The organism is Agromyces bracchium, assembly GCF_009709675.1.
GTDB lineage: Bacteria > Actinomycetota > Actinomycetes > Actinomycetales > Microbacteriaceae > Agromyces > Agromyces bracchium.
In genome coordinates, this window is record NZ_WMLB01000006.1 from 1 (window position 1) to 228,527 (window position 228,527).

Genomic DNA, 228,527 nt, shown 5'->3' on the forward strand with positions numbered 1-228,527 from the left:
CGTTGATCATCGTCTGGCCGATCATCGCGCAGCCGCCCATGCCGCCGAACAGGCCGGAGAGCATGTTGGCGACGCCCTGGCCGAGCGCCTCGCGCGTCTTGCCCGAGCGGGTGTCGGTGAGGTCGTCGACGAGCTTCGCCGTCATCAGCGACTCGAGGAGGCCGACGAGCGCCATCGCGAGCGCGAACGGCGCGATCGTCGCGAAGGTCTCCCACGTGAGCGGCACGTTCGGGATGAACAGCTCGGGCAGGCTCTCGGGCAGCTCGCCCTCGTCGCCGACCGTCGGCACCTGCCAGCCGGAGGCGACCACGACGACCGTGAGCACGACGATGGCGATGAGCGGCGCGGGCACAGCCTTCGTCAGGCGCGGCACGCCGACCATGATCACGAGGCCCGCAGCGACGAGCGGGTACACGAGCCACGGCACCCCGACGAGGTGCGGCAGCTGCGCGGCGAAGATCAGGATCGCGAGCGAGTTGACGAACCCGACCATGACGCTGCGCGGGATGAAGCGCATGAGCTTCGCGACGCCGAGCGCGCCGAGCACGAGCTGGAACACGCCCGCGAGGATCACCGTCGCGATGAAGTAGTCCATGCCGTAGTCGCGTGCGACGGGCGCGATGACGAGGGCGACCGCGCCGGTGGCCGCGCTGATCATCGCCGGCCGGCCGCCGAGGAAGGCGATCGACACCGCCATCACGAACGACGAGAACAAGCCGACCCGCGGGTCGACGCCCGCGATGATCGAGAACGAGATCGCCTCCGGGATGAGCGCGAGCGCGACCACCAGCCCTGCGAGCACCTCGCGCGTGAGCAGGCGGGGCGTGCGCAGCGCGGTCAGCACCGACGGCTGGTCGCGGGTGCGGGTGCGGGCGTCGGTCGTGGCGTCGGGGCGCGCGGGCGCGGACATCGGGGTCCTCCGTTCGGCGGGCTCGGATGGAGCCGGTGGATGTCGAGGGCGCCCCGTCGCGCGCGGCCCTCGCGGGCCGAGCCGGCCCCCGGGCGGATGCCGCGTGCCGACGTGCCACTGTACCCGCTCCCCTCGCGCACGCCGATTCGACGGCGCCACCATCGTTGCGGAGCGTCGCCGCCCGCCGATACGTTGAGGTTCTGTCAGAACTCCACTTCGGGGGGGAGTAGGCGTGTCCTCGGCACTGCATGCGCTCGGGCGTTGGGCCTACCGTGCCCGATGGCTCGTCGTGCTGCTCTGGGTCGGGATCCTCGCGGTGCTGTTCACCCTCGCCGGCCTGCTCGGCACGGGCACGAACAACACGTACGCGTTCCCCGGAACCCAGTCGCAGGACGCGCTCGACTCGCTCGCGCGCACGTTCCCCCAGTTCTCCGGAACGTCGGCGCAGCTCATCGCGGTCGCGCCGGAGGGCGGCGATGTCACGGACCCCGACTTCGAATCGGCGGTCGACGACGCGATCACCGCCCTCGGCCAGGTTCCGCAGGTCTCGGCGGTCAGCTCGCCCTACGACGACCCGTCGTCGTCCGACATCTCATCGGACTCCTCGGCCGTGCTCGTCACGATCCAGCTCACCGCCCAGGCGGTCGACGTCCTCCCGTCGACCTCCGACGCGCTGCAGGCGGAGGGCAGCACGCTCCAGGGGAACCTGCCCGACGGCTCGCAGGTGAGCGTCGGCGGTGCGCTGTACTCGCAGGTGAACCCGGGAATCGGCCTCAGCGAGCTGACGAGCGTGTTCATCGCCCTCGGCGTGCTGGTCATCACGTTCGGCTCGCTCGTGGCCGCCGGCATGCCGATCACCACCGCGCTCGTCGGCGTCGGCGCGGCCGTCGCCGTCGTACTCACGGGCACGCGCTGGCTCACGGTGACCTCGACCGCGCCGCTGCTGGCGGTCATGCTCGGCCTCGCCGTCGGCGTCGACTACTCGCTCTTCATCGTCTCGCGCCACCAGGACCAGGTGAAACGCGGAATGCCGCCCGAGGAGTCGGCGCCGCGCGCCGTGGCCACGGCCGGCTCGGCCGTGATGTTCGCGGCGACGACGGTGATCATCGCGCTCCTCGGCCTCAGCGTCGCACGCATCCCCTTCCTCACCATCACGGGGATCAGCGCGGCGCTCGCCGTCGCGACGGCGGCGCTCGTCGCGCTCACGCTCACGCCCGCGCTGCTCGCCTTCGCCCGTTGGCACGTCGTGCCGAAGCGGTTCCGTCCCGTACACCGGGAGAAGAAGTCGCACCGGGAGAAGGCGGACCGGGCGGAGGCCGCGGAGGCGGGCGAGGCGGAGACCACGGACGCCGCGGACGCCGCGGACCGCACGAGTGCCGACGGCACGCCCGCCCGGTCGGATCCGGTGGAGGTCGAAGGCGCCGTGGCCGACGGGGACGAGGGCCCCGCGCCACCCGCGCCCGAGGTCGCCGCCCGCCCCGGCGGGTTCTTCGGCCACTGGGTGCGCGGCGCCATCCGCTGGCCACCGGTGACCGTCATCCTGATCACCGCGGTGCTCGCGCTCGCGGCCCTGCCCGCCGCGCACCTGCGACTGGCGCTCCCCGACTCGGGGTCGCTGCCCGAGGGCGCGCCGGGCCGGGTCACGTACGACCTCATCGCCGAGCACTTCGGGGCGGGTGCCAACGGGCCGCTGATCCTCACGGGCTCGGTCATCCAGAGCACCGACCCGGTGACCCTCGTCGACGACATCGCGGCCGACGTCGCCGACGTGCAGGGCGTCGCGGCGGTGCCGCTCGCCACGCCGAACGAGACCGGCGACACGGCGGTGATCCAGGTGATCCCCGACGGTGCGCCGGACTCCGAGGAGACCGAGCAGCTCGTGCACCGGCTCCGCGCGATGCACGACGTGTTCCTCGAGGACTACGCCGTCGACCTCGCCGTGACCGGCTACACCGCACTCGGCATCGACATCTCCGAGCGGCTCGGCAGCGCGCTCCTGCCGTTCGGCCTGCTCGTCGTCGGCCTCTCGCTCGTGCTGCTCGCGATGGTGTTCCGCTCGATCGTGGTGCCGATCACCGCAGCGCTCGGCTACGTCCTCTCGATCGGCGCGGCCTTCGGCCTCACGAGCCTCGTGTTCGTCGACGGGTTCCTCGCCGGCCCGCTGAACGTCGAGTCGGTCGGCGCGGTCACGAGCTTCATGCCGATCATCGTGATGGGCGTGCTGTTCGGGCTCGCGATGGACTACGAGGTGTTCCTCGTCAGCCGCATGCGCGAGGAGTACCTGAAGAGCGGCGAGCCGCGGCCATCGATCGAGCGCGGGTTCGTGGCCTCGGCCCGCGTGGTCACGGCCGCCGGCATCATCATGTTCACGGTCTTCAGCGGCTTCATCCTGAACGGCGAGGCCTCGATGCAGCCCATCGCGTTCGGGCTCGCGACCGGCGTCGCGATCGACGCGTTCATCGTGCGGATGACGCTGACGCCCGCGGTGCTCGCCTGGTTCGGGCGGCACGCGTGGTGGTTCCCGGCCGGCCTCGACCGGGCGCTCCCCCACTTCGACGTCGAGGGCGAGGGGCTCGCCCGCGAGGACGAGCTCGCGGACTGGCCGGAACCGGGCGACGCGCACGCGATCGTGGGCGAGGGCGTCGCCGTGCGCCGCGAGCCGCGCCTCGTCGGCATCGACGTCCGCGTACCGGCCGGCGGCGCGCTCGTGGTCGCCGGCGCCACGCCCGAGGAGCGCCGCGCGGTGCTGCTCGCCCTCACCGGCCGCCGTCCCGTCGTCGACGGCCGGCTCAAGTGCCTCGGGCTGGTGCTGCCCGTGCGGGCACGCAGCGTGCGCGCCGACAGCGCCGTCGTCGAGGTCGCGGCGCTCCGCGATCCCATCGCCGCGGCGGTGGATGCCGCGGCCGACGGCCCCGGTCTGCTCGCGATCGACGGGGTCGACCTCCTCGCCGACCCGGCTGCCCGCGACGAGCTCCGCGAGGTGCTCACGGGCGCCGCAGGCGGTGCGGAACGTCGGACGGGACATCCGCTGACCCTGCTCGTCTCGTGCGAGCGCGCGGAGGCGGCGGACGCCGTGCTGCCGACCGGCATGGACCGGACGGTGCTCGAGCCCGCGGCATCCGCCCGCACCGCGACGGAGTCGGCCACGACGGGAGCTGTCACGTGAGCGACGCCGCGAGCGACCCCGCGTTCTCGTCCAGCGAGGGCGCCGAGCGGCTCGGCGTCCTCGGGATCGTCGGCGTCCTGCTCCTGCCGCTCGCGATCGCGGGCCTGCTCGCATGGGGGCTCGCGGCGCCCGTGAGCGACTTCGACCGGGTCACCGCCGCCGTCGTCAACGACGACGAGCCCGTGCAGCTGAACGGCCAGACCGTGCCCCTCGGCCGGGAGTTCGCGGCCGGCCTCATCGGGGGCATCGCCGGCGAGGGCGCGCCCGACGACCCCGGGCCCGACGCGACCGCGACGCCCGCACCGAGCGGACCGAACTTCACGTGGATCCTGACCAACGACGACGACGCCGCGACCGGGCTGCGGGACGGGCGGTACGCCGCGGTGCTCACCATCCCGCCGTCGTTCTCGGCGGACGCGACCTCGATCTCGGGGCCCGCGGCGGATGCCGTGCACGCGACCCTGCACGTGCAGACGACGCCCTCGTCGGCCTACCTCGACCCCGCGCTCACCGAGGTCATCACGCAGGCGGCCGTGGCGACCTTCAACGCCCAGCTCACCGAGCGCTACCTGGGCAACGTCTACCAGGGGTTCAACACGATCAACGAGCAGATCGGCCAGGCCGCCGACGGCGCCGCCGAACTCGCGTCGGGCGCATCGTCGCTCGCGAGCGGTGCGGGCTCGCTCGCGGCAGGCACGTCGCAGCTCGCGACCGGGCTCGACTCGCTCGACGCCGGAGCCGCCTCGCTCGCGGCGGGGCTCGCACAGCTCGACGCGTCGGTGCAGGCGCTGCCCTCGGACACCGCCCAGCTCGCGACGGGCTCGGCCCAGGTCGCCGCAGCGCTCGACGCGATCGCCGCGGCGCTCGACGGCGCGACCGCCGACGTCGCCCGGGTCGTCGACGACCTGTGCGCGGCTCGCCCCGGTGCGATCTGCGATCGCGGTCGGAGCGTGCTCTCGCGCGTCCAGGCCGTCGACGGCGATGTCGACGCGCTCGCCTCCGGGGCCGACCAGGTCGCCGCGGGCAACGCCGAGCTCGCCGCCGGCATGCCGGGGCTCGTGGCCGGCGCGGACGCGTCGGCGGCGGGTGCGAACGAGGTGGCGGCCGGCGCCGCGGAGAGCGCGGCGGGCGGCGAGCAGGTGAACGCGGGCGCGCAGGAGGTGGCGGCCGGCGCCGACGAGACCTCGTCGGGGGCCGCGCAGCTCTCAGACGGACTCGCGCAGGCGGTCGAGCAGATCCCCACGTACTCCGACTCCGACATCACGACGCTCTCGTCGGTCGTCGCGCAGCCGACCCGGACCGACGTCGCGGTGCCCGCGAGCGGAACCCAGTCGGTGCCGCTCTTCGCGACCTTCGCGCTCTGGGTGGGCGCGATCGTGCTGGCGCTCGCCCGTCGCGCGGTGCCGCAGCGCCGGCTGCTCACCTCCGCGTCGACGGTCTCGATCACGGGGCGCTCGATCTGGCCCGGCGCGGCGCTCGGCGCGGGCCAGGGGCTGCTCGTCGGCCTCGCCCTGCAACCCGCCCTCGACGCCGAGGTCGCCGCGCGCGTCGGCTTCGCCGCGGCCGCGGTGTTCATCGGCACGGTGTTCGCGCTCGTGAACCACGGACTCGCGGCGGGCTTCGGCGGGCCCGGCCGGACCGCGGCCGCGATCGCCGCGGTGATCGGCCTGGCGGCGGGGGTCTCCTCGACCGTGCCCGCCGCGATCGCGAACACCGCGAACCTCGTCCCGACCGGCCCGGGGCACAGCCTGCTCCTCGCCGGGCTCGGCGTCGGCTCCGGCTGGGGCGACCTCGTCGCGCTGGTCGTGTACGCCGCGATCGGCGTCGCGCTCGTGGTCCTGGGCGTCTCCCGGCATCGCACCGCCGCGGGCTGAGCCCGGCGCTCCCGGTCGGTCAGCGCTCGGCGGCGGTCTCGGGCGGAGCGTCGACCGAGGCCTCGAGCGAACGGATGAGGCTGCGCGAGTCCCAAGGGCCGATGTGCCTTCGGCCGTTGACGAAGAACGTCGGCGTCGAGTGCAGGTCCATGAGCTCGGCGTCGATCTGGTCGTCCTCGACGCGGCGCACGACGGCCGGCGAGCGCAGGTCCTCGAGGAACCTCGGGACGTCGAGGCCGAGCTCCTCGGCGTACCGGCAGAGGTCGTCGGTCTCGAGCGCGTCCTGGTGCTGGAAGAGCGTGCGCGACATGTCGAGGAAGCGGCCCTGCAGCGCCGCGGCCTCGTAGGCCTGGGCGGCGAGCTTGGCGTGCGGGTGCACGCCCTCGAGCGGGAGATGCCGCCAGACCCAGCAGACCTCGTCGCCGAACCGGCGGATCACCTGGTCGATGGAGCCGGTCGCGCGAGAGCAGAACGGGCACTCGAAGTCACCGTATTCGACGATCTGGTAGGGCGCGTCGGGCCGGCCGCGATAGTGGTCGCGCGCGGGATCGAACGGCCGCGCGAGCACCTTGCCGACCGCCTGCGGGGGGCTCAGCCGATCGGCGATCGCGAAGATCGCCCACCCGAGACCGAAGGCGACGAGGGATGCGGTGAGCACGCCGACGCGACCGTGGTCCTGCGCCTCGCCGTCGGCGAGCGCGATGCCCACGATGAAGAGCGAGATCGTGAAGCCGATGCCCGACAGCGCCGCGCCGCCCGCGACGCGCGGCATCCCCAGCCCCGGTGCGAGCTTGCCCATGCCGGTGGCGCGGACGATCGCGGTCGCGGCGGTGATGCCGACGAACTTGCCCACGACGAGGCCGGCGATGATCGCCCATGTGAGCGGCGAGCTGAACGCGGCGGCGAGCGTCTCGGCGTCGAGGTGCACCCCGGCGTTCGCGAGCGCGAAGATCGGCAGCACGAGGAAGGCGATGTAGGGCCCCCACTCGGCCTGCAGCCGGTCGTTGATCGACAGCGACTCGCGGAGGCTCCGGTTCACGGCGGCCGCGTACTGGGCGCTCGGCGACTCGCGGAACGCGCGCGTGAGTTCCTCGGTGCGCTCGACCTCGCTGCGGCGCGGCGGGAACACGGGGATGAGCAGTGCGACCGCCACCCCGGCGAGCGTCGGATGGATGCCGGCCATGGCGATCGCGATCCAGAGCCCGATGCCGAGCACCCCGTAGGCGAGGCCGCGGCCGGCGCGGAGGTACCTGACGAGCGCGATCGCGACCATGAGGACGGCCGCGACCGCGAGCGGCACGAGGTCGAGCCCCGAGTTGTAGAAGATGCCGATCGCGAGAAGCGCCCCGACGTCGTCGACCACGGCGAGCGTGAGCAGGAACGTGCGGAGCCGTGCCGGGAACGGCGGGCCGATGATCGCGAGGGCGCCCAGCAGGAAGGCCGTGTCGGACGAGATCACCACGCCCCACGCCGCGAGCTCACCGGTGGGGAGTGCGATGACCACGAACAGCAGCGCGGGGACCACGAGCCCGGCGATCGCCGCGACGATCGGGACGATGGCGCGCGACCGGTCGGTGAGCTCGCCGATCGTGAACTCGCGTTTCACCTCGAGGCCGACGACGAAGAAGAAGAGCGTCATGAGCCCGTCGTTCACGACGTCGTGCAGCGTGGCGTGCAGCTGCCACTCGCCCAGCCCGATCTCGAGCTCGGTCTCCCAGAACGCCTCGTACGTCGAACCCCACGGCGAGTTCGCCCAGAGGATGGCGAGCACGGTGCCGACGAGCAGCAGCGCGGCCGCCGACCGGTCGCTCGAGCCGCGGCGCAGGCGCACCTTGCGACGGGCGGCGCTCGTCGTCGTGTCGGGTGCGGAGGCTGGCGCACTCATGCGCCAATGCTAGGGGCGGATGCCCCGAACGCGGGAGAACACGGGGAATGCTCTCCGGACCCCGTTCGGGGGTCGCCGGAGTCGCCGAGGTCGCCGCTGCGGTCGCCGCGGCGGGTGCCGCGCGTGTCGACTCAGATGAAGAGCGTCGTCCCGGACTTCTCCGCCTCGCCGAGGAAGGTCGCGACGCCGCCGAACTCGATCCCCTCCATCAGGTCGGTGTCGGCGATGCCGAGGAGGTCCATCGTCATGGTGCAGGCGATGAGCCGCGCCCCGCCCTCACGGGCGGCCGACATCAGTTCGGGCACCGACTGCACGTCGTGCTCCTTCATCACGTGCTTGATCATCGCCGGCCCGGCGCCCGCCATGTTCATCTGCGAGAGCGGCAGCCGGTCGGGGCCCGAGGGCATCATCATGCCCATCATCCGCTCGAGCGCGCCGTGGTCGCGCTTCGGCGCGTGCTCGCGCCGCAGCGCGTTGAGGCCCCAGAACGTGAAGAACATCGAGACCTGCTGCCCCATCGCGAGCGCGCCGTTCGCGATGATGAACGCGGCGAGCATCTTGTCGAGGTCGCCGGAGAACACGACGAACGAGGTCTGGTTCCTCCGCTCGGTGACGGCGGTGGTTCCGGATGGCGCGGTGCCGCCCTTGCGGAAGGCCGCGACGAAGCCCGGCCCGTCGGGCGTCATCGACAGCACCTCGTGCCCGTGGCTCGCCGCCCAGGCCGGCCCGTCGCTGACGAACCCCGGGTCGGAGACGCGCACGACGACCTCGTCGCCGGCGGCCAGCTCGCCCATGGTCGCCGAGAGGCGCATGATGGGGCCCGGGCAGGCGAGCCCGGTGCAGTCGAGGTCGACCGACTTTCCCGTGCCCTTCGTCGCCGCGATGAGGTCGACCGCCTCGGCGTAGGCGATCTCGGGCGGCGGCGCGACGGTCGACGCGGGCTCGACCTCGTGCCGGAAGCGGAACGTGTTCGACCCGCCCGACAGCGTCGCGACATCCGCGAAGCCGCGCTGCACGAGCAGCCGGTAGGCGAGGTAGCTGCGGAACCCCACGGCGCAGTACAGGCGGACCGGGACCGAACGGTCCCACTCCTCGCTCGCGGCGCGCAGCGTCGCGAGCGGCACGTTCTCGGCGCCCGGGATGTGCCAGATCCCGTACTCCTCCGGCGTCCGCACGTCGACGAGCCGCGCCCCCTCGACCGCGGCCGGCCAGTCGCTCGCGTACCAGAGCACGAGGTCGCCCTGCAGCACGTTGCTCGCGACGAAGCCCGCCATGTTGACGGGGTCCTTCGCCGATCCGAACGGCGGCGCGTAGGCGAGCTCGAGCTCCTCGAGGTCGTGCACGGTGCCGCCGAGGCGGATGACCGTCGCGAGCACGTCGAGCCGCTTGTCGACGCCGTCGAAGCCCGCGACCTGTGCGCCGAGGATCCGCCCGTCGCCCGGGGCGAACAGCAGCTTGAGGTGCATCTGCGCGGTGCCCGGGTAGTAGCCGGCGTGCCCGGAGGGGTGGATGTGGATCGCGCGGTACTCGATGCCCTCGGCGACGAGCTGGCGTTCGGTGGCGCCGGTGCCGCCCGCGACCATGTCGAACACCTTGACGATCGAGGTGCCCTGGGTCGAGCGGTACTCGGTTTCGCGGCCGCACATGTTCTCGGCGGCGACGCGCGCCTCGCGGTTCGCCGGGCCGGCGAGCGGCGTGATCCACGAGCCGGGGAGCACCGTGTGCGGGGTCTCGACGGCGTCGCCCGCCGCCCAGATCGACGGGTCCGACGTGCGCATGTGCGTGTCGACCCGGATGCCGCCGCGCGGCCCGAGCTCGAGGCCGGCATCCGCCGCCAGGCCCACGTTCGGCCGCAGGCCGGCCGAGAGGATCACGAGGTCGGCGTCGACGAACCGGGTGTTCGTGAGCTCGACCGTGAGCCCGCCGCCTGCACGTTCGGTGAACGCCGCGGCCCCGGTCGAGAGGAAGAGCTCAACGCCGCGGCTGCGCAGGTGCTGCTCGACGGGCACCGAGACCTCCTTGTCGAGCGGCGGCAGGATCTGGTCGGCGAGCTCGACGATCGTCACCGACGCGCCGCGGTGCTGGAGGTTCTCGGCCATCTCGACGCCGATGTAGCCGGCGCCGATGACGACGGCCCTCACGGGTGCGCCGGTCCGTCCTGCACCGCTCCGGCCGGGGGCGGATGCCGCGGCCGCGAGCGCCTCGTCGAGCTGCGCCTTGATCTCGTCCATGTCGGTGACGTTCCGCAGCACGTGCACGCCGGGCAGGTCGATGCCGGGCAGCGGCGGCCGGAGCGGGTCGGCGCCCGGGCAGAGCGCGAGCTTGTCGTAGGCCTCGACGTACTCGCGGCCGGTCGCGGTCTCGCGCACGGTCACGGTCTTCGCCGACCGGTCGAGCGAGACGACCTCGGCGCCGACGCGCACGTCGATGGCGAGCGATTCATGCAGGCTCTCGGGTGTCTGCAGCAGGAGGCGGCTGCGATCGGTGATGACCTCGCCGATGTGGTACGGCAGGCCGCAGTTCGCGAACGAGACGTAGTCGCCGCGCTCGAGCACCACGATCTCGGCGAACTCGTCGAGGCGACGTGCACGTGCCGCGACCGAGGCTCCGCCCGCGACCCCTCCGACGACGACGATCTTCATGCTGCGCCCTTCCGTTCGTACGGTGCCGGCGGCCCGGGTCGGCCGTCGCGCCCGATGCTAGGCGGCGGTCGCGGCCCGCGGCCGGGACGTCGGTCCTGCGACCCCGTTCGGGGGCCGCATGCGCACGGCGTCCGGGCGTACCCTGCACGGATGGACGCGCACGGAGTCGACGACGAACGCCACGCCGACGAGGCCGAGCGGGTGCGGCTCGCCGTGTACCGGGGCTTCGCCGCCGACGGCGTCGCCCCCTCGCGCGAGGCGCTCGCCGTGATCGCGACGACGGATGCCGCGGGCGTCGACCGCGCGCTCGCGACGCTCGCCGCGCAGCGCCACGTCGTGCTCGACGACGGCGGCCGGATCGTCATGGCGCACCCGTTCGCGAGCATCAACCTCGGGTTCTCGGTCATGGGCGAGCGCACGCTCTGGTGGGGCGGCTGCGCGTGGGACTCGTTCGCGATCCCGAACCTGCTCGACGACGTCGACGAGGTGCTCGTCGCGACGACGTGCCCCGCCTGCGGCACCCCGCACGCGTGGGTCGTCGACGCCGACGGCCCGCCGGCGGGCGACCAGGTCGCGCACTTCCTCGTGCCGACGGCGCACATCTGGGACGACGTGGTGCACACCTGCGGCCACCAGCGGATCTTCTGCGACGAGCGATGCGTCGACGACTGGCTGCGCGCGACGGGGAACACGCGCGGGTCGGTCTTCGACCTCGCGACGCTCTGGCGGCTGGCCGCCCACTGGTACGACGGCCGCCTCGACTCCCCCTACGTGCGACGGGAGCCCTCCGAGGCACGTGCGTACTTCGCGGACGTCGGCCTGTCGGGCGCGTTCTGGGGGCTCGGCGACGACGGGTCATCCGCCCGGCCGGTCACGGGCTGAGGGACGCGCCCGCCGCGCCCTTCCGCGCGACGCGTGCCCGGGAGTACCGTGACGATCGGGCGGAGCGGCGGGGGCCGGTCGTCCGGGGGGACGCGATCATGGCGCGGAATCTGGTGCTCTGCCTGGACGGGACGGCCGGCCAGGTGCGGGGCGATGCCGACTCGAACTGCGTGCGGCTCTACGACCTGCTCGATCTCACCGACGAGACGGCGCAGATCGCGTACTACGACCCCGGCGTCGGCACGTTCGCGTCGCCCGGCGCGTGGACGCCCGTCGCCCGCGGGCTGTCCCGACTCGGCGGGCTGATCTACGGCGCCGGCATGCGCCAGAACCTCGGCGAGGCGTACGCGTGGCTCATGCAGAACTGGCGACCGGGCGACCGGATCTTCGTGTTCGGGTTCAGCCGCGGCGCGTTCACGGCCAGGGCGCTGGCCGGGATGCTCCGGCTCATCGGGCTCATGCGGCCGGGTTCGGAGAACCAGCTGCAGTACGCGGTCGCGAAGTACGCCCGCCGTGGCGGCGAGGGTCGGATCCCATGGGACGAGATCCATCGGTTCTCGCGGCTCTTCGCCCAGCAGGTCGACGGACGCAGCACGATCCCGATCGAGTACCTCGGGCTGTGGGACACCGTGAAGGCCCTCGGCGTCGTCCGCGTCGCGCCCGACTGGCCTTACACGCGGCAGCTGCCGAACGCGCAGCACATCCGCCACGCGATCTCGATCGACGAGCGGCGGCGCCCGTTCCGGGAGTACGAGGTGCGCACGAAGGCCCCCGAGACGCTCGAGGAGGCCTGGTTCGCCGGCATCCACTCGGATGTCGGCGGCACCTTCGCCGACGACCCGAAGCTCTCGACCATCGCGTTGAAGTGGGTGCTCGAGGGGGCGCTCGACCACGGCCTGAGGGTCGACGCGAAGCGCACCGCGAGGGCGTTCGAGGGATTCTCCCCCGCCCACGCCGCGGGAGCGGCGCACCGCAACAGCGCGGTCTGGAGCCTGCTCGTCCCGCGCCGCCGTCCGATCCCGCCGGGGGTCAGGGTGCACGCGAGCGTGCGCGACCGGATGTCGGCGACCGACTACCGGCCGCGGCTGCCCGCCGACGCGACGTGGGTCGACGACGACTGGGCGACGCTCCGGCCGAGCTAGGCGCGCACGCCTTTGCGCGCGCGTGCCGTGCGCCGTCCGATCAGGGCACGCGGAAGCGCACCTCGCTCCAGAGCCCGTCGGGGCCGACCTCGACGTCGAGGTCGCCGTCGCCGCCGACCGCAGCGGCACCGGTCGCCGGGTCGTCCGCGCGGATCACGTTCGCGCCGCTCTCGTGCAGCGCCTCGAGGATCTCCGACTTCGGGATGCTGTCCTGCCACGCCTTGACCGTGCCGACGGGCACCATCGCGACCCCTCCCGCGTGGACGAGCTCGTGCGCCACGGGCTTCGGCGTCGCGTTGTGCGAGCCGTGGTGGCCGACCTTGTAGAACGCGGCGCCCGTCACGAGCGCCCGCGACTCGGGGTCGCCCAGCACGTGCTCCCAAGCGCCCTGCTGGGAGTCGCCGACGAAGACGAACCGCGTCCCGCGGACATCGAGCACGAAGAAGAGGCTCGTGTTGTTCACGGAGCGTTCGAGGACGGATGCCGCGCGCAGCAGCGCCTCCTCGTCGAGCGCGAGCCCTCCGAGGCGCATCGCGTTGCGCGCACGCACGAGCTGGATCGGGATCCGAGCCGACACCTCGTCGCGAGGCACCTCGTACATGCGGTCGAAGATGTCGAACTCGTCGTCGCGCCCGTTCTCGGCGGCCGCCTCCTCCAGCCAGTGCACGGCCGCGGGCGGATCCATGCGCTTGAGGTCCTCGGGATCGCGGCTCGGCCCGAGCACGTGCACGACCGCTCCTTCGACCGGCAGCTCGACGCGGTTCGCCGCGGCCTCGCGCCGCGGAAGGAACCGCACGTCGTGGTGGTCGGCGCCGCCCTTGAACCCGCCGTCGACGAGCCGCGTCGCCGCGGCGAGGTTCGGGCCGGAGTTCACCGCGAAGTCCATGGCGAGCGCCATCGAACGGCCGAGCGACTCGACGGGCCGCCCGGCCGCCGCCTGCTCGACGAGCCCCTGGAGGGCGGTCGCGGCGGCCGTGAGCCCCTGGCGCAGGCCGATCGCGTCGGGATCGCGCTCGTCCTCGACGAACGGCACCCACACCTGGCCGACCTCGACCGCGGCCCAGGCGTCGTCGGCGAACCCGGACACGTGGTCGGAGTGCCGATGGGTCGCGGCGACGACGTCGATCCGCGGCATCCCGTCGGCGCTCTCGGCGGTCAGCTGCCCGATGACGGCGTCGACGACGTCGCCGATCTTCCGCGGCACGTCGCCCACGCGGGCCCGGCCGTGGCTGTGCACGCCGCAGTCGACGAGCATGCGCCAGGTCGCCCCGTCGTCGGCCACGGTCACCAGGAAGCAGTCGCCGAAGCCCGGGTTGTACATCCGGATCGTCACGGTCGCCTCGGACATGGCTCAGCCCTCCTCCGGTGCGTGCAGGCTCGCGAACGTCAACCGCCCGACCGCGGGCTCGTCCAGCCAGATCGCGAGGGGGTCGCCGTCCTCGACCTCGCCGAACCACTCGCGGATCTCCGCGAACCGCGCGACGCCGGCCGCGTGCTGCTCGCGACCGTGGACCGCGAGCGGCTCCGACAGCTTCGCGAGCGCCTCCGGCTTCGTGAACGGCAGCGGCTTCGGAACGAGCCACGCGACCCGCCCGTCGACGTTCGCGATCACCGTGCAGGCCGCATGGATCCGCGTGCGGGTGTCTCGATCCGAGCCCGACTCGAGGTCTTCGCGGCGCTGCACGATCTGGATGAAGATCCTCGGGTGCGGCTGCCCGTCGGCCCCGATCTGGAATCCGACGTGCATGCCGAGCACCCGGATCCGCCCGGCGTCGGGATCGAGGCCGAGCTCGACGGCGTGCGCCTTCGCCCAGTTCACGGTCTGCGCGTACACGGCTCTCGATCGCGCCTGGGCGGCGTTGCCCGCCGCGGTGACCGAGGAGGCCGAGGGATCGAGCTTGATCGTCGAGTCGAGGATCAGCTGCCCGAGGTCGACCGTCGCCTCGCCGGTCGTGAGGCTGAGCGGCGCGGTCGGGCTCCGCCACAGCAGCGCCTGGTCGGCGAGCGAGACCACCCCGGGCGGGAAGATCCCGCGGCGCCGAAGCGCCTCGACGAGGTGACCGCGGAGGTGGATGCTGTCGTCGGGGAAGAGGTCTCGGTCGGCGGTGATCACGGCCCGCACGACGTCGCCGAACGTGACGTCGACCGCCGGCAGGTAGTCGAAGCCGCGGACGACCATGCCGAGGATCCGGTCGGCGTTCTTCACGGCCTCCGCGGCGATGCGGCGCACGAGATCGGGCGAGAGCTCGCCGTCGGCGAGCACGCCGGAGCCGCCCGTGGCGAGCCGGCGGAGATCGGCGATCCTCGATCGGTAGGTCGCGAGGTAGGCGTCGAACACGGCCGCCACGAAGATCGCCCCGCGCCGGTGCGGCTCGCGTGCCGCCTGGAAGTCGGCCGGGTCGGGCGCCGAACCGACCGCCGAGCGCAGCGGCCCGCCCCGCCCGGTCGACCGCCCGAACTCGTCCGCGAGCGAGAGCAGCGCCGCGGCATCCGCCAGCTCGCTGCGCGAGCCGGCCACGAAGTCCTCGACGATGTCGGTGAAGAGGAAGTGGTGGAACAGCGCGACGAGGTCGGCGAACGCCTCGTGGAACGCGAACACGTCGGAGTTCGTCGCGATCGTGAACATCGGACGCAGGCGGTGCACGATGGCGTGCGTGACCTCGTGGGCGATGATGTCGACCGACAGGCACGTGAACATGAGCTGATGCGGCAGGCTCGCCTGCGAGTCGGAGTCGTCGGCGCGGTAGTAGCCGAACAGCACGGCGCGCCGCTCCGGGTCGAAGTACGCGTTGCGGCCGTAGAACGCGTGCGGCACCAAGCGGAGCCGGTCGTCGCCGCGCCAGCGGAACCGCCGCCCCGTGAAGCGCTCGAAGCGCTCGATGACGCTCATCGTGATCGCGTAGACGATCTGCTGGTGCGACCGCGGGTCGCTCTCCGACGGGCGCAGCCCGTCCTGCGCGAGCACGGGCGGATCGTCGAGGTCGACGGGGTGGTACCAGCGGCGGCGCGTGGCGTCGTAGTCGACCACCTGGACGAGTTCGCCGTCCGGGCCCGGCCGGAGGCCGGTCTCGAAGGGGATGTCGACCGTGAGGAACTGGCCGCTGAGCCGCGAGCTCATCGGGTCGAACGCGAACGCGCGCAGGAGGCGGCGATCGGGTGCCTGGACGGCGGGCACGTTGTGATTGGAGAGCATCGCAGGCCTCCTCGACAAGGCTGGAACGCATGATGCTGCCGTGCTAAGGCCGAAACTAGCGATCCGCGACCGCCCCGGCAACAGTGCGGACCCTGAGGTCTCGCATCGACCCGTTCCGGCGGACTACGCCCAGGGCGCCGACTCCGGCGCGCCCGCGAGCCGTGCGATGCGCGCCCGCGCGTTGCGCTCGCTCGGCGACATCCGCCCGAACCTGCGAACCCCGATCGCGAGCACCGCGCGAGTGAGGGTGATCGCCGGCCACCACGGTCGCCTGAGGCCGAGCAGGTCGCGCTCGCGCGCGCCGAGCGAGGCGACCGCCCCGCCGAACAGGATCGGGTAGATGCGGCCGACCACGCCGGGCAGGCCCGGTCGCCGGATGAACCGGACGGCCTCGGCCACGCGCTCGTCGGGCCGCGCGTCGGCGAGGAAGCCGTCGAGCTCGGCGCGAAGCCCGGCGAGCGAGGTCGGCGGTGCGCGCACGCCCATGAGGCGCCCGACCTCGGCCCACTCGCGCACGTACGCGTCGGCGCCGCCGGGGATCGGGCCGCCCCACCGCTGATGCGCGCCGATGAACGCCTCCGTGAACGTGTCGTGCACCCAGCGCAGCAGGTCCTCGTCGTTGGCAGCGTATGGGCGCACGTCGCCGCGGGCGTCGACGTAGGTGCCGGTCACCCGCTCGTGCAGGCGCGACACCGAGGCGCACGCGGCCGCCGCGGCCCGCCGGTCGCCGAACGTGGTCGTCGCGACCCAGCGCACCGTGCCGTCGAGCCGCCCGAGCGGGTCCTCGCGGTAGCGGGAGTGGTCGTGCACGCCCGCCATCGCGCCCGGATGCAGCGTCTGGAGCAGCAGCGCGCGGATCCCCGCGACGAGCGTCGGCAGTGCGCCGTTCACCGCCCACACGGCGCTGCCCGGCCCGAAGAGCCCGGCATCGTCGCCCTCGGCGAGCGCCTGCGTCCACGTCGGCGGCTCGTCGTGGCGACGCCGCAGCGGACTCCACCGCGGACGACCCTCGCCGGCCGCCGCGCCCGCCCCGGCGCCGTCGCGTCCTGCCCCGGCCATGCATCCGACGGTAGGCGGTCGCGCCGCGCGCGCACCTGCGGATTCGCTGCGAAAGGCCCTACTGTCGAACGACGGACCGACGACCGGCACGCGGCGGAGGGAGCGGGATGACGGGAGGCTGGCTGCTCGTCGCGGGCCTCGTCGCACTCGTCGGCGGGGCCGAACTGCTCGTCCGCAGCGGCACGCGGCTCGCCGCTCGGCTCGGCGTCTCGCCCATGGTGATCGGCGTGACCGTCGTCTCGCTCGGCACGAGTGCGCCCGAGCTCGCGATCGGCATCGATGCGGCCGCGCAGGGCACCGGCTCGCTCGCCCTCGGCAACATCGTCGGCACGAACACGCTGAACCTGCTGCTCATCCTCGGCATCGCCGCGCTCATCAGGCCGCTCACGCTCCGGTCGCACGCGATCCGGCTCGACCTCCCGGCCATGGTGGTCGCCGCGGTCACCCTGCTGCTGCTCTGCGCCGACGGCGTCGTCACGCGCTTCGACGGCGCACTGCTCATCGTGCTCGGCGTCGTCTACACGGCGGTCATCGTGCGCGCGGCGCACCGCGAGGGCCTCGCCGCCCGCGCCGAGTTCGCGCGCGAGTTCGGCGAGCCGCGCGCCCGCGTCGCCGCGGCCCGCACCCGCGCGGTGCGCGATGCGATCCAGCTCGCGGCCGGCATCGTCATCGTGGTCCTCGGCGCCGACTGGCTCGTCGACGGCGCGGTCGCGCTCGCCGCGGGGTTCGGCATCCCGGTCTCGGTGATCGGCCTCACGATCGTCGCGATCGGCACGTCGTCGCCCGAGCTCGTGACCGCGATCGTCGCGACCATCCGGCGCGAGCGCGACATCGCGGTCGGCAACCTGCTCGGCAGCAGCGTGTTCAACATCCTGTTCATCTTCGGCATCACGAGCCTCATCCCGGCCGGCGGCATCCCCGTCGACCAGGGCATCCTCACGGTCGACCTGCCGGTCATGGTCGCGGCGACCCTCGCGTGCATCCCGGTCTTCCTCACCGGGCGGCGGATGCAGCGGGTCGAGGGCGCGGTGTTCGTCGTCGCGTACCTCGCGTACCTGACGAGCCTGCTCGTGCTCCGGGCGTGACGTGCCGCCCTGCGCGCGGCGCGGCGCACTGGCAGCCCGGTCACGGTGCGGTCACGACCTCCTGCGAGTCAGCCGAGCGGATGACGCGGGCCCGTCGCATCGCGTCTAGCGTGCGTTGCATGGCACGAAGCACGGGTCGGTCGCCCGCACCGGGTTCGCCCGCACCGGGTGCGACCATGCCGGGTGCGGTCGCGGCGGGTGCGCCCCCCGTGGGGGCGCCCGGCATGGTCGCACCCGGCGGAGGCGTCGCCGGGGCGGGTGCGATGCCGGTGGATCCGCGCGCGGCCGGCGCCGCCCCCGCCCTCGCGCGTGCGCCGCGGCATCCGTGGTTCTCCGCCGCGCGACGGATCGTGCTGGTGGCCGCCATCGCGTTCGTGCTCGGCGGGCTCACCTCCTGGGGCCAGCTGCTGCTTCCGCCCGAGACGGCGTCGCTGGCGAACTCGGCGGGCGGGTGGACGATCCCGACCGCGATCCTCGTCCTGCTGCTCGCACGCGGGTATCCCGAGGCGGCGATCGCGGGCGGCGCGGGCTTCGTCGCGCTGACCCTCGGCTACGCCGTGGCATCCGGATGGCGCGGCATCGCGTTCGACCCGACGACCTGGGCGATCATCGGTGCGTTCACCGGCCCGGTCATCGGGTGCGCCGCGCACGCGCTGCGCCGGCGGGGCATGCAGCTCGCGCTCGGCACGTCGGTGCTCGCCGGCGTGCTCGTCGGCGAGGGGGTCTACGGGCTCACGGTCGTCGCCGACACGACGAGTGCGGTGTGGTGGTGGATCGAGATCGCGGCCGGCGCGGCCGTGCTCGTCGCCGGCGCGCTGCGTATACGGCCCTGGGGGCTGGCGCTCGTGGCGCTCACGGGCACGGTGCTCGTCGCGGGCCTGTTCTGGTCGGCGTTCGTGCTACTGCCGATCCTCGTGTTCCGCGGCTGAGCCGCCAGGGCGCGGTTCCTCGGCGAAGATGGATGGCATGACGCACGACGCCCCTGCAGCCCGACCTCGCGTGCTCGGCGCGGTCGTCGACGATGAGACGCGCTGCGTGCACTACCGCACCGAGGTCGACATCGTCGCCATCCGGTTCGCCTGCTGCGGCGAGTACTACCCGTGCCACCTCTGCCACGAGGAGGCCGCCGGGCACCCGGCTCGGCAGTGGCCGCTCGCCGAGCGCGACACGCGCGCCATCCTCTGCGGCGCATGCGGTGCCGAACTGCCGATCGCGACGTACCTCGAGGTCGACGCGTGCCCCGAGTGCGACGCCGCCTTCAACCCGCGGTGCCGGCTGCACACGCACCTGTACTTCGAGACCGAGGGCTGAGGGAGCCGCGTCACGCGGAGGCAGACCCGTCGGGATCGATGTTCTGGTTGCGGCGGAATCGGTTCTCGGGGTCGACCCGCCGCTTGAGCGCCAGGAGGCGTTCGTACACGTCCGGGCCGTACGCGTCGCGCACGCGGTCGGCGCCCTCGTCCATGAGGAAGTTGACGTAGACCCCGGCATGATGCGGTCGGAGGTCCTCCCACAGACGTCGGGCCCACGCCCGTTCGTCGGCGAAGCCAGAGGCCGTCTCGGTGTTGCCGTTGATGTTCAGCGTGAACGCCGCGTCGCGGCCGCGGAACGCCGACCCGGATCCGAGCCGGGCGACCGCGCCGCCCATCTGCCACACGACGATGCTCGAGCGGGGGGACCGGATCCCCTCCGCAGCGGCGAGGAGCAGCCCGATGACGTCGTCGTCGAGCGCCCCGATGTCGCACGCCTTCACGGAGTAGTGCCACCCGTGCGGATACGACGCGTCGAAGAAGGTCTGGTGCTGGAGGAAGCTCGTCGGGCCGATCAGATCGATCATCGGGTTCGCGCAGGAGCGCAGCGCCGCCAGGTCGACCTCGGCCACCTCCGGCGGCCCCGAGTGGCAGGCCACGACCGCGATGACGAGGGTCCCGACGAACTCGGCGGGCACGCCCTCGAGTGGTGGCATGCGCCGCAGCACGAGGATGCTCGTCACCTCGTCGGTCGCGCCGGCCGCCCACTCGCGATAGCGCTCGATGACCTCCGGCGCCGCATCGAGCGGCCAGAACACGGCGCCCGCCGTCACGGCCGGACGCATCGGATGCAGGTCGAACTCGAACTCGGTGACGACGCCGAAGTTGCCGCCGCCGCCCCGCAACCCCCACAGGAGTTCCGGCTCCGAGTCCTCGCTCGCGTGCACGAGGTGGCCGTCGGCGGTGACGAGGGTCGCCGCGCGGAGGTGGTCGATCGTGAGCCCGTGCCGTCGCTGCTGCCAGCCGAGGCCGCCCCCGAGGGCGAGCCCGGCGACGCCGGTGTGGGAGACGATCCCAGCGGGGACCGAGAGCCCGTGGGCGAGCGTCGCGGCATCCAGCTCGCCGAGCAGGGCTCCCGCTCCGACCCGGGCGACGCGGCGGTCGGGGTCGACCTCGATGCGCCGCATCCGCCGGAGATCGATGACGAGGTCGTCGTCGCACGTCGATGCACCCGGGAAGCTGTGCCCGCCGCCCCGCACGGCCGGGTGGAGTCCCTCGCGCGCGGCGGCGTCCACGCAGGCCACGACGTCGTGCTCGTCCGCGCACCGCGCGACCGCACCGGGACGCCGATCGATCGATCCGTTCCAGACGCGTCGCGCGGTCTCGTACTCGGCGTCGCCCGGACGGACGACGTCGCCGTGGAGCAGGTCGTCGAGGCCCATCGCCGGCAGTGCCATGGCCGTCGTGCCGCTCATGCCGGAATCCTCCCGGACGGCGCGCCCGGCGTCAGGAACCTGGGTTCCAGCTCCTCGAGGGCGCGGCCGATCCGGTCGGGTACGCCTCGGCGGCAAGCCGTTCGGGGTCGAGCAGGTCGATGCCGTCGTGGCCGGTCTCGACGAGGCCCTCGCGGCGCAGGTCGCGGAGCGCCCGCACCACGACCTCGCGCACCGATCCGATGGCGTCCGCGAGCTCCTGCTGGCTGACTCGCGCACGCAGCCGCCCACCCGACGCCGACGCCGACGCGAGGTCGAGCAGGTGGCGCGCGACGCGCTGGCGGACGGTCGCGAACGCGCTGCCCGGGATCTCGTTCAGGAACGCCATCGCGCGCTCGGCCAGCTCGCCGAGCATCGCGGCGGCGGCGACCGGATCGCGTCCGACCAGCGCGGCCACCTCGGCGGCCGGCATGGCCAGGATGCGCGACGCCGTGACCGCGCGGACCGATGCGGGCATTGTGAAGTCGGCGGCGAACATCGAGACGGCGCCCATCAGCGACCCGGACCGGCAGTAGCGCACGGTCAGGGTCCGTCCGTCGGGCGCGCTCACGAACACCCGGACGAGGCCGCTGACGACCAGCTCGAGATGCACCAGGTGATCGCCCTCGCGATGGAGGTCCTCACCCGCCGCCGCATCGCGGAGGACGGCGTGCTCGAGCACCGCGTGGAGTGCCGCGGGCGGGATGGCCCGGAGGTGCGACCGCGCGATCGCCGCGTCGACCTCTCCGGCCTGACCGCCGCCGGTGGCCGGATCGGCTCCTCGACCGCCGATCGACGTCATCGTGATGGCCACGCTAGACCCGCGGTCTCCAGGCGGCAACGGCCGTCCGGGCCGCGAGTCAGGCCGACGGGGCTGAGCCCGACAGGGCTGAGCCCGACAGGAACGCGATCGCCGCGCGTCGGAACTCCCGCGAGCCCGGCGCGTTGAAGTGGTGTCGGCCCGGGATCTCGGCGAACGACCCGCTGGGCGTCGCCGCGGCGAGCGCCCGCGACTGCTCGATGATCGCGTCCTCGGTGCCGGTCGCGAAGAGGATCGGCTGCGGCGGCGGATTCGACGGGTCGGGGTCGGCGTCGCCCGCGCGCATGCCCTCGGCGAGCGCGACGAGTGCGAGCAGGTCGTTGCCGGCGACGCGCTCGGCGAGCGTCACGTAGTTCCGGGTGACCGGGTCGTCGACGGGCGTGCCGTGCTCGGCGTACGCGCGCGCCTGCTCGATCTGCATGCGGGCGAGCGGCCGACCGTCGGGGATGCCGCCCAACACCGCGCGCTCGATGCGCTGCGGCACCTGCACGGCCGCCTGCCAGCCGACGCGCGCGCCGAGCGAGTACCCGACGTAGCGCACGGTGTCGACGAGGTAGGTGTCGAGCACCGTCACGAGGTCGTCGACGAACGCGTCCATGCCGTAGGCGGATGCCTCGTGCGGGGTGTCGCTCGCCCCGTGCCCGCGCTGGTCGACGCCGAGCACCCGGTATCCCGCGCGCAGGAGGTCGCGGATCCATCCGGTGCTCACCCAGTTGTCGCGGCAGCTCGACGCGAACCCGTGCACGCACAGCACGGTCGGCGCGTCCTCCTCGCCCCACGAGTACGTCGCGATCCGGCGCCCCTCCCCCGACATGACGAACTGCGGCGCGGGCATGTCGGTCAGGGCGGGGAACGCGGCATCCATGTCGGCCATTCTGCCCCGCCGAGCCGATCGCGACGCGGCCCTCAGTCGCGCGGCGATCCGGCGGGTTCCTCCGGAACGGTCGGGCGCTGGCGGTGCTGCCGCGCGTACTCGCGGAGGACCGCGTCGGTGTCGGAGGCGGACCGCATGAAGCGATCGCGGAGCACGTCCGCGAAGTCGTCGATCGCCTCCTCGAGCATCTGGCCGCTGTTGCGCACGGTGCGGTCCGATGAACGCCGGGCGAGCTTGGCGAGGTGCAGCGCGTAGGGCAGCTGGGCGGCGAGCGAGGCCGTCGGCTCCGCCTCGGTGAAGTAGTACGACTCGGAGTTCTGCCACACGTCGACGCGGGACTGCGCGAGATCGGCGGTCAGCGAGTCGAGCAGGCCGCTCGAGGTGGCTGACTCCATGTTCAGCAGGTGCCCGGCCGTGTCGGCCCGCTGGATGAGCGCGATGCGGAGCGCGAGGGTTCGGCGACGCCCCAGGTCGGGGTAGAGCTGGAGGAACCACGCGACGGCGGCCGTGAGCAGGGCGAAGCCGATCAGCCCCTGCAGCGGCGCGAACACGCGAAGCCACGGGTCGACCGGGTACACGTCGCCGAGCCCGAGCGTCGACATGTTCACCGTGGAGAAGTAGAGCGCCTCGACGATGGCCGGGTAGGACTCCGGGTCGATCCCCTCGTTGTAGGCGAAGCCGTCGGGCACGAACGGCAGGTAGACGAGCGCCCAGCCGGCGATCTGCAGCACGGCCCAGACCGTCACCACCGCCACCGCGGCGAGGGGTCCGGCGACCGTGCGCCCGCGACGCCCGAACCGGGAGGTCAGGCCCCACGTGGAACTCGCCGCGAGGTGCGAGAGCCGGCCGCGCCCGGTCGGATGCAGCACCGTGTGGAAGACCTCGTCGAGGCCCATCACGATGAGGACGACTCCCGCGACGACCTGCAGCACGCTCACGGGCCCATGCTACGAGTGGGCTCGGCGGGTCGCGGCGTCACTCGTCTCGTGGGTCGCCGCTCGATCCGGTCGAGCGCTTCGCCTCGACGGATGGCTCACCCGCCACGCCTGACGTCGCCGTGGCCGTGGCCGGCGCGGCTGCGGCATCCGCCCCCCGACCTCGGATCAGGAAGCCGAAGCCGAGCGCGACGAAGAACATCAGCACGCCGTACACGGCCGCCGGGAGGCTCATCTCGACGCTGCCGATGACGGTCTGCGCGATCACGATCGCGAGCGTGGCGTTGTGGATGCCGATCTCGAACGAGCTCGCGATCGCCTGGCGGCGCTCCACCCGCAGGAGCCGGGGCACGAGGTAGCCGATGCCGAGGCTCAGCAGGCAGAAGAGCACCGTGATCCCGGCGAGGCGGCCGAAGTTCTCGACGAGCAGCTCGAGGTTCGAGGCGATCGCGCCCGCGATCACGACGACGAGGATCACGATGGACGCGATCCGGACCGGTCGGTCCATCCGGTCCGCGAACGCGGGCTTCCAACGACGGACCAGCATGCCCGCGACCACCGGGAGCAGCACGATCGCGAACACCTCGATCGTCTTCGCCAGCTGGAGGCCGAGGCCGTCGTCACCCGGCAGGAAGAACGCGATCGACAGGTTCGCGATGAGCGGCAGGGTGAACACCGCGATCACGGAGTTGAGCGCGGTGAGCGAGATGTTCAGCGCGACGTCGCCGCGGAACAGGTGCGAGTACAGGTTCGCGGTCGTGCCGCCGGGCGACGCGGCGAGCAGCATCATGCCGACCGCGAGCACCGGCGGCAGGTCGAAGAGGAGCACGAGCCCGAAGCAGACGGCCGGCAGCAGGAGCAGCTGGCAGGCGAGTGCGACGATCACCGCCTTCGGCTGCGTCGCGACCCGCGCGAAGTCGCGCGGGGTCAGGCTGAGCCCGAGGCCGAACATGATGACGCCCAAGGCGACCGGCAGCCCGATCGTCGTCAGTGGACCCATTGATCACTCCTTCGTGAAGACGGTGCTCCACAGTCTGGAGTGCGACGGCCGGTGGTGTCACGCACGAGCGCGGGATCAGCCCTGGAAGTCCTCCGGGTCGACGTCCTCGAGGAACTTCTTGAACTCCTCGAGCTTCTCCTCGTCCTCGCTGTCGTGGTGCTCGACCATCTCGGCGGGGATGCCCGCGTCATCCATCACGGCCTCGGCGACGAACAGCGGCGCATCGACGCGCACGGCCATGCCGATCGCATCCGACGGCCGCGAGTCGATCACGAGCGGACCCGTCGGCGTGACGAGCGTCAGCTCGGCGTAGAACGTGCCCTCCTCGATGCGGGTCACGTCGATGCGCTCGATGTTGCCGCCCACGGCCTCGATGAGGGTGACCATCAGGTCGTGGGTGAGCGGGCGCGGGGCGTGGTCGCCGCCGAGCGCGATGAGGATGGACGTCGCCTCCTGCTCCCCGATCCAGATCGGCAGCACGCGCCCCTCGGCCGATTCCTCGCCGATCGGCTTCAGCAGCACGATGTGCTGCCGGGCCGCGTCGAGCGCGATCCCGAGGACGCGGACCTGGACCATGGCGACTCCCGTCTGCGGGTCGGGGCGTGGTCCTGCCATGGTACGTCCGGCGGCGTCCGGCCACCGGCGGAAGGTCCCGTCGTGGAACCGCTCTTCCGCGGGGTCGACGGTTGGCGCGCCGAGGGCGGCGAGCGCGGCCGACGGCTCAGGACGCGCGGCCGCCGAGGTCGCCGAACAGGAAGTCGCCGCCCTCCGCGTCGCTGCGGCGGGTCACCTCCATCGGGTCGGCCTCCGCCCCGCCGGTGCGGCGCACCTGGTCGGCGGCCGCGAGCTCCGCGACATCCGGGTCGACGCGCACGACCGGCGCCTCGGTCGCGAGGCGCTTGCGCGCGGCGCGCTCGACGAGCACGGGCACGAAGTCGCGGACCGGTCGACCGTCGAACCGGTGGTGCTCCTCGTCGACGATCGCGTGGATGTGATCTTCGGTGAGGGAGGGGAAGCGTTCCAGCAGGCGGGTGACGACGTGCTCGACGGCCTGCTGCTCATCGGCCTCAGTGGTCATGGTTGCAGTGTGCGCCGTCGAGTCGCCCTGTGCAAGCGCATGGAATCTAACTAGAATTCGAAACCATGGCGGAGACGACGGAGCGCCGCGCGGCCGAGGCGCCGACGAGCAAGTCGGCGCGCACGCGCGAGCGGATCCTGGACGCTGCGGCGCACGTGCTGAGTCGCAAGGGCTACGCGGGAACACGACTCGCCGATGTCGCTGCGCACGCGCAGCTGCAGGCGCCGACGATCTACTACCACTTCGCCTCGCGCGACGAGCTGATCGAGGAGGTCATGTGGGTCGGCGCTGCACGTGTGCACGCCCACGTCGTCGCCGAGCTCGAGGCGCTCCCGGCCGAGACCTCGCCGCTCGACCGCATCCTGACGGCGGTCGAGGCGCACCTGCGCTACGAACTGCTCATCTCCGACTACACGACCGCGTCGATCCGCAACGCCAACCAGGTGCCCGAAGGGCTTCGCGCGAAGGCCGCCGCCGAGGAGGCCGCGTACGCGCGCCTCTGGCGCGACCTGTTCACGGCCGCGATGGACGCCGGCCAACTGCGCGCCGACCTCGACATCACGGTGACGCGCATGCTGCTGCTCGGTGCCATGAACTGGGCGGCGGAGTGGTGGAACCCGCGGCACCGCACGCTCGACGACCTCGTGCGCGCGACGCAGGACATGGTCCGGTACGGAATGGCGCCGGCGACCGCGTAGGTCGCCGGCGCCGTGGGCCCTGCCGCAGGGGGGTGCGGCTAGGACACCGCTCCCACCGGCTCGCTGAAGAGCGCGAGCCGGCTCCGGAGCACCTCCTCCGCGTCGGCGACCGTGCGGCGAACCACCTCGCCCGCCGTCGGGATGTCGCGGATGAGGCCCTGGACGAGTCCGACCGTCCAGATCCCCGCATCGAGGTCGCCCTCCTCGAACACCCTCCTGCCGCGTGCACCGGCGACGAGCGGCTGCACGTCGGGGAACTGCCCGCCCTTCGCGAGGATCTCGACGACCTCGTCGCTCACCGCGTTCTTGGCGACGCGCGCCGTGTTGCGGAGACTTCGGAAGATGAGGTTCGTGTCGAGCTCGGTCGCCTCGACGATCCGCTCCTTCACCGTCTGGGAGATCGGCGACTCGACCGTGCACATGAACCGCGAGCCCATGTTCACGCCGTCGGCGCCGAGCGCGAGCGCCGCCGCGAGGCCGCGCCCGTCGGCGAACCCGCCCGACGCGATGAACGGGATCGTCAGCGCGTCGGCCGCAGCGGGGACGAGCACGAGGCCGGGCACGTCGTCCTCGCCGGGGTGACCGGCGCACTCGAAGCCGTCGATCGAGACCGCGGTCACGCCGAGCCGTTCGGCCTTCAGCGCGTGCCGCACGCTCGTGCACTTGTGGATGACCCGGATGCCGTGCTGGTGGAACATCTCCATGTGCGGCTCGGGGCTCGAGCCCGCGGTCTCGACGATCGTGACGCCCGCGTCGACGATCGCCCGGCGGTACTCGTCGTAGGGCGGCGGGTTGATCGAGGGCAGGATCGTGAGGTTCACGCCGATCGGCTTGTCGGTCAGCCGTCGGGCGCGCTCCACCTCCTTCACCAGGTCGGCCGGGGTCGGCTGCGTGAGCGCGGTGATGATGCCGAGGCCGCCCGCCTCGGACACCGCCGCCGCCAGCTCGGCGCGGCCGACCCACATCATGCCGCCCTGGACGATCGGGTGCTCGATGCCGAGCGCCTCGGTGAACCTGGTCGAGAGCACGTTCGCCTCCTACTCGTAGGTCTCGCCGGACTCGGCCTTCGCGACGAGCGAGGCCGGCGGCAGGAACCGGTCGCCGTACGCCGCCGCGAGCTCGTGGCAGCGTGCGACGAAGCCGGGCAGCCCGCCCTCGTACTGGTTCACGTACTGCAGCACGCCGCCCGTCCAGGCCGGGAAGCCGATGCCGTAGATCGAGCCGATGTTCGCGTCTGGCACGTTCGTGAGCACGCCCGAGTCGAGGCAGCGGACGGTGTCGATCGCCTCGGCGAAGAGCATGCGCTCCTGCAGGTCCTTGAGCGGGAGCACCGTGCGGCCCGAGCCGTACTGCTCGCGCAGGCCCGGCCAGATCCCGGTGCGCCGGCCCGACTCGTCGTAGTCGTAGAAGCCCTGCCCCGCGCGACGGCCCGGCCGCTGCACGTCGTCGACCATCCAGTCGATGACCGCGTGCGACGGGTGCGTCCGGACCTCGCCGCCCTCGGCGATCACGGCCGCCTCGGTCTCGTGGCGGATCTTCTGCGTGAGCGACAGGGTGAGCTCGTCGAAGAGCTGCAGCGCGCCGGCCGGGTAGCCGGCCTGGAGCGCCGCCTGCTCGACGGACGCCGGCTCGACGCCCTCGCCGACCGCGGCGACGGCCTCGGCCATGAACTCGCCGATCACGCGCGAGGTGAAGAACCCGCGCTGGTCGTTGACGACGATCGGCGTCTTCCGGATCTGCATGACGTAGTCGAACGTCTTCGCGAGCACCTCGTCGCTCGTGTTCCTGCCTCGCACGATCTCGACGAGGGGCATCTTGTCGACCGGTGAGAAGAAGTGGATGCCGATGAAGTCGTCCGTCCGCTTCACGCCCTCCGAGAGCAGCGTGATCGGGAGTGTCGAGGTGTTCGAACCGAGGACGGCGTCGGGTTCGACGATGTCCTGGATCTCCTGGAACACGCACTGCTTGACCGGCACGGACTCGAACACGGCCTCGATCACGAAGTCGACGCCCGCGAAGTCGGCCGGGTCGGCGGTCGCGGTGATGCGGGCGAGCAGCTCGGCGCTGCGCTCCGCCGTCGTCCGGCCGCGAGCGAGGGCCTTGTCCTCGAGGGCCCGGGAGTAGTCCTTGCCCTTCTCGGCGGCGTCGAGCGAGACATCCTTCAGCACGACCTCGATGCCGGCCTTCGCCGACACGTACGCGATCGCGGCACCCATCATGCCCGCGCCGATGACGCCGACCTTGCGGGCGGTGTACTTCGGGAAGCCGTCGGGTCGGCTGCCGCCCGCGTTGATGTGCTGCAGGTCGAAGAAGAACGCCTTGATCATGTTCTTCGCGACCTGGCCGTGCGTGAGCTCGACGAGGTAGCGGGTCTCGACCTTCGAGGCGGTCTCGAAGTCGACGTAGGCGCCCTCGACGGCGGCGGCCATCGCCGCGCGGGGCGCGGGCAGCGGCGCGCCCTTCAGCTGCTTGCGCAGCATGGCGGGCATTGCGGCGAGCATGCCGGCGACGCCGGGCGAGGTCGGGGCGCCGCCGGGGAGCTTGAAGCCCTTCTCGTCCCAGGGCTTCACCGGTGCGGGGTTCGCGGCGATCCAGGCCCGCGCGGCCGCGTCGAGCTCGTCGGGCGAGGAGACGAGTTCGTCGACGAGGCCCACCGCGAGCGCGTCGGACGGCGAGAACTTCGTCGCGGGCAGGATCACCTCGGAGAGCGCGCGCTGCAGCCCGAGCATGCGGACGAGGCGCGTGATGCCGCCGCCGCCGGGCAGGAGACCGAGCGAGACCTCCGGGACGCCGAACTGGATGCCCTTGGCGTCGACCGCGACGCGATGGTGGGCGAGCAGTGCGACCTCGTAGCCGCCGCCGAGCGCGGTGCCGTTGAGCGTCGCCACGACCGGACGGCCGACCACCTCGAGCCGGCGCATGAGGTGCTTCACGCGGTCGATGTGCGCGGTCTCCTCGGCCGACTTCGCCGGGTCGGCGGCACGAAGGAGGTTGAGGTCGCCGCCCGCGAACCAGCTCTTCTTCGCGGAGGCGAGGATGACGCCCGTGATGTCGTCGCGCTCGGCCTCGAGCCGGTCGACGGTCGCCTCGAGCGCCGCGGTGAAGTGGGCGTTCATGGTGTTCACGCTGCTGTCGGGGTCGTCCATCGTCACGGTGACGATGCCGTCCTCGTCGCGCTCCCACGCGTAGCCGGCGTAGACCTCGGTCTCCACGGCGTCGGTGTCCATTGCGATGCTGCTCATGTCCCTCTTCCTCACACCCGCTCGATGACCGTGGCGATGCCCATGCCCGCGCCGACGCAGAGCGTCGCGAGCCCGCGCTTGGCGTCCCTGCGCTCCAGCTCGTCGAGGAGCGTGCCGAGGATCATCGCGCCCGTCGCGCCGAGCGGGTGGCCCATCGCGATCGCGCCGCCGTTGACGTTGACCTTCTCGTGCGGGATGTCGAGGTCCTTCATCCACTTCATGACGACCGACGCGAACGCCTCGTTCAGTTCGAACAGGTCGATGTCGGAGACCTCCAGCCCCGCCTTGTCGAGCGCCTTGCGCGTGGCGGGCGTCGGGCCGGTGAGCATGATCGTGGGCTCGGAGCCCGTCACCGCGGTCGCCACGATGCGGGCGCGCGGCGTGAGGCCGAAGCGCTCGCCGACCTCCTTCGAGCCGATGACGAGGAGCGCGGCGCCGTCGACGATGCCCGACGAGTTGCCCGCGGTGTGCACGTGCGAGACACGCTCGACCGCGTGGTACTTCTGCAGCGCGACCGCGTCGTAGCCGGCCTGGTCGCCGACGCCGGCGAAGGCCGGCTGGAGTGCGCCGAGCGACTCGCCGGTCGAGCCCGGGCGGCGGTGCTCGTCGGTGTCGAGGAGCGTCACGCCGTTCTGGTCCGTCACGGGCACGACCGAGCCGGCGAAGAAGCCCTGCTCCCACGCGGCCTCTGCCCGTCGCTGCGACTCGGTCGCGAACGCGTCGACGTCTTCGCGGCTGAAGCCCTCGATCGTCGCGATGAGGTCGGCGCCGATGCCCTGCGGCACGAAGTAGAGGTCGTAGTTCGTCGTCGGGTCCTGCACGTAGGCGCCGCCGTCGGAGCCGATCGGCACTCGCGACATGGACTCGACGCCGCCCGCGAGGATGAGGTCCTCGAACCCCGAGGCGACCTTCTGCGCCGCCGTGTTCACGGCCTCGAGCCCCGACGCGCAGAACCGGTTGAGCTGCACGCCCGCGACCGACTCGGGGAGCCCTGCGACCAGCGCCGCGGTGCGCGCGATGTCGCCGCCCTGCTCGCCGATCGGCGAGACGACGCCGAGGACGATGTCGTCGACCGCGGCCGGGTCGAGCCCGGGGTTGCGCTCGAGGAGCGCGTCGATCAGGCCGACCACGAGGTCGACCGGCTTGGTTCCGTGCAGCGCCCCGCCGCGGTTCTTCCCGCGGGGGGTGCGCACGGCGTCGTAGATGTATGCCTCGCCCACGTCGTTCCTTCCGTTCACAGGCCCAGGCTCCGACCGACGATCTCCTTCATGATCTCGGTCGTGCCGCCGTAGATGGTCGTGATGCGCGCGTCCTCGTAGTCGCGCGCGATCCGGTACTCGCGCATGTAGCCGTAGCCGCCGTACAGCTGCAGGCAGCGGTTCACGATCTGCACGTACTGCTCGGTCGTCCAGTACTTCGCGGCCGCGGCATCCTCTGCCGAGAGCTCGCCGCGCGAGTGGCGCAGGATGCACTGGTCGATGTAGGCCCGGCTCACCTGCGTCGCGGTGAACATGTCGGCGAGCTCGAACCGGGTGTTCTGGAACGTGGCGACGGGCCGGCCGAACGCCTGCCGCTCCTTCACGTAGGTCATCGCCCGCTCGATGACGCCCTCGCTCGAGGCGACCGCGGCGGCCGCGATCGAGAGGCGCTCCTGCGGGAGGTTGCGCATGAGGCCGAGGAAGCCCTGGCCCTCGGCGCCGAGGAGGTTCGCGGCCGGCACCCGGACGTTCTCGAAGACGAGCTCGCTCGTGTCCTGCGCGTGCAGGCCCACCTTGTCCAGGTTGCGCCCGCGCGAGAAGCCGGGGGTGTCGGACTCGATCACGAGGAGACTGAGGCCCTTGTGCGGGTCGGAGCCCGTGCGGACCGCGGTGACCACGAGGTCGGCGTTCTGCCCGTTCGAGATGAAGATCTTGCTGCCGTTGACGACGTAGTCGTCGCCGTCGCGCACGGCGCTCGTGCGGATGCCGGCGAGGTCGCTGCCTGTGCCGGGCTCGGTCATCGCGACGGCCGTGATGAGCGTGCCCGCGGCGATGCCCGGCAGCCAGCGGCGCTTCTGCTCGTCGTCGGTGAGCTCGAGGAAGTAGGGGATCACGATGTCGTTCGACAGCGCGATGCCGGCCATGCCGTCGGAGACCGGGTTGCGGGCGAGCTCCTCGCCCATCACGGCGTTGAAGCGGAAGTCGTCGGTGCCGCCGCCGCCGAACTCCTCGGGGACGGTGAAGCCGAGGATGCCGGTCTCGGCGGCCTTCTCGAAGAGCCAGCGGTCGACCTTGCCCTCGGCCTCCCACCGCTCGGCGTTCGGGCGTGCGTAGCGCTCGACGAAGTCGCGCACCATCTCCCGGAACTGCTCGTGCTCCTCCTCGTAGACGGTGCGGATCCGGTCCGCCGTCTGGAGCGACGTCTGCGGCATGTCTCGATCTCCCTCGATCTCGTCGGGGTGTTCCCCGGCTGCACGGTCGAGTGTACGTCCATCCGTGCTCGTTTTCTACATTGGATTAGAAAATCTCTTCCGAGACGCTTGCCCGCTGCGCGCATCTCCCGCAGAATCAGGACGACGGATTTTCTAATCCCGATGAGAAGACGGATGCCGCGCCGCCGGCACCCCGGAGTCGCGAGGAAGCGAATGGACCACGAGCCGCCCACCATCGACCGACTCGTGCACCGCGTGCGCGACTTCGTCCGCGACGAGGTGATCCCCGTGGAGGAGGCGGTGCGCGGCGTCGCCCACCACCACGTCGAGGGTTCCGGCTACGTCGCGGGCGTCGACGCCCGCGACCGCGAGCTGCGCGAGGGGCTGCGCGACGCGGCCCGCGCGGCGGGCCTCCTGGTCCCCCACCTCCCCGCCGAGTGGGGCGGGCACGGGCTCACCGCACTCGATCAGGCCGCGGTGTTCGAGGCCGCCGGGTACTCGCTGTTCGGTCCGCTCGCCCTGAACATCCAGGCGCCCGACGAGGGCAACATGCACCTGCTGCTCCACGCCGCGTCGGCCGAGCAGCAGGAGCGCTGGCTGCGCCCGCTCGCCGCCGGCGAGATCCACTCGGCCTTCGCGATGACCGAGCCGCCGCCCGGCGCGGGCAGCGACCCCCGGGCGCTCGCGACGACGGCCGAGAAGGTTCCGGGCGGCTGGCGCATCTCGGGCGAGAAGTGGTTCATCACCGGCGCGCGCGACGCGGGCGTCGTGATCGTGCTCGCGCGCACGTCGGGCGAACCCGGCGATGCGGGCGGCGCCACCATGTTCCTCGTCGAGGGCGGCGCCGCGGGCATGGAGCTCGTGCGCGACGTGCACACGATCGACGCCGGCCTCTACGGCGGCCACAGCCTGCTGCGATTCGACGGATGCCTCGTCCCCGACGACGCCGTCCTCGGCGAGGTCGACGGCGGGTTCGCCGCGGCACAGGTTCGGCTCGCGCCCGCCCGGCTCACGCACTGCATGCGCTGGCTCGGCCTCGCCGGCCGCGCCCAGGACCTCGCGCTCGCCCACGTGTCCGAGCGGCGCGGATTCGGTGCGCGCCTCGCCGACCTCGGCCTCGCGCAGCAGCACCTCGCCGACAACGAGATCGACCTCGCCGCATCGCGCGCGGTCATCCGCGAGACGGCGCGCGTGCTCGACGCCGGCGATGCTGCCGGCGCCGACGCCGGCACGGCCTCGTCGATCGCGAAGACGTTCGTGGCCGAGGCCGTCGGCCGCATCGTCGACCGCGCGGTGCAGCTCGCGGGCGGCCAGGGCGTCTCCGACGAGCTGCTGCTCTCGCGGTACTGGCGCGAGGTGCGCCCGTTCCGCATCTACGACGGATCGAGCGAGACGCACCGCTGGTCGATCGCCAAGCGCGCGGTGCGCGCACACGGGAAGGGACGCCGCCATGACCTCGCACGATGACGCGACCGCCGCGGCGGCCTTCGCGGGCCCCGGGGGCTCCGGAGCCGCGGCCGCGGGCTCGGAGACGGAGACCGCCGCCGGCCCTGCCGCGGCCGCCGTCGGCGCGAGCCCCCGCGCGGCCCTGATCACGGGCGGCTCGCGCGGCATCGGCCTCGAGATCGCCCGCGCCCTCGCCGCCGACGGCTTCGCCCTCACGCTCTCCGCGCGCTCGCCCGAGCCGCTCGAGGCCGCCGCTGCCGAGCTCGCCGCAACGGGCGCGCAGGTGATCGCGGTCGCCGCCGACGCCTCCGAACCCGACGACCTCGACCGCCTGCTCGCCGCGCACGAGCAACGCTGGGGGCGCCTCGACGCGCTCGTCATGAACGCCGGCATGGGCCACGGCAGCCTGATCGCCGAGACGCCGCTCCGGCGCGTCGACAAGCACTACACGCTGAACGTCCGCGGCACGTTCGCACTGCTCTCCTCGGCGCTGCCGCTGCTGCGCGAGACCGCGGCATCCGACCCGCGCGGCGCGCGCGTCATCGCCCTCGCCTCGCTTGCGGGCCTCATGGCCGAGCCGGGACTCGCCGCCTACAGCGCCACCAAGGCCGCCGTCGTCTCGCTGTGCGAGGCGCTGTGCGCCGAGGAGGGCGCGAACGGCGTCAGCGCGACCGCGATCTGCCCGGGCTACGTCGACACCGACATGGCCGCGTGGAAGCACGACGAGATCCCGGCGTCCGAGATGATCAAGGCGGCGGATGTCGCCGAGCTCGCCGTCTCGCTCACGCGCCTGTCGCGCAACGCCGCCGTGCCGGTCCTGGCGGTGCACCGCGCCGGCGGCGGGCTCCGCGGCGCCTGAGCCGCCATCCTGGCCGCCGCCACCTCGGCGAGTGCCCGGTTCCGCGACCGCTGCGCGGTCGTTCGCCCGCGCACTCGTCGCGGAAGCGCGCACCTGGCGAGGCGGACGGCGGCCGCCGCCGAGACCCGGCGCCGGGTCAGTCGGCGCGGCGACCGGGCAGCCGGCGGATGGCGCCGCCGAGGGTGGTGCGGGCCGGGCGGTCGGTGGGTCCGTCCGGCCTGATCGGCTCAGTCGGGTTCGGCGACCGCGACGTCGCGGTCCTCGTCCCGTTCGAGCACGAAGTAGTAGCTGCGGCCCGCGTCGGCGGTGCCGCGACCGGTCATGACGCCGAGCACGGCGTCGGGCGAGAGCCGGACGAAGCAGTCGATGATGGGCTGCCCGTCGTAGGCCATCGCCGCGGTGACGAGGCCGTCGTGCGCCATCCGGCGAAAGCTCGCCCCGCCTCTGGCGAGAACGGGGTCGGCCACCAGGCCGCCGGCATCCGTCTCGCAGACGATGGGGGCGACATCGTCGTCGGAGCGGAAGAGCTTGCCGTACCACCGACTGCGCGTGAGCAGGCGGTGCGCGGCGTGGCCGGTGCTGAGGCCCGTGCCCCGCCAGAGCCCGCGGAGCTCGGCGGGTTCGACGGCCGGGAGCGAGCGCCAGAGGGCGGGGAGGTCCTCCTGTGGCACGCGACCGGAGAGCAGCCGCACGAGCAGGTCGCACGGCGAGCGCGGCGGGGCCGTTCGCCGCTCGTCGTCCCCGTCGGCGTCGGCACGCGACATCCGCAGCACCGGCTTGATCGAGCGCCCGCTGCGCGCGGCGCCGACCGCGGCGTCGACGTCGGCGAACTCGTAGGGCGAGATCAGCTGCTCGACGGGCAGGCGCCCGGCCCGCCACATCGCCTCGAGCGTGGGGAGGTCGCGAGCGATGTCGGCGTCGCCCTCGATGACGCCAGTGATCGTGCGACCCCAGAGCAGCTTCGACTGCGAGACCGTGACCCGGTTCGACCCCGGCTTGAGGGCGACCGTCGCGCACGTGCCGCGTGCCGCGAGTGCGCCGAGCGCGGCGTCGACGGAGTCCTGCGAGCCGACCGTGTCGAGCACGGCCTCGAACTGCGGGCGACCCCGGAGCGCCGCGGCGAGCGCGTCGGGTGTGTGCGCCTCGGTCGCGCCGAGCTCGAGCGCGAGTTCCCGGCGGGCGGGGATCGGGTCGCTCACGACGATCCCGGCGAGCCCGCGATGCCGCGCCGCCATGACCGCCGCGAGCCCGGTGGTGCCCGCCCCGAGGACGAGGAGCGAGTCCGCCGGGCCCGGGCGGAGCACGTTCAGGACGGCGCCGGCTCCGGTCAGCACACCGCAGCCGAGTGTCGCGGCGACCGGCCACGGTACGTCCTCGCCGATCGCGACGGCGCTCGACGCGCGGACGACCACGTGGGTCGACCAGGCCGACTGGCCCATCCAGCCCGCGGTCACGGGCTCCCCCGCCGCGGCGAAGTCGACCGGCGCGCCCTGGTTGAGGGCCGCGAACCGCTCGCAGTAGGCGGGATGGCCATCGAGGCAGGCCAGGCACTCGCGGCAGGAGGCGAAGCCGAGCGCCACGCGGTCGCCGGGCCGGAGCGTCTCGACGCTCGCGCCGACCGCCTCGACGACGCCGGCGCCCTCGTGTCCGAACACCGCCGGGAACCGGTCGCCGGCGCCGCCGTCGATGCCGAACATGTCGGTCGGGCAGACGCCCGAGGCCATCACCCGGACGAGGATCTCCTCCTCGCCCGGCGCTCGGAGGGTCACGTCCGAGAGCGTGACGGATCCGCCGCGCTCGCGGACGAGCGCGGCCACTGCCGCGGTCATGGCCCTAGACCTGCGCGGGCTCTCGGTCTGCGGCGCGCAGCGCGACCTTGTTCACCTTGCCGCCGGCGTTGCGCGGCAGGACCTCCATGACGACGACGTGCTTGGGCTGCTTGAACCGTGCGAGCTTGTCGGCGAGGAACTCGGCGAGCGCCTCGACGGTGAGTTCGGTCTCGGGCACGAGCACGACCGCCGCGACGGGCACCTCGCCCCAGCGCTCGTCGGCGCGGCCGTAGACGGCGACGTCGGCCACGTGCGGGTGCGAGGCGAGCACGTTCTCGACCTCGGCGCAGTAGACGTTCTCGCCGCCCGAGATGATCATGTCCTTCTTGCGGTCGACGACCCAGACGAAGCCCTCCTCGTCCTGGCGGACGAGGTCGCCCGAGTGGAACCAACCGCCCTCGAACGCCTCGGCCGTCTCGTGGGGCTTCCGCCAGTAGCCCTTCATCATGGTCGGCCCGCGGTAGATGATCTCGCCGACCTGGCCCGGGGCGACGTCGTTCATCTCGTCGTCGACGACGCGGGTCTGGATGGTCGGGATCGGCTTGCCGACCGAGCCGAGCTTGCGCAGCGAGTCGGGCCCGCGGAGCACGCACGTGATGGGCGACATCTCGGTCTGGCCGAAGACCGCCGTGTTCAGGGCGTTCGGGAAGGTCTCCTCCATCTGGCGGAGCAGCGTGTCGCTCGCGGGCGCGGCACCCCAGCTGATGATGCGGAGGGCGAGGTCGCGATCCTTGATGCCGGGCAGCGCGCAGATCGCCTGCCACTGCTGCGGCACGTTGAAGACGATGGTCGCGCGCTCCTTCTCCCACGCGTCGACGATCGCGGCGGGGTCGAACGCCCCGAGCGGATGGATGATCGTCGGAATGCCGATGATGAAGTTCGGCGCGATCGAGCCGAGGCCCGCGATGTGGAACAGCGGCGCGGTCATGAACGCGATGTCGGACTCGTCGACGACGCCGTTCGCGCGGATGCAGGTGATCGCCTGGGCGTAGAGGTTGATGTGGTCGAGCATCGCGCCCTTGGGGCGGCCGGTCGTGCCCGACGTGTACATGATGAGCGCCGTGGCATCCTCGGGGATGTCGGGCGCCTGGAACCCGTCGAGGTCCTCGGCGATGAGGTCCTCCAGCGCCTCCTGCCCCTCGCCGGCCTGGGTGCCGAGCACGATCGCGCGCTCGATGCGCGAGGTGAACTGCCCGACGACGCCCACGAGCGGCGCGAGCGGCGCGTCGACGACGATCACCGAGGCGTCGGCGTCGTCGACGATGTACGCGATCTCGGGCGGGGTGAGCCGGATGTTGATCGGTACCGCGATCGCGCCGAGCGTGTTGACCGCGAAGACCGTCTCGACGACCTCGGGGCTGTTCAGAGTCAGCATCAGCACGCGGTCGCCCTCGGCGACCCCGCGGCGGCGGAGCGCGGCGGCGAGGTGCGTCACGCGGTCGTGGACCTGCGACCAGGTCCAGTCGCGGCCCAGGTAGCGGAAGGCCAGGGCGTCGGGCTGGTTCGACGCGTGGATCGCGACCTGGTTCATCCAGTGGTTGCGACGCGCCGACCGCGGGATGACGGGGGCTTCGGTGCTCATTCGGGAGTCCCTTTCGTACTTCGCTGTACCGCCGCCGGGTTCGGGCCCGATGGCTCAGGTGATGCCAGTATGCCTCGCCGAACGCCGGATGTCACGACTTTTGTTAATTTCGATTCACACGACTTGTGAACAGTCATTCACGGCGCCCGTGGGCCGCGCCTGCGATAGCCTGTGGTGATGGGCACGATGGAGGCGCCGACCGCGGACGCAGGGGTTCGCCGGGTCAGGCCGAAGGACCGGCGCCAGCAGATCGCGATGGCCGCCGCGACCCTCTTCTCCGAGCGCGGGTTCCACCAGGTCAGCCTCGGCGAGGTCGCCTCGGCCGTCGGCATCTCCGCCCCGGCGCTCTACCGGCATTTCCCCAACAAGTACGCGCTCTTCCTCGACGCGGCGAACCGGCTCGCGCACGGCCTGATCGAGGCGACCGACGAGCTCGTCGCCGCGCAGGCCGACGACGCCGACGACCCCGAGACCGCGAGGGCCGAGTACGACGCGATCGTCTCGGCCATCGTCGAGACGACGATCGACAACCGGCTGACCGGCGGGCTCTACCGCTGGGAGGGCCGCTACCTCGAGCCCGACGACCGCCGGAAGCTCCAAGACGAGTTCGCCGAGCTGGCGAGCCGCGTGCGGCGGCCGCTCGAGCGAATGCGGCCGGGCCTCCCCGACGACGACGCGCGCCTGCTCGCCGCGGCGGCGCTCAGCGTGGTCGCGAGCATCACCTCGCACCATGTGAGCATGGCCCGCCGCACGCTCGCCGACCTCCTGCTCGAATGCGCCGACGATGTGGCCGCGAGTCACCTCCCCCGACCCGACCGCGGTGCCGAGACGGATGCCGCGGGCATCCCGAGCGCGTCCAAGCGCGAGCTCATCGTGCGCGAGGCGCTCGCACTGTTCCACCGCAACGGCTACCACGACACCGGGATCGAGGACATCAGCGCCGCCGTCGGGCTCACGCCGTCGGGCTTCTACCGGTACTTCGAGAGCAAGTCCGAGCTGCTCCTCGAGGCGTGCGTCCGCGCGTCGGAACGACTGAACGCGACCACCGCCGACGCGCTCGAGGGCGCGGCATCCCCCGACGAGGCCCTGCACCGCCTGGTCGACGCCTACGTGGCCCACAGCTTCACGCACCGCGAGCTGATGAGCGTCTACTTCTCCGACGTGGGCGCGCTGCCCGACGCCGAGCAGGAGCGCCTCCGCGGCATCCAGCGCCGCCACGTCGACGAGTGGGTGTCGCTCCTGCGCACGGCACGCCCCGACCTGTCGACGAGCGCGGCGCGCGTGCGCGTGCACGCCGGCCTCAACGTCGTGGTCGACATCGGCCGGATCGTGCACTTCGACAACTCGCCCTCGACGCGTGCTCGGGTCGCGGCGATCGTGCGGGCGGCGCTCGGCGTGCGCGAGGCGGCGGCGTAGTCGCCGGATCGCCCCGCCGCTGACGGCCCGCCGCTCGAGCAACACGGGCCCGCAAACGCGCCGACGCGGCCGCCGTCAGGCGACCGCGCCGGCGGGCTGCTCCTCGTCAGTGCTTCCTGCCCTTGGCGTGCAGCATGTGCAGCATCCGCTCCGCGAGGTGCATGTCGCGCTCGGACCGGTCCATGGTGAGCAGGTCGATGAACGCCTTGCTCTTCTGCACGGCGATCGACTTCGCCACGCTGAACTCGCGCAGCCCGTCGGCGCCGTGGATCCGGCCGAAGCCCGACTCGCCGCGACCGCCGAACGGCAGCCCGGGGATCCCGCCGAAGCCGAGCACCGAGTTGATGCTCACGGCCCCGCAGCGCAGGCGCTCGGCGATCTCGAGACCGGCGTGGTGGTCCTTGGTGAACACCGACGCGGAGAGGCCGTACTCGGTGGAGTTCGCCTTGACGATCGCCTCGTCGACGTCCTCCACGCGGTCGACCACGAGCACCGGGCCGAAGGTCTCCTCCTGCACGACCGCGCAGTCGTCGGGCACGCCCGTGAGGATCACCGGGCCGACGTAGCCGTCCTTCACCGAGTCGGCGCCGCCGAGCACGGCGGTCGCGCCGCGCTCGAGCGCACCGGTGATCTGCGACGAGATGACCTCGGACTGGCGCGCGAGCGTCATCGGCCCGTAGCTGGCGGATGCCTCGGGGCCGGGCTTCAGTCGCGCGGCCGAGGCGACGAGCTTCTCCACGAACGCGTCGTAGACGGGCGCCTCGACGTAGACGCGCTCGACGCCCGCGCAGGTCTGGCCGGCGTTGCCCATGCCGCCGAAGACGGCGAAGCCGACGGCCGCGTCGAGGTCGGCCTGGCGCGTGACGATCATCGCGTCCTTGCCGCCGGCCTCGACCACGATGGGCGTGAGGTTGCGGGCGGCCGCGGCCATCACCTTGCGGGCCGTGCCGGGTGAGCCGGTGAACGCGACCTTGTCGACGGCGGATGACGCGAGCGCCTCGCCGGTCGCCCCGTCGCCGACCACGACCTGGAGCACGGGTCGATCGGGTGCGACGCGGTTCCACGCCTCCTCGATCCACTTGGCGGTGGCGGGCGTGAGCTCGCTGGGCTTGAACACGACGACGTTGCCGGCCGAGAGCGCGTACCCGATCGAGCCCATGGGCGTGTAGAACGGGTAATTCCATGGGCCGATGACGCCCACGACGCCGAACGGCTCGTAGCCGACGCTCGCGGCCTGGTTGTAGCTCGCGAGGCCCGAGGCGACCTTGCGACGGCGCAGCACCTTGCCGGCGTTCTTGGACGCCCAGTCGAGGTGCGTGAGCGTGAGCACGACCTCGAGCAGCGCGTCATCCGGCGTCTTGCCCGTCTCGCGGGAGATGACGGATGCCAGGTCGCGCGCGTTCGAGGCGATCTCGGCCTTCCAGGCCTGGAGCAGCTTCTGACGGCCCGCGAAGCCCTGCGCGCGCCACCAGTGCGCGACATCGGCGGCGGCGGTGACGGCGCGGTCGACGTCGGCGGGCCCGGCGACCGGATAGGTCGCGATGGCCGAGCCGTCGCGCGGGTCGGTGGTGGTGAGTTGTGTGGCGGTGGGCCCGTCGGCGATGAGTGTCACGGCCGTCCCTTCGTCGTTGAATGAACCGAACCAAGAAGTGAATCTTGGTTCACACTACGCCGAGGTGACCCTCGGCACAAGATCGAGATAGCCGGATGCCACCTCGAGCAGTTGCGGCACGCCGGTCTCGAGCTTCGGCGCGAACGTCGTGTCGTCCGGCCGCTCCCCGGCGCGCCAGCGCGTGTAGATCGCCTCGCTGAAGATCGCGGACTTCCAGAGCGCGAGTGCCTGGTACCAGGGCAGCGCGCTCGTGTCGGCGCCCGTCAGGCTCGCGTAGCGCTCGACGAGGCCCGCCCGGTCGGGGAACCCGTCGAGCCGGGTCACGGGCGAGAGCTCCATCGTGGTCGCGGGCGAACCGGGCTCGCTCCACGTGGCGGCGAGGTAGCCGAGGTCGGCGAGCGGGTCGCCGAGCGTCGACATCTCCCAGTCGAGCACGGCACCGACCGTCGGCGCCGCACCGGCCGTGAACATGAGGTTGCCGAGGCGGAAGTCTCCATGCACGAGCGCCGGACGCGCCGTCGTGGGCAACGCGGCGGCGAGCCGGTCGGCCACCTCGTCGACGCGCGGCAGTTCCCGCCGCGAGACCGTGCCCCACAGTCCGCGGAACCGCGACACCTGCCGTTCGAGGTAGCCGCCGGGCCGTCCGAACCCGCCGAGCGGGCCGGTCGTGACGTCGATCGCGTGCAGTCGGGCGAGCGCGTCGACCGCGGCATCCGCCACCCGCGACCGCTGCGCCGGCTCGTCGAACCGTTCGGGCAGCGCGTCGGTGATGACGTCGCCGCGAAGGTAGCCCATGACGTAGAACGGCACGCCGAGGAGCGTCGGGTCCTCGCACGTCGAGTGGATCTCGGCGACCGGGTAGCCCTCGGCGTGCAGCAGTCGCTGGATGCGCGCCTCGCGCAGCATGTCGTGCGCCGACGGCGGCAACGGCGGTCGGGGCCCGCGTCGCAGTACGACCTCGGCGTCGCCCCGGCGGAGCAGGAAGGTCACGTTCGACTGCCCCTCCCCGATGCGCGCCCACGCGGTCGGCCCTGCGCCGATGCCGTGCTCGTCGAGGTGGCGGGCGACGGTCTCGAGCACGAGCAGCGGTGGCGAGCTGAGGGCGGATGCCTCGGCCGCGGTCGCGACGACGTCGCGACCGTCGGGCTCCGACGACAGGTGGGGGCCGGCGCCGATCTCAGACTCGGTCTCGGGCGCGGTCTCGAGCGCCTGCGCGGTCTCAGGCGCCTGCTCGTTCCCCTGCACGCTCATCGGTTGCTCACCCTTCCGAACAGGCCCGCGACGGGCGCGAGCACGAGCGGCCTGGCGGCCACCCATGCGGCGGCGATGACGAGGAGCGACCCCGCGAAGACGATGAAGCCGACCCAGTTCACGGCGTCCTGTCCGCCGTACATGTGGTTGAGGTTCCGCAGCGCCCCGGTCGCGAGCACGAGCGCGACGTGCACGACGACGAACGCGACGAAGTACAGCATCACCGGGAAGTGGATCGCGCGCGCGACCTCGACCGGGTAGACGCGGCTCAGCGTCGTCGCGCGTGCGGGCCAGAGCCCCGACATCCGCACGCCCGAGATCACCGCGAGCGGCGCCGCGACGAACACCGTCGCGAAGTAGGTCGACTGCTGCAGGCCGTTGTAGTGCACCCAGCCGTTCTCGGTCGGCCAGTCGAGCGACGCGTACTGCAGGGCGGCCGAGATCGCGTTCGGCACGACCTCCCAGCTCGTCGGCACGATCCGCATCCACTGCCCGGTCGCGAACAGCAGCACGACGAAGGCGACGCCGTTGACGAGCCAGAGCAGGTCGAGCGACTGGTGGAACCAGAGGTTCAGGCCGATCTTGCGCGACGGGTTCCAGCGCGGGGTCCAGTAGGCGGCCGGTCGCCGCTCGCGGCGCACCTGCCAGCCCGAGCGCACGATCAGCACCATCAGGAACACGTTGAAGAAGTGCTGCCAGGCGAGCCACGCCGGGAAGCCGACGGGCGCACCCTCGGGCATCGGCGCCTCGCCCGGGTACGCGGCGAGGAACGCCTGCACGCCGTCGAGCGTCCGCAGCCAGCGGGCGACGAGCACGACCGCGGCGGCGAGGAGGACGAGGCCGACGGCTGCGAGCGCCCGGCGCGCCCGGGGGCGAGCGGGGGCGGATGCGTCGGGGGCCGTGGTCGCGGCGGCGTATGCCTCGAGCGCGTCATCAGCGGCGGCGGCCACGGGTTCGGCCGGATCGGAGGAGGCGACGGGTTCGGCCGGATCGGAGGAGGCGACGGCCTCGGACATCGCCGCGGCGGGCGCGAAGCCGGCTGGCGGCCATGGCCCACCGCGCGCGCGACGCGGAAGACCACGGCGGAGCGCACGGGTGCCGACCGGTCCGCCACCAGGAGGCAGGGCGCTTTCGGTTGCGGAGTCCTGCACGGCCGTGGCGACGGGAGCGACCCCGGCCTCGGCGATCGCGGCGGGCGCTGCCGCGCTGCCGGACGTAGCCACTGCGGGCGCGGCATCCGTCATGGCAGCTGCCGGAGCCGCGACCGCCATTGCCACCGCCGCGCTCTCGGTCTCGAAGCCCGCGGACGGCCACGCCTCGCCGCCCGGGCGGCGGGGCAGGCCGCGTCGGACGGGCGTCCGGGTCGCGGTCACGCGAGCACCTTCCTCGTCTCGAGCGCGGTGATGAGCTGCGGCACGACCTCGAAGGCGTCGCCCACGATGCCGAAGTCCGCGATCTCGAAGATCGGGGCGTCGGCGTCGGTGTTGATCGCCACGATCGTCTTCGCGGTCTGCATTCCGGCGCGGTGCTGGATGGCGCCCGAGATGCCGAGCGCGACGTAGAGCTGCGGCGAGACCGAGACGCCGGTCTGCCCGACCTGCTGGCTCTGCGGCACGAAGCCCGCGTCGACGGCCGCGCGCGAGGCGCCGACCGCAGCGCCGAGCGCGTCGGCGAGCTGCTCGACGAGCGCGAAGCGCTCCTCGGAGCCGAGGCCGCGGCCGCCGGAGACGACCCTCGCGGCGCCGCGCAGCTCGGGGCGCCCGGTCTCGATGACCCTCGCCTCGACCGACTCGACGGTGGCCGCACGGCGGCCGGATGCCGCGACCGCGAGCGGCTCGGACTGCGGCGGCTGCGCCTCGACACGGGCGTCGATCGCGCCGATGCGGACGGTGATGACGGGGGCGCCGAAGGTGACCGCCGAGGCCACGTCGTAGGCTCCGCCGTAGACCGAGTGATGGGCGACCACGCCCTCGTCGTCGCGCGAGACCGCCACCGCGTCGACCGCGAGGCCCGAGCGGGTGCGCGCCGCGAAGCGCGCGGCGACCTCGCGACCCTCGATCGAGTGCGACACGAGCACGGCGTCGGGGCGGACCAGCTCCGCGGCCGCGGCCAGGGCGTCGACTGCGGGAACGGTGAGCTGCGCCGGCTCGTCGGGACGTGCGACGAGCACGCGCGTCGCGCCGAGGCGAGCCGCGGCATCCGCCAGGTCGTCGGCGTCGCCGTCGCCGTACGGCGGGACGATCACGAGCGCGACCGGGGTGCCGACGCCGGCCGCGGCGCCGAGCAGGCCCGCCGCGGTCGGCGCGAGGCCGCCCTCGAGCGCCGTGTCGAGGAGGACGAGGATCGGGGCGCCGAGGCGATCGGGCTGCGCGGGCAGGTCGGGCTGTGCGGGCATCGGGGTCTCCATCAGGCGAGCCGGTTCTCGACGAGGCGGTTCTCGAGGAGGAACGTGGCGAGTTGCTCGCCGGCGTCGCCCTCGTCGGTGATCTTGGTTCCGCCCGACCGGGGCGGGCGCTCCGAGATCGTGATCATGATCGAGCGCGCGGTCGCGGCATCCGCTGCATCGAGGTCGAGGTCGGCGAGCGAGAGGGTCTCGAGCGGCTTCTTCTTGGCCGCCATGATGCCCTTGAAGGTCGCGAAGCGCGGGTCGGGCAGGCGCTCGGTGATCGAGATCACGGCGGGCAGCTCGGCCGTCACGCGCGCCGTGCCGCCGTCGGTCGCGCGGACGCCGGAGACCGTGCCGTCGGCGATCTCGACGGACTCGAGCCGGGTCGCCTGCGCCACGTCGAGGAACTCGGCGACCATCGCCGGCACGACCCCTCCGGAGCCGTCGGTCGACTGGTCGCCCGCGATCACGAGGTCGAAGCCCGTGCGGCGGGCGGCCGCCGCGAGGACCTCGGCCGTGAGCACGAGGTCGGCGCCGAGAAGCGCCTCGTCGACCACGTGCACGGCGCGCGCCGCGCCCATCGCGAGCGCCTTCCGCAGGCTGGATGCCGCGGGCTCGGCGCCCATCGTCATGACGACGACCTCGGTGTCCGGGTGCTCGTCGGCGTGACGCAGGGCGACTTCGAGGGCGCGCTCGCCGATCTCGTCGACGACCCGCTCGCTCGACTCACGATCGGCGAGGCCGGTCTCGAGGTCGAGCCGCCGGTCGGCGTAGGTGTCGGGGACGTCCTTGACCAGGACGAGGATCCTCATCGTCGATCGCTCCTTCGCGGATCAGCCCGGCGGCGGCCGGGTCGGTACGACGACATTCTGATCAGCGAACAAAGAACAGTCAAGTCTGACTTTTTTGGTGAGGCGGCGAATTCGCAGGATCAGCCGCGCCATGGGCGCCATACCAGGCGGATGGCGCGGCTCATCCTGTTTACGCGGACCGGGGCCGGCGCCGGAAGGGCGCCGGGACGGCGCCGACCGCGCTGCGGGCCGCCACCGCCGGATCGAGTTCGCAGGACCAACCGGGCCATGGGCGCCATATCGAGCGGATGACGCGTCTCATCCTGTTTCGCGGGCCGGGGCCGGCGGGGGCGGCACGGCGAGCGGTCGGACGCCGCGGCTCAGTCGCCGAGCAGCTGCTCGCGCGCGAGCGCGCGCCACAGCGCGAGGTTCGGCTCGCTGACCGGATCGGCGCCTGTGATCGCGTACGTCATCGCCGTGCCGCGCATGCTCGTCACGAGCAGCTCCATGAGCGACTCGAACTCCGGGCGCGCGGCCAGCGCCGGCCCGAAGAGCCGCTGCTGGATCTCGAGCAGGATGCCGCCCATGCGGCGCTCGGTCGGCAGCAGCGCCTCGCGCAGCCCCTCGTCGTGGCGCGCGGCGAGCCAGAGCTCGAGCGAGGCGAGGTAGACGGGCTGCCCGTTCGACGACCACATGGCCGCGATCGCCGCGTCGATGCGCGCGCCGGGCTCATCCGGCAGGTCGACGTCGACCAGCAGTTCGTCCAGCCGCGCCGCGGCGAGATGGTGCACGGCCGCGACGAGCAGTTCGTTGCGCGACCGGAAGTGGTGCAGCAGCCGCCCGCGCGAGACCCCGGCGCGTTCCTGCACGCGCACCGTCGTCGCCGCGGAGTAGCCCTCCTCGGCGAGCACCTGCACCGCGGCATCCAGGATCGCGGCCTGCGTGCGCACCGCGCGCTCCTGCACCGGACGACGGGCGGACCCGTTCGCTGCCTCCGACATCGCCCTCCCCTGCATCACCATCGCGGGTCGTGCATCGACGCACGCGCCGCGCCGCAGCCTAACGGACGGGCTACGCGATGAGGAACCGCGCGATCAGCCCGTCGCGCAGGTCGAACGTGAACGTGCCCGGGCCGTTGTAGCCCTCGCCCGACACGGTCAGGGTCAGCAGGTACTGCTCCGGCATCCGCCCCGCCCTGATGCCGTGCACCTCGAAGTGCGACTGCTTCCCGATGTTGTCGGTCTCGTTCCAGCTCGCGACGCCGTCGCGGCCGTGGAACTCGCGCCCCCAGTCGTTGAGGTACGCGTCCTCGGTGAACGCGGCGACGAACCCCTCGGAGTCACCGGCATTGGTGGTGTCGACGAACGCCCGGATGGCGGCGGGCATGGCGGTGTCGGACATGGCCACACCCTACGCCGACGACCGCGGCCGCGGCATCCGTCTCTCGGACGCCGCGGCCGCAGCCGGTTCGGGCCTGGCAGGGGGGCTCAGCTCGGCGCGTTCGCCGTGGTCGTGCTGAAGTTGGTCCCGCTGCCGTCGGGCTTGTAGTTCTTCTCGACGTTGCCCGCCGAGTCGACCGAGAACCAGTTGATCCTGGTGCCCGCGGGCACCGTGATCGTCTCGGCGCCCTCGCGCACGCCGGCCGAGGCGTAGAGCGTCGACGCGTAGGTCGGCTTCGAGCCGTCCACCGTGTAGAAGACGGCCGCCGCCTCGGAGGTGTCGAACATCACGTCGACCATGCCCGGTTCGGCGCTCGCCGAGACGACCACCTTGCTCGACGGGCGCTTCTCGTCGGTCTCGAAGTCGCGGGCGACCCGCATGAGCTCGACGAGTCCGTTCGCGAACTCCTGCGACTCGGCGTGCGCCGAGGCGCCCGTCGGGTTCTCGTTCTCGAACGGCGGCTGGAACTGCGTGCCGACCTCGAAGTTCCACGCGTAGATCCCGTACTTGTACCAGAGCAGGTCACCCGAGTTGCCGGCCGCCGAGTACAGCACGTCGGCGATCGGGCCCGTGCGGGCCGGCGTCACCGACATCCCGCGGTACCGCTTGATCTCGGAGAGGATCCGCGACGAGGCGCCCCAGAAGTACGACTCCTCCTCGAGGGTCGGCCGCGGGGCCGACACCCGACCGGGCAGCGCGTACGCGCCGGGCGACCACATGAAGTAGTTGCCCGAGCTGTGCAGGTTCATCGCGAACTTGATGTTCGGGTTCTCCCCCGCGATCCAGTCGATGTTCGAGCTCTCGGGCTCGCTGAGCTCGCTCGGACCGGCGTAGGTGCCGCTCGTGCACGAGGTCGACGCGCCGTCGTACCCGTCGAAGAGGCTGTAGGTGTCGTAGTTGCGGTTGTTGTCGACGCCCCAGCTGTTCCGCGCGTTGTAGTCGGCGCTGCCGGTCAGCGGGCAGTGGTTCGTCATGTTCTTCCGCTGCGAGTTGAAGTCGTAGAACGAGTAGTGACCGCCGTCGGGGTTGACCGACGGGACGATCCAGATGTCGAGTGCGTTCACGAGCTTCTTCGTCTCGGCGTCCTGCGCGTAGTTGCGCAGCAGCCGCTCCGCCGTCTCGATCGTGACGAGCGGCGGAACCCACTCGCGCGCGTGCTCCTGGGCGTATGCGAGCACACCCGGCTTCGACCCGTCACGGGTCTTGCCGATGCGGATCGCGTAGACCGGGTGCGGGTCGCGCGAGACGCTCTCGGGAGCCGAGAGTCCGTCGCTGAGGTCGGCCGAGCCGACCGAGACGAGGCCGTTGCCGGTGCTGCCGCGGTAGGTGTAGGCGACGACGATGGCGGATGCCGCGGGCGAGGCGTTGATCGCCGCGACCACCTGCGCCGCGGTGCTCGTGATCGCGCCGGACGCATCGGTCGCGAGCGACACCGTGAGGTCGTCACCCGTGACCGACACCGAGAGCGGGGAGTCGGCGGCACCGGGATCGACGAACGCGACGCTCAGGTCGTTTCCGCCCTCGTGGCCCCAGGCGACCGAATCGATGCCGACCCGGTTCGCCGTCGTGGAGCCGAGCAGCGCCTGCGCGTGACGACGGTAGCCGTTGGTCTCGTACGGCAGTTCGACGATCTCCGCGAGCTGCGGGAACTCGGCCGCGAGGGCCTTGACCCGGTCGTAGAGCTCGGTCGGCGTGAGGTACGACGTGATGAAGTCGGACTGGTAGTTCGGCCCGAACGCGCCGTCGCCGTCGATCGGGAGCCAGTCGGCGACCTTCGCGGTCGCGGTGTCGCCGCTCGGGCTCGTGATGCGGATCGTGTCGGGCCGCGTCTCGACGACCGCCGCGCCGCGGTGGTAGAGGTAGACGCCCGCGTCCACGAAGCGGCTGATGTTCTGGGTTCCGCCCGATCCGATCTCGGTCCCGGGTCCGCTGTCGCGCTCGATCGTGAGCTGGGACGAGTTGGTCTGGCCGTCGGCCCACTTGGCCTCGACCGAGAGGTAGCCGACGCCGAACGAGGTGTAGTAGTCGGCGCGGATGATCTTGACGTCGGAGATGTCCGCCGCCTCGGCCGCCTCGGCGAACTCCTCGTTCGCGGCCACGGCCTCGGCGATGGTCGCGTCGCGCTCGGCGAGCACGGCCTCGGTGTCGTCCTCATCGTGGAGCGACTTCCCGACCGCGAAGCCGCGGGCGCGCAGCGCGTCGGCCTCGCCGTCGCTGACGACGGCGTGCGCGGTGATCGTGCCGTCGGGGTTGGCGTGCGCGGCGTGGTCGAGGTCGACGCCGGTGCCGACCAGGCGGTCGAGCTCGGCGGAGTCGGCGACGATCACCTCGACGACGGCGACGTCCTCACCGGCGTCTCGGACGAGGTCCGGCAGCGGTTCGGTGCCGCTCGCCGGACCGATGGGCGTCATGCTGGTGAGGATGAGCCCGGCGAGCGCGGCGAACGCCGCCGACCCCCCGAGCACCCTGCGTCTGATCGTTGACATCGATGTCTTCCCCCTCGTTGCGGTGACCCTGAGATGGAGCCTGCGCCGGAGGGGAGCGCAACGGATGCCGTCGTCCCCCGAGTCCCGGCCGGCCGACCAGGACCGCGGGTGCGGGCCGGGCCGAGCGTGGGCTCTGTCTATCGGCTCGGCAACTTTCGCGTCAACGATGTCAAAAGTACTCGGGACGAATTGCCCGCTCAGCGGAGGTCGCGGCGGACGATCGGCGCGGCGACCGTCGCGTCCGCACCGGCGCGCAGCTCCGCCTCGAGGCGCTCGGCCTCCTCGCCGCCGATCGCCTCGCCGCGCGCGACGAGCCCCGCGACATCCGACAGCGGGATCTGCTTGAGGAACAGCGAGAGCACGAACGCGAGGCCGATGAACGGCAGCAGGTACCAGAACACCGGGGCGAGCGCGTCGGCGTAGGCGTCGACGACGCCGTCGCGGATCGGGTCGGGCAGGGCGTTCATCGTGGCGGGGTCGAGCGTGGCCGTCGCGCCCGCGGCATCCGTCGGCGACGCACCGGCCGCGGTGAACACCTCGGTGAGGTTCTCGGTCAGGCGGGTCGTGAAGATCGTGCCGAACACCGCGGTGCCGAGCGCGGCGCCGACCTCGCGGAAGTAGTTGTTCGTGCTCGTCGCGGTGCCGATCTGGGCGGCGGGGACCGCGTTCTGCACGACGAGGACCACGACCTGCATGATGAGGCCGAGGCCGGCGCCGAACACGAACAGGTAGACGCAGATCAACCAGATCGCGGTGTCGGCGGTGAGCGTCGTGAGCGCGACCATCGCGATCGCCGTGACGACCGTGCCGATGATCGGGTAGATGCGGTACTTGCCGGTCTTCGTGATCGCCATGCCCGACGCGATCGACGTGCCCATGAGGCCCGCCATCATCGGCAGCAGCAGCAGGCCCGACTCGGCCGCCGACGTGCCCGACGACATCTGCAGGAAGGTCGGCATGAAGCCGATCGCGGCGAACATGCCGATGCCGAGCGTGAGGCCGATCGCCGTCGCGTTCACGAAGATCGGATTGCGGAACAGGCTGAGCGGGATGATCGGGTCGGCGGCGCGGGCCTCCGTGACGACGAACGCGATCGCCGCGACGAGGAGGCCGATGCCCCACGCCCAGGTCTCCCACGCGTCCCAGCCGAAGTCGGCGTCGCCGCCGAAATCGGTGAAGAAGATGAGGCACGTCGTCGCGATCGAGAGGAACACGACGCCGAGCACGTCGATGGGCTTCGTGGCCTTCTTGCCCGGCAGCTTCAGCGCGACGACCGCGATCACGAACGCGGCGATGCCGATCGGGATGTTGATGTAGAACGCCCACTGCCAGGTGAGGTGGTCGACGAAGTAGCCGCCGAGGAGCGGGCCGCCGACGGCGGCGAGGCCGAAGATGCCGCCCAGCGGGCCGAGGTACTTGCCGCGCTCGCTGGCCGGCACGATGTCGGCGATGATCGCCTGCGACAGGATCATGAGTCCCCCGCCGCCGAGGCCCTGGAGCGCACGGAAGACCACGAACATCCAGAAGTCGCCCGCGAACGCGCAGCCGATCGACGCGAGCGTGAACAGCGCGATCGCGACGAGGAAGAGGCTCCGCCTGCCGAGCACGTCGCCGAACTTGCCGTAGACGGGCATCACGATGGTCGTGGCGAGCAGGTAGGCGGTCGTGATCCAGACCTGGTGCTCGACGCCGCCGAGGTCGCCGACGATGGTCGGCATCGCGGTCGAGACGATCGTCTGGTCGAGGCTCGCGAGCAGCATGCCCGCGATCAGGGCGCTGAAGATGATCCAGATGCGTCGCTTGGTGAGCAGCATCGGGGCGGCGGATGCCGCGGGGGCGGTGGTGGCCATGGGGTCCTCGGTGGGGTGGTTCGGGTCCTGCGGGGCAGATGGATCGGGTGGGTGGTGTGGATGGGGTGTGCGGGCGAATCCCGCGGAACGAGTCGGCGGCTCAGCCCCGGCTCGGCGCCGCGAGCACCTCGCGGAGCGCGGCGACCGCGTCGGTGAGCGCGGTCTCGAAGTCGTCGCCCGGGCGGTCGTCGAGCAGGTGCTCCCCCGCGATGCGCATGGCTGCGGCGACGGTGTGCACCGAGGCGAGCACGAGCGGATGCCGCGACGCGACGCCTTCGCGTCGGGCGACGAGCTCGCCGAGCTGCTGTTCGCGTTCGCGGGTCATGTCGATGAACCGGGCCAGCAGGCGCGGTTCTCGCGAGATCGCGCCGATGAGCTCCGCGTGCTCGTCTCGGCCGATGCCGGCGTCACGCGCGTGCGCGACGGCGAAGTCGACGAGGTCGTCGACGACGGCGGGCCATCCGCGCGAGCCCCGGGCGAGGAACTCGTCGGCAAGCCGCCGGGCCTCTGCGGTCTCGTCGAGGCCGAGCACCGCCTCCTCCTTCGACGGGAAGTAGTTGAAGAACGTGCGGCGCGAGACGCCGACCGCCTCGCAGAGCTCCTCGATCGTGAACCCGTTGAGCCCGCGCTCGGCGGTCAGCCGGCGCGAGAGCGCGGTGATGCGCGACGCGGTCGCCGCCATCCGCTCCGATCGCTTCGTCGGGGTTGCACTTTCAGACATGAAGTGCAGTATTGCACTCTTGCTCCACAAGTGCAATGCGCATCACGGGACCTCACGCTTCGACCTGTGTTGCACTACAATGCAACATGGAGGAAATCGTGTCGATGATTGCAGGTGCGCGAAGGTCGGTGGGTTGGTCGATGCGCGACCTTGCCGCGCATCTCGGCGTGAACGTCTCGACCGTCTCCCGCATGGAACGATCCGAGCGTGAGGGCACGATCCAGCTGTCGACGCTTCGACGGGCGCTCGACGTCATGGACCGCGACCTCGAACTCCAGCCCGTGAATCGTCGGCGCGAGGAGCGCGTCTCCATGGCTCTGCACCGCGCGATCGCCCGCAAACTCACGCACTCGCCCCAAGACGTCCTCGCCGTCGTTCCCGAGAATCTCGAGCGGATCCGGCACACGGTGCGCGGTCCGATCGCGGAGTCGTGGATGACTCGGTGGGAGCAGCTGGCGCGCGGCCCGGTCGAGGAGCTGATCGAAGCGATGCTCGACGACACACCTGAGGGTCGGGAACTTCGGCAGAACTCGCCGTTCGCCGGCGCCCTCAGCCCCGACGAGCGCATCCGGGCGATCGAGGAAGTGGTGAATCGGTGAATCGCGACGAGCTCATGGAACTCACGCGTCAGGCGATCCGATTGGTGCCGAACCGAGAGGTGCTCATCGTCGGCAGTCAGTCGATTCTGGGTACCGTGGCCGAAGACCGGCTCCCGGAACGGGCAACGCTCTCGCGGGAAGCCGACATCGCGCCGACACGCGATGACGATGACGATGACGGCACGATTGCCACGCGCATCGACGTGCACCTGGGCGAGATGTCCGACTTCGACCGAGTCAACGGGTTCTACGCTCAGGGCGTTTCATCGACGACGGCGGTCCTGCCGCGCGGCTGGGAGCGGCGTGCGACGATCGTGCACCCCGACGGTCCGGGCGGCGGCACGGCGTGGTTCATCAGTCCATACGACCTCTGCGCGTCGAGCTCGTCCGCGGAGAGTGGAAGGACATCGAGTTCGTGAGCGCGCTGATCGAGTGCGGCATCATCGAACCCCACGCGCTCTCGCGGATCGCTGATCGGCTGCCAGTGGAGCAGAAGGTCAAGCAGATCGTCCAGCTCCGCGTCACTGCGTGCGCGAGTTGACCTGATCCGGACGTCGGTGGGTCCTGCGAGACTCGAGGCATGAGCGGCACGATCGGCACCCCGGGCGGCACCCCCGAGCGACCGGCGCTGTTCTTCTCCGGCCCCGCGGAGTTCCGCGCCTGGCTCGAGGCCAACCACGAGACCGAGACCGAATTGTGGATGGGCCTCTACAAGAAGGGCGCGCCCGAGCGCGGGCTCACGTGGGAGGAGGCCGTGCCCGAGGCGCTGTGCTTCGGCTGGATCGACTCCGTGTCGCAGCGCATCGACGACGTCGCGAGACGCCAGCGCTGGACCCCCCGCAAGCCGAAGAGCAACTGGTCGGCCGTGAACATCGCGCACGTCGAACGCCTCTCCTCCGAGGGCCGCATGCGGCCGGCCGGCATCGCCGCGTACAAGCGCCGCAGCGACGAACGCTCGGCGATCTACTCGTTCGAGAACCCCGAGGAGGCGCTCCCACCCGAGTTCCGGCGCATGCTCGAAACCGATGCCGCGGCATCCGCGTTCTGGGCGGAGGCGACGCCGAGCTACCGCAAGCTCGTCGCGCACTGGGTCGTGTCGGCCAAGCAGGAGGCCACGCGCGAACGACGGATGTCGCAGCTCGTCGAGCACAGCGCGGCCGGGCAACTCGTGCCGTTCCAGCAGTACGGCGACGTGCCGAAGTGGGTCGAGCGGGCCGCTGCGGCGGCGCGCGCCGCAGCGTCAGGAGCAGGCGGCGAGCCCGAACCCGAGCCCGGCCCCGGCGCCGGGCCTTCCTGAGGCCGAGCTTCGCCGCTGCGTCAGGTCGCCGGGCCCTGCCCGATCCCCAGCCAGCCGTTCGCGCCGTCGTCGACGCGCCCGCCGGAGCCCTTCGCCCCTCCGGAGCCCGCGCCATCCTTCATCGATTGCAGCTGCCGGTCGATCTCGGCCTGCGCCGTGATCGCGGCGAGCTGCCGCTCGATGTCGGCGTCGGGCGCCGCGGTGAGGTCCTTGAGCACTCCGCTCGAGAGCAGCTCGTCGGTGGCCGCCGCGCGCGCCTGCATCTGCGCGACCCGGTCGCGTGCGCGGTCGAGGCTCGTGCCGATGTCGTCGATGTTGGCGCTGAGCCCGGCGACCGCCTCGTTCGCGCGGACCTGCGCGGCCGACGCCGTGTAGGTGGCCTTGATGGTCTCCTTCTCGACGCGGAACGCCGCGATCTGGTCGGTCAGCCGCCGCTCGCGCTCCTGCAGCTGCGAGGCCTGCTTCTCGAGCGAGGTGTACTGCGCCTGGAGCTTCGCCACCTCGCCCTCGAGGAGCGCCCGTCGCTCGAGCGCGGCACGCGCGAGGTCCTCGTGGCCCTGCGTCAGCGCATCACGCGCCTGCACGCCGAGGCGCTGGTAGCGCCCGCCCATCTCCTGCCCCTGCAGCTCGATGCGCTTCTTCGCGGTCGCCACCTCGGCGACCGCGCGCCGCACCTCGTGCAGCAGCTTGACCTGCTGGTCGTAGCTGTCGTCGAGCGTGTCGCGCGGGTCCTCGATCCGGTCGAGGGCCTTCGTGGTCTTGCTCCGGAAGATCGTGCGCATCCGGGAGGTGTTGTCGCTCATGGTCGGTTCCCCTTGTCTCGAACGGACGAGCTGTCGTGCACGGCCGCGGGGTCGCGGACCGTGGAGGTCGTGGGCCGCCGGATCGGTTCGGGGCCGGTGTCGCGCAGGCTGAGCGCGTGGAGTTCCTCGACGCCCGCGCGGAGCGCGGCGACCTCGCGGTCGACGTCGGCGCGGAGGCCCGTGAGGCCATCGTCGCTGGCTCCGGCGAGGGCGGATGCCACGGCCGAGCGGATGCGCCGGACGAGCGACTCGACCTGGCCGACGCGCTGTTCGGCGGCGGGAAGCTCGGCGGTGAGGACGGCGCGGTCGATCTCGCTCTCCATCAGGCGAAGCTGCGCGTCGAGCGAGGCGCCCTCGTCGCGGATGCGGCGGAAGATGCCCGGGAACTCCCCGCGCGGACCGGGACCCTGCGCGGCGAGGTCCACCGCCGCCTGCCCGCTCGCGAGTGCGTCGTCGAGCCGCACCCGGAGGTCGAGGATCGTGCGCTGCGGCCCGCGGCTCATCTTGGCTCGGCTCCGCATGAGGGCCCCGTCGACGCGGCGGCTGTGACGGATGCGGCGGTAGACGTGCCGCACGACGAGCACGAGCGTGACGAAGCTCGCGATGCCCAGGAGCACGATGATCCCGAGCGCGGCGAGCACCACCTCGAGGCCGCTCATGTCCGGCTCCCCCGCCGGCTCGCGCTGTGCATCACGCCGTCGATCCAGTCCATGCGCCCGCCCCTCCCCGTCGCGTCGTCGCTGCGGACCTCGCGCCGTGGACGACGCGATATAGCGTGTCTCGACGCGATATATCGCAATCTACGCCAGGTCGGCCGGAAACGGCAGGGGCGGGCGCGAATTCGCAGGGCGCGCGCAGGCGGGGCGACCCCTCGTGCTCGGCCAGCGCGCGCTCGGCCAGCTCGCGCCGGACCGACTCGCGCCCGGTCGTCGCCAGGATTGGCGGGTGCGGTCGCCCGCGCACCCGCCGATCGTGACGAAAACCCGCACGGCCGCCTCAGCGGGCGACCCCGCCGGCCCCGTTCGACGCGCGATCGGCCGGCCGCGCCCGGCCGACGCGCGCCCGGGTCGTCGTCAGCATTGGCGGGTGCGGTCGCCCGCGCACCCGCCGATCGTGACGACGACCCGGGGCGGGCGGCTCAGCGAGCGACCCCGCCCGCCCGCTCCGGCGCCGCACCGTCGCCCGCCGCCGCCTCCGGCGGCACGATCGTATGCGAGAACGACGCCGCGGCCGCCGTGGCCTCGAACTGCGCGGGACGCCTCTGCACCTGCCGCGCGACGAGGAACACGAGCCCGATGCCGAGCACGCACCAGATGCCCATGGAGATCGACGCCCAGGAGAACGCGTCGGCGAGGGCCGCGGCATCCGTCTCGCCGGCCTCGACGCGGCGCGAGCTCACGCCGCCGTAGACCGACGCGACGATCGCGGTCATCACCGCGGCACCGACGTAGCGCGCCATGTTCGACACGCCCGAGGCGGCGCCGACCTCGCGTGGCTCGACGCTCGACGTCGAGAGCGACGAGCACGGGCCGTTCTGCAGGCTCATGCCGGCCGCGACCGCGATGAGGGGCAGCACGAACATGCCGTAGCCCCACGACTCCTGCACGAACGCGAGCGCGGCGAACGCGCCCGACATGATGATGAAGCCGAGCGCGATCGTGGTGCGCACGCCGATCCGCCCGACGATCGGCGTGATGAGCGGCGAGAGGATGACGGCGGCCGCTGCGACCGGCAGCGTCGCGAGGCCGGCCTGGAACGCGTCCATGCCGAGGGTCGACGGGTCCTGGAAGTACAGGCTGACGACGTACATGATCGCGTTGATCGTGCCCGAGCCGAGCAGGATCGAGAGCGTCGCGCCGACGAGCACCACGTTGCGCAGCAGCTTCAGGTCGAGCAGCGGCGCGGCGACCCGCCGTTCGACCAGGACGAACCCGATCGTCGCGAGGATCGTGATGGCGAGGCATCCGAGGGTCTGCCACGACAGCCAGCCCCACGCGCTGCCGTTCGTGAGCGCGAAGATGAGCGGCGCGAGGATCAGTGCGATGAGGACGGTCCCGGCGAAGTCGATCGAGCGGGAGCGGGACGGGTCGGCGGATTCCTGCACGGCGAGGAGCGTCACCGGCACGCACGCCGCGGCGATGGCGGCGTCGATCCAGAACAGTCCCTGCCAGCCGAGCGTCGAGGCGAGCAGGCCGCCGACGAGGGGGCCGGCCGCGGCCCCGACGGCGGATGCCGCGCCCCAGAGCGTCACGGCGCGGAGCTGCGCCTTCCCGGTGTTCGCCGCCGAGAGCAGGCTCATGCCGCACGCGAGGATCGTCGCTCCGGCCGCGCCCTGGATGCAGCGACCGGCGATCACGCCGATGCCCTCCTGCGAGAGCGCGATGAGCACGCACGAGGCGATGAAGAGGATGAGGCCCCAGAGGAAGATCCTCCGCCGGCCGAACACGTCGCCGAGCGAGCCCGACGTCACGATCACCGCCGCGCCCACGAGCGAGTAGCCGGTCACCGCCCACTGCAACGTGTCGGTCGGCGTGCCCGTGTCGGCCGAGATCGCCGGGATCAGGATCGACACCGCCGACGTGTTCGCGTTCACCACCAGAGCCGATACGCAGGTCGCGATCAGCGCGCCGAGCGCGTACCGCTTCGCCGAGTCCGTCGTCGCGGGCCCGCCCGCTCCCGTCGTCTCCCCCATGCGGTGTTCTTACCACCCGAGCGGATGCCTCCGACAGGGGCCTTCGCGAGTCGGATCGCCGGACTCGATCCGCTGGCGGCTCCTGCCGAGGGGTGCCACGATGGCCGACATGACTGCGCAGACCGTGGACGAGTACATCGCGTCGTTCCCCGACGACGTCGCCGACCGCCTCCGGCGGGTGCGCGCCGCGATCGTCGCCGAGGTCCCGCCGCCGGTCGAGGAGAAGATGCGGTACGGCATAGCCGCGGTCATGCTCGGCGGTCGGTACGCACTGCACTTCGCCGGCTGGAAGCACCACATCGGGCTCTATCCGGTGCCGACGCTCCCCGAGCCCCTCGAGTCCGAGGTCGCGCCGCTGCGGACGGGCGCGGACTCGGTGAACCTCCCGCACAAGGCGGACCTCCCCGTCGAGCTGATCGGGCGGATCGCGGCGGCGATCGTCGCGCAGCGCGCGGCGGCGGGAGCCTGAGGCGGCGCCGGCCCCGTCAGTCGCCGCCCGCACCGCCGCCCGCGCCGCCCGGCCGCACCAGCCCCGCCTCGTAGGCGGCGATCACGAGTTGCGCGCGATCGTGCGCACCGAGCTTCGCCATCACGCGATTGACGTGCGTCTTCGCGGTATGGCGCGAGATGACCAGCCTCTCGGCGAGGTCGTCGTTCGACAGGCCGCCGGCGACCAGCACCAGCACCTCGCGCTCGCGATCGGTGAGCGTCGCGAGCGCGGCGCCGAGCGATGATGTCGCGGCGGGCGCGGGCACCGGGCCGGGCCGCACGTAGCGCTCGATGAGCACGCGGGTGGCGGATGGCGACAGCAGCGACTCCCCCGCGTGCACCGTGTGCACGGCCTCGACGAGCGCGTCGGGGTCGGTGCCCTTGCCGATGAAACCCGACGCACCGGCGTGCAGGGCGCGCACGACGTTCTCGTCCTCCTCGAACGTGGTGAGGATCAGCACGCGCACGTCGGCGAGCGCGGGATCGGCGCCGATCCGGCGCGTCGCCTCGATGCCGTCGAGGCCGGGCATGCGGATGTCCATGAGCACGACGTCGGGCCGGAGCTCGCGGACGAGGTCGAGGGCCTCGGCCCCGTCGGCCGCTTCGCCGACCACCTCGAGGGTCGGCTCGGCGTCGAGCAGGGCGCGCACCGCCTGCCGGATCAGCGGCTGGTCGTCGACCACGAGGACTCGGGCGGTCATGCGCGTGCCTCCGAGCCCGCGGCATCCGGCCCCGTGGCGTCTGTTCCCGGCGCATCAGCTTCCGGCGCATCCGTCATCGCGGCCTCCGTCGTGCCGCCCGTCGCGGCGGCATCCGCCGCCCGCGCATCGCGCGACCCCGCGGGGAACTCCGCGCGCAGGCGGAAGACGCCTGCCTCCTCGCCGGTCGTCAGCGTGCCGCGCACGGCGGCGACCCGCTCGCGCAGGCCGAGCAGGCCGTGGCCACCGGTGACCCGATCGGTTCCGGGCGCGACGCCGGCACCGCGCGGCGCGCTGGTCGACACGGCATTGGTCACCGTGACCCTGAGCTTCGACGCACCCCGCTCGACGAGCACGTGGGCGCGGCCGTCGGAGCCGTGCTTGCTCGCGTTCGTGAGCGCTTCGCGCAGGACGAGGTAGGCCGTGCGGTCCACCGCCGGCGGCACGTCGCCGGCATCGGATCCCGCCTCGCGCCGCACGGTCACGGCGAGCCCGGCGGCGGTGAAGTCCTCGACCAGTCGATCGAGGTCGGCGAGACCGGCCGGCGGGGCCGGCGGGCCGGCGCCGTCGTCCGCCTCGGTGCGGAGCGTCGAGAGCAGGTCGCCGATCTCGCCGAGCACCTCGCGCGCCGCCCGTGCGGCCGTCGCGACGGACTCGCGGGCGCGCGGCAGGTCGGGCTCGCGGCCCTCGGCGATCGCGCGCTCGGCGACGCTCGACTGCAGGTTGATGACGGCGATCTGGTGGGCGACGGCGTCGTGCAGGTCGCGCGCGATGCGCAGTCGCTCCTCGGCGACGCGACGGCGTGCCTCCGACTCCCGGGTGGCCTCGGCGCGCTCGGCGCGCTCGGCGAGCGCGGCCACGTACGCACGGCGCGAGCGCGTGGCATCCCCCGCCGCCGCGGCGAACGCGAGCAGCGCGGGGACCGGGACGAGGCGCGGGTCGAACCCGTCGCCCGCACCCGCGATGAGCTCGACGCCGACCAGCACGACGATCGAGGCCAGCACGGTGATCAGCACGCGTCGCCGCGGAGCCCGCTTCGCCATCGCGTACGCGGCGATCGCCGCAGGCACCACGAAGGGCATGGCGCTGCCGACGACGAGGGTGCCGGCGACCATGAGCCCCCAGACGACGGCGTACGTGACGAGCGGCCACCGGCGCCGCAGCAGCAGCACCGGGGCCTGCGCGAGGGCGAACGCGAACGCGACGGGTGCCTCCACCGCGAGGAACGCGGGCGTCGGACCGCGATACGGCGCGCACGCCCACGCGACCGCGACGAACACGACGACGACGTCCCAGAACCAGGCGGGCAGGGCGCGGCGCGGCGCGACCCGGTCGGGTGCCGCCGGCTCGCGAACGCCGTCGCTCATGTCTCGATCCTCGCGCATCCTGGTCGTCGCGGACGGGCCGGGCGCCCCCGCACCCGACCCGTCCGCTCATCCACCGTGCCGTCTCCTACTCGTACCGGAGCGACTCGATGGGGTCCTGCCGGCCAGCCCGCCCGGCCGGGATCGTGCCGGCGAGGAAGGCGATCGCCATCACCAGCACGATGATCGTCGCGACCGACACCGGATCGAACGCGATGAGCGTGAGGCCCGGCAGGTCGGCGAACATCGTGGTCGCGAGCGCATCGCCGACCGCGGTTCCGGCCGCCATGCCGAGCACGACCCCGACGGCCGAGCCGAGGAACCCGATGAACGTCGCCTCGGTGCTGAACAGCCCGAACACCTTGCCCGAGCCCATGCCCATCGCCTTCATCAGGCCGATCTCCCGGGTGCGCTCCTGCACCGACATGAGCAGGGTGTTCACGATGCCGAAGCCCGCCGCGAGGAGCGCGATCACGGCGAACGCGTTGAGGACGAGCACGATGCCGTCGATGACCGACTTGAAGGCGCCGATCTGGTCCTCGACCGTGGTCGCGGTGAAGCCGGCCTCGTCGAGGTCGTCCTTCAGCGCCTGCGTCGCCGCCTCGCCGAGCTCGGGGTCGAACGTGACGATCGCCGAGCCGTACACGTCGGTCTGGCCGGTCGCCCCGGTCGCCTGGGCGGTGTAGAGCTCGTCGGTGAGGGCGGTGTTCGGCGACGCGCTGTTCCCCGTGCCGATGAGGCCGGCCTCCGAGATGCCGACGACCTCGGCCGTGACGACCTGCTCGGCGCCCGTGGCATCCGTCACGCCGAACTCGACCACGCTGCCGACCGCATCGGCCTGCGAGTCGAACCCGAGCGGCTCGACGAAGTCGACCGGGATCGCCACCTGGGGCTCGGATGCCTCGGCGTCGGGCTGCTCGCCCGAGGCGAGCACGAGCTCCATGCCCGGGATGAACGAGCCCACCGAGATCGCGTACTGCGTGCCGCCCTCGTGCTGGACGTAGTCGACCGACACCTGCTTGAGCGGTTCGACCGACTCCACGCCGTCGATCCCGGCGATCGTCACGAGGTCGTCGTCGGTGATCGGGTCGATGGTCTGCGCGGCGCCGGGCGCGTCGGGCCCGATCCCGGACGCGGCGACGGCATCCGGGTCGTACTCGCGCGGGCCGTCGTCCGCCGTCTCGTCGGCCTGGTGGGCGACCGTCATGACGTCCTCGGCGCCGATCTCGGCGACGGTCTGATCGATGTAGCGGTTGATCCCGGTGCCGAGGCCGGTCGTGATCGTGAGCGTGAACGCGCCGATGAAGATCGCCAGCACGGTGAGGATGGTGCGGGTCCTCGACCGGAACGTGTTCGCGACGGCCGAGCCGACGACGTCCACGGGCTTCATGCGGCCACCTCCTCGGTCGGGCGGCCGGGTTCGCCGGTCGCGGCCGTGGTCGCGGTCGCGGTGGCGGATGCCTCGATCCGGCCGTCGCGCACCGTGATCCGGCGGTCGCATCGCGAGGCGAGCTCCTCGTCGTGCGTGACGACGACGAGCGTGATGCCGCGCTCGCGGTTCAGGCCGAAGAGGAGATCCTCGACCGCGGCGCCGGTCGTGGTGTCGAGGTTGCCGGTCGGCTCGTCGGCGAAGATCACCTGCGGGTCGTTGACGAGTGCCCGCGCGATGACCACGCGCTGCTTCTGCCCGCCCGACAGGTCGATCGCCTTGTTCTTCGCCTTGTCGGCGAGGTCGAGTTGCTCGAGCACGGCCATGCCGCGGCGCTTGCGCTCGGCCCGCCCGACGCCGGCGATCTTGAGCGGGAGGATGACGTTCTCGAGCACCGTCGCGCTCGGCGTGAGGAAGAACTGCTGGAAGACGAACCCGAAGGTCTCGTTCCGCACCCGGTTGAGCTCGCGGCCGCGGAGCCGATCGGCGGGCACGCCGTTGAGCTCCACGCTGCCGGACGTCGGACGGTCGAGCAGCGCGAGCAGGTGCATCAGCGTCGACTTGCCCGAACCGGACTTGCCGACGATCGCGAGCGACTCGCCGGCGCGCACCTCGACGTCGACGCCCTTGAGCGCCTCGAAGCGGGTCGGGCCGCGGCCGTAGGACCGGTGCAGGTCCTCGACGCGCAGGACTGGGGTGGACATCGTGCTCCTCTCGGCGGGGCGATCGCCGAGTGCGGCGACCGTGCTTCGAGTCAACGCGGTGCGAGCGGATGGCGCGTCCTCCGTTCGCCCGATCTTCGGGTACCGCGATCGCAGTACGCCGCCGCGCCGCGGCTGCGTTCGAGCGTTTCACTTGGCGTGCCCGTGCCGGGCAGCGTTTCCGGGCACGTCATCTGCGAACGGGGCGCCCGCGAGCCTGCGAGCTCACGGGACGATCACCGCGCGTTCACTCGACGACCGGGAATGGTGCGCGGATCAACGTCCGCGGTACTCTCGGGGCCGTGATCATCGCGATCTTTCGTCGCCGCCTGCGCGACGGCGCGACCTTCGACGACTTCATCAGCGCGTGGGAGGCCGACAGAGGCTTCGGCGTCCCGGCTCGGGTGTTCAACGCCGTCTCCGTCGATGACTCCCGCGAGATCCTCTCGGTCGGTTTCGTCGACATCGCCGCCGACGACCTCGAGGCAGACGTCGCGCATGTCAGCCTCCAGGAGGCGGTGCGGCACTCTCGGATCGACGAGGTGATCGAGAGCACAATGCTGCACGCCTACTACGACCTCCACACCGAACACGACTTCACTGCGGATCCGCGTTCCGTCGAGATCGGTTCGCTGACGAGCATGCTGTCCGCACTCGCGCCGAAATCATCGGCCAGCGACTGATCAGCGGACGGTCCCACTCCGGGGGAGCCGACAACGCTTTCAGCGGCAGCCGGACGCGTCGCTGGAGCGACCGGCTTGCGAAGGGGGTCGGCGACTTTCGCGGTGCCCGGGTGCCTACATCAGCTGACTTGCGGAACGTCGAGGTCGTCATCCTCGTCGAGCTCCTGGTATCCGTTCTGCACCGCGAGTTCGAGCGCGGCCACAGGGTACGGCCAGGCGTCTTGGAAAGCGAGCGCTCGGTCGACGCTGTGACCGGCCCGGTAGTGCTCGAGAGTGAGCGTGGCAGTTGACTCCAGCACGGCAAGTTGCGCGACGCCGTAGGCGCGCGAAACCGCCCGTCCGTGGCCGGGGACGATGATGTCGTCCTCGCCGATCTCGTCGAGGAGGGCTGCGAGCGTTCGCGGCCACCGCATCGGGAAGCAGCCCGATCCGTACATCGGCGGCCCGGGCTCTTCGATCACGTCCCCGACGATCCAAGCGCCGGTCGAGCCGTCGCCGGCAGGCACGCGAATGACGAGGTCGCCGTCGGTGTGGCCACGGTCCAGCGGGATCAGTTCGACGCTGCGATCCCCGAGATCGAGCCAGGAGCGTTCGCTGAGGAGGCGGGTCGGCGGGGTGATGATGACGTCGTGCCAGTCGCGAGGCGGTTCCGAACCGGTGCCTGCGCGCCACGCGGCCAGTCGCGGACGCTCGTGCTCGTGCAGATGCGCAGGCAGCAGGTGATGACCGTAGATGGGAACGCCGGTCGCCGCGAAGTGCTGGTTGCCGAAGGTGTGGTCGTAGTGCGCGTGCGTGTTCACGACCCACCTGACGTCGCCGAGCTGCTTCACCTCAGCATCGACGAGAGCGGCGTGGGCCGGTGAGCCGCCGGTATCGATGAGAAGCAGCCCGTGGGTCCCGCGGACCACCGTCATCGTGAGATCGTCCTGCGGGTACCGCCGCGAGAACACGTCCGTTGCGATCTCGTTCCAGGTCACCCCGCCGATCCTTCCACGGCGCCAAACCCGGGTGAGGATCCTCCAACGGCCCTCGTTCACGAGAGGATCGGCTGCACACCAGCCCCGGAGGTATACTCAGAGTATGACCACTACGATCAAGGTGAGCGATGAGCTCCGCGACCGCCTCAAGGAGCAGGCGGCACGCGACGGACTCACGCTCGGCGCGCACCTCGCGCATCTCGCGGACGCGGAGGACCGCAGGTGGCGGCTGAACACCTTGAAGGCGGCGGTCTCCGCGTCGACGGCCGCGCAGGCCGACTCGCACGCTCGGGAGTCGGCGGAATGGGAGCGCACCGAGCTGACTGACACCCAGTCGTGACCGAGGCCGAACTCGCGCCCGGTGTCATCGCCTGGGCATCACTCGAGCCGGTTCGCGGCCGGGAGCAGGGTGGCCACCGGCCGGTGCTGGTCGTCGCCTCCGCCGGATACCTGGACGCGGTCACGACCCTCGCGATCGTGCTGCCGATCACGACCACTGATCGCGGATGGCCGAATCACGTCCGGGTCGACGGGCACAGCGGTCTCGATCAGCCGTCATGGATCATGACCGAGCAACCTCGAACCCTCTCACGTGACCGGCTCACGAGGATCTCGGGGGAGGTATCGAGCGACTGTCTCGGAGCAGTGCGGATGTGGCTGGGTGACTTCCTCGACCTCTGACCGCGTCCGGCACCCGACGTCATCCGCGACCTCCACGTCGCAAATGACGGATCGTCAGCGGGCGCCGTCCTACTCATACTCGCTCAGATTCCCCTGACCAGGCGGATGCCGTCCGCGATCTTCGAGAGGACTTAGCTGGGGACGTGGCACGTGCGCCGGTGCGTGGGGTCAACGAGCCTGCCGGCGTCTTCGTCGACACCCCGGACCCACACGACCCAGGCTGCGGGATCAGCATAGGCCCGGCGACGCCGGGACAGTCCGCGAGGTTCCTGCGAATATCTCGGCGGCTCTCGCGGTCCCAGACCGGCGTGGCGCCGACGGTCCCGCCGCCCCATTCGCACGGCGCTCGCCCTCGGTCGATACGATCGGGAGCGACCGTCCACTGGGCCACAGCACCCTCGAGCCGTAGGAGCAACGATGACCTCGAACACCTCGGAGACCTCACGTCCACTACGGGAGGAATCGAAGGCCACGCTCTTCGGCACTGCGCTCGTGCTCGTCATGGGCGGGCTGGTCATCGCCGCCGGCGCGATCCTGACGGTCGCCACGGTCATGCTGGGCGACACCGCGCTGCAGCTGCCGTAGGCGAGCCCCGAAGCTAGCGCCGCGGCGTCCAGCCCGGCGGCAGCGGCGCGTCGACCGCCGCGCGCTCGCGGTCGGCCGCCGCGGACCAGCCCTGCGCGGCATCCGTCGCCTCGAACCCGCCGCGCGCAACCCGGAAGCCGACGTCCTCGTGGTGCATGCGCGGCGCTCCCCCGCGGCGCACCGAGGCCCGCACACTCCAGGCGTCGTCGGCGAACCCGCCGCCGCGGAACACGCGGTACTCGTCGTATCGGGCAGGGTCGAGCAGGTCCCAGCACCATTCCCACACGTTGCCCAGCGTGTCGAACAGGCCGTTGAGGTTCGGCAGTTTGCCGCCGACGTCCTGCGGGGCGGTCACGCCGTCGGCGGCCGTCCATGCGATCTCGTCGAGCGGGCCGTAGTGCGGCGTCGTCGAGCCGGCGCGGCAGGCGAACTCCCACTCGGCCTCCGTCGGCAGGCGGAACCCGTCGGCGTCGACATGCCACGCGACGTCCTCACCGTCGAAGGTGTACGCCGGGTCGAGCCCCTCCCACTCCGACGCGGCATTGCAGAAGCGGATGGCTCGCAGCCAACTCACACCCGTGGCGGGCCTGCGCGGATGCGTCGCCGTCTCGCCCAGCAGCTCGGCGAGCTGCTCCTGCGTGACCGGGTACACGCCGATCTCGAACGGCTCGAGCTCGACGCTCCACCGCAGCTTCCGGCGCGCGTCGTGCATCGCGACGGTGCCGCCGTCGATGCGGGCCAGCTCGATGTCGGCGGTCATCGCGGCAGTCTCTCACGGGCCGCGCCCACGACCGGCACGATGTATCGTTCGACCGTGTGGGGTCGCCGGTACTTCGCCGTCCAGGCGTTCGCGGGCGGCCTGTGGTGGGTCGCCGTGTTCGCGTCGCCGCTCGTCCGCGAGGCGACACTCGGCAGCCTCGATCCCGTCCTCGTCGCGCTCGCCGACATCCCACTGTTCGTCGGCGGCAGCGCCGCGGCAGCGTTCGGGTCGCGAGCGGCCGCGATCGTCACGACCGGCTGGACCGCACTCGTCACGATCGGAATGACGCTGTATGCGACCGTGTCCACCGAAGCCGGGTGGGGCGCGATCCTGATGATCGGTGCCACCGGGGCGTCGGTGCTCGCGCTCTGCCTCATGGTCTTCGGTCGCGTCCCGACCGAGTGGCTGGTCGTATGGGGGCCGTTCGCCTTCCGACCCGCGGCGCCGCGCCGCTCGGCCGTTGCGCATCTCGCCGCGACCGCAGCTCAGATCGTGGTGTTCTGGGGCGTCTTCCTGGTCGTGGCACCGGTCGCGCTGGCGTGGTTCGAGCGCCGTTGGGGCCTCGAACTGCCGTTTCTCGACTCCGCCGCTCCCGCCGGGATCGCCGTGCTGCTCGTCGCCAGTGCGCTCGGGCTGTGGTCGGCCGCGGCGATGGCGTCCCTCGGCGGAGGCACCCCGCTCCCGGCCGCGATGCCGAACCGGCTCGTCATCGCCGGCCCGTACCGGTTCGTCCGCAACCCGATGGCGATGGCCGGTATCGCGCAGGGTGTCGCGGTCGGGCTGATCCTCGGCTCGTGGGTGGTCGTCGCGTACGCGATCGCGGGCTCGCTGGTGTGGAACTTCGCCGTGCGACCGCTCGAGGAGACCGACCTCGACGGGCGGTTCGGCGACGAGTTCCGTCGCTATCGGTCCGCGGTCGGATGCTGGTGGCCGCGCGCCTCCGCGTACGCCGCGGACATCGACGGCGGGGCCGGCGTCAGCCGCGCGGCGCCATCGCGCTGATCAGCTCGTACGCGACGTGCGACGCCGCGACGGCCGTCAGCTGCGCGTGGTCGTAGGCCGGCGCGACCTCGACGACGTCGGCGCCGACGATGCGCTTGTCGGCGAGCGCGCGGAGGATCCGCAGCAGCTCGCGGCTCGTGAGGCCGCCCGCCTCGGGCGTTCCGGTGCCGGGCGCGTGGGCGGGGTCGAGCACGTCGATGTCGATCGAGATGTAGAGCGGCGCGTCGCCGATGCGTGCGCGGATGCGCTCGATCACCGCAGCGACGCCGTGCTCCTCGATGTCCTCGCTCGTCGCGATCGCGAAGCCGAGCCGCGCGTCGTCGGCGAGGTCCTCGACGCCGTAGAGCGGGCCGCGCGTGCCGACGTGCATGCTCGCCGTGAGGTCGATGAGCCCCTCCTCCGACGCGCGCCGGAAGGGGGTGCCGTGCGTCACGGGGGCGCCGAAGTAGGTGTCCCACGTGTCGAGGTGCGCGTCGAAGTGCAGCACCGCGACCGGGCCGTGCTTCGCGTGCACCGCGCGGAGCAGCGGCAGCGCGATCGTGTGGTCGCCGCCGATGACGACCAGGCGATCGGCGCGGTCGCCGAGCGCCCGGGCGCCGGCCTCGACGTCGGCGACGGCCTCGTCGATGTCGAACGGGTTCACGGCGAGGTCGCCGGCATCCGCCACCTGCTGGGTCGCGAACGGCGAGACGTCCTGCGCGGGGTTGTACGGCCGCAGCAGGCGGGATGCCTCGCGCACGTGCGCCGGGCCGAACCGCGCGCCGGGGCGGTAGCTCACGCCGCTGTCGAACGGCACGCCGACGACCGCGATGTCGGCCCGCGGCACGTCCTCCAGGCGCGGGAGGCGCGCGAACGTGGCGATGCCCGCGAAGCGCGGGACGCGGCTGGCGTCGACTGGGCCGACTGGCGCGGATGCCGGCGCGGCGGCCGGCCCGGAGGTCGCCGCGGTCACCGACGCGGGCGCGGCCGCGGGTGAGGCGGTCGGGGCGGATGCCGCGGCATCCGGATGCTCGGGGTTCGAGGTGTGCATCTCGAGTCCTTTCGAAGTGCGGGAGTCGGAGGTCTGGTGGGCTCGAGGTCAGTCGCGCGGCTGCCGGACGTGCACGAGCCGGACGCCGCCCGCGGCGATCGCGTCGCGGATCGCGTCGCCGAGCCGGTCGACCTCGTCGACGCGCACCCCGGTCGCGCCGAAGGCGGTCGCGAGGGCGGCCCAGTCGGGCTGCACGAGGTCGACGCCGATCGGGCGGATGCCGCGGTCGAGCTCGTTCTGCTTGATCTCGGCGTAGCCGCCGTTGTCGACGCACACGATCGTCAGGTCGAGACGCTGCTCGACTGCGGTCATCAGCTCGTTGACGGCGAACATGAGCGCGCCGTCGCCGAGCACTGCGACCACGGGGCGGTGCGGCGCGGCGACGCGCGCGCCGATCGCCGCGGGCAGGCCGTAGCCGAGCGTGGCGTAGGTCGGCGTGTAGAGCAGGGAGTGCGGCCGCGAGCGACGCAGCACGTTGGCGAGTGCGAGGTAGACGATCTGCGACGAGTCCCCCGCGACGATCGCGTCGGCCGGCAGCGCGTCGACGATGCGCTCGGCGAGCGCGACGTCGTCGGGAGCGGTCTCCCGGATCTCGTCGGCGATCGCCCGACGGGCCACGGTGAGGTCGGGCGCAGGGCGCGCGTCACCGGGCAGCGCGGCGAGCAGCTCGCCGACCACCGCGGCGGTGTCGCCGACGATGCCGACGGTCGCCAAGAGGTTCTTGTGCAGCTGCACCGCCGAACGGTCGATGCGGATGACCCGCCCGCGCGCTTCGAGTCGCGGCGCCCACAGCTCGGCCTCGCCGAGCTTGGAGCCGAGCACCACGAGCACGTCGGCCGCCTCGGCGACCTCGCGGGCCGCGGCGAGCCGCAGGTTCGAGCCGAGCGAGAGCGGGTGGTGCTCGTCGAGCGTGCCCTTGCCGTTGAGCGTGGTCAGGACGGGCGCGCCGAGGCGTTCGGCGAGCGCGGTGACCTCGTGCACGGCGCGCGTCGCGCCGCCGCCGGCGATGATGACGGGCGACTCGGCTCGGGCGAGAAGATCGGCGGCCGCACGGACCGCCGCAGCCTCGCCGCGGTCCGGCGCGGGCGCCGGGCGCGCGGTCCGCGCCGAGGCGGGCACGTCGGCCGGCGCCTCGAGCACGTCGAGCGGGATCTCGATGTGGACCGGGCGCGGGCGCCCGGTGCGGAACAGTTCGAATGCGTCGTGCACGGCCTCGACGGCCTCCGCGGCGCTCCGCACGCGGCGCGACCACTCCGCGATGGCGCCGACCATGGCCGAGGCGTCCTTCGTCTCGTGCAGCGTGCCGACGTCGCGGAACTCGTCGCCCAGGGGAACGCCGGGTGAGAGGACGAGGAGCGGACGCGATTCGCAGAACGCGGTGCCGATCGCGCTCATCGCGTTCTGCAGGGCCGGTCCGGAGGTGGTGATGACGACCCCGGGCAGGCCCGTCTGCTGCGCCCAACCGTCCGCGCCGTAGCCGGAGCCCTGCTCGTGCCGGTTGGTCACGGCGTGGATGCCGAGCTCGGCGAGCGGCCGGTAGAACTCGAGGTTGTGCGTGCCCGGGATGCCGAAGATCGTCGTCACGCCGTAGGCGCGGATGGTCTCGAGGACCGCCCGGCCCGCGGTGTCGGCGTACTGATCGGCCGTCTCGTCGCGTGCATCGTCCATGATCACCATCGTCTCGTTCATGCCGGGACCGCCTCCTTCAGCGCCGCCGTCGGTGCGTCCTCCAGCACGTACCGCGGTTCGCCGCCGACCCAGGTCTGGAGCACCGCGATCTCGGCGATCCGCTCGGGCTCGACCGTCAGCGGGTCGTCGGCCAGCACGGCGAAGTCGGCGTACTTGCCGACCTCGAGCGAGCCGAGGTCGTCCTCGCGTCCGAGCGAGACGGCGCCCTCGTAGGTGTGCGCGCACAGCGCGGCGAGCGCCGAGATCCGCAGGTCGTCGGGGCCGAGCGAGTTGCCGCGTCGGGTCACCCGGGTCACGGCGGCCTGGACCGCCTCGAGCGGGATCGGGTCGGCGACCGGCGCATCGGACGAGATCGTCATCGGCACGCCTGCGCGCTCGAACTCGCCGAGCGGGTTGAACCGCTCGCCGGGGGTGCCGATCGCGTCCTCCACGCCCTCGCCCCAGTTGTAGTAGTGCTGCGGCTGATTCACCGGGCGGATGCCGGCTACCGCCATCCGCTCGATCTGCTCGCCGGTCGGCAGCCCGCAGTGCTCGATGCGGTGCCGTGCGTCGTCGTCGGGGCGCTCCGCGAGGGCGGCCTCGATCGCCGAGACGACCATCTCGATCGCGGTCGGCGACTGCGCGTGCGTCGCGGTCTGCAGGCCGGCGGCGTGCGCCTTCCGGATGAGCTCGGCGTACGCGGCGGGCTCGTGGTAGAGCTGGCCCGTCCGGCACGGGTCGCCGACGTAGCCGTCGGGGAAGTACGCGGTCCAGCCGCCGAGCGTGCCGTCGGCGTAGAACTTGATGCCCGCGAAGCTGAGGTGCGCGTTGCCGAACTGGCCGACGAGCCCCATCTCGAGGGCCTCGTCGAGCAGGTGCGAGAGCAGGTACATCGAGACGCGCAGCTCGAGCCGGCCGGCCTCGGCGAGCCGGAGGTACATGTCGAACTCGCGGCGCGACACCTGCGCATCGCCGATCGTGGTGACGCCGCCCGCGAGGAAGCGCTGCGTCGCGACGTCGAGCTGGCGGAGGTGCTCCTCGGGCTCGTCGCCGAGGTGGAAGTTCGGGCCGTGGTGGCCGACGTTCACGCCGTGCACGCCCGTGAGGATGTTGCACGCGGCATCCGACAGCTCGCCCGTGAGCTCGCCGTCGGCGTCGCGGAAGAACTCGCCGCCCGGAGGGTTCGGCGTCTCGCGGTCGACGCCGCCCTGCTGGAGCGTGAAGGAGTTCACGACGCCGCCGTGGCCGGAGGCGTTCATGAGGTACACCTCGCGGTCGGTCGCGACCTGGTCGAGCTCGAACCGGGTGGGATGCCGCTGCTCGACGAGGTTGCGGTGCTCGTACCCGTAGCCGCGCACCGGGCGCCCGGCCGGAAGGTCGGCCGCGGCATCCGCCAGCAGTGCCACGATCTCGGGGATGCTCGCCGCCTTCGCCGGCCCGCAGTCGACCCAGGTCATCATCTGCCCGTACATGAGCGGATGCGCGTGGGCGTCGACGAACCCGGGGACCACGACCGCGTCGCCGAGGTCGACGCGCTCGGGCGCCAGCCCGGCGGCGCCGGCCGCGGCCTCGCAGTCGGCCGACGAGCCGATCGCGAGGATGCGCCCGCGGTCGAGCAGCATCGCCGTGGCCGTGGTCGACGCGTCATCGACGGCGTGGATGGCGCGGGCCGTGATGATCCGGGGTCCGGCCTGGTCGGGCCGGTCGAAGGCGGCGAGTTTCCTCATGGCTGGCGGATCCCCGTGGTGTCGGTGCGGGCGGTGAACGACGCCGTGGCGGGCGCCTCGTCGGAGTGCTGCGGCGCGAGCCTCGTGCAGATCGCGGCGAGCACGGCCATGCCGGTGAACATCGCGATGACCGACCAGATGTCGCCCGTCCAGGCGATGAGCTGCGTCGCGAACCACGGCGAGAAGCCGGCCCAGATCGCCGCACCGACGCCGTACGACAGCGCGATCGAGGTGTACCTGGCCTGCGGCCGGAACATCTGCGCGAGGATCGCGGCGATCGGGGCGTAGGTGGCGCTCATCGCGATGCGCACGAGCGAGGCGAAGAGGAAGATGAGCGGCTCGACGCGGCCCGGCAGGATCAGCATGAACGGCGCGAACGTCAGGACCGAGGTCAGCAGGCCGAGGTACATGACGTTCTTCCGGCCCCACTTGTCGCCGAGCCAGGCGACGGGCAGGGTCACGACGAACTCGATGAAGGAGGCGATCGTCATCGCGTCGAGGATGACCTGCGAGCTGATGGAGATCGGCTCACCGGTCGCGTAGGCCGTGGCGAACGTCGTCGCGAGGTAGTAGCCGCCCGTCGAGATCGGCAGCAGGCCGATGCCGAGGAGGATCGGCTTCCAGTTGTTCCGCAGCGCGAACGCGAGCGGCATCGACTGCTTGCGGCCCTCGATCTTCTGCTCGAAGACGGGCGACTCCTCGACCCGGTACCGGACCCAGAGGCCGACGCCGATGAGGACGATCGAGAGCAGGAACGGGATGCGCCATCCGCCGTTCATGATGAAGTCGTCGCCGAAGCGCGACATGATCGCGAACACGCCCGAGGCGAGCAGCGCGCCGGCGGGGTTGCCGAGCTGCGTGAAGCCGCCGTAGAACGTCTTCGACTTCTCGGGCGCGTGCTCGACGCTCATGAGCACCGCGCCGCCCCACTCGCCGCCGACGGCGAGGCCCTGGAGCGCCCGCAGCAGGATCAGCAGGATCGGCGCCATGATGCCGATGGTCTCGTAGGTCGGGAGGCACCCGACGAGCACAGTCGCGACGCCCATGAGCAGCAGCGTGATGACGAGCGAGACGCGGCGGCCGAGCTTGTCGCCGATGTGCCCGAAGAGGATGCCGCCGAACGGCCGGACGAGGAAGGCGATGGCGAAGGTGGCGAACGCAGCGGCGGTCTCGGCGAGCGGATCCTCGCTCGGGAAGAACAGGGGGCCGAAGACGAGCGCCGCGGCGGTGGCGTAGACGTAGAAGTCGTACCACTCGATCGTGGTGCCGACGAATGCCGCGAGGCCGGCGCGCCTGGCCCTGCTGTGCGTTGTGGTCATGACCGCTCCTTTGCGGGTGGGTGGGGTGCCGTTCGGGCGGTGCCGATTCGGCGGGGCGACGCGTTGGATGCTACGAGCGGACGCCGGGCGCGGCAAGCGCGGAACTCCAGCGGACTGTTGCATCCGCTGGAGTTCTGTTCTCGAATGCGCGCAATCGACGCTTCGCGTCCTCTCACGGAGCGTCTACGCTGGCGATATGTCGACCTCTGCGAGCGATCGAAGGAATCTCGGCGAATCGGGCCGCGCATGGTGAATTTCGATGCGGAGCTGGTCCGGGCCCTGCAGGACGACGGACGCGCGAGCATCCACGACCTCGCGGCCGCGCTCGGACAGTCGCGCGCCGCCGTGTCGGGGCGCCTGCGCGCGATGCTCGCCGACGGCACCGTGCGCGTCGTCGCCGCGGTCGACCCCGAGTTCCTCGGCCAGAACGTGCTCGCCCACGTGTCGATCCGCACCGACGGCACGACCGAGCCCGTGGCCGAGCACCTGCGCGGCCTCGCGGAGACGGTGCTCGTCTCGGCGGTCGGCGGCGTGCACGACCTCGTCACCGAGATCCGCCTCGGGTCGATGCCCGCCCTTCACCACCTGCTCGCCCAGATCCGCGCACTGCCGGGCGTCGTCGACATCAACACGCTCATCTACTCGACGGTGATCAAGGGGTTCTTCGTCTCGGAGTACCGCGGCGGGCTGCGGATCGACGCGACCGACGCGGCGCTCATCGAGCAGCTGCAGCGCGACGGCCGCGCGAGCTTCCGGGCGCTCGGCGAGACCGTGCGGCTCTCGCCGTCGGCGGTCGCGACCCGGGTCGAGCGGCTCATCTCGGCGGGCGTCATCAAGATCAGCGCGGTCGAGGCGCGCGGCCTCGTGCACCGTCAGCTCTCGCTCGGCGTGGGCCTCAACCTCGCGGGCGACGACGAGGCGATCATCGCGGCGATCCGCACCTGGCGCGGCGTCGACTTCGCCGCCCGCACGCTCGGCCGGTTCGACCTCATCATGACCCTCGTCGAGCCGTCGGCCGGCGCCCTCTACGCGAGCCTCGAGCGCATCCGCGCCCTCCCCGGCGTCAGCCACACCGAGGCGTGGTTCCACCTCGCGGTGCTGAAGGAGGACTACGCGCGCACGCTCCGCGCGGCCGACGTGGTCGCGGCGGGCGGCGGCTGAGTCCTCAGCCGCAAGCGGCGAGGCCGCCCGTCGAGGTCAGCCGAGCGCGTCGGCGTAGCCGTTCGCGATGCCCGCGACCTTGTCGACGTACGACTCGAGGTGGTTGTACGAGAAGACGGCCCCGCGCCATCCCTCCGGGCTGGTCATCGGACCGGACGCGCACAGGTACCGGGCGGCCGCGTACGCGGCATCGTCGATCTGGCTCGGGTCGGCGACGCCGTCGCCGTTGGCGTCGGCGCCCCACTGCTCCCACGTCGAGGGGATGAACTGCATCGGCCCGACTGCGCGGTCCCACGTGGCGTCGCCGTCGAGGGCGCCGCCGTCGGTGTCGTGGATGGCGGCCACTCCATCGCCGTCGAGGGCCGGACCGAGGATCTTCGGCGTCACCTGCCCGCTGGCCTGGAGCTCCGAATCGCCGTGGCTGCCGTGACCCGACTCGACCGCGCCGATGGCCGCGATCGTCGTCCAGTCCACGCCGCACTGCGGCTCCTCCGCGGCGATCGCCACGTGCGCGAGCGCGTACGCTGCGAGCGCGCGAGCGGGGATGCCGGTCGCGTCGGACACGACCGAGAGCCAGTCGCCCTCGACCACGGGCGCAGCCTCGACCTCGGGTTCGGGCTCGACGAGGGGTGCGACCTCCGAGCCGGTCACGGCGTTCGGGTCGTCGGCCGCCTCCGTACGGGCAGCCGCATCCGCGTCGCCGTCGGACGTCGACGAGGTCACCGGCGGCAGCGGTGCGCCCCGGCCGGCCGCCGACGGTGCGGCGAACCCGCCGGGCTTCGCCGCGACGCCCCAGACGGTCACCGCGAAGACGGCGCCGACCACGAGCGCGACGACCGCGGTGACGAGTCCGAGGTAGCCCGCCACCTGGAGGAGGACCTCTCGTGCGGACGGCCTCGACCTCGGCTCGCGCCGGTCGTCGCCGGTCGCGTCGTCGTCCCAGGTCATCGGTTCGCAGCTCCGTTCGGGCGATGGATCGTGGTTCGTGCCCGTCGGGTCGGCCTCGTCGTCGTGTGCCGGAGCATCGCGCCGCGACCCGTCCGCTCAGACTACTCGCGCACCGCGCACCCCCGCCTGAGAAGGTGCCGGACGTCCGGCCACGAGGCATCCGTCTCGATTTCGGTATTCAGTGTTGCTATCTACCGGTACTCATGCTTACTATGTACCAGTACTCAGCAACACTGAATAGTCGAGGAGCGGCGATGGGCAAGCAGGCGACCGAGATGCTGAAGGGCACGCTCGAGGGCATCGTCCTGGCGATCCTGTCCGGCAGGCCGGCGTACGGCTACGAGATCACCTCGTGGCTGCGCGAGCAGGGCTTCACCGACATCGCCGAGGGCACCATCTACGCCCTGCTCGTGCGCATCGAGCAGCGCGGGCTCGTTGATGTCGAGAAGGTGCCGTCCGAGAAGGGGCCGCCACGCAAGGTGTACTCCCTCAACGCGCGGGGCCGCGACTCGCTCGACGAGTTCTGGAGCACCTGGAGCTTCCTCGCCGCGCGCATCGAACAGCTCCACGGCATCCGGCATTCCGTCGGCGCCGACGAGCTCCCCGAATCAGACCAGTCCAATGAAGAGGAGAAGTGACCATGGCCGCGAAGTGGATCGAAGCGCTCACGGGCTCACTCGAGCAGAAGAAGCAGTACCGGCAGTACAAGGCGCGCGTCGCCGCGCTCCCCGAGCCCTACGCCGCCGCCGCGAAGGCATTCGAGCGGTACTTCATGGTCAACGGGGGCATCACCGACGGCGACACCCTCGTCACCATGCTCGGCGACTTCGCCGACCTCTGGGAGCGCGCGGCGGCCGACGAGACGCCCGTGAGCGACATCGTCGGCGACGACCCGGTCGCCTTCGCCGAGGCCTTCACCGAGGCCTACGTCGGCACGCGCTGGATCGACAAGGAGCGCGACCGCCTCACCAAGACCATCGAGGACCTCGAGGGGAAGGACGACCGATGACCACCGCAACCCAACCCGCCGCCCCGCGGCCGGGCGCACCGGCCGTACCGGCCGTCCGCGTGCAGGGCGTCGAGAAGTCGTTCAAAGACGTGCACGTGCTGAAGGGCGTCGACTTCGACGTCGAGAAGGGCAGCATCTTCGCCCTGCTCGGCTCGAACGGCGCCGGCAAGACGACGCTCGTGAACATCCTGTCGACGCTGTTGAAGGCGGATGGCGGGACCGCCACCGTGCAGGGGTTCGACGTCGCGGAGTCCCCCGGCGACGTGCGCCGCTCGATCAGCCTCACCGGGCAGTTCGCGGCGGTCGACGAGGTGCTCACCGGCCGCGAGAACCTCGTGCTCGTCGCGCGGCTCCGCCACCTGGAGGACCCGGGGCGCATCGCCGACGACCTTCTCGCCCGCTTCTCGTTGACCGACGCCGGCGACCGCCGGGCGGCGACGTACTCGGGCGGCATGCGCCGGCGCCTCGACATCGCGATGAGCCTGATCGGCGACCCGCCGGTCATCTTCCTCGACGAGCCGACGACCGGGCTCGACCCGCAGGCGCGCATCGAGGTGTGGCAGACCGTGAAGGCGCTCGCCGACGGCGGCACGACGGTGCTCCTCACCACCCAGTACCTCGACGAGGCCGAGCAGCTCGCCGACCGGATCGCGATCCTGCACGAGGGCGTGATCATCCGGAACGGCACGCTCGCCGAGCTCAAGCGCCTCCTCCCGGCGGCGAAGGTCGAGTACGTCGAGAAGCAGCCGAGCCTCGAAGAGGTCTTCCTCGCCCTGGTCGGCGAGAAGACCACGAAGGAGTCACGATGACCGCCCACGTCCTCAGCGACACCCGCGTCCTCACCGCGCGATCGCTGACCCACATCGTCCGCAGTCCCGACACGATCATCACGACCGCGGTCACGCCGATCGCGCTGATGCTGCTGTTCGTGTACGTGTTCGGCGGCGCCATCCAGACCGGCGGCACGGAGTCGTACATCGACTACATGCTCCCCGGCATCCTGCTCATCACGATCGCGTCGGGCGTCGCGTACACCGCGTACCGACTGTTCCTCGACCTGCAGGGCGGCATCTTCCAGCGCTTCCAGTCGATGCCGATCGCGAGGTCGAGCGTGCTCTGGGGGCACGTGCTCACCTCGCTCGTCGCCAACCTGGTGTCGGTCGCGATCGTCATCGGCGTCGCCCTCATCATGGGGTTCCGCACCGGGGCATCCGTCGGCGCGTGGCTCGCAGTGATCGGCATCCTGGTCCTGTTCACGCTCGCGCTGACCTGGATCGCCGTGATCGCGGGCCTCTCGGCGAAGACCGTCGACGGGGCGAGCGCATTCAGCTACCCGCTGATCTTCCTGCCGTTCATCAGTTCGGCGTTCGTGCCGACCGATTCGATGCCGGGGCCCGTCGCCTGGTTCGCCGAGAACCAGCCGGTCACCTCGATCGTCGACACCACGCGAGCGCTGTTCGCCGGCCAGCCCGTCGGCACCGACATCTGGGTCGCGCTCGCGTGGCTCGTCGGCATCATGGCCGTCGCGTTCGCGTTCGCGATGCGCATCTACCGGCGCAAGGCGGCGTAGGCGTCGCCCAGCTGAGTTCGCAGGAGAATCCGGTCGATGGGACCCACCCGGGGACCATCGACCGGATCTTCCTGCGTATTCGACCCGGGTGCCGGGCGCGAGCGCCGCGGCGAGACGGCGAGCGGATGACTCGGGGCGCGGGCCCCGAGGCATCCGTCGTCTGCTCGGCCGCCCGACCGGCGGGTCGTCAGTCGAACGCGGCCGCGGTGTCGCGCGGGTACGCGCCGCCGGCGAGCTTCACGAGCCGGGCGTGCGCGTACTCGCACACGAGCGCGTGCCGGTAGACCATGCGCGGCACGTCGACGTTGGAGTCCATCCAGAGGCTCATGCCCGCGAGCTTCCAGTGGCGGAACGTGTCGTCGTCGGTGACGAGCGCGAGGATCTCGAGGAACGAGTCGTCGAAGCGGATGGAGTGCACCGCGCGGCGGTACTCCTCGACCGTGAGCGCCATCGAGAACGGGACGTTCATGAAGCAGAGCGCGGTCTGGATGTCGAGCCGGAGCAGCCGGCGGCGACCGCGCTCGGCGTCGAGCGGCGGCACGTCGAGCTGCGAGAAGTCGAGCGTCTCTGGCTTCACGAGCGGTACGTCGTCGAGCGCGATGAGCACGTCGTAGACGTTGACGTCGTGCTCGACGACCGCCTGGTCGCCGAGTCCGGAGAGCGCCTCGGGCCGGAGCGTCACGGGCTCCATGTCGACCGGGGTGTTCCGGATGATGAAGTTCACGAGGTTCGTCTCGACGACGAAGTGCCGGATCAGCAGGTCGACGGCGTCGGGCGAGACGAACCGCCGGAGGAACCACACGCACAGGACGTCCATGGTGTGCAGCGGCATCCACCGGAACGGCAGCACGCGCTTCACGACCGAGATGAGCGCGACGAGCACGCGCGAGACGATCCGCGCGATCGGGTAGAGCCACCGCCGCGACAGCCGCCGCTGGTCGTTGATGATCTGCCGGACGAGCGCGCGGTCGAGCGGCACCGACGGGTCGGCGTAGACCGCCTGCCACATGCTCGGGTCGGAGCGGACGTATTCGGGGACCCGCGGCACCTGCACCTTCGGCACCTTCGGCAGGCTCGGCACCTTGGGCACGTCAGCGGTCCAGCTCTTCGAGCTGCAGCGCGTAGAGCCGCGCGACCACCTCGGCGCAGCGCACGATCTCGTCGGCGGCCGCGTCGTCGATGATGCCCGAGTCGAGGATCGCCTCGAGGTCGCCGGTGTGCGCGCCGTCGGCCTCCTGGTGGTACTGCATGAAGTGCACCTGGTTGTCGGCGAGCCCGAGCACCTCCTGGAACCGCGCGGCCCAGCCCGCTGCGCGCTTCGCGCCGAGGCCCTCGATGATGAACATCGCGCCGAGCAGCCCCACCGGGTTCGGACGATCGGCGTAGGTGAACATGTAGCCCGACAGCGCCTCGGAGCCGAGGTTCTTCCGGCCGGCGCGGAGCTCGTCGAGCGACCCGCCGATCGCGACGTAGTCGCGCTCGAGCATGAGGTAGTCGCGGTGCTCCTCCTCGGCGTGCTTGATCGCCGCCGCGCGCAGCGTGAAGTGGTCGATGTCGAAGTTGGATGCCGCGCGGCTGATCCACGGCGAGCCGTCGACGACCTGCTGGCGCAGGTTGAAGAGCAGCCGCCTGTAGTCGTCGATGGTCACGGTGCCCTCGTCGAGCGCGCGGAGGATCGGCACCCGGTCGAGGCGCTCCTCGAGCTCGATCCACACCTCGGCGAGCCGGTCGGAGAGCGCGGCGGGGCCGGCGGGCGAGGGCGCGCCCGAGGCATCCGTCATCGCGGTCTCGGCAGCGGCGGGTGCGGGCGTCGTCGTGTCGGTCGTCATGTCGAGGCTCCTTGCTGATCGGGTGGGGCGACCACGGTGAGGTGGGCGAAGGCGAACGAGAAGCGCCCCGATTCGGGGACGGCGAGCAGGATCGTCTCGCCGGGCGCGAACCGGCCGGTGCGCCACGCCTCCTCGAGGGCGATGAAGATGCTGGCGGCGCCCGTGTTGCCGCAGGTCTCGAGGTTCGAGAACCAGCGGTCGGTGTCGAGCGTCGGGATGCGCTTCCGGAGCCCGTCGAACGCGAGGTCGCGGAACGCGTTCGTGCTGTAGTGGCAGACCACGTGGTCGAGGTGGCTGACATCGACGAGGCCGATGTCGACGAGCTGCTCGAACTCGCGGAGTCCCGCGCCGGCGAGGTCGTCGAGCACGCTCACGTCCTGTCTCAAGACGAACATCCCGGATGCCTCGGCGTCGCCGATCCCGACGTCCTGCCAGGTGCGGCCGACCTCGGGTTCGAGCCCGTCCATGCCGGCACGCATGCACACGTCGTGCTCGTGGGCGAGCGAGACGTGCCGCACCCAGTCGACGCGGAGCGACGGCCGGGAGGGGTGCGGCTGGAACTCGACGACCACTGCCCCTGCGCCGTCGGAGAGCATCCAGCGGAGGAAGTGGGAGTCCATCCCGGCGCGGATGCCGTCGAACCGGCGCTGTCGGAGGCTGCGACTCGCGAGCTCGGACCCCACGACCGCGACGCGCGGGTGCTCGCCGAGCTTCACCTTGCTCACGGCCGCGTCGAGCGCCTGAAGGCTGGAGGCGCACACGCCCGACGCCGACAGCAGCTGCATCGGCCCGCCGCCGAGTCGGCCGTGCACCATCGACGCGAAGCCCGGCACGAGCACGTCGCCGATCGTCGTCGCGGTCGCGAGCATGCGCAGGTCGTCGGGGCGGATGCCGCGGTCGTCGAGTGCCGCGCGGAGCGCCTTGACGGCGAGCTCCTCGTTCAGCTCGGTCGGTTCGCCGTCGTCGTCGAGCGCGTAGTGCCGCTGCCGGATGCCGTTCTGCTCGAGGATCATGCCGCGGATGCGCGCGGTCACCGGGTCGTCGCCCCCGAGTCGCGCCACGATGCCGTCGTTGTCGACCGGATCGCCCGGAAGGTACCGGCCGAAGCCGGTGAGGTACGCAGACGCCGTCGTGCCCATGGGATGACAGTAGGGCACGGGGGTGTCATGGGCGTGGCACCCGTCCACGGGACATCCTGCACGATGCGAGCGGCGACTCGCACGCACGGTGCGCGATGATGTTCGGGGGCCCGCGACCGTGCCGGCGCCCGACCACGGAGGGCATCGTGAAGCGCATCGGATTCCTGTCGTTCGGACACTGGTCGAACTCGCCCGGCTCGCAGACGCGATCGGCGTCCGACGTGCTGCTGCAGTCGATCGACCTCGCGATCGCGGCCGAGGAAGTCGGTGCCGACGGCGCGTACTTCCGCGTGCATCACTACGCCAACCAGCTCGGCAGCCCGTTCCCGCTGCTCGCGGCGGCCGGAGCGAAGACGAGCCGGATCGAGCTCGGCACCGGCGTGATCGACATGCGCTACGAGAATCCCCTCTACATGGCGGAGGATGCCGGCGCGGCCGACCTCATCTCCGGCGGCCGGCTGCAGCTCGGCGTCTCGCGCGGGTCGCCCGAGCAGGTCATCGACGGCTACCGGTACTTCGGCTACGCCGCCCCTGAGGGTTCGACCATGGCCGACGTCGCGCGGAACAACACGACGGTGTTCCTGCAGGTGATCGACGGTGCGCGCTTTGCCGAGCCGAACCCGCGCCCGATGTTCCCGAACCCGCATCCCGGCCCGCTCGGCATCCAGCCGCAGTCGCCCGGGCTCCGCGACCGCATCTGGTGGGGCGCAGGGTCCGACGCGACCGCCGTGTGGGCGGCCGAGCAGGGCATGAACCTCATGAGCTCGACGCTCAAGGAGGACGAGTCGGGCGAGCCATTCCACGTGCAGCAGCGCAAGCAGATCGAGGCGTACCGCGCCGCCTGGGCGGAGGCCGGGCACGAACGAGAGCCGCGGGTCTCGGTGAGCCGGTCGATCTTCGCGATCGTGAACGACCTGGACCGCAGGTACTTCGTCGGCGGCGGCGACCGGTCCGACCAGTTCGGCGTGATCGACGACTTCCGCGCCGTCTTCGGCCGCAGCTACGCCGACGAACCCGACGCGCTCGTCGAGCAGCTGCGGGAGGACGAGGCGATCGCGGCCGCCGACACGCTGCTGCTCACGGTGCCGAACCAGCTGGGCGTCGACTACAACGCCCACGTGCTCGAGTCGATCCTGACCCACGTCGCACCCGCGCTCGGGTGGCGGTGAACGGGCTTCCCTGAGCACTGCCCCGCGACGACAGTCGATCCGAGGGCTGGACCGTTCGATAGTTCACATGCAAAACTACTTGCAGCGCGCCGACGTGGTCGCGCAGTCAGGAGCACAGCACCGTGAACGTCGTCATCGTCGGAGCCGGCATCGCCGGGCTCGCCACGGCCCTCAGCCTCGAGGCCGCCGGCATCCGCGACATCCGCATCTTCGAGCGCGCCCCCGAGATCCGCGGTCTCGGGGTCGGCATCAACCTGCTCCCGCACGCCGTGCGCGAGCTCACCGAGCTCGGCGTCGCCGACCGCATCGAGGCCCTCGGCGTCGGACCGTCACGGCTCGCGTACTACAACCGGCACGGTCAGCCGATCTGGTCCGAGCCGCGCGGGCTCGACGCGGGATACCGGTGGCCGCAGCTGTCGGTGCACCGCGGCCGCCTGCAGCTCGCCCTGGTCGACCTCGTGCGCGAGCGGCTCGGCGACGTGATCGAGACCGGCCACCGCCTGGTCGGCGTGTCCGAGGGTGCGGATGCCGCTACCGCGACCTTCGAGACGGCGTCAGGCGCCGTGGATGCCACGGGCGACATCGTGATCGGCGCCGACGGCATCCACTCGGCGCTGCGCGCCATCCGCTACCCCGCCGAGGGCGCACCGCCCTGGAGCGGCCTCACGCTGTGGCGGGGCACCGCGGTGATCCCCGGCTACCTCGACGGGCGGACCATGATCATGGCCGGCGACGGCGACCAGAAGTTCGTCGCCTACCCGCTGGGCGCGCCCGACGCGGACGGCCGGCAGCGCGTGAACTTCATCGCCGAACGCCGCGGCGAGGGCTCACCCGACGCCGACTGGAACCGCGCGGTCGACCCGGCGCCGATCGTCGAACTGTTCCGCGACTGGCGGTTCGACTGGCTCGACGTGCCCGCCGCGATCGCGGCCGCCGACGAGATCCTGGAGTACCCGATGGTCGACCGCGACGCCCTCCCGCAGTGGACCTTCGGCCGCACCACCCTCGTCGGCGACGCGGCCCACGCCATGTACCCGAACGGCTCCAACGGCGGATCGCAGGCGATCCTCGACGCGCGCACCCTCGCGTTCCACCTCGCGACCGCCCCGACCATCGCCGCAGCGCTCGACGCCTACGAGGCCGACCGGCGACCGGCCACCGCGAAGCTCCTCGAGATGACCCGGCAGACCGGCCCCGAACGGGTGATGCAGCTCGCGTACGAGCGCGCGCCCGAGGGCTTCGCCGACATCCACGACGTGATCCCCGCGGACGAACTGGCCGAGATCGCCGCCGCGTACAAGCGCGCTGCGGGCTTCCACCCCGACGTCCTCAACTCGCGGGCGTCGATGAGCGTCGAGGCTGCCGCCCGCGACGCGCAGGCGACGTCATGAGCTTCGACGCCGCCCGGCTCGCCGCCGTCATCTCCCCGCTCCGGCGCGCGCTCCTCGGTGCCGCACGCCGCCGCGAGGGACTGCCCGACCTGCCTGACGCGCAGATCGAGGTCATCCGCGCGCTCCCCCGCGGCGCGGTCGTGTCGCCGAGCGAACTCGCCGAGTCACTCGGCCTCGGCCGCCCGACCGTCAGCAACCTGCTGAACCGCATGGAACGCGACGGCCTCGTCGCCCGCACCCCGCGGGCCGGCGACGGACGCGGCGTCGACGTCGTGGCCTCGGCCCAGGCCCTCGACCTGTTCGTCCGCTTCGACCGGGCCTCGGCCGCGATCGTCGCGGACGCGGCATCCGCCCTGCCCGCCGACGACCTCGCCGCCCTCGACGCCGCACTGCCCGCGCTCGAGCGGCTGCGCGACATCCTGGTCGAGCTCCGGCACGGCGACGGCGACGCCGAGACCACGGCGACGGATGCCCCGAGCCCGGGCGACACGACGGCGGGCGAGGCGACGGGGGCGCGAGCATGACCGATCAACCCGCACCCCCCGTGCCCGCGCTCGCGGCGGCCTTCGACGTCGTCGTCCACGTCGGCGCCGTCGACGACTACGGCGCGACCCGCGCCGGCCACCGTCGCGTCATCTCGATCACCGGCGGGCGGGTCACCGGCTCGATCACCGGCGAGATCCTGCCCGGCGGCGCCGACTGGCAGCTCGTGCGACCCGACGGCACGCTCGAGATCGACGGACGCTACTCCGCGCGCACCGACACCGGCGACCTGCTCTACCTCCAGGTCGCCGGCGTGCGCTCCGGCGAACCGGCTGTGCTCGAATCGCTGCTCCGCGGCGACCCGGTCGACCCCTCGGCCTACTACTTCCGCACCGCCGTCACGATCGAGACCTCCGCCCCGCATCTCGCGCACCTGCAACGCTCCGTGTTCATCGCCTCGTGCATCCGCGACGCCGACACCGTCCGGTACACCGCCTACCGCGTGACCTGATCCCGGAAGCCCACGAGGCCCGCCCCCGAGATCGGGGACGGGCCTCTCGCGGTCGCCCGACCGTCAGTCGGCGGCGACGCGCTCGTGCACGTCGACCGGGGTGAGCGCGCCGAAGCGCGCCTCGACGTCGCGCGCGGCGGCCAGCGCGACATGATCGCGGTTGCGTCCGGCGATGAGCTGCACGCCGGTGGGGAGGCCGTCGTCGTCGAGCCCGGTCGGCACCGCGACCGACGGCAGACCGAGGAAGTTCACGGCGACGAGCAACCGGTGGTCGCGCCAGAGCTGCGTCGTCGCCGCCGGTCCGGACAGGTCGAAGCCGACCCGCGGCATCCGCCGCGCGGAGACCGGCCCGAGCACGATCGGGTACTCGACCTGGAAGGCCTCCCAGGCGGCCGCGACCTGCACGCGTCGGGCCCAGGCGCCCGCGTACTCCTCGACGGTCTCGAGCAGGTGCGTCTCGCTCGCGTTGTCGAGGAAGTAGCGAGTCGACCCCTCGCTGAGCGGCGCCGGCAGCCCGCCGGGCCGGAACGCCCCGACCATCTCGGTCGACGAGAGCTGTCGCCAGCTGGTCGCGGCCTCCTCGAGCAGCGGCGGCTCGGCGTCGACGAGCTCCCACCCGGCGTCGGCGAGCGCCTCGGCGGCACGATCCACGGCCGCCGAGACCTCGGGGTCGACGCCCCAGCCCAGGGGGTCGCGCACGACCGCCGCCCGGCGCGGCCCGTCGTACGACGTCGGGTGCGGGATCGTGATCGCCAGCGGGTCGCGGCCGTCGGCGCCGTGCATGAGCGAGAAGGCGAGGTCGAGGTCGTCGACCGAGCGCGCGATCGGGCCGTTCACGGCGAAGTGAGCGAGCGTCAGCGAGACGGGCTCGTCCGCTGCGGTCGGTGCGGGGATGCGTCCGGCCGAGGGACGTAGGGCGCAGACGCCCGCGGCGTAGGCCGGGAGCCGGAGCGAGCCTCCATAGTCGTTGCCGAGCCCGAGTGGCGCCATGCCGGTCGCCACCGCGACCGCGTCGCCGCCGCTCGAACCGCCGGCAACGCGATCGGCGTCCCACGGGTTCCGCGTGCGGCCGAAGAGGTCGTTGTCGGTGTCCCAGCGCAGCCCGAAGTCGGGCATGTTGCCGCGCGCGATCGGGATGGCGTCGGCGTCGAGCAGGCGCCGCACCATCGTCGCGTCGACGGGCGGCACGGCCTCGGCGAGGAACGTCCAGCCGTGCGTCGACGCCGACCAGGTGAGGTCGATGTTCTCCTTGACGGTGAACGGCACGGCCGCGAGCGCGCCGAGCTCCTCGCCCTCGGCACGGCGACGGTCGAGTTCGGCCGCGACTGCCCGCGCCCGCTCGTCGAAGACGATGGTCGCGGCGCCGACGGCGGGGTTCACCTCGGCGATCCGCGCGAGATGCGCGTCGATGATCCGGGCAGCGGTCACCTCTCCCGAGTGGAACAGGCGGGCGAGTTCGCGCGCGTCGCAGCGCCAGAGCGGTCTCTCATTCATGCAGGTCTCCTCGACGGATGGTACGCGTCGCGGCGGTCGCGACGGTGGGAAGCGGTGTCGTCCGGGCGGCGGCCAGGCGCCGACGCGGCACCCAGCCCTCACGCGGAATCGAGTCGAGGAGCGTCCGCGTGTACTCGGCCTGGGGCCGATCGAGCACCTCGGCGATCACGCCCTGCTCGACGACGGCGCCCGCGCGCATGACGACGACGTGGTCGCAGAGCCGCCGGACGGTCTCGAGGTCGTGCGAGATCATCAGCAGCGCGACCCCGGTCTCGCGGCGGATGCCGTCGAGCAGCGTCAGGATCTCGACCTGGGTCGTCACGTCGAGCGCCGAGACGGCCTCGTCGAGCACGAGGATCTCGGGCTCGGCGGCGAGCGCGCGGGCGATCGCGACGCGCTGCAGCTGGCCGCCCGAGAGCGCCCGCGGGCGCCGTTCGGCGAGCGCGACATCGAGGCGCGCCGTACCGAGCAGCGCGTCGACGCGTTCCCGCAGCTCCGCGCGCCGCAGCCCGGGTCGGTGCACGCCGATCGCCTCGGCGAGGGTCTGGCCGACGGTCCTCCGCCGGTCGAGCGACTGGTAGGGGTCCTGGAAGACCATCTGCGCGACCCGCGCGCGGCGCCGGCGCTCGGCCGCACCTCGCGCGGGCCGCGACCAGTCGTCGCCCATGACGGTGACGGTGCCGGCATCCGCCGTCTCGAGGCCGCAGACGATGCGCGCCGTCGTGGACTTGCCCGAGCCGCTCTCGCCGACGATGCCGAGCGCAGACCCCGCACGCAGCTCGAACCCGACGCCGTCGACGGCGGTGAACCGGTCGGTGCCGAAGCCTCGCTCCGAACGCACGGAGAACACCTTGCGCAGGTCCTTCACGGCGAGGACGGGCGCGGCCGCGCCGGTCGTCGAGTCCGCCCCGGCGCCGCGCTCCTCCTCGGGCAGCGCGGCCGCCATCAGGCGCTTCGTGTACGGCTCCGAGGCATCCGCCCGCATCGTCGACGCGCGCAGCGTCTCGATCACCCGACCGTGCTGCATCACGGCGACGCGGTCGCAGACGGCACCGGCGAGCGCGAGGTCGTGCGTGATGAAGAGCATCGCGAGGTCGCGGTTCCGCCGGAGGTCGGCGATGACGGCCATCACCTCCTCTTGCGTGGTGACGTCGAGCGCGGTCGTGATCTCGTCGGCGAGGAGGATCCGCGGATCCATGGCGAGGGTCGACGCGATCATCACGCGCTGGAGCAGGCCGCCCGACAGCTCGCCGGGCCGCTGGCGGAGGCGCCGGGACGGGTCGGGGATGCCGACCTCCGCGAGCAGGTCGGCGGCTCGCGCGGCAGCCGCGTCGGGCTTCGCACCGGCGACGGAGACGAGGGCCTCCGTCATGAAGTCGCCGATCGTCCGCAGCGGGTTCAGGTGCGCACGCGGCGACTGGAACACCATGCCGATCCGTCGAGCGCGGAGGTCCCGCAGTCGCGACGACGGGAGGGCGGCGAGGTCCTCGTCCTCGATGCGGATGGCGCCGCCGGTCGAGAAGCCCTCGGGGAGCAGCCCGGCCACCGCCCTGGCCGACAGGGTCTTGCCCGAGCCCGACTCGCCCACGAGGCCGACCGCCTCGCCGGGCGCGACCCGGATCGTGCAGTCGTGCACGAGCGTGCGCGCCTCGCCGTCGATCGCGGCGCGCACCGAGAGCCGGTCGAGTTCGAGCACGGGTGCGGTCACGGGGCCGTGGACGGATGCGGTCACGGGGCCGTGCACGGGTGCGGTCATCGGTCTCCTCCTTCGGCCCAGGCGGTCACGCGCGCGCCGAGGATGTTCACGGCGAGCACCGTGATCACGACGAACGCCGCGGGGATCACGGCCTGCTCGGGTGCGCCCGTCAGCAGCGCGGGCTGCCCGCTCGCGATCATCACGCCCCAGTCGGATGCCGGCGGCTGCGCGCCGAGGCCGAGGAAGGAGATCGCGGCGAGGTCGAGCATGGCGTACCCGAACCCGACGGTCGCCTGCGCGAAGAGCGCGGGGAGGAGGGCGGGCACGAGGTGGCGGAAGCAGATCGCGGCGCCGCCCACTCCCTGCACGCGGAGCGCCGCGACGTAGGGCTTGGCGAGCTCCTGCCGAGCGAGCGCGCGGATCAGCCGGGCGACGAGCGGCAGGTACGCGATCGAGAGCGCGACCGCCGGTGCCAGGAGCCCCTTGCCGAACATCGCCACCGCGAGCACCGCGAGGACGAGCCCGGGGATCGCGAACAGCACTTCGATGAGGCGGGACGAGACCGCGTCGACGGCGCCGCCGAACCAGGCTGCGCCGATCGCGATCGCGGCGCCGAGCACGCTCGAGATCGTCACGACGACGATCGGGCCGAGGACGCTCGGCCCTGCCCCGACGAGGACCCGGGAGAGGATGTCGCGCCCGAGGTCGTCGGTCCCGAACGGGTGGGCGAGCGTCGGCGGACCGGAGATCGGCCCGACGTAGAGCGCATCCGGGTCGTAGGGCGCGAGCACCGGGCCGAACACGGCCATGACCGCGATGCCGAGCATCACGATCGACGCGGCGACGACGAGCGGATCGCGCCTCGCCGCGCGGCGGAGCGCGGTGGACACGCGTCCGCCGGCGAGTTGGGCGACGCTCATGCGGTCCTCCTGGGCTTGACGCTGTCGGGGTCGATGATCGCGATCGCGACGTCGGCGAGCGCGTTGAGCACCACGAACACCACGACGAGCAGCAGCGAGATGACCTGCACGACGGGCACGTCCTTGCGTGCGGCGGCCTCGGTGAGCAGCGAGCCGAGTCCGCCGATGCCGAACGCCTGCTCGGCGATGGCCGACACGGCGAACAGGCCCGCGACGGTCGCGCCGGAGACCGCGAGGATCTGCGGCGACGCGTTGAGGAAGACGTGGCGCCGGAAGATCCGTGCGCGCGGGATGCCGCGGACGCGCGCCGTCTCGACGTGCTCCGAGTGCAGCTGGCCGACGACCGCGCCGCGCGTGATCCGGCTGAGGTACGCGATGTAGAGCACCGCGAGCGAGATCGCCGGCAGCGTGAGGTGGTACAGCTCGTCGAGAAATCCCTCGCCCGCGCCGTACACGGGGAACCAGCCGAGTACCCGCGCGAAGATCCAGATGAGGAGGATCGCCACGACGAAGGTCGGGAGCGCCATGCCGATCGACGTGGCGATGAGCACCGCCCGGTCGGCGATCCTCCCGCGCGTCGCCGCGACGATGCCCGAGCCGACGCCGAAGACCGCGATGAGCACGACCGCATAGGCGACGAGGAGCACCGTGATCCCGACGCGCGGGGCGATCAGGTCGACGACATCGGTCCGGTAGACGTACGAGGTGCCGAGGTCGCCCGTGAACACGCCGCCCGCCCAGTGCAGGTACTGCAGCCACACGGGGTCGTCGAGGTGGTGCTCGGCCCGGATCGCCGCGATCATCTCGGGCGTCGGCCGCGTCCCGCCGGCGAACGCCGAGACCGGGTCGCCGGGCGTGAGCAGCACCGCGCAGAAGATGACGACGCTGGACAGGAACAGGGTGAGCGTCAGGCTCCCCAGCTGCCTGGCGAGTTGCACCAGCACACGTGGATTCATGTCTGCCCCCGTCCCGTCCAGCGTCGTCGCATCACTCGGCCCCGAGGTGGAGCGCCCAGGGGCTGCTGTACGCCGCGACCGAGGTCGTGGCGCCGGTGAGCCCGTCGTTCAGGAACGTGAGGTGGTACGCGCCGGCCAGTGTCACCTGCAGCTGGTCGGGCGCGAAGACCTCCTGCGCGGCGATGAACGCATCGGCGGATGCCGCGGGGTCGAGCGTCGTGCGCGCGACCTGGAGCTCGCCGGTCACCGCCTCGTTCGAGTACTCGCTCCAGTTGAAGAATCCGCCGAGATCGGGCGGCAGCAGGAACTGCTGCGCGTAGCCCAGCACGCCCGGGCTGTCGAGGTAGCCCGCGGTCGCCACGAAGTCGATGTCCTCGCGCGCCGCCGGGTCGAAGAAGATCTCCGTGAAGTCCGCGGGCTGGCGCTCGTCGATCTCGACGGTGAGCCCGAGCTGCGCGCCGGCGGCCTGGATGATCGCGGCGGTCTGCGCGAGTTCCTTCGCTCCGGCGGGGATCGCCACCACGAGCGGCACGGAGAGGTCCTCGCCCGACCCGTCCACGAGCGCCTTCGCGGCCTCGACGTCGAACTCGATGTCCGGCAGCGCCGCGTAGGCGTCGGTGTACTGGTCGGCGGCGTCCATCCCGCCCCAGGCGAATGGCGGCGTGAACGTCTTCTGCGGCGCGCCGAGTCCGCTGAGCACGGTCTGCACGTACTGCTCGCGGTCGATCGCGAGGCTCAGCGCCTGGCGGATGTCGGGGTTCGCGCCGGCGCCGGTCGACTTCGTGGGTCCGAACGAGAAGGACGCGGTCGACGGTCCGAGCACGAGCCGGCCCTCGTCGGACGCCTCGAACACCGAACGGCTCCCCGGCGCGACGTTGAACGCGCCGTCGATCTCGCCCTCGAGCAGGGCGGTCGTGAGCGTCGTGCCGTCGGGCACGAAGACGTAGCGCAGCGTCTCGGTCAGCGGCGCCCCACCCCAGTACTCGGCGTTCGCGGTGGTGACGATCTCGGTGCCGGGCGTCCAGTCGGCCAGTTCGTAGGGGCCGGTGCACAGGATGCCGCCGCTCGCCGTGCCGAACGCGCCGCCGGCCTGCTGGGCCTGGGCGGCGTTCACGACGGCGCCGGCCGCGCTCGAGAGCGCGTCGCGGAACGTGGAGTCGGGCGCCGTGAACGTGACCGTGACCTGGTGGTCGCCGGTCTGCTCGATCGTGTCGACGAGCACGAAGGCGGGGAACCAGGGCGAGGACTCGACGCGGTTGCGCTCCATGCTGAACACGACGTCGGCCGGTGTCAGCGGCGTGCCGTCCCAGAACGTCACGCCCTCGCGCAGGTCGATGACGAAGGTCGTCGGGTCGACCCACTCGGCGCTCGTGGCGAGTCCGGGCTCGACGGTGAAGTCGGGCTGGAGCTGCAGCAGGCTCTCGCACAGGTTCGGGATGACGAAGCTGTACTCGGCGGCGGGGTCGAGCGTGCGCGGCTCGCCTTCGACCAGTCCCCAGGTGACTTCGCCGACCTCGGTCGTGGCCTCGGGCAGCGCGGCGACGAGCGACGACTCGTCGACGGGCGCGGCGGACGTCGGGGCGGGTTCGGCGTCGCGGGGGGTGCAGCCGCTGAGCAGCAGGAGCACGGTCCCGGCCGCGAGCGCAGCGGTGGTGATGCCGGTGGTTCTCATGGCGTTCCTCTCGGGGGTCGGATGGTGCGGGGCGGGCGGTGCAGGGTGCCGGGTCGGGTGGTGCAGGGCTGGGGTGCGGTTCGAGGTCGTCCGGGGCTCAGCGCACGACGAAGACGCGCACGCACACCTGGCCGTCCTCGTCGCGCGCGAGCCCGACGAACTGGTGCTCGGCGAGCCAACGGTGAGCCGGGGCATCCGTCTGGAAGACCGGCGCGGTGCGGAAGTAGTACTCCTCCTCGGGCACGTTCTCGCCCGCGACGAGCCGGGCGACGACCTCCTCGGAGGCGCGGAAGTACCCGCGGTTGAGGATGTCGATGACCGCGCCGTCGTCGGCGCGCAGCAGGTAGCGCGCCTCGAGCTGCGAGGTGCGGCTCCGCTCGACGGCCCAGTCGCCGCCGTACGGCAGGACGGTGCCGGCGAGCATCGGTCCGGCGACGGTGCCGCCGGTGATGGGCGTGAATGTCAGGTCCTCGTCGGCGCTGCGGCCGATTGGAAGCCATCGATCCACGTCGACGCGGATCTCGAACGCGAACTCGAGCTCGGGCTGCTTCATGCTGATGCTCCTTCGGAGGTGGGGGCGATGGTCAGGTCGAGTCGGAAGGGATGGCTCCCGCCGAGCAGGAGGCGCTGGCGGTTCGGTACGGTCCCTCGGGCGCCCCAGGGCTCCTCGCCGGTGCCGGGCTGGGCGATGAACTCGGGCGAGTCGCTGCTCGACACGTGCACGCGCAGCCGGTGGCCCGCACGCAGCCGGTAGCCGAGCTGACCGAGGTCGATGTCGACGTCGGCGGGGGTCGTGGCATCCGTCACCTCGACCTGGCCGCGGGCGATGCGCAGCGCCGTGCCGTCGGGCGCGACGTCGAGGAGCCGGACGAACAGGTCCATCACCGGGCCGTCGGACGCCACGCGCGCGGCGACGCGCACCGGCCCGGTGAGGTCGAGGTCGTCGGTCGCGAGCTCGGAGTCGAACACCAGGACGTCGTCGCGGGCGCCGATGGGCGCCTCGTCGGGTCGGTGCAGGAGGAAGGCGAACGCGTTCGGGACGCTCGAGGGGACGGGGTCGGCCGGGTCGTGCGTCCACTCGACGGCCGTCTCGGTCGTCGGCGCATCGAGGTCGAGCCGCCCGCGACGGCCGTCACCCGTGCCAGGGGCGGCGAACCAGGACCGGGTGCGGGCGGCGGGCGGCGGCCAGGCGGCATCCGCTCGCATGCCCTCGGTGCCGGCGAGGTTCCAGCTCACGCGCGGGATGTCGCCCGCCGACCCGTTGCCGCGCACGAACACCTCGAAGAATTCGATCGCCGGCTCGAGCATGCGCGGGAGCTCGGCGCGGAGCTGGTCGTCGGTGCGCTCCTCGACGCGGACCTCGTCGGCGTCGTCGAGGTAGTACGCCTCGTGGTCCATCGACTCGATGCGCAGGAAGTGGTTGAGCGCCCACGCCGGACGCTGCTCGATGTCGGCGACGTCCGCCCACGACAGCGGTGCGCAGTTGTCCCACCATCCGATCGTGTGCAACGTCGGCACCGGGCGGGCGTCGAACGGGCTCGCCGCCGGAAAGCGCGGCAGGTGGACCGCGCGCGGGTACCACTGGTCGTATGAGATCGACCGGGAGCCGAGCTCGTCGAGGACGCGCTCGACCTGCGCGCTGTACGGGCGCTCGGTGGGATCGAGCTCCCAGAAGTAGGCGTCGCGCGAGTGGAAGTAGGTGACCGGGTAGAGGTAGGTGATCGCCCACTCGACCGGCCGAGCGCGCTCGCCAGGCCGAGGCCGAACGGGCTCGCCGAGCTGCGTGCCGGTCACGCGCGGCGCGATCGCCTTCAGGGCCGGATGCTGCGACGCGACGGCGGCCCACTGCGTGTAGCCGTAGTAGCTGTCGCCCCACATCGCCACGCGCCCGTTCGACCACGGCTGGTGCGTGATCCACTCGATGGTGTCGTACCCGTCGTCGACCTCGTTGACGAAGAGCAGCGCCTCGCCTTCGGAGCGGAACTTGCCGCGGACGTCCTGGGCGACCACGCGGTACCCGCGCGTCGTGAAGTACTCGGCGATGAGCGGGATGAACGTGTACTCGCCGCTCTTGTCGTAGGGCAGTCGGATGAGGATCGTGTCGCTCGGGCCCGTCTCCGGGGCGTCGGGCGCCCCCGGCAGGTAGACGTCGGTCGCGAGCCGCACGCCGTCGCGCATGCGCACGCCGACCTCGGTGGCGAGCGGACTGGCGGGTGCCGGTCCGACGTGGACGATCTCGGGCACGGATACCTCCTCGAGTGGGTGCCCCGGGTTCGGGGTGGACGCCACGCTAGGTCGAAACCACGTTGTTAGTCAAGGCCGACTAGACAATAAACTCCGAAATGTGGGACGATCGGCTCGACGCCGGAGATCCGAGCCGGACGTGCGCGTCGGCTATCGTGCGAGACGACGAGCCGGTGCGAGCCGGCGCGCCCGACCGGTGTCTTCAGGCCGCGGGCAGGAGGGAGACGAGGATGGCGCGACCTTCCGTCGCCGATGAGCGGAGACGCCAGATCGTGGCGGCGACCATCCGCACGATCGGCGAGCACGGCATCGCGGGCGCGAGCCTCGACCGCATCGCGACCGAGGTCGGCATGTCGCGCGGCCACGTGCGCCATTTCGTCGGCAATCGCGAGGAGCTCCTCCGCGAGAGCGCGCGTCGCTTCTTCTACGACGGCACCGACGGCGAGTCCGTCCTCCCGGCCGACGTCGACACCGTGGCATCCGCCGTCGACTTCCTCTTCAGCGAATCGTTCGCAGCCGCCGGCACCGAGAACGCCGTCGTCATCGGCCTGGTCGAGGCGGCACGCACCGACACCGTGATCGCCGAGGTCCTGACCACCGCGTACGAGGGCACGCATCGGCGGATCGCCGCGATGCTCGCCGCCGAGCACCCGGATGCCGACCCGGGCCTCCGCCGCACCGTCGCCTACGGCATCGTGGCGAGCGCGCTGCACAACGTCTTCCTGAACGACATCGCGTCGGTGTCGACGGTCGATCCGGATGCCCGACGTTCGGCCGAGCTGCTCATCGCGAGCCTCGGGCCGTACGTGGGCGAGGTCGGCGGCCCGGACGAGCGCGAGACCCGATGATCAAGAGGGCCCGGTCGGGATCGTGTCGGATCCCGAGTCGGTCGCGATCGCGGTCGAGTTGACCGTCGAGCGCGTGCTCGGGTCGACCGGCATGCGTTCCGACGCCGGCTGACCGGCGCCCATCCGCCCGCCACGCTGCCGCAGGTACCCCCCGTTCGAGTCAATGTTCAGGGATCTGAACGCGCGACGGGTTCTGCCTCGTTCCGACCGTGCATAGCGTCGATGCGACGGCCGTCCCGAGGGGGGACGGGCCGGACGGACTCGAAAGTGGAACGACACATGAAACGAAGCATCAGACGCGCGGGCATGGCTTCGGCCACCGCGCTCCTCACGGCCGCGGCGGTCTTCGGCAGCGCGCTGGTGGCGCACGCCGACAACATCCAGGACACGATCAGCACCACCTCGGGCGATCCGTTGGTCCTCCAGGCCGGGAGCGCGACGACCGCGAGCGCGGGCATCCGGCTCATCGGGAACAACGCCCAGGGCGATCCGGATGACCTCTGCAACATCGACGCCGGTGAGAGTCCGCTCGTGCTCGACGTCATCACACCGACCGGCATCACGGCGAATCCCGACCCCGTGACGATCCTCGACTGCGGCGTGACGGTCCCCGTCACCTTCTCGGCGGGTGCCAACGCGGTGAGCGGCAACGTCACGGTGGCCATCGTGTCGGGTCCGGCGGGTGGCGGACGCTACAACAACCAGGTGAACATCCCGATCATCGTCACCCAGCCCCAGCCCACGAACACCAAGCCGACCGTCTCGGTGCAGGGCGTCTCGACCCAGGCCTACGAGATCGGCTCGGAGCCGACGCCGATGTGCGCCGTCACCGACGCCGAGGACGGCCCGAGCTCGTTCCCGGCCGAGATCAGCGGCACGCTCTCGTACGGCCTCGGCACACTGACCGCCACGTGCGACTACACCGACCAGGGCGGACTCGCGGCCGACACCGCGACGGTGACCTACTCCATCGTCGACACCGGCGACCCGACGATCGGCTACACGCTCGACCCCGCTGCCGCCAACGCCGCCGGCTGGTACAAGACGGAGGTCGACGTGACGTTCGACTGCGCGGACCTCGGCGGCTCCGGCATCCAGTCGTGCGGCCCGAACGCGACCCTCGGCGAGGGAGCGGACCAGTCAGTCGTCGGCACGGCCGTCGACCGGGCCGGGAACACGGCCACCGCGACGGTGTCGGGCATCAAGATCGACCTGACGAAGCCGACGGTCGGGTTCGCCGCGGGATTCGGAACGTCCCACTCGTTCGGTGAGGTGCCCGCCGCACCGGCCTGCGACGCCTCCGACGCGCTGTCCGGGCTCGCCTCGTGCACCGTCACGGGCTACGGCACCACGGTCGGGCAGCACACGCTGCTCGCGACCGCGACCGACCTCGCGGGCAACGTCGCGACGGCGGAGCTGACCTACACGGTGCTGGCCTGGAACCTCGGCGGCTTCTACAGCCCAGTCGACATGGGCCGCACCTGGAACACGGTGAAGGGCGGCAGCACGGTGCCGCTGAAGTTCGAGGTGTTCTCGGGCTCCGGCGAGCTCACCGCGACATCCGTCGTCGACCGCTTCACCGCCACGCCGACGACCTGCCCGGGCGCCGACGCACCGATGGACGCGATCGAGTTCACGACCACCGGCGGCACGGCGCTGCGCTACGACGCCACGGCGGGTCAGTTCATCCAGAACTGGGCGACCCCGAAGAAGCCGGGCGCCTGCTACACGGTCACGATGACGACCGACGACGGTTCGAGCATCAGCGCGGGCTTCATCCTGAAGTAGGCGCGATCGACCCCTCCCCCGGGACCGAGGGGGTCGCGAGCATCGCTCGCGGCCCCCTCGATGACGTTCGCCCGCGCTACTCCTCGAGCAGGCGGAACGCGCTCGCCCGGTCGCGGACGGCCAGCTTCCGGAGCACGGATGAGACGTGCACGCGCACCGTCGTCGGAGACAGGAACAGCCGACCGGCCACGTCGTCGGTGCTGTTGCCCTGCCGCAGCAGGTCCATGACCTCCCACTCCCGCGTGCTCAGCTTCGCCGCGGCCGGAGAGCCGCGCCCGAACCGTCGTCGCGCCGGCCCGCGGAACTCGTCGAGGATCCGCGTCACGAGCGCCGACGGCATGGCCGCCTCGCCCGCCAGGACGCCGCGGAGCGTGTCGGCCAGCGACTGCGGCGGGGCATCCTTCAACAGGTAGCCGACCGCTCCGGCCCTCAGCGAGTCGAACAGGTCGTCGTCCTCGCGCGACTGCGTGAGCATCACGATCGCGGTCGTCGGGACGCTGCGACTGATGTCGTCGGCGGCACGGATGCCGTTGCCCGGCATGTGGATGTCGAGCAGCGCCACGTTCGGGCGATGCTCGACGACGAGCGCGACGGCCTCGTCGGCCGTGGCGGCTTCGCCGACCACGCGGCATCCGCCAGCCTCGAGCCCTCGCCGCGCGACGGCACGCATCGGCGCGTGGTCGTCGGCGATCACGACCGTGATCGGTTCGGCTACCACGTGACCGTCACCGTGCTTCCCTCGCCCGGCGCGGACTCGACCCGCATCGAGCCGGGCAGTCCCTTCGCCCGGTCGCGCATGCTGACGAGCCCGTACCCGCCGGTCGCCGAACCGGCGACGATGTCGAAGCCCGACCCGTCGTCCTCGATGGTGAGCCGCCGATCGCCCTCCGCCGCCCCGACGAGTCGCACGCGGACGAGTCGGGCGCCGCCGTGCCGCACGGCGTTGACGACCGCCTCGCGCATGATCCGGACGAGGGCGTGACGCTGGTCGCGGTCGGCGGCGATCGAGTCGTCGACGTCGACCTCGAGATGCACGTCGTAGCGTGCCGCGAGCTCGCGGGCGGCGCGATGCAGCACATAGCCCAGCGGTTCGTCGTCGACGCTGCCGAGTGCGTTCACCGCGGCCCTCGCCTCGTCGAGCGCGCGCACGGCCGCGTCCGTGATCTGGCGTTTCGACGCGGTCTGGTCGGGCAGCATCGACGACTCGACGCGGATGTATGCGAGTTCCTGCATGACTCCATCATGCAGTTCGCGCGCGAGGCGACGGCGGTCCTCGACGACCGCGACCTGCGTCTGCGCGCTCCAGTAGCGCTGCAGCTCGCGGAGGGCCCCGACGAGGAGCAGCACGTAGCAGCCGGTGCGGAGCACGTCGCCCGTGTACAGCCAGTCGGTGTAGAGCGACGGGTAGAGCAGGTAGTTGAGCCGTGCGAAGCCCGCGAGGGTGCACGCCGGCGCGAGCCACCGGAGGAGTTCGTCGTTGCGGCGGGCCGCCTGCCGGGCCACCATCACCGAGGCCGCGAGGAACGAGAGCGCACCGACGGCCTGCCCGACCAGCAGCAGCGGATGCCCCGCGAGCAGCGGCTCGATCGCGGAGTCGTCCGTGAGGTCCTCGCCCAGGGCGATCGGCAGCCGGTCGCCGGCCACCCACAGCACTGCCGCGACGCCGACGATGAGTACCAGCGGCGCGAGCAGTGTCCAGCGACGCAGCCGCGTCGGGCCGATGCGGTCGCCGACGATCGCCGCGGCCAGGACCGCGAGCGCCCCGACGACCCGGACGGTCAGCGGCAGCCAGACGTTGACCCGTCCGTCGCGGATGCCCACCACGTCTTCGACGACATAGGTGACCACGAGGCTCGCGAGCCCGAGGAGCACGAGCGCCTCGCAGAGCAGCCAGTCCTGGAGCCGGCCTCGGCGCAGGAAGCGATTGTGCAGCAGGTAGGCGACGAACAGCGCGACGCAGCTGTCGATCGAATCGAGCACGAGATGCAGCGACCGGTTCGGGACGCCGAACGCGACGTACGGACTCCACAGCATGGACGCCGTGACGACGATGCAGAACGCCCACGTCACCAGGGTGAGCCGTGACCACGAGCGCGGATGCCGCGGCGCCGGCGTCGCGGTCTCGACCTCGTCCCCCACGAACGCACCCCCGGTTCGCCCAGCGCGGCGGCGTCGCCGCTCGGTCCAGCGATTGTACTGGTGACGGCAGGCCGAGCCGGCTCGCCACCGTCGATGTCAGACGAATTGCGTCCAATTCAGTTGTGTGCAATCCTTTTCGACATGGTCGTGACGGATGAGATGGTGTGCTTCTCGCTGTACGCCGCCTCGCGGGCGACGACGCAGCTCTACCGCACCCTGCTCGACCCGTGGGGGCTCACCTACCCGCAGTACCTGGTGCTCGTCGCGCTCTGGCGCGAGGGCGAGCAGACCGTCTCCTCGCTCGGCGACCTGCTGCAGCTCGACTCGGGCACGCTCTCGCCGCTGCTTCGGCGCATGGAGCAGTCGGGGCTCGTCGTCCGTTCGCGCAGCTCCCACGACGAGCGCGTCGTCACCGTCGCCATCGGCGAGCGCGGCGCCCGGCTGCGCGCCGAGCTCGCGCACCTCCCGTCCCGTGTCGCCGAGGCGGCCGGTGTGCGCGGCGGCGATGCGGAATCGCTGATCCGCACGCTGCAGGAGGTCACGGCGGCGATGCACGCGGCCGCGGCATCCGCCCCCGAGCCCGACACGACCTCATCGGATGTCGCGACCGGCGCGACCGGGCGCTGAGCACCGTCATCCGATCCCGGCCGTCCCGGCCGGTCCCTGAACCGCAACGAAAGGAACCGCGTCATGCGCGCCCTCATCCACTCCGCCTTCGGCGCCCCCGAGACCGTGCTCGAGGTTGAGGAGCGTCCGCTCCCCGAGCCCGCGCCGGGCCAGATCCGCGTCCGCACCCTGCTCTCGACGATCCACAACCACGACCTGTGGACCGTGCGCGGGACCTACGGCTTCAAGCCCGAGCTCCCCGCCGCTGCGGGCACCGAGGCCGTCGGGGTCGTGGACGCGCTGGGCGACGGCGTGACCGGGCTCCAGGTCGGCCAGCGCGTCGTCACGGGCGGCACGTTCGGTGTCTGGGCCGAGTACTTCGTCGCCGGCGCGGCGGGGCTCATCCCCGTTCCCGATGGGATGCCCGACGAGGCGGCCGCCCAGCTCGTCTCGATGCCGTTCAGCGCGGTCAGCCTGCTGCACTCGCTCGACCTGCAGCCGGGCGACTGGATGGTGCAGAACGCGGCGAACGGCGCGGTGGGTCGCATGGTCGCCCAGATCGGGGCGGCGCGCGGGATCAACGTCATCGGGCTCGTCCGGCGCGCCGAGGGCGTCGCCGAGCTCCGCGAGCAGGGCATCCCGAACGTGGTGTCGACCGATGCGGACGGATGGCGCGACGAGGTCGCCGCCCTCACCGGCGGTGCGCCGATCATCGCCGGCGTCGACTCCATCGGCGGCGACTCGCCGGCCGATGTGCTGTCGCTGCTCGCCGAGGAGGGCACGCTCGTGGTGTTCGGCGCGATGCAGTCGCCCGACATGCGCATCCCGTCCGGCGACGTCATCTTCAAGCAGCTGACCATCCGGGGCTTCTGGGGCAGCCGCGTGAGCCGCGACATGGACGCCGACACCAGGTCGATGCTCTTCGGCCAACTGATGGGGCACGTGCTCTCCGGCGAGCTGACCCTGCCGGTTGCCGGCACGTTCGCGTTCGACGACATCGCGGAGGCCGTGGCGGCGAGCACGACCGCCGGCCGGGTCGGCAAGGTGCTGCTGCGGCCGTAGCCGACCCGGCCGCCGAGACCCGGGTGATCTCTGGTTGGCCCTGAGTCTCGCCATGCCGTTGCTCGTCATCGGGTGGATCGTGCTCGTCTCGCGGCGCTGGGGCACGGGCTCCCTGATCCGCGACTTCGGCGCTGAAGCGCTGGTTCGACGGGTCCGATCCCGATCAGACCCGCAGCTTCCGTGCCACGAACGCGGCCATCCTGCTCACCGCACTGCTGTTCGCGTCGCTCCACCTTCCGCAGGCCTTCGCCGGCGTCAACGGCGTCGCACTGGCCGCCGCCACGTTCCTCTCCGGGGTCGTGCTCGGTGCCCTCGCCACCGCGACGGCCTACGGCCTCGTGGCCTGAGGTCGCCGACGGGGGCTGCGACCGGCGGTCGAACCCCCTTCCACCCGATGCTGCGGCACTCCGCGCACCGGAGTACCGTCGGCCCCGATGGCGCGCGTCGATGCTCGTCACGCGTTCGACGCCGCGCCCCTGACGAAGGGGAAGATGTGATGGCGAAGTACCTCGTGCTGTACCGGGCCGACGTCAGCGCGGAGGCGCAGATGGAACAGTCGCCCGAGGAGGGCCAGGCCGAGATGCAGGAGTGGATGGCCTGGGCCGGCAAGACCGGCGCCGCGCTCACCGACTTCGGCTCGCCGCTCGGCAACGGCCGTGCCGTGAGCCCGTCGGGCGCCGCGGCATCGTCGTCGGATGTCGCCGGCTACTCGATCGTCGAGGCCCCGGACGCCGACGCCGCCGTGGCCCTCATGGACGGCCACCCGCACCTGAAGATCGGCACCATCGAGGTCCTGGAGGCGCTCGAGATCCCCGGCATGTGATCCGCGCTCGCGCGGTCGGCGGAGACCCACGGCCGAAAATGGCCGCATCGCTCCCGGTAGTGTTCGAACCCACGGCCGCGAGTGACGCCGCCCTGCACGATCGGAAGGACCCGGAGTGACGCCACAGCATAACGAGCCGACTGCGGACGGGGTCGGAACGACCCTCCGGTGGGACGCACCCGGCTGGGCATTGCCGTTCACGGTGGCGGTCCTCGGCCTCCTCGTCGTGGGCGGCGCGATCGGCTCCGGACGCGTCGCCACGGGTGGCGGCGCGTTCGGGATCGCCTTCATCGCCGCGTGGTGGGCGATCCTCGCGTGGAACGTGTACTGGTTCATGTTCCGAGTGGCGTACCGGCTCGAGCTCCGCGGCGAGACGCTGCACTGGCGGGCCCAGCTCGCGCGGGGTGAACTCCCTGGCCGATCCATCACGGCCGTGGCGGTATCGAGGGGGCAGTCGCCGACGGTGACGATCCGCGCCGCCGGGCGGCGAAGCGTGAGGGTGATGTTCGGGCACCGGTCGCTCTCGTCGGTGCTGGAGCCGCTGCACGCCATCAACGCCGCGGTGCCGGCGGACATCGGTGGCTCTGGGGACAGCGCCACGAAGTAGGCACTCGCAGCGGCGAGCGCGATCGCACCGGCCGGTGCGCTCAGCCGCCCGCCTGAGCCGCCCGCATCGTCTCCCCCGCGCGCGCCGCGAACGCCGTCGCCTCGGCGGTGATCGTGCGACGCATGACCTCGACCGCGGCGGTAGGCGCGACATCCGCCGGCATCGCCAGGCTGATCGTGCGGTCGAGCGCCCGCTCGGCGAGCCGCACCGCCCGCAGCCCCGGCCGGTCGATGAGCACCAGCGCGGGCACGATCGCGACGCCGAGCCCGCGCTCGACGAACCGCAGCACGGCGTCCATCTCGGCGCCCTCGAGCACGACCTCGGGTTCGAGCGACGCCGCGCGGAAGGCGGCATCCGTCGCGGCCCGCAGGTCGTAGGTCGAGCTGAAGACGATCTGCGGCAGGCGGGCGACCTCCGCAAGTGAAATGGTCGCGCGGGTCGTCACGGGCGGTGCGGCGGCGGATGACACGACCACGAGCTCCTCGACGAGCAGCGGTGTCACAGTGAATCGACCAGGGGCCGTGGCATCCGTCGTCGTGACGAGCGCGAGGTCGAGCTCGCCGCCCCCGAGGGCGTCGAGCAAGCCGCGCGAGCCCTGCTCCGAGAGGTGCAGTTCGATGGCCGGATGCGCCGCGTGGAACGCGCTGAGCACCTCGGCGACGAGGCTGATGCAGAGCGTCGGGGTGGCGCCGAGGCGCACCCGGCCGCGTTCGAGGCCGGCGAGCTCGGCGAGTTCGCGGCGCACCGACTCGGCGTCGGCGAGCATGCGCTTCGCGAGCGGCAGCAGGGACTCGCCCGCGACCGTGAGCGTCGAACCGCCGCGAGCGCGATGGAAGAGCTCGGCACCGAGGTCCTGCTCGAGCGCCGCGATCTGGCGGCTGAGCGACGGCTGGGCGAGGTAGAGCTCCTCAGCGGCACGCGTGAAGTTGCCGAACCGGGCGACCTCGACGAACGACCGGAGCTGCTCGAGGTTCATGTCGATAGCCTACGCGCATCGTTCTTACACTGAAGATGCATTGGACGGATGTAACCGGCCAACCTAGCGTGGAGCGCATGACCTCCCCACGCACCACCCCGGGCGCCGCGGCTCCGGAACGCCGGCTCTCCACCACCGTCCTCGTCATCGGCACGGGCGGCTCGGGCCTGCGCGCCGCCATCGAGCTCGCCGAGGCGGGCGTCGACGTGCTCGCGCTCGGCAAGCGGCCGAAGTCCGACGCGCACACCTCGCTCGCGGCCGGCGGCATCAACGCGGCCCTCGGCACCATGGACGCGGACGACAGCTGGCAGCAGCACGCGGCCGACACCTTGAAGGAGAGTTACCTCCTCGCCGACCCGCGCACGGTCGAGACCGTGACGAAGGGCGCCGCACGCGGCATCCAGGACCTCGAGCGCTACGGCATGCCGTTCGCCCGCGAAGAGGACGGCCGCATCTCGCAGCGCTTCTTCGGTGCCCACACCTTCCGCCGCACCGCGTTCGCGGGCGACTACACGGGCCTCGAGATCCAGCGCACGCTCGTCAACCGTGCCGCGCAGCTCGGCGTGCCGATCCTCGACACGGTCTACGTCACGCGCATCCTCGTGAACGACGACGGCGCGGTCTTCGGCGCGTACGGCTTCGACCTCGAGGACGGCACGCGTTACCTCATCCACGCCGACGCCGTCATCCTCGCCGCCGGCGGCCACAACCGCATCTGGCGCCGCACCTCCTCGCGGCGCGACGAGAACACTGGCGACTCGTGGCGCCTCGCCGTCGAGGCCGGCGGTCGCGTGCGCGACCCCGAGCTCGTGCAGTTCCACCCGTCGGGCATCATCGAGCCCGAGAGCGCCGCGGGCACCCTCATCAGCGAGGCGGCGCGAGGCGAAGGCGGCATCCTCACCAACGCCCTCGGCGAGCGCTTCATGGCGAAGTACGACCCCGAGCGCATGGAGCTCTCGACGCGCGATCGCGTCGCCCTCGCCGCGTACACCGAGATCAAGGAGGGGCGCGGCACCCCCAACGGCGGTGTCTGGCTGGACGTCTCGCACCTGCCCCGCGAGACGATCATGCAGCGCCTCCCCCGCGTCTACCAGACCATGCTCGAACTGCAGATGCTCGACATCACGACGCAGCCGATCGAGATCGCGCCCACCGCGCACTACTCGATGGGCGGCGTCTGGGTGCGCCCCGACGACCACGGCACGGATGTCCCCGGCCTCTACGCCATCGGCGAGGCCTCCAGCGGCCTGCACGGAGCGAACCGGCTCGGCGGCAACTCGCTCATCGAGCTGCTGGTCTTCGGACGCATCGTGGGCCAGGCCGCGGCCGCCTACTCGGCCGGGCTCGAGGCCCAGCGCCGTTCGGCGACCGCCGTCCAGGCGGCGCGCGCCGAGATCGACGACCTGCTGGCAGCGGATGGCGCGGAGAACGTGCGTGCGCTGCAGCGCGCCATCCGCGACACCATGACCGAGCACGCCGGAGTCGTGCGCGACGAGGCCGGCCTCCTCGCCGGCCTCGCCGAACTCGACGCGATCGAGGCGCGCATGGCCGACATCGGCGTGCACCCCGACCTCGCCGGCTACCAGGACCTCGCCCACGCGTTCGACCTCAAGTCGGCCGCGCTGGCCGCCCGCGCGACCCTCGAGGCCGCGCTCGAGCGTCGCGAGACCCGCGGCTGCCACAACCGCAGCGACTACCCCGAGACGGATGCCGCGCTGCAGGTGAACCTCGTCTGGTCGCCCTCCACGGGCGTGACGCGCGAGTCGATCCCGCCGATCCCGGAGGAGATCGCGGCACTCATGGAGCGCGAGGTGTCGACGGTCGGGAAGCTCGTGGAGTAGCCGCAGCGGCCGTCGTGCCCGACGGCTCGCGGGCCCACGGCCCCTAGCGCCGGCGTCGGCGCGGTGGCACACTGTGCGCTTCGACGAGAAGGACAGGACCGCATGTCGAGCACAGGGCGAGCGGCATGAGCCGGCGGCGAGGGGCGGCCGGCCTCGTTCCGATGCTGGGGTGGATCCGCTCCTACGACCGGCGGTGGCTCCGCGGCGACCTGATCGCCGGGGTGACGGTCGCCGCACTGATCGTGCCGAAGAACCTCGGGTACGCGGGCATCGCGGGCATCCCGCTTCAGAACGGCCTGTACGCCGCGGCCGCCGCCGCCATCCTGTACGCCGTCTTCGGGACCAGCCGCCAGATCTCCATGGGGCCGAGCTCGGCGCTGGCCGCCGTGGCCGCCAGCGCGGTGCTCGTCAGCGGCCTGACCGACCAAGCCGAAATCGCCTCCTTCGTCGCGGGCATCACCCTGGCGTCCGGCGTCCTCTTCCTGATCCTCTTCGTGCTCCGGATGGGCTGGGTCGCGCAGTTCCTGTCGCGCGCGGTGGTCACCGGGTTCCTCTTCGGGGCCGCCATCGACGTCGTGATCTCGGAGCTGCCGAAGCTCACCGGCACGGAGGCGAGCGGCTCCAACTCGTTCCAGGAACTGTGGTCGTGGTTCGGCACGCTGGGCGACACGAATCGCGCGACGCTCATCGTGGGCGTCGCGTCGTTGGTCGTCGTCTTCGGAGTGAGGGTCGTCGCGCCGCGCGTTCCCGGGGCATTGGTCCTCGTGGTCGGCGGGCTGATCGCCTCGTCGCTGCTGGATCTCGGCGACCGCGGCGTCGCCCTCGTGGGCGATGTCCCACGCGGCCTGCCGTCGTTCGCGGTCCCGGACCTCGGCCTGATGTGGGAGAACGCGTCGACCGTGGCGATCGCTGCGGTCGCTCTCGTCCTGATCGGGTTCTCGCAGACGGCCGGCGACGCGCGCGCGTTCGCGGCCAAGCACCGCTACCAGGTCGACATCGACCAGGAGTCGGTCGCCCAGGGGCTTGCGAACGCGGGCGCCGGACTCTTCCAGGGCATGCCGGTCTCGACCAGCCTCTCGGCGAGTTCGCTGAACGACCACTCGGGTGCCCGCACCGGGTTGGCATCGCTGACGTCCGGGGTCACCGTGCTGCTCACGCTCCTCGTGCTCGCCCCACTGTTCTCCGAACTGCCGAAGCCGGTGCTCGCCGCGCTCATCATCGAGGCGGTTGTGATGGGCATGATCAACATCCCGGAGATGCGGCGCCTCGCCCGCGTCCAGCCGTTCGACTTCTGGATCGCGGTCGCCGCGATCGTCGGCACCCTCGCCTTCGGCGTGCTGGCCGGGGTCATGATCGGCATCGGACTCTCGCTGCTCTGGCTCATCGGGGTGGCCACCCACCCCAGCATCCCGACGCTCGCCCGGCAGCCCGGCACGGAGGTCTTCCGCGACGTGAGCGAGTTCCCGGACGGCGAGTCGACCCCGGGGGTCGTGGTGATCCGCATGGACGGAGGGCTGTTCTTCGCGACCTCGGATGCGCTCGAGGATCGGGTGCGCGAGATCATCCACTCGACCCCGGGGCTCGGCGGCGTCGTGCTCGACTGCGCGGGAATCAACTTCATCGACTCCCAGGGCTCCGCCAAGCTGAACGATGTCGTCACGCTGACGCAGGACTCGGCCGTGACCCTTCGCCTCGCCCGGCTCAAGCGCGCCGTCCGCGCAACGCTCGCACGAGACGGGGTGCTCGAGCGCATCGGAGCCGGCAACATCCACGGGAACGTCGCCCGAGCGGTGCAGGCGCAGATCGACGCACCACCACCGCCCACCGACGGCGACCGACCCGCGGACGCGTGAAGGCGAGCGGCCCGACGGTTCGCGTCGATCGTCGGCGCGTCACCGCCGCGGCGACGCGATGCGGATGCCGCGAACGACATCCGCATCGCGTCCCCGGGGTCAGCCTGCGGCGGGGCCCGACGGACGCCGGTGGCGACGGAACCACGCGGCGATCAGGCCAGGAACGGCACTGATCCGCACCCGCTCTGCTCCGACTCGCGCAGCGGCGTGGCGCTCGCGGTACCGGCCGATGCCGATGATGGCGACGCCGAGCAGCAGGAACGCGAACAGGATGCCGCCGATGTACGCGAACGACGAACCGTAGCCGGCGATGTGCGGGTCGAGGAACCCGTACGGGTACCACCACTCCGCGCTGCCATCGGGGTTCGGCACGAGTTCGCCGCGGATCATCGTGTAGACCGTCCACACGAGCGGGTAGCTGACGATCACCCCGAGCGCCCGCCACGGGAGCCCGCGGCGCCTGGTGGCGAAGAGCAGGTCGAGCACGAAGTAGAGCGGGAGCACGACGTGCAGCGTCTCCGTGGCCCACGAGTCCAGGTTCGCGACCCAGAGCGGGTCGGTCGCGGCGATCGCCGGCGGCTCCCCGCGCAGCAGCACGTTGAACACGACCCCGAGCAGGATCACCGGCCCGGCGACCGCGGCGATCGCCAACGCGATGCCGACGGGCTCGGGCGAGGTGCCGCGATGGATCCGCATCCAGTGCGCAGCGATCGACAGCACGATCACGCTGAGGATCGACGAGACGATCGTGAACATGCTGAAGTAGTTCGCCAGCACGAGGCCGAGATCCTGGCCGTCGCGCATCGCGCGATCGATGTTGACCAAAAGTCCGGCGAGGACGCCCGAACCCGCGACCATCGCGGCGGCGACCCTGAACCATACCCAACGCATGAGAACCCCCCAGATTCACTGGAGTCGAGTTCGGGTTGAGCAAGTTGTAGTGCCTCGCAGCACTCAGCCGCTCGAAGTCTGGCGTAAAGACTGAGGAAATCTCGACGGAGGGTTCTCTCCGCTGTGGGAAAGCTCCAAATCGCGCGGAGCGAGGCAGCCACGAAGCGACTCAGCGCGGCAGCGGGTTCGGGCCGGTCGCGGTGACGAGCCGCTGCGGCACCCAGCCCTCCACGTGACGGATGCCGTCGAACGTCGCGCCCTGCAGCTCGACGACCTCGCGGAGCGGCCGCTGATGGAACTTCACGTGCGTGAAGTCCTCGAACAGCACGTAGTACGGCTCGTTCCACTCGTTCTGGAACTGCTGGCCGGTCAGCACCCGCCCAGGTCGTACGGCGCGATGTCGATCCCTCGCGCGAGCAGTCGGTCGCGCTGCTGCGCGGTGAACGCCGCGTAGTCCCCGATGATGTCGCCCACCGGATCGGCCATCGCCCGCCTCCCCTCGGCGTCATCCTAGGACCGGCCCACCTGGGCCGCACGCGGTGGCAGACTCGACCTCATCCATCGATGGCGAGGAGGCCACGATGCGCACCGACCCCGCGGCATCCGCTGCCGGCAACCCCGACGATTACCGGCGGTTCGGCCTGGACCCGCGATCGATCGAGCCGTGGGAGGACGGCGCCCGCACCGAGAATCGCCCGGGCACCTACGAATGGTGGTACTTCGACGCGCACCTCGACGACGGTTCGAAACTCGTCGTGGTGTTCCAGAACAAGGACGCCGTCTCACCGAACCGGCCGCTGTCGCCGTTGCTGCGCATCAACCTCGACCTGCCCGACGGCCGCACGATCGAGAAGCTGCAGTCGTTGCCCGCCGACTCGTGGTCGGCCGCGACCGATCACTGCGACGTCCGCGTCGGCGCCGACCGGTTCGAGGGCGACCTGCACACCTACCGCATCACCGCGGCCGTCGACGAGGTCGCGATCGAGGTGACGCTCACCGGCGACATCCCGCCGTGGCGGCCGGGCACCGGCCACCTCGTGTTCGGCGCCGACCGCGCCGACGTGTTCGCCTGGCTCCCATCGGTGCCGCAGGGCACGGTGACGGGTACCCTCACGCTCGACGGTGCGACGCGGGCGATCTCGGGCGTCGGGTACCACGACCACAACTGGGGCAACGTGCCGCTGCCGAGCATCGTGCACGACTGGTACTGGGCGCGCGGGCAAGCGGGCCCGTACAGCGTCATCGCTTCCTACATCACGGCCGTCGAGAAGCTCGGCTTCCAGGCGATCCCGGTGTTCATGCTCGCGCGCGACGGTGAGATCGTGGCGGATGACGCGTCCCGCGTGCGCTTCGAGACCGACGACGTGTTCACCGATGGGGTCACCGGCAAGCCCGTGGCATCCGTCGTTCGCTACACCTACGCCGATGGGGACGACGAGATCGTCGTCGAGTTCACGCGCGAGCGAGACCTCGTGCGTGCGCGCATGGCCGACGAGCTGTCGCCGGTCAAGCGACTGCTCGCCCGACTCGCCCGCTTCGACGGCGCCTACCTGCGCTTCGCCGGGCCGATCACCGTCACGGTGCGTCGCGGCGGCGCGCTCGTCGAACGGCACGGCGACGAGGCGATCTGGGAGCTCATGTACTTCGGGCGGGCGCGAGCGATCCCTGTGCAGGGCGCGACCTCCGCCTGAACGGCAGCGCCCTACGATGAGCGGATGCCGCTCTTCGACCACCTCGGGATCTCCGTCGAGGACCTCCCCCGCTCCATCGCCCAGTTCGACCCCGTGATGACGGCGCTCGGCTGCACCCGGCAGGACGCCGACACCGGCGTGTCCTGGTACAAGGGCGAGGAGGAGCTGATCCTGAGGCCCGCCCGCGAGCCCGGCACCGGCCCGCACCGGCACGGCCGCGTCGGATGGCAGCATCTCGCGTTCGCCGTCGACTCGCGCGACGAGGTCGACCGGCTGCACGCGATCGCGATGGACGCGGGCTGGACGGCCGTCCGCGAGCCCAAGCCCTACCCGCGGTTCAACGAGCGCTACTACGCGTCGTTCGTCGAGGAGGACAACGGCATCCGCATCGAGTTCATGTTCAACCCACCGCGGGACGCCGCTACCTCGGGCTGACGACAGGCGGATCGCACGTCCCGATCGCGGGCCGACGCGGCTGCGGATCGATCGGGTACCGCTCACGCCCTCGTCGACAAGTTGCGCGAGGCGAGGGGACGATCGACGCGCCGGCACCCTGCCGCTGACGGTGCCGAACCGGCCCACCGCCACCGCCGCGAGGACTGACTCGGCCGTTTGACCCCGCTCGAGTTCGAGAGCATCATGAACTTCGAGACCACCAAGAGGACCGACCTTCCCCTCGCGGCATCAACCGGCGTGGTCGCCCCAGGTGGCGTACGTCGCGTTCGTCACCGAGTCCCTCGTCAAACCCAGGAGTCTCCCGTGCCGCAAGTCATGCGTCGTCTGCGGGACCCACTCCTCTGGCTCATCGCCGTTAGCGTGGGTTTGGCACTCAGCGTGCAGCGCCTCCCCGACGCCAGCCAGCGCTCCGCCGGTGTCGGAGCGGTCGACCTCCGCATCTTTCTGGATGCGGCACAGAGTGTCGTGGCGGGCGAGAGCGTGTACGACGTCGACGGCTACGTCTATCTCCCCTTCGTGGCGTGGAGCCTCCTCGGCGCAACGGATATGAGGAGCACCATCACGCCGTGGGCGATCGCGGCGATCGCGGCTGCGTGGTGCATCGCGGTCGTGACGCTCGTGCCGCTGTGGGACAGGCTGACCCGATGGCAGCGACCTGTCGTGTTCGGTGTCGCCCTGGTCGCGCTGCTCTACAATAAGGTGACCCTGAACCAACTCGAGCTGGGCCAGGTCGACTTCTTCGTCCTACTCCTACTGGCAGGCGCCGCCACGGCCGCCTGGTACCGGCGGAGTGCTGCCTCCGGGGCATTGATCGCGGTCGCCGCCCTCGTGAAGACCTGGCCGGTCCTCATCGGCGTGTGGCTGTTGAGATCCTCGGAGTCGAGACCCCTCCGTGCCCTGGCCGGTGCGCTGATCGCGGGGACCGCCGGGGTGCTCGCCGCAACCGCCCTGTCGGGTCCCACGATGATCCCCGAGTGGGTCAGCCGGACCATCGAGCTGAGCCGCCAGGATCTGGTCTCATTCTCCGTGTGGGGCGCCGGTGTCGAACTGTTCACCGCCGACAGCGCTGGCGGGCCGCTCGTCGTCTCGCCCGTGCTGGCCGTCGTCCTTCCCTGGGTGCTGGCAGGCGGAGTCGCTGCGCTGATCGTCATCGCCCTGCGGTGGCCCGGGGACCACGGGCTCGCAATGTGGAATGTCGCAGGCGCGGTCGTGCTCCTGCTCCCGGTGTCGCACATCTCCTATCGCCTGCTGATGCTCCCACTCGTGTGGACGTGGCTCGCCATCTGCATGTCTCGCCGATACACGACGGCGACTCGACGAGTCGCGGTGATCGCCCTGGTCGCGACTTCGTTCTTCTGGATCGTGACGTTCCGATTCGCAGCGTACCTCGCCGCCATGGGCAGCACCGGGCTCTACGTCGCCGTCATGTTGTCGACGATGCTGGCGTTGGCGGCATCGGTGTTCGCCGCACGCGCGCTCGACGTCAGCACCGAAGGTCCTCGTGATCGTCCAGCGTCAGGTCGGTCCCGCTCGCAGATCCGGTGAGCTCCTGTCGCCTGACGAATCGAGCGTGTCGAACTCGTCGCGCGTCGTAGGCGTTCGGCCACCGGTCTTCGGTGAGGCATTCCACAGGGCGGCGGCAGATGACCGCCGCCCCGCGGATCGGCTAGATGAAGCCGTCGTACGCGCGACGGACCACGCTCGAGTGGATCCAGTCGATGAGCGTGAGGTAGTCCCAGACCGGCAGGCCGGTGGCATCCTGGATCTGCTTCGCGTACGGCGGCATGTCGCTGCACTCGAGCAGCAGTCCGCCGATGTCGGGGTGGTCCTCCACGAGCCGGACCGCGGCGCCGACGACCTCGTCCCGCACCTGTTCGAGGTCCATCCAGCCCTGGTCCTCGAGGATCGCGGCGCGGAATCCGGGACTGTGCTCCATGCCGGCGATCACGATCGGCGCGTCCTCGCGGATGCCCACGCCGGCGAGCATCGCCTGGTCGAGGCTGCTCTGCTTGGCGCAGAGGATGCCGAGCCGCTGCTGCGGCTGGAGCGCACCGAGCACCATCGGGACCTGGCAGAGGCTCGACAGGAACACCGGCACGGGCAGGGCCTCGGCGAGCTCGCGCTGGAAGCGGGCGAAGTACCCGCACGCACCCACGATCGCCCGGCAGCCATCGTCGACCAGCTCGCTGGCCGCCGCGAGGATCGGGTCGAGTAGGGTCGGATCGCCACCGATGAGCCGCGGGCTGTCAGCCCCCTCGACGACCTTGAACCGTACCGGATAGTCGTACGTCGACGCGTTCGCGACGTTGCCAGGGATGATCGGGTACCCCGTGTTCAGGAGCAGGATCCCGATCGAATGGCCGGCCATCATCTGCGCGGCAGGCTGGTGGATGATCGTGCCCATGCTGCTCCCCCTCGCGTCGCCGTCGACGGCCGGACCCCGATCCACGGTACAACCGCTCCAGACGCTCGCTCAGAAGATACATTGAACTTTCCGGTTCAGTGTCCTACACTGAACCACATGGTTCAACATGAGGTGCTCGACCGGGCGTTCGCCGCCCTCGGCGACACCACCCGACGCGACATCCTGATGCGGCTCGGCGACGGGCCCGCCACGATCAGCGAGCTGGCCGAGTCAGCGGGGATGACCCTCACCGGCATCCGCAAGCACGTCGACGTGCTCGTCGACGCGGGGCTCGCCACCACCGAGAAGGTCGGACGCACCCGGCAGTGCCGGCTGGGCGCCGAGCGATTGGACGACGCCATGGCGTGGATCTCCTTCTACCAGCGCCTCTGGGAGCGCCGTCTCGACGGTCTCGAGGCCTACTTCACCCTCCGCGACGGCACGCGGAACGACACCGGACAGGACGCATCATGACCGAGCACGCAGGCGGCACCGCCGCCGACACCACGACCGAGACCCTCGAGCTGCGCGCCTCGCGCACGCTCCCCGCGACGCCCGAGGAGGTCTTCGACGCCTACACCGACGCCGAGCAGCAGAAGATCTGGTTCTCGATCCTCGACGAGGAGCCGGGCGTCGTCGAGATCGAGGTCGACCTGCGCGTCGGCGGCCGGCAGGTCGCCGTCTGGGGACCCGACCGCGACACGCTCTTCCGCGAGGAGCAGGTGTTCCTCGAGATCGACCGTCCGCACCGGCTCGTCACCGAGTCGACCGGCAGCGACCCGAGCGGGCAGACGCTGACCACGCACATCGTCGTCACCTTCGAGCCAGTCGACGGCGGCACGCTCATGAGCGTCGTGCAGTCCGGCTTCCCGACGCCCGAGTTCCGCGACTTCTTCGCCTCGCAGGCCTGGGTCGGCGCGTTCGACCGCATCGAGGCGTACCTCGTGCGTCGCTGACGCCTACGCCGTCCACCACGGCCGCAGCGGCAGGTCGCCCACGCCCCCGCGGTCGATGACGACTCAGGGCGCGATGGCGAGCTTTCCGCGAACCGCGCCCGCCTGGAGGTGGCGCATGGCGTCGGGGACCTGCTCGAGGCAGTACGTCCGCTCGAGGCTGGGCACGACTCGGCCGGCCTCGATGAGGTCGGTGAGCGGTCCGAGGTCACGGGCCCGCTCCTTGGTCGTGTGCATGGTGAGCCGCTGCCCCACGAGGGGCGAGATGGCGATCGCGCGCAGTTGACGCCCCATTCCGCCGGTGACCGATCCGCCGTTCTCCCCACCGACGATGACGAGCGTCCCGCGCGGGTCGAGCGCGCGCCGCAGTCGTGAGATCGGGGAGTTGCCGCCGATGTCGAGGATCAGGTCGTACCGGTCCCGACCGTCGGCGAAGTCCTCGCGCGTGTAGTCGATGACCCGTTCGGCCCCGAGTGACGCGACCAGGTCCAGCTTGGCCGTGCTCGCGACCCCGGTCACACGGCCGCCCAGCGCCGTGGCGAGCTGAACGGCGTAGCTGCCGACACCGCCGGAGGCGCCGATGATCAGCACCCGCTGGCCGGGCTCGAGCCGTCCGGCGTCGCGGAGCGCCTGGAGCGCGGTCATCCCCGAGACGGGGACGACGGCCGCCTGCTCGAACGTCAGGTTCCGCGGCTTGGCGGCGAGCTTGTCCTCGCGGGCAGCCGCGTAGTCAGCGAACGCGCCGCGGCTGATGCCGAACACCTCGTCGCCCACGGCGAAGCGCGTCACCGCTGCCCCGACCTCGACCACGGTGCCCGCCACGTCGAGTCCGAGCACCCGGTTCTTGGGGCCACGGAAGCCGAACCCGAGGATCCGCATGAGGTAGGGACGGCCCGTCATCTGGTGCCACGTCCCTCGATCCATGCCTGCGGCGTGGACGCGCACCAGCACCTCGTCGGCGGCGATCTCGGGCCGCTCGACCCGCTCGAACCGGAGTGCGTCGACCTCGCCGTAGCGCTCCTGGACGATGGCGCGCATCGCGCGCGACGTCGAGATGGGCGTCTCGACCGTCGGCCGCGGAGTCCCGGTCGTAGTGGTGGTGGTGGTCGTTCGTGTGTCGGTGTTCATGGTTCTTCCTTCTTCTGGTGCAGCTCGTCCTCGGACGGGCGATTGCGGGTGGTGGTTTCGGATCGGGGCCGGACGGCGTTCGGCCTCAGGCATGAGGCGGGTCGACGTGCGCGGCGACGAAGTCGGCGATGATCCCTGCCATCGCGGCCGACTGGGTCCAATGGAGGTAGTGCGAGCCCTCGAGCACCTCGAGTCGATGGGTGGTGACCGCCTCGAGTTCCACCTCATGGGCCGGGAGCCACTCGGGCATCGTGTCGACGCTCTCGGTGGACAGCAGCTCCAGGACCGGAAGGTCGGCGGCGAACGGTTCGGCGGCGGCCTTCGTCGAGTTCGCCTCGAGCCGGCTCCATTCGTCTGAGATCGAGGGGTTGCCGTAGTTCCAGTTCGCCATCGCGGCGATCCGTCGACGCTCCTCCGGCGTGTACGCGGTTCCGGGAGGTTGGATCAGGTCTGGGGCGATCGTGGTGACCACGCGGTAGAGGCCGAGCGCGCCGACGACACCCTCCGTGACCGACGGGGTGCCGACCTCGAGGGAGGAGGCCGTCGCAGCCATGGCGTCGATGCCGATGATCGCGGCGACGTCGTCGGGATAGGCGTTTGCGTAGTAGCGGGCATACAGGCCGCCCGCCGAGTGCCCGGCGAGGATGACGGGCTCGTCGACGTGCAGCATTTCGAGCACCTCGTGGAGTTCGGACGTGATGTTCTCGATCGTGCGGTCGCCCACGTCGAGGGCGCTGTAGCCGTATCCGAAGCCCTCGACGACGATCACGTCGAACGCGTCGAGCTCGCGGATGAGCGGCGCGAAGTCGACGGCGGGAGCCGGCGTTCCGTAGCCGCTGAGGAGCACCAACACCGAGCCGTCCCCGCCGGTGCGGGTGACGTTGACCTCCCCGGCGTCGAGCTGGACGCTCTGCCCGTACGGTGCGAGCTCGCCCTTCTCTGATGCGGTGGCGGCCGCATTCGCGACGACCGAGACGAGCGTCAGGGCCAGCACGACGGCGAGGACGATTCCGGCGGTGTGCGCGATGCGCGATCGGCGGCGGCGGCCGGGCGCGGGTGGAGCGGTGGGGACCGGGGCGTCAGCTCGAGCGATGGTTTCGATGGGAGTGGCGGTGCGATTCATGAGGTGTTCGTTCCTGTTCGTGCGATGCGCGGGATGGCTCAGGCCTGACCTGCGAGCAGATCCCGACCGAGTTCGGAGCTGACGGGGTTGGAGACGTCGGAGAGGACGACGACGGCGGTGCGGTCGGCGCGGTCGATGCCGAAGTAGGTGGTGTACCCGCCGGTCTGCCCGGTGTGCCAGGTGATGGTCCGACCGGCGGACTCCTCCGACACGTGCCAGAACATCCCGACGCGGAGGTCGTCGGCGCCCGCGGCCTCGATCGGGTCCATCGCCGACAGGCCGGGCGCGGTGCCGTCCAGGAGTGCGGTCGCGAACGCGGCGAGGTCGTGCGCGGTCGAGACGACGCCGCCGCCGGCGGCGTACGCACCCAGGACCCACGGCTCGACGGGCAGGCCTGATGCCGACCATCCGCCCTCGACCTCGTTGCGATCGGTTTCGACCGCAGTGGCGGTCATGCCGAGCGGCTCGAACAGTCGGGTCCGCATGAGCTCGGCGTAGCTCATCCCGGCCGCCGCGGCGACGGCGACTCCCGCCGTCGCTGCGCCCAACGTCGAATAGACGTAGGTGCCTCGCGTGTCGAGCGTGCCCGCACGCGCCTCCTCGACCACCTGGGCGACCTCCGTCGAGAAGAAGTTGCGCCCGAGTGGGGCGGCCCAGAATCCGCGGGCCATCGTGGCGGGGCCGAACGCCACGTAGCCGGCGGTGTGCGTGACGAGTTCGCGCATCGTCACCGTGCCCGCCTCCGACCCGTGGAGCTGCGGGAGGTACGTGGAGACGGAGGCATCCAGTCTGATCTCCCCGCGCTCGACCGCGTCCGCGATGACCAGCCCGGTCATCGCCTTCGTCAGCGATCCGACCTCCATCCGCGTCGTCTCGTCGGCGCCGAGCCCTGCGAACCGCACCGGCGTGTCGGCATCCAGGTCGATCTTCGCGACGGCGAGGTCGCGGTACCCCGAGAGCGTGCCGCCGGCGCGCTCCGACTCGAGGCGCGCGAGCAGCGCATCGTCGCCGGTGTGGGCGGAGGCCACCCGCGGCGTCATGCCGAGTGTCGCAGCGCCGAGCACGAGCGCTGCGACCAGCACGGTGACCAGCAGTCGTCGTGAGAACGCGTAGGCCACGACCAGCGTGAACGCCGCGAGCACCGCGACCCAGCTGTCATCGATGTACGAGCCGCCGAGCAGCGAGCGGAGCAGGAACGCGGCAGGAACGGCGACCAGCACCGCGACGACGAACAGCTTGCCCGGCCAACGGCGCGCGAAGGTACTGGTGTCGCGAGCGAACGTCGCCCGGAGGCTCCGAGGGATTCGGGACATGGCCGCTCCGTTCTTTTCTCAAACATTGATGTTTAACTTGGCAGGCCTAAGTTAAACACAGATGTTTGAGTTAGTAAAGAGCGAAGTGAGGAGATCTCGCATGTGGGCGCGGCGACAGCGCGCCATCCGGTTCCAGCCGTGGACTCACCGGTCGGCCAGCGCCATCACCGGCGCCGGTGCGTCGTCGCCCAGCAGGGCCGATCAGCCGCACTGCGGAGACGCCGCCGGCGGCCCCTCGATGGCGACTATCGCTCGGGCGAGGCCTGCAGGAGCGCGCGCAACGTCGGGAACAGGGCGTCGCGTACCTCTGCCTCGCCGACCCGGCCCGCCCTGACCTCGGCCGCGGCCCCGTGCAGGAGCGAGAAGTAGCACGCGGTCTGCCAGGCGATGCTCATGTCGTCGCGGAATGATCCGTCGGCACGCCCACGAGCGAGCAGGTGCTCGACCCGCGCCCGCGGATCGGCGTGGCTGCCGTGCATCACCTCGGCCGGGAGCGCCTGCTCGGCCACGCCCCGCAGGACGCCCAGGCTGTTCACCAGCTGCCACGAGACGTCCACCAAGGACTCCAGCGCGTGCCAGGCATCCCCGCTCAGGTCGACCGACGCGAGTTCCGCCTCCACGCGCGCCATCGAGGTGTGGACGAGTTCGGTCATGAGCTCATTGCGCGAGGAGAAGTGCCCGTAGAGGGTGATCCGCGCGACCCCGGCGGCCTGGGCGATATCGGCCAGGCTCGCGTTGGGGTCATCGGTCAGGCACGTCGCCGCCGCCTGGAGGATGGCGTCGCGGTTGCGCGTCGCATCCGACCGGACCGCCCGTTCCCGTTGCGCGTTCGCCATATCCGACCGACTCCCCACTAGCTCAGACATCAGTGTATGCGATGACGCCGCCGCGGTCGTCGGGCTTCACCGCGAGGACCTGGGGCTGCTGGAGTCGTTCAGTCTCGCGATGGGGTCGACAGCTCGTACCCCCACGGCAGATCGGCGCCCGCTCGCGAGACCGTGATGGCGGCCGCCTGCGTCGCCGCGGCCCCGGCTCGCTCGAGGTCGGCGGCGTCGAGCCCATCGCTCCCCCGCTCGGCGACGAAGCTGATCAAGGATGCCATGAACGTGTCGCCGGCACCGATCGTGTCGACGGGATCGACCTCGACGCCGTCGACGCGCACGCGAGCTTCGGCGGTCGCCAACTCGGTACCATCGGCTCCCAACGTGATCGCGGCCACACGGGGCCCGAGCGAGAGCACATGGTCGATGACCGCGGCGATCTCCCGGCCCGGGTAGAGCCAGGCGGCGTCCTCGTCGCTCATCTTCACGACGGTCGAGAGCGCGGCGAATTCCTCGAATCGCGGGACCATCTGCTCGCGAGAGTCGAGCAAGGCGGGACGGATGTTGGGGTCGAACGTGATCTCGTCAGCCTGCGACCGCGACAGCAGCCCACGCAATGCGGAAGCGCCCGGCTCGAGGAAGGCGGCGATCGACCCGGTGTGCAGCACGCGCGCTGCGATCGGTGCGTCCGGCAGACGTACCCAACGCACGTCGAACGTGTACTGCGCCTGGCCGTCCGCCCGAGGCGGGCACGGTCCAGTCGCGGTCCGCGACCGAGACGACCGCGAACCCTGACGTCCGTGCGATGCGGAAGACGAGTTCACCGCCGCTCGTCACCGCGAGCTCGCCCCTTGCCGCCTCCCATTCGATGTCGGCCGCGAGGCCCGCGACGAGCCCGTCCACCGCGGCCTCAACCCGATGGGATGCGATGTCCGGATGCGGCGCCGGCGCCGGGGCGGCGGTGAGCGATGATTGCCCGGCCCGAACGAGATGCCGAGACGGCGACAGCGGATGGCACGGCGCCGAGCTCTGCGCCATCCGGGGGTCTGCTCCCGCGCGCTTCGGCCGTCGTCGCTGGCGAAGTCAGCGCAGGAAGGTCTCGGCCAATCCTTCCGGACCACCATGCCGGCGCCAAGATGCGGCGACCACGCGGTATGCGCGCTCGCCGGCCTCCCTGCACACATCACGCACCTCGGGATCCCGGACGACCTCGCCGCACGCCTTGCGCACGGCCGGTCGCCGCAGCAGGACAGCGGCCGAGACCGCCGCTGCAGCGCCGAGGGGGAACAGCATCAGCCAGGGATTGCTGCCGTTGCGAGGGCGCGCGTCGTAGTGCGGCTCGCTCGTTCCGGTCCCGGACGAAGGCGTGTCCTGCTCCGACCGCCCCGACCACGCCGGCAGTGCACTCATAGTCATGATGATCTCCCTATAGAGTGGGCTCATACGGGTGCTAAGTTAGCCCCGCATTAGCCCGAGTATAGCCACGAGGTTAGGGTAGGTGTCAAGAGTGGCGACCGCGCGCGCAGATCCGAAACCCCGCCTGACCGCGCAGGCATCGGTACTCAAGGCATGGGGGCGGGAGTGGCGACGCGCCAACGGCAAGGGCCAGCAGGAGCTCGGGCGAATCGCCGGATATGGAAGCGACGAGAGCCCGAAGAGCGCCGCCGTGGCGATTTCCCGCATCGAGTCCGGCAAGACCGACCCGACCGGTCGGTACCGCCAACGTCTCTTGGACGCGCTCGGGCATACGGAGGCAGAACTCGAGGAGGAGACGGAGCGAGCGCTCGCGGCGCTCTCGCGCCCCGGCGTCTTCGCCCGTGCCATGGCCGGGCCGATCTACATCGAGAACGAGGCCCGGCGAGCACAGATCATTGCATCGTCGAACCTGCTCACCGAACGGGTCACGTTCCAGATCCGCAACTCCGAGCGCACGCTTGAGCGAGCGTGCAACGGATTCGTCCTGCCGTTCCTCGAGACCGCCGCGAGGCTCGACTGGCAACTGCGGCTCGATACCGAGGATGCCGGGGCGACCGACGAGACGGCAGGATCGCTCGAGGGCGAGATCCGGCAACTGAGGGGACAGACGGAGGCCAGCGTCCTGAAGGCGATGACCGAGAGCGCGGCAGGCGCGGGCGCCGGAGGTGGGCCGAGTTCAGGAACCGCGGCCGGCGTGCTCGTCGCCCTCTCGGCCGCCGGGACCGCATCGACCGGGGCTGCGATCGCCTCGCTCTCCGGCGCGGCTGCCTCCAGCACCACGCTCGCGTGGCTCGGAAGTGGTTCGCTCGCAGCCGGTCGCATGGGCGTAGCGGGCGGCGCGGCGGTCCTGACCGGCATCGTCGCCTTGCCCGCGCTTCTGGCCATCGGTGGAGTGCTCGTCTGGAAGGGCCGAAAGCTCCGCAAGGAAGCCGAGGCAGAAGCCGAGAAGCTCGATGCCGCGCAGCAGGCTCTGGAGGACATGCAGGACGCCCTGCCGCGCGCGGAGCGGTGGAACGAAGCCCAGCAAGCCATCATCCAGCGCGCTGAGCTGCTCGGACGCGCCATCCGATCCCGCTATGGAGAGGCACCTCCGTTCGTCCCAGCACCCGGGCATGACGCGAGCCGCCGGATCGAATGGGACGCGCTTTCCCCCGACGCTCAGAAGGCACTCGAGATCGAGCTCAAGCTGGTCAGCATTATCCTCGACACACAGGCGCTGCCGGTCTGGCTGGGTGTGACGAGCATCAATGAGCCCGACCTCACGCCCTCCCAGGAAGAGACAGCGACCGTGTCAGAAGAGTGGATCGACGAGAGTCTGACACTCGCTCAGTTCGACCTCGACAATCACGAAGAATGGGTCCGGCGCCTCCTGGCCCAAGACTCGCCGAACTAGCGGTGCTCAGCGGACGCGGAGCGCCCCGGCATGCACGCGCACGGTGAACGTCCGCACCTCGCCGGCCTCCTCGCCGTCGATCTCGAACGGCAGGGGCTTCGGGAGCTCGACCGTCATGCGCGCGCCACCAAGATGCGTGGCGGTCTCGGCGTCGGCGGCCTCATCGTCGTTCGCGAAGAAGCGGCGGATGCCGTTGTCCCACACGAAGGACCGCACGGTGTCGAGCCACCCGATCAGGCCGTCAGCGCTCACTACGAGCGCGTCGAGTCGCCCGTCGTCGAGGACGGCATCGGGCAGCAGTGCGACGCCGCCCTGCACCGTGCCGCAGTTTCCGACGATGAAGGTGTGCCCGCTCAGCGTCTGCGGGTCGTCGTCGTCGATCGCGAGGGTGAACTCGACGACATCTGAGGCGGCGATCGCCTTGCCGAGCGCGGCCACGTAGGCGAGCCAGCCGGCCTTGTCCTTCAGGTCGTCGTCGGTCTCGACGAGCATGTGCGCGTCCAGACCGAATCCGACCATGACGGCGAAGCCGCGCTCCTCGCCGTCGCCCGTGTCGACCCAACCGATGTCGATGCGCCGCTCACCGGTTCCGAGCGCGCGCTCGATCGCCGCTGCGGTGTCGCCGATCGGGACCTCGAGGTTGCGGGCGAGCAGGTTGCCGGTGCCCTGCGGGATGATGCCGAGCACGGCATCCTCTCCGGCGAGCACCTCGGCGACGGCCCGAACCGTACCGTCGCCTCCAGCCACCACGACCACCTCGGCGCCGTGCGCAAGCGCCTCTCGCGCCATTCCGCGACCCGGGTCGTCCTCAGTGGTCTCGAACCAGGATGCGGCGGCACAGGCGTCCGGATCGACGCGATCGAAGGCGTCGCAGAGTTCCTGGCGCTCGATCTTGCTCGGGTTGAAGATGATGGCGATGTGAGGGGTGTTCACGCGCACACTCTGCCACGCCGGATCAGTCCGATGCCGGGGCTTGCGTACGGGGAGCCCGAACGCTAACTCACCCGGCTCCGGCCGGGCTCCGGCATCCCGCCCTACGCCGTCCACCACGGCCGCAGCGGCAGCTCGCCCACTCCCCCGCGCTCGTCGGGCTTCACCGCCAGAACCTGGTGCAGCTGGATGCCGCCGCGCTCGAACTGCAGCCGCGACCCGGCCATGTAGAGCCCCCAGACCTTCGCGGTCGGCAGGCCGACCTCGTCGACCGCCTCGTCCCAGTGCTCGACGAGGTTGGCGCACCAGTCGCGCAGGGTGAGCGCGTAGTGCGGGCGCAGGTTCTCCTCGTGCAGCACCTCGAGGCCGACATCCTGCGCTTCGGTGATGATGCGCCCGGACCCGGTGAGCTCCCCGTCGGGGAAGACGTAGCGGTCGATGAACCCGTGCGTCGAGGGTTCGGACCGGTTGTCGGGGCGGGTGATGCAGTGGTTGAGCAGCAGCCCGCCGGGGCGCAGCCGCGACTGCAGGAAGCGGAAGTACTTCGCGTAGTTGCGCACCCCGATGTGCTCGAGCAGCCCGATCGACGACACCGCGTCGAACCCGGTGTCGGCGATGTCGCGGTAGTCGCCGTGGCGCACCTCGGCGAGCTCGCCCAGGCCCTCCTCGGCGATGGCGCGCTGCGACCACGTGGCCTGCTCCTCCGACAGCGTGACGCCGACGACACGGATGCCGCGGCGCGCCGCATAGCGCACCATGCCGCCCCAGCCGCAGCCCACGTCGAGCAGCCGGTCGCCCGGCGCCAGCCGCAGCTTCTCGAAGACGAGCCGGTACTTGTTCTCCTGGGCTTCGTCGAGGGATGCCTCGGGGCGCGGGTAGCACGCGCAGGTGTAGGTCATCGACGGCCCGAGCACCCACTCGTAGAAGGTGTTCGACACGTCGTAGTGGTGGTGGATGGCCTCGGCGTCCCGCGCCTTGCTGTGCCGGCGGCCCGTGGCGACCCGACGCCAGCGGGGCGGCGCCTCCCCCGGCGGCGGCGCGATGGGTCGCAGGTGCTCGACGCCGATCGAACGGAGGATCTGCGCGATGGATCGTGGCGGCGGCATCCGGAACACCAGTTCGTCGGCGAGCGCCCGGAGCAGTTCGTAGGGGTCGCCCGGGTGCACGCCGTGGACCTCGAGGTCGCCGGCGATGTAGGCGCGAGCGAGGCCGAGGTCGCCGCGACCGGTGGCGAGGTAGGTCGTGCCCCGCGGCGTCTTCAGTTCGATGCCGAGCGGGGCGTCGGGCGGGCCCGCCGAGCTGCCGTCGTACGCGGTGAACCGCAGCGGAAGTCGCCCGCCGGCGACGAGCTCCAGGATCTCGGCGAGGGTGAGCCTGCCCGAGGCATCCGGCTTCGGCGCGGCATCCGCCGACGCACCATCGGGCGTGGCATCCGTCGTCGCCGACCCGGGCCCGCGCTCCTTGAACGTCGTCATCGTCGTTGCACCGCCTTCGCGTAGAGGTCGAGGAGCCGTGAGTCGGGGTCGTACCGCCGCTTCGCGGCGCGGTAGGCATCGCCGCCGTAGAGCGCGTCGAACTCGTCGCGCGGGTAGTAGGCGTCGGAGTACAGCGACTTGTGCCCGTCGAGCTCGCTGACCTTGTGCTCGATCAGCCGGTTCGTCGCGCCCTCGGTCGCGCCGACCGGCACGGTCGACCAGAAGCCGACGTTCACGTAGGTGCGGTGCGACTCGAGCGGATACAGCGGCCAGTCGGTGTCGTCGCGCGGTCGCAGCGGGCACAGCCAGATCGGCTCGATCGGCACCTCGGCGAGGAACCAGTCGAGGAACTCCGCGGCCCGCTCGATCGGGATCTCGACGTCCTGGATCACGCGCTCGCGCGGCGGCCGGCCGCCGAACCGCTCGATGCGGTTTCCGATGTCGTACCGCCGTTCGAGCTTCATGAGCTTCCAGTACGCGCTGCTGCGCCGGTAGCGCCGCGGCCAGACCCGGCGAACGAGCGGATGCTGCGCGCCGAACGCCTGCGAGCACCAGAACCAGTCGGTGTCCCACCGCCACAGGTAGTCGTGGATGATGAGCCGGTCGTGCGTCGCGCCATCCGCATGCTGGATGGAGCGGTAGAAGATGCGCTGGCCGGTGTAGTCGCTGGTCGGGCCGGATGCCGCGGTCTGCACGCCCACGCAGAGGTAGCTCTCGTCGGCGCTGAAGACGACCCCGTCGAGGTAGTCGACGCGGGTGCCGTCGTCGAGGGCGCCGGACTCGACGATGCGGTCCATCGTGTCGACGAGGTCGGCGAGGGCGTGGAACCGCAGGTGCGTGAGCGCGACGAACGGCTGCACCGGCTCGAGCTCGATGCGCAGGCGCACGGCGTACCCGAGCGTGCCGTACGAGTTCGGGAACGCGTGGAACAGGTCGGCGTGCTCTGTCGGCGACGCGGTCACGACCTCGCCGGCGCCGGTGAGGATGTCGAGCTCCAGCACCGACTCGTGCGGCAGCCCGTTGCGGAACGACGTCGACTCGATCCCGAGGCCCGTCACCGCGCCGCCCAGTGTGATGGTCTTCAGCTGCGGCACCACCAGCGGCGCCAACCCGTAGGGCAGCGTGGCCGCGACGAGATCCTCGTATGTGCACATGCCGGCCACGTCGGCCGTCCGCGCCTGGGCGTCGACCGCGATGACCTGCGTCAGCCCCGACGTGTCCAGGCCCCGGGCCTCGACTCGGTCGCGCGACCGGAACAGGTTCGACGTCGGCTTCGCCAGCCGCACCGTCGCCGTCGCCGGCAGTGCCCGGTAGCTCTCCAGCAGGCGCTCCACGCCGTCAGCGTGGGCGGCTCGTGCGTCAATCGCGTCGGTCGCAGGAGCGGACACACCCTCACGGTAGTCCGTGGGGACCGGTGCCCGCATGGGCTCCTGCCGCATTCTCCGCGGCAGCCCGGGCAACTCGACGTATTCCGCCCCCCTGGGCCGGAACCGGAGCCGGGGCCGGGGCCGGGGCCGGGGCCGGGGAAAGAGGGTCGGTCTCGGTGAGCTGGTCTCGCTGAATCGGCCTGACTTTCGTTCCGTTCTTCAAGCAAGGATGGAACACGATGAACAGGAAGTACTCGCCAGAGATGTGTAAGCGGCCGTTGCGGATGCTCGCTGAGACGCGGCCGGAGTACCCGAGCTTGATGAGCGCGGTCCGGCACGTGGCGGGGCTGATCGGGATGAGCCCGGAGACGCTGCGGCTCTGGCAGCGTCGGTACGAGATCGACGCCGGGGTGAAGCCCCGTGTGACCACGGACGCGGCTGACGTCGATCCGGCGAGCGTTCGTCCTCGACCCAGTTCGAGCGGACGCGATCCTGCGCATGCAGGTGCGACGATTCACACCAACGGCGATCCAGCAGATGCGCGCTGAACTGGCCGACATCGACGCGATCCTCTCGTCTGAGCGACCGACACGATCCCCGTGCGGGCGCTGCGCAGTTTCCGATCCGCCTCAGTCCTTGGCAGCCAGATCGCATTATCGGAACTGAGCCGATTGAGTCGCGCGCGCAGCACGCCTGCCGGCGTGCTATGAATCGAGGACCGACGCCTGAAGGGGCTCAGTGCTGGATGCCTCGGAGCCATCCATCGAGGGGCTGAACGCCGGCGGCGACGGCTGCCGCGACAGGAATACCCAGAGACTCACGGAGCTCGCTACGACCCACTCCTGACAACGTGTACGTCGGGATTCGGGGGAGGCCGTCGACCAGAAAGAACTCGCTGCTCGCGGTGCGTGCAGGGTGGCGCACCGTCCGCCCATTCTCAAGCGTCTCGGTTGAGCCACGTAGCGTGACGATGCGCGAGCCTGACAGCAATTCCCATACCCCGCCAGCCTGATCCAAGATGGCGCGGACAGGGCTCGGGCCCCATTCCGTCGAGTACTTCCACCCCATCAGTGCCCAACCCCTACCCCAGAAATTGCTCTGCTCGGTGCGCGTCCATCCGCGCACGCCCCGCTCATCGAAAGCCGCCTTCCAGTCGGAGACGGCCTCGGAGACAAAGATGTCTCGGGCAGGAATGTGAGCTTCAATCAACAGACCGGTGAGTTCCATAGTCCAGTCGTCCGTCCACGGGGCTTGCCGCTCGGATTCCTCTCTCGCTGCTCGTTCCCGTTCCGCCTTCGAGGCCAGCATTTCCCCAGCGTCATCCATCAGTCCCATGGGGAGAATCTAGCGGGCGCCGACCCTACCCGCCCTCGGCCAGTTCGCTCTTCCGGTGCACGCTCTCATGCTGCTCGACTGACCCCGACGCGGTGGTTTCCAGTGACCGTCGCATCGGCCCAGAATCCGGGCCTCTCACCAGCCGTCTCGGGCCGGAGTCAGAATCGGGAGATCAGAAGTCCCAGTCCTCGTCCTCCGTGTTGACCGCCTTGCCGATCACGTACGAGGAGCCCGAGCCCGAGAAGAAGTCGTGGTTCTCGTCGGCGTTCGGCGAGAGCGAGGCGAGGATCGCCGGGTTCACGTCGGTGACCGAGGAGGGGAACATCGACTCGTAGCCGAGGTTCATGAGGGCCTTGTTGGCGTTGTAGTGCAGGAACTTCTTGACGTCTTCCGTGAGGCCGAGGCCGTCGTAGAGGCTCTGCGTGTACTGCACCTCGTTGTCGTAGAGCTCGTAGAGCAGCGAGAACGTGTAGTCCTTGATCTCGTCGCGCTTGGCCTGGTCGACCAGCTCGAGTCCACGCTGGAACTTGTAGCCGATGTAGTAGCCGTGCACTGCCTCGTCGCGGATGATGAGGCGGATGAGGTCGGCGGTGTTGGTCAGCTTCGCGCGCGACGACCAGTGCATCGGCAGGTAGAAGCCTGAGTAGAAGAGGAACGACTCGAGCAGCGTCGAAGCGACCTTGCGCTTCAGGGGCTCGTCACCGCGGTAGTACTCCATCACGATGGAGGCCTTCTTCTGCAGGTGCTCGTTCTCGACCGACCAGCGGAACGCCTCGTCGATGTCCTTCGTCGAGCACAGCGTCGAGAAGATCGACGAATAGCTCTTCGCGTGCACCGACTCCATGAACGCGATGTTGGTGTACACCGCCTCCTCGTGCGGGGTCAGCGAGTCGGGGATGAGCGAGACTGCACCGACCGTGCCCTGGATGGTGTCGAGCAGCGTGAGGCCCGTGAACACCCGCATCGTCGTGGTCTGCTCTTCGGGCGTCAGCTGGTTCCACGACTGCACGTCATTCGACAGCGGCACCTTCTCGGGCAGCCAGAAGTTGTTGACCAGGCGGTTCCAGACCTCGAGATCCTTGTCGTCCTGGATGCGGTTCCAGTTGATCGCGTTGACGTGGCTGACCAGCTTCACCTTGCCGCCGTGGGCCGGGTCGTTGGTGGCCGAGTTCACCGGGTCGGTGAGAGTCATCCGTTCTGTCCTTATCTTCAGGAGTGGGTCTCGATATGGGTCTCGATACGCTCCGGCTTCGCCGGTGCTACTCGACCACCGGAACGTGAGAAATGCTCATAGTGTGCACGAGACGCACATTTCCAGCTCTGTGCCCTCGAGCGCCTGCTGACGCAGCCGGATGTAGTAGATCGTCTTGATGCCCTTGCGCCAGGCGTAGATCTGGGCCTTGTTGATGTCGCGCGTCGTCGCGGTGTCCTTGAAGAACAGCGTGAGCGAGAGGCCCTGGTCGACGTGCTGCGTCGCCGCGGCGTAGGTGTCGATGACCTTCTCGTAGCCGATCTCGTACGCGTCCTCGTAGTACTCGAGGTTGTCGTTCGTCATGAACGGCGCCGGGTAGTAGACGCGACCGAGCTTGCCTTCCTTGCGGATCTCGATCTTCGACGCGATCGGGTGGATCGACGACGTCGAGTTGTTGATGTACGAGATCGAGCCGGTCGGCGGCACCGCCTGCAGGTTCTGGTTGTAGATGCCGTGCTCCTGGATGGAGGCCTTCAGCTCCTGCCAGTCGTGCTGCGTCGGGATGTGCACGCCGGCGTCGGCGAACAGCTCGATGACCCGTGCGGTCTGGGGCACCCACGCGGCATCCGTGTACTTGTCGAAGAACTCGCCCGACGCGTACTTCGAGTCGGCGAACCCGTCGAAGGCCTCACCGCGCTCGATCGCGATGCGGTTCGACGCGCGCAGCGCGTGGAAGAGCACCGTGTAGAAGTAGATGTTCGTGAAGTCGATGCCCTCCTCGCTGCCGTAGTGGATGCGCTCGCGGGCGAGGTAGCCGTGCAGGTTCATCTGGCCGAGGCCGATGGCGTGCGACTTGTCGTTGCCGTCTTCGACGGACCGCACCGACGAGATGTGCGACATGTTCGAGACGGCGGTGAGGCCGCGGATGGCGGTCTCCACCGTCTTGCCGAGGTCGGGCGAGTCCATCGACAGCGCGATGTTCATCGACCCGAGGTTGCACGAGATGTCCTTGCCGATCTGGGCGTAGGAGAGGTCTTCGTTGTAGGTCGTCGGCGTGTTGACCTGGAGGATCTCGGAGCACAGGTTCGACATGTTGATCCGGCCCTTGATCGGGTTGGCCTTGTTCACCGTGTCCTCGAACACGATGTAGGGGTAGCCCGACTCGAACTGGATCTCGGCGATCGTCTGGAAGAACTCGCGCGCGTTGATCTTCGTCTTCTTGATGCGCGGGTCGTCGACCATGGCGCGGTAGTTCTCGGTGATCGGCACGTCGCCGAACGGCTTGCCGTAGACGCGCTCGACGTCGTACGGCGAGAAGAGGTACATGTCCTCGTTGTTCTTCGCGAGCTCGAACGTGATGTCGGGCACGACGACGCCGAGGGAGAGCGTCTTGATGCGGATCTTCTCGTCGGCGTTCTCGCGCTTGGTGTCGAGGAACCGCATGATGTCGGGGTGGTGCGCCGACAGGTACACCGCACCGGCGCCCTGGCGCGCGCCGAGCTGGTTGGCGTACGAGAACGAGTCCTCGAGCAGCTTCATCACGGGGATGATGCCCGACGACTGGTTCTCGATCTGCTTGATGGGCGCACCCGACTCGCGGATGTTGCTGAGCAGGAGTGCCACGCCACCGCCGCGCTTCGACAGCTGCAGCGACGAGTTGATGCCCCGCGAGATCGACTCCATGTTGTCCTCGATGCGGAGCAGGAAGCACGATACGAGCTCGCCGCGCTGCGCCTTGCCCGTGTTGAGGAACGTCGGCGTCGCCGGCTGGAAGCGGCCGGAGATGATCTCCTCCACCAGCTCGGTCGCGAGCTGCTCGTCACCCTGCGCGAGGCCGAGCGCGGTCATGACGACGCGGTCCTCGAAGCGCTCGAGGTACCGCTTGCCGTCGAAGGTCTTCAGCGTGTAGCTCGTGTAGTACTTGAACGCGCCGAGGAACGTCTCGAAGCGGAACTTCTTCGAGTAGGCCAGGTCGTTGAGCTTCTGGATGAACTCGAACGAGTACATGCCGAGCGTCTCGGGCTCGTAGTACTCCTTCTCGACGAGGTAGTCGAGCCGCTCCTTCAGCGAGTGGAAGAAGACCGTGTTCTGGTTGACGTGCTGGAGGAAGTACTCCCGCGCCGCCTCCTTGTCCTTCTCGAACTGGATCTTCCCGTCGGCGCTGTAGAGGTTCAGCATCGCGTTCAGGGCGTGGTAGTCCATCCCCGAGTTGCTCGAGCGCGGTGCGTCGATGACCGCTACGCCACTGTCGCCTGCGGCGCCTGCTGCTGCGTTGACCAAAATGCGTCCAATCCCTCGTCGACGGCGCGAACGTCGTCTGGTGTTCCGAATACTTCGAAGCGGTAGAGGTGCGGCACATGGCACTTCGCGGCGACGATGTCGCCCGCGAGGCCGTAGGCCGTACCGAAGTTGGTGTTGCCCGCGGCGATCACGCCGCGGATGAGTGCGCGGTTGTGCGGGTCGTTCAGGAACCTGATGACCTGCTTGGGCACGGCGCCCTTGCCGTCCCCTCCCCCGTAGGTCGGGACCACGAGGACGTAGGGCTCGTCGGCCACGAGCGCGGCATCCTTCGCATGGAGCGGGATGCGCGCCGCCGGCCGACCGAGCTTCTCGACGAAGCGCGCGGTGTTGCCCGACACGCTCGAGAAGTAGATGAGGTTCGTCATGTCAGCCCCCGTGGCCGGTGGTCGAGTAGCCGCGCAAAGCCGGCGTATCGAGACCGGTTATGCGAGGCGGCTCGCCAGCTCGTCGATCTTGTCGGGACGGAAGCCCGACCAGTGGTCTTCGTCGGTGATGACGACCGGGGCCTGCAGGTAGCCGAGCTCCTTGACCGCGGCGAGGGCGGTCTCATCCTGCGAGAGGTCGAGCACTTCGTACTCGATGCCCTTGCTGTCGAGGGCGCGGTACGTGGCATTGCACTGGACGCAGGAAGGCTTGGTGTAGACCGTGACCGTCATCTCTGTGACCCCTCTTCTCTGGCTCCTGGAGGAGCCGTTCCCCCGGTGTTGCTTCAACTCTTCGATACTACATCTTGTGTCTGGGCAATTGCACGACCACAAGATGATGTAGTTACATCCGTGTAGTTTTCCACCGCGTTCTCCACCGTTCACTCACAGGCCGAAGCCGGTCTGATCGGCGGATTTCCGCGGTTCGGGTTTCCGTTCTCCACAGGCCTGCTCATCTGTGCAGAGCCGGCCTGTGAATGGATGTCGGGCGTGTCGTCGGCGTGTCGCCCCCGCACCACGCCGGCACGAGGCATCCGCACCGCCCGTGCGACGATGCCACGACCCCCGCTGGCGACGGCTTCACGCGACATACCGGCTCCCCCGACCCGACATCTGGCCCTCATCGGCCCGCCGACCACAACATCTGGTGGCGTCCGCTGGTAATGCTGCCACCACCCACCGACATTCCCGCGACGGATGCCACGGCGCGTCGTGGTGGATTCGACGGAATCGGGCGCCGGGCGCGACTCCGCTGCCATGCTGGGCGGATGGCAGCGCCGAACGAACTCCTCGCCGTCCTCATCGACGCCGACAACGTACCGCCGTCGAAGATCGGTGCGGTCCTCGCGGAGGTGGCGGGCTTCGGCACGGCATCGGTGAAGCGGGTGTACGGCGACTGGACGAGGCCGACCCTCGGCAGCTGGAAGACGGTCGCGAGTGAGCACGTCATCCAGCCGATGCAGCAGTTCGCGAACACGGTCGGCAAGAACGCGACCGACAGCGCGCTGATCATCGACGCCATGGACCTGCTGTACACGCGACGCTTCCACGCGTTCTGCATCGTGTCTTCCGACAGCGACTTCACGCGTCTCGCGTCGCGCATCCGCGAGGAGGGTGTCACGGTCTACGGGTTCGGCGAGCGCAAGACGCCCGAAGCGTTTCGCAACGCGTGCGACCGGTTCACCTACCTCGAAGTGCTCGACGAGCCGGCGGAGGAGACCACGTCCCCGGCGCCGACACGCGTACCGCCGGCGAAGCTGCGAAGCGACACCAAGCTCGTGTCCGGCCTGCGGGCAAGCGTCGTGACCGCATCGCAGGAGGACGGGTGGGCGAATCTCTCCGCGGTGGGCCATGTGATCCGGAACCAGCAGCCCGACTTCGACTCGCGCAACTGGGGCTACGAAAAGCTGTCGGACCTGGTGCGCGCGACCGAGCTGTTCCTTGTCCAGCCCGCGCCCGCGGGCGGGCTGAAGGTACGGGACAAGCGGAAGAACGGCGACTGAGCCCGCCTCACGGAGGATGCGAGATGTCGTCGACCGGCCAGCGTCTCGGACGCCGTCACGCAGCCTCGCCCACCAAGCGAGGGCGTCGGCGCTCAGGAAGCTCTCGCCGTGGCCATCAGACTCGGGTCAGCCGCCAACTGACGAGCAAGGGCGTCGAGCGCCATGTCGAGCGGAACGGATATCCCGCTCTCGAGCGGGCCCAGATCCGGAACTAGCCCGGTGTCTCGCCACATTGGTCGTCGCTTACGTCTCCGGTTGCTAGAACTACTCGGACGTCGTACTGGCGCGCCGAGGTCGAGTTGGACGTAGTCGACTCGTCGTGTCCAGTTGCGTTCGTCCGAGCCGATGGCATGGATTCGCGAAGTTGGCTTCGGCATCAGACGGTCATCATGAGGGAGATTCACCGGGACGACTCCAAACAGTTCGGGCTTGCCGCCGCGATCGAGCCACCGTCCGTATCCGACGAGAGTCACGCGCCCGAACGCCGATGTGGGAATACGAGTCTCCTCGTTCAGTTCGCGTGCGACACCAGCAGCGAACGCCTCGCCCAGCTCGCGACTCGCGGCCGCGTCGAGATCCCGTGGCTCGAGCGCACCCGATCCAGATGGCGCCCATAGTCCAGCGCCCGCTTGAGCGTGAGTCGACTGCAGCGTGACGACGAGCCGATCGTCCGACGTGATCGCAAGCACCGACGCACCAAGCCCGTTGTTGAGCCGGCTCACCTCAAGCGGCATCAGGCCGCCCTGCTCTCGAAACACATAGCGGTCAGCGAAATCGAACGCGACCATCTCGCCGTCGACCTCTCGCTCGATCGCGAGCTTCGTCGCTTCGTTCGAACACAACGCGGAATAGAAGTCACCCTCCCGAAGTCGAACGGCACGCCCAGCCGACACTGACTCCGAATCCAGGTCCGACATGAGCCCGACATTTGGGCCGTTGAAAGGGAAGCGTCCGGTGGCACTATGACGAAGGAGGAACGGAGCCAACTGCCTGAGATCATCCGGGAGACGGTAGCGGTGATCTTCGACTACGAAAGGAATGTGGCTCCCAGGGAGTTCGAGATCTATGGCGGGGTTCACTGCAACGGAACCTTCGTCGCTCTCGATGATCAGGGGAAGCTCATCAGAGTAGAGGCGCCGCGAGCCGAAGCGGATTGGCCTGCTAAGCGGACGGAAGTTCCACTTTGACCACCTGCCAAGCAGGCCAATGCTGTCGAGGGCCAGAAGTACAACTCCGAGGACGAGACTTGCTGCCGCATAGACCGCGGCGAGTTCTGGGGGGAGCGCAAGGAGCGAAGGAACAAGTCCAACTAGGAAGCTCACCACGGCGACGATGTAGACCCACTCTGATCGTGCGACGAAAACGGCTCGGTCACGGAAGCTCAGGAGCGCTGACTTCATCGGACCATTTCCCCCGTCGGCGTCGTCACGGCGAGCGGCTGGTCACGATCGTAGGCGTGCGTCACGTCCCAAGCCTCTCGGTATCGATCGCCGCTGAGCCGCGACACGCCCGTTCGCCCAATTCAGGACGCAGAGAGTTCGGCACGATCGCCGTACTCGGTGTCCGTTGTGGCCGCATCAGATGTCCGAGACGAGGAGATGGCACGGCCCGGGTACGCTCCCCTCATGCCCGCAGCCCCGCGCGAACCAGCGCTCTCCGTGCTCGGCTCGGCCTGGACCGAGACGAGCACAGAGGCGGTCACGGGGCGCTGGCCGCGGCGCACGAGGACCCGCGAGGTGGTCCGGTTCCGGGATTGGCTGGTGGATGGTCGACCGCTGCGCGAGCGTGCCTCGATAGGTCACCCCCGAGCGGACGACCGGCCGCTCATGTGGGGGCCGGAGGCCGGCGACGCGGTCGTCGTCGCCAGCCTCAGGGCGCTGCTCGCCGACGAGGTCGGGCCGGACGAGGAGTGGGTGCGCTTTCCGGACGGGCGCACGGCAATCTTGTTCTGCGGGCTCTGCGGAGACATCTGGTGCGGCGCGATCAGTGCGGACGTCCGCGTCGAGGAGTCGATCGTCGAGTGGCGGGACGTCGCCTACCAGGATCGGATCACCGGAGAGATCGCCACCGACCGTCCTCCGTTCACGCTCCGGTTCGAGCGTGGACCCTACGAGCGAACGATCCGGGACCTCATCACCGGTTGGCGCTGACGCGCATGGGCGCGCCCGCGGGATGGATCACGGGCGCCCTGAAGATCTGACGCCGAATCGGGTCAGCGCGATCCATCACCGTCCACGACGCGCCCGCAGCCAGCCGAGCGCACCGTCGTGGTCCACGAACTCCCCCGCGTCCTGCGCGTCGAGCGCCGCGACGAGCACGGCCTTGAAGTCGGGCCCCGGGGCCGTCCCGTGGTCGATGAGGTCGCGCCCGGTGAGCAGGGGCACGCTGCCCGCACGGTCATCCGCGCGCCATCGGTCCAGCCACTCGCGTGCCGGTGATGGACGCGCCCCCGCACCTCGGCCGGCGCAGTCCGCGTCGACGACCGCCGCCCAGTCGTCGATCGACACCCGACCGAGCCGGCGCCCGAGTCGGCGCACGGCGTGGCGACTCGGCCGCCCGGGCACGGTGGTCGCGGTCATGTGCTCCGCGACGAGGGTCGCGACGTCCGCGGTCAGCGGATGGGGCGCGCCGATCCTGCGCAGGAATGCGCGCGCGACCTCCGCCCCGACCTGCGCGTGCCCCCGGCTCGTGATGCGCCCGTCGACCTCCCGGACGGTGGTCTGCGGCTTGCCGAGGTCGTGCAGGAGCGTCGCGAGGACGACGCGCTCACGACGGAGCCCATCCCATCCCTCCTCGACGGCGACGCGCGCGCATTCGTCTGCGGCGAGGCCGAGGTGCGTGAAGACGTCGCCCTCCGGATGCCACGAGGGGTCCTGCTCGCACCCGCGCGTGGCCGCCAGCTCGGGGAAGCACGCGAGCCACCCGGTCGCCTCGAGAACCCGCAGGCCGGCCGAGATGTCCACGCCGGAGCGCGCGAGCTTCCGCCACTCGAGCCAGACGCGCTCGACGGGGAGCAAGGCGAACGACGGGCGGATGGCTCGGGCGAGCCGGGCCGTCGCCAAGTCCAGGCGGAGGCCGAAGCGCGCTGCCAGCTGCATTGCGCGCAGGACGCGAGCCGGATCGTCGGCGAACCGGTCGGAGGTGTGACGCAGCACACCGTCGCGGAGGTCCGCGGCGCCGCCGAACGGGTCGATCAGCTCGCCGCTGACCGGGTCCCATCCCATCGCGTTGATGGTGAAGTCGCGCCGCGCGAACGCCTCGCGCTCGACCAGCGTCGTCACCGACACGTCGAAGTGCTCGCCCGCAGCCGTGACGCGGAGGATCTCGAAGTGGGCGCCCGTCCGGTCGGTGCGCCCGACGGCCGAGAGCTCGGACTCGACCGCCGCGACATCGACCTCGCCGTGCACCTCGATGTCCACGTCACCGGCTCGAATTCCGGGTGTGCGGATCGCGTCGCGCACCGCTCCCCCGACGATCAGGGGCCTCCCACCCGCGCGCAGGCACGCATCGATCACCCGGACGGCGGCATCGCCGAGCTCGATCAGGCCGGGGGCGGGGTACCGGTGAACCTCGCCTCGGGCATGCGACCCGAGGCTGTACTCGCATGACACCGGATCCACGCTCAGCTCCCCATCGACCGGGGCGCCGGATTCGCCTGCCTGGTGGGCAGGAGGGAAAGCTTAGACCCTTCCCTGCTCACCGCGGCCGCCTCAGGTGCGCCGCTCGTGCCATCCGTCGACCCCTACCGCGCACCGCCCCGGGCGGGCTAGCCTGACGGCGGACCAGTACCCGACGCAGATCACCTGCGAAGGAAGGACCCAATGTCCCACACCGTCATCTCGCACGACGGCGCTTCGATCGCGTACGACCGCGAGGGCGAGGGCCCTCCCGTGATCCTCGTCGGCGGCGCGTTCCAGTTCCGCGCGTTCGATCCGACCACGAAGCAGCTCGCGACCCTGCTCGCCGCACGCGGCTACACGGTCGTCAACTACGACCGGCGCGGACGCGGCGAGAGCGCGCACGACGTGCCGATGGGCCTGCACGAGACGCTCGCCGACCTCCGCGCGATCGTCGCCGAGCTCGGGCGCGTCCACGAGCTCGGCGAGGGCGTCGCCCTGTTCGGCAATTCGTCGGGCGGCGCGATCGCGCTCGCGGCCGCGGCGCACGGCCTGCCCGTGACCGCGATCGTCGGCTTCGAGGTGCCGATCGGTGCGGAGCAGGGCCCCGAGGGCGCGGACTTCCTCGCGGGCCTCCGCGAACGCATCGCGGGCGACGACCCCGACGCGGTCGTCGAGTACTTCATGAAGGACATGCCGCGCGAGTGGCTCGAGCAGTCGAAGGGCAGCCCGGCCTGGCCCCTCATGGTGCGCATCGGCCCGAGCCTCGAAGCGGATGCCGAGTCCCTCGCCTGGGCGCAGTCCGCGCCGCACGCCGAGCTGTTCGGGTCGATCCAGGCGCCCACGCTCGTGCTCGTCGGCGACGAGGGCGTGCCGAGCGGGATGGCGCCGGCGGCCGACGCGATCGTCTCGGCGATGCCGAACGCGTCGCGCGGCACGGTGCCCGCGGTGCAGCACTCGTGGCAGCCCGAGAGCATGGCGGCGGCGATCGCCGACTTCCTCGACGCCCACGTCGAGCGCTGAGCGCGCGGCGCACGAACCCGCCTCCCGCCGACTGCGCGGATTCGCGACGGGTGCGCAGGCGCGGGCCCGCGCACCCGTCGCGAATCCGCGCACCCGCGGGGCGGGGGCCGGCGGTCTAACCGGCGACGAACTGGCTGACGACCACCATCAGGATGGCCAGCGCTGCGATCGCGAGCCCGCCGATGCCGAACCCCAGGCCGATGCGCTGGTCGCGGCTCAGGTTCTTGGACAAGCCGAGCTCGGATGCCGCGGCGTCGACATGCTCCCTCGCCACCGCGGAGTCGAACGCGATGTCGACGACGGGCTCCACGCGGCCCCGATCCGAGAGCCCGATAACGACCTTCCGGCGGCGCGCGGCCACGTAGCCCGACTGACCCGACATCCCCATGCGCAACGACGGCGTCCTCGTCTGCCCGTCCGCACCGACCTTCCAGTCGATCGTGCGGGAGACGTCGTTCACGCTGTAGGTGCGGGCCGACTCGTCGACGGCGACCTGGTGGATGAACGTCTGGCGGAGCCCGTTGCGGCTCAGCGGCACCCACCACTTCGCATCGGCGAGGTCGAGCGCGACGTCGAAGCCACGCTCGGTGGGGGTGATGGCGTACGCCGTGTCTGCCAGGCGAGGTTCGAGTTCGGCGATCAGGGACTCGGCCAGGGTTCGGGTGGTCGTCACGCGACGATCGTATTCGCCGGCGCGCCAGGGCCCGCTCGCAGCGAGTGATGCCGTTCGCGCTGAGTGATGCTGCGCCACCGGCATCACTCGGCGCTATCGGTCACACGCGGCGCGAGCGGCGCCGGCCGCCGCTACGACGAGACCGTCGTCCGGGTAGCGGTCCTGGTCGCCGGGGCACCGGCGGCCGGCGCGGCCGTGCTCGCCCGCACGATGAGGTCGGGCACGCGCGGCGCGGGCATCCGGTCGTCGTCGCCGAGCACGGCGAGCACGCCGGCCATGGCGTCGCGGCCGAGCTCGACGAAGTCCTGCCGAACGGTCGTCAGCGGCGGCGCGAAGAACTCGGCCTCGGGGATGTCGTCGAAGCCGACGACGCTCACGTCGCCCGGCACCGAGCGCCCCGCCTCGGCGAGCGCGTGGATCACGCCGAGCGCCATCTGGTCGTTCGAGACGAACACGGCGGTCATCTCGCGGTCCTCGGCGAGCGCGCGGCCATGCACGTAGCCGCTGCCCGGCGACCAGTCGCCGACGAGCGGCTCGCGGGCGGGCAGGCCGTGCTCGCCGAGCTCGGCGGCCCAGCCGCGCACCCGCTCCGCGCCGTCCATCGCGTTGGTGGGGCCGCTGACGTGCCGGATCTCGCGGTGGCCGAGCTCGACGAGGTGCCCGACGGCGAGGCGCGCGCCCGCGTACTGGTCGAGCCAGACGCGGTGCATCGAACCGCGGTCCTCGGATGCCACGGCCACCACGGGCACGCCGAGCTCGATGCCGTCGAGCGCGTCGAGTGCCGCGCGCTGCGCGGCGATGAGCACGATCGCCTCGACGTTCTGGCGCACGAGGAGTTCGGCCGTGGAGCGCAGGCTCGCGGCATCCGTCTCGAGCATGCTCGCCGTGATCACCGAGTAGCGCGCATCGCGCGCGGCCTCGTTGAAGTGCAGCGCGGTGCTCGAGGGGCCGTAGTCGGGGGCGCCGGTCACGATCAGCCCGAGGGTGCGGGTGCGACGCGTGACGAGCGCCCGCGCGGCGGGCGAGGGCACGTAGCGCAGCTGCTTGATGGCCTGCTCGACGCGGGCGCGCGTGGCCGGGCGCACGTTCGGCAGGTCGTTGAGCACGCGCGAGACGGTCTGGTGCGACACGCCGGCGAGCCTGGCCACGTCGAAGATCGTCGCGGCCCTGGCCTTCTCGTCGTCGCTCACTCTCCGACCGGCTCCCTGCCCCGCGCCTGCGGCGCGCTCATTCCCCGCCATCATCCCATCCGCCGCCGCCCGGTGCGGGGAGGACGGACCCCCGCGAGCGCGGGCCGCCCTCCGTCGCCGCTCATCGTCGCCTGGCCGTCAGCACCTTCTGCAGGATGATGAACACGAGCAGCAGCGCGCCGATGAAGATCTTCGTCCACCACGACGAGAGCGTGCCCTCGAAGGTGATGATCGTCTGGATCACGCCGAGCACCAGGACGCCGAGCACCGAGCCGAGCACGAACCCGTAGCCGCCGGTGAGCAGCGTGCCGCCGATCACGACCGCGGCGATCGCGTCGAGCTCGGTGCCGATCGCCGTGAGCGGGTACCCCGAGAGCGTGTAGAAGGTGAACAGCACGCCCGCGAGGCCCGAGCAGAAGCCCGAGATCACGTAGACGAGCACCTTGGTGCGCGCCACGGGCAGGCCCATGAGCGTGCCCGACTGCTCGCCGCCGCCGATCGCGTACACCGTGCGGCCGAAGCGCGTTCCGTGCAGCACCCACACCGCGATTCCGACGACGACGAGCGCGATGATCACGCTCGGCGTGATCGACAGGCCCGCGCCGAGCGGGATCCGCGAGACGGCGAGCTGGATGAACGTCGGGTCGGTGATCGAGATCGACGACTGGCTGATCACGTAGCAGAGGCCGCGCGCGAGGAACATCGCCGCGAGCGTCGCGATGAACGGCTGCACCTTGAACACGTGGATCATGAGGCCCACGAGGAGGCCGAGGATGCTCGTGAGCACGAGGATCAGCGGGATCACGACGCCCGGCGACCACCCGGTCTGCAGCAGGCTCGCGGCGATCATCCCCGACAGGGCGACGACCGCGCCGACCGACAGGTCGATGCCGCCCGTGAGGATCACGAAGGTCATGCCGACCGCGAGCACGATGAGGTACGCGTTGTCGACGAACAGGTTGAGGAACACCTGGCCGGAGAAGAAGCCGCGGTACCGGAAGCCGCCGATCACGAAGATCGCGACGAACAGCAGGCCAGTGACCGTGACGGGGCCGTACTTCGGGCTCGTGAGCAGGCCGAGCGCCGCGGCGAGCGGGCTGCGTCGGCCGGTGCCCGAGGGGGCGGCGCCGCCGGCGCCGGTGCCCCGGCGCTGACGCGGCTGGCGGTTCGTCGTGGGCGCCTCGAGGAGCTTCGTCATGATGCGGCGACCCCCTTCCCGGATCGGACGGCGAGGCGTCGTCGGAACCCGCTCAGCGCCTCGGCGGTGGTGGGCGACTGCAGCAGGCACACGATCGTGACGACCGCGGCCTTGAACACCATGGTCGCGATCGGCGGGATGCCGACCGTGTACACCGTGGTCACGAGGGTCTGGATGACGAGCGCGCCGACGAGCGTGCCGACGAGCGAGTACCGCCCGCCCGCGAGCGACGTACCGCCGATGACGACCGCGAGGATCGCGTCGAGCTCGATGAAGAGGCCCGTGTTGTTGGCGTCGGCCGCCGCGGTGTTCGCGGTGAGGATGAGCCCCGCGATCGCCGCGCACAGCGCGCAGAACGTGTAGACCGCGAAGAGCAGCCCGCGCGCCCGAACGCCCGCCTGGCGGCTGGCCTCGGGGTTGATGCCGACCGACTCGATGAACATGCCGAGCGCGGTGCGCCTCGTGAGGAGGGCCGCGAGCCCGAAGACGACCGCCGCGATGATCACCGCGATCGGCACGCCGAGCCAGAACCCCGAGCCGAGGAACTTGAACGGCGGGCTGTTCACCGTGAGGATCTGCCCCTCGGTGATGAGCATCGCCACGCCCCGACCGGCGGTCATGAGGATGAGCGTCGCGATGATCGGCTGGATGCCGAGCACGGCGACGAGGAACCCGTTCCACACGCCGAGCACGAGCGAGATGAGGAGTGCGACGGTCACGGCGACGGCCACGGTCGCGAGGCTGCCCGGGTCGGGCGAGCCGAGGATGATCGAGCACGCCACCGCCCCCGAGATCGCGGCGACCGCACCGACCGAGAGGTCGATGCCGCGCGTGGCGATCACGAGGGTCATGCCGACGGCGATGATCAGGGTCGGCGCGCCGTTGCGCAGGATGTCGATGAGGCTGCCGAACAGCTGCCCGTCGCGGACCGTGATCTCGAAGAACCCGGGGAACGCGACCAGGTTGATCGCGAACAGCACGAGGAGCATCACGACCGGCCAGAACAGCCGGCTCGACGCCATCTTGGCGAGCGCGCTCACGAGTGGTCTCCTTCGGTGGTCGAGGTGGTGGGGGTGGTGGGGGCGGATGCCTCGGGGCCGGCGCCCGAACCGACGGCGGCGACCGCGACCGCCGGCGCGCGCTCGTCGAGCGCCTCGTCGTCGGAGGCGACGCGCCCGTCGGCGATGAGCGCGAGCAGCGAGTCGACCGTCAGCCCGTCGTTCTCGAGGTCGGCGACGACGTTCCGGTCGCGGAGCACCACGACGCGGTGGCTGAGGCGCAGCACCTCTTCCAGCTCGGCCGAGATGAACAGCACGCTCATGCCGTTCTCGGCGAGGTTGAAGACGAGCTTCTGGATCTCGGCCTTCGCCCCGATGTCGATGCCGCGCGTGGGCTCGTCGAGGATCAGCAGGCGGGGGGCGATCGCGAGCCAGCGGGCGAGCAGCACCTTCTGCTGGTTGCCGCCCGAGAGGTTGCGCACGAGCGCGTCGGGGTTGCCGGGCCGGATGTTGAGGGCCTGGATGTAGGATTGCGCGAGCTCGTCCTGCTTCTTCTTCGGGATGGGCCGCGCCCATCCGCGGTCGGCCTGCAGCGCGAGCACGATGTTGTCGCGCACCGTGAGCTCGCCGACGATGCCCTCGTCGCGCCGGTTCTCCGACGAGAACGCGATGCGCTTCGAGATGGCCTGCCGGGGCGTGCGGAGCTTCACGTTCTCGCCCTGGATCGTGAGCTCGCCCGTGTCGGCCCGGTCGATGCCGCCGAGCAGGCGTGCGAACTCGGTGCGGCCCGAGCCGAGCAGCCCTGCGAGGCCCACGACCTCGCCGACCGCGATCGGCAGGTCGGCCGGGTTGATCGCCCCGCGCCGCCCGAGCTTCGTCGCCGTGACGAAGGTCGCGGCATCCGTCTCGTCGACGACCGCGGCGTGCGCACGGTGCTCGAGGTCGTCGAGTGCGGTGAGCTCCTTGCCGATCATCTTCTGCACGAGATCGATGCGCAGCAGTTCGTCGACGAGGTACTCGCCCACGAGCTGGCCGTTGCGGAGCACCGTGAGGCGATCGCAGATCTCGTACACCTGGTCGAGGAAGTGCGAGACGAAGAGGATGGCGACCCCTTGGCCCTTCAGCGAGCGGATGACGCGGAAGAGCTCGGCGACCTCGTCGGCGTCGAGGCTCGACGTCGGCTCGTCGAGGATCAGGACCTTCGCGTTCACGTCGATCGCGCGCGCGATCGCGATGAGCTGCTGCACGGCGAGCGAGTGGTCGCCGAGGAGCGACCCCGGGTCGACGTCGAGCCCGAGGCCGGCGAGCAGCTCGGCCGAGCGGCGGCGCATCGCGCGCCAGTCGATGCCGCCGAAGCGGTGGGGCTCGCGGCCGAGCATGATGTTCTCGGCCACCGAGAGGTTCGGGAGGAGGTTGACCTCCTGGTAGACGGTGGAGATGCCGGCGGCCTGCGCCTGCGCGGGCCCGCTGAACGACACCTGCTCGCCGGCGAGGGTGATCGTGCCGGCATCGATGCCGTAGACGCCGGTGAGCGCCTTGATGAGGGTCGACTTGCCCGCGCCGTTCTCGCCCATGAGCGAGTGCACCTCGCCGGGGAACATGCGGAAGTCGACGCCGTCCAGGGCCTTCACGCCCGGGAAGCCGATCGAGATGCCGCGCATCTCGACGACCGGCGCCGGTGCGGTCGCCGTCGCCGGTGGCGCTGCCTGTGCCGGCGCGGCGGGTTCGGTCTGCTGGGTCACGGTGCTCTCCATCGAGTCCGCGAGCGGATGCTTCCATCCGCTCGGCTCATGCGCCGCTGGCGGCGCGGGTGGGACGAAGTGTACGGGTGCGCGGCATGGACGACCGCGCACCCGGGCCGACCGGCGGGCGCCACTGGGGCGCCCGCCGGACCGGGTCAGTACTGGCGAGTGGGCAGGGCCTCGATCGCCTCTTCCTGCGTGAAGGTCGTCTCCTCGGTGATGATGCGCTTCTCGGGCGTCTCACCGTCGTTGATCTGCTTCACGATGTCGACGAGCTGCGCCCCGAGGAGCGGCGAGCACTCGACGATGAAGTTGATCTTGCCGTCGGCGAGGGCCTGCATGCCGTCCTTCACCGCGTCGACCGTGACGATCTTGATGTCGACGCCCGGCTCCAGGCCGGCCGCCTCGATCGCCTCGATCGCGCCGAGGCCCATGTCGTCGTTGTGCGCGTAGATGAGGTCGACGTCGGGGTTCGACTTCAGCAGCGCCTCGGTCACCTGCTTGCCGCCCGCACGGGTGAAGTCGCCCGTCTGGCTGGCGACGACCTCGAGGTTCGGGTTCGCGGAGATGACCTCGGCGAAGCCCTCGGCGCGGTCGATCGCGGGCGCGGCGCCAGTCGTGCCCTCGAGCTGGATGATCTGCACCGGCTCGGACGCGTCGGCGTACTCGTCGAGCACCCACTGGCCGGCCTTCTCGCCCTCTTCGACGAAGTCGGAACCGAGGAAGCTCACGTAGAGCGAGTCGTCCTGCGAGTCGACGGCGCGGTCGGTGAGGACCACGGGGATGCCGGCGGCCTTCGCCTCGTTGAGGACGGCGTCCCAGCCGGTCTCGACGACGGGCGAGAACGCGATGACGTCGACCTGCTGCTGGATGTACGAGCGGATCGCCTTGATCTGGTTCTCCTGCTTCTGCTGCGCGTCGGAGAACTTGAGCTCGATGCCCGCCTCCTCGAAGGACGCCTGGATGTCCTTCGTGTTGGCCGTGCGCCAACCCGACTCGGCGCCGACCTGGGCGAACCCGACCACGAGTTCGTCGAGCGGCTTGGGACCCTCGCTCGCGGCGCTGCCGCCACTGGCGCATCCGGTGAGGGCGAGGAGCATCGCGCCGGAGACGGCCGCGATGCCGATGAGCTTCTTCATCAGCTGGAACCTCCTTGTTCACTGCCGGCGTCTGGGGCTGCTGCGGAGTCTCGGTGCGCCGGGCGGCCGGTTCATTCGGGCCGCGCTTGGAATGTTAGCGCTCACAAGTGAGCGCTCACAAGTACGATTTCGATAACGGATGCATCACGGCGTCACATTGCTCTCGGTTCGAATGAGATGCCCTGATCAAATGATAAATCGCGCCACGCCATCGCCGTCGACCCGCTAACCTGCCACGACCGCGCCGGCCAGATGTGATCGCTCATCTTCCCCGCGCTGGCCCCTCGGCGCCGGGGCGCGCGCGTTCACCTGTTCGACACAGCTCATGTGCAGGATGCTGCACATGAGCGAAACCGCACCCGCGTCCGCACCCGCACTCGAGCCGGCCTCCGCACCCGCACACCTCATCGTCGGCGCCGGGCCCGTCGGCACCGCCCTCGCCATCCGGCTCGCGGACGCCGGCGAGCGCGTGCGCGTCGTCACACGCTCGGGCGGCGGGCCGCGGCATCCGCTCGTCGAACTCGTCGCGCTCGACGCCGCCGACCGCGACCGACTCGCCGAGGCCGCGCGCGGCGCCTGGGTCGTCTACAACTGCGCCAACCCGGGCGCTTACCCGCAGTGGGAACGCGTGTGGCCGCCGCTCGCCGCGTCGATCCTGCACGCGGCCGAGGCATCCGGCGCGGTGCTGGTCATCATGGGCAACCTGTACGGGTACGGTCCGGTCGACGGGCCCATGCGGCAGGGCACGCCCCTGCGGCCGTCCGACCACAAGGGCGCGCTGCGCGCCCGCATGTGGGAGGAGGCGCTCGCGGCGCACCGCGCCGGCCGCGTGCGCGTCGCCGAGGCGCGGGCGTCGGACTACCTCGGACCGACCGCGCCGGTCGCCAACGGGCTCCTGCCGAGGTACGCCGCGGCGACGCTCGCGGGCAGGTCCGCGACCGTGTTCGGGGATCCCGACGCCCCGCACTCCTGGACGGCCGTCGACGACATCGCCGCGACCCTCCAGGTGCTCGGCCGCGACGAACGTGCCTGGGGCCTGCCGTGGATCGTCCCGTCGAACCCGCCGGCGAGCGTCCGAGAGGTGCTCACCGCCCTCGGCGAGCGCGCGGGCACCGGCGAGCCGACATTGCGACGGATGCCGCGGTGGGCGCTCTCCTCGCTGGGACTCGTCGTGCCGGTGCTCCGCGAGGTGGGCGGCGTCGTGTACCAGTTCGAGCGGCCGTTCGTCGTGGATGCCGCAGAGACGACCTCGGCCTTCGGTCTCGCGCCGACCGACTGGAGCGGACTGCTCGACGCGACCGCGCGCGCATGGCACGACCGGGCGGTCGCGGCGCGCTGACCCGTAGGGCGCCGACCCGTGCGGCGCCGACGCGCGTGGCGCCGACGCGCGTGGCGCCACCGGCGCCCCGGCGCTGCGCTCGCGCCCCCGTCATCGGGTGCGCGGATTCGCGACGAGTGCGCGGGCCCGCGCCCGCGCACTCGTCGCCGAACCGCGCACCCGCTGCGCAGCCGAGCGATGCGGCAGCGGCCTCTACTGCTTCGCGGCCTTCGCCGCCGCCTTCGCGGCCTGCTTCGTGGCGCGGACCTTCGCGAGCGACTCCGGGTCGACGATGTCGGCCACCGAGGCGTACGACCCCTCGTCGCCGTAGTGGCCGGCGGCCGCGCGCCATCCGCTCGCCTCGAGCCCGCACTGCTTGCCGAGGAGCGCCAGGAAGATCTTCGCCTTCTGCTCGCCGAAGCCCGGCAGCGCCTTCAGTCGTTTGAGCACCTCGGCGCCGTCGGGGTCGCCCTGCGTCCAGATCGCGGCGGCGTCGCCGCCCCAGTCGTCGCGCACGGCGGCGGCGAGGGCCTGCACGCGTCCGGCCATCGAGCCCGGGTAGCGGTGCACGGCCGGAGGCTGCTTGAACGCCTCGACGAACCGCTCGGGGTCGACCGCCGCGATCGCCGTGGGCTCGATCGTGCCGACCCGATCGCGGATCTTCGCCGGACCGGCGAACGCCGTCTCCATCGCGACCTGCTGGTCGAGCAGCATGCCCGTGAGCAGTGCGAACGCGTCGCCGCCCAGGAGTTCGTCGGCAGCGGCATCCCCGGTGATGTTGAGCGTGGTCATGGGGTCCATCCTCCCACCGCGACATCCGCTCGCATTCCGGACAGGAACTGACCGCATCACACGAGACACTGATGGAGTCAGCCCAGCCGGCGCATCCACCGCCCGGCCCGAACAGGAGGACCACCATGGACTGGAAGATCGAGCTCATCCACGTGCCCGTCACCGATGTCGACCGGGCGAAGGCGTTCTACGTCGACAAGCTCGGCTTCAACGCCGACCACGACCAGCGCGTGAGCGACGACCTGCGCTTCGTGCAGCTCACCCCGCCCGGCTCGGCCTGCTCGATCGCCTTCGGCGAGGGCCTCGGCAACACGCTCGAGCCGGGATCGCTCGACGTCATCCAGGTCGTCATCGCCGACGCCGACGCGGTGCTCGCCGAGCTGCGCGCCAAGGGCGTCGAGTGCGAGGGCGTCGACGAGCAGGCCTGGGGCCGCTTCATCACCCTCCGCGACCCCGACGGCAACCGCTGGACGCTGCAGCAGCTTCCCGACAACGGCGCAGCCTGAAGCGACGGATGCCGCGTGGCGAGCGGTCTCGGCCATGCCGCGCCGCGGCGGGCGGGCGGGCGGTCCGCACGTCGCAGCCGGCGACATCCGCTCGGCAATTCGCAGGACCAGACAGCCGATGGCCTCCGGGAGCGCGCCAACGCACGCCTCATCCTGCGAACTCATACCCGCGACGCCGCCGCACGGCGCAGCCGGCGACATCCGCCGGGCGATCCGCAGGATGAGATTGCCGAGGCCGCGCGTGGGAGCACCACCGCCGCGCTCATGCCGCGAACGCGCACGCGATGGAGACGCAGCGCGTGTCCCGGGTCCTCCTGAAACGAAGGACGCTGCGGACGTCCTTGTTTTCAGGAATGCCCGAGCACGAACATCGGGCGGCCACCGGTCGTCGGGCGCGGCAGGTCGAAGATCGAGAAGCGGTCAGCCGCGCGGCGGCGCCGTGCTCGCCCGCACCACGAGCTCGGGCACGCGCGACGTGTGGTCGGGCGCCGCCGCCTCGTCGCGCAGCACATCGGCGACGGTCGCCATGATGTCGCGGCCGAGCGAGTCGAAGTCCTGCCGCACGGTCGTGAGCGGCGGCGTGAAGAATGCGGCCTCGGGGATGTCGTCGAATCCGACGACGCTGAGCTCGCCCGGCACCGCGACGCCCGCGTCGTGGCAGGCGTGCAGCAGTCCGAGCGACATCTGGTCGTTGCCGACGAAGACGGCGGTCGCCCAGCCCTCGTCGAGCAGGCGGCGTCCCGCCGCGTGGCCGGATGCCGCGAGCCAGTCCCCCGCGACCGGCTCGCGCACCTCGAGCCCGTGCGCCTCGAGCGCGGCGGCGAATCCGCGGCGGCGTTCGGCGGCGTCCATCGAGTCGGACGGGCCGGCGACGTGCGCGATGCGCCGGTGCCCGAGCCCGATGAGGTGCTCGGTCGCGAGGCGCGCGCCCGCCGACTGGTCGAACGAGACGCGGTGCAGGCCCGGTTCGGGCTCGGATGCCACGGCGACGACGGGCACGCCCGCGTCGATGCCGCGCAGCACGTCGACGCCCTCGCGCTCGCCCGAGATGAGGACGATCGCCTCGACCCGCTGCAGCACGAGCCGGTGCACGGCCTGGGTGAGCACGTCGGCGTCGAGCGTGCGCATGCTCGCCTGGCTGACCGCGTAGCCCGCTTCGCGGGCCGCCTCGTTGAACCCGAGCGCGGCGCTCGACGGGCCGTAGTCGGGTCGCCCCGCCTGGATGAGCCCGATCGAGCCCGACCGCCGCTGCGCCATGGCCCGGGCCGTCGGCGACGGCGTGTAGTTCAGTGCCGCGATCGACTCGCGCACGCGCTCACGCGTCGCCGCGGCGACGCCGGGCAGGTCGTTGAGCACGCGCGAGACGGTCTGGTGCGAGACGCCCGCGTGACGGGCGACGTCGAACATGGTCGGCACGCCGACCGGGTCGTTGGCCCCGGACGCCCCGACGGGGCCGTCGCCGGCCCGCGCCGAGGCATCCGCGCCGCTCTCGGGCACGACCGGCGTGTCGGCCGGCTCGGACCCGGGCCCGGACACGGCGCGGGCGCGGGCCTCCACCGCCCGACCCGCTGCGTCCGCACCTCTCACGGAGCCCTCCTTCAGAGGCCCTGCGCCAGTCGGTAGTAGGCCTGGTTCCACCGTACTTCGCGCCCGAACTCGCGCAGGTCGGTGGACTCGTCGATGACGAGCAGCTCGACGCCGGCCATCTCGGCGAAGTCACGGAACACCTCGACGCCGACGGCCGTCGACATCACCGTGTGGTGCGCAGCGCCGGCGGTGAGCCACGCGGCGGCCGAGGTCTGGAAGTCGGGGGCGGGCTTCCAGATCGCGCGGCCGACGGGGAGCTTCGGCAGCGCCTCGCGCGGCGCGACGTTCTCGACGACGTTCGCGGTGAGGCGGAACCGGTCGCGCATGTCGGAGAGCGCGACGACGACGGCGGGGCCGGGGTCGGCCGTGAAGACCAGGCGCACCGGATCCTCCTTGCCGCCGATGCCGAGCGGGTGGATCTCGAGGCTCGGTCGAGCCGTGGTGATCGACGGCGCCACCTCGAGCATGTGCGCGCCGAGGATCAGTTCGTCGCCCGGCGTCATGTCGTAGGTGTAGTCCTCCATGAGCGTCGCGCCGCCGGGCAGGCCCGCGCCCATCACGTTCGCGACGCGCACGAGGATCGCGGTCTTCCAGTCGCCCTCGGCGCCGAAGCCGTAGCCCTCGGCCTGCAGGCGCTGCACCGCGAGTCCGGGCAGCTGGCGAAGCGCCCCCAGGTCTTCGAACGACGTCGTGAAGGCGCCGAAGCCGCCCTCCTCGAGGAACGAGCGCAGCCCGATCTCGATCGCGGCACCGTAGCGCAGCGACTCGTGCCGGTCGCCACCGCGCCGCAGCTCCGGCGCGACGTCGTACTCGGCCTCGTAGACGGCGACGAGCGCGTCGATGTCGGCCTCGGATGCCGCGTGCACGGCATCCGCGAGCTCGTTGACGCCCCACGTGTTGACCTGCACGCCGAACCGCAGCTCGGCCTCGGTCTTGTCGCCCTCGGTGACCGCGACGAACCGCATGTTGTCACCGAAGCGCGCGAGCTTCAGCGAACGGGATGCCGCGAGCCCGGCCGCCGCACGCTGCCACGTGCCGAGCTCGCGCTGCACGCGCGGGTCGGACGCGTGGCCGACGATCGTCTTGCGCGGCACGCCGAGGCGGGTCTGGATGTACCCGAACTCGCGGTCGCCGTGCGCGGCCTGGTTGAGGTTCATGAAGTCGAAGTCGATGTCGCCCCACGGCAGCTCGACGTTCGCCTGCGTGTGCAGGTGCGCGAGCGGCTTCTGCAGCGCGTCGAGGCCGGCGATCCACATCTTCGCGGGGCTGAAGGTGTGCATCCACGCGATGACGCCGATGACGTTCGGCGCCGCGTTCGCCTCGAGTGCGACCTGCTTGATGGCGGCCGAATCGGTGAGCACGGGCTTCCAGACGACCTTCACGGGCACGTCGGATGCCGCGTCGAGCGCCTCGGCGATGGTGCGCGACTGGTCGGCGACCTGCGCGAGCGTCTCGGGGCCGTAGAGGTGCTGGCTCCCGGTCAGGAACCAGACCTCGTATCCGTCGAGCGAGGTGGTGAGCGGGGTGCGGGTCATGTCGTGTCCTTCGTGTGGTTCGTGTGGTTCGGTAGCGCGTCAGAGCGCCGCGACGGCGGCCGCCTCGGCGGCGAGGCCGGCGGCGTAGCGGTCGAGGTACGCGGCGAAGCCGGCGACATCCGCCGGATCGGGTTCGGCGACGTCGATCGCGGCCCCGGCGAACACCCGGTCGGAGAGGTACGTGCCGAGGTCGACCTCGTCGGCGGCGCCGAGGTACGCCGCGAGCACCGCGATGCCCCACGCTCCACCCTCGGAGGCGGTCTCGCCGACCGCGACCGGCGCGTCGAGCGCGCCGGCGAGGAAGCGCTGTGCGACCCCCGCGGTGCGGAAGATGCCGCCGTGCGCGAACATCCGGTCGAGCTCGACCCCCTCGTCGTGCAGCACGCGCATGCCGAGCGCGAGCGTGCCGTACACGCCGTAGATGTGGGCTCGCATCAGGTTCGCGAGCGTGAGCCGGCTGTCGGGGGTGCGGACGACCATCGGCCGCCCCTCTTCCAGCCCGGCGATCGGCTCGCCCGCGAGCTGGTTGTAGGCCAGCAGGCCGCCGGCGTCCGCCTCGCCCTCGAGCGCCTCGCGGAACAACGCCCCGAACACCTCGTCGCCGGAGAGCTCGACGCCCGCCGCCGCGACGAACCGCCCGAACACGCCCGCCCACGCCGCGAGTTCGCTTGCGCCGTTGTTGCAGTGCACCATCGCGACGGGGTCTCCCGCGGGCGTCGTCACGAGGTCGAGCTCGTCGTGGGCGTTCGCGAGCGGATGCTCCAGCACGACCATCGCGAAGATGCTCGTGCCGGCGCTGACGTTCCCGGTGCGCGGCGCGACCGCGTTCGTCGCGACCATGCCCGTGCCGGCGTCGCCCTCGGGCGGGCAGAACGGGATGCCGGCGCGGAGCGCGCCCGTCGGGTCGAGGAGCGCCGCGCCCGCTTCGGTGAGCTCGCCCGCCACGCGGCCGGCGGGCAGCACCTCGGGCAGCAGCTCGGCGACCTTCAGGCCGGGCGCCCGCGAGGCGACGAGCTCGTCGTAGGCCCCAACGAGCCGGGCGTCGTACGAACCCGTCGCCGAGTCGATCGGGAACATCCCCGACGCGTCGCCGACGCCGAGCACGTTGCGGCCCGTGAGCTTCCAGTGCACGTACCCGGCGAGGGTCGTGACGCTCGCGATCGCGGGCACGTGCGGCTCCTCGTCGAGGACCGCCTGGTGCAGGTGCGCGATCGACCAGCGCAACGGGATGTTCACGCCGAAGCGCTCGCCGAGCTCGGCCGAGGCCGGCCCGGTCGAGGTGTTCCGCCAGGTGCGGAACGGCACGAGCAGCTCGCCCTCGGCGTCGAACGGGAGGTAGCCGTGCATCATCGCCGAGACGCCGATCGCGCCGAACGTCTCGGGCACCACGTCGTGGCGGCGGCGCAGGTCGGCGACGAGGTCGGCGTACGCGGCCTGCAGGCCCGACCAGACCGACTCGAGCGAGTAGGTCCAGCGGCGGTCGACGAACTCGTTCTCCCACTCGTGGCTGCCGACGGCGAGCACGTCGGTCGGATCGTGCCCGACCAGGCAGGCCTTGATGCGGGTCGAACCGAACTCGATGCCGAGCGACGTGCGCCCCTCGAGGATCGCGCTGCGCGCGGCATCCGTGGTCATGGTCTCGCTCATCGTCGTGCGTCTCCACTGGGGTTCGTTAGCGCTAACAGTCCCCAATGTTAGCGCTAACGACGGTCTCGACCAAGTGCCGGAACGACGACGAGGGGCGGATGCCGCGTGGCATCCGCCCCTCGCCGTCTCAGGAGGTACTGCTGCGGGTCAGTGCCCGCCCGACCGACGCTTGTTGTACACGTCGAACGCCACTGCGAGCAGCAGCACGAGGCCCTTCACGGCCTGCTGCCACTCGATGCCGATGCCCATGATCGACATGCCGTTGTTCAGGACACCGATGATGAGGCCACCGATGATCGCGCCGCCGATCGTGCCGACGCCGCCCTGCACGGCCGCGCCGCCGATGAACGCCGCCGAGATCGCCTCGAGCTCGAAGCCGTCACCGGCCTTCGGGCCCGCGAGGTTCAGGCGGGCCGTGAAGATGAGGCCCGCGAGCGCCGCGAGGAAGCCCATGTTCACGAAGAGCCAGAAGTCGACCCGGCGGGTCTTGATGCCCGACAGCTCGGCCGCGTGGCGGTTGCCGCCGATCGCGTAGATGTGGCGGCCGAACACCGTGCGGTTCATCACGATGCTGTAGACGAGCACCAGGACGCCGAGGATGATGAGCGTGACCGGGATGCCCTTGTACGACGCGAGCGCGTAGGCGAAGAAGCCGATGGCCGCCGAGATGAGCACGAGCTTGGTGATGAACCAGGCGAGCGGCTCGACGTCCTGCGAGTACTTCACGCGGCCGCGGCGGGTGCGCACCTGCTGCACGACGAGGATCACGATCGCCAGCGCTCCGACGCCGAGCGTCAGCGGGTCGAGTTCGAACTCCCCGAACACGTTCGAGAGGAAGCCGTTGCCGAGCGCGCGGTACTCGGTCGGGAACGAGCCGATGTTCGCGTTGCCGAGCACGACGAGCGCGAGGCCTCGGAAGATGAGCATGCCCGCCAGGGTCACGATGAACGCCGGGATGCCGACGTAGGCGATCCAGAAGCCCTGCCAGACGCCGACGAGGGCGCCGATGACGAGCGAGAGCACCACCGCGAGCCACCACGGCAGGCCCCATTGGACGGCGAACACGCCCGAGCACGCACCGACGAACGCGGCGACCGAACCGACCGACAGGTCGATGTGGCCGGCGATGATGACCATCACCATGCCGATCGCGAGGACGAGGATGTACCCGTTCTGCACGACCAGGTTCGAGATGTTCTGCGGGCGCAGCAGGATGCCGTCGGTCAGGAACGAGAACAGCACCACCACCGCGATGAGCGCGATGAAGATGCCGTTGCGGCCGAGGTCGCTGAGGACGTGGGTCAGCCGGTCCGTGAACTTGTTCTGGACGGGGTTGATGTTGCTGCCCGCCGCGTGGCTTTCCTCGATGGTGGGGGGATTCGGATTCGACATGATGTCTCCTGAGGTGATCCGTCAGCCGCGGGCTAGCGGGGCTTTTCCATGGTCATGAGCTTGAGCATCGACTCGGGCGTGGCCTCCTCGACGGGGAGCTCCCCCGTGATGCGGCCCTCCGACAGGGCGTAGACGCGATCGCAGATGCCGAGCAGTTCGGGCAGCTCGGACGAGATCACGATGATGCCCTTCCCGGCGGCGGCCAGCTTGTTGATGATCGTGTAGATCTCGTACTTCGCGCCGACGTCGATGCCGCGGGTCGGCTCGTCGAGGATCAGCACGTCGGGGTCGGCGTAGATCCACTTCGACAGCACGACCTTCTGCTGGTTGCCGCCCGAGAGCTTGCCGGTCTTCACCAGGACGCTCGGCGCCTTGATGTTCATCGACTTGCGGTACTCGTTGGCGACCGCGTACTCCTCGTTGTCGTGCACGAGGCCGTACTTCTCGAGCTTCTTCAGCGACGCCATCGAGATGTTCCGCTTGATGTCCTCGATGAGGTTGAGGCCGTACGTCTTGCGGTCCTCGGTCGCGTACGCGATGCCGTTCTGGATCGCCTCGGCGACCGTGCGGGTCTTGATCTCCTTGCCGCGGAGGAACACCTTGCCCGAGATGCGGGAGCCGTACGAGTGGCCGAAGAGGCTCATCGCGAACTCGGTGCGACCGGCGCCCATGAGCCCGGCGATGCCGACGATCTCGCCCGCCCGGACGTTGAGGTTGACGTTGTCGACGACGACCCGTGAGGTGTCCTGCGGGTGGTGCGCGGTCCAGTCCTCGACGCGCAGGAGCTCCTCGCCGAGGTGCGGAGTGTGGTCGGGGTAGCGGTGCTCGAGGTCGCGCCCCACCATGTCCTTGATGATGCGGTCTTCCGTGACGTCCTGCTTCGCGATCGTCTCGATCGTCTTGCCGTCGCGGATGACCGTGACCGTGTCGGCGACCTTCTTGATCTCGTTCAGCTTGTGGCTGATGATGATCGACGTGATGCCCTGGCCCTTCAGGTGAAGGATCAGGTCGAGCAGGTGGTCGGAGTCCTCGTCGTTGAGGGCCGCCGTCGGCTCGTCGAGGATCAGGAGCTTCACGCGCTTCGAGAGCGCCTTCGCGATCTCGACGAGCTGCTGCTTGCCGACGCCGATCTCGCGGATCTTCGTCGTCGGGTTCTCCTTCAGGCCCACCCGGGCGAGGAGCTTGGACGCCTCGAAGTTGGTCTTGTTCCAGTCGATGAGACCGCCGGCGCCCTTCTGCTCGTTGTTGAGGAAGATGTTCTCGGCGATCGAGAGATAGGGGCTGAGGGCGAGCTCCTGGTGGATGATGACGATGCCCTTGGCCTCGGAGTCGGTGAGGTCCTTGAACTCGACCTCCTCGCCTTCGAAGACGATCGCGCCGTCGTAGGTGCCGTGCGGGTAGACGCCCGACAGCACCTTCATGAGCGTGGACTTGCCCGCGCCGTTCTCGCCGCAGATGGCGTGCACCTCGCCGCGTTCCACGCCGAGGTTGACGTTCGCGAGCGCCTTGACGCCGGGGAAGGTCTTCGTGATGCCGCGCATCTCGAGAATGTGGTTGGTCATCCCTTGCTCCTGCTCCATTGCCGGTGTGGGGCCGGCCGGGTGGCGGATGCCGCGGCCGGGACCTGAGGCGAGAGTACTCCCGCCGCAGGCCCCGACACGCGGTGCGTCATCCGTTGGGGATCAGCGGCTGGATCAGCCGTTGATCTCCTCTTCGGTCCAGTAGCCGGAGTCGACCAGCACCTCGGTGATGTTGTCGGCCACGACGATCTGCGACTCGAGGAGGTACGAGGGAACGACCTTCACGCCGTTGTCGTAGTCCTCGGTGTTGTTGACCTCGGGCTCCTCGCCGTTCAGCAGGGCGGTCGCCATGTCCACGGCCACGGCCGCGAGGTTGCGGGTGTCCTTGAAGATGGTCGAGTACTGCTCGCCCGCGTTGATCGCCTTGACCGAGTCGAGCTCGGCGTCCTGGCCCGAGATGATCGGCCATTCGTCGCCGACCGAGTAGCCGGCGTCGGTGAGGGCCGAGATGATGCCGCGCGAGAGGCCGTCGTAGGGCGAGAGCACCGCGTCGACCTGCGAGCCATCGGAGTACGTCGAGACGAGGATGTCCTCCATGCGGCTCTGCGCGACCTCGCCGTCCCAACGGAGGATGGCGGCCTGCTCGAACTCGGTCTGGCCCGACTTCACGACGAGGGTGCCCTCGTCGATGTACGGCTGCAGCGTGTCGATCGCGCCGTTCCAGAAGAACGTGGCGTTGTTGTCGTCGGGCGAACCGGCGAACAGCTCGATGTTGAACGGACCCTCGGGCGCGTCGGCGGCCTCTGCACCTTCGAGGTCGGTGAGGCCGAGGCCCGCGAGGAGCGAGGTGGCCTGCTGCACGCCGACGACGTAGTTGTCGAACGACGCGTAGTAGTCGACGTTCTCCGAGTCGCGGATGAGGCGGTCGTACGCGATGACGGGGATCTCGGCGTCGGCCGCGTTCTGGAGGACCTCCGACAGCGTGGTGCCGTCGATCGAGGCGATGATCAGGGCCTCCGCGCCCTTGGTGATCATGTTCTCGATCTGCGAGACCTGCGTGGGGATGTCGTCCTCGGCGTACTGGAGGTCGACCTGGAAGCCCTGCTCCTCGAGCTGCTCCTTGACGGCGTCGCCGTCCTGGATCCAGCGCTCCGAGCTCTTGGTGGGCATGGCGACGCCGATGAGGCCGCCGTCGCCCTCGCCGCCGCCGCCGCTGCCGCCCGAGCACGCGGCGAGCGCGAGCATCGAACCGGCCGCCAGCGTGGCGAGGAGCACCTTCTTCGTGGTGTTCACGGTGTGTCCTTTCACTGTGTGGTCATGGACGTCGTCGTCTTGGTGACGTTTCGGAGTCCGGCCTCGTCCATGACGACCGGCTCCCAGCGGCATCCCTCGTGACCACGGATGCCGCAAGCTCTTCAGTTGCGTTTCGCCTTCGCCCGCGGGGTGTCGGCGTCCTTCTTCCGCGTTGGCTTCGTTCCGGCTGGCGTGTCGCGCCTAGCGTCGCCCGTCTGCCCGTACACGTTCTGGTATCGGTCGTAGAGCCGGTCGATCGACTCCTGCGGGATCGGGATCAGCGGCCCGGCCTCGCGTGCGAGGTGCACCGTGCGGGCGACGTCCTCGACCATGACCGCGGCCTTGACGGCGTCCTTCGCGTTGGCGCCGATCGTGAACGGGCCGTGGTTCTGCATGAGCACCGCGCGCGACCGGTGGCCGCGGAGCGTCTCGACGATGCCGCGCCCGATCGAGTCGTCGCCGATGATCGCGAACGGGCCGATCGGGATCGGCCCGCCGAACTCGTCGGCCATCGCCGTGATCACGCACGGGATCTCCTCGCCGCGCGCCGCCCACGCGACCGCGTAGGTCGAGTGCGTGTGCACGACGCCGCCGACCTCGGGCATGTTCCGGTACACGTAGGCATGTGCCGCGGTGTCGCTCGACGGGGCCCGGTCGGCGCCCGGCGTGCCGGGGATGACGTTGCCGTCGAGGTCGCAGACGATCATGTTCTCGGGCGCCAGGTCGTCGTAGCTCACGCCCGACGGCTTGATCACGAAGAGGTCCGCGCCGGGCACCCGGCCCGAGACGTTGCCGCCGGTCCAGACGACGAGCCCGTACCGGGTGAGCTCGCCGTGCAGGCGGGCGACGTCCGCACGCGTGCGGGCGATGGCGACCTCGATCTGCGGTCCGAACGTCGTCATGCGGCGACCGCCGATGCGGTCGGGGTGACGGATGCCACGGCGCGGGCGGCGAACGATCCGGAGTCGATGCCCGGGGTCCCGGTTGAGACGGCGCCGCGCCGGGGGGCGGCCGGGCTGGTGGGCCGGCCGGGGGCGGTCGTGTCGATCACGCGGGACTCCTTCGTCGTGTGCTGCGCTCGCCCTCGAGGGGCGATGGTGGAACGTCCGGCGATGTGACGCTCCATGTGACCGTTCACATCGCGAGACTCATGTTAGCCACACGATTCGCGATCCTGTCAACCGAGCAAGGTCACGGAACGGTAACGGGCCGCGGAGCCTCAGAACGCCGGCGCCCCGACCGAGTCGCGCACGATCAGCTCGGGCACGATCGTGCCCCGGTACTCGGGCGCGGCATCGTCGAGGTCGCCGAGGAGCAGGGCCACGCAGCGGCGGCCGAGCTCGGCGAAGTCCTGCCGCACGGTCGTGAGCGGCGGCCAGAAGTGCGCCGCCTCGGGGATGTCGTCGAACCCGACGATCGACACGTCGCGAGGGACCTCGAGGCCCGCGTCGCGCACCGCATGCATGACCCCGAGCGCCATCTGGTCGTTCGAGGCGAAGATCGCCGTGAAGTCGCGCACCGTGAGCAGTTCCCGGCCGGCGTGGAAGCCGAAGTCCGCGGTCCAGTCGCCGAGGATCGGGGCGGTCGTCGGCACGTCCTGCGCGCCCATCTCGTCGAGGAATCCGCGCATGCGCGCCTCGGCCTCGATCCAGTCCTGGGGGCCCGCGAGGTGGTAGATCGACCGGTGCCCGCGCTCGATCAGGTGCCGCGTGGCCATCCGCGCGCCCGCGATCTGGTCGACCGAGAGCGTGTGCTCCGGGTCGCGGCCGGTCGACTGGAGCGTCACGTAGGGCACGTCGATCGACAGCTGCGCGAGCGTGTCGAAGACGCGCACCTGCGGGGCGATCACCACGAGCCCCTCGATGCCCTGGGCCCGCAGGTACGCGAGGCCGTCGGCGATCGACACCGCATCGGAGGACTCGATGTTCGCGGTGCTCACCCAGTACCCCGCGGCGCGGGCCGCCGCCTCGATCGCGGCGATGCTCGACGCCGGCCCGTAGTGCGTGCTCGACGCCGAGAGGATGCCGATCGTGCGCGACCGGCTCGTCACGAGCGCCCGCGCGGCGCGGTTCGGCGTGTACTGCAGCTCGGCCATCACGTCGAGCACGCGCTGCTTGGTCTCGGGGCGGATGCTCGGGTGGTGGTTGAGCACGCGCGAGACGGTCTGGTGCGAGACGCCCGCGACGCGCGCGACATCGCGGATGCTCGGGGCGCGGCCCTTGGGCGGCTCCTGCGACGGCTCTGGCACGGTGACCTCGATCGATCTCGGCATGTTCACGGTCACACATGCCGGCGACACCATTATGCACATCCCCACGCGGAATGTGACCGTCACAATGTGACCGTCACATGAACTCCTCACCCGCGCCGGCGCTCGCGAGTCGCCGTATGCCGCGGGCGGACCCTACTCCCCCGGCGTCGGCGCGGCGGCCGACTCGCCAGCCCGCGTCGAGGCGCCCTCCACGGGCCGTCGCCACCCCTCGGGAGGCCGGACGCGCGACGCGAGCAGTACGCCGACGACGGCGATCGCGACGGTCACGGCGAACTCGGGCGCGAACGAGCCGGCGGTGGCCACGCTCGCCACGAGCGCGGTGACCGCGAGCGCCACGGCACCGCCGAGCGACTCCCCGATGGTGAGCGCCGCGCTGTTGAAGCCCTGCACCGACTGCGGCGACTGCTCGAGCACGGCCACCGAGAACCGCGGGTACATGAAGCCCATCGCGGCGCCCGCGACCGTCCACGCGATGAACGCCGTCGCGGGCGGCAGCGAGAACAGCGCGATGCCGAGCACGCCCGCGAGGGCGACCGCGAGCGTGACGGCCCCGATGCGGACGACCTCGGTGTTCGACAGTCGTGCGTCGAGCCGCCCCTGCAGCCACGACGCCGCAGCCCACGAGAGCCCCGCACCGGTCAGCACGGCGCCGGCCAGGCCGGCGGGCAGGTCGTACCGCTCGATGAGCATCTTCGGGAGGTAGATCTCGGCGCCGAAGAACGCACCGGCGACGATCGCCCGCATCAGCACGGTCGCGGGGATGCCGCGCACCGCGCGGAGCGTGCCGACGGGCAGCAGCGGCCGCACGGCGACGACCGCGAGGGCGATCGAGCACACCGCGATCAGCCAGCGCCAGGGCTCGTCGAACCCCGCCGCGAGGCTGATCCCGAGCGCGGCGACGGCCGCGAGCACCGACCAGCCGACGCGGCGGCCGCTCCACCGCACGCTCGGATCGCCCTGCACGCGGTCGAGCACGCGCAGCAGCGGCGCGAGCATCATGAGCGCGGCGGGGAGCACGAGCGCGATCACGCCGAGGAACACCCAGCGCCAGCTCAGGTGCTCGGCGACGTAGCCGGCGACGGTGGGCCCGACGATCGACGGGATGACCCAGGCCGCGGCGAAGCCCGCGAACACGCGCGAACGCACCGACTCGGGGTAGACGCGCGCCACGATCACGTACAGCGGCACGATGACGGCCGCGCCGCCGATGCCGTGGATGAGCCGGCCGAGCACGAGGACCGGCATGTTCGGCGCGAGCCCGGCGACGACGAGCCCCACCACGAACAGCCCGCCCGCGGCGAGCAGCGGCGGCAGCGGCCCGGAGCGGTCGCTCCAGTTGCCGGCGACGACCATGCCGACGACGCCGGCCGCGAGCGGTACCGAGAACGCCAGCGCGTACAGCCCCTCGCCGTCGAGGTCGGCCGCGATGATCGGCATCGCCGTCGTGACCGCGAGCACCTCGAACGCGGCGAGGAAGATCAGCGCGAACATGCCGAGCGAGAGCCAGCGCCACGACCTCGCGAACACGCCTCCGGCGGGGACGGCGTCGTCGGATGGCACGGGGGTGGAGCGGTCGGTCACCTGATCGAGCCTACGTCCGCCCACCGGCATCCGCTGCGCCCGAATCGGTCGCCCATCGGCGCGGAACCGCCATCATGCGGATGAGACCGTGGACCAGGCGCGGCGACCACTCGACCGCGACCCGGCACCGCGCCGCGGCCGACTACATCTCCTCGTGGGAGTCAGGGTCGGCGCCCCAGATCCGCCCGCGCTCGAGACCCGAGATCGCGTCGACCTCGCCCGCGTCGAGCTCGAGTTCGAACACGTCGAGGTTCTCGCGCCGGCGCGCGGCATCCGCCGACTTCGGGATCGGCACGGCCCCGAGCGCGAGGTGCCAGGCGAGCACGACCTGCGCGGGCGTCGCGCCGCGACGCTCGGCGATCTCGACGATTGCGGGCTCGGCCAGCAGGTCGGTGCGCTTGGCGAGCGGGCTCCAGCTCTCGGTGCGGATCGCGTGCTCGGCGTGGTACGCGCGCAGCTCGGCCTGCGGGAAGTACGGGTGCAGCTCGACCTGGTTGACCACGGGCATCAGCCCGGTCTCGGCGAACAGCCGGTCGAGCATCGGCGGGGTGAAGTTCGAGACGCCGATCGAGCGGACGACGCCGCGCTCCTTCAGCTTGATCATCGAACGCCAGCTGTCGACGTAGCGGTCGCGCTTCGGATTCGGCCAGTGGATGAGGTAGAGGTCGACCCAGTCGAGGTCGAGGCGCTTGCGCGACTGCTCGAAGCTCGCGAGCGTCTCATCGACGCCGTGGTGACGGCCGGGGAGCTTGGTCGTGATGAAGAGGTCGCTGCGGTCGACGTCAGCGCGCCGGATCGCCTCGGCCACGACTTCTTCGTTGCCGTAGTTGTAGGCCGTGTCGATGAGCCGGTAGCCGTCGTGGATCGCCGAGACGACCGCGTCGACGCCCGATTGGTCGTTCAACCCGTACGTGCCCAGCCCGATCGCGGGGATCGTGTTGCCGTCGGCGAGCGCATACGCGTGGGCGGTCATGCGCACCATCCTCCCCCGGGACGGGCCGCACATGCCAGCCGACCTGCGGCATCCGCGCCGATTCGCATGCGGACGAATGCGCCGATCCCGACGACGACGCCGATCGACGCCCGCCGCTAGGGCACGAGTTCCGCGTCTGCGGCGGCGACGGATGCCTCGCCATCCGCCGCGACGGGCCGCACTCGACGCGCCCGGACCCGGCGCACGATCGTGACGACGACGGATGCCGCGGCCAGCACGATCGGCATGACGAGGTTCTGCCACGCCAGCACGAGCAGGCCGGCCGTGAGCACCGTCGCGACGACCGCGAGCCACCAGCCGGGCGAGAACCGGCGGAGGATGAGCGTCGCGGCGAGCATTCCGGCGGCGTAGATGGCGACCATGTTGCTCGTGTGGATGAGGATGAACGCGGTCAGGTCGAGTTCGTTCAGGAGCATCAGCGCGAAGTAGACCACGATGAGGCCCGCGGTGAGCGCGAGCGCGCGGCGCGGCACGGCGCCGTCCTCCGCGCCCTTCGCGAAGTACCGCGGCAGGTCGCCGTCACGGCCGAGCGCGGCGCCGAGCTTGCCGAAGGCGGGCAGGTAGGCGTTCAGCACGCCGACCGTCACGATCGCGGCGACGATCGCGACGAGGACCGACCCGATGCCGGGCGCCGTCGTCTCGACGAGGTCGAGCAGCGGCACCTGGCTCGCGCCGGCGCGGTCGCCGAGGACGGCGACGGTGACGAACTGCAGTGCGAGGTAGCCGATGCCGACCAGCGCGATCGCGATGCCCGTCGCGATCGGGATGATGCGGCGCGGGTCGCGGAACTCGCCCGCGATGTGCGTGCCGACCTCCCAGCCCGCGAACGCCCAGACGAAGAGGCTGATGGCGACGCCGACCCCGGCCCAGCCGTTCGGGAGGAACGGCGTGAAGTTGCTCGCCTCCGCCGCCGGGAAGGTGACCGCGACGACCCCGACGACGACCGCGAGCAGCAGGCCGGTCAGCACGAACTGCACCCAGCCGGCGACGCGCACGCCGAACCAGTTGGCGATGAGCGGAGGCAGGAAGACGGCGAAGCCGATGACCGGCACGGCCGCGCGGTCGACGCCGAGCACGGCGACGACGTACTCGCCGCCGAGGATCGCGACCACGGGCGCTCCGACGCAGACGCCGAAGAAGAACCAGTACCCGGTCATGCGGGCCGCGGTCGGGCCGAGCGCGCGGCGGACGTAGCTGGCCACGCCACCAGGGTCGGGGAACCGCGAGGCCAGCGCGGCGAACGTGCCGGCGAGCGGGATCGAGAGCACGAGCACCGCGGCGACGGCGAGGACCGAGGCCGGGCCGGCGGCCTGGGCGGCGAGCCCCGGCAGCACGAGGATGCCCGTGCCCAGCACGCTCGCGACGTAGAGGGCCGTGCCCTGGACGAGGCCCAGCCGGCCGTGGTGCGCTGCGGCGGCGCCGACCGGGGGCGCGACATCCAGGGTTCTCGTACTCACCAGATCATCGTGCCGGATGCCGCCGACACTCGCGCTGGCAGGGATGACATCGTTCGTCGAATTCCTGCCAGCGTCGCGTGACCGCGAGTGCGAGCCGTCAGACCCGCCCGAGCGCCCCGTCGATGTCGGCGAGCAGGTCGTCCACGTCCTCGATGCCGACCGACAGGCGCACGATCGACTCGGGCACCTCGGCCTCGGTGCCCTTGACCGACGCGTGCGTCATCTCGGACGGGTAGTTGACGAGCGACTCGACGCCGCCGAGCGACTCGGCGAGCGTGAACAGTTCGGTCGACTCCGCGAAGCGGCGCGCGGCCTCGCCGCCGCCGGCGAGGTCGATCGACACCATGCCGCCGAAACCCGACATCTGGCGCGCGGCGAGCGCGTGCCCGGGGTGCGACTCGAGGCCGGGGTAGAGCACGCGGGCGACCGCCGGATGCTCGTCGAGCCGCCGGGCGATCGCGAGCGCGTTCTGGCTGTGCCGCTGCATCCGGATGCCCAGGGTCTTGATGCCGCGCGTCGTGAGGAACGCGTCGAACGGCGCCGAGACGGCACCGGCCGCGAACTGCGTGAAGCCGACGCGCTCGGCGAGCTCCTCCTGCCCGGGCGCGAACACGAGCGCACCGCCGACCACGTCGGAGTGCCCGCCGAGGTACTTCGTGGTCGAGTGCACGATGACGTGCGCGCCGAGTCCGATCGGCTGCTGCAGTGCGGGGCTCGCGAACGTGTTGTCGACGACGACCGTGAGGCCCGCCTCGTCGCCGAGCTCGGCGAGCGCGGCGATGTCGGAGATCTTCATGAGCGGGTTCGACGGCGTCTCGACCCAGAGCACCTTCGTCGTGCCGAGCTCGATCGCGTCGCGGACGGCGGCGAGGTCGCTCGTGTCGACCGTCGAGTGCCGGACGCCCCAGTCGCCGAAGATGCGGCGGATCAGCCGGTGCGTGCCGCCGTAGACGTCGTTGCCGATGACGACGTGGTCGCCCGGCGTGAGGATCGTGCGGAGCAGCGCGTCCTCCGCGGCGAGGCCCGACGCGAAGGACAGGCCGCGGATGCCGCCCTCGAGCGCCGCGAGCTGGGTCTCGAGCGCGGTGCGCGTCGGGTTGCCGCCGCGCGAGTACTCGTACCCGCCGCGGAGGCCGCCGATTCCGTCCTGCGCGTACGTCGAGGTCACGTGGATGGGCGGGATCACCGCGCCCGTCGTGGGGTCGAACTCCTGGCCCGCGTGGATCGCGCGCGTGTCGAAGCCTGCGTCGTGGTGCATGGTTCCCGGCCCTTCAGGAGGAGAGGTACGAAAGGAGGTCGGTGCGCGTGATCACGCCGAGCGCCTTGCCGCCGTCGGTCACGAGCATCGCGGGCGCCTCGCCGAACGCCTGGCGCGCGGTCGCGACGGGCTCGTTCACGCCGATGAGCGGCAGCGCGTCGCCGACGACCGCCGACACCTCGTCGGTGAGCTTCGCGCGGCCCGAGAACACCTGCTCGAGCAGTTCGTCCTCATGCAGCGCGCCGACGACCTCGCCGAGCACGACGGGCGGCTCGGCCGAGAGCACGACGAGCTGCGAGACGCCGGACTCGGTCATCCGGTCGATCGCCTCGCGCACCGTGTCGTTCGGGTGCACGTAGACGAGCGGCGCCGTGCGGTCGGCCTTCGCCGCGAGGATGTCGCGGATCGTGTGCCCGGCGGGCGCGTTGCCGAAGCCGTAGGCGCGCAGCCACTTGTCGTTGAAGATCTTGCCGAGGTACCCGCGCCCCGAGTCGGGCAGCAGCACCACGAACACGTCGTCGGGGCCGGCGGATGCCGCGGCCTTCAGCGCCGCGACGACGGCCATCCCGCTCGACCCGCCGACGAGGATCCCCTCCTCGCGAGCGAGCCGGCGCGTCATCTCGATCGACTCGGCGTCGGTGACGGCGATGATCTCGTGCGGCACGCTCGGGTCGTACGCGGTCGGCCAGAAGTCCTCGCCGACGCCCTCGACGAAGTACGGCCGCCCGGTGCCGCCGGAGTAGACCGAGCCCTCGGGGTCGGCGCCGATGATCCGCACCGTGTCGCCCGAGACCTCGCGGAGGTACCGGCCGGTGCCCGTGATCGTGCCGCCCGTGCCGACGCCGGCCACGAAGTGCGTGACCTTCCCGTCGGTGTCGCGCCAGATCTCGGGCCCGGTCGTCTCGTAGTGCGAGAGCGGGCCGTTGGGGTTGGAGTACTGGTCGGGCTTGAACGCCCCGGGGATCTCGCGCGCGAGCCGGTCGGAGACGCCGTAGTACGACTCCGGGCTGTCGGGCGCGACCGCGGTCGGCGTCACGACGACCTCGGCGCCGTAGGCCTGCAGCACGTTCCGCTTGTCCTCGGAGACCTTGTCGGGGCACACGAACACGCAGCGGTAGCCGCGCTCCTGCGCGACGAGCGCGAGGCCGACGCCCGTGTTGCCCGAGGTCGGCTCGACGATCGTGCCGCCGGGCTTCAGCTTGCCCTCTCGCTCGGCGGCGTCGATGATGTTGCGCGCGATGCGGTCCTTCGAGGAGCCGCCGGGGTTCAGGTACTCGAGCTTGACGAGCACCGTGGCATCCGTCACGCCCTCTGTCACCCGGTTCAGCTTGACGAGGGGCGTGTTGCCGACGAGGTCGGTGATGTGGGCTGCGTACTTCATTCCGCTGGTTCGTTCCTTGGTGTCGAGTGCGTCGAGGGGCGCCCGTTCGGCGCCCGACGCGAGGGAAGGGGTCGCGCGTTCAGCGACGACAACACCGGCACGAGAGGCTCACCCGGCCAGCCTAGCGAATGACGGATGCCTCGCGGCAGGCCCGCTCGCGGGCGCCTCCGTCGCGGGCGCTCACCCGCCGGTCGCGCCTGCGCCGCTCTTCCGCCTCGCCGACCCCTTCGGCGGCAGCAGCGTGTCGGACTCCTCGAGCGACATCCCGTTCGTCTCGGGGATCTTCGCGAGCACGAAGAAGAAGGAGAGCGCGGCGAACGTCGCGTAGATCCCGTAGGTGAGGAGGAGCGACACGTCCGCGAGCAGCGGGAAGGTGACGGTCACGATGAAGTTCGCGATCCACTGCGCCGCGGCGGCGAGCCCGAGCGCGCGGGCGCGGATGCGGTTCGGGAAGATCTCGCCGAGCAGCACCCACACGAGCGGGCCCCACGAGAAGCCGAAGAAGACGACGAAGAGGTTCGCCGCCACGAGCGCCACGGGCCCCCAGGCCCCGGGGAGCGAGAGGTCCTCGCCCGAGCCGCTCGCGTTGGCGAACGCGAGCGCCATGGTCGCGAGCGAGATCGTCATGCCGGCCGAACCGACGAGCAGCAGCGGCCGGCGGCCGACCCGGTCGACGAGCGCGATCGCGACGAACGTGACGAGGATGTTCGTGATCGAGGTGAACACGCTGATCGCGAAGGCGTTCGACTCGTCGAAGCCGACCGCGCTCCACAGCGTCGTCGAGTAGTAGAAGATCACGTTGATGCCGACGAACTGCTGGAACACCGACAGCAGGATGCCGATCCACACGATTCCCCGGAGCCCGAACACCGGCCCGCGCAGCGCGCCCTTCGCCTGCTTCGCCTCGGCGTCGGCCTTCATGGTGTTCCGGATGTCGCGGACCGCGCGCTCCACCTCGCCCGGCTGGATCCGCTCCAGCACGGCCCGCGCCTCGTCCTCCTTGCCCACGCGGACGAGGTAGCGCGGCGACTCCGGCAGCGAGAACGCGATGAGTCCGTACGCGACGCTCGGCACGATGCCCGCCAGGAACATCCATCGCCACGCGTCGAGGCCGAACCAGAACGGCTCGGCGGCGCCGCCCGCCGCCCAGGCGAACACCGCGTCGGAGAGCAGGGCGGCGAAGATGCCGAACACGATCGCGAGCTGCTGCAGCGACGCCAGCCGCCCGCGGGCGCGCCGCGGCGAGATCTCGGCGATGTACGCCGGCGAGACGACCGAGGCGATGCCGATGCCGAGGCCGCCGATCACGCGCCACACGATGAGGTCCCACACGCCGAGCGCGAGGCCGGAGCCGATCGCCGAGATGAGGAAGAGGCTCGCCCCGAGGATCATCACGGGGATGCGGCCGAACCGGTCGGCGAGCCGGCCCGCGAGCTCGGCGCCGACCGCGCAGCCGAGCAGGGCGCTCGCGATCGCGAGGCCCGTGAGCCCGGCCGAGAGGCTGAACTCCTGCTCGATCGCGTCGACCGCGCCGTTCACGACCGACGAGTCGAAGCCGAACAGGAAGCCGCCGACAGCGCCCGCGAGCGCGAGCGCGATGACGCGCCGGTTCAGGCCGCTTCCCCGGCTCGCGTCGGCGTCGTCGGACTCGCCCTGATCGGCGACCGCCGCTCCGGCTTCCGGACGATCGATGTCCTCGCTCACGCGCCGACCTCCCCCGCCGGCATCCGACCCGGACCGGATCGACCGGTCCGCACGCGGTCGCCCCCGCGCCGGCACGTTCGAATGCTAGTCCCGCGTCGCCGCGACCCGGTGGAGCCCCGCAGGTGACGGCATTCTCCCAGCCCGATACGTTCGTATTGAGTACCCCGTCCCGTACCTCCACCCCGCTCGAGGAAGGCCCCGCGTGAGCGCGACCCAGCCCGGAAAGAAGCCCACCGTCAAGCAGCAGCGCGCTGCGGAACGCGAGCGCAAGCTCGAGGAGTACCGCAAGCGCGAAGCGCGCATGAAGCGCAACCGCCTCATCGCCATCTGGAGCTCGGTGGGCGTCGGCCTCGCGATCGTCGCCCTCATCGTCACCTCGGTGGTGCTCGCCCCTCGCGCCGCGAACTACACGGCCGGCGGCGACGGTGCCGAGATCGAGGGCGTCGAGACGTTCGAGAACGCCTCCGAGCACGTCGAGGGCGTCGTCGACTACGAGCAGACCCCGCCGGCCGGCGGCCAGCACAACCCGGCGTGGCTGAACTGCGGCGTGTACGAGGAGGTCGTACCGAACGAGAACGCGGTGCACTCGCTCGAGCACGGCGCGATCTGGGTCACCTACGACGCCGAGGCGCTCTCCGACGACGACATCGCGACGCTCCGTTCGAAGCTCCCGAGCACGTACGTGATCCTCTCGCCGTTCGAGGGCCTGCCCTCGCCGGTCGTGCTCAGCGGCTGGAACGTGCAGCTCCAGGCCGACGGCGTCGACGACCCGCGCATCGAGGACTTCCTCGAGGAGTACTGGCAGAGCCAGAACGTCCCCGAGCCCGGCGCGCTCTGCACCGGCGCCATCGACGGCCCCGGCAAGGTCGCGTGAGCGTCGGGTCCGACGACCAGGAGGCCCGGCCCCGCCGCTCGGGCATCGGCCGGTGGGCCGTCGTGCTCGCGGCATCCGTCGCCCTCATCGCCGTCGCCGGCGCGGCGTTCGCGATCGGGCGCCTCTCGACGCTCGGCGAGGAGACGCCGTCGAACACGAGCGCCGAGGCGGGCTTCGCCCGCGACATGCAGGTGCACCACCAGCAGGGCGTCGAGCTCGCGATGATCGTGCGCGACGCCACCGACGACCCCGACGTGCGGCTGCTCGGCTACGACATCGCGACGACCCAGGCGCAGCAGTCCGGCCAGATGTACGGGTGGCTCGCCGAGTGGGGGCTCCCGCAGGCGGGCTCCGAGCCGTCGATGACGTGGATGACCCGGCCCGCCGCCGACGGCAGCACGCACGCCGGGCACGACTCGGGCGACGGGTCGGACACTGCCGCGCACGTGCCCGGCGAGCCGATGCCCGGCCTCGCGACGCCCGAGCAGGTCGCCGAGCTCCGCGAGCTCGAGGGCGTCGAGGCCGAGCGGAGGTTCCTCGAGCTCATGATCGCCCACCACGAGGGGGCGGTCGTCATGGCCGAGGCCGTGCTCGAGCGCTCGACGTACCCGATCGTGGTCTCGCTCGCCGAGTCGATCGCCGCGAGCCAGCAGGCCGAGATCGAGCTCATGGAGGGCATGCTCGCCGAGCGCTCGTAGCGCGGGCGCGGCGCGGCGCGGGCGCGGCGCGGGCGCGGGCGCGGGGCGGCGCGGGCGCGGGCGCGGGGCGGGCGCGCCTCCGCCGTCTCGCCGAGCGCGTGGAGGGATGCACGGGGCTGACGCGGCGCCAGTCACACCGGCGAGTGCGCGTTCTCGCGACGAGTGCGCGGGGCAAGCGCTGCGCACTCGTCGCGAATCCGCGCACCGGGCGCCGCGGGGCACCGCATCGCGGGGGCGGCGGACGCGGGGCGAGCCCGACGCAGCGCGGATCGCTCGGGCGGCGCGCGGCACGACGCGGAACCAGTCACCGGGCGAGTGCGCGTTTTCGCGACCAGTGCGCGGGGTGTGCGCTGCGCACTCGTCGCGATTTCGCGCACCAGGCGCCGCGCGGGGCACCGCGCAACGCGCGAGCCGCGCGAGCCGCGCGGCACCACGCAACGCGCGAGCGCCGCGCGGCGCCGCGACTCAGGCGGTCGGCACCTCGGGGCGCTCGGCCTGCTGGCGGTAGAGCGAGGCGTAGACGCCGCCCTGTGCGATGAGCTCGGCGTGCGTTCCGCGCTCGGCGATGCGGCCCGCCACCACGACGAAGATCACGTCGGCCGCCACGACGGTCGACAGCCGGTGCGCGATCGCGATCGTGGTGCGGCCGCGCGAGGCGTCATCGAGCGCGGCCTGCACGACGCGCTCGCTGATCGTGTCGAGCGCGCTCGTCGCCTCGTCGAGCACGAGCACCGCCGGGTCCTTCAGCAGCACGCGCGCGATCGCGATGCGCTGCTTCTCGCCGCCCGACAGGCGGTAGCCGCGCTCGCCCACGACCGTGTCGTACCCGTCGGGGAACGACGCGATGGTCTCGTGGATGTTGGCCGCACGCGCCGCGGCCTCGAGTTCGGCGTCGGTCGCCTCGGGCCTCGCGTAGCGCAGGTTCTCGGCGATCGTCGCGTGGAACAGGTAGGTCTCCTGGCTGACGATGCCGATGTTCGACACGAGCGACTCGTGCTCGAGGTCGCGCACGTCGACCCCGGCGAAGCGCACCGCGCCGCCCGTCGCCTCGTACAGCCGCGGCACGAGGTACGACACCGTCGTCTTGCCCGCGCCGCTCGGCCCGACGAACGCCGCGTACTGCCCGGGCTCGATGGTGAATGACACGTCGTCGAGCGTGGGTCGCCCGTCGTCGTCGGCGTCGGGATACCGGAAGGAGACGTGGTCGAACTCGACGCGGCCGAGGAGCGGCCGGCCCGAGGCATCCGTCGTCGCCGCCGGAGGCACCGGGCGCGCGTCGGGCGCATCGGTGATCGCGGGCTTCAGGTCGAGGTACTCGAAGATGCGGGCGAACAGCGCGCCCGAGGTCTGCAGGTCGAGCGCCACGCGCATGAGCGCCATGAGGGGGAACAGCAGGCGCGCCTGCACCGTCGTGAACGCGACGATCGTGCCGGCCGTGATGTCGGTCGTGCCGCCCGTGAGGAGCCAGCCCGAGGCGAGGTACACGATCGCGGGGATCGCCGACATGAAGATGCCGACCATGGCGAAGAACCACTGGCCGGTCATCTGCTGGCGCACCTGCAAGGCGATCTGGTTGTCGTTCTCGTCGCTGTAGCGCCCGATCTCGCTGCGCTGCCGCGTGAAGCTCTTCGACAGCAGGATGCCGGAGACCGACAGGGTCTCCTGCGTGATCGCCGTCATCTCGGAGAGCGACTCCTGCGTCTTCGCCGCGATGCGCGCACGCACCTGGCCCACGCGCCGCTGCGCGATCACCATGACGGGCAGCAGGACGAGCGCGATGAGCGTGAGCTGCCAGTTGAGCAGCAGCATCGCGACGAACGCGGAGATGACCGTGACCGTGTTGCCGAGCACGCTCGAGACCGTGTTGGTGAGCACGGATGCCACGCCGCCGACGTCGTTCTGCAGCCGCGACTGGATGACGCCCGTCTTCGTGCGCGTGAAGAAGCTGAGCTCCATGCGCTGGAGGTGCGTGAACATCCGCACGCGGAGCGCCCCCATGACCTTGTTGCCGACCGTCGCCGTGAGCCAGGTCTGCCACACGCCGAGGAGCGACGAGACGATGAACACCGCGAGCATCGCGACGACGATGGTCGTGAGCACCGGGAGGTTCGGGCCCATCACCTGGCCGTCGGGGCCGACCGGGAACAACCCGTCGTCGAAGGCGCGCTCGGTGAGCAGGGGCGGGATGACGCTGAGCGCGGCGCTCACGAGCACGAGCACGATCGTGACCGTGAGGGCGACCTTGTGCGGTGCGAACAGCTCGGCGATGCGGCGCATGAGGTGCGGGATCTTCGGCGCCTCCGCGTTCTCGGCGCGCTGCGCCGACTCGTCGGCCGCGCTGATCCGGGTGCGGGGCTTGCCCATCCGCCCCGACTGCCCGCCCGGGGCGCTCGCGTGCATGCTCATGCATCGAGCCTAGGCGCGCCCGCCGACGCGTCGGCCGCGCGATCGTCAGCCGTCGGCGCCCGTTCGCGGACGGCGTGACGACGGGGCGGATGCCGCCACATCCACCCCGTCGACGTGCAGCGGATGCCGCGGCATCCGCCCGTTCGATCAGCCCTTCGTCGCGCCCGCCAGGAGGCCTCGCACGAAGTACCGCTGGAGGCTGAAGAACACGATGAGCGGGATGACGATCGAGATGAACGCGCCCGCCGTGAGGAGCTCCCACGCCTGGCCTCTCGTACCGGTCAACTCCGCCAATCGTTGGGTGAGTGGCGCGACGTCCTGTGTACCGCCGGAGAAGATCAGCGCCACGAGCAGGTCGTTCCACACCCAGATGAACTGGAAGATCGCGAACGACGCGATGGCCGGGGTGGCCAGCGGCAGCACGATCCGGAAGAAGATCTGCCCGTGCGTGGCGCCGTCGACGCGCGCGGCCTCGATGACGTCGCCCGGGATCTCCGCGATGAAGTTGTGGAGCAGGAAGATCGCGAGCGGCATCGCGAACATCGCGTGCGCGAGCCACACCGGCGCGTAGTTCTGCTCCGGGATGATCGGGATCACGTCGTGCAGCCACGCCTGCATCGGCCGCAGCCAGATCGAGAAGGTCTGGAGCAGCGGCACGAGCGCCATCTGCAGCGGCACGATCTGCAGCGCGAACACGAAGATGAACAGCGCGTTCGCGCCCCGGAACTTGATCCACGCGAACGCGTACGCGGCCATGGTCGCGAGCACGAGCGGGATCAGCGTGCCGAGCAGGGTGATCGCGATGGAGTTCACGATGTAGGCGCCGAGCTGCGGCGACGACGCCGACGGCGAGAGCAGCACCTCGGCGTAGTTGTCGAACGTGAAGCCCGGGTTCTGGAAGATCGTCCACCACCCGGTCGTGCGGATCAGCTCCGCGGGCCGGAACGACGAGATGAACAGGCCGAACGTGGGGATCGTCCAGAGGACGGCGATGATCAGCGAGGCGATCGTCGCGGTGCGCGAGGTCAGGCGCTTCTTCACTCGCGCCGTCTTGGGCCCCCGTGCGTACTCGGCTTCCTCGGCCGCCTCGAGCGATCCCTTGTCCTTGCTGACCGGGAGGTCGGCGGGTGCGACGCTGCTCATCGGATCTCCCTCTGCTTCCGGAGGACGTTGACGTTGTAGATGACGATCGGCATCACGAGGAGGAACAGGATCAGCGCCAGCGCGGAACCTCGCCCGATCTCGCTCGCCCGGAACGCCTGCGTGTACATCTCGTTCGCGATGACGCTCGTGTTGAAGTTTCCGGCCGTCATCGTCCGGACGATGTCGAAGACCTTCAGCGTGGCGATCGAGATCGTCGTGATCACCACGACCAGCGCGCCTCGGATGCCCGGCACCGTGACGTTCATGAAGCGCTGCCACGCATTCGTGCCGTCGAGCTGCGCCGCCTCGATCTGCTCGGTCGGGACGCCCTTGATGGCCGCGCTCAGCAGGACCATCGCGAAGCCCGTCTGGATCCAGATCATGACGACGATCAGGAGGAACGTGTTGATCGGGTCGGTCTGGAGCCACTGGACGGGTTCGCCGCCGAAGGCGACGACGATCGCGTTCAGGAGGCCGATCTGCTCGCGTTCGCCCGAGCGGTACTCGTAGACGAAGCGCCAGATGATGCCGGCGCCGACGAACGAGATCGCGATCGGCATGAACAGGATCACCTTGTAGTACTTCTCACCGCGCGACTTGTCGATGAAGACCGCGTACGCGAGGCCGACCGCAGTGGAGATCGTCGGCACGATGAGCACCCAGATGATCGTGTTGATCAGGGTGCGGATCGCTGCGGGTTGCGTGAACGTCCAGACGAAGTTGTCCATGGTCCACGCGCCGCTGGAGTCCTGGAACGCGAGGATCGAGGTGCGGATCGCCGGGTACACGAGCCCCACCGCGAGGAACAGCAGCGCCGGGGTGAGGAATCCCGCGAGCTGCCAATAGTCGCGGCCCCGCTTCGGGGCCTTGTCGATGAAGAAGATGAGGAGGCCGATGATCGCGGCGAAGACCGCGAGCCCCATCACCACCTGAAGGATCTTTCCGAGCAGGTCGCCCGTGGTCATCATGCCTCCCGGTTCGTCGTTGAATCTGGGGGTCCCGAGGGGCGGGGTTCCTCACCCCGCCCCTCGGTCATACCGCGTGCGACCGGAGAGCCGCGCGCGGCGCGCGGACGATCAGCTGCTGGGCCAGCTCGCCTCGATCGTGTCGAGCACCGACTCGGTGCTGTCACCGCTCACCCACGCCACGATGCCCTTCCAGAAGGAGTCGGCGCCGACGGCACCGGGCATCAGGTCGGAACCGTCGAACCGGAACGTGGTCTCGGGGTCCTGCAGGATCTCGATGGACTGCACGAGCAGCTCGCTCGACGCGTTCTCGGGGTCGACGCCCTTGTTGGCGCTGATGACGCCGCCAAGGCTCACGCGGTTGTTCGCCCAGAGGTCGCTCGAGAGGTACGTGCGCACCGCCTCGACCTCCTCCGCGTCGCGGAACGCGACCGGGAACTCGCCGCCGCCGGTCACCGACAGCGGGTCGTCGGCGTTCACCGGCGGGAGCAGGAACGCGAACACGGTGCCGTCGGAGGCCACGGTGTTCTCGTCGCCGCCCTCGGGGTTCCAGAAGGTCTCGTAGAACGAGGCCTGGTGGTGCAGGGAGCACTCGCCGTCGAGGATCGGCAGGCCGGCGGTCTGGAACGCCTCGGTGATCTGCGTCGAGACGTCGCCGATGCCGCCGTTGACCATGTCGTCGTTCTTCAGGTACTCGCCGACCGCGTCGAACGCCTCGGCGACCTGCGGGTCGTTGAACGGGATCCCGTGGGTCACCCACTCGTCGTAGACGTCGGGGCCGTGCAGGCGCAGCATGTAGTCCTCGACCCAGTCGGTGCCGGGCCAGCCGGTCGCCTCACCGGACTCGAGGCCGACGCACCAGGGCTTGTGCTCGCCCTCGTCCGCGATGGTCTGCGAGAGCTCGGTCAGCTCGTCGAGCGTCGCCGGGATCTCGTAGCCCTTGTCCTCGAACTCCGCCGGCGAGTACCAGACGTAGCCCTTGATGCTCGCCATGAGCGGGGCCGCGTAGAAGGTGCCGTCGTAGGTGCCGTAGTTCTTCCAATCCTCGCTCCACCACTCGTCGACGTTGGCTTCGACGCCCTCGGACGCCGGGATGAGCCATCCGCCGGCTGCGAGCCGCTGGAGCAGGCCGGGCTGCGGGACGATGCCGATGTCGGGCGCGTTGCCGCCCTCGGCGAGCACCGCGATCTGGGCCTCGAACTCGCTCGAGCCCTGGTAGTCCACCGAGATGCCCGTGCAGGTGGCGAAGTCGGACCAGGATTCGACGAGCCGGTCGGCCTCGAGGTCGAGGATGGTGCCGCCGATGGTGACCTCGGCCCCGTCGAACGTGCCGTACTCCTCGTAGTCCGCGCAGTCGACGTCGCCCGCGTCTTCGCTCGCGATGTCGCCGGTACACGCCGTGAGCGCCAGGCCGACCGCCGCGGCCACCGCGACGGGGGCCGCCCAACGGCGATGCCGTGTGAGTCTCATGTCATCTCCTCGTTGAGTGTGGTGCAGGGCGGAACCGGGAACCGGTTCCAGACCCCACGCTAGGCGACCGCGGCGGCGCTGGGCAAGGGCGCGTCGGGTCACGATCGGGTGACGGATGCCCGCGAGTGTGGCACCGGTTCCACACGACCGGGGATTCGCGTACACTCCGATCGCAGGCCCGATGGAGGGAGCGTGATGACCGCGATCTCGGACGTCGCGCGCCTCGCGGGCGTCTCGAAGTCGACGGCCTCGCGGGCCCTGACGGGTCGCGGCTACGTCTCCGAGGAGACGCGTCGCCGGGTGGTGGAGGCCGCGGCCGAGATCGGCTACATCGCCTCTCCGAACGCCGCGAGCCTCGTCACGGGTCGCACGAAGAACGTCGGCGTCGTCATCCCCTTCGTCAACCGCTGGTTCTTCGGCGAGGTGCTCGAGGGCATCGAGCGGACCCTGCTCGCCGCCGGCTACGACCTCACGCTCTACAACCTCGCACTCGCCGGTCCGGAACGCGACCGCGTGTTCGACTTCTTCCTCGCGCGCAAGCGCGTGGACGCGGTCATCGCGGTGGGCGTCGACCTCACGGAGCGCGAGGTGGAGGTCATCGAGGGGCGCGGCAAGCCCATCGTCGCGCTCGGCGGAACGGCTCCCGGCGCGCCCCGGCTCGCCATCGACGATCGCGGCTCGGCGCGGCTCGCGACCGAGCACCTCATCGACCTCGGCCATGAGCGCATCGCGCACCTGGCCGGTGCCGGGGCCGGCTCCGCGGCGCGCAGCGTGCAGGCGCTCCGCAGGGCGGGATTCGCCGATGCGATGCGCGAGGCGGGGCTCCGGCCGGTCGGCGAGCCCGACGGGATCGTCGAGGCCGAGATGACGGTACCCGGTGGGTACGTCGCCGCGCTCCAGCTCCTCGGCCATCCGGCGACCCGGCCGAGCGCGATCTTCGCGGCCTCCGACGAGATCGCCTTCGGCGCGATGCGCGCCGCCGAACGACTCGGGATGTCGCTGCCCGGGTCGCTCTCGATCGTCGGCTTCGACGGCCACGAGCACGCCGAGCTGTTCGGCCTCACCACGATCGAGCAGTTCCCGCGCGTGCAGGGGCGCTTCGCGGTCGACGCGGTCATGCGGCTTCTCGGCGAACCGACCGGCGACGCCGACCCGATCACGCCCGATGGGCTCCCCGACTTCGACCGGCCGCTCGACACGCGGCTCGTGGTGCGCAGCAGCACGACGGCGCCCTCGGCACGACCGCTCGTCGCGCGCTGACCGCGGGCGGGCACCCGGGCCGCAGACGACGGATGCCCCGTGCCGAGCGAATCGGCACGGGGCATCCGTGTGTTCAGGTGACGCAGGTCACCTCAAGTCGCGAGCGCCGGAACGGCGCACGGATTACTTGAGGGTGACGGTCGCGCCGGCCTCCTCGAGCGAGGCCTTCGCCTTGTCGGCGGTCTCCTTGTTCGCGCCCTCGAGCACGGCCTTCGGAGCACCGTCGACGACGGCCTTCGCCTCGCCGAGGCCGAGCGAGGTGAGCTCGCGGACGACCTTGATGACCTGGATCTTCTTGTCGCCGGCAGCCTCGAGGATGACGTCGAACGAGTCCTTCTCCTCGACCTCCTCGGCAGCGGCGCCACCGCCGGCGGCGGCCGGGCCGGCAACGGCGACGGGGGCGGCCGCGGTGACCTCGAAGGTCTCCTCGAACGCCTTGACGAACTCCGAGAGCTCGATGAGGGTCAGGCCCTTGAACTGCTCGAGCAGCTCCTCAGTGGACAGCTTCGCCATGATTCTTCTCCTTAGATTTCCTGGTAACTCACCGCTTGAGAGGCTCGCGCCTACGCAGCGGACTCCTGCTTCTCACGCAGCGCGTCGACCGTGCGAACGGCCTTCGAGAGCGGTGCGTTGAACAGATATGCGGCTCCGAACAGCGAGGCCTTGAAGGCGCCGGCGAGCTTCGCCAGGAGCACTTCGCGGGACTCGAGGTCGGCGAGCTTGCCTACCTCTTCGGCGGTCAGGGGCTTGCCATCGAAGTAGCCGCCCTTGACCACGAGGAGGGGGTTCGCCTTGGCGAAGTCACGCAGCGACTTCGCGACGGCGACCGGGTCGCCGTGCACGAACGCGATCGCCGACGGACCCTTGAGGTCGTCGTCGAACGCGGAGATCCCGGCCTTGTTGGCCGCGATCTTGGTCAGCGTGTTCTTCACCACGGCGTAGCTCGCGTCCTCACTGATGGACTTGCGCAGCGTCTTGAGCTGGGCAACAGTGAGGCCGCGGTATTCGGTCAGCAGAACGGCGGTCGAGCTCTCGAACAGGTTCGTGAGTTCGGCAACCGAGGCTTCCTTGTTCGCCATGGCCACTCCTTGTGTCTTCAACGCGCATCGCGGTGGCGATGCACGGCCTCGGAGCGCTGGTGCAGACTCGTGGGAAAGAAAAAGAGCTCCGGCGCAGTTGCGCGGAGCTCGGCTCGGGAAACCCGGGAAGTCTTCGTCACACCTGCGCGGGCACCTGTTCTCACAGGACTTCGGTCGGATTCGCACGCGAACTCGACAACCAGCGGTCTTCGGCTCAGAACACCATAACGGATGCCGCGGCCGCCGCCAAATCGACGGCGATGCTGCCCGATCGGGCAGCCTGGGCCGTCCGTGCTCGACGCGGACGCCCGACCGGACGATCCTGAGATGCGAGGTGAGGCCATGCGCTCGAGGGCGGGCGATCGCGAACCCGTCCGCGCCGACACCGCGACGGGGCGCCGATCGCCGCCTCGCGGATCGGAGCCTCACGAGCCCGCCGACCGCCTGAATGCCGGGTCCCGCGACGTCCCGGTCCGGATGGCGGGCGCGGGCGCGGCCGCGTTGTCGGCGTTCGCGGGGAACCGGGCCGTCTCGTCCCTGCTCGGCGGCCTGCGACTGCAACGTGACGAGGGCGGGACCGCGCAGCCCGCGGCGCCGCCGAAGCCACGGCACACGTGGGTGTTCATCATGGGCGCGGATCCGCCCGGCGCGAAGAACCAGTTCTTCACCGAGGCGGAGGCGTTCTACCGGGCCAAGCACGGCAGCGTCGCGAACTCGCACCTGGAGCAGGCGAGGACCCTCGAGGAGGTGCTGAGCACGGTGAACGCCTCAGGGGATCCGGTCGGCCTGCTCATCATCGTGTCGCACGGACACCCCGACGGCCGGCTCATGTTCGACCTCGGCGTGACGCCCGACACCCCGCCCCACGTCAGCCTTCCGGTGACGAAGTCCGGCGGGACGCCGACCCAGTTCGACACAGCGCAGGCCGCCGTGAAGCAGGGCAAGCTCACCACGGTGAGCGCCGACGTCATCGACGACGCGACAAAGATCGTGATCAAGGGGTGCAACATCGGCCGCAGCCAGCGGATGGTCGCGACCCTGCACTCGGCGTTCGGCGGGCGCGGCTCGTTGACCACCACGACGCACGCCCAGTTCTTCGGCGGCGGGGCCGAGCGGCTCGCCGAGTACTTCGTCGAGCGGCCGGGGAAGAGCACGCTCTCGCGCAAGGCGCTCGCCGCCGAGTTCGCGACGAAGTACGGCACCCACGTGGCGAACACCGATGCGAAGTTCTGGTCGGGCGTTGCGGCGAAGACCGAGCGGAAGGTGGACGCGGTCGAGTTCGAGGCGTTCCGCGGCCCGGTCCCCGCACCGACCGACGCCGCCTTCAAGGCGGCGTTCGCCGAGCAGCTCAAGGACATCAGGGACCAGGGCGGGACGTCGATCGCCTTCGTCAAGCGCGAGCGCAACGGCGCGGACTTCGACTACCACTTCGCCTTCAAGAAACTGCAGGACGACGGCTCGGCGGCGGTGATCAACGCGACGATCTCGACGCCGGCACCTCCCGACGACGCCACGGCGATCGCGGAGGCCCGGGCCGCGTCGGGCCGCCCCGATGCCGCCGAGTTCACCGTTCGGCGAAGCGTCGAGGCAGGCGACACCGTCGTGACGGTCGACGCCGTCCGCACCGAGTGGAAGGTCGTGCACACCGTGATCCGGGACAAGAGCGGGGCGCCGATCCCTCCCCCGGCCGACACGGACGTGTTCTGGTTCACCACGCAGCCCGCGGTGCCGCCGACGCCCTGACGACCTCGTCCCGAGGCGGGGAATAGTTGACAGGGATCCAAAGTTGACAAGAGACAACTATCTTCTTTATGGTTGACCGCGATCAACTTTCTCGGAGGACCTCACTCTCGTGTCAGCAGCAGCAGCTCCCGTCGCCTCGGTCGAGGCGCCCTCGCGCACGCCGCGCGAGGTCTTCGTCGCACTGTCGGGCCTCATCGTCACGATGTTCGTCGCCGTGCTCTCGGGCACGGTCGTCTCGACCTCGATGCCCCGCATCATCGCCGACCTCGGCGGCGATCAGGCCGCCTACACCTGGGTCATCACCGCGAGCCTGCTCGCGACGGCCGTCTCCACCCCGATCTGGGGCAAGCTCGCCGACCTGGTGAACCGCAAGGTGCTGCTCCAGCTCGCGATCGGGCTGTTCGTCGTCGGCACCGCGATCGCCGGGTTCGCGCAGGACACGACGACGCTGATCGCCGTCCGCGTGATCCAGGGCCTCGGCGCCGGCGGGCTCATGTCGCTCGTGATGATCATCGTCGCGCTCATCATCTCGCCGCGCGAGCGCGGCAAGTACATGGGCGTCGTGGGCGGCATCATGGCCGTGGCGACCATCGGCGGACCGCTGCTCGGCGGCGTCGTCACCGACGCGTGGGGGTGGCGCGCCAACTTCTTCCTGCCGTTACCGCTCGCGATCATCGCGCTCGTCCTCATCCAGCTGACGCTCCACCTCCCCCAGCTGCCGAAGCGCAAGGTGAAGATCGACTACGCCGGTGCGATCCTCATGGCCGTCGGCGTCTCCCTCCTCCTCGTCTGGGTCACCCTCGGCGGCAGCGAGTTCGAGTGGAGCTCGGTGACGAGCCTCGTCATGATCGGCATCGCCGCGGCATCCCTGATCGCCTTCGTCGTCGTCGAGTTCTTCGTGGCCGAGCCGATCGTGCCCATGGCCCTCTTCAAGAACCGCACGTTCACGCTCGCGGTCGTCGCGTCGATCGCGATCGGCGTCGCGATGTTCGCGACGAGCGTCTTCCTCGCCCAGTACTTCCAGCTCGCGCGCGGCGCGACCCCGACCGAGTCGGGCCTCATGACGATCCCGATGATCGTCGGCCAGATGGGCGCCTCGATCCTGATCGGCGCGCTCATCAGCCGGTTCGGCAAGTGGAAGGGCTTCATGGTCCTCGGTTCGCTGCTGGTCGTCGCCGGCACCTTCCTGATGACCACGCTCCGCTACGACACCGACTACCTCTGGGTGAGCGTCGCGATGGTCGTGCTCGGCGCGGGTCTCGGCATGGTGATGCAGAACCTCACGCTCGTCGTGCAGAACGACACCCCGGTGTCGCAGCTCGGCGCCGCCTCGTCGAACGTGAACTTCTTCCGGTCGATCGCCGGCACCATCGGCGTCACGGTCATGGGCTCGCTCCTCGCGACGACGGTGCAGGACCACATCACGAGCGGCTTCGCGGGCTTCGTCCCCTCGACGCCGGAAGAGGCCGAAGCGCTGCAGGGGCTCGCGAGCGGCGCGGTGCCGAACGTGCACGAGCTCCCCGACGCCATCCGCGTCGTCATCGAGTCGGCCTACGGCCACGGCATCGCCGACGTGTTCTGGATCGCCGTGCCGCTCGCGGTGCTCTCGCTCATCGCGATCGCGTTCCTGCCGAACAAGCCCCTCTCGACGAAGACGGCGGCCGAGTCGCTCGCGGACGAGGTGGAGGATGCGGTCATCGACCTCGCCGAGGCCGAGATCGGCGCCGCTGTCCCGTCGGCCGAGTCCTACGACGAGCGAGCGCGTCGCGAGCTGGTCTCGACGACCACCGGGTCGGTGACGTCGGTCGATGGGGCGGATGCCTCGGGCTCGCGTCGCTAACATGTCCGTCATGACCGCCGACCCCGAGCTCGACGCCGCCATCGCGGCCGTCGAGGACCAGTTCGGCATCGTCTTCAATCGGGCCCGGATCGTCTGGGCCGAATCGGCGAAGCTCGTGCACCCCGAGCTGCAGCCCGCGGGCTACAAGCTGCTCAGCAGCATCGTGCGCGCCGGTTCGACGAACGCCCACGCACTGGCCGAGCTCTACGACATGGACAAGAGCGCGATCAGCCGACAGATCCGCCAGCTCGAGGAGCTCGGCCTCGTCGAGAGCCGGGCCGACGAGCGCGACGGCCGGGCCCGGGTGCTCGTGCCGACGGCGTCGGCCACGGAACGGATCGCGAGCGTGCGCGCCGCGAACCAGGCTCGGCTCCGCAACGCGCTCGCGGGTCGTTCGGTCGAGGAGCTCCGCTCGCTCGCCGACGTGCTCCGGATCGTCGCCGCCGGCTGAGCCGCCGCTGCGCCGCGAGATGACGCGGAACGTCGTTCCGCGAACCGGATCGGGCGGTTCGCGTCATCTCGGCGGACGGCGGCCGAGCGCGGCGGCGCGCGGCGCGCGTCAGGCGGGCAGCTCGACCGCGAACTCGGTGCGGCCGGGCTCGCTCGCGACCTCGACGGTGCCGCGGTGCGCCTGCACGACGGCTCTCACGATCGCGAGGCCGAGGCCCGTGCTTCCGGCGCGGCGCGACCGCGACGCGTCGCCTCGCGCGAACCGCTCGAACAGGCTCGCCCGCACGGCGGGGTCGATGCCGGGCCCGTCGTCGGTCACCGTCACCCGCACGCGAGCCGGTGCCGAGCCGGCGGATGCCGCGGGCACGCGCGCGACGCGGACGACGACCTCGGTGCCCTCGGGCGTGTGCACGCGGGCGTTCGCGAGCAGGTTCGCGACGACCTGGTGCAGCCGGCTCGCGTCGCCGGTGACCGTCACCTCGTCGTCGGGCACCTCGACCCGCCACTCGTGGTCGGGCGCCGCCACCTGCGCGTCGCCCACGGCGTCGATCACGAGCCGGGTGAGCTCGACCGGCTCGCGCCGGAGCTCCCGCCCCTCGTCGAGGCGGGCGAGCAGCAGCAGGTCCTCGACGAGCTCGGTCATCCGGAGCGACTCGGACTCGATGCGGCCGAGCGCGTGCACCACGTCGGGCGGCAGTTCGCCGCCGTGCAGGCGCGTGAGCTCGGAGTAGCCGCGGATCGAGGCGAGCGGGGTGCGGAGCTCGTGGCTCGCGTCCGCCACGAACCGGCGGACCTTCCGCTCGGACTGCTCGCGTGCGGACAGCGACGCGGCGACGTGGCCCAGCATGCGGTTGAACGAGGTCGCGAGCCGGCCGACCTCGGTGCGCTCGTCGTCGACGGGCACCTCGTCGGGGAGTTCGACGTCGCCGCGGGCGAGCGGCAGCTCGGAGACGAGCGTCGCGGTCTCGGTCACGCGGTCGAGCGGCCGCAGGGCGCGGCCGACGATGACGGCACCGAGCGCGAGCGCGGCGACGGTCGCGGCGAGCGCGACGATCGCGATGGTCACGGCGAGCTGGGTGGTCGTGGCGTTCACGTCGGCGAGGGGGAAGGCGACGACGTACCCGTAGTCCTCGACGAACGGCACGCCGACGGCGCGGTAGTCGCCGAGCGCGTCGAGGTCGATCGTGACGGGTTCGCGATCGGTCGGCACCGACGCGAGCGCCGCCTGCGCCTCGGTGGACAGCTGGACGATGTCGCCGTCCTCGTCGATCGACGCCGTCGCGGCGACGACGCGGCCCTGCTCGCTCGTCACGAGCGCCACGATCGTGCCGACGGGCTGGCCGGGCAGGCGTAGCAGCTCCTCGGCGCCGAGGTCGGGCCGCGGGAACTGCTCGTTCGGCTCGTCGCCGTCGACCGCGCGCGCCGCGCGCTCGGTGGCCTGGTGCAGCTGGCCGTCGACGCGGGCGATGAGCTGGCCGTGCAGCACCGCGGTGCTGATCACGCCCACGATGACGCTCGCGAGCACGACGAGCCCGGCCATGACGATGACGAGCGTGCGGCGCAGGGTGCGGGGTGCGCGGCGCCTGGGCTCGCCGACGGCGGGGGCGACGGATGCCTCGGGGCCGCCGAGCGCCGACGGCGAGCCGCCGCCCGCGACATCCGTCGCCTGCACGCGCTCGGACCCTGCGCGCTCCGACTCAGCGCGCTCGGACGCGGCGCGCCGGGCGGCGGCCGCGTACCCCGGAGCGCCGGGATGCGTCATCCGGCCGCCTTCAGCATGTAGCCCGCACCGCGGACCGTGTGGATCATGGGGTCGCGACCGGCGTCGATCTTCTTGCGCAGGTACGAGATGTAGAGCTCGACGACCGACTCCTTGCCGCCGAAGTCGTAGTTCCAGACGCGGTCGAGGATCTGAGCCTTCGAGAGCACGCGGCGGGGGTTGCGCATGAGGAAGCGGAGCAGTTCGAACTCGGTCGCGGTGAGCTCGATCGAGGCGCCGTCGCGCTCGACCTCGTACGAGTCCTCGTCGAGCGAGAGGTCGCCGACGCGCAGGACCGGGTCCTTCGCCTGCGCGAGCGTGAGCGTCGAGCGGCGGATGAGTCCGCGGAGCCGTGCGACGACCTCCTCGAGGCTGAACGGCTTCGTGACGTAGTCGTCGCCACCGGCGGTGAGGCCCGCGATGCGGTCGTCGAGCGAGTCCTTCGCGGTGAGGAAGAGCACGGGCGTCTCGGTGCCGTCCGCGCGGACGCGCTGGAGCACCTCGAGCCCGTCGATGTCGGGGAGCATGATGTCGAGCACGATGGCATCGGGGCGGAACTCGCGCGCGGTGCGCACCGCGCCGAGGCCGTCGGAGGCCGTCCGCACCTCCCAGCCCTCGTAGCGCAGGGCCATCTTCAACAGGTCGGTGAGGGAGTTCTCGTCGTCGACGACGAGGACGCGCACGGCGCTGCCGTCCGCCTTCGCGATCTGCGGTCGGTGCGCGGTTCCGGTGCCGGTCGTGCTGCTCATGACTTCGAGTATGCGCGTGTTCCTGTGCGGTTCCTATGACGCAAGCGGATGCCGCCTGTGACCCCGCCATGGACGGCGGCGGATGGTCCGCAGGGCCTTGGGGGCGACGGGACGTTGGTCACGGCGACGCGAGGACGCGCCGACGTACGTTCGGAGACGGAGAGGGGCACCATGCGACGGCCTCGAACGGCGGCGATCGCGGCCACGACGGCACTCGCCGTCCTCGCGTTCAGCGGATGCGCCCCGGACACCGGGGAGCCGACGGACTCCCCGACCCCGGCCGCGACCTCGTCGGAACCCACCACCCCCGCGGCGACCGCACCCGGTCCGGTCGCCGAGCGGCTCGTCCTCTTCTACGTCGCCTACGGCGACGAGGGCACGGTCGGCGAGCCGATCGGCTGCGGCGACAGCCTGGTCGGCATCGTCACCGAGCCCGTGACGACGGCCGATCCGCTCCGCGAGAGCATGGAACGCCTGCTCGCCGGCACGAGTCGCGACCTCGGTACGACGGGGCTGCACTCGGCACTGCCGGGCGGCACCCTCGCCTACACGGACGGCGGGCTCGGCGCCGACGGCGTCGTCACGGTGGAACTGACCGGGCTGCCCTCGCCCGCGGGATCCTGCGACAACCCGCGCATCGAAGCCCAGCTCGAACGCACCGCGATGGAGGCGGTCGGCGCTTCCGAGGCGCTCGTCCTCGTGGACGGCGTCCCGATCGAGGACGTCCTGAGCCTCCAATAGCCTCGCGCGTCCGAGACGTCATACCGGAGTCATAGGCACGGCATGGTCCGACCACAGGTCCCCCGCCTAGCGTCCCGACGAGCCCACCGTCCGGTGAGCGGATCCAGACCCCGAGGACCCCGAATGTTCTTCACCTACCTCCGGCGCGAGCTCGCCGGGCGCCGCAGGCAGACCGCGATCATCGCGGTCGGGATGGCGCTCGCGATCGCGCTGGTCATGATCGTCAACTCCGTTTCCGCCGGCGTCCGCGACGCGCAGGCCGCCGTGCTCGAATCGGTCTACGGGGTCGGCACCGACCTCACCGTCTCGCAGGCCTCGGGCCCGCCCGAGGGGGGCGAGGAGGGCGGCCCCGGCGTGCGCTTCGAGTTCGGCACCGAGGACGGCGAGACCACCGACGACGGCACGACGCTCAGCAACTCGCGCCTGACGGTCGACCGCGGCACCTCGACGTTCGACGCGTCGGTGCTCGACACGGTCGAGGCTGTCGACGGTGTGTCCGCGGCATCCGCGACCCTCAGCCTCACCAACGTCACGTTCGACGGCGAGCTGCCCGAGCCGCCGACCGACCAGTCGAGCGGCGACCAGGCGGCCGCGGGCGACGGCACCATGCCCGCACCCGGCGAGGGCGGGGGCGGCGGCTTCGGCGGCGGCGCGTTCGACGTCACGAGCGTGACCGTGACGGGCGTCGACCCGGCCGCGGAGGCGATCGGGCCGCTCAGCGCGGTCGAGCTCGCCGACGGCCGCGGCCTCGACTCCGGTGACACGGGCGAGTACGTCGTGGTCCTGGACGCCGAGTACGCCACGACCGAGGGCGTCGCGGTCGGCGACACGATCGACCTCGGCGGCACCGAGTTCGAGGTCGTCGGCACCGTGACCTCGACATCGGCGGATGCCGCGACCGCGTCGAACGCGTACATCCCGCTCGACGTCGCCCAGGAACTCTCCGGCATGGACGGCCAGATCTCCGACATCTCGGTCCAGGCCGCATCGGCCTCCGACATCCCGGCCGTGAAGGCCGACCTCGAGGAGGCCCTGCCCGATCAGACCGTGAGCACGCAGGAGGACCTCGCCGCGAGTGTCTCCGGCTCGCTCGGCAGCGCGTCCTCGCTCATCTCGAGCCTCGGCCTGTGGCTGTCGGTCGCGGTGCTCGCGGCCGCGTTCCTCATCGCGATCCTCTTCACGATCCAGGGCGTGACGCGCCGCACCCGCGAGTTCGGCACGCTGAAGGCGATCGGCTGGTCGAACCGCCGCATCACCGGCCAGGTCGCGGGCGAGTCGCTCGTGCAGGGCCTGATCGGCGGCGCCGCGGGCCTCGCGCTCGGCTTCATCGGCATCGCGGTGATCAACGCGATCTCGCCGAGCCTGGCCACCACGTCCTCCTCCGCCATGGCCGCCGGCCCCGGCGGCGAGGGCGGCATGGCGGGCGGCTTCGGCGGCGGCCCGATGGCGGCCGCGCAGGAGACCACCGAGGTCGTGCTGAACGCCCCGGTCACGCTCGGCGTCGTCGCGCTCGCGGTCGGCCTCGCGGTCGTCGGCGGCCTGCTCGCCGGTGCGATCGGCGGATGGCGCGCCAGCAAGCTGCGCCCCGCGGAGGCGCTCCGCAGCGTCGCCTGACGTTCCCGACGGCAGGGGCGGATGCCGCGGCATCCGCCCCACCGAACCCCACCGGACAGACCACCACCGGACACCGGAAGAAGGACCACACATGTACACCCTCGAGAACGTCACCAAGACCTATCGGCAGAAGGAACGCACGATCCACGCCCTCAAGGACGTGAGCCTGACGATCCCGACCGGCCAGCTCGTCGCGATCCAGGGGCCGACGGGCGGCGGCAAGTCGACGCTGCTGCAGATGCTCGGCGCGCTCGACCGCCCGACCTCGGGCCGCATCTCGCTCGGCGAGGCCGACCTGTCGGGCATGCCCGACGCGAAGCTCGGCCGCATCCGCGCCACCGAGATCGGCTTCGTCTTCCAGGGCTTCAACCTCATCCCGACGCTCACCGCGCAGGAGAACGTCGAGACCGCGCTCGAACCGCTCGGCGTCCCCGCAGAGGAACGTCGCCGGCGCGCGACCGAGGCCCTCGTCTCGGTCGGCCTCGGGGATCGCGCACACCACGTCCCGAGCGAGCTCTCGGGCGGACAGCAGCAGCGCGTGGCGATCGCACGCGCGCTCGTGAAGGAGCCCGACGTGCTCCTCGCCGACGAGCCCACCGGCAACCTCGACGAGCAGACCCGCGACGAGATCATGGCGCTGCTCGAGGGCCTCCATCGCGATCGCGGGCTGACGCTCGTGATCGTGACCCACGACTCGGCCGTCGCGAGGCGCGCCGAACGTCGGCTGCACCTGAAGCACGGAACGGTGACCGAGCGGGCGTAGCCGACCGGGCGGATGCCGCGGCCCTGCCCTCCGGCCGCGGCATCCGCCCACCTTCGCGCCTCGTGGGCGCGCGGCACGGAACTCAGATCAGTCCGTTGCGCAGCGCCCAGGCCGCGGCCGCCGCACGTGAGGGCACTCCCAGCCGCGCGCGGATGTTCGCGACGTGCCGGTGCACGGTGTGGACCGAGAGCACGAGATGGGCTGCGATCTCGGCGTCGGTCTCGCCGCGTGCGACGAGGCGCAGCACCTCGCGCTCGCGCTCGGTGAGGTGCGGCGCGCGCCCCTGCGTCGCGGGGTCCGGCCCGTCGACCGCCCGCGCGGGCTCGACGCGGTCGCCGAGGAAGGCGCGGGTCTCGCGCACGATCGCGTCGGCGTCGCCGCGCCAGGGGAAGTGGTCCTCGCCAGTGAGGGCCGTGAAGCGGGCGTGCGGGATCCGCTCGGCGACATCCCGACCGAGCGCGAACGCGATCGCCCGGTCGTCACGGCGGTGGAGGACGAGCGTGGGCGTGCGGATCTCGCCGAGGTGACCGGTCGAGTCCATCGCGTAGACCTCGGCGAGCGATGCGAGCGCGGCCTCGGGCGTCGCCGCGCGGCGCTGGAACTCGACGAACTCGTCGCGCTCGGCGGCGGTCGCATCGGGCATGAACAGGTCGGAGAGCACGCGCGAGCCGATGCCCCAGTGCTGGCGGACCACGGCGAGCATCGCCTCGCGTGCGGCCGGCGGTGCGAGGTCGGCCCCGCGCGCGTACGTGCCGTAGAGCACGAGGCGGTCGACGGCGTCCGGATGCCGCGCCGCGAACAGCGATGCGACGCCACCGCCCGACGAGGCGCCGAGGAGCGAGACCCGGCCGACGTCGGCGGCCGCGACCACCGCCTCCAGCACCGCGAGCTCCTCGTCGAGCGTGCTCGGCGGCATCCGCCCGCGATCGGACGCACCGGTTCCGGGCCGGTCGTACCTGATGACGGTGCGCCCCTCCGCGAGGCCCGACGCGAAGCGTCGGAAGCGGGGCTGGCGCCAGTCGAGGTCGAGGTGGCTGCACCACCAGCCGCCGATGACGAGCGGCGGACCGCGGCCGATCGCGGACCACGCGATCGAGGCGCCGTCGTGCTCCGCGTATCGGATGACCTGGTCCGCGGCGTCCACGGCCCCAGTCTAGGAAGGCGAGGGATGCTCGGGCCAGCGGTAGGCCGCCCGTGGGGCGGTCACCTCGCGGCCGCGAACATCCGCGCCCAGAGCCGGCCGATGCCGCGCGAGAGGTGCTCGGCGGGATCCTCCGACCCGGTCCACAGCGTCCGCAGCACCTCCGGCAGGTCGCCGGAGCGCTCGGCGAGCATGCGACGCGCCGAGTCGAGCTCGGCCGGGTCGCGGGCGTCGAGGAGGACGGGCGCGAACTCGCCGGGCAGGTAGACCTCGGCGGTCGCCTCGACCGGGCGCAGCAGGCCGAACCCGAGTTGCTCGGTCAGCCACCGCTGCGACTCGCGCATCGAGACGCCGGCGAGCGTCGCGAACGCGGCGGCGTCGACGGGCCCGGACTCGAACAGCACGCGGTAGTACCCGCGGGACGTGCCGTGCGCGATGGACGCGTAGGCGATCGACCCCGCGTCCGCGGGCGAGTGCGCGGCGGCCGCGGGCATGGCTGGGACGAGTGCGTGCGGCGCCCGCGCGGACGGTGCAGGCACGACGCGCGTGCGGGCGACGCCTGCGGGTGCGAGCGGTGCGGCGACGATGGCGATGGACATGGCGACTCCCGGTGTTCTGGCCCCGAGGGGCGGATCGACCCTTCGAGTCCACTCCGGACCGGCCGATGGCACATCGCGAGAGCGGGCCATCCGCGCATGGCCGATCCGGGCCATCCGTCGGCGACACCGGCCGCCCGCGCCGCGGCGCCCACCCACCGTGGTGGTGGGCGGGCGCCGTCGGCCTCGACCTCAGCGCAGCTGGATGGCGGGCGGGAGGTACTTGTCCTTCGCGATGTCGCTCTTCGGCACGACGCCGTAGACGCGCAGCATCACGTTGAACGTCCCGTCACGGACCGGGAGCCAGTTCGCGACCGGCACGCCGTCGGGCTGGGTCACCGACAGGTAGATCGAGATCGACCCGTCGGCGTTCGTCTCCAGGCCCTCCGTGTAGCTCGCGACGACGTACTTGTCGATGGCGTTCGGGATCGGCTGGATCGCCTGCGGCGTGTACGCCGTCAGCGACCAGAAGCGCTCCGCGTCGGGAATCTGGTCGGCCGGGAACGTCAGGACGTAGCCGTTCGGGTTCGACCCGTCGAGCGGAGCGCCGGTGCCGTCGTAGAACGCGTGGTAGTACGCGGCCGTCTCGATCGTGTTGCAGTACTGGCAGAACTCCGTGATCGAGGCCCGATCGAGCACGTTCTTCTTCCACGCGCCGATGTTGGTGAAGTGGGTCCAGTTCGTCGAGCCCCGATGGTCCAGGTAGTTGGCGATGAGGGCGTCGTGCGCCGACCTCGCCCCCTGCGCGAACTGCGCGCGTTCTCCCGCTGTGAGGCCGGAGCCGTCTCCGAAGAGCCGGTCGAAGTCGTCGGAGAGCTTCTGCTCCTGGCGGGTGAGCGGCGGGGTCCAACCGTCGTCGGCCACCGCGACCTGCGTCTGGCGCAGGAACTCGATGGGGTCGAGGCGGACCAGCTCATCGGCGATCGTCTTCACCGGGACGCCGAACTCCTCGACCGGCTTGACGGCCGTGGCCACGCCGTCCACGAGGATGCCGGTGCGGAACGCCTCGGCCTCGGCCGTCACGTCGTCGGTGCCGAGGTGCTTGTCGACGCGGAAGATCATGATCATGTGCTCGAGCGGCAGCTGGACGACCTCGGCACCGAGCAGGTCGTCCGAGGCGTTCGGGCCGATCAGCGCGTACTCGAGTGTCTCGGTGCCCTCGCCGGCCTTCCGCGACGGGATGCCCGACGGGTAGACGTTGCCGTAGGGATCGACGAGCAGGACCGAATAGGCGACCGGCGTGGCCGGCACGACGACGCCCACCGGATCGTCTCCGCTGACGTCGAGCGGCGTGCTGGCGTACAGGGTGTCGTCGTTGATCGCGACGACCGCCTGGTACACGGGCGAGATCTCGTTCGGCCCGATGAAGTGGTTGACCGGCACCGGGAGCTCGGTCGTCTGGAAGTGCGTGAACCAGATCGGATAGAAGGTGGTGAGGTAGTTCGCCGTCGTCGAGGCGATGTCCTTGCCGCCGTTGTTCCCACCGGGCGGAGCCGCAGCGGCAGGTGCGACGGAGGTCAGGGACACCGCGACGGCGGCGGAGGCGGCGAGTGCGGTGAGTCGGGCCAGCCTGCTGCGGACCCCGGTGCGTCGTTGCATCGGTCTTCTCCCGTTCTGGCGCCGTTTCGCCCGACCGGGTGCCGTGCGCTCGGACCGCCGTTTCCGCGCGGACCGTACCACGGGTCGGGAGTGCGCCGTTGGGACCAGTGGCCCTCCCCTTCGAGCCCGCCCGCCCGCGAGCGCGACCACGTGGAGGGTCTGCTCGACGGGCGGCGCGGGCTCGCGGCATCCGCCCTACTGGTTCGAGAACGCCGCGTCGAACGACGCGGTCGGGCGCGGCCAGATGAGGGAGCGCACGTACTCGAGGGCCTGCGGGCCGCCGTGCAGGCGGTCCATGCCGGCGTCCTCCCACTCGACCGAGATCGGGCCGGTGTAGCCGATCGCGTCGAGCGCGCGGAACGCGTCCTCCCACGGCACGTCGCCGTGGCCGGTCGAGACGAAGTCCCAGCCGCGGCGCGGGTCGCCCCAGGGCAGGTGCGAACCGAGGATGCCCGAGCGGCTGTTCGCCGTGCGGATGCGCGTGTCCTTGCAGTCGACGTGGTAGATCCGGTCCTGGAAGTCCCAGATGAAGCCGACCGGGTCGACGCCCTGCCACATCATGTGGCTCGGGTCCCAGTTGAAGCCGAACGCCGGACGGCGGTCGATCGCCTCGAGCGTGCGCACGCTCGTCCAGTGGTCGTAGGCGATCTCGGAGGGGTGCACCTCGTGCGCGAAGCGCACGCCCTCGTCGTCGAACACGTCGAGGATCGGGTTCCAGCGGTTCGCGAAGTCCTCGTATCCGGCGTCGATCACGTCGGCGGGCACGGGCGGGAACATCGCCACGTACTGCCAGATCTTCGACCCCGTGAAGCCGACGACCGTGTCGACGCCGAGCTTCCGCGCGACGCGCGCGGTGCGCTTGAGGTCCTCCGCCGCGCGCTGCCGCACGCCCTCGGGGTCGCCGTCGCCCCACGTGTACGGGCGCACGATCGCCTGGTGGCGGAAGTCGATCGGGTCGTCGCAGACGGCCTGGCCGGTCAGGTGGTTCGAGATCGCGTAGACCTCCAGCCCGTAGCGCTTCAGGAGCTCCTGCTTCTCCTTCAGGTAGCCGGGCTCCTCGTCGGCGAGCTTCGTGTCGAGGTGGTCGCCGCCGATGCCGATCTCGAGGCCGTCGTAGCCCCACTCCGAGGCCAGGCGCGCGACCTCCTCGAACGGCAGGTCGGCCCACTGCCCGGTGAACAGGGTTACGGGGTGGGTGGCTGGGGTGTCGGTCATGCTCGGATCCTCTCTCGGGGTTCGGTGGTCATCGGGGCGCGACACGGTCGCGCACGGGCGGCTGCGGCATCCGCTCGCCGAGGCCCTGGTGCCGGAGCACGAGGTCGCGCACGGCGGTCGCCGCGACGCGGTCGCCCGCGCCGTCCAGGAACGCCGGGTCGGAACTCAGCAGCAACGGGGTGTCGGCGGCGGAGTCGGGCAGGCGCCCGTGGGTGCCGCGCACGCACGACGGGTCGAGCGGCACGGTGCTCATCGCGTAGCGCAGCCCGAGCGCCTTCCTCGCGAGGTTGCCGGCGGCCTTCGCCTTCGCGAGCCGGTCGGCCGGGTCGAAGAAGAGCTCGGCGGGGTCGTAGCCGGGCTTGCGGTGGATGTCGACGCCTCGCGCGTACTCGGGTGCGCGATCGTCGTCGAGCCAGAAGTAGTAGGTGAACCACGCCCCGGGCGCGGCGACCGCGACGAGTTCGCCCGACCGGGCGTGGTCGAGGCCGTACCGGGCCTGCGCCTCGCGGTCGAGCACTTCGTCGACGCCGTCGAGCCCGCGCAGGATCGCGGCGACGCGCGGCTCGTCGGCGGGGTCGGCGACGTAGACGTGCGCGACCTGGTGGTCGGCGACCGCGAACGCGCGCGAGGTCCACGGGTCCAGCTGCTCCCGCCCGTCCTGCACGTACACCTCGAGCAGGCCCTCGCGGCGGAGCGCCCGGTTCACGTCGACCGGGCGGTCGGCGCCCGCGATGCCGTACTCGGCGAGGGCCACGACGGTGACGCCCTGCGCATCGGCCTGGTCGAGCAGCGGCGCCATCGCCCGGTCGAGGTCGGCCGCAGCGCGCGCCGCCTCGGGCGCGTCGGGGCCGAACCGCTGCAGGTCGTAGTCGAGGTGCGGCAGGTACGCCATCGTGAGGTCGGGCGTGCCGGGGCCGTCGAGCACGCGCCGCGTGGCGTCGACGATCCACTGCGTCGAGCGGATCGACGCGGTCGGCCCCCAGTACTGGAAGAGCGGGAACCCGCCGAGCGCGTCGCGGAGCTCGTCGTGCAGCGCGGGCGGCCGGGCGTAGAAGTCGGGCGACTTGCGGCCGTCGGCGTGGTAGATCGGGCGCGGCGTGACCGTGAGGTCGGTGGTCGCGCCCATCGCGTACCACCAGCCGAGGTTCGCGCTCGTGTAGGCGCCGCCGGCGCGGTGACGGGCGGTCTCCCAGAGCTTCTCGCCCTCGACGAGCCGGTTGTGCTGTCGCCAGAGCAGCACGTCGCCGAGCCCTCGGAAGTACCATCCGTTGCCCACGATGCCGTGCTCGCGCGGCATCCGTCCGGTGAGCACGGTGGACTGCACCGAGCACGTCACCGCCGGCAGCACCGTGCCGAGCTCGGCGCGGGAACCGCGCTCGGCCATGCGCGACAGCTGCGGCATGTGCCGCAGCGCGTCGGCCGTCAGGCCGACCACGTCGAGGAGGAGCACCGGGCGGGTCATGCCGGCTGCCCCTGCCGCTCGGCGAGGCGTTCGGCCGCCCAGCGCAGCTCGCCCGCGATGCCCTCGACGAGGTCCACGGGGTGGTCGGCGTCGACACCGGGCAGCACGGTCCACGTGTACGTCTCGACGTCGACGTGCAGCTCGTCCACGGGCTGGGTCGCGGTGACCGCGTCGAGCGCGGCCTCGAGCACGTGCGTCGTCGAGGTCAGCGGCGGCTCGGGTGCGAGGTGCAACGGCACGTGGAAGTGCACGCGCCAGGACGCCGCCGCGGGCAGGTCGTCGAGCGCCTCGGGGAGGTCGTCGACGCGGATGACCCCGCCGGCGGCGTCCTCGCGGACCTGGTGCAGGTAGCGGTCCTCGGCATACCCGGCGACGGCATCGCGGGCGCCCGGGTCGCCGGGTCGCTCGACGTGCAGCGCGGCCGAGGCCTGCACCTTCACGACCCGGATGCCCGCCGCGGCGATGCGCTCCACCTCGGCCCGCGGATCGGCGAACGACACGGCCAGGTGGCACGTGTCGAGGCAGATCCCGACGTGCTCGAGGTCGACCCGCTCGCGGTGCGCGTCGAGCCACGCGACCGTGTCGGCGACGTCGTCGAGCACGCAGCCCGGCTCCGGTTCGATGGCGAGGCGGATGACGCGGCCGGTCTCGGCACGGATGGCGCGGAGCTCGGCCGTCAGCGCCCCCAACACGACGAGGGCGGCGGCGTCGGCCCCGGCATCCCACCCCTCGCGCCACCCGAGCGGGAGTGTCGAGATGCTGCCCTCCGCGCCCGGCGGCAGCAGTTCGGCGAGCACGCGGGCGGCGTCGATCGTGTACTCCAGCCGCGCCGGGTCGGTCCAGTCGGGCCGGTAGACGCCGAGCTTCACGACCTCGGCGTGGAACGCCTCGAACGGGAACGCGTTCAAAGTGCGGACCTCCAGCCCCTCCTCGGCCAGGGCCGTGCGCAGCCGGTCGAGCGCTGCGGGCTCGGTCGCGAGGCGCGCCGCGAGCGGCGCCGGCAGCCACAGGCCCACGCCCAGCACGTCGAGCCCGGCCGCCCGACGGATCGGGCCCGCGGCGGCGTGCAGCTGCGCGATCACCCCGTCGAGGTCCTCGGCCGGGTGCACGTTGGTGCAGTACGAGAGGTGCACGATCAGTTCGCCCCGGTCACCGTCGCCGCCGCCGCCGTCACGGGCACCGCCGCCGCGCCTCGCAGGATCGAGTTGCCCTCGAACAGCTCGGCCTCGCCGCCGAGCTCGAAGCCCGGCAGCGGCGTCACGTCGAGCCGTCCGCTCTGCCCGTAGAACGCGACCGGGTTCTCCCACAGCACATGGTCGACCTCGGCCTCGGCGAACCCCGCCTCGAGCATGGCCCGGCCGGTCTTCGCCGTGAGCAGCGGGTCGGAGCGCCCCCAGTCCGCAGCCGAGTTCACGAGCATCCGCTCGGTGCCGAGCCGCTGGAGGATCGCGACCATGCGCTGCGGGTCCATCTTCGTGTCCGGATAGATGGAGAAGCCCATCCAGCAGCCGCGCTCGGCGACGAGGTCGACCGTGACCTCGTTGAGGTGGTCGAGCACCACCAGCTCGGGCGCGATGCCCGAGTTCGCGATGACGTCGAGCGTGCGCTGCGTGCCGTGCTTCTTGTCGCGGTGCGGCGTGTGCACGACGACCGGCAGGCCGTGGCGCTTCGCCAGGTCGAGGTGCGTCTCGAGCACCTCGTCCTCCTCGGGCGTCATCGAGTCGTACCCGGTCTCGCCGACCGCGACGACCGACTCCCGACGCAGGTACCGGTCGAGTTCGGGCAGCACCTCGCGGCAGCGCGGGTCGTTCGCCTCCTTCGGGTTCAGCGCGATCGCCGCGTGGTGGCGGATGCCGAACTGCGAGGCCCGGAACCGCTCCCAGCCGGTGATCGCGTCGAAGTAGTCGAGGTAGCTCGAGACGCCCGTGCGCGGCTGCCCGAGCCAGAACGCCGGCTCGACCACCGCGCGCACGCCCGCGGCGTACATCGCCTCGTAGTCGTCGGTCGTGCGCGAGGTCATGTGGATGTGCGGGTCGAAGATGCGCATGGTCAGCGTCCTTTCTCGAGGGATGCGTCGGCGGGCAGCAGCGCGCGCAGGTCGTCGGGGATCGGCCGGCCGGCCGCCTCGCGCTCCTCGGCGAGGTCCTCCGCCATGCGCGCGAGCTCGTCGTCGGCGCGCTCGTCGAGCCGGGCGACGCCCGCGAGCGGCACGCCCATGAACACGAGCTTCACGACGCCGTGCCGCCAGTCGTGGTCTCCGAGGTGCCGGCCGGCGAACGGGCCCATCGCGGCCGCGACGAGCCGCGGGTCGTTCGTGCGGAGCGCGTCGCGCACGAGGTCGATGCCGACCGATCGCACGAGGTCGGGCGCCGCGTGCTCGGCCGCGATGCGGTCGAGCACGCCGAGCACGAGGACGCGCTCCTCGGTGTCGCCGCTCCGGTAGCGCGTCTCGAGCTCGTCGGCGACGACGATCGCCGGAGCACCGGCCCGCGCCAACGCCGCCGTCGCGCTCGAGCGCGCTCCCGGCCCGCCGGCTCGGACCCCTCCCTGCTCTTCCATGCGGTTCACCCGATCCTTCCGATGACGTCGTTCAGTCGTGCGATGCTCTCCCGCACGAGGCGCGGCGCCGCGTGCGAGTGGCGCGGCAGCTCGACGGCGGCGACGCCGTCGTAGCCGAGCTCGGCGAGCGTGCGGAACGCGAGGTCGAGGTCGAGCGCTCCCGTGCCGAGTTCGAGGTGCTCGTGCGCGTGCGGCAGCATGTCGTCGACCTGCACGTTCACGAGCAGGTCGCCTGCGGCCCGCAGGGCGGCCTCGACCCCGCCGGGCTCGACGACCACGCAGTGGCCGAGGTCGACGGTGAGGCCGAACTCGCGAGGGTCGCCCAGCTCGGCACGGAGTCGCAGCGCGTCGGCGACGGTCTCGACGAGCATCCCCGGCTCGGGCTCGAACCCGAGCCGGACGCCGTGGGCCCGGGCCGCGGTCACGACCACGGCCATCCGCTCGACGAGCCGACGCCATGCCACGTCGGGGTCGACGCCGTCGGGCCGCACGCCCGACCAGAGCGAGACGCAGTCGGCGCCGAGGATCGCGGCGGTCTCGACCGCACGGACGAGGAACGCGACCCGCTCGTCGGCCTCGGCGTCGTCGTCGAGCAGGTTCGGCCGGTGCTTCCGGAACGGATCGAGGACGTAGCGGCCGCCGGTCTCGACGACGACCCGGAGGCCGCGCGCGTCGAGGTCGCGGCGGAGCACCTCGGCGCGGCCCCGCCATCCGTCGGCGAACGGGTCGAAGTGCGGATGGCCGAGGGTGAGCGCGATCGCGCCGTAGCCGTGCGCCTGCACGACCTCGAGCGCGGCTCCGAGCGGATGGTCGGCGAGGCCGTTCGTGCCGTAGCCGAGCACGGGCCTCGCGATGGTCGTCGACGCGGTCACGTGATCTCACGCCCCTTCGCGCCGCGCCGCGTCAGCATGCCGCCGAGCACGTCGATCGCGAGCAGCACCATCGCGTCGATCGGACGACCGGCACGTGCGGTGAGCGCCGCCTGCAGGGGCACCATGGCGAGGATGCCGCGACGCGTGGCGTCGCGGACGACGGGGGCGGTCGGCGTTCCGGCCGCGCGGGCCTGCGCCCGGATGGCCGGTACCGCGAACCGGAGGGCGGCGGCCCACGACACGAGGCCCGCGGCATCCGCTGCCGGACGCACCGCGGCGATCGCCGAACCGGCGGTCACCGCGACGGAGGCCGCAGCCACGGCCCGGTGCGTGCCGTGAACCTCGCCGCGGGCGAGTGCGGTGACGCTCGCGGTGTGCCCGGCCATGACGATCGCGGGTCGGGCCGCGGCCGAGGCGCCGTCGGCTCCCGCGCCGAGCAGCACGTCGAGGCCGCGGCACGCCGCCATGACGACCGGGCCGAGCGGGCCGCGCTTCGCGGCGAGGTCGTAGGCCCAGATCGACGCGGCGAGCGGGGCGGCCACGGCGAGCGAGGATCGTCCGCCCGTGAGGCCCGCGACGGCGAGGCCCGCCACGGTGAGCCCGGCGGCCGTCGCCACTGCCGCGCGCCGCGAGACCCGGCCGGACGGGATGGGCCGCTCCGGGCGCTCGACCCGGTCGAGCTCGGCATCGGCGGCGTCGTTCAGCGCCATCCCACCCCAGTAGAGGAGGACGGAGGCGACCGGAAGCCCGAGCCGGGGCAGGATGCCGCGCCGGCCGGCCGCGGCCATGCCGGCCGTCGTGTCGCCGAGCACCGTGAGCCCGGCGGGCGCGCGGACCAGCTGGAGGAACGTGGAGGCGTCCACCCGCGCCGCCTCAGGCCACCTGCGCCGCAGACCTCCGGACCGCCGTCCGGAGCGCCCACGACACGAGCTCGTCGGCCTGGCGGGCGAACGCGTGCTCGTCGCTCCCCCACGGGTCCTTGAAGAAGTAGCCGAGCTCGGCGACCGGGCCCGTGACACCGGCCCCGTCGGCGAGCGAGAGCAGTCGGGCGAGGTCGATCACGAGCGGCGCCGCGAGCGTCGAGTCGTAGGCGCTCCACGTCGTCTGCAGCGTGATCCGGGTGTCGAGGAAGCCCTCGGCGTGCACGTGGTCCCACGCCGTCTTGAGGTCGCCGAGGTCGGGCACGTTGTCGATGTGGAGCGGTGTCACGACGTCGTCGCCGAGCAGGTCGTGGAGCCCGCGGTTCTTCGAGACGAGCTTGGACTGCACGGCGGCCGGGTCGGCGAGCGTCGCGCCGTCGCCGCCGCCGAGGAGGTTCGCGCCCGCCCAGGAGAGCACGCGCATGCCCCGCGAGGCGAACATCGGCGCGAGCACGGTCCGGAGCAGGGTCTCGCCGGTCTTGCCGTCCTGGCCGGCGACCGGCACGCCGGACTCCGCGGCGAGGTCGCGGAGCGCGGGGATGCCGAGCGAGAGCGACGGGGTGAAGCACGCGTAGGGGGCGCCCGCACCGGAGACGGCCGCGATCGCCGAGAGCGTGCTGGAGGGCAGCGGCTCGGAGGACGCGTCGTCGAGCGCCGACTCGAGGGCGGCGCGGTCGTGGAAGTCGGGTCGGTCGGCGGGGAGCGGTTCGGTCGAGGCGACGTCGATGACGACGACGCGGGCGAGTCCGTGACGTTCGCGGAAGTCGCGGATGTCGGCGGCGCGGAGTGCGATCTCGTCGCGCTGGGTGCCGCGCGGGCTGCGCGCCACGAGGCGGATGTCGGCATCGACCGCGTCGAGCCGCGGTGCGACCGCCTCGACGATCCGGCCCGGGAGCATGCCGCCCGCGGCGAGCCGGCGGGCGCGGTCGGCGAGCGGGGTGTCGTCGACGTCGTGGCCGCCGACCACCAGGTCGGCGAAGGCGGGAAGCGCGACGCCGTCGAACTCCGGCCCGGCGGTGGTCAGCCCGACCGGCGCCACGAGCCCCTCGGCGAGGGCGGCGAGGCCCACGGTCGCGGTCGTCGCGACGCTGCCCCGAGCGCCCACGAACCAGATCCCGGTCCGTCCTTCGTTCATCGTCGAACTCCATTTCCTGTGCACCGTTGCGCGTGGGCGCCGTGCCCGTTTTCGAAGCTAGCCGAGCTTGCATCCTCGGTCAATCAGAAGTTGCGTTGCTAGAGCGATAACCCGCTCGTGTTCAGTTGAAAGTCAGGCGGAGCGACCGGGAACGCTCCTCGCGAGCACCGTGAGGTACGCGACGAGCGACTCGGGCAGGCCCGCGCCCTCGAGCGCGTCCACGGCGTCGGTCGCGCGGCGGACGATGCACGCGCGATGCCGTTCGAGGGCGCCGCTGTCGCGCATGATCGCCCGGACCCGCTCGACTCCCGCGTCCGACAGGTCGGAGCGGCCGACATCGCGGTCGAGGCTCGCCCGGTCGTGCTCCGACGAGCCCGCGTAGGCGAGCTGGAGCAGGAACGTCCGCTTGCCGGAGCGGATGTCGGAGCTCGTGGACTTGCCGGTGCGAGCCGGATCGCCGAAGACGGCCAGCTCGTCGTCCATGAACTGGTAGGCGACGCCGAGGTGCCGGCCGTACTCGCCGAGCGCGACGAGGGCCGCAGCATCCGCTCGCCCCGACGCGAGGGCGCCGAGCCGGAGCGGCAGGACGATGCTGTAACCCGACGTCTTCAATTCGGCCGTGAGAGCGGGCCGTGCGGACTCGGGAGAGAGCTCCTCGCCGCGCACGTCCATGAGCTCGCCCGAGATCGCCCGCTCGAGGGCGCTCACCGCCTCGAGCACGAGCGAGACGCGGATCCGGTCGGAGACGGGAGCGCGCCCGAGGATCGCCATGCTCTCCCCGATCGCGAGGTCGCCCGCGAGGAGGGCGGCCGAGGCCGCCCGGTGGTCGGCCGTCGCGACCGTGCCGATCGATCGCAGCGACTCGCGCGTCGCCCCGAACAGGTTCGGACGGCCGTGCCGGCGGTCGTCGCCGTCGATCAGGTCGTCGTGCACGCAGAGCCCGACGTGCAGCAGCTGCACCGCCGCGGCGATCGCGTCGCACGCCCCGGCGTCGGTGCCGCCCATGCCGAGGTAGGCCGCTGCGGCGAGCCGCGACCGGAGGTACTTCCCCCCGCGCTGCGCGGCGAGCCGGTCGACGAGCTCGCGCAGTTCCCGCTGGTCACCCGCCGGCGCGTCCACCGCCGCCCACGCGGCCGAGACCGCGGCAGGCGTGCGCGCGACGGCGGCCTCGACGCGGGAGACCAGGTCGGCCCCTGCGCGTTCGACTCGGCCCACCCCGCCGTCCGCGCCTCCGGCCGTCTCGGCCGTTCGCTCCCCCCGCCCGTCGAGCCGCACGGATCCGATGGACGACATCCCGCACCTCCCCTTCGTTCGCGGAACCCGGCCGGTCGGATCTCGCCGCGGTCAGTCCCCGACGCCCCCCAGGACGCCGACCCAGGCCGCGGACGACGCGGAGCTCTGCTCGACCGCATCGAGCACCCGCTGCACGTGCAGGCCGTCGGCGAACGACGGGCTCGGGTCGGAGCCCGAGGCGATCGCCTCGACGAAGTCGTGCGCCTGGTTGGCGAACCCGTGCTCGTACCCGAGGAGGTGTCCGGCGGGCCACCACGCCGAGACCCACGGATGCTCGGGCTCGGTGACGATGATCGACGTGAAGCCCTGCTCTGCCGCGGGGGCCGATGCGTCGTAGTACTCGATGCGGTTGAGGTGCTCGAGGTCGAACGCGATCGCGCCCTCCGAGCCCGACACCTCGACGCGCAGTGCGTTCTTGCGGCCCGTGGCCATGCGCGAGGCCTCGAACGAGCCGAGCGCACCCGAGGCGAAGCGCCCGTGGAAGAACGCGACGTCGTCGACCGTCACCTCGCCGATGCCGGTGGCCGGCGCCGACGACCCCGCTGAGATGCCCCCCGACGAGGAGCCCGCGATCGGCCTGTGACGCACGAACGTCTCGAGCAGGCCCGACACCTCCGCGACCTGAAGGCCGGTGAGGTACTCCGCCATGTCGACGGCGTGCGCGCCGATGTCGCCGAGCGCGCCCGATCCGGCGCGATCCTTCTGCAGGCGCCAGGTCATGGGCGACTCGGGGTCGACGAGCCAGTCCTGCAGGTACGACGCGCGCACGTGGCGCACCTCGCCGATCCGCCCCTCGGCGATGAGGTGCCGCGCGAAGGCGGTCGCCGGCAGTCGCCGGTAGGTGAACCCCACCATCGAGCGGATGCCGCGGGCGGCGGCGGCCTCGGCCGCGCGGGTCATGGCCTCGGCCTCGGCCGACGAGTTCGCGAGCGGCTTCTCGCAGAGCACGTGCTTGCCCGCCTCGAGCGCGGCGATCGCGATCTCGGCGTGCGAGTCGCCCGGGGTGACGATGTCGACGATGTCGACGTCATCGCGCGTGACGACCTCGCGCCAGTCCGACGCGGACTCCCGCCAGCCCCACTTCGCGGCGGAGGCGGCGGCCCGATCCGGATCTCGACCGACGAGGACGTCCATCGTCGGCTCGGCCGACAGGTCGAAGAACCTCGGGGCGACGCGCCATCCCTGCGAGTGGGCGGCTCCCATGAATCCGTTGCCCACCATCGCGACGCGGAGTCGTTCACGCATGCCGATCGAGTGCCTTTCTGGGTAGGGGAGGCTGGGCGCCCCGAGGGGCGCCCAGCCTCGTGAGGGTTCGGGTCAGGACTCGAAGGCGAACTGGATGTACTCGTCCACGTTGTCCGCGGTCACGACCGGCGCGTCGAGGACGATCCGGTTCGGGACGCTGGGCGTGTAGAGGTCGCTCATCGTCTTGCCCTGCGCGATCAGTCGGGCCAGCGCGATGCCGTCGGCCGCCTGGGTCGACGGGTAGATGACCGTCGCCTCGAGCACCGAGTCGCCCGACTGGATGGCGCGCATCGCGTTCGCGCTGCCCGCACCGCCGACCATGAAGAACTCGTCGCGACCCGCGGCGTCGATCGCCGCGAGCACGCCGACGCCCTGGTCGTCGTCGTGGTTCCAGATCGCGTCGATCTCGGGCGCGGCCGAGAGCAGCTGCGAGGTCACGGCCTCGCCGCCCTGGATCGTGAAGTCCGCGGCGACGCGGTTGGTGACCTCGAGGCCGCAGTCGGAGAGCGCGTCGGCGAAGCCGGCCGAGCGGTCCTGGGTCAGCGGCAGCGAGTCGATGCCGGCGATCTCGGCGACCACCGCGTCGTCCTGGCCCTCGAGGCGCTCGCAGATGTACGTGCCTGCGGAGACGCCCATGCCGTAGTTGTCGCCGAGGATCGTCGCACGGGCGGCGAACGGGCTGGAGAACTCGCGGTCGACGTTGATGACCGGGATGCCGGCCTCCATCGCCGCCGTCGCCGCCTCGGTCAGCGCCGCACCGTCGGTCGGCAGCAGCACGATGGCGTCGACGCCGTCGTTGACGAAGGTCTCGACCTGGCTGATCTGGAGGTTGGCGTCGTTCGTGCCCTCCGCGACGCGGAGTTCGACGTCGGGGTAGCTGTCGGCCGCCGCCTGTGCGGCCGAGTTGATCGCGCCGAGCCAGCCGTGGTCGGCCGCGGGGCCCGAGAAGCCGATGACGACCGTGTCGCCGGCCTCCGCGTTCTCCTCGGCGGAGTTCTGGTTCTCCGTGACGTTCGACTCGGAACCGCCCGCGGTGCAACCGACCAGCAGGCCGGCGACTGCGAGGGAAGCGCCCGCCATGACCAGCATGCGGGCTCGTGAAGTGCGGGTGACACTCATTCGTGTAGTCCTCTCATTGGATGTGACGCAGCACCGCCAGATGGACTTCGTAACCATCCGGATGCCACCACACCCAACGGAGTCCACGCTGACGTTTCGTGAGCGTAGCAGAAGATAGCCGGATCTGCGCAACTTATGTTTGTGTCGCGTTATAAGTGCATGGGCCGCCAGGCCCCCGCCTCACAGGGCGGGAACAGGCAGTCGGGCGGAAATCGTGGAAAAGCACTTGCGTCATCGCGGGATCCGGTTATGATTTTCGAGTGATCAAAGACGACCATCTTCCGGCATTACTCCGCATGAGCGGCATCTCGAAGAGCTTCGCCGGCGTCCAGGCGCTGAAGAACGTGGACCTCGAGATCGTCGCCGGCGAAGTGCACTGCATCCTCGGCCAGAACGGCGCGGGCAAGTCGACGCTGATCAAGACCCTCGCCGGTGCGCACGCGCCCGACGCGGGCACGATCGAGTGGAACGGCGAGGAGGTCACCCTCCACTCGCCCCAGGCCGCGATCGAGCTCGGCATCGCGACGATGTACCAGGAGCTCGACGTCGTCGACGGGCTCACCATCGCCGAGAACATCTTCCTCGGGCACGAGCTCTCCGTCGGCGGGTTCCTCCGCGCCGGCGAGGCGAACTCCCGTACCCGGCGCCTGCTCGAGCGACTCGGCCACGGCGACCTCTCCCCCTCCCGAGAGGTGGGCACGCTGAGCGCCGCGAACCAGCAGATCGTGAGCATGGCGCGCGCGCTCTCGCACGACACGCGCCTCATCATCATGGACGAGCCGTCGGCCGTGCTCGACGGCGAGGAGGTCAAGAACCTCTTCCGCGTCGTCCGAGAGCTCACCGCCGACGGCATCGCGGTCGTCTACATCACGCACCGGCTCGAGGAGATCCGCGAGATCGGCGACCGCATCACCGTCCTGAAGGACGGCCGCAGCACGGCGAACGGCCTCGACGTCTCCGAGACGCCGACCTCCGAGCTCATCCGGCGCATGACCGGGCGCGAGGTCGAGAACGTCTTCCCGCCGGCCACCCCCGTCGCCGACGACGCGCCGCTCGCGCTCGAGGTCGACGGCCTCTCGCTCGACGGGGTCTTCCACGACGTGGGCTTCACGGTCCGCGCGGGCGAGATCGTCGGCCTCGCCGGCCTCGTGGGTTCGGGGCGATCCGAGATCCTCGAGACCATCTACGGCGCCCGGCGCGCGACCTCGGGCACCGTGCGCGCGAACGGCAGGGAGCTCCGTCGTGGTTCGGTCCGCGACGCGGTCCGCGCGGGCATCGGGCTCTCGCCCGAGGAGCGCAAGAGCCAGGGGCTGCTGCTCGACGAGCCCATCTTCCGGAACGTCACGCTCTCCTCGTTCACCCGGTTCGCCAGGGGCGGATTCGTCGACGAGCGGCGCGAGCGTCGCATCGCCGCCGAGCAGATCGACGCACTCGAACTCCGGCCGGCCGACCCGGACCGGCCGGCCCGCACGCTCTCGGGCGGCAACCAGCAGAAGATCCTGCTGGCCCGCTGGCTCGTCAACCGCACGTCCGTGCTCCTCCTCGACGAGCCGACGCGCGGCGTCGACGTCGGCGCCCGCGCCGAGATCTACGCCCTGATCCGCAGGCTCGCAGCGAACGGCGACGCCGTCGTCGTCGTCTCCAGCGAGATCGAGGAGGTGCTCGGCCTCGCCGACACCGTCCTCGTCGTGGGTGACGGCCGCATCCTCACCACCGTCAAGTCAGACCAGATCGACGAGCACCAGGTGCTCGACCTCGTCATGAAAGGAACCGCCGCGTGAGCGAGTCCCAGCCCCAGACCATCGCCCCGGCCGAGCCCGGCCCCGCAGCGCCGCAGCCGGAGCCGCGTCGCCGGTTCACGGCGAAGAGCCTCCTCAGCGGATCGGTCGGCCGCAACCTCGGCCTGATCCTCGCCCTCGCCGCACTGTTCGTCGTCGGCGCGATCACCGCGGGTGATCGGTTCACGAACATCGACAACATCCTCGTGATCATCCGGCTCGCCTCGATCATCGGCGTGATCTCGATCGGCATGACGTTCGTCATCATCGGCGGGGGCATCGACCTGTCCGTGGGTTCGGTGATGGGCCTCGCATCGGTGGTCGCGACGCTGTCGGCCATCCAGGCGGCCGCCGAGAACTCGACCTGGCTCGTCATGGTCTTCACGGCCCTCGCCGTCGGCCTCGCCGCGGGCTTCCTCAACGGCTTCGTCATCGCGTACGGCAAGGTGGTCGCCTTCATGGCGACGCTCGCGATGCTCGTGGCCGCCCGCGGCCTCGCCGAGATCCTCGCGAACCGCACGACCCAGGTCGTCCGGATCCCCGAGTTCATCGAGTTCATGAACATGGACCTGCTCGGCATCGACATGCTGATCTGGATCTTCGTGATCGTCGCGGTCGCGGGGTGGATCCTGCTCAACCGGACGACGTTCGGGCGCCGCACGGTCGCCATCGGCGGCAACCGCGAGGCCGCGCGCCTCGCGGGCCTCGCGGTGCGCCGGCACACCATGTACCTCTACGCGCTCGCCGGGCTCACCGCGGGCATCGCTGCGGTCATGATCCTCGGCCGCACGACGGCCGGCACCTCGACCCACGGCACGCTCTACGAGCTCGATGCGATCGCCGCGGTCGTCGTCGGCGGCACCCTGCTCGTCGGCGGACGTGGAACGATCACCGGCACCGTGTTCGGCGTCCTGATCTTCGCGACGCTCACCAACGTGTTCACGCAGAACAACCTGTCGACCTCCGTCCAGGCGGTCGCGAAGGGCGTGATCATCGTGATCGCGGTGCTCCTGCAGCAGCGCTTCGCGGGTCAGGGTTCGAAGTCGCACTAGCCGCGTCACGTCCGCGGCACCGGGAGTATTCCGGTGGATGCATGTGCATGCGAGTTATGTCGGAAGGTATGGGAGAATCGACGGATGGTTGACATAAGTGCGCACGGCGACACGCGGCCCCACGTGAACGCGCTGGGCTCGACCGCCATGAGCGATCTCTTCCAGATCCTCCGCGACGGCCAGCCGCGCACGCGCAGCGAACTCGCCACGATCACCGGGCTCGCCCGCACGACGGTGGCGATGCGCATCGACGCCCTCACCGACCTGGGCCTCGTCGGCCCGGTCGGCGAGGCCGCGTCGACGGGCGGCCGCCCCTCGTCGCTCTTCGCGATCACGGCGAGCGAGCGGTTCGTGGTGGGCGTCGACATCGGCGCCTCGCACATCCGCGTGGCGCTCGCCGACATCACCGGGCGCATCATCGAGGAGACCAACTCGGTCATCGCGGTCGCCGAGGGGCCGCGCGTGGTGCTCGACGCGGTCATCGCCGCGACGCGCGAGCTCATCGAGCACACCGGTCGCCGCATCGGCGACCTCCTCGCGATCGGCGTCGGCGTGCCCGGCCCGGTCGAGTTCAGCACCGGCCGCCCGATCAACCCGCCGATCATGCCCGGCTGGGACCGCTTCGACGTCGCGGGCTGGATCCGCCAGGAGATCGACGTCCCGGTGCTCGTCGACAACGACGTGAACATCATGGCCCTCGGCGAGCGCGAGCGCGCGTGGCCCGACACCGACCACCTGCTCTTCGTCAAGATCGCCACGGGCATCGGCGCGGGCGTCATCTCCGGCGGCTTCCTCCAGCGCGGTGCGCAGGGCACCGCGGGCGACATCGGCCACGTCTACGTCTCGCGCGGCGCCGAGATCGCCTGCAACTGCGGCAACTTCGGATGCCTCGAGGCCCTCGCCTCGGGCAGCGCCATCGCGCGGGCCCTCACGGCCGCCGGCATCCCCGCGTCGAACTCGCGCGACGTCGTCGACCTCGTGAAGAACGGCAACGTCAACGCGATCCAGGCGGTCCGCCAGGCCGGCCGCGACATCGGAGAGGTGCTCACCACGTGCCTCAGCCTGATGAACCCGTCGGTCATCGTGCTCGGCGGCTCGATGGCCGAGGCGGGCGAGCACCTGATCGCCGGCGTCCGCGAGGTCGTCTACCGGCGCTCGATGCCGCTCGCGACCGAGTCGCTGCACATCACGCTCTCGCAGACGGGGGCCGATGCGGCGGTGCTGGGCGCGAGCATGCTCGCCATCCACCACTCGCTCTCCCCCGCGAACATCGAGGCGATGATCGCGCAGTCCGCCGGCGGCGCACTCCGCGCGGTGAAGTAGCGCCGCGCGTCCGTCGAAGACGTCCGCCGGGGGCGGCCGGCGGTAGCGTGGTCGGGTGACCGACACCCCCTTCGCGCTGTTCGACCTCGAGTCGGTCGCTCCGCGGGTCGCGTCGGCGCTCCGGCAGCCTCCGTTGCCGCACGAGACCCGCATCGTCGCCGACTCGGGCGACCGCGTGGCCTGGCTGCGGGCCCGGGCGCAGGGCGTGACGGCGACGGATGCCGCGAAGCTCGCGTCCGAGGCATCCGTTCGGGCCGCGGCGAGCGAGAAGGTCTACGGCGGGCGCAGCCGCGGGTTCGGCGGCAGCCGGTACACCGACCACGGTCGCGAGCGCGAGCCGGTGATCGCCCGGTGGGTCCGCGCGGAGCACGGCATCGCGCCCTCGAGCCTGCTCTTCCACGCGGAGGCCGACCGGCGGCACCTCGCGACGCCCGACGGGCTCACGGTGCGGGGCGACGGCACGCTCGAGCTCTGCGAGATCAAGACCACGTCGAAGCCGTGGCGCGGCATTCCGCGCGGGTACCTCCGGCAGGTGTGGTGGCAGCAGTACGTGCTCGGCGCCGAGCGCACGCTCGTCGTGTGGGAGCAGCACGACGGCTTCGTTCCGGTCGGCGACCCGACGTGCCGGTGGGTCGATCGCGACGAGGACCAGATCGCGCAGCTCGTGCGCCTCGCCGGCATGCTCCTCGAGGCGATCCGGCCGCAGCCCGGCTCCGCCCAGCCCGCACGCACCGGCGGCGCCCCCGATCGCTCGTTCTACCGCCCGGGGCCGCTCGCGTGAGCTTCGTGCTCCTGCACGGTCTCGGCGCCGACCGCCGCCAGCCGCTCGACCTGTTCGGGCCGGTGCTCGGCGCGCCCGACGCCGACGGGCCCGCCCGCGACCGCCGCGGCGTCGTCGCACCCGACGTGCGCGCGCACGGCGCCTCGCCGCTCGTCGGCGGACCCGCCGACTTCGCGCTCGACCGGCTGGCCGACGAGATCGCCGCGGAGGTCGTCGCCGAGCCCGGCGACGCGGCATCCCGCGGCGGGAATGCGCCGCGCCGCCCGATCACGCTGGTCGGCATCTCGATGGGCGCCGCGATCGCCCTGCGCATAGCCCTCCGCGGGCTGCTGCCCGTCGAGCGCGCGGTGTTCGTCCGTCCGGCCTTCGGCGACGTCTCGCTCCCGCCGAACCTGCGGGCGTTCCCCGTGATCGGCGAGCTCCTGCGCGAGCACGGACCCCGCGGCGGCGCGGAGCGGTTCGCGCGCACCGATCCCTACCTCCGGGTGGCCGAGGCCTCCCCGATCGGCGGCCGCGGCCTGCTCGCGCAGTTCCAGGCGACGGATGCCGCGCGCCGCGCCATCCGCCTCGTCGAGATCCCCCGCAACCGCGCGTTCGCGTCCGACGCCGAGCTCGGCGGGCTCGCGAGCCGCGGCATCCGCTCGCTCGTCGTGGGCGCGCCGCGCGACCCGGTGCACCCGTTCGAGCTGGCGGAGCGCTGGGCGGCCGGCCTCGGTGCGGACTTCGCACGCGTTCCGGCGCGCGATGACGGCCAGGCGGCGCAGACCGCGACGATGCGCGACACGGTCGCGGGATGGCTCAGCCGGTCGTGACCCGGTCGGCGCCCGGGTCGGGTGCCGTCGAGGCATCCGTCGCGCCGCCCGACCCGGCGGACCGTGCCGTCGGAGCCCCGCGACCGGCTGCGGCCGGCATCGGCGCGGCGTGCGGCCAGGGCGTGCGGCTGAGCGCGAGCACGCCCGCCCCGACCAGCAGGATGAAGGCCGCGATCGCGATCACGTAGACGGCGACGCCGCCGTAGCCCGCGGGCTGCGCCGGGTTCAGGAACGGGTAGGGATACCAGCCGATGAGCGCCCCGCGCACGAGCGAGTAGACCGCCCAGGCGAGCGGGAAGAGCGCGATCGTCCAGAGCCGCTGCCATGGGATGCGGTGCCGGCCCGGCGCGAGCACCCAGTCGGCGACGACGTAGAGCGGCGCCCACACGTGCAGGATCTCGTTCGACCACGGCACGGTCGTCGCCTGGTCGAGCGAGATCTCGCGGAGCAGCAGGTTGTAGACCACGAACGTCGTCGCCATGTAGGTCGTCGCGCACGCGCGGACGAGGTCGAACCACGGCGGGTCGGCGGGGCGGGCGAGCGCCAGCCACGCACCGACGAGCATCACGAGCGCCGTGAGCGCGTTCGAGAGGATCGTGAAGAAGCTGAAGAAGTTGACGACGAACGCCGCGCGGTCCTCGACCATCGACCAGCTGACGACGAACTGGCCGACGATGGCGACGATCACCGCCGCCGCCGCGACGACCCGGAGCACCCCGAACAGCGCGCGCATGCATCCCCCTCGAATCAGCCGGTCGTCCGCAGCCTAATGTGCCGCAGAATGGTCGGACGGGCGGCGTGCGGAGGGGGAACGATGCGGGCACTGGTGGTCGACGAGACGGGCGAGGGTGCGACGTTCCGCTTGGCGGAGGTGCCCGCGCCGATCCGGGTGCTGGACGAGGTGCTCGTCCGGGTGATCGCCGCCGGCGTGAACCCCATCGACCGGAAGACCAAGCTCGGACGCGGCGTCTCCGCCGCGATCGCCTCGTACCCCGCGATCCTCGGGCTCGACTTCGCGGGCGTCGTCGAGGAGGTGCCGTACGCCGCGCATCCGCTGAAGGTCGGCGACCGGGTCTACGGCATGGGCCGCGTGCCTCGGATGACGGGCACGTACGCCGAGGTCGTCTCCGTCCCCTCGATGTCGGTCGCGCCCATGCCGATCGGCACGGGTTTCGTCGAGGCGGCCGGGATCCCGTGCGCGGCGCTCACCGCGTGGGGCGCGGTCGTCGACGTCGCCCGCGCGCACGACGGCCAGCGCATGCTGATCCACGCGGGCGCCGGCGGGGTCGGCCACTTCGCGGTGCAGCTCGCGACGTACTTCGGCGCCCAGGTCACGGCCACGGGCTCGCCCCGCAACGCCGACTTCCTCCGCTCGCTCGGCGCGCAGCGCGTCATCGACCACACCTCGGAGCGATTCGAGGAGGTCGCGGGCGAACAGGACGTCGTGATCGACCTCATCGGCAACGTCATCGACGACACCGGCACGCGCTCGCTCGACGTGATCCGCCGCGGAGGCCTCATCGTGAACGTGCCCACGAAGTCGTGGCCGACGATGGCCGAGGAGGCGGCGGCACGCGGCATCCGCTCGACCGGTTTCGTCGTCTCGCCCGACGCGCGCACGCTGTCGGTGATCTCGCGCCTCGTCGACGACGGCGCGATCCGGGTGCACGTCGACGAGGTCTTCCCGCTCGAGCAGGGCGAGACCGCGCACACGCGCCTCGGCGGCGGTCACGTGCGCGGCAAGCTCGTGCTGCGCGTCGCCGACGACCCGTCGTAGGGCCCCTCCGCGGTGGGTGCGGGCCACGTATCGAGGCCCCATCCGGATCGGCCGGCAGTCGTTCGGCGAACCGGTGCGTCCGCACTTCTCGCCTGCACTGCGCGACTTATGCTGCATCCGACGCAACATTCATTGACTTAATGCACCTCTTCGACGAAAGTTGACGGCACGTGCTCGAAGGCGAGCGAGGGCGACGGAGCTCTCACGAAAGGAACCCCCTATGTGCTACGGATTCGACGGCGACCAGGCGATGCAGGCCTCGCTCACCCAGCGAGGCATCAGCAGGCGCGGCGTGCTGATGGGACTGCTCGGCGCCTCCGCTGCCGCATTCACGCTCGGCGGTGGCGCGGCGCCGGCGGTGGCCGATGTCGCGACCAAGCCGTGGAAGCGAGTCCCGCCCGGCAAGATCAGCCTCCAGCTCTGGACGGTGCGCGAGGGCCTGGGTGCGCCCTGGGGCCCCGGTGACTACGACACGACGCTCCGCGCGATCGCCGACCTCGGCTACCCCAAGGTCGAGCAGGCGCTGGGCTACTTCGGCCGCACGGCGGCCGAGCTGCGAGCGTTCTACGACTCGATCGGGATCCGCGCCACCTCATCGCACGACGGGGTGTCGGGCGACGACGCGGCACTCGCGGTCAAGCTCGAGAACGCGGCGACGCTCGGCCAGAAGTACCTGAACGTGCCGTACTTCGCCTCGAACTCCCTCTCCGACTGGCAGGCGCTCGCCGACCGCATGAACGTCGAGGCCCAGGCCGCGACCTCGTACGGCATCGCCTACGGCTACCACAACCACGCCCACGAGTTCACGACCGACCTCGGCGGCGGCGTGACGCCGTGGGAGGTGCTCACCGAGCGCCTCGACCCCGCGCTCGTCCACCTCGAGATCGACCTGTACTGGGCGGTCACGGGCGGCGTGAACACCGGTGCGGCCGACCCGGTGCAGTTCGCGATCGACACCATCCACAAGGCACCCCAGCGCGTGCGCCAGTTCCACGTGAAGGACCGCCACGTCGGCGGCGACATGGCGGACCTCGGCACCGGCACGATCGCGTTCGACCGGATCTTCCGGGCGCACGCGGTCGAGGAGTACATCGTCGAGAACGACACCCCCGACGTCACGCTGCTGCAGACGGCCGAGGTCGGGTACGACTACCTCCGTTCGCTCCGGTTCTGACCGCGCCCACCCGGTTCGCAGGGGACCGGCAGCCTCCGATCTCCTGTGAACCGGGTGCGGGCCGCACGCGCACGAGTCGAGTGACGGATGCCTCGGCTAGCGTCGAGCCATGGGTGCCACGCCGTCGATCGTCTGGTTCCGCGACGACCTGCGCGTCGGCGACCACCCCGCGCTGCACGCCGCGGTCGAGCGCGGCGACCCGATCGTCGCCGTGTACGTGCTCGATGAGGATTCGAACGGCGTGCGCCCGCTCGGCGGCGCGGCGAAGTGGTGGCTGCACCACTCGCTCGCCTCGCTCGCGGGCGACCTGCGCGACCGCGGCGTGCGCCTCGTGCTCCGGCGCGGGCCGGCGAGGCGCGTCATCCGCTCGCTCGTCGACGAGGTCGGCGCCGGCGCGGTCTTCTGGAACCGCCGCTACGGCGGCGCCGAGCGCGAGGTCGACGCCGAGTTGAAGTCCGGGCTCTCCGACGACGGCCTCGAGGTGCGGAGCTTCGGTGCGTCGCTGCTCTTCGAGCCGTGGACGATCCGGACCGGATCGGACACGCCGTTCTCGGTGTTCACCCCGTTCTGGAAGGCGTGCCTCGCGGCCGATGAGCCGCGGCATCCGCTGCCCGCACCGAGCGAGCTCGACGGCTTCGGCGGCGCAGACGGGCGCGGCGGCCCGGCCGGTGACGACCTCGACGACTGGGAACTGCTCCCGACGCACCCCGACTGGGCGGGCGGACTCCGCGAGACGTGGGAGCCGGGCGAGCCGGCGGCGCACCGACGGCTCCGCGCCTTCCTCGCCGACGACCTCGCCGACTACGCGACCGGCCGCGACCGGCTCGACCGCGAGCAGACCAGCCGGCTCTCGCCCCACCTGCGCTGGGGCGAGATCAGCCCCCACCAGGTGTGGCACTCGACGCGCGAGCGCGCGGCCGGCACCGAGGGCGCGCGCAAGTTCCTCGCCGAGGTCGGCTGGCGCGAGTTCGCCTGGCACGTGCTCTTCCACTTCCCCGAGCTCGCCACGAAGAACTGGCGCAGCGAGTTCGACGCGTTCCCCTGGCCGCGACTGCACCCGTCGACGCTCACCGCCTGGGAGCGCGGGCGCACGGGCGTGCCGGTGGTGGATGCCGCGATGCGCGAGCTCTGGCACACGGGCGGCATGCACAACCGCGCGCGCATGATCACGGCGTCGTTCCTCACGAAGAACCTCCTCATCGACTGGCGCCGCGGCGAGCAGTGGTTCTGGGACACGCTCGTCGACGCCGACCACGCGTCGAACCCGTTCGGCTGGCAGTGGGTCGCCGGGTCGGGGGCGGATGCCGCGCCCTACTTCCGCGTGTTCAACCCCGAGCTGCAGCGCGAGAAGTTCGACCCCGACGGCCGGTACGTCGGGCGGTGGGTGCCCGAGCTCGACGACGGCGACTCCCCCGAGCCGATCGTCGACCTGAGGGAGACCCGCGCGGCCGCACTCGCGGCCTACGAGCACGTGAAGGCCGCGAAGTAGGGCTATCGCAGCGCGCGCTCGAGCACGTGGTCGTGCTCGATCCGGTCGCCGAGCCGGAAGCCCTTCGTGCCGACGACCTCGAAGCCCTGCTTCTCGTAGAAGCGGATGGCGCGGCCGTTCTCATGGTTCACGCCGAGCCACACGACCGACGCCCCCGTGTCGGCCGCCGCGTCGAGCGTCTCGACCATGAGCGTGCCGGCGATGCCGGCGCCGTGCGCGACGGGGTGCACGTACAGCTTGCTGAGCTCGATCGCCGGGCGCGTCGTGACGCTCGCCGCGGCATCCGCATCGGCGGGAACGCCGCCCTCGGTCGCGACGAGCATCGACCAGCCGACCAGGCCGCCGGTCGCGGCGACCTCCTCGGACCCGGCGAGCGCGATGCCCGCCCCGGTCGAGCGATCGGGTTCGGCGACGAGGATGGTGCGATCGGGATCGGCGAGGAACTCGGCGAAGCGCACCTCGCTGAGCTGCTCGGCGATGAACCAGGCGATCGCGTCGGCGGTCGTCGACGGCGGGCACGCGAGCGGGAACGTGACGGCGGCGAGGCGCGCGAGGGCCTCGGCATCGCCCGGGGTCGCGGGCCGGATCGTGACGGTCACACGGCTGACGCTACCCGTGCGTGCGCGATCCGGTCCATCGATTCGGGGAGCGTCGCGCGCCGCCACCGTGTCGCACGGCACCGGCGGATGGGAGGATCGGCGCATGGATGCCACCTCCGACCGCGTGATCGCCCGCTCCGACGACGGCCGTTCGTTCCACATCCCGGGGCCCGTCGACGGTTTCGTCGTCGGCGCGCTCGTCGTGGTGGACGACGGCGAGCGACGCCAGCTGGGCCTCGTCGAGCAGCGCGACGAGGAGCGCGGGCACCTCCGCGGGCGCCTGCTCGGCATGATCGCCGACGGCCTCCTCGAGACGCGCGCGACGCTGCCGTTCATCGCCGCGAGCGTGGCCGCGGTCGACCCGGCGTCGGTCGACCTGCTGCACTCGGCGACCGGCGCCGCGCTCGAGATCGGAACCGACCTGACCCCGCCCGGCGGCCCGGCGAAGCTGCTGCCGCACCGGTTCAACCGGCACACGTTCTGGTGCGGGCAGAGCGGGTCGGGCAAGACCTACGCGCTCGGCGTCGTGCTCGAGCAGGTGATCGCGCACACGGCGCTGCCGATCGTCGTGTTCGATCCGAACTCCGACTTCGTGCGCCTCGGTGAACTGAACCCCGGCGCCACGGGCCCGACGGCCGACGCGTTGCGCGAGCGCGACATCCGGGTGCTTCGACCGAACGTGCCGGGCGCCGAACCGCTGCGCGCACGCTTCGTCGGCATGCCGATGGCCTCGAAGGCCGCGGTGCTGCAGCTCGACCCCGTGGTCGACCGCGAGGAGTACAACGCGCTCGTGCACCTGCGGGAGACGCTCGACACGACCGACCTCGCGGCCGTGCTGCCCACGCTCCGGGCGTCCGACGATCCCGTGCACCGCGAGCTGGCGCTCCGCGTCGAGAACCTCGGCCTGATGGAGTGGGAGGTATGGGCGGGGGCCGACGGCGCCGCGACCGACGTCATCGACGAGCGGCCGGATGCCACGGTGCTCGACCTCGGCGGCTTCTCGACGCCCGAGCAGCAGCTCGTCGTCGCGCTCGCCGTGCTCGACGAGCTGTGGGCCAGGCGCGAGGAGCGCCGGCCCGTGCTGCTCGTGATCGACGAGGCGCACAACCTCTGCTCGCCGCAGCTCGACTCCCCCGTGGCGATCGCCGTGCGCGAACGTCTCGTGCAGATCGCCGCCGAGGGTCGCAAGTTCGGCCTCTGGCTGCTGCTGTCGACGCAGCGGCCCTCGAAGGTGCATCCGGGGATCATCTCGCAGTGCGACAACCTCGCCCTGATGAAGATGAGTTCGCCCATCGACCTCGAGGGACTCGCGACGTACTTCGGCTACGCGCCGACCGGCCTGATCGCCCGTTCGCCGTGGTTCCGGCAGGGCGAGGCGCTCTTCGCCGGCGGCTTCGTGCCCGCGCCGACCCTCGTGAAGATGAACGCGCGCCTCACGCCCGAGGGCGGCGTCGACGTGCCGGTCCCCCTCCGCTGACACGGCGAAGCGGATGCCGCGGGCTTCCCGTCCCGCGGCATCCGCTCCTTCGGTCTCGATACGGGCGCTGCGCGCCCTACTCGACCACCGGGTGAGGCGCTGCGCGTCCTCCTCGACCGCCGACCGGCTACAGGAACCGGGCGTACGCCCCGACGGTGAGGAACGTCGGGAACTCGGGCTCGAGCGCGACGGACCGGAACACCGAGATGGCATCGTCGAACCGGTCGCCCTCGAAGCGGGGCAGGTCGGCCACGGCGGCCGCCATGATCCGCACGATCGACGTCTGGTCGATGCGCGTGCCCTCGGCGGTGACCGTGTTGTCGTGCAGCCACTGCCACACCTGCGAGCGCGAGATCTCCGCGGTCGCGGCGTCCTCCATCAGGTTGTCGATCGCCGCGGCACCGGTCCCTCGGAGCCACGACTCGATGTACCGGATGCAGATCGAGACGTTGTCGTACACGCCCGCCTCGGTGACCTCGCCGCCGACCGACGGGATGTCGAGCAGCTGCGCGGCGGTGACCTGCACGTCCTCGCGGAGGCGGTCGACCTGGTTCGGCCGGTCGCCGAGCACCGCGTCGAACTCGGCGCGGGCCGTCGGGATGAGGTCGGGGTGCGCGACCCAGGTTCCGTCGAACCCGTCGCCCGCCTCGCGGCGCTTGTCGGCCGAGACCGCGGCGAGCGCGCGCTCGGTGACCTCGGGGTCGCGGCGGTTCGGGATGAACGCGCTCATGCCGCCGATGGCGTGCGCGCCGCGCTGGTGGCACGTCGAGACGAGCAACTCGGTGTACGCCCGCATGAACGGCACCGTCATGGTGATCGACTTGCGGTCGGGCATGACCCAGCGGCGGCCGCGCGAGCGGAACGTCTTCACGATCGAGAAGATGTAGTCCCAGCGCCCGGCGTTGAGGCCGGCGCAGTGGTCGCGCAGCTCGTAGAGGATCTCCTCCATCTGGAACGCGGCCTGGATGGTCTCGATCAGCACGGTCGCGCGGATGGTGCCGTGCGGGATGCCGATCTCCTGCTCCGCGAACGTGAAGATGTCGTTCCAGAGCTTCGCCTCGCGGTGCGACTCGAGCTTCGGCAGGTAGAAGTACGGGCCGCGCCCGCCCTCGATGAGGGCCTTCGCGTTGTGGAAGAAGTAGAGCCCGAAGTCGACGAGCGAGCCGGAGGCGTGCATCGCGCGCCCTGCCCGGTCGTGGAACCTCAGGTGCTTCTCGACCAGGTGCCAGCCGCGCGGCCGGAACACGATGGTGGGCGTCTCGGTCGCGGTGACGCGGTACTCCCTGCCCTCGGGGCTCGTGTACTCGAGCTCGCCGCGCAGGAAGTCGAAGAGCGACAGCTGCCCCTCGACGACGTTCGCCCAGGTGGGGCTCGTCGCGTCCTCGTGGTCGGCGAGCCACACCTTCGCGCCGGAGTTCAGCGCGTTGATCGCCATCTTCCGGTCGGTCGGGCCGGTGATCTCGACGCGGCGGTCCTCGAGGCCGGGGCCGGCGCCCGCGACGCGCCAGGTGCGGTCGTTGCGGATCCACTCGGTCTCGGGGAGGAACTTCGGGTCGCGGCCGTTCGCCGCGTCGACCCGGGTCTGCAGGCGGACGGCGAGCAGCTCGTGCCGCGTGTGCGCGAACCGGTCGTGCAGCCTCGCGAGGAACGCGAGCGCCTCGGGCGTCAGGATCTCGTCGTACCGCTCACCGAGCGGCGCGGTGACCTCGAGGTGCGGCTGCACCGTCTGGAAGCTGCCGGCCGCCGGCTTCGGCTCGGGCGTGGTGGGCTCGGTGCGAGCGGATGCCGCGGCATCCGTCCGCTCGATGGTGATGGTCATGATCTCGTCTCCTTCGGTGCGACCCCGGTGGTCGAGTAGGCCCGTCAGGGCCGTATCGAGACCGGTGGAGGGTCTCGGTACGCGCTTCGCGCTACTCGACCAGCGGGATCGGAATCAGTGCTGGAACTGCTCTTCCTCGGTCGATCCGACGAGGGCGAGGGTCGCGCTGTTGGGGTTCAGCGCCGTGGCGATCTGGTCGAAGTAGCCGGTGCCGACCTCGCGCTGGTGGCGCGTGGCGGTGTAGCCGTCGGCCTCGGAGGCGAACTCGGCCTCCTGCAGCTTGACGTACGCGGACATGTGGCGCTCGTTGTAGTCCTTGGCGAGCGTGAACATGCCGTGGTTCAGGGAGTGGAAGCCCGCCAGGGTGATGAACTGGAACGCGTACCCCATGGCGGCGAGCTCGCGCTGGAACTTCGCGATCTGGTCGTCGTCGAGGTGGCGCTTCCAGTTGAACGACGGCGAGCAGTTGTACGAGAGGCGCTTGCCCGGGAACTTCGCGTGCACGGCCTCGGCGAACCGGCGGGCGAGGTCGAGGTCGGGCTCGGCCGACTCGACCCACAGCAGGTCGGCGTACTCGGCGTACGCGAGGCCGCGGGCGATGACCGGCTCGATGCCGTTCTGCACGTTGTAGAAGCCCTCGGCGGTGCGCTCGCCCGTGACGAACGGCTGGTCGCGTTCGTCGTGGTCGCTGGTCAGCAGGGTCGCGGCGAGCGCGTCGGTGCGGGCGATGATGATGCTCGGCACGCCGGCGACATCCGCCGCCATGCGGGCCGCGTTGATGGTGCGGATGTGCTGGCCGGTCGGCACGAGCACCTTGCCGCCCATGTGGCCGCACTTCTTCTCGCTCGCGAGCTGGTCCTCCCAGTGCACGCCGGCCGCGCCGGCCTCGATCATCTGGTGCATGAGCTCGTAGGCGTTCAGCGGCCCGCCGAATCCGGCCTCGGCGTCGGCGACGATCGGCGCCATCCAGTCGCGGTCGTCGGTGCCCTGCTCGACCTGGCCGGCGCGCAGCAGCGCGTTGTTGATGCGGCGCACCACGGCCGGCACCGAGTTCGCGGGGTAGAGCGACTGGTCGGGGTAGGTCTGGCCCGACAGGTTCGCGTCGGCGGCGACCTGCCAGCCGGAGAGGTAGATGGCCTTGAGGCCCGCCCGCACCTGCTGCACGGCCTGGTTGCCGGTCAGGGCGCCGAGCGCGGCAGACCATTCCGGGTCCTCCATGCGCTCGAAGGCGGTGCCGGTGTTCTTCTGGATGTTCTCCCACAGCTTCTCGGCGCCGCGGCGGGCGAGCGTGCGCTCCTCGCGGACCGGGCCGCGGAGGGCGATGACGTCCTCGGCGGTGTAGTCGCGCTTGACGCCCTCCCAGCGGGGGTCGGCGTCCCACTCGAGCTGCAGCTCGGCGGCGGTCTGCGTCTGGTCGCCGGGGCGGTTCGTGGTGCTCATCGTGGTGCTCCTTCGGTGCAGCGTGCGGATGTCTCGTGGTGTCCGTCCGGCGCCTCCTGCGATGCCGTCCGGGGGTCTGTGGAACCATGCTGCGCGCCCCGCGAGGGGGTCGACCGACGAATCGGGGGGTGAACTTTCCCGGTTCTTCCGCGTCGCGGAACAACCGCGGGGCGGCCGGATGCCTCGACGCCGCCGGGGGCAGAATGAGCACGTGGCGCACGACGACGGCCTCACCGACGACGAGCGTCGCCTCGAACGGCGACGGTCGCGGCTGGGCGTGCTCGGGGTGGCGCTCTTCGTCGGCGGGCCGGTGCTCGGCGCCGCGCTCGTCGTCGTCGGCGTGGTCGTGGCGCTCCGGGAGGACCCGCGGTGGGCGCTCGTCGCGGTCCTCGGCCTCGGCATCGTCTTCGGCGTGACGTTCGCCGGGCTGCGGCTGCTGACGCGGCTGGAGGCGGCGAGGTCGGCGATCGCGGCGACGGACGCCGACTCATCGACGGCGGCGCGGTTCGGTGGGCCGGAGGAGCCCGAGGCGCCCGAGTGGGCGGAGCGGCCCGAACGGGCGGAGCAGCCGGACGACGCGGCGGACGCTCAGTCCGACCCGGCCTCGCCGGGCCGCACGAGTCCCGATTCGTAGGCAGCGACGACCGCCTGCACGCGATCGCGCACGCCGAGCTTGGCGAGCAGTCGCGTGACGTGCGCCTTCACGGTCGCCTCGCTGAGGAACAGCCGCTCGCCGACCTCCTGGTTCGACATGCCGCGGGCGATCAGCAGCCACACCTCGCGCTCGCGGGGCGTGAGGTCGGGCGCGGGATCGGCGCTCGCGCCGGGTTGCGGCGTCGCGAGGTAGCGCTCGATGAGGCGACGCGTGAGCGTCGGGGCGAGCAGCGCCTCGCCCCGCGCGACCGTGCGGACCGCGTCGACGAGGCGCTCCGGCGGCGCGTCCTTCAGCAGGAAGCCCGCAGCACCCGCGCGGAGCGCGCGGTAGACGTACTCGTCGAGGTCGAAGGTCGTGAGGACGAGGACGCGCGGCGCACCGGGGTCCGCGGTGAGCCGCGCCGTCGCCTCGATGCCGTCGAGGCCCGGCATCCGGATGTCCATGAGCACCACGTCCGGACGGAGGCGGCGTGCGGCCTCGAGCGCATCGAGCCCGTCGCCCGCCTCGCCGACGACCTCGAGGTCGGCGGCCTCCAGCAGGCCCACGATGCCCGACCGGACGAGCGCATGGTCGTCGGCGACGAGCACTCGCGGCGCCGAACCGCTGCCGGCGCTCACGCGACATCCTCCACCGGGAGCACGGCGCGCACGCGCCATCCGCCCGACTCGGTCGGCCCGGCGGTGAGCGTGCCGCCGTACACGCGGACGCGCTCGCCCATGCCGGGCAGCCCGCGGCCGCTTCCGCGTTCGGCGCCCGCCGACCTGACCGCGCCCGGCGTGACCGAATCGCGGGCCGGGCCGTTCACGACCTCGACCTCCGCGGTCCGGTCGCCGCGGTGCACCCGCACCTCGACCGGCGCACCGGGCGCATGCTTCCGGACGTTCGTCAGCGACTCCTGCACGATCCGGTGGACGGCGAGCGCGAGACCGTCCGGCAGGTCGATCGCCGCCTCGTCGACGTCGAGCAGGCAGGGGTGCCCGGCCGCCTCGGTCTCGGCGACGAGTGCCGCGAGCGCTGAGAGTCCGGGCTGCGGCGCGTAGGCCGCGCCGTCCTCGTGCAGCACGTCGAGGAGGTGCCGCATCTCGCCGAGCGCCTCCTGCGCCGTACGGCGCGTGAGCTGCAGGTGGTGTCGCGCGCGCTCGAGGTCTCGGTCGAGGAACTGCTCGGCGGCGCCCGCCTGCAGCGAGACGATCGAGAGCGCGTGCGCCACGACGTCGTGCAGCTCGCGGGCGATGCGGGCGCGTTCGGAGGCCACGGCGTCGGCCGCGAGGCGGTCGGAACTGTCACGGGTGCGCTGGAGCGTGATCGCTCGGTGGCGCACGATCCGCCCGGCCGCCCAGGTCGCGCCGACGAAGAACACGAGGAAGACCGTGCCCGCGGTCTCGATGCCCGGCGAGCCGAAGTAGCCGAGCGCGTGGGCGGCGAGCATCGCCGCGATGGGCACGAGTCCGAGGAGGGCGGCGAGCCACCAGGTGGGGACGCGCTCGGCCACGGTGTAGGCCGCGACGAGCAGGCTCGGGAAGGGGTTGAACGTGGCGTCCGCTCCGGCGAGCGCGGCGTGGGCGACGAGCGCGCCGGCGACCACGAGCATCACGGTCGCCGGGAAGCGGCGGCGGACGACGAGCGGTGCCGAGACGGCGAGCGCGAAGCCGAGCTGCGCGAGCGGGTTGGAGGAGGGCACGAGCAGCGCCTCGAGCGACGCCCACATCGCGATGCCGCCCGCGATCGCGAGGTCGAGCGGGGTGGTCCAGCGACGCCATCCGCGTACTGCGGCGGTCAGCCGGCCGACTGGGACCGGGCGCCGGCGGGCGCCGCCGGCGCCTGCATCGGCGGCTCGCGAGGGCGCGCCCGCGGCGGAGGTCTGTTCGGTCGGCACGCGTCGATGCTACGGGCGGGGCGCCCGCCGGCGACAGCGACGAAGGTCGGCATTCCGGTCGTCCGAGGTCGCGGGTCGGGGCCGACCCGGGGTGCGTCGAGGACGCGACCCGCGTCGCGGCATCCGTCGACGACCGGCCGATGCCGGGCCGCGTCGGCCGTTCGTACCTTCGGAACGTCACCGACCGAATCGACCGAAAGGCCACGCCATGACCCCCACCTCCGACCCCGTGCTCGACGCCCGGGCCCGCGCCGCCGAGTTCGCGGCCGGATCGACCCCGACCCGCGAGTCGCACCCGTCGACGACGCGTGCGTACCCCCGGCCCGGCCGCCTCATCGGCCGCGTGAGCGCCCGCCTCGCGGGCATCGCCGCCGTCACCGCCGGCGCCCTCTCCATCGTGATCGGCGTGCTCCAGTTCCTCTTCCCGCAGGACGAGGACCCCACGATCGACCCGCGCACCCGCGTGATCCTCGCGATGTTCACGATCAGCCTCTGGGCCCTCGCGGTGCTCTTCGTCGGGCTGGCCCGGTACGCCCGTTCGAGCTGGGGCGCGATCACCGCGGCGACGGGCACGGTGCTGCTGACCATCGGCACCATCACGAGCGCCGTGAACGGCATCGACCTGGAGTTCTTCCCCGCGGTCGCCATGGTCGCCAACGCCATGTGGCTCGTCGGCGCGATCGCGCTGTGCGTCTCCCTGGTGCGCGCGAAGCGCGTGTCGCTGTGGCTCGCCCTGCCGATCCCGTTCCTGCAGGTCCCGCTGCTCTTCCTCTCGCAGGTCGGCGGCGGCGTTCCCGCGGGCGCGTTCCTGCTGATCCTCGGCGGCGTCCTCGTCACCGGCCGGATCGAAGGGCGGGCGCGTCGACTCGCCGCGCACTGACGCCTCGCCCAGGCCTCGGCCCGCGGCATCCGTCACCCCTGATCGGGGCGAATGCCGCGGGCCGAAATCGTCTCGTGCGTTCGGACGACGCACCGCTCGCGCCCGACCGCGACCGGTGATACCTTGTGCTGCAAGGTACCTTGTACTGCGAGGTATCCGCCGGAGCACCGACCGGCACGCGAGACGGAGGCACTCATGCGCATCGGGAAGGACCTCGTGGCCGCCGCAGCCACGCCGGTCGTGCTCGGCATCCTCGCCGAGGGCGAGTCGTACGGCTACGCGATCCTGCAGCGGATCTCGGAGCTCTCGGGCGGCGAGCTCGAGTGGAGCGACGGCATGCTCTACCCGCTGCTGCACCGGCTCGAGCGGCTCGGCCACGTCGAGTCGGAGTGGGGCGCCTCGCCCACGGGTCGGCCCCGCAAGCACTACCGGCTGAGTTCGCAGGGCGCGGCCACGCTCGCCGAGCAGCGACGCCAGTGGGACGTCGTCGGCGACGTGCTCGCGAAGGTCTGGCCCGACGGCCCGGGCGGCGGCGGCTCCGCCCGACTCGCGCTCGGGGGTGCCTGACATGACGATCGACGATCGCCGTGAGCTCGACCGCCTCGTCGCATCCTGGCGCGAGTGGCTCGAACGGCGCGACGCGCTCAGCGCGCAGGACATCGACGAACTCGAAGGGCACCTGCTCGACCGCGTGGACTCGCTCCGCGCCGCGGGCCTCCACGACGACGAGGCCTTCCTCGTCGCGGTGAAGCGCCTCGGCGCGGTCGACGAGCTCTCGCGCGAGTACGCGCGGGTGCACTCCGAGCGGCTCTGGAAGCAGCTCGTGCTCGACGACGGCGCGAACGGAGACGGCCGCTCCGCGGCATCCGGCGACCGCGACGCGTCGGGCGCACCGACCTCGTTCCTCCGCCGCGCGAACGGCCTCGCGGTCGCGCTCGGACTCGGCGTCGGCGCGGGCCTCGCGGTCAAGGTCGCCGACCTCGTCGGCGTCGACCCCACGTTCTTCCTCCGCAACGCCGCGATCCTCGTGCTGCCGTTCCTGGCAGCTTGGTTCGCGTGGCGGCACCGTCCGCCGATCGGCGCGCTCGCCGGCATCGCCGGGGCCTTCGCGCTCGCGGCCGTGGTGCTGAACGCCTACCCGTTCGGCCCGGGCGCGGGCACCGCCGCGTTCGCGACCGAGCCGTCGATGACCGAGCTGCTGGCGGCCGTCCACGCCGCCGTCGCGCTCTGGCTCGTCACCGGCGTCGCCTACGCCGCCGGCGACTGGCGGAGCAGCGACGCGCGCATGGACTTCGTCCGATTCAGCGGCGAGTGGGCGGTCTACTACCTGCTCATCGCGCTCGTCGGCGGCGGGCTCTCCGCCCTGACCATCGGCGTGTTCTCGACGATCGACGTCGAGGTGGCGTGGTTCTTCGACCAGTGGGTGCTGCCGTGCGCGATCCCGGGTGCGGTCCTCGTCGCGGCGTGGCTCGTCGAGGCGAAGCAGCGCGTGATCGAGAACATCGCACCCGTCCTGACGAAGGTGTTCACGCCCCTGTTCGCGATCGTGGTCATCGCCCTCGTCGTCGCCGCGGCGCTGCAGTGGAACGTCGTGGACGCGGATCGGGAGCTCCTCATCGCGTTCGACCTCGTGCTCGTCGTCGTGCTGGCGCTGCTCGTCTACTCGTACTCGTCGCGAGACCCGATGCAGCCGGCCGGCTGGTTCGAGCGGATCCAGTTCGTCATGCTCGTGGGCGCGCTCATCGTGGACCTCGTGGTGCTCGTCGCGATGGTCGGCCGAACCGGCGAGTTCGGCTTCAGTGCGAACAAGACCGCCTCGCTCGGGCTGAACCTGATCCTGCTGGCGAACCTCGCGTGGGCCGCCTGGCTGCACCTCGGATTCCTCCGTGGGCGCACGCCGTTCCTGCGGCTCGAGCGCTGGCAGACCGCCTACCTCCCGGTTTACGTCGCCTGGTCCGCGGTGGTCGTGGTGGCGTTCCCGCCGCTGTTCGGGTTCGCGTAGGGCATGGCCGGGCCGCATCCCGCATCGGCCCGGGCAGCGGCGAGCGGATGCCTCGTCGCCGCGTTTCGCCCGTATGACGAACCGGGGCTCGCCGTTTCACCCGCGTGACGATCGGCCGGACGATCTGTCGCGGGAACCGCCGTCGGCCGATGGTTCGTCCGGTTATCCACGTGTCCATTGCACAGGCGTGCAACAGGGGTTTGAATGGCCGGACGCGACGCGGCGTCAGTGAACCGGAGGTGCCCACAGGTGACGACAGCGACCGAGGCGAGGACCGTCTCCCCCACCGACGAGCGGGATGCCGCCTCCGGATCCGTGGAACTCCAGCAGGTCATGAAGCGCTACGGCGACGCGATCGCGGTCGACGGCCTGTCGCTCACGATCCAGCCGGGCGAGTTCATCTCGCTGCTCGGCCCGTCGGGCTGCGGCAAGACCACGACGCTGCGCATGATCGCCGGCTTCGAGCAGCCCGACGCGGGCGACATCCGCATCTCCGGACGATCCGTCCTGGGGGCGCCGCCCTACCGCCGCGACGTCAACACCGTCTTCCAGGCGTACGCGCTCTTCCCGCACATGACCGTCGCCGAGAACGTCGCCTACGGCCTCCAGCAGCGCCGCACGCCGAAGGCCGAGGTCCGCCAGCGGGCCTCCGAGGCGCTCGACCTCGTGCAGATGCGCCGCTTCGCCGATCGCAAGCCCACGCAGCTCTCCGGCGGCCAGCAGCAGCGCGTCGCGCTCGCCCGCGCACTCGTCAACCGTCCCTCGGTGCTCCTCCTCGACGAGCCGCTCGGCGCGCTCGACCGGCAACTCCGCGAGGAGATGCAGCTCGAGCTGAAGCTGCTCCAGTCGCGGCTCGGCATCACGTTCGTCTTCGTCACGCACGACCAGGGCGAGGCCCTCTCGATGAGCGACCGCATCGCGATCATGCGCGACGGCCGCATCGAGCAGCTCGCCGACGCCGACACGATCTACGCCCGCCCGACCTCGGCGTACGTCGCCGCGTTCGTCGGCCAGCAGAACTTCTTCCACGGGACCGCCGTCGAGGGCGGTTCGGCGGTGGAGTCCGTGCACGGCCTCGTGCGAGGCATCCGCTCGGACCGTCTCGCACCGATCGCCGACGGCACGTCGGTGCAGGCCGCGGTGCGCCCCGAGTTCGTGCGCATCGAGGCGGATGCCGCGGCCGGCGCCCCGGCGACCGGCGCGAACCGCGTGCAGGGCACCCTGCTCGGCGTCTCGCACCTCGGCGAGACCATGCAGTACCTCGTGCGCCTCGGCGACGACCAGAGCCTCATCGCCCGCCGCCCCACGCCGGAGGCCCCCGACCTCGCGGTCAGTTCGGCCGTCTCGTGCTCGTGGAGCGACGCGAGCGTGCAGGTCTTCCCCTCCGACGACGCGGCCGCCGCGGGCGGCTACGTCGCGCCGCCGACGCACTGACGCCGGAGCCGCAGCCCAACCCCGCGCGCCGAACAGCCGTACCCCGCACCGCCCCGACGCACCACCGAACCCAGCAATCCGCCCGACCCCCAAGGAGCGACATGGCCGAGAAGTCCACCCCCATCCGGATCCTCGCGAGCACCGAGCAGGTGCCGATCCTCCAGCGCGCGATCGACCGCCGCCGGTTCCTGAGCTTCGCCGCCGCCATGGGCGGCACCGCGTTCCTCGCCGCCTGCTCGTCGCCCGGCGGCGGCACGTCATCGGCGCCCGTCGCCACCGGCGGCGAGCTCGAGGGCTCGCTCAGCATCTACACCTGGGGCGACTACGACTCGCCCGACGTCGTGTCGTCGTTCACGGCGGACTTCGGCCCGAAGGTCACCTTCGACTCGTACGGCTCGAACGAGGAGCTCATCTCCAAGCTCGTCGCCGCGAAGGGCACGTCGGGGTACGACATCATCGTGCCGACGGGCGCGTTCATCCCGCAGATGATCGAGAACGGCATCATCCAGAAGCTGAACAAGGACCTGCTGCCGAACATCGAGCACATGGACCCGGCCTTCCTCGGCCGCAGCTGGGACCCCGAGAACGAGTACTCGATCTGCAAGGCGTGGGGCACGACGGGCTTCGTCTACGACAAGACCGTCATCACGCGTGAGCTGAAGGACTGGAACGACTTCCTCGACGCCGCGCAGAACGAGGCGAGCGGCAAGACGAGCGTGCTCGACGACCCCGCCGAGGTCACGGGCCTCTACTACTGGGCGAACGGCATCGACTGGAACACCACCGACGAGGCCGAGATCGCCGCGTGCGAGGACTTCATCGTGAACACCCTCGCACCCCACATCTCGGCGTTCGACTCCTACCCGGGCGGCCAGGCGATCCCGCAGGCCACGCAGGTGCTCATGCAGGCCTGGAACGGCGATGCCCGCATCGGCATCCTCGAGTCGCCCGACCCCGACCGCTGGCAGTGGGTGCTCGGCTCCCCCGCGACCGAGCTCTGGATGGACAACTGGGCGATCCCGGTCGGCGCTCCGCACCCCGAGGCCGCGCACGCGTTCATCGACTGGACGATGGTCCCCGAGAACCAGCTCCTCCAGGTCGACTACATCGGCTACCACACGGGCGCCGCGGGCATCGAGGATGCCGCGAACGAGGCCGGCCTCGAGATGCTCGACCTGGTCTTCTTCACCGAGGAGCAGATCGCGACCATGAACGACGGCGAGGTCAACGAGGCCCAGCAGCGCAACGTCGACATCTGGAACAAGGCGAAGGCCGCCGCCGGTGCGTAGTCTCCGCCTGCCGGGCTTCGCCCTCGCGATCCCCGCGTGGGCGTGGCTCGTCACCTTCTTCGTCGTACCGGTCGGTGCTGTGCTGTACTTCAGCTTCGGCTACAAGCCGGGCATCTTCGGCACCCACGCGACCGACGTGCTGTCGTTCGACCGGTACGCCGAGGCCCTCTCGCCGACCTTCTTCGAGGTGTTCATGAACACCCTGTGGGTCGGCATCGCGGGCACCCTGCTGTGCCTGGCCATCGGCCTTCCGGTGGCCTACTGGATGGCGGTGAAGGCGCCCGCGAACCGCCGGGGCCTCCTCATCGCGCTCGTGATGGTGCCGTACTGGACCAACTTCCTCGTGCGCACCATCGGCTGGCAGATCATCCTCGCCCCCGAGGGGTGGATGTCGCAGCTGCTGCAGACCGTCGGCATCACCGACGGCCCGCTCGAGATCCTCTACACGAGGGCGGCGGTGCTCATCGGCGTGGTCTACAACTACCTGCCGCTCATGATCCTGCCGCTGTTCGTCGCGTTCGACCGCGTCGGACCGGCGCTCCGCGAGGCGTCGAAGGACCTCGGCGCGAACCGCGTGGGCACGTTCCTCCGCGTGACCTTCCCGCTCGCGCGGCCCGGCATCATCGTCGGCCTGCTGCTCGTCTACATCCCGCTCATGGGCGACTACATCACGGCGACCGTGCTCGGCGGCGCGCAGGGCAACATGGTCGGCCAGCTCGTGGCGAGCCAGTTCCAGGCCGCGCAGAACTGGGCGCTCGGCTCGGCGATGGCCGTGCTGCTCATCCTCGTGATCATGGTCTCGGCGGCCGCGATCGGGCTCCTGCTGTGGCTCGTCTCGCTGCCCTTCCGCGCCCGCAACCGCGTCGTCCTGGAGGCCTCGGCATGACCACCACCGCACCCGAGACGACCATGACGGATGCCGCGCCCGGCGCCGCCGAGGCATCCGCCGCCCGCACGCCCGACGCACCGGTCGCGCGCCGCGCGCGACGCTCGCCCGTCGACACCGGGCTGACGGTGTGGAGCGTGCTCGTCTTCCTGTTCCTGTTCGCGCCGATCATCGTGATCCTCGTGTACTCGTTCAACAACGGGCGCCTGCTCATCGCGTGGAACGAGTTCGGCTTCGAGCCGTACCGGGCGCTCTGGGAGAAGCCCGCGGTGCGGGACGCGGTCGCGGTGTCGCTGCGGACCGGTGCGATCGCGGCGGTGCTCGCGACACTGCTCGGCACGCTGGCCGGCATCGCGCTCGCGCGAAAGCCCGGCAAGTGGGCGCTGTGGTTCATCGGGCTGCTGCTGCTCGTGTCGGTCACGCCCGAGATCGTCGACGCCGTGGCGCTGCTGCCGTGGCTCGTGTTCCTCGGCCAGGATGCGGGGCTGTCGATCTTCAACGACGGCACCGTGCGACTCGTCGTCGGCCACTCGCTGTTCTCGACCGCCGTCGTGACCTACATCGTGCGGGCCCGGCTCGTCGGGCTCGACGCACAGCTCGAGGAAGCCTCGGCCGACCTCTACGCCCGGCCGTTCACGACCTTCCGTCGCGTGACGCTGCCGCTCGCGATGCCCGCCGTGCTCGCCGGCCTGCTGCTGTCGTTCACGCTGAGCCTCGACAACACCGTCGTCGCGGCGTTCGTGCAGGTCTCGGGCTCCACGCCGTGGCCCGTGTACGTGCTGAGCGCGCTGCGCGGCGGCCTCCGCCCCGAGATCGCGGCGGTCTCGACCGTGATGCTGCTGCTCACGCTCGCGGCGCTCGCCCTCGTCGCGGTCGTGCTGAAGCGCGCCGGCGACTCGGCGACGCAGATCGCCCGCACGATGTCGGGCGGCTGAAGCTCCGCGCGGCCGCGGTCCGACCCGAACGCCGCGGCCGCGCGGCATCCGCCCGTCTTCGGTGGTCGAGTAGGCCGCAGGCCGTATCGAGACCCCGCACACACGAAAGGACCCCTCCCATGACCCACGCCGACCTCGTCTTCACCGGTGGTCCCGTCTTCACGGCCGACGCGGTCCGGTCGCGCGCGAGCGCGGTCGCCGTGCGCGGTGGTCGCATCGTCGCGGTCGGATCGGACGACGACGTCCGCGACCTGGTCGGCTCGTCGACGGAGGTCGTCGACCTGCGCGGGCGGCTGCTCGTGCCCGGCTTCCAGGACGCGCACGTCCACCCGGTCTGGGGCGGCCTCGACCTCATGCGGTGCGACCTCGCCGAACTGTCGACGCAGGATGAGTACCTGTCGCGCATCGCCCAGTACTCGGCCGCGCACCGCGACGACGAGTGGGTGCTTGGCGGCGGATGGTCCATGTCGGCGTTCCCCGGCGGAACGCCGACCGCCGCGGCGCTCGACCGGGTCGTGCCCGATCGCCCGGCGTTCCTGCCCAACCGCGACGGGCACGGCGCGTGGGTGAACTCGGCCGCGCTGCGACTCGCCGGCATCGACCGCGACACCCCCGACCCCGCCGACGGCCGGATCGAGCGCGACGCCGACGGCAACCCCAGCGGCACGCTCCACGAGGGCGCGATGTCGCTCGTGAACCGCCTGCTCCCCGAGACGAGCCTCGAGACGCTCACCGAGGCCGTGCTGCTCGGCCAGCAGTACCTGCACTCGTACGGCGTGACCGCCTGGCAGGACGCGATCGTCGGCACCTACGGCGACGCGGGCGACCCCGGGCCCGCGTACGTCGCGGCCGCGAACGCGGGCAAGCTCACCGGCCGGGTCGTCGGCGCGATCTGGTGGGACCGCACGCGCGGGATCGAGCAGATCCCCGACCTCGTCGCCAAGCGCGACGCGTACCGCGCCGGCCGGTTCGCCGCGACGAGCATCAAGATCATGCAGGACGGCGTCGCCGAGAACTTCACGGCCTCGATGCTGGAGCCCTACTGCGACGGCCACGGGCACTTCACCGACAACTCGGGCATCTCGTTCGTCGACCCCGCCGTGCTGAACCCCGCCGCCGCCGAACTCGACCGACTCGGCTTCCAGCTGCACTTCCACGCCATCGGCGACCGCGCGGTGCGCGAGTGCCTCGACGCCGTCGAGCACACCATCGCCGCGAACGGGCGAAGCGACCACCGCCACCACATCGCGCACATCCAGGTCGTGCACCCCGAGGACATCCCGCGGTTCCGCGAGCTCGGCGTCGCCGCGAACATGCAGTCGCTCTGGGCGGCGCTCGAGCCGCAGATGGTCGAGCTGACGCTCCCCTTCCTCGGCGACCCGCGCAGCGCCTGGCAGTACCCGTTCGGCGACCTGCTCCGCTCGGGCGCGGTGCTCGCGGCGGGCAGCGACTGGTCGGTCTCGACGCCCGACCCGCTCGCCGCCATCCACACGGCGGTCAACCGGAAATCGGCGCCCGCGTACGCCGAGGGCGACTACGAGGCGTTCCTGCCCGAGCAGGCCATCGACCTCGCGACCTCGCTCACGGCGTACACCGCCGGCTCGGCGTGGGTGAACCACCTCGACGACGTCACCGGAACGATCCAGGTGGGCAAGTACGCCGACCTCGTGGTGCTCGATCGCGATCCCTTCGCGGGCCCGGCGTCGGAGATCGGCGCGACGCGCGTCGAGCAGACGTTCGTCGAGGGTGAGCGCGTGTACGCGGCGGATGACGCGGGGGCGGTGCGCGCGGCCTGAGCGCCGGTCCCGCTTCGTCAGGCGCCGAGTTGCGCTCGCACGGCGTCGTCGAAGCCGTCGACCTCGAGGGTCCAGTCCGGGCGGACGAAGCGATCGCGCTCGAGCCGCAGCAGCACCTCGCGCTCGACGTGCTTTGCCCGGGAGACGACGCGCTTCTCGCCGTTCTCGACGTAGCCGAGGCGGCGCGAGACCCCGAGTGAGGCCGCGTTCCAGTCGATCGCTCCCGACTCGGCGACCTCGGCGCCGAGGTGGTCGAAGCAGAACGCGAGGACGGCCGCGCGCATCTCGATGCCCAGGCCGACGCCTTGGCGCGATGCAGTGAGCCACGAGCCCGTCGACACGGTGCGGAGCGTGGCGAACCGCGTCGCGCGCACGTCCTGGACGCCGACCGGGACGCCGTCCTCGATCACCGCGAACAGCAGCGTCCAGTCGTCCGGAGTCGTGCCGACGCGCTCGCGCCAGACGTGTCGTGCGAGCTCGCGACTGATCACGTCCGGTGCCTGGTCCGTCCACGGGAACGCGAACGGCATGACCGCGGGGTCGTGGATGCCGCTGAGCGCTGCGTCGGCGAGCGCGTCGAGGTCGTCGTCGCGCACGAGGCGGAGTTCCAGCCGGGGCGTGCGCAGGGTCAGGCCGAAGAGCGGCCACGCGTCGACGAGGTGCATGGCACGACGATAGTCATGTCGAACCCGCGGCGACCTCAGCCCTCGCAGGCCGCCTGGAGTTCGCCGACCGCCGAGGCGAGGGTGCTGAGTCCGGCCTGCAGGGTGACCGGGTCGGCCGTCGTCGGGTCCTGTGCCGCAGCGCGGGCCTGGTCGAAGAACGACGTCGCCGCGTCCGCGGCCTCCTCGGCCGACGGCTCGAGCTCCGGATTCGTGACTGCGGTGGTCGCTGCGACGATCGCGGACTCGACCTCGTCCATCGTGGCGATCGCCGCCTCGGGGTCGTTGACGAGGTCGCTCTGGAGCGCGGTCCCGTCCACCGCGGAGAGCTCGTCGAGACCGGTGCGGAGTTCCGTGCACGCCTCGTCGACCGTCTGGTCGGAGCCGGCCGACGTTCCGGCCGATTCGGACGGGGCCGTCCCGCCGCCGGGCCCTCCGGTGCAGCCGGCGAGCAGGAGCATCGCGATCGCCGGGACGGCGAGCGCGGTGGTGGTGCGCAGGGTCATGTTCGGGTCCTCTGTTCGATTCCGCGGCGGCGGCGGACCCGGTACAGCCTGCCACGGCCCGATCGGTCGGTGCACGGGCTCCCAGCAACTTCTGATCGACCCGGTCACGGCGCGACGTCGCGACCGACTCCGGCGTCGCGCGCGAGCGCGATGGCCTCGTCGCGGTCGGCGACGTGGAGCTTGGTGAAGATGTTGGAGATGTGGTTCCGCACCGTCTTCGGGCTCACGTAGAGTTCGCGCGCGATCTCCTGGTTGCGGGCCCCCGACGCGATCAGGTCCAGGACCTCCCGCTCGCGTGCGGTCAGCGTTGGGAACGCCTCGGCCGCCGGGCCGCCCGGCCGCTCCGCGGAGAAGTAGGCGAGCACCCGGCCCGCGATGCCCGAACCGAACACGGCGTCGCCCGCAGCCACGGCCCGGGTCGCCCGCACGATCTCCTCGGGCGTCGCGCCCTTCAGCAGGTACCCCCGCGCGCCCGCCCGCATCGCGGCGAAGACCGCGTCCTGGTCCTCGATCATCGTGAGGACGAGCACCGCCATGTGCGGGCTCACCCGCACGATCGCGCGTGTCGCCTCGATCCCGCTCAGGGTGGGAAGGTTCACGTCCATGAGCACGACGTCGGGCTGCAACCGCTCCGCCTCCCGCACGGCCTCGGGTCCGTCCGCGGCGGCGCCCACGACCTCGAGCGCGGGCGCCTCGGCGAAGACGCCGACGAGCCCCTCCCGATAGACCGGGTGGTCGTCCACGACGAGCACGCGGAGCCGCTCCTCGGTCATCCCGGTCCCTCCTCCGCGTCGGGCGGGATCGGCAGCGCGGCGCGGACGATGGTCCCGCCGCCCGGCCTCGGTGCGACTTCGCACGACCCGCCGAGTTCGCGGGCGCGCTCGCCCATGGACTTGAGGCCCATCCCCCCGGCCGTCGCGTCGGCCATCCCGTCGCCGTCGTCAGCGACCTCGACGCGCAGCGCGCCGTCCGCGGCCACGACGCGCACCGCGACCGAGGAGGCACCGCTGTGCCGCGCCGCGTTGGTCATCGCCTCGGTCGCGATCCGGTACGCGGCGACCTCGAGCGCCGCCGGCAGCACCGCCCCGCGCGTGCGGACGTCGAGCGTCGTCCGCCCGGGCAGGAGCGAGTCGGCACGCTCGCGCACGGCGCCGGCGAGCCCGAGGTCGTCGAGCGCTGGCGGTCGCAGGTCGTCGACGATCCGGCGGATGTCGAGCACCGCGTCGCGGATGCCGCCCTCGAGCCGCACCACGCGTTCCTCCGTGTCGCTCCCGTCGACCGTGTCGGCCGGGAGCGACCGCCGGAGGTTGCCCGCTTGGAGTGCGAGCGCGGCGAGCGCCGACCCGACGCCGTCGTGGATGTCTCGCCTGAGGCGGCGGCGCTCCTCCTCGCGCGCGAGCACGAGCTGCTCGCGCGACGCCTGGAGGTCCTCGGCGAGTTGCACCGCCCGGACGGTCCCGGCGACCTGGCGCGCGAGGTCCTCCAGCACGCGGCGGTCGGCGGCGGAGAACGCCTCGCCCCGGCTGCGACGGCCGACCTCGAGGGTGCCGATCGACTCCCCCTGGTGCACGAGCTCGAACTCCTGCGGGTCGGGCGTCCGCGTGCCGTACGCCGCGATCGGCCGTGCCGAGCCCACGGGGACGACCGCGACGTACGGCACCCGGAGGGCTTCGCCGACGCCCGCGGCCACGGCGGGCAGCAGTTCCTCCGCGACCGCGGTGTCGGAGACCTGCCGGGCCAGTCGCGACATCGCGCGAGCCGGGTCGTCGCGGTCGCCGTACATGAGTCGGTTCACGACGCGTTGGAGCCACTCGCGCAGCGGATACGCCGCGATCGCCACCACGAGCACGACGAGCACCGAGACGCGCCAGTCGGCGGAGCCGGGTGCGACGGACCCCACGGCGAGGACGACGGCGCCGTACACGGCGATGGCGCCGAGCGTGAGCGCGCCGTAGACGAGCGTCCGGTTGATCACGAGGTCGATGTCGTACAGCCGGTACTTCACGATCGCGATCGTGACCGCGACGAGCACCACCGCGAGCGGTCCCCATCCGATGACGATCCCGAGGACGGGCGACCAGTCCCCCCACTGCACCCCTGCGGCACCCGTGGCGAACAGCGCGGTCCATCCGACGACCGCGATCCCCGCCGCCCACAGCATCCAGCGCAGCTGCTCGCGCTCGTCGCCGCGAGCGCGCCGCCGCCGCACGAGGACCGCAGCCCAGCCGATCGCGATCGCGACCGGGGAGAGCACCATGAGCACGGCCAGGGCGAACGCGGACTCGAATGCGATCGCCCGCGGGACATCCGTGAAGTCCACCGGGTCGGACGGATACAGCGCGTACCCTGCCGTCGCGAGGGCGAGCCACACGATGAGGACGACCACGACCGGCCGCCATCGCGGGCTCGGCGGCCGGCCGTCCGGGAAGAGCAACGGAACGAAGGCGAGGAGCGCCATCATCGCCGGGTACCAGTTCCAGTCGGCGAACCATGCGGCGATCTCGACGCCGGGCACGCTGCCGGGCTCGAGGTACCACCCCTCGATCACGATCCACCTCGCCGCGGTGTCGAGGATGATGCTGCCGACCGCGGCGAGGATGATCCAGCCGATCGGGTGTCGGGGCAGGCGCCGGAGGATGGTGGCGGCGAGGACGCCCACGAACGGGACGAACACGGCAGTGCCCACGTAGTACGGCAGCTGATCGACGATCGCGACGGGGAGGGCGTCGCGCTCGAGGACGACGAGGACGGCCAGGGCCGCGCCGGACGCGAACGCCGTCGCGCTCACGACCCACGCCCATGTGCTGGGCGACCGGAGCCCGCTCATCTCATCGACGCCTCCCGGCCGGACGAGGCC

207 protein-coding genes are annotated in these 228,527 nt (G+C 71.5%); 78 read left to right on the plus strand and 129 right to left on the minus strand.

All coding sequences use genetic code 11. The features are described 5' to 3' along the window. Window positions 1–910: SulP family inorganic anion transporter (locus GJ743_RS01265; protein WP_196216869.1), on the minus strand; the 910-nt coding region annotated here is incomplete at its 3' end. A 232-nt stretch (window positions 911–1,142) separates the two neighbouring features. Between GJ743_RS01265 and GJ743_RS01270 the strand changes: the two genes are divergently transcribed. Beyond that, a complete protein-coding gene (locus tag GJ743_RS01270) occupies window positions 1,143–4,076 on the plus strand; it encodes an MMPL family transporter (RefSeq protein WP_155050131.1) in 2,934 nt (977 codons plus the stop codon). Beyond that, on the plus strand, window positions 4,073–5,950 hold the full coding sequence (locus GJ743_RS01275) for a YhgE/Pip domain-containing protein (protein ID WP_155050132.1): 1,878 nt from the start codon (window positions 4,073–4,075) through the stop codon (window positions 5,948–5,950). The genes GJ743_RS01270 and GJ743_RS01275 overlap by 4 nt, the downstream gene beginning before the upstream one ends. A gap of 19 nt (window positions 5,951–5,969) precedes the next feature. Here the strand turns inward: GJ743_RS01275 and nhaA are convergent, their stop codons facing one another. Next, on the minus strand, window positions 5,970–7,835 hold the full coding sequence (gene nhaA, locus GJ743_RS01280; protein WP_155050133.1) for a Na+/H+ antiporter NhaA: 1,866 nt from the start codon (window positions 7,833–7,835) through the stop codon (window positions 5,970–5,972). A 131-nt stretch (window positions 7,836–7,966) separates the two neighbouring features. Further along, complete coding sequence (locus tag GJ743_RS01285) at window positions 7,967–10,477, minus strand: FAD-dependent oxidoreductase (protein ID WP_155050134.1); 2,511 nt, start codon at window positions 10,475–10,477, stop codon at window positions 7,967–7,969. Between the two features lie 150 nt (window positions 10,478–10,627). Between GJ743_RS01285 and merB the strand changes: the two genes are divergently transcribed. Together merB and GJ743_RS01295 are read left to right on the plus strand one after the other, a co-directional pair. Continuing rightward, window positions 10,628–11,359: an organomercurial lyase gene (gene merB / locus GJ743_RS01290; protein WP_155050135.1), complete on the plus strand. Its 732-nt coding sequence runs from the start codon at window positions 10,628–10,630 to the stop codon at window positions 11,357–11,359. A 98-nt stretch (window positions 11,360–11,457) separates the two neighbouring features. Then, a complete protein-coding gene (locus GJ743_RS01295; RefSeq protein WP_155050136.1) occupies window positions 11,458–12,501 on the plus strand; it encodes a DUF2235 domain-containing protein in 1,044 nt (347 codons plus the stop codon). A 40-nt stretch (window positions 12,502–12,541) separates the two neighbouring features. On the opposite strand, the gene GJ743_RS01300 is transcribed toward GJ743_RS01295, so the two are convergent. From GJ743_RS01300 to GJ743_RS01310, 3 genes are all read right to left on the minus strand, one after another. Beyond that, the gene (locus GJ743_RS01300; RefSeq protein WP_155050137.1) at window positions 12,542–13,849 is read right to left on the minus strand and encodes a ComEC/Rec2 family competence protein; all 1,308 of its coding nucleotides are present in this window, start codon (window positions 13,847–13,849) and stop codon (window positions 12,542–12,544) included. Between the two features lie 3 nt (window positions 13,850–13,852). Next, window positions 13,853–15,694, minus strand: coding sequence for a gluzincin family metallopeptidase (locus tag GJ743_RS01305; RefSeq protein ID WP_155050138.1), 1,842 nt, complete (start codon window positions 15,692–15,694; stop codon window positions 13,853–13,855). 123 nt (window positions 15,695–15,817) lie between these two features. Then, window positions 15,818–16,753, minus strand: a complete 936-nt coding sequence (locus tag GJ743_RS01310) for an oxygenase MpaB family protein (RefSeq protein ID WP_155050139.1) — start codon at window positions 16,751–16,753, stop codon at window positions 15,818–15,820. Window positions 16,754–16,860: 107 nt separating this feature from the next. Between GJ743_RS01310 and GJ743_RS01315 the strand changes: the two genes are divergently transcribed. From GJ743_RS01315 to GJ743_RS01325, 3 genes are all read left to right on the plus strand, one after another. Next, window positions 16,861–17,838 (plus strand): calcium/sodium antiporter, encoded by a 978-nt coding sequence (locus GJ743_RS01315; RefSeq protein WP_155050140.1) that lies wholly within the window; start codon window positions 16,861–16,863, stop codon window positions 17,836–17,838. A 119-nt stretch (window positions 17,839–17,957) separates the two neighbouring features. Further along, window positions 17,958–18,767 (plus strand): DUF6518 family protein, encoded by an 810-nt coding sequence (locus GJ743_RS01320; protein ID WP_155050141.1) that lies wholly within the window; start codon window positions 17,958–17,960, stop codon window positions 18,765–18,767. A 37-nt stretch (window positions 18,768–18,804) separates the two neighbouring features. Next, window positions 18,805–19,149, plus strand: a complete 345-nt coding sequence (locus tag GJ743_RS01325) for a CHY zinc finger protein (RefSeq protein WP_230386265.1) — start codon at window positions 18,805–18,807, stop codon at window positions 19,147–19,149. A 10-nt stretch (window positions 19,150–19,159) separates the two neighbouring features. On the opposite strand, the gene GJ743_RS01330 is transcribed toward GJ743_RS01325, so the two are convergent. The 7 genes from GJ743_RS01330 to GJ743_RS19315 form a co-directional block, all read right to left on the minus strand. Continuing rightward, the gene (locus tag GJ743_RS01330) at window positions 19,160–20,563 is read right to left on the minus strand and encodes an FAD-binding oxidoreductase (protein ID WP_155050143.1); all 1,404 of its coding nucleotides are present in this window, start codon (window positions 20,561–20,563) and stop codon (window positions 19,160–19,162) included. Between the two features lie 31 nt (window positions 20,564–20,594). After that, a complete protein-coding gene (locus tag GJ743_RS01335; RefSeq protein ID WP_155050144.1) occupies window positions 20,595–21,374 on the minus strand; it encodes a Crp/Fnr family transcriptional regulator in 780 nt (259 codons plus the stop codon). A 46-nt stretch (window positions 21,375–21,420) separates the two neighbouring features. Next, window positions 21,421–22,245 (minus strand): alpha/beta fold hydrolase, encoded by an 825-nt coding sequence (locus tag GJ743_RS01340; protein ID WP_155050145.1) that lies wholly within the window; start codon window positions 22,243–22,245, stop codon window positions 21,421–21,423. Window positions 22,246–22,286: 41 nt separating this feature from the next. Further along, entirely contained in the window at window positions 22,287–23,192 is a 906-nt protein-coding gene (locus tag GJ743_RS01345; RefSeq protein ID WP_155050146.1) for a potassium channel family protein, read from the minus strand. A gap of 37 nt (window positions 23,193–23,229) precedes the next feature. After that, window positions 23,230–24,189, minus strand: coding sequence for a bile acid:sodium symporter family protein (locus GJ743_RS01350; RefSeq protein WP_155050147.1), 960 nt, complete (start codon window positions 24,187–24,189; stop codon window positions 23,230–23,232). Between the two features lie 75 nt (window positions 24,190–24,264). Beyond that, window positions 24,265–24,804, minus strand: a complete 540-nt coding sequence (locus GJ743_RS01355; RefSeq protein ID WP_230386266.1) for a bifunctional nuclease family protein — start codon at window positions 24,802–24,804, stop codon at window positions 24,265–24,267. 106 nt (window positions 24,805–24,910) lie between these two features. Beyond that, window positions 24,911–25,267 carry a three-helix bundle dimerization domain-containing protein gene (locus GJ743_RS19315; protein ID WP_230386267.1) on the minus strand — a complete coding sequence of 119 codons (357 nt, stop codon included), beginning with the start codon at window positions 25,265–25,267 and terminating at the stop codon, window positions 24,911–24,913. A 65-nt stretch (window positions 25,268–25,332) separates the two neighbouring features. On the opposite strand from GJ743_RS19315, the gene GJ743_RS01365 reads away from it, so the two are divergent. Then, window positions 25,333–25,965 (plus strand): TetR/AcrR family transcriptional regulator, encoded by a 633-nt coding sequence (locus GJ743_RS01365; RefSeq protein WP_155050148.1) that lies wholly within the window; start codon window positions 25,333–25,335, stop codon window positions 25,963–25,965. Between the two features lie 38 nt (window positions 25,966–26,003). Here GJ743_RS01365 and GJ743_RS01370 read toward each other — a convergent pair whose 3' ends face one another. From GJ743_RS01370 to GJ743_RS01385, 4 genes are read right to left on the minus strand one after another with little or no spacing between them, the layout of a single operon-like run. Beyond that, window positions 26,004–26,993 carry an NAD(P)H-dependent flavin oxidoreductase gene (locus GJ743_RS01370; protein WP_328288675.1) on the minus strand — a complete coding sequence of 330 codons (990 nt, stop codon included), beginning with the start codon at window positions 26,991–26,993 and terminating at the stop codon, window positions 26,004–26,006. A gap of 9 nt (window positions 26,994–27,002) precedes the next feature. After that, window positions 27,003–29,207, minus strand: a complete 2,205-nt coding sequence (locus GJ743_RS01375) for a 3-hydroxyacyl-CoA dehydrogenase NAD-binding domain-containing protein (RefSeq protein WP_328288676.1) — start codon at window positions 29,205–29,207, stop codon at window positions 27,003–27,005. A gap of 11 nt (window positions 29,208–29,218) precedes the next feature. Continuing rightward, complete coding sequence (locus GJ743_RS01380; RefSeq protein ID WP_328288677.1) at window positions 29,219–30,427, minus strand: acetyl-CoA C-acetyltransferase; 1,209 nt, start codon at window positions 30,425–30,427, stop codon at window positions 29,219–29,221. A 14-nt stretch (window positions 30,428–30,441) separates the two neighbouring features. Next, window positions 30,442–31,617, minus strand: coding sequence for an acyl-CoA dehydrogenase family protein (locus GJ743_RS01385; protein ID WP_155050149.1), 1,176 nt, complete (start codon window positions 31,615–31,617; stop codon window positions 30,442–30,444). A gap of 213 nt (window positions 31,618–31,830) precedes the next feature. Between GJ743_RS01385 and GJ743_RS01390 the strand changes: the two genes are divergently transcribed. Next, entirely contained in the window at window positions 31,831–33,084 is a 1,254-nt protein-coding gene (locus tag GJ743_RS01390) for an acyl-CoA dehydrogenase family protein (protein ID WP_155050150.1), read from the plus strand. Then, window positions 33,068–33,922 carry an SDR family oxidoreductase gene (locus GJ743_RS01395; RefSeq protein ID WP_155050151.1) on the plus strand — a complete coding sequence of 285 codons (855 nt, stop codon included), beginning with the start codon at window positions 33,068–33,070 and terminating at the stop codon, window positions 33,920–33,922. Before GJ743_RS01390 ends, GJ743_RS01395 begins: the two co-directional genes overlap by 17 nt. Window positions 33,923–34,149: 227 nt before the next feature. On the opposite strand, the gene GJ743_RS01400 is transcribed toward GJ743_RS01395, so the two are convergent. Together GJ743_RS01400 and GJ743_RS01405 are read right to left on the minus strand one after the other, a co-directional pair. Further along, window positions 34,150–35,751 carry an alcohol dehydrogenase catalytic domain-containing protein gene (locus GJ743_RS01400; RefSeq protein ID WP_155050152.1) on the minus strand — a complete coding sequence of 534 codons (1,602 nt, stop codon included), beginning with the start codon at window positions 35,749–35,751 and terminating at the stop codon, window positions 34,150–34,152. 4 nt (window positions 35,752–35,755) lie between these two features. After that, complete coding sequence (locus GJ743_RS01405; protein WP_155050153.1) at window positions 35,756–37,333, minus strand: long-chain-fatty-acid--CoA ligase; 1,578 nt, start codon at window positions 37,331–37,333, stop codon at window positions 35,756–35,758. A gap of 177 nt (window positions 37,334–37,510) precedes the next feature. Between GJ743_RS01405 and GJ743_RS01410 the strand changes: the two genes are divergently transcribed. Next, complete coding sequence (locus GJ743_RS01410) at window positions 37,511–38,749, plus strand: TetR/AcrR family transcriptional regulator (protein ID WP_155050154.1); 1,239 nt, start codon at window positions 37,511–37,513, stop codon at window positions 38,747–38,749. A gap of 106 nt (window positions 38,750–38,855) precedes the next feature. Here the strand turns inward: GJ743_RS01410 and GJ743_RS01415 are convergent, their stop codons facing one another. The 10 genes from GJ743_RS01415 to GJ743_RS01460 all read right to left on the minus strand — a co-directional run bounded on the left by GJ743_RS01415 (window position 38,856) and on the right by GJ743_RS01460 (window position 51,286). After that, complete coding sequence (locus GJ743_RS01415) at window positions 38,856–40,361, minus strand: aldehyde dehydrogenase family protein (RefSeq protein ID WP_328288678.1); 1,506 nt, start codon at window positions 40,359–40,361, stop codon at window positions 38,856–38,858. Window positions 40,362–40,415: 54 nt separating this feature from the next. Further along, window positions 40,416–41,612 (minus strand): phosphotransferase family protein, encoded by a 1,197-nt coding sequence (locus GJ743_RS01420; RefSeq protein WP_155050155.1) that lies wholly within the window; start codon window positions 41,610–41,612, stop codon window positions 40,416–40,418. Further along, a complete protein-coding gene (locus GJ743_RS01425) occupies window positions 41,609–42,985 on the minus strand; it encodes a cytochrome b/b6 domain-containing protein (protein WP_328288679.1) in 1,377 nt (458 codons plus the stop codon). Before GJ743_RS01425 ends, GJ743_RS01420 begins: the two co-directional genes overlap by 4 nt. Continuing rightward, the gene (locus tag GJ743_RS01430; RefSeq protein ID WP_155050156.1) at window positions 42,982–44,007 is read right to left on the minus strand and encodes an electron transfer flavoprotein subunit alpha/FixB family protein; all 1,026 of its coding nucleotides are present in this window, start codon (window positions 44,005–44,007) and stop codon (window positions 42,982–42,984) included. Before GJ743_RS01430 ends, GJ743_RS01425 begins: the two co-directional genes overlap by 4 nt. An 11-nt stretch (window positions 44,008–44,018) precedes the next feature. Next, on the minus strand, window positions 44,019–44,810 hold the full coding sequence (locus GJ743_RS01435) for an electron transfer flavoprotein subunit beta/FixA family protein (protein WP_155050157.1): 792 nt from the start codon (window positions 44,808–44,810) through the stop codon (window positions 44,019–44,021). A gap of 359 nt (window positions 44,811–45,169) precedes the next feature. Next, window positions 45,170–45,790, minus strand: coding sequence for a TetR/AcrR family transcriptional regulator (locus tag GJ743_RS01440; protein ID WP_230386268.1), 621 nt, complete (start codon window positions 45,788–45,790; stop codon window positions 45,170–45,172). Between the two features lie 70 nt (window positions 45,791–45,860). Then, a complete protein-coding gene (locus GJ743_RS01445; RefSeq protein WP_155050159.1) occupies window positions 45,861–46,190 on the minus strand; it encodes a nuclear transport factor 2 family protein in 330 nt (109 codons plus the stop codon). 86 nt (window positions 46,191–46,276) lie between these two features. Beyond that, window positions 46,277–48,715: a M14 family metallopeptidase gene (locus GJ743_RS01450; protein ID WP_155050160.1), complete on the minus strand. Its 2,439-nt coding sequence runs from the start codon at window positions 48,713–48,715 to the stop codon at window positions 46,277–46,279. Window positions 48,716–48,912: 197 nt separating this feature from the next. Further along, window positions 48,913–50,565 (minus strand): MDR family MFS transporter, encoded by a 1,653-nt coding sequence (locus tag GJ743_RS01455; protein ID WP_155050161.1) that lies wholly within the window; start codon window positions 50,563–50,565, stop codon window positions 48,913–48,915. A gap of 100 nt (window positions 50,566–50,665) precedes the next feature. Next, window positions 50,666–51,286, minus strand: a complete 621-nt coding sequence (locus GJ743_RS01460; RefSeq protein ID WP_155050162.1) for a TetR family transcriptional regulator — start codon at window positions 51,284–51,286, stop codon at window positions 50,666–50,668. Window positions 51,287–51,321: 35 nt separating this feature from the next. On the opposite strand from GJ743_RS01460, the gene GJ743_RS01465 reads away from it, so the two are divergent. Genes GJ743_RS01465 through GJ743_RS01475 form a run of 4 tightly spaced genes read left to right on the plus strand, consistent with a single transcriptional unit; the run spans window position 51,322 to window position 53,182 of the window. Continuing rightward, on the plus strand, window positions 51,322–51,885 hold the full coding sequence (locus tag GJ743_RS01465; RefSeq protein WP_155050163.1) for a helix-turn-helix domain-containing protein: 564 nt from the start codon (window positions 51,322–51,324) through the stop codon (window positions 51,883–51,885). Beyond that, entirely contained in the window at window positions 51,882–52,304 is a 423-nt protein-coding gene (locus tag GJ743_RS01470; RefSeq protein ID WP_155050164.1) for a hypothetical protein, read from the plus strand. The genes GJ743_RS01465 and GJ743_RS01470 overlap by 4 nt, the downstream gene beginning before the upstream one ends. Beyond that, window positions 52,301–52,426: a hypothetical protein gene (locus tag GJ743_RS19885; protein WP_268865760.1), complete on the plus strand. Its 126-nt coding sequence runs from the start codon at window positions 52,301–52,303 to the stop codon at window positions 52,424–52,426. The genes GJ743_RS01470 and GJ743_RS19885 overlap by 4 nt, the downstream gene beginning before the upstream one ends. A gap of 39 nt (window positions 52,427–52,465) precedes the next feature. Continuing rightward, entirely contained in the window at window positions 52,466–53,182 is a 717-nt protein-coding gene (locus GJ743_RS01475) for a YdeI/OmpD-associated family protein (protein ID WP_155050165.1), read from the plus strand. Window positions 53,183–53,202: 20 nt separating this feature from the next. Here the strand turns inward: GJ743_RS01475 and GJ743_RS01480 are convergent, their stop codons facing one another. The 3 genes from GJ743_RS01480 to GJ743_RS01490 form a co-directional block, all read right to left on the minus strand. Further along, window positions 53,203–53,985: a PspA/IM30 family protein gene (locus GJ743_RS01480; RefSeq protein WP_155050166.1), complete on the minus strand. Its 783-nt coding sequence runs from the start codon at window positions 53,983–53,985 to the stop codon at window positions 53,203–53,205. Then, the gene (locus tag GJ743_RS01485) at window positions 53,982–54,644 is read right to left on the minus strand and encodes a hypothetical protein (RefSeq protein ID WP_155050167.1); all 663 of its coding nucleotides are present in this window, start codon (window positions 54,642–54,644) and stop codon (window positions 53,982–53,984) included. The genes GJ743_RS01480 and GJ743_RS01485 overlap by 4 nt, the downstream gene beginning before the upstream one ends. A 479-nt stretch (window positions 54,645–55,123) precedes the next feature. Continuing rightward, on the minus strand, window positions 55,124–56,677 hold the full coding sequence (locus GJ743_RS01490) for an MFS transporter (RefSeq protein WP_155050168.1): 1,554 nt from the start codon (window positions 56,675–56,677) through the stop codon (window positions 55,124–55,126). 109 nt (window positions 56,678–56,786) lie between these two features. Here GJ743_RS01490 and GJ743_RS01495 point away from each other — a divergent pair, with 109 nt between their 5' ends. Then, window positions 56,787–57,146, plus strand: coding sequence for an iron chaperone (locus GJ743_RS01495; RefSeq protein ID WP_230386269.1), 360 nt, complete (start codon window positions 56,787–56,789; stop codon window positions 57,144–57,146). A 16-nt stretch (window positions 57,147–57,162) separates the two neighbouring features. Here GJ743_RS01495 and GJ743_RS01500 read toward each other — a convergent pair whose 3' ends face one another. From GJ743_RS01500 to GJ743_RS01515, 4 genes are all read right to left on the minus strand, one after another. After that, the gene (locus tag GJ743_RS01500; protein WP_155050170.1) at window positions 57,163–57,867 is read right to left on the minus strand and encodes a response regulator transcription factor; all 705 of its coding nucleotides are present in this window, start codon (window positions 57,865–57,867) and stop codon (window positions 57,163–57,165) included. After that, a complete protein-coding gene (locus GJ743_RS01505) occupies window positions 57,864–59,231 on the minus strand; it encodes a sensor histidine kinase (protein WP_196216870.1) in 1,368 nt (455 codons plus the stop codon). Before GJ743_RS01505 ends, GJ743_RS01500 begins: the two co-directional genes overlap by 4 nt. Before the next feature lie 85 nt (window positions 59,232–59,316). Next, a complete protein-coding gene (locus GJ743_RS01510; protein WP_155050172.1) occupies window positions 59,317–60,618 on the minus strand; it encodes an ABC transporter permease in 1,302 nt (433 codons plus the stop codon). Next, on the minus strand, window positions 60,615–61,361 hold the full coding sequence (locus GJ743_RS01515; protein ID WP_155050173.1) for an ABC transporter ATP-binding protein: 747 nt from the start codon (window positions 61,359–61,361) through the stop codon (window positions 60,615–60,617). The genes GJ743_RS01510 and GJ743_RS01515 overlap by 4 nt, the downstream gene beginning before the upstream one ends. Before the next feature lie 299 nt (window positions 61,362–61,660). Between GJ743_RS01515 and GJ743_RS01520 the strand changes: the two genes are divergently transcribed. After that, window positions 61,661–62,041 (plus strand): hypothetical protein, encoded by a 381-nt coding sequence (locus GJ743_RS01520; RefSeq protein WP_155050174.1) that lies wholly within the window; start codon window positions 61,661–61,663, stop codon window positions 62,039–62,041. 119 nt (window positions 62,042–62,160) lie between these two features. On the opposite strand, the gene GJ743_RS01525 is transcribed toward GJ743_RS01520, so the two are convergent. Next, window positions 62,161–63,018, minus strand: coding sequence for an MBL fold metallo-hydrolase (locus tag GJ743_RS01525; RefSeq protein WP_155050175.1), 858 nt, complete (start codon window positions 63,016–63,018; stop codon window positions 62,161–62,163). On the opposite strand from GJ743_RS01525, the gene GJ743_RS20440 reads away from it, so the two are divergent. The 3 genes from GJ743_RS20440 to GJ743_RS01540 all read left to right on the plus strand — a co-directional run bounded on the left by GJ743_RS20440 (window position 62,918) and on the right by GJ743_RS01540 (window position 64,284). Then, complete coding sequence (locus GJ743_RS20440) at window positions 62,918–63,358, plus strand: ribbon-helix-helix protein (RefSeq protein ID WP_425545767.1); 441 nt, start codon at window positions 62,918–62,920, stop codon at window positions 63,356–63,358. The genes GJ743_RS01525 and GJ743_RS20440 overlap by 101 nt on opposite strands. After that, a complete protein-coding gene (locus GJ743_RS01535) occupies window positions 63,355–63,699 on the plus strand; it encodes a type II toxin-antitoxin system PemK/MazF family toxin (RefSeq protein WP_328288680.1) in 345 nt (114 codons plus the stop codon). The genes GJ743_RS20440 and GJ743_RS01535 overlap by 4 nt, the downstream gene beginning before the upstream one ends. Before the next feature lie 417 nt (window positions 63,700–64,116). Beyond that, on the plus strand, window positions 64,117–64,284 hold the full coding sequence (locus GJ743_RS01540; RefSeq protein ID WP_155050177.1) for a hypothetical protein: 168 nt from the start codon (window positions 64,117–64,119) through the stop codon (window positions 64,282–64,284). A gap of 13 nt (window positions 64,285–64,297) precedes the next feature. Here the strand turns inward: GJ743_RS01540 and GJ743_RS01545 are convergent, their stop codons facing one another. After that, on the minus strand, window positions 64,298–65,044 hold the full coding sequence (locus GJ743_RS01545; RefSeq protein ID WP_155050178.1) for a formylglycine-generating enzyme family protein: 747 nt from the start codon (window positions 65,042–65,044) through the stop codon (window positions 64,298–64,300). A gap of 39 nt (window positions 65,045–65,083) precedes the next feature. Here GJ743_RS01545 and GJ743_RS01550 point away from each other — a divergent pair, with 39 nt between their 5' ends. Further along, window positions 65,084–66,046 (plus strand): methyltransferase family protein, encoded by a 963-nt coding sequence (locus tag GJ743_RS01550; protein ID WP_155050179.1) that lies wholly within the window; start codon window positions 65,084–65,086, stop codon window positions 66,044–66,046. Here GJ743_RS01550 and speB read toward each other — a convergent pair. Genes speB through GJ743_RS01570 form a run of 4 tightly spaced genes read right to left on the minus strand, consistent with a single transcriptional unit; the run spans window position 66,021 to window position 71,790 of the window. After that, window positions 66,021–67,076 carry an agmatinase gene (speB, locus tag GJ743_RS01555; RefSeq protein WP_155050180.1) on the minus strand — a complete coding sequence of 352 codons (1,056 nt, stop codon included), beginning with the start codon at window positions 67,074–67,076 and terminating at the stop codon, window positions 66,021–66,023. The two genes, GJ743_RS01550 and speB, sit on opposite strands and share 26 nt — an antisense overlap. A 48-nt stretch (window positions 67,077–67,124) precedes the next feature. Next, entirely contained in the window at window positions 67,125–68,765 is a 1,641-nt protein-coding gene (locus tag GJ743_RS01560; RefSeq protein WP_230386270.1) for a thiamine pyrophosphate-binding protein, read from the minus strand. Further along, entirely contained in the window at window positions 68,762–70,471 is a 1,710-nt protein-coding gene (locus GJ743_RS01565; protein ID WP_155050181.1) for an amidohydrolase, read from the minus strand. The genes GJ743_RS01560 and GJ743_RS01565 overlap by 4 nt, the downstream gene beginning before the upstream one ends. Then, window positions 70,468–71,790 carry an MFS transporter gene (locus tag GJ743_RS01570; protein WP_155050182.1) on the minus strand — a complete coding sequence of 441 codons (1,323 nt, stop codon included), beginning with the start codon at window positions 71,788–71,790 and terminating at the stop codon, window positions 70,468–70,470. Before GJ743_RS01570 ends, GJ743_RS01565 begins: the two co-directional genes overlap by 4 nt. A gap of 246 nt (window positions 71,791–72,036) precedes the next feature. On the opposite strand from GJ743_RS01570, the gene GJ743_RS01575 reads away from it, so the two are divergent. Continuing rightward, complete coding sequence (locus GJ743_RS01575; RefSeq protein WP_155050183.1) at window positions 72,037–72,951, plus strand: Lrp/AsnC family transcriptional regulator; 915 nt, start codon at window positions 72,037–72,039, stop codon at window positions 72,949–72,951. A 36-nt stretch (window positions 72,952–72,987) separates the two neighbouring features. Here the strand turns inward: GJ743_RS01575 and GJ743_RS01580 are convergent, their stop codons facing one another. Further along, window positions 72,988–73,899 (minus strand): lytic transglycosylase domain-containing protein, encoded by a 912-nt coding sequence (locus GJ743_RS01580; protein ID WP_155050184.1) that lies wholly within the window; start codon window positions 73,897–73,899, stop codon window positions 72,988–72,990. A gap of 254 nt (window positions 73,900–74,153) precedes the next feature. Between GJ743_RS01580 and GJ743_RS01585 the strand changes: the two genes are divergently transcribed. From GJ743_RS01585 to GJ743_RS01600, 4 genes are read left to right on the plus strand one after another with little or no spacing between them, the layout of a single operon-like run. Then, window positions 74,154–74,537, plus strand: coding sequence for a PadR family transcriptional regulator (locus GJ743_RS01585; protein ID WP_155050185.1), 384 nt, complete (start codon window positions 74,154–74,156; stop codon window positions 74,535–74,537). Between the two features lie 2 nt (window positions 74,538–74,539). Continuing rightward, window positions 74,540–74,908, plus strand: a complete 369-nt coding sequence (locus GJ743_RS01590; RefSeq protein ID WP_155050186.1) for a DUF1048 domain-containing protein — start codon at window positions 74,540–74,542, stop codon at window positions 74,906–74,908. Beyond that, window positions 74,905–75,717 (plus strand): ABC transporter ATP-binding protein, encoded by an 813-nt coding sequence (locus GJ743_RS01595; protein WP_155050187.1) that lies wholly within the window; start codon window positions 74,905–74,907, stop codon window positions 75,715–75,717. Before GJ743_RS01590 ends, GJ743_RS01595 begins: the two co-directional genes overlap by 4 nt. Continuing rightward, complete coding sequence (locus tag GJ743_RS01600; protein ID WP_155050188.1) at window positions 75,714–76,478, plus strand: ABC transporter permease; 765 nt, start codon at window positions 75,714–75,716, stop codon at window positions 76,476–76,478. The genes GJ743_RS01595 and GJ743_RS01600 overlap by 4 nt, the downstream gene beginning before the upstream one ends. A gap of 187 nt (window positions 76,479–76,665) precedes the next feature. Here GJ743_RS01600 and GJ743_RS01605 read toward each other — a convergent pair whose 3' ends face one another. Genes GJ743_RS01605 through GJ743_RS01615 form a run of 3 tightly spaced genes read right to left on the minus strand, consistent with a single transcriptional unit; the run spans window position 76,666 to window position 79,446 of the window. Continuing rightward, complete coding sequence (locus GJ743_RS01605) at window positions 76,666–77,568, minus strand: DUF6999 family protein (RefSeq protein ID WP_328288681.1); 903 nt, start codon at window positions 77,566–77,568, stop codon at window positions 76,666–76,668. Window position 77,569: 1 nt separating this feature from the next. Then, window positions 77,570–78,307 carry an iron-containing redox enzyme family protein gene (locus GJ743_RS01610; RefSeq protein WP_155050189.1) on the minus strand — a complete coding sequence of 246 codons (738 nt, stop codon included), beginning with the start codon at window positions 78,305–78,307 and terminating at the stop codon, window positions 77,570–77,572. Continuing rightward, window positions 78,304–79,446, minus strand: a complete 1,143-nt coding sequence (locus GJ743_RS01615; RefSeq protein ID WP_155050190.1) for a 3-oxoacyl-[acyl-carrier-protein] synthase III C-terminal domain-containing protein — start codon at window positions 79,444–79,446, stop codon at window positions 78,304–78,306. Before GJ743_RS01615 ends, GJ743_RS01610 begins: the two co-directional genes overlap by 4 nt. 146 nt (window positions 79,447–79,592) lie before the next feature. Between GJ743_RS01615 and GJ743_RS01620 the strand changes: the two genes are divergently transcribed. From GJ743_RS01620 to GJ743_RS01635, 4 genes are all read left to right on the plus strand, one after another. Next, the gene (locus GJ743_RS01620) at window positions 79,593–80,615 is read left to right on the plus strand and encodes an LLM class flavin-dependent oxidoreductase (RefSeq protein ID WP_328288682.1); all 1,023 of its coding nucleotides are present in this window, start codon (window positions 79,593–79,595) and stop codon (window positions 80,613–80,615) included. A 122-nt stretch (window positions 80,616–80,737) separates the two neighbouring features. After that, window positions 80,738–82,006, plus strand: coding sequence for a flavin-dependent oxidoreductase (locus GJ743_RS01625; protein ID WP_328288683.1), 1,269 nt, complete (start codon window positions 80,738–80,740; stop codon window positions 82,004–82,006). Continuing rightward, complete coding sequence (locus GJ743_RS01630) at window positions 82,003–82,530, plus strand: MarR family winged helix-turn-helix transcriptional regulator (RefSeq protein WP_155050191.1); 528 nt, start codon at window positions 82,003–82,005, stop codon at window positions 82,528–82,530. Before GJ743_RS01625 ends, GJ743_RS01630 begins: the two co-directional genes overlap by 4 nt. Next, complete coding sequence (locus GJ743_RS01635; protein ID WP_155050192.1) at window positions 82,527–83,000, plus strand: DUF3237 domain-containing protein; 474 nt, start codon at window positions 82,527–82,529, stop codon at window positions 82,998–83,000. Before GJ743_RS01630 ends, GJ743_RS01635 begins: the two co-directional genes overlap by 4 nt. A 63-nt stretch (window positions 83,001–83,063) precedes the next feature. Here the strand turns inward: GJ743_RS01635 and GJ743_RS01640 are convergent, their stop codons facing one another. The 7 genes from GJ743_RS01640 to GJ743_RS01670 all read right to left on the minus strand — a co-directional run bounded on the left by GJ743_RS01640 (window position 83,064) and on the right by GJ743_RS01670 (window position 91,982). After that, window positions 83,064–84,494, minus strand: a complete 1,431-nt coding sequence (locus GJ743_RS01640) for an amidase family protein (protein ID WP_155050193.1) — start codon at window positions 84,492–84,494, stop codon at window positions 83,064–83,066. Then, window positions 84,487–86,250 carry a nickel ABC transporter ATP-binding protein NikE gene (gene nikE / locus GJ743_RS01645; RefSeq protein ID WP_155050194.1) on the minus strand — a complete coding sequence of 588 codons (1,764 nt, stop codon included), beginning with the start codon at window positions 86,248–86,250 and terminating at the stop codon, window positions 84,487–84,489. Before nikE ends, GJ743_RS01640 begins: the two co-directional genes overlap by 8 nt. Continuing rightward, on the minus strand, window positions 86,247–87,110 hold the full coding sequence (locus tag GJ743_RS01650) for an ABC transporter permease (protein WP_155050195.1): 864 nt from the start codon (window positions 87,108–87,110) through the stop codon (window positions 86,247–86,249). The genes nikE and GJ743_RS01650 overlap by 4 nt, the downstream gene beginning before the upstream one ends. After that, a complete protein-coding gene (locus GJ743_RS01655; protein WP_155050196.1) occupies window positions 87,107–88,066 on the minus strand; it encodes an ABC transporter permease in 960 nt (319 codons plus the stop codon). The genes GJ743_RS01650 and GJ743_RS01655 overlap by 4 nt, the downstream gene beginning before the upstream one ends. 31 nt (window positions 88,067–88,097) lie before the next feature. Beyond that, window positions 88,098–89,738, minus strand: coding sequence for an ABC transporter substrate-binding protein (locus GJ743_RS01660; protein ID WP_155050197.1), 1,641 nt, complete (start codon window positions 89,736–89,738; stop codon window positions 88,098–88,100). Window positions 89,739–89,835: 97 nt separating this feature from the next. Then, window positions 89,836–90,291 carry a DUF3237 domain-containing protein gene (locus GJ743_RS01665; protein WP_155050198.1) on the minus strand — a complete coding sequence of 152 codons (456 nt, stop codon included), beginning with the start codon at window positions 90,289–90,291 and terminating at the stop codon, window positions 89,836–89,838. Beyond that, window positions 90,288–91,982 (minus strand): CocE/NonD family hydrolase, encoded by a 1,695-nt coding sequence (locus GJ743_RS01670; protein WP_328288684.1) that lies wholly within the window; start codon window positions 91,980–91,982, stop codon window positions 90,288–90,290. Before GJ743_RS01670 ends, GJ743_RS01665 begins: the two co-directional genes overlap by 4 nt. 230 nt (window positions 91,983–92,212) lie before the next feature. On the opposite strand from GJ743_RS01670, the gene GJ743_RS01675 reads away from it, so the two are divergent. Together GJ743_RS01675 and GJ743_RS01680 are read left to right on the plus strand one after the other, a co-directional pair. Then, on the plus strand, window positions 92,213–92,830 hold the full coding sequence (locus GJ743_RS01675) for a TetR/AcrR family transcriptional regulator (RefSeq protein WP_196216871.1): 618 nt from the start codon (window positions 92,213–92,215) through the stop codon (window positions 92,828–92,830). A 306-nt stretch (window positions 92,831–93,136) separates the two neighbouring features. Continuing rightward, entirely contained in the window at window positions 93,137–94,618 is a 1,482-nt protein-coding gene (locus tag GJ743_RS01680) for a PxKF domain-containing protein (protein ID WP_155050200.1), read from the plus strand. Between the two features lie 76 nt (window positions 94,619–94,694). Here GJ743_RS01680 and GJ743_RS20055 read toward each other — a convergent pair whose 3' ends face one another. Continuing rightward, window positions 94,695–95,336, minus strand: coding sequence for a response regulator transcription factor (locus GJ743_RS20055; protein ID WP_328288685.1), 642 nt, complete (start codon window positions 95,334–95,336; stop codon window positions 94,695–94,697). Next, on the minus strand, window positions 95,330–96,757 hold the full coding sequence (locus GJ743_RS20060; RefSeq protein ID WP_155050201.1) for a sensor histidine kinase: 1,428 nt from the start codon (window positions 96,755–96,757) through the stop codon (window positions 95,330–95,332). Before GJ743_RS20060 ends, GJ743_RS20055 begins: the two co-directional genes overlap by 7 nt. Window positions 96,758–96,898: 141 nt before the next feature. Between GJ743_RS20060 and GJ743_RS01695 the strand changes: the two genes are divergently transcribed. The 5 genes from GJ743_RS01695 (at window position 96,899) to GJ743_RS01715 (ending at window position 99,855) form a co-directional block, all read left to right on the plus strand. Next, window positions 96,899–97,384: a MarR family winged helix-turn-helix transcriptional regulator gene (locus tag GJ743_RS01695; protein WP_196216872.1), complete on the plus strand. Its 486-nt coding sequence runs from the start codon at window positions 96,899–96,901 to the stop codon at window positions 97,382–97,384. A gap of 63 nt (window positions 97,385–97,447) precedes the next feature. Next, window positions 97,448–98,425, plus strand: coding sequence for a zinc-binding dehydrogenase (locus tag GJ743_RS01700; protein WP_155050202.1), 978 nt, complete (start codon window positions 97,448–97,450; stop codon window positions 98,423–98,425). Window positions 98,426–98,556: 131 nt separating this feature from the next. Continuing rightward, window positions 98,557–98,772, plus strand: coding sequence for a CPBP family glutamic-type intramembrane protease (locus GJ743_RS20345; protein ID WP_155050378.1), 216 nt, complete (start codon window positions 98,557–98,559; stop codon window positions 98,770–98,772). Window positions 98,773–98,921: 149 nt separating this feature from the next. Further along, on the plus strand, window positions 98,922–99,248 hold the full coding sequence (locus tag GJ743_RS01710; RefSeq protein WP_196216873.1) for a YciI family protein: 327 nt from the start codon (window positions 98,922–98,924) through the stop codon (window positions 99,246–99,248). 115 nt (window positions 99,249–99,363) lie between these two features. Further along, entirely contained in the window at window positions 99,364–99,855 is a 492-nt protein-coding gene (locus GJ743_RS01715) for a hypothetical protein (RefSeq protein WP_155050204.1), read from the plus strand. 40 nt (window positions 99,856–99,895) lie between these two features. Here the strand turns inward: GJ743_RS01715 and GJ743_RS01720 are convergent, their stop codons facing one another. After that, window positions 99,896–100,831 (minus strand): LysR family transcriptional regulator, encoded by a 936-nt coding sequence (locus GJ743_RS01720; RefSeq protein ID WP_155050205.1) that lies wholly within the window; start codon window positions 100,829–100,831, stop codon window positions 99,896–99,898. A 77-nt stretch (window positions 100,832–100,908) separates the two neighbouring features. Between GJ743_RS01720 and GJ743_RS01725 the strand changes: the two genes are divergently transcribed. Together GJ743_RS01725 and GJ743_RS01730 are read left to right on the plus strand one after the other, a co-directional pair. Then, the gene (locus GJ743_RS01725) at window positions 100,909–102,672 is read left to right on the plus strand and encodes an L-aspartate oxidase (RefSeq protein WP_155050206.1); all 1,764 of its coding nucleotides are present in this window, start codon (window positions 100,909–100,911) and stop codon (window positions 102,670–102,672) included. Window positions 102,673–102,797: 125 nt separating this feature from the next. Then, window positions 102,798–104,525, plus strand: coding sequence for a SulP family inorganic anion transporter (locus GJ743_RS01730; protein ID WP_155050207.1), 1,728 nt, complete (start codon window positions 102,798–102,800; stop codon window positions 104,523–104,525). A gap of 99 nt (window positions 104,526–104,624) precedes the next feature. Here the strand turns inward: GJ743_RS01730 and GJ743_RS01735 are convergent, their stop codons facing one another. Continuing rightward, window positions 104,625–105,416, minus strand: a complete 792-nt coding sequence (locus GJ743_RS01735; protein ID WP_155050208.1) for a Pr6Pr family membrane protein — start codon at window positions 105,414–105,416, stop codon at window positions 104,625–104,627. Window positions 105,417–105,585: 169 nt separating this feature from the next. Then, window positions 105,586–105,792: a hypothetical protein gene (locus tag GJ743_RS01740; protein WP_155050209.1), complete on the minus strand. Its 207-nt coding sequence runs from the start codon at window positions 105,790–105,792 to the stop codon at window positions 105,586–105,588. A gap of 205 nt (window positions 105,793–105,997) precedes the next feature. On the opposite strand from GJ743_RS01740, the gene GJ743_RS01745 reads away from it, so the two are divergent. The 3 genes from GJ743_RS01745 (at window position 105,998) to GJ743_RS01755 (ending at window position 109,108) form a co-directional block, all read left to right on the plus strand. Beyond that, entirely contained in the window at window positions 105,998–107,107 is a 1,110-nt protein-coding gene (locus GJ743_RS01745) for a lipocalin-like domain-containing protein (protein WP_155050210.1), read from the plus strand. 24 nt (window positions 107,108–107,131) lie between these two features. Next, a complete protein-coding gene (locus GJ743_RS01750) occupies window positions 107,132–107,542 on the plus strand; it encodes a VOC family protein (protein WP_155050211.1) in 411 nt (136 codons plus the stop codon). A 324-nt stretch (window positions 107,543–107,866) separates the two neighbouring features. Continuing rightward, entirely contained in the window at window positions 107,867–109,108 is a 1,242-nt protein-coding gene (locus GJ743_RS01755) for a glycosyltransferase family 87 protein (protein WP_196216874.1), read from the plus strand. A 121-nt stretch (window positions 109,109–109,229) separates the two neighbouring features. Here GJ743_RS01755 and GJ743_RS01760 read toward each other — a convergent pair whose 3' ends face one another. After that, complete coding sequence (locus tag GJ743_RS01760) at window positions 109,230–109,967, minus strand: aspartate/glutamate racemase family protein (protein WP_155050213.1); 738 nt, start codon at window positions 109,965–109,967, stop codon at window positions 109,230–109,232. Between the two features lie 117 nt (window positions 109,968–110,084). On the opposite strand from GJ743_RS01760, the gene GJ743_RS01765 reads away from it, so the two are divergent. Beyond that, a complete protein-coding gene (locus GJ743_RS01765; RefSeq protein ID WP_155050214.1) occupies window positions 110,085–110,441 on the plus strand; it encodes an ArsR/SmtB family transcription factor in 357 nt (118 codons plus the stop codon). Continuing rightward, window positions 110,438–110,923, plus strand: coding sequence for an SRPBCC family protein (locus tag GJ743_RS01770; protein ID WP_155050215.1), 486 nt, complete (start codon window positions 110,438–110,440; stop codon window positions 110,921–110,923). Before GJ743_RS01765 ends, GJ743_RS01770 begins: the two co-directional genes overlap by 4 nt. Before the next feature lie 63 nt (window positions 110,924–110,986). Here GJ743_RS01770 and GJ743_RS01775 read toward each other — a convergent pair whose 3' ends face one another. The 6 genes from GJ743_RS01775 to GJ743_RS01800 all read right to left on the minus strand — a co-directional run bounded on the left by GJ743_RS01775 (window position 110,987) and on the right by GJ743_RS01800 (window position 116,715). Beyond that, window positions 110,987–112,048 carry an NAD(P)-dependent alcohol dehydrogenase gene (locus tag GJ743_RS01775; protein ID WP_328288686.1) on the minus strand — a complete coding sequence of 354 codons (1,062 nt, stop codon included), beginning with the start codon at window positions 112,046–112,048 and terminating at the stop codon, window positions 110,987–110,989. Window positions 112,049–112,133: 85 nt separating this feature from the next. Further along, window positions 112,134–113,171, minus strand: coding sequence for an alpha/beta fold hydrolase (locus tag GJ743_RS01780; RefSeq protein WP_155050216.1), 1,038 nt, complete (start codon window positions 113,169–113,171; stop codon window positions 112,134–112,136). A 38-nt stretch (window positions 113,172–113,209) separates the two neighbouring features. Further along, on the minus strand, window positions 113,210–114,484 hold the full coding sequence (locus tag GJ743_RS01785) for a serine hydrolase domain-containing protein (RefSeq protein WP_155050217.1): 1,275 nt from the start codon (window positions 114,482–114,484) through the stop codon (window positions 113,210–113,212). A gap of 245 nt (window positions 114,485–114,729) precedes the next feature. Beyond that, window positions 114,730–115,320 (minus strand): TetR/AcrR family transcriptional regulator, encoded by a 591-nt coding sequence (locus GJ743_RS01790; RefSeq protein WP_196216875.1) that lies wholly within the window; start codon window positions 115,318–115,320, stop codon window positions 114,730–114,732. A gap of 98 nt (window positions 115,321–115,418) precedes the next feature. Beyond that, entirely contained in the window at window positions 115,419–116,015 is a 597-nt protein-coding gene (locus tag GJ743_RS01795; protein ID WP_155050219.1) for a PfkB family carbohydrate kinase, read from the minus strand. Window positions 116,016–116,388: 373 nt separating this feature from the next. Continuing rightward, entirely contained in the window at window positions 116,389–116,715 is a 327-nt protein-coding gene (locus GJ743_RS01800) for a hypothetical protein (protein ID WP_155050220.1), read from the minus strand. A gap of 97 nt (window positions 116,716–116,812) precedes the next feature. Between GJ743_RS01800 and GJ743_RS01805 the strand changes: the two genes are divergently transcribed. After that, window positions 116,813–118,174, plus strand: a complete 1,362-nt coding sequence (locus GJ743_RS01805; RefSeq protein WP_155050221.1) for a helix-turn-helix domain-containing protein — start codon at window positions 116,813–116,815, stop codon at window positions 118,172–118,174. Window positions 118,175–118,180: 6 nt separating this feature from the next. Here GJ743_RS01805 and GJ743_RS01810 read toward each other — a convergent pair whose 3' ends face one another. The 3 genes from GJ743_RS01810 to GJ743_RS01820 form a co-directional block, all read right to left on the minus strand. Continuing rightward, complete coding sequence (locus GJ743_RS01810; RefSeq protein WP_328288687.1) at window positions 118,181–119,107, minus strand: diacylglycerol/lipid kinase family protein; 927 nt, start codon at window positions 119,105–119,107, stop codon at window positions 118,181–118,183. A 101-nt stretch (window positions 119,108–119,208) separates the two neighbouring features. Continuing rightward, complete coding sequence (locus tag GJ743_RS01815) at window positions 119,209–120,579, minus strand: class I SAM-dependent methyltransferase (protein ID WP_155050222.1); 1,371 nt, start codon at window positions 120,577–120,579, stop codon at window positions 119,209–119,211. Continuing rightward, a complete protein-coding gene (locus GJ743_RS01820; RefSeq protein WP_328288688.1) occupies window positions 120,576–121,913 on the minus strand; it encodes an FAD-binding oxidoreductase in 1,338 nt (445 codons plus the stop codon). Before GJ743_RS01820 ends, GJ743_RS01815 begins: the two co-directional genes overlap by 4 nt. Before the next feature lie 272 nt (window positions 121,914–122,185). On the opposite strand from GJ743_RS01820, the gene GJ743_RS01825 reads away from it, so the two are divergent. Continuing rightward, window positions 122,186–122,494, plus strand: a complete 309-nt coding sequence (locus tag GJ743_RS01825) for a MerR family transcriptional regulator (protein ID WP_155050224.1) — start codon at window positions 122,186–122,188, stop codon at window positions 122,492–122,494. Between the two features lie 187 nt (window positions 122,495–122,681). On the opposite strand, the gene GJ743_RS01830 is transcribed toward GJ743_RS01825, so the two are convergent. The 5 genes from GJ743_RS01830 to nrdH form a co-directional block, all read right to left on the minus strand. Then, window positions 122,682–123,281 (minus strand): hypothetical protein, encoded by a 600-nt coding sequence (locus GJ743_RS01830; RefSeq protein WP_155050225.1) that lies wholly within the window; start codon window positions 123,279–123,281, stop codon window positions 122,682–122,684. A 172-nt stretch (window positions 123,282–123,453) separates the two neighbouring features. Then, window positions 123,454–124,473, minus strand: coding sequence for a class 1b ribonucleoside-diphosphate reductase subunit beta (gene nrdF, locus GJ743_RS01835; RefSeq protein ID WP_155050226.1), 1,020 nt, complete (start codon window positions 124,471–124,473; stop codon window positions 123,454–123,456). Window positions 124,474–124,569: 96 nt separating this feature from the next. After that, a complete protein-coding gene (nrdE, locus tag GJ743_RS01840; RefSeq protein WP_155050227.1) occupies window positions 124,570–126,675 on the minus strand; it encodes a class 1b ribonucleoside-diphosphate reductase subunit alpha in 2,106 nt (701 codons plus the stop codon). Window positions 126,676–126,710: 35 nt separating this feature from the next. After that, a complete protein-coding gene (gene nrdI, locus GJ743_RS01845; RefSeq protein ID WP_155050228.1) occupies window positions 126,711–127,139 on the minus strand; it encodes a class Ib ribonucleoside-diphosphate reductase assembly flavoprotein NrdI in 429 nt (142 codons plus the stop codon). A gap of 57 nt (window positions 127,140–127,196) precedes the next feature. Further along, complete coding sequence (nrdH, locus tag GJ743_RS01850) at window positions 127,197–127,430, minus strand: glutaredoxin-like protein NrdH (RefSeq protein WP_067945991.1); 234 nt, start codon at window positions 127,428–127,430, stop codon at window positions 127,197–127,199. A 536-nt stretch (window positions 127,431–127,966) separates the two neighbouring features. Between nrdH and GJ743_RS01855 the strand changes: the two genes are divergently transcribed. Continuing rightward, window positions 127,967–128,701 (plus strand): NYN domain-containing protein, encoded by a 735-nt coding sequence (locus GJ743_RS01855; protein WP_155050229.1) that lies wholly within the window; start codon window positions 127,967–127,969, stop codon window positions 128,699–128,701. Window positions 128,702–128,793: 92 nt separating this feature from the next. On the opposite strand, the gene GJ743_RS01860 is transcribed toward GJ743_RS01855, so the two are convergent. After that, complete coding sequence (locus GJ743_RS01860; RefSeq protein WP_155050230.1) at window positions 128,794–130,101, minus strand: NUDIX hydrolase; 1,308 nt, start codon at window positions 130,099–130,101, stop codon at window positions 128,794–128,796. A gap of 336 nt (window positions 130,102–130,437) precedes the next feature. Between GJ743_RS01860 and GJ743_RS01865 the strand changes: the two genes are divergently transcribed. Further along, window positions 130,438–130,851, plus strand: a complete 414-nt coding sequence (locus tag GJ743_RS01865; RefSeq protein WP_155050231.1) for a hypothetical protein — start codon at window positions 130,438–130,440, stop codon at window positions 130,849–130,851. A 75-nt stretch (window positions 130,852–130,926) separates the two neighbouring features. On the opposite strand, the gene GJ743_RS01870 is transcribed toward GJ743_RS01865, so the two are convergent. After that, on the minus strand, window positions 130,927–132,321 hold the full coding sequence (locus tag GJ743_RS01870; RefSeq protein WP_328288689.1) for a CCA tRNA nucleotidyltransferase: 1,395 nt from the start codon (window positions 132,319–132,321) through the stop codon (window positions 130,927–130,929). Between the two features lie 201 nt (window positions 132,322–132,522). Between GJ743_RS01870 and GJ743_RS01875 the strand changes: the two genes are divergently transcribed. Further along, complete coding sequence (locus GJ743_RS01875; RefSeq protein ID WP_155050233.1) at window positions 132,523–133,341, plus strand: alpha/beta fold hydrolase; 819 nt, start codon at window positions 132,523–132,525, stop codon at window positions 133,339–133,341. Window positions 133,342–133,456: 115 nt separating this feature from the next. On the opposite strand, the gene GJ743_RS01880 is transcribed toward GJ743_RS01875, so the two are convergent. The 6 genes from GJ743_RS01880 to GJ743_RS01905 form a co-directional block, all read right to left on the minus strand. Next, the gene (locus GJ743_RS01880) at window positions 133,457–134,014 is read right to left on the minus strand and encodes a hypothetical protein (RefSeq protein ID WP_155050234.1); all 558 of its coding nucleotides are present in this window, start codon (window positions 134,012–134,014) and stop codon (window positions 133,457–133,459) included. Window positions 134,015–134,145: 131 nt separating this feature from the next. Further along, on the minus strand, window positions 134,146–135,204 hold the full coding sequence (locus tag GJ743_RS01885; RefSeq protein ID WP_328288690.1) for a LacI family DNA-binding transcriptional regulator: 1,059 nt from the start codon (window positions 135,202–135,204) through the stop codon (window positions 134,146–134,148). Between the two features lie 121 nt (window positions 135,205–135,325). Beyond that, window positions 135,326–136,402, minus strand: coding sequence for a galactofuranose ABC transporter, permease protein YjfF (gene yjfF / locus GJ743_RS01890; RefSeq protein WP_155050236.1), 1,077 nt, complete (start codon window positions 136,400–136,402; stop codon window positions 135,326–135,328). After that, window positions 136,399–137,442 carry an ABC transporter permease gene (locus tag GJ743_RS01895; RefSeq protein ID WP_271192549.1) on the minus strand — a complete coding sequence of 348 codons (1,044 nt, stop codon included), beginning with the start codon at window positions 137,440–137,442 and terminating at the stop codon, window positions 136,399–136,401. Before GJ743_RS01895 ends, yjfF begins: the two co-directional genes overlap by 4 nt. Then, complete coding sequence (locus GJ743_RS01900; RefSeq protein WP_230386380.1) at window positions 137,439–139,061, minus strand: sugar ABC transporter ATP-binding protein; 1,623 nt, start codon at window positions 139,059–139,061, stop codon at window positions 137,439–137,441. Before GJ743_RS01900 ends, GJ743_RS01895 begins: the two co-directional genes overlap by 4 nt. A 236-nt stretch (window positions 139,062–139,297) precedes the next feature. After that, window positions 139,298–140,281 (minus strand): ABC transporter substrate-binding protein, encoded by a 984-nt coding sequence (locus GJ743_RS01905; RefSeq protein WP_196216876.1) that lies wholly within the window; start codon window positions 140,279–140,281, stop codon window positions 139,298–139,300. A 343-nt stretch (window positions 140,282–140,624) separates the two neighbouring features. On the opposite strand from GJ743_RS01905, the gene GJ743_RS01910 reads away from it, so the two are divergent. Then, window positions 140,625–141,620 carry an NAD-dependent epimerase/dehydratase family protein gene (locus GJ743_RS01910; RefSeq protein ID WP_155050239.1) on the plus strand — a complete coding sequence of 332 codons (996 nt, stop codon included), beginning with the start codon at window positions 140,625–140,627 and terminating at the stop codon, window positions 141,618–141,620. Between the two features lie 192 nt (window positions 141,621–141,812). Here the strand turns inward: GJ743_RS01910 and GJ743_RS01915 are convergent, their stop codons facing one another. Continuing rightward, window positions 141,813–142,400: an HhH-GPD-type base excision DNA repair protein gene (locus GJ743_RS01915; RefSeq protein WP_155050240.1), complete on the minus strand. Its 588-nt coding sequence runs from the start codon at window positions 142,398–142,400 to the stop codon at window positions 141,813–141,815. Window positions 142,401–142,516: 116 nt separating this feature from the next. Between GJ743_RS01915 and GJ743_RS01920 the strand changes: the two genes are divergently transcribed. Next, window positions 142,517–142,897 carry a glyoxalase superfamily protein gene (locus tag GJ743_RS01920; protein ID WP_155050241.1) on the plus strand — a complete coding sequence of 127 codons (381 nt, stop codon included), beginning with the start codon at window positions 142,517–142,519 and terminating at the stop codon, window positions 142,895–142,897. 420 nt (window positions 142,898–143,317) lie between these two features. On the opposite strand, the gene GJ743_RS01925 is transcribed toward GJ743_RS01920, so the two are convergent. From GJ743_RS01925 to GJ743_RS01995, 15 genes are all read right to left on the minus strand, one after another. After that, entirely contained in the window at window positions 143,318–144,484 is a 1,167-nt protein-coding gene (locus tag GJ743_RS01925) for a LacI family DNA-binding transcriptional regulator (protein WP_328288691.1), read from the minus strand. Window positions 144,485–144,495: 11 nt separating this feature from the next. Then, window positions 144,496–146,019, minus strand: coding sequence for an L-arabinose isomerase (araA, locus tag GJ743_RS01930; protein WP_155050242.1), 1,524 nt, complete (start codon window positions 146,017–146,019; stop codon window positions 144,496–144,498). 39 nt (window positions 146,020–146,058) lie between these two features. Then, a complete protein-coding gene (locus GJ743_RS01935; protein ID WP_376861916.1) occupies window positions 146,059–147,666 on the minus strand; it encodes a xylulokinase in 1,608 nt (535 codons plus the stop codon). 147 nt (window positions 147,667–147,813) lie between these two features. After that, window positions 147,814–149,058, minus strand: a complete 1,245-nt coding sequence (gene mmsB, locus GJ743_RS01940; protein WP_155050243.1) for a multiple monosaccharide ABC transporter permease — start codon at window positions 149,056–149,058, stop codon at window positions 147,814–147,816. 32 nt (window positions 149,059–149,090) lie between these two features. Then, window positions 149,091–150,620, minus strand: coding sequence for a multiple monosaccharide ABC transporter ATP-binding protein (mmsA, locus tag GJ743_RS01945; RefSeq protein WP_155050244.1), 1,530 nt, complete (start codon window positions 150,618–150,620; stop codon window positions 149,091–149,093). Between the two features lie 132 nt (window positions 150,621–150,752). After that, on the minus strand, window positions 150,753–151,823 hold the full coding sequence (gene chvE, locus GJ743_RS01950) for a multiple monosaccharide ABC transporter substrate-binding protein (RefSeq protein WP_196216885.1): 1,071 nt from the start codon (window positions 151,821–151,823) through the stop codon (window positions 150,753–150,755). A 170-nt stretch (window positions 151,824–151,993) separates the two neighbouring features. Continuing rightward, window positions 151,994–152,773 (minus strand): L-ribulose-5-phosphate 4-epimerase, encoded by a 780-nt coding sequence (locus tag GJ743_RS01955; protein ID WP_155050246.1) that lies wholly within the window; start codon window positions 152,771–152,773, stop codon window positions 151,994–151,996. Beyond that, window positions 152,770–152,922: a hypothetical protein gene (locus GJ743_RS01960; protein ID WP_155050247.1), complete on the minus strand. Its 153-nt coding sequence runs from the start codon at window positions 152,920–152,922 to the stop codon at window positions 152,770–152,772. The genes GJ743_RS01955 and GJ743_RS01960 overlap by 4 nt, the downstream gene beginning before the upstream one ends. Before the next feature lie 168 nt (window positions 152,923–153,090). Continuing rightward, the gene (locus tag GJ743_RS01965) at window positions 153,091–154,143 is read right to left on the minus strand and encodes a LacI family DNA-binding transcriptional regulator (RefSeq protein ID WP_155050248.1); all 1,053 of its coding nucleotides are present in this window, start codon (window positions 154,141–154,143) and stop codon (window positions 153,091–153,093) included. 132 nt (window positions 154,144–154,275) lie between these two features. Next, window positions 154,276–155,724 (minus strand): MFS transporter, encoded by a 1,449-nt coding sequence (locus GJ743_RS01970; protein WP_328288692.1) that lies wholly within the window; start codon window positions 155,722–155,724, stop codon window positions 154,276–154,278. Between the two features lie 142 nt (window positions 155,725–155,866). After that, window positions 155,867–156,697, minus strand: coding sequence for an aldo/keto reductase (locus GJ743_RS01975; RefSeq protein ID WP_155050250.1), 831 nt, complete (start codon window positions 156,695–156,697; stop codon window positions 155,867–155,869). A 116-nt stretch (window positions 156,698–156,813) separates the two neighbouring features. After that, window positions 156,814–158,175 (minus strand): APC family permease, encoded by a 1,362-nt coding sequence (locus tag GJ743_RS01980; protein ID WP_328288693.1) that lies wholly within the window; start codon window positions 158,173–158,175, stop codon window positions 156,814–156,816. 97 nt (window positions 158,176–158,272) lie between these two features. Then, window positions 158,273–159,433, minus strand: coding sequence for a cystathionine gamma-synthase (locus GJ743_RS01985; RefSeq protein WP_155050251.1), 1,161 nt, complete (start codon window positions 159,431–159,433; stop codon window positions 158,273–158,275). A 13-nt stretch (window positions 159,434–159,446) separates the two neighbouring features. Continuing rightward, entirely contained in the window at window positions 159,447–160,814 is a 1,368-nt protein-coding gene (locus GJ743_RS01990; RefSeq protein ID WP_155050252.1) for a cystathionine beta-synthase, read from the minus strand. Between the two features lie 180 nt (window positions 160,815–160,994). After that, entirely contained in the window at window positions 160,995–162,428 is a 1,434-nt protein-coding gene (locus GJ743_RS01995) for a sugar porter family MFS transporter (RefSeq protein WP_155050386.1), read from the minus strand. 292 nt (window positions 162,429–162,720) lie between these two features. Between GJ743_RS01995 and GJ743_RS02000 the strand changes: the two genes are divergently transcribed. Both GJ743_RS02000 and GJ743_RS19900 read left to right on the plus strand, forming a co-directional pair. Further along, window positions 162,721–163,392, plus strand: a complete 672-nt coding sequence (locus GJ743_RS02000; protein WP_328288694.1) for a DUF3105 domain-containing protein — start codon at window positions 162,721–162,723, stop codon at window positions 163,390–163,392. Then, window positions 163,389–164,090: a DUF305 domain-containing protein gene (locus tag GJ743_RS19900; protein ID WP_328288695.1), complete on the plus strand. Its 702-nt coding sequence runs from the start codon at window positions 163,389–163,391 to the stop codon at window positions 164,088–164,090. Before GJ743_RS02000 ends, GJ743_RS19900 begins: the two co-directional genes overlap by 4 nt. Window positions 164,091–164,555: 465 nt before the next feature. Here the strand turns inward: GJ743_RS19900 and GJ743_RS02010 are convergent, their stop codons facing one another. The 4 genes from GJ743_RS02010 to GJ743_RS02025 all read right to left on the minus strand — a co-directional run bounded on the left by GJ743_RS02010 (window position 164,556) and on the right by GJ743_RS02025 (window position 170,074). Then, the gene (locus tag GJ743_RS02010; RefSeq protein ID WP_376861919.1) at window positions 164,556–166,496 is read right to left on the minus strand and encodes an ABC transporter ATP-binding protein; all 1,941 of its coding nucleotides are present in this window, start codon (window positions 166,494–166,496) and stop codon (window positions 164,556–164,558) included. A gap of 147 nt (window positions 166,497–166,643) precedes the next feature. Next, a complete protein-coding gene (locus GJ743_RS02015; RefSeq protein ID WP_155050253.1) occupies window positions 166,644–167,639 on the minus strand; it encodes a carbohydrate ABC transporter permease in 996 nt (331 codons plus the stop codon). Beyond that, window positions 167,636–168,604 carry a carbohydrate ABC transporter permease gene (locus GJ743_RS02020; protein WP_155050254.1) on the minus strand — a complete coding sequence of 323 codons (969 nt, stop codon included), beginning with the start codon at window positions 168,602–168,604 and terminating at the stop codon, window positions 167,636–167,638. The genes GJ743_RS02015 and GJ743_RS02020 overlap by 4 nt, the downstream gene beginning before the upstream one ends. Window positions 168,605–168,715: 111 nt before the next feature. Further along, a complete protein-coding gene (locus GJ743_RS02025) occupies window positions 168,716–170,074 on the minus strand; it encodes an ABC transporter substrate-binding protein (RefSeq protein ID WP_155050255.1) in 1,359 nt (452 codons plus the stop codon). 195 nt (window positions 170,075–170,269) lie between these two features. On the opposite strand from GJ743_RS02025, the gene GJ743_RS02030 reads away from it, so the two are divergent. Next, window positions 170,270–171,334 carry a LacI family DNA-binding transcriptional regulator gene (locus GJ743_RS02030; protein WP_155050256.1) on the plus strand — a complete coding sequence of 355 codons (1,065 nt, stop codon included), beginning with the start codon at window positions 170,270–170,272 and terminating at the stop codon, window positions 171,332–171,334. 123 nt (window positions 171,335–171,457) lie between these two features. Here GJ743_RS02030 and rplL read toward each other — a convergent pair whose 3' ends face one another. Both rplL and rplJ read right to left on the minus strand, forming a co-directional pair. Next, window positions 171,458–171,847 (minus strand): 50S ribosomal protein L7/L12, encoded by a 390-nt coding sequence (gene rplL / locus GJ743_RS02035; protein WP_067947898.1) that lies wholly within the window; start codon window positions 171,845–171,847, stop codon window positions 171,458–171,460. Between the two features lie 50 nt (window positions 171,848–171,897). Beyond that, complete coding sequence (rplJ, locus tag GJ743_RS02040; protein WP_155050390.1) at window positions 171,898–172,413, minus strand: 50S ribosomal protein L10; 516 nt, start codon at window positions 172,411–172,413, stop codon at window positions 171,898–171,900. Window positions 172,414–172,755: 342 nt separating this feature from the next. Between rplJ and GJ743_RS02045 the strand changes: the two genes are divergently transcribed. The 3 genes from GJ743_RS02045 (at window position 172,756) to GJ743_RS02055 (ending at window position 176,447) form a co-directional block, all read left to right on the plus strand. Further along, complete coding sequence (locus GJ743_RS02045; RefSeq protein ID WP_155050257.1) at window positions 172,756–174,156, plus strand: hypothetical protein; 1,401 nt, start codon at window positions 172,756–172,758, stop codon at window positions 174,154–174,156. Window positions 174,157–174,265: 109 nt separating this feature from the next. Next, window positions 174,266–175,996, plus strand: coding sequence for an MDR family MFS transporter (locus tag GJ743_RS02050; RefSeq protein WP_328288696.1), 1,731 nt, complete (start codon window positions 174,266–174,268; stop codon window positions 175,994–175,996). 10 nt (window positions 175,997–176,006) lie between these two features. Further along, a complete protein-coding gene (locus GJ743_RS02055) occupies window positions 176,007–176,447 on the plus strand; it encodes a MarR family winged helix-turn-helix transcriptional regulator (protein WP_196216878.1) in 441 nt (146 codons plus the stop codon). A 108-nt stretch (window positions 176,448–176,555) separates the two neighbouring features. Here the strand turns inward: GJ743_RS02055 and GJ743_RS02060 are convergent, their stop codons facing one another. Together GJ743_RS02060 and GJ743_RS02065 are read right to left on the minus strand one after the other, a co-directional pair. Then, window positions 176,556–178,208 carry a sensor histidine kinase gene (locus tag GJ743_RS02060; RefSeq protein WP_230386271.1) on the minus strand — a complete coding sequence of 551 codons (1,653 nt, stop codon included), beginning with the start codon at window positions 178,206–178,208 and terminating at the stop codon, window positions 176,556–176,558. Then, window positions 178,205–178,954: a response regulator transcription factor gene (locus GJ743_RS02065; RefSeq protein ID WP_155050259.1), complete on the minus strand. Its 750-nt coding sequence runs from the start codon at window positions 178,952–178,954 to the stop codon at window positions 178,205–178,207. The genes GJ743_RS02060 and GJ743_RS02065 overlap by 4 nt, the downstream gene beginning before the upstream one ends. A gap of 171 nt (window positions 178,955–179,125) precedes the next feature. Between GJ743_RS02065 and GJ743_RS19150 the strand changes: the two genes are divergently transcribed. From GJ743_RS19150 to GJ743_RS02080, 3 genes are all read left to right on the plus strand, one after another. After that, on the plus strand, window positions 179,126–179,695 hold the full coding sequence (locus GJ743_RS19150; protein ID WP_196216879.1) for a GerMN domain-containing protein: 570 nt from the start codon (window positions 179,126–179,128) through the stop codon (window positions 179,693–179,695). 123 nt (window positions 179,696–179,818) lie between these two features. Continuing rightward, window positions 179,819–181,309 (plus strand): ABC transporter permease, encoded by a 1,491-nt coding sequence (locus tag GJ743_RS02075; protein ID WP_155050260.1) that lies wholly within the window; start codon window positions 179,819–179,821, stop codon window positions 181,307–181,309. 91 nt (window positions 181,310–181,400) lie between these two features. Continuing rightward, window positions 181,401–182,072, plus strand: a complete 672-nt coding sequence (locus tag GJ743_RS02080; protein WP_155050261.1) for an ABC transporter ATP-binding protein — start codon at window positions 181,401–181,403, stop codon at window positions 182,070–182,072. Between the two features lie 82 nt (window positions 182,073–182,154). Here the strand turns inward: GJ743_RS02080 and GJ743_RS19905 are convergent, their stop codons facing one another. The 14 genes from GJ743_RS19905 to GJ743_RS02145 all read right to left on the minus strand — a co-directional run bounded on the left by GJ743_RS19905 (window position 182,155) and on the right by GJ743_RS02145 (window position 197,189). Then, the gene (locus GJ743_RS19905) at window positions 182,155–183,216 is read right to left on the minus strand and encodes an alpha/beta fold hydrolase (protein ID WP_328288697.1); all 1,062 of its coding nucleotides are present in this window, start codon (window positions 183,214–183,216) and stop codon (window positions 182,155–182,157) included. A 59-nt stretch (window positions 183,217–183,275) separates the two neighbouring features. After that, the gene (locus GJ743_RS02090; RefSeq protein ID WP_155050262.1) at window positions 183,276–183,812 is read right to left on the minus strand and encodes a hypothetical protein; all 537 of its coding nucleotides are present in this window, start codon (window positions 183,810–183,812) and stop codon (window positions 183,276–183,278) included. A 189-nt stretch (window positions 183,813–184,001) separates the two neighbouring features. After that, on the minus strand, window positions 184,002–185,408 hold the full coding sequence (locus GJ743_RS02095) for a DUF1214 domain-containing protein (RefSeq protein ID WP_155050263.1): 1,407 nt from the start codon (window positions 185,406–185,408) through the stop codon (window positions 184,002–184,004). 195 nt (window positions 185,409–185,603) lie between these two features. After that, complete coding sequence (locus tag GJ743_RS02100) at window positions 185,604–186,623, minus strand: sugar phosphate isomerase/epimerase family protein (protein ID WP_154345704.1); 1,020 nt, start codon at window positions 186,621–186,623, stop codon at window positions 185,604–185,606. A gap of 28 nt (window positions 186,624–186,651) precedes the next feature. Further along, complete coding sequence (locus tag GJ743_RS02105) at window positions 186,652–188,085, minus strand: alkaline phosphatase family protein (protein WP_155050264.1); 1,434 nt, start codon at window positions 188,083–188,085, stop codon at window positions 186,652–186,654. Beyond that, the gene (gene eboE / locus GJ743_RS02110) at window positions 188,082–189,218 is read right to left on the minus strand and encodes a metabolite traffic protein EboE (protein WP_328288698.1); all 1,137 of its coding nucleotides are present in this window, start codon (window positions 189,216–189,218) and stop codon (window positions 188,082–188,084) included. The genes GJ743_RS02105 and eboE overlap by 4 nt, the downstream gene beginning before the upstream one ends. A gap of 2 nt (window positions 189,219–189,220) precedes the next feature. Further along, entirely contained in the window at window positions 189,221–190,132 is a 912-nt protein-coding gene (locus tag GJ743_RS02115; RefSeq protein ID WP_155050265.1) for a TatD family hydrolase, read from the minus strand. A gap of 2 nt (window positions 190,133–190,134) precedes the next feature. Further along, window positions 190,135–190,644 carry an EboA domain-containing protein gene (locus tag GJ743_RS19340; RefSeq protein WP_230386272.1) on the minus strand — a complete coding sequence of 170 codons (510 nt, stop codon included), beginning with the start codon at window positions 190,642–190,644 and terminating at the stop codon, window positions 190,135–190,137. 5 nt (window positions 190,645–190,649) lie between these two features. Continuing rightward, window positions 190,650–191,516, minus strand: a complete 867-nt coding sequence (locus tag GJ743_RS19345) for a sugar phosphate isomerase/epimerase family protein (RefSeq protein WP_328288699.1) — start codon at window positions 191,514–191,516, stop codon at window positions 190,650–190,652. After that, entirely contained in the window at window positions 191,513–192,379 is an 867-nt protein-coding gene (locus GJ743_RS02125) for an SCO3242 family prenyltransferase (protein WP_328288700.1), read from the minus strand. Before GJ743_RS02125 ends, GJ743_RS19345 begins: the two co-directional genes overlap by 4 nt. 10 nt (window positions 192,380–192,389) lie before the next feature. Continuing rightward, window positions 192,390–193,571, minus strand: coding sequence for an inositol-3-phosphate synthase (locus GJ743_RS02130; RefSeq protein ID WP_155050266.1), 1,182 nt, complete (start codon window positions 193,569–193,571; stop codon window positions 192,390–192,392). A 132-nt stretch (window positions 193,572–193,703) separates the two neighbouring features. Further along, window positions 193,704–194,864, minus strand: a complete 1,161-nt coding sequence (locus GJ743_RS02135; RefSeq protein ID WP_155050267.1) for a polyprenyl synthetase family protein — start codon at window positions 194,862–194,864, stop codon at window positions 193,704–193,706. Between the two features lie 51 nt (window positions 194,865–194,915). Beyond that, entirely contained in the window at window positions 194,916–196,109 is a 1,194-nt protein-coding gene (locus tag GJ743_RS02140) for a Gfo/Idh/MocA family protein (protein ID WP_230386273.1), read from the minus strand. 72 nt (window positions 196,110–196,181) lie between these two features. Further along, window positions 196,182–197,189, minus strand: a complete 1,008-nt coding sequence (locus tag GJ743_RS02145) for a substrate-binding domain-containing protein (protein WP_230386274.1) — start codon at window positions 197,187–197,189, stop codon at window positions 196,182–196,184. A gap of 335 nt (window positions 197,190–197,524) precedes the next feature. Here GJ743_RS02145 and GJ743_RS02150 point away from each other — a divergent pair, with 335 nt between their 5' ends. From GJ743_RS02150 to GJ743_RS02170, 5 genes are all read left to right on the plus strand, one after another. Continuing rightward, on the plus strand, window positions 197,525–199,009 hold the full coding sequence (locus GJ743_RS02150) for a sugar ABC transporter ATP-binding protein (RefSeq protein WP_155050269.1): 1,485 nt from the start codon (window positions 197,525–197,527) through the stop codon (window positions 199,007–199,009). Continuing rightward, window positions 199,006–200,058 (plus strand): ABC transporter permease, encoded by a 1,053-nt coding sequence (locus GJ743_RS02155; protein ID WP_328288701.1) that lies wholly within the window; start codon window positions 199,006–199,008, stop codon window positions 200,056–200,058. Before GJ743_RS02150 ends, GJ743_RS02155 begins: the two co-directional genes overlap by 4 nt. Window positions 200,059–200,205: 147 nt before the next feature. Beyond that, window positions 200,206–201,381, plus strand: a complete 1,176-nt coding sequence (locus tag GJ743_RS02160; RefSeq protein ID WP_155050403.1) for an ROK family transcriptional regulator — start codon at window positions 200,206–200,208, stop codon at window positions 201,379–201,381. Window positions 201,382–201,436: 55 nt separating this feature from the next. Next, a complete protein-coding gene (locus tag GJ743_RS02165) occupies window positions 201,437–202,162 on the plus strand; it encodes a YqaJ viral recombinase family protein (protein WP_376861922.1) in 726 nt (241 codons plus the stop codon). Continuing rightward, entirely contained in the window at window positions 202,159–202,974 is an 816-nt protein-coding gene (locus GJ743_RS02170; RefSeq protein ID WP_155050270.1) for an alpha/beta fold hydrolase, read from the plus strand. Before GJ743_RS02165 ends, GJ743_RS02170 begins: the two co-directional genes overlap by 4 nt. On the opposite strand, the gene GJ743_RS02175 is transcribed toward GJ743_RS02170, so the two are convergent. Further along, entirely contained in the window at window positions 202,961–203,707 is a 747-nt protein-coding gene (locus GJ743_RS02175) for a Pr6Pr family membrane protein (protein ID WP_196216881.1), read from the minus strand. The genes GJ743_RS02170 and GJ743_RS02175 overlap by 14 nt on opposite strands. Window positions 203,708–203,788: 81 nt before the next feature. Between GJ743_RS02175 and GJ743_RS02180 the strand changes: the two genes are divergently transcribed. From GJ743_RS02180 to GJ743_RS02190, 3 genes are all read left to right on the plus strand, one after another. Further along, window positions 203,789–204,751 carry an NADP-dependent oxidoreductase gene (locus GJ743_RS02180; protein WP_155050271.1) on the plus strand — a complete coding sequence of 321 codons (963 nt, stop codon included), beginning with the start codon at window positions 203,789–203,791 and terminating at the stop codon, window positions 204,749–204,751. Window positions 204,752–204,971: 220 nt separating this feature from the next. After that, window positions 204,972–205,925, plus strand: a complete 954-nt coding sequence (locus GJ743_RS02185) for a sugar phosphate isomerase/epimerase family protein (protein WP_155050272.1) — start codon at window positions 204,972–204,974, stop codon at window positions 205,923–205,925. A gap of 109 nt (window positions 205,926–206,034) precedes the next feature. Beyond that, window positions 206,035–207,414 carry a cryptochrome/photolyase family protein gene (locus tag GJ743_RS02190; RefSeq protein ID WP_155050273.1) on the plus strand — a complete coding sequence of 460 codons (1,380 nt, stop codon included), beginning with the start codon at window positions 206,035–206,037 and terminating at the stop codon, window positions 207,412–207,414. A 2-nt stretch (window positions 207,415–207,416) separates the two neighbouring features. Here GJ743_RS02190 and GJ743_RS02195 read toward each other — a convergent pair whose 3' ends face one another. Next, entirely contained in the window at window positions 207,417–208,013 is a 597-nt protein-coding gene (locus GJ743_RS02195; RefSeq protein WP_328288702.1) for a GNAT family N-acetyltransferase, read from the minus strand. 103 nt (window positions 208,014–208,116) lie between these two features. Here GJ743_RS02195 and GJ743_RS02200 point away from each other — a divergent pair, with 103 nt between their 5' ends. Continuing rightward, the gene (locus tag GJ743_RS02200) at window positions 208,117–209,490 is read left to right on the plus strand and encodes an ATP-binding protein (RefSeq protein ID WP_155050275.1); all 1,374 of its coding nucleotides are present in this window, start codon (window positions 208,117–208,119) and stop codon (window positions 209,488–209,490) included. Between the two features lie 127 nt (window positions 209,491–209,617). Here GJ743_RS02200 and aceB read toward each other — a convergent pair whose 3' ends face one another. Continuing rightward, window positions 209,618–211,309 (minus strand): malate synthase A, encoded by a 1,692-nt coding sequence (gene aceB, locus GJ743_RS02205; RefSeq protein ID WP_155050276.1) that lies wholly within the window; start codon window positions 211,307–211,309, stop codon window positions 209,618–209,620. Window positions 211,310–211,423: 114 nt separating this feature from the next. Beyond that, the gene (gene aceA / locus GJ743_RS02210) at window positions 211,424–212,749 is read right to left on the minus strand and encodes an isocitrate lyase (protein ID WP_155050277.1); all 1,326 of its coding nucleotides are present in this window, start codon (window positions 212,747–212,749) and stop codon (window positions 211,424–211,426) included. Window positions 212,750–212,960: 211 nt separating this feature from the next. Here aceA and GJ743_RS02215 point away from each other — a divergent pair, with 211 nt between their 5' ends. After that, window positions 212,961–213,383: a hypothetical protein gene (locus GJ743_RS02215; protein ID WP_155050278.1), complete on the plus strand. Its 423-nt coding sequence runs from the start codon at window positions 212,961–212,963 to the stop codon at window positions 213,381–213,383. Here GJ743_RS02215 and GJ743_RS02220 read toward each other — a convergent pair. Both GJ743_RS02220 and GJ743_RS20065 read right to left on the minus strand, forming a co-directional pair. Then, on the minus strand, window positions 213,338–214,021 hold the full coding sequence (locus GJ743_RS02220) for a response regulator transcription factor (RefSeq protein ID WP_328288703.1): 684 nt from the start codon (window positions 214,019–214,021) through the stop codon (window positions 213,338–213,340). The genes GJ743_RS02215 and GJ743_RS02220 overlap by 46 nt on opposite strands. Next, window positions 214,018–215,280: a sensor histidine kinase gene (locus GJ743_RS20065; protein WP_155050280.1), complete on the minus strand. Its 1,263-nt coding sequence runs from the start codon at window positions 215,278–215,280 to the stop codon at window positions 214,018–214,020. The genes GJ743_RS02220 and GJ743_RS20065 overlap by 4 nt, the downstream gene beginning before the upstream one ends. A gap of 208 nt (window positions 215,281–215,488) precedes the next feature. Between GJ743_RS20065 and GJ743_RS02230 the strand changes: the two genes are divergently transcribed. From GJ743_RS02230 to GJ743_RS02265, 8 genes are all read left to right on the plus strand, one after another. Further along, complete coding sequence (locus tag GJ743_RS02230) at window positions 215,489–216,160, plus strand: hypothetical protein (RefSeq protein ID WP_155050281.1); 672 nt, start codon at window positions 215,489–215,491, stop codon at window positions 216,158–216,160. Between the two features lie 195 nt (window positions 216,161–216,355). Next, entirely contained in the window at window positions 216,356–216,727 is a 372-nt protein-coding gene (locus tag GJ743_RS02235) for a PadR family transcriptional regulator (protein WP_155050282.1), read from the plus strand. Between the two features lies 1 nt (window position 216,728). Next, window positions 216,729–218,162 (plus strand): permease prefix domain 1-containing protein, encoded by a 1,434-nt coding sequence (locus GJ743_RS02240; protein WP_155050283.1) that lies wholly within the window; start codon window positions 216,729–216,731, stop codon window positions 218,160–218,162. A 249-nt stretch (window positions 218,163–218,411) separates the two neighbouring features. Further along, window positions 218,412–219,596 carry an ABC transporter ATP-binding protein gene (locus tag GJ743_RS02245; RefSeq protein WP_328288704.1) on the plus strand — a complete coding sequence of 395 codons (1,185 nt, stop codon included), beginning with the start codon at window positions 218,412–218,414 and terminating at the stop codon, window positions 219,594–219,596. Window positions 219,597–219,697: 101 nt separating this feature from the next. Then, window positions 219,698–220,885 (plus strand): polyamine ABC transporter substrate-binding protein, encoded by a 1,188-nt coding sequence (locus tag GJ743_RS02250; RefSeq protein WP_155050285.1) that lies wholly within the window; start codon window positions 219,698–219,700, stop codon window positions 220,883–220,885. Beyond that, window positions 220,878–221,771 carry an ABC transporter permease gene (locus tag GJ743_RS02255; protein ID WP_328288705.1) on the plus strand — a complete coding sequence of 298 codons (894 nt, stop codon included), beginning with the start codon at window positions 220,878–220,880 and terminating at the stop codon, window positions 221,769–221,771. The genes GJ743_RS02250 and GJ743_RS02255 overlap by 8 nt, the downstream gene beginning before the upstream one ends. Continuing rightward, entirely contained in the window at window positions 221,768–222,706 is a 939-nt protein-coding gene (locus GJ743_RS02260) for an ABC transporter permease (protein WP_230386275.1), read from the plus strand. The genes GJ743_RS02255 and GJ743_RS02260 overlap by 4 nt, the downstream gene beginning before the upstream one ends. A 119-nt stretch (window positions 222,707–222,825) precedes the next feature. Then, window positions 222,826–224,502: an amidohydrolase gene (locus tag GJ743_RS02265; RefSeq protein WP_155050286.1), complete on the plus strand. Its 1,677-nt coding sequence runs from the start codon at window positions 222,826–222,828 to the stop codon at window positions 224,500–224,502. A gap of 17 nt (window positions 224,503–224,519) precedes the next feature. Here GJ743_RS02265 and GJ743_RS02270 read toward each other — a convergent pair whose 3' ends face one another. The 4 genes from GJ743_RS02270 to GJ743_RS02285 form a co-directional block, all read right to left on the minus strand. Continuing rightward, complete coding sequence (locus GJ743_RS02270; RefSeq protein WP_155050287.1) at window positions 224,520–225,167, minus strand: GNAT family N-acetyltransferase; 648 nt, start codon at window positions 225,165–225,167, stop codon at window positions 224,520–224,522. A gap of 35 nt (window positions 225,168–225,202) precedes the next feature. Further along, window positions 225,203–225,670, minus strand: a complete 468-nt coding sequence (locus GJ743_RS02275; RefSeq protein ID WP_155050288.1) for a hypothetical protein — start codon at window positions 225,668–225,670, stop codon at window positions 225,203–225,205. Window positions 225,671–225,774: 104 nt separating this feature from the next. Then, window positions 225,775–226,443, minus strand: a complete 669-nt coding sequence (locus GJ743_RS02280; RefSeq protein WP_155050289.1) for a response regulator — start codon at window positions 226,441–226,443, stop codon at window positions 225,775–225,777. Then, window positions 226,440–228,497: a sensor histidine kinase gene (locus GJ743_RS02285; RefSeq protein ID WP_155050290.1), complete on the minus strand. Its 2,058-nt coding sequence runs from the start codon at window positions 228,495–228,497 to the stop codon at window positions 226,440–226,442. The genes GJ743_RS02280 and GJ743_RS02285 overlap by 4 nt, the downstream gene beginning before the upstream one ends. Between the last annotated feature and the right edge of the window lie 30 nt (window positions 228,498–228,527).

Coding starts and splice junctions, on each gene's coding strand:
- GJ743_RS01910 (WP_155050239.1), top strand. CDS start 140,625: ATGAGCGAAACCGCACCCGCGTCCGCACCCGCACTCGAGCCGGCCTCC.
- GJ743_RS01350 (WP_155050147.1), bottom strand. CDS start 24,189: ATGGGTCCACTGACGACGATCGGGCTGCCGGTCGCCTTGGGCGTCATC.
- GJ743_RS01490 (WP_155050168.1), bottom strand. CDS start 56,677: ATGGGGGAGACGACGGGAGCGGGCGGGCCCGCGACGACGGACTCGGCG.
- GJ743_RS02150 (WP_155050269.1), top strand. CDS start 197,525: ATGAGCGGCATCTCGAAGAGCTTCGCCGGCGTCCAGGCGCTGAAGAAC.
- GJ743_RS01575 (WP_155050183.1), top strand. CDS start 72,037: ATGGTGAATTTCGATGCGGAGCTGGTCCGGGCCCTGCAGGACGACGGA.
- GJ743_RS02045 (WP_155050257.1), top strand. CDS start 172,756: ATGCGCTCGAGGGCGGGCGATCGCGAACCCGTCCGCGCCGACACCGCG.
- GJ743_RS01985 (WP_155050251.1), bottom strand. CDS start 159,433: ATGCACCACGACGCAGGCTTCGACACGCGCGCGATCCACGCGGGCCAG.
- GJ743_RS01550 (WP_155050179.1), top strand. CDS start 65,084: ATGTATCGTTCGACCGTGTGGGGTCGCCGGTACTTCGCCGTCCAGGCG.
- nrdF (WP_155050226.1), bottom strand. CDS start 124,473: ATGACTCTCACCGACCCGGTGAACTCGGCCACCAACGACCCGGCCCAC.
- GJ743_RS01405 (WP_155050153.1), bottom strand. CDS start 37,333: ATGAGCACCGAAGCCCCCGTCATCCCGCGGTCGGCGCGTCGCAACCAC.
- GJ743_RS01460 (WP_155050162.1), bottom strand. CDS start 51,286: ATGTCTGAAAGTGCAACCCCGACGAAGCGATCGGAGCGGATGGCGGCG.
- GJ743_RS02065 (WP_155050259.1), bottom strand. CDS start 178,954: ATGAGCAGCACGACCGGCACCGGAACCGCGCACCGACCGCAGATCGCG.
- GJ743_RS02075 (WP_155050260.1), top strand. CDS start 179,819: ATGTTCTTCACCTACCTCCGGCGCGAGCTCGCCGGGCGCCGCAGGCAG.
- GJ743_RS01540 (WP_155050177.1), top strand. CDS start 64,117: ATGACCTCGAACACCTCGGAGACCTCACGTCCACTACGGGAGGAATCG.
- GJ743_RS01505 (WP_196216870.1), bottom strand. CDS start 59,231: ATGAGCGACGGCGTTCGCGAGCCGGCGGCACCCGACCGGGTCGCGCCG.
- GJ743_RS01480 (WP_155050166.1), bottom strand. CDS start 53,985: ATGAGCGACAACACCTCCCGGATGCGCACGATCTTCCGGAGCAAGACC.
- GJ743_RS02060 (WP_230386271.1), bottom strand. CDS start 178,208: ATGACGCATCCCGGCGCTCCGGGGTACGCGGCCGCCGCCCGGCGCGCC.
- GJ743_RS01565 (WP_155050181.1), bottom strand. CDS start 70,471: ATGAGGAAACTCGCCGCCTTCGACCGGCCCGACCAGGCCGGACCCCGG.
- nrdE (WP_155050227.1), bottom strand. CDS start 126,675: ATGGACTACCACGCCCTGAACGCGATGCTGAACCTCTACAGCGCCGAC.
- GJ743_RS02140 (WP_230386273.1), bottom strand. CDS start 196,109: ATGCGTGAACGACTCCGCGTCGCGATGGTGGGCAACGGATTCATGGGA.
- GJ743_RS02185 (WP_155050272.1), top strand. CDS start 204,972: ATGTGCTACGGATTCGACGGCGACCAGGCGATGCAGGCCTCGCTCACC.
- GJ743_RS01285 (WP_155050134.1), bottom strand. CDS start 10,477: ATGAAGATCGTCGTCGTCGGAGGGGTCGCGGGCGGAGCCTCGGTCGCG.
- aceA (WP_155050277.1), bottom strand. CDS start 212,749: ATGAGCACCACGAACCGCCCCGGCGACCAGACGCAGACCGCCGCCGAG.
- merB (WP_155050135.1), top strand. CDS start 10,628: ATGGACGCGCACGGAGTCGACGACGAACGCCACGCCGACGAGGCCGAG.
- GJ743_RS02145 (WP_230386274.1), bottom strand. CDS start 197,189: ATGGCGGGCGCTTCCCTCGCAGTCGCCGGCCTGCTGGTCGGTTGCACC.
- GJ743_RS19340 (WP_230386272.1), bottom strand. CDS start 190,644: ATGGAAGAGCAGGGAGGGGTCCGAGCCGGCGGGCCGGGAGCGCGCTCG.
- GJ743_RS02025 (WP_155050255.1), bottom strand. CDS start 170,074: ATGAGACTCACACGGCATCGCCGTTGGGCGGCCCCCGTCGCGGTGGCC.
- GJ743_RS01365 (WP_155050148.1), top strand. CDS start 25,333: ATGGCGGAGACGACGGAGCGCCGCGCGGCCGAGGCGCCGACGAGCAAG.
- GJ743_RS01710 (WP_196216873.1), top strand. CDS start 98,922: ATGGCGAAGTACCTCGTGCTGTACCGGGCCGACGTCAGCGCGGAGGCG.
- GJ743_RS01455 (WP_155050161.1), bottom strand. CDS start 50,565: ATGGCCACCACCGCCCCCGCGGCATCCGCCGCCCCGATGCTGCTCACC.
- GJ743_RS01300 (WP_155050137.1), bottom strand. CDS start 13,849: ATGTCCGAGGCGACCGTGACGATCCGGATGTACAACCCGGGCTTCGGC.
- GJ743_RS01570 (WP_155050182.1), bottom strand. CDS start 71,790: ATGACCACAACGCACAGCAGGGCCAGGCGCGCCGGCCTCGCGGCATTC.
- GJ743_RS02095 (WP_155050263.1), bottom strand. CDS start 185,408: ATGCAACGACGCACCGGGGTCCGCAGCAGGCTGGCCCGACTCACCGCA.
- GJ743_RS01560 (WP_230386270.1), bottom strand. CDS start 68,765: ATGAACGAGACGATGGTGATCATGGACGATGCACGCGACGAGACGGCC.
- GJ743_RS01725 (WP_155050206.1), top strand. CDS start 100,909: ATGACCTCCCCACGCACCACCCCGGGCGCCGCGGCTCCGGAACGCCGG.
- GJ743_RS01775 (WP_328288686.1), bottom strand. CDS start 112,048: ATGAACACCGACACACGAACGACCACCACCACCACTACGACCGGGACT.
- GJ743_RS02180 (WP_155050271.1), top strand. CDS start 203,789: ATGCGGGCACTGGTGGTCGACGAGACGGGCGAGGGTGCGACGTTCCGC.
- nhaA (WP_155050133.1), bottom strand. CDS start 7,835: ATGAGTGCGCCAGCCTCCGCACCCGACACGACGACGAGCGCCGCCCGT.
- GJ743_RS01675 (WP_196216871.1), top strand. CDS start 92,213: ATGGCGCGACCTTCCGTCGCCGATGAGCGGAGACGCCAGATCGTGGCG.
- GJ743_RS01750 (WP_155050211.1), top strand. CDS start 107,132: ATGCCGCTCTTCGACCACCTCGGGATCTCCGTCGAGGACCTCCCCCGC.
- GJ743_RS01665 (WP_155050198.1), bottom strand. CDS start 90,291: ATGAAGCAGCCCGAGCTCGAGTTCGCGTTCGAGATCCGCGTCGACGTG.
- GJ743_RS01745 (WP_155050210.1), top strand. CDS start 105,998: ATGCGCACCGACCCCGCGGCATCCGCTGCCGGCAACCCCGACGATTAC.
- GJ743_RS01700 (WP_155050202.1), top strand. CDS start 97,448: ATGCGCGCCCTCATCCACTCCGCCTTCGGCGCCCCCGAGACCGTGCTC.
- GJ743_RS02250 (WP_155050285.1), top strand. CDS start 219,698: ATGGCCGAGAAGTCCACCCCCATCCGGATCCTCGCGAGCACCGAGCAG.
- GJ743_RS01920 (WP_155050241.1), top strand. CDS start 142,517: ATGGACTGGAAGATCGAGCTCATCCACGTGCCCGTCACCGATGTCGAC.
- GJ743_RS02030 (WP_155050256.1), top strand. CDS start 170,270: ATGACCGCGATCTCGGACGTCGCGCGCCTCGCGGGCGTCTCGAAGTCG.
- GJ743_RS01495 (WP_230386269.1), top strand. CDS start 56,787: ATGACTGCGCAGACCGTGGACGAGTACATCGCGTCGTTCCCCGACGAC.
- GJ743_RS02160 (WP_155050403.1), top strand. CDS start 200,206: ATGAGCGATCTCTTCCAGATCCTCCGCGACGGCCAGCCGCGCACGCGC.
- GJ743_RS01475 (WP_155050165.1), top strand. CDS start 52,466: ATGAGCGGCACGATCGGCACCCCGGGCGGCACCCCCGAGCGACCGGCG.
- GJ743_RS01515 (WP_155050173.1), bottom strand. CDS start 61,361: ATGTCCACCCCAGTCCTGCGCGTCGAGGACCTGCACCGGTCCTACGGC.
- GJ743_RS01580 (WP_155050184.1), bottom strand. CDS start 73,899: ATGACCTGGGACGACGACGCGACCGGCGACGACCGGCGCGAGCCGAGG.
- GJ743_RS01430 (WP_155050156.1), bottom strand. CDS start 44,007: ATGCCCGCACAGCCCGACCTGCCCGCGCAGCCCGATCGCCTCGGCGCC.
- GJ743_RS01955 (WP_155050246.1), bottom strand. CDS start 152,773: ATGACGACGTTCGGACCGCAGATCGAGGTCGCCATCGCCCGCACGCGT.
- GJ743_RS01830 (WP_155050225.1), bottom strand. CDS start 123,281: ATGGGACTGATGGATGACGCTGGGGAAATGCTGGCCTCGAAGGCGGAA.
- GJ743_RS01400 (WP_155050152.1), bottom strand. CDS start 35,751: ATGACCGCGGCAGTGGCCGCGCTCGTCCGCGAGCGCGGCGGATCCGTC.
- GJ743_RS19150 (WP_196216879.1), top strand. CDS start 179,126: ATGCGACGGCCTCGAACGGCGGCGATCGCGGCCACGACGGCACTCGCC.
- GJ743_RS01825 (WP_155050224.1), top strand. CDS start 122,186: ATGAACAGGAAGTACTCGCCAGAGATGTGTAAGCGGCCGTTGCGGATG.
- GJ743_RS01615 (WP_155050190.1), bottom strand. CDS start 79,446: ATGGGCACGACGGCGTCTGCGTACCTCACCGGCTTCGGCCGGTACCTT.
- GJ743_RS02270 (WP_155050287.1), bottom strand. CDS start 225,167: ATGCACCTCGTCGACGCGTGGCCGCTCTTCGGCCTGACCCTGCGCACG.
- GJ743_RS02080 (WP_155050261.1), top strand. CDS start 181,401: ATGTACACCCTCGAGAACGTCACCAAGACCTATCGGCAGAAGGAACGC.
- GJ743_RS01320 (WP_155050141.1), top strand. CDS start 17,958: ATGGCACGAAGCACGGGTCGGTCGCCCGCACCGGGTTCGCCCGCACCG.
- GJ743_RS02055 (WP_196216878.1), top strand. CDS start 176,007: ATGACCGCCGACCCCGAGCTCGACGCCGCCATCGCGGCCGTCGAGGAC.
- GJ743_RS01420 (WP_155050155.1), bottom strand. CDS start 41,612: ATGAGCGTGCAGGGGAACGAGCAGGCGCCTGAGACCGCGCAGGCGCTC.
- speB (WP_155050180.1), bottom strand. CDS start 67,076: ATGCACACCTCGAACCCCGAGCATCCGGATGCCGCGGCATCCGCCCCG.
- rplJ (WP_155050390.1), bottom strand. CDS start 172,413: ATGGCGAACAAGGAAGCCTCGGTTGCCGAACTCACGAACCTGTTCGAG.
- GJ743_RS01905 (WP_196216876.1), bottom strand. CDS start 140,281: ATGAAGAAGCTCATCGGCATCGCGGCCGTCTCCGGCGCGATGCTCCTC.
- nikE (WP_155050194.1), bottom strand. CDS start 86,250: ATGACCGCACCCGTGCACGGCCCCGTGACCGCATCCGTCCACGGCCCC.
- GJ743_RS01990 (WP_155050252.1), bottom strand. CDS start 160,814: ATGAAGTACGCAGCCCACATCACCGACCTCGTCGGCAACACGCCCCTC.
- rplL (WP_067947898.1), bottom strand. CDS start 171,847: ATGGCGAAGCTGTCCACTGAGGAGCTGCTCGAGCAGTTCAAGGGCCTG.
- GJ743_RS01640 (WP_155050193.1), bottom strand. CDS start 84,494: ATGAATGAGAGACCGCTCTGGCGCTGCGACGCGCGCGAACTCGCCCGC.
- GJ743_RS01730 (WP_155050207.1), top strand. CDS start 102,798: ATGAGCCGGCGGCGAGGGGCGGCCGGCCTCGTTCCGATGCTGGGGTGG.
- GJ743_RS01680 (WP_155050200.1), top strand. CDS start 93,137: ATGGCTTCGGCCACCGCGCTCCTCACGGCCGCGGCGGTCTTCGGCAGC.
- GJ743_RS01315 (WP_155050140.1), top strand. CDS start 16,861: ATGACGGGAGGCTGGCTGCTCGTCGCGGGCCTCGTCGCACTCGTCGGC.
- GJ743_RS01410 (WP_155050154.1), top strand. CDS start 37,511: ATGGGCACGATGGAGGCGCCGACCGCGGACGCAGGGGTTCGCCGGGTC.
- GJ743_RS01800 (WP_155050220.1), bottom strand. CDS start 116,715: ATGAGTGCACTGCCGGCGTGGTCGGGGCGGTCGGAGCAGGACACGCCT.
- GJ743_RS01765 (WP_155050214.1), top strand. CDS start 110,085: ATGGTTCAACATGAGGTGCTCGACCGGGCGTTCGCCGCCCTCGGCGAC.
- GJ743_RS01485 (WP_155050167.1), bottom strand. CDS start 54,644: ATGAGCGGCCTCGAGGTGGTGCTCGCCGCGCTCGGGATCATCGTGCTC.
- GJ743_RS02115 (WP_155050265.1), bottom strand. CDS start 190,132: ATGCGCATCTTCGACCCGCACATCCACATGACCTCGCGCACGACCGAC.
- GJ743_RS01595 (WP_155050187.1), top strand. CDS start 74,905: ATGACCACCGCAACCCAACCCGCCGCCCCGCGGCCGGGCGCACCGGCC.
- GJ743_RS01355 (WP_230386266.1), bottom strand. CDS start 24,804: ATGGCAGGACCACGCCCCGACCCGCAGACGGGAGTCGCCATGGTCCAG.
- GJ743_RS01770 (WP_155050215.1), top strand. CDS start 110,438: ATGACCGAGCACGCAGGCGGCACCGCCGCCGACACCACGACCGAGACC.
- GJ743_RS01860 (WP_155050230.1), bottom strand. CDS start 130,101: ATGAAGTCAGCGCTCCTGAGCTTCCGTGACCGAGCCGTTTTCGTCGCA.
- GJ743_RS01965 (WP_155050248.1), bottom strand. CDS start 154,143: ATGCCGAGATCGATCGAGGTCACCGTGCCAGAGCCGTCGCAGGAGCCG.
- GJ743_RS01465 (WP_155050163.1), top strand. CDS start 51,322: ATGCGCATCACGGGACCTCACGCTTCGACCTGTGTTGCACTACAATGC.
- GJ743_RS02020 (WP_155050254.1), bottom strand. CDS start 168,604: ATGACCACGGGCGACCTGCTCGGAAAGATCCTTCAGGTGGTGATGGGG.
- GJ743_RS01395 (WP_155050151.1), top strand. CDS start 33,068: ATGACCTCGCACGATGACGCGACCGCCGCGGCGGCCTTCGCGGGCCCC.
- GJ743_RS01450 (WP_155050160.1), bottom strand. CDS start 48,715: ATGTCAACGATCAGACGCAGGGTGCTCGGGGGGTCGGCGGCGTTCGCC.
- GJ743_RS01295 (WP_155050136.1), top strand. CDS start 11,458: ATGGCGCGGAATCTGGTGCTCTGCCTGGACGGGACGGCCGGCCAGGTG.
- GJ743_RS01445 (WP_155050159.1), bottom strand. CDS start 46,190: ATGTCCGACACCGCCATGCCCGCCGCCATCCGGGCGTTCGTCGACACC.
- mmsA (WP_155050244.1), bottom strand. CDS start 150,620: ATGACCAACCACATTCTCGAGATGCGCGGCATCACGAAGACCTTCCCC.
- GJ743_RS02015 (WP_155050253.1), bottom strand. CDS start 167,639: ATGAGCAGCGTCGCACCCGCCGACCTCCCGGTCAGCAAGGACAAGGGA.
- GJ743_RS02285 (WP_155050290.1), bottom strand. CDS start 228,497: ATGAGCGGGCTCCGGTCGCCCAGCACATGGGCGTGGGTCGTGAGCGCG.
- GJ743_RS02190 (WP_155050273.1), top strand. CDS start 206,035: ATGGGTGCCACGCCGTCGATCGTCTGGTTCCGCGACGACCTGCGCGTC.
- GJ743_RS02265 (WP_155050286.1), top strand. CDS start 222,826: ATGACCCACGCCGACCTCGTCTTCACCGGTGGTCCCGTCTTCACGGCC.
- GJ743_RS01915 (WP_155050240.1), bottom strand. CDS start 142,400: ATGGACCCCATGACCACGCTCAACATCACCGGGGATGCCGCTGCCGAC.
- GJ743_RS01660 (WP_155050197.1), bottom strand. CDS start 89,738: ATGAGAACCACCGGCATCACCACCGCTGCGCTCGCGGCCGGGACCGTG.
- GJ743_RS02275 (WP_155050288.1), bottom strand. CDS start 225,670: ATGACCCTGCGCACCACCACCGCGCTCGCCGTCCCGGCGATCGCGATG.
- GJ743_RS02200 (WP_155050275.1), top strand. CDS start 208,117: ATGGATGCCACCTCCGACCGCGTGATCGCCCGCTCCGACGACGGCCGT.
- chvE (WP_196216885.1), bottom strand. CDS start 151,823: ATGCTCGCGCTCGCCGCGTGCTCGGGCGGCAGCGGCGGCGGCGGCGAG.
- yjfF (WP_155050236.1), bottom strand. CDS start 136,402: ATGACGAAGCTCCTCGAGGCGCCCACGACGAACCGCCAGCCGCGTCAG.
- GJ743_RS01325 (WP_230386265.1), top strand. CDS start 18,805: ATGACGCACGACGCCCCTGCAGCCCGACCTCGCGTGCTCGGCGCGGTC.
- GJ743_RS01635 (WP_155050192.1), top strand. CDS start 82,527: ATGACCGATCAACCCGCACCCCCCGTGCCCGCGCTCGCGGCGGCCTTC.
- GJ743_RS02235 (WP_155050282.1), top strand. CDS start 216,356: ATGCGCATCGGGAAGGACCTCGTGGCCGCCGCAGCCACGCCGGTCGTG.
- GJ743_RS01785 (WP_155050217.1), bottom strand. CDS start 114,484: ATGTCCCGAATCCCTCGGAGCCTCCGGGCGACGTTCGCTCGCGACACC.
- GJ743_RS01695 (WP_196216872.1), top strand. CDS start 96,899: ATGGTCGTGACGGATGAGATGGTGTGCTTCTCGCTGTACGCCGCCTCG.
- GJ743_RS02100 (WP_154345704.1), bottom strand. CDS start 186,623: ATGACCGACACCCCAGCCACCCACCCCGTAACCCTGTTCACCGGGCAG.
- GJ743_RS01545 (WP_155050178.1), bottom strand. CDS start 65,044: ATGACCGCCGACATCGAGCTGGCCCGCATCGACGGCGGCACCGTCGCG.
- GJ743_RS01630 (WP_155050191.1), top strand. CDS start 82,003: ATGAGCTTCGACGCCGCCCGGCTCGCCGCCGTCATCTCCCCGCTCCGG.
- GJ743_RS01650 (WP_155050195.1), bottom strand. CDS start 87,110: ATGAGCGTCGCCCAACTCGCCGGCGGACGCGTGTCCACCGCGCTCCGC.
- GJ743_RS01815 (WP_155050222.1), bottom strand. CDS start 120,579: ATGACGACGTTCAAGGAGCGCGGGCCCGGGTCGGCGACGACGGATGCC.
- GJ743_RS19315 (WP_230386267.1), bottom strand. CDS start 25,267: ATGACCACTGAGGCCGATGAGCAGCAGGCCGTCGAGCACGTCGTCACC.
- GJ743_RS01875 (WP_155050233.1), top strand. CDS start 132,523: ATGTCCCACACCGTCATCTCGCACGACGGCGCTTCGATCGCGTACGAC.
- GJ743_RS02175 (WP_196216881.1), bottom strand. CDS start 203,707: ATGCGCGCGCTGTTCGGGGTGCTCCGGGTCGTCGCGGCGGCGGCGGTG.
- GJ743_RS02010 (WP_376861919.1), bottom strand. CDS start 166,496: ATGAGCATGCACGCGAGCGCCCCGGGCGGGCAGTCGGGGCGGATGGGC.
- GJ743_RS01310 (WP_155050139.1), bottom strand. CDS start 16,753: ATGGCCGGGGCAGGACGCGACGGCGCCGGGGCGGGCGCGGCGGCCGGC.
- GJ743_RS01305 (WP_155050138.1), bottom strand. CDS start 15,694: ATGCTCTCCAATCACAACGTGCCCGCCGTCCAGGCACCCGATCGCCGC.
- GJ743_RS02130 (WP_155050266.1), bottom strand. CDS start 193,571: ATGAACGAAGGACGGACCGGGATCTGGTTCGTGGGCGCTCGGGGCAGC.
- nrdH (WP_067945991.1), bottom strand. CDS start 127,430: ATGACGGTCACGGTCTACACCAAGCCTTCCTGCGTCCAGTGCAATGCC.
- GJ743_RS01330 (WP_155050143.1), bottom strand. CDS start 20,563: ATGAGCGGCACGACGGCCATGGCACTGCCGGCGATGGGCCTCGACGAC.
- GJ743_RS01900 (WP_230386380.1), bottom strand. CDS start 139,061: ATGCGCGGCATCTCGATCGGCTTCCCGGGCGTGAAGGCCCTGGACGGC.
- GJ743_RS01340 (WP_155050145.1), bottom strand. CDS start 22,245: ATGGATGCCGCGTTCCCCGCCCTGACCGACATGCCCGCGCCGCAGTTC.
- GJ743_RS01720 (WP_155050205.1), bottom strand. CDS start 100,831: ATGAACCTCGAGCAGCTCCGGTCGTTCGTCGAGGTCGCCCGGTTCGGC.
- GJ743_RS01655 (WP_155050196.1), bottom strand. CDS start 88,066: ATGAATCCACGTGTGCTGGTGCAACTCGCCAGGCAGCTGGGGAGCCTG.
- GJ743_RS01585 (WP_155050185.1), top strand. CDS start 74,154: ATGGGCAAGCAGGCGACCGAGATGCTGAAGGGCACGCTCGAGGGCATC.
- GJ743_RS01780 (WP_155050216.1), bottom strand. CDS start 113,171: ATGAATCGCACCGCCACTCCCATCGAAACCATCGCTCGAGCTGACGCC.
- GJ743_RS01855 (WP_155050229.1), top strand. CDS start 127,967: ATGGCAGCGCCGAACGAACTCCTCGCCGTCCTCATCGACGCCGACAAC.
- GJ743_RS01385 (WP_155050149.1), bottom strand. CDS start 31,617: ATGCCGCAGACGTCGCTCCAGACGGCGGACCGGATCCGCACCGTCTAC.
- araA (WP_155050242.1), bottom strand. CDS start 146,019: ATGACCCGCACCCCGCTCACCACCTCGCTCGACGGATACGAGGTCTGG.
- GJ743_RS01440 (WP_230386268.1), bottom strand. CDS start 45,790: ATGTCGGAGGCAGCGAACGGGTCCGCCCGTCGTCCGGTGCAGGAGCGC.
- GJ743_RS01760 (WP_155050213.1), bottom strand. CDS start 109,967: ATGGGCACGATCATCCACCAGCCTGCCGCGCAGATGATGGCCGGCCAT.
- GJ743_RS01390 (WP_155050150.1), top strand. CDS start 31,831: ATGGACCACGAGCCGCCCACCATCGACCGACTCGTGCACCGCGTGCGC.
- GJ743_RS02280 (WP_155050289.1), bottom strand. CDS start 226,443: ATGACCGAGGAGCGGCTCCGCGTGCTCGTCGTGGACGACCACCCGGTC.
- GJ743_RS01590 (WP_155050186.1), top strand. CDS start 74,540: ATGGCCGCGAAGTGGATCGAAGCGCTCACGGGCTCACTCGAGCAGAAG.
- mmsB (WP_155050243.1), bottom strand. CDS start 149,058: ATGTCGAATCCGAATCCCCCCACCATCGAGGAAAGCCACGCGGCGGGC.
- GJ743_RS01790 (WP_196216875.1), bottom strand. CDS start 115,320: ATGGCGAACGCGCAACGGGAACGGGCGGTCCGGTCGGATGCGACGCGC.
- GJ743_RS01735 (WP_155050208.1), bottom strand. CDS start 105,416: ATGCGTTGGGTATGGTTCAGGGTCGCCGCCGCGATGGTCGCGGGTTCG.
- GJ743_RS02240 (WP_155050283.1), top strand. CDS start 216,729: ATGACGATCGACGATCGCCGTGAGCTCGACCGCCTCGTCGCATCCTGG.
- GJ743_RS01935 (WP_376861916.1), bottom strand. CDS start 147,666: ATGAGCGAGACCATGACCACGGATGCCGCGCGCAGCGCGATCCTCGAG.
- GJ743_RS01375 (WP_328288676.1), bottom strand. CDS start 29,207: ATGAGCAGCATCGCAATGGACACCGACGCCGTGGAGACCGAGGTCTAC.
- GJ743_RS01500 (WP_155050170.1), bottom strand. CDS start 57,867: ATGACCGCCCGAGTCCTCGTGGTCGACGACCAGCCGCTGATCCGGCAG.
- GJ743_RS02090 (WP_155050262.1), bottom strand. CDS start 183,812: ATGTCCATCGCCATCGTCGCCGCACCGCTCGCACCCGCAGGCGTCGCC.
- GJ743_RS02260 (WP_230386275.1), top strand. CDS start 221,768: ATGACCACCACCGCACCCGAGACGACCATGACGGATGCCGCGCCCGGC.
- aceB (WP_155050276.1), bottom strand. CDS start 211,309: ATGACCATCACCATCGAGCGGACGGATGCCGCGGCATCCGCTCGCACC.
- GJ743_RS01600 (WP_155050188.1), top strand. CDS start 75,714: ATGACCGCCCACGTCCTCAGCGACACCCGCGTCCTCACCGCGCGATCG.
- GJ743_RS01435 (WP_155050157.1), bottom strand. CDS start 44,810: ATGAGGATCCTCGTCCTGGTCAAGGACGTCCCCGACACCTACGCCGAC.
- GJ743_RS02230 (WP_155050281.1), top strand. CDS start 215,489: ATGACCCCCACCTCCGACCCCGTGCTCGACGCCCGGGCCCGCGCCGCC.
- GJ743_RS20440 (WP_425545767.1), top strand. CDS start 62,918: ATGAGAAGCAGCCCGTGGGTCCCGCGGACCACCGTCATCGTGAGATCG.
- GJ743_RS01610 (WP_155050189.1), bottom strand. CDS start 78,307: ATGACGACCGACACGACGACGCCCGCACCCGCCGCTGCCGAGACCGCG.
- GJ743_RS02105 (WP_155050264.1), bottom strand. CDS start 188,085: ATGACCCGCCCGGTGCTCCTCCTCGACGTGGTCGGCCTGACGGCCGAC.
- GJ743_RS01975 (WP_155050250.1), bottom strand. CDS start 156,697: ATGACCGCCCACGCGTATGCGCTCGCCGACGGCAACACGATCCCCGCG.
- GJ743_RS02135 (WP_155050267.1), bottom strand. CDS start 194,864: ATGTCGTCCATCGGATCCGTGCGGCTCGACGGGCGGGGGGAGCGAACG.
- nrdI (WP_155050228.1), bottom strand. CDS start 127,139: ATGACGAACCTCATCTACTTCTCGAGCGTGTCGGGCAACACCGCGCGC.
- GJ743_RS01510 (WP_155050172.1), bottom strand. CDS start 60,618: ATGAAGCCCGTGGACGTCGTCGGCTCGGCCGTCGCGAACACGTTCCGG.